The 165344-nt window shown below is 59.8% G+C and carries 142 protein-coding genes, 1 pseudogene and 1 riboswitch; of the genes and pseudogenes, 59 read left to right on the top strand and 84 right to left on the bottom strand.

The window, feature by feature from the left end:
- Positions 1–308: Ppx/GppA phosphatase family protein (locus BLW36_RS16170; protein ID WP_483127760.1), on the bottom strand; the 308-nt coding region annotated here is incomplete at its 3' end.
- Positions 309–428: 120 nt separating this feature from the next.
- On the opposite strand from BLW36_RS16170, the gene ppk1 reads away from it, so the two are divergent.
- The gene (gene ppk1 / locus BLW36_RS16165) at positions 429–2483 is read left to right on the top strand and encodes a polyphosphate kinase 1 (RefSeq protein WP_091391091.1); all 2055 of its coding nucleotides are present in this window, start codon (positions 429–431) and stop codon (positions 2481–2483) included.
- 10 nt (positions 2484–2493) lie between these two features.
- On the opposite strand, the gene BLW36_RS16160 is transcribed toward ppk1, so the two are convergent.
- Both BLW36_RS16160 and aceK read right to left on the bottom strand, forming a co-directional pair.
- A complete protein-coding gene (locus tag BLW36_RS16160; RefSeq protein ID WP_091391089.1) occupies positions 2494–2985 on the bottom strand; it encodes a hypothetical protein in 492 nt (163 codons plus the stop codon).
- Positions 2986–3030: 45 nt separating this feature from the next.
- Positions 3031–4785 (bottom strand): bifunctional isocitrate dehydrogenase kinase/phosphatase, encoded by a 1755-nt coding sequence (aceK, locus tag BLW36_RS16155; RefSeq protein ID WP_091391086.1) that lies wholly within the window; start codon positions 4783–4785, stop codon positions 3031–3033.
- 113 nt (positions 4786–4898) lie between these two features.
- Here aceK and BLW36_RS16150 point away from each other — a divergent pair, with 113 nt between their 5' ends.
- Positions 4899–5507, top strand: a complete 609-nt coding sequence (locus tag BLW36_RS16150) for a MarC family protein (RefSeq protein WP_091391081.1) — start codon at positions 4899–4901, stop codon at positions 5505–5507.
- A gap of 185 nt (positions 5508–5692) precedes the next feature.
- Here the strand turns inward: BLW36_RS16150 and BLW36_RS16145 are convergent, their stop codons facing one another.
- The 3 genes from BLW36_RS16145 to BLW36_RS16135 form a co-directional block, all read right to left on the bottom strand.
- Complete coding sequence (locus BLW36_RS16145) at positions 5693–6958, bottom strand: catalase family protein (RefSeq protein WP_091391079.1); 1266 nt, start codon at positions 6956–6958, stop codon at positions 5693–5695.
- Complete coding sequence (locus BLW36_RS16140) at positions 6955–9006, bottom strand: c-type cytochrome (RefSeq protein WP_211567237.1); 2052 nt, start codon at positions 9004–9006, stop codon at positions 6955–6957. Before BLW36_RS16140 ends, BLW36_RS16145 begins: the two co-directional genes overlap by 4 nt.
- Positions 9007–9105: 99 nt before the next feature.
- Complete coding sequence (locus BLW36_RS16135; protein WP_091391077.1) at positions 9106–9951, bottom strand: lipase family protein; 846 nt, start codon at positions 9949–9951, stop codon at positions 9106–9108.
- Between the two features lie 186 nt (positions 9952–10137).
- Between BLW36_RS16135 and BLW36_RS16130 the strand changes: the two genes are divergently transcribed.
- The gene (locus BLW36_RS16130; protein WP_244506301.1) at positions 10138–12024 is read left to right on the top strand and encodes a sensor domain-containing diguanylate cyclase; all 1887 of its coding nucleotides are present in this window, start codon (positions 10138–10140) and stop codon (positions 12022–12024) included.
- Here BLW36_RS16130 and pstS read toward each other — a convergent pair.
- The 5 genes from pstS to BLW36_RS16105 form a co-directional block, all read right to left on the bottom strand.
- A complete protein-coding gene (gene pstS, locus BLW36_RS16125; protein ID WP_091391075.1) occupies positions 12014–13087 on the bottom strand; it encodes a phosphate ABC transporter substrate-binding protein PstS in 1074 nt (357 codons plus the stop codon). The two genes, BLW36_RS16130 and pstS, sit on opposite strands and share 11 nt — an antisense overlap.
- 144 nt (positions 13088–13231) lie before the next feature.
- The gene (locus BLW36_RS16120; RefSeq protein WP_091391073.1) at positions 13232–15160 is read right to left on the bottom strand and encodes a PhoX family protein; all 1929 of its coding nucleotides are present in this window, start codon (positions 15158–15160) and stop codon (positions 13232–13234) included.
- Positions 15161–15318: 158 nt separating this feature from the next.
- Complete coding sequence (locus BLW36_RS16115; RefSeq protein ID WP_091391071.1) at positions 15319–16029, bottom strand: outer membrane beta-barrel protein; 711 nt, start codon at positions 16027–16029, stop codon at positions 15319–15321.
- A gap of 102 nt (positions 16030–16131) precedes the next feature.
- The gene (locus BLW36_RS16110) at positions 16132–16809 is read right to left on the bottom strand and encodes a replication protein P (RefSeq protein WP_170833251.1); all 678 of its coding nucleotides are present in this window, start codon (positions 16807–16809) and stop codon (positions 16132–16134) included.
- On the bottom strand, positions 16709–18046 hold the full coding sequence (locus BLW36_RS16105; protein ID WP_091391068.1) for a DnaT-like ssDNA-binding domain-containing protein: 1338 nt from the start codon (positions 18044–18046) through the stop codon (positions 16709–16711). The genes BLW36_RS16110 and BLW36_RS16105 overlap by 101 nt, the downstream gene beginning before the upstream one ends.
- Before the next feature lie 163 nt (positions 18047–18209).
- On the opposite strand from BLW36_RS16105, the gene BLW36_RS16100 reads away from it, so the two are divergent.
- From BLW36_RS16100 to BLW36_RS16090, 3 genes are all read left to right on the top strand, one after another.
- Positions 18210–19409 (top strand): permease, encoded by a 1200-nt coding sequence (locus BLW36_RS16100; RefSeq protein WP_091391066.1) that lies wholly within the window; start codon positions 18210–18212, stop codon positions 19407–19409.
- A gap of 71 nt (positions 19410–19480) precedes the next feature.
- Positions 19481–21724: a heavy metal translocating P-type ATPase gene (locus tag BLW36_RS16095; RefSeq protein WP_091391119.1), complete on the top strand. Its 2244-nt coding sequence runs from the start codon at positions 19481–19483 to the stop codon at positions 21722–21724.
- Positions 21724–22092, top strand: coding sequence for a cupredoxin domain-containing protein (locus BLW36_RS16090; RefSeq protein ID WP_091391062.1), 369 nt, complete (start codon positions 21724–21726; stop codon positions 22090–22092). The genes BLW36_RS16095 and BLW36_RS16090 overlap by 1 nt, the downstream gene beginning before the upstream one ends.
- A 262-nt stretch (positions 22093–22354) precedes the next feature.
- Here the strand turns inward: BLW36_RS16090 and BLW36_RS16085 are convergent, their stop codons facing one another.
- From BLW36_RS16085 to BLW36_RS17285, 12 genes are all read right to left on the bottom strand, one after another.
- Positions 22355–23221 carry a copper resistance protein B gene (locus BLW36_RS16085; RefSeq protein WP_091391060.1) on the bottom strand — a complete coding sequence of 289 codons (867 nt, stop codon included), beginning with the start codon at positions 23219–23221 and terminating at the stop codon, positions 22355–22357.
- An 8-nt stretch (positions 23222–23229) separates the two neighbouring features.
- Positions 23230–25026: a copper resistance system multicopper oxidase gene (locus tag BLW36_RS16080; RefSeq protein ID WP_091391057.1), complete on the bottom strand. Its 1797-nt coding sequence runs from the start codon at positions 25024–25026 to the stop codon at positions 23230–23232.
- Positions 25027–25207: 181 nt separating this feature from the next.
- Complete coding sequence (locus BLW36_RS16075; RefSeq protein ID WP_091391055.1) at positions 25208–26062, bottom strand: CopD family protein; 855 nt, start codon at positions 26060–26062, stop codon at positions 25208–25210.
- 3 nt (positions 26063–26065) lie between these two features.
- Positions 26066–26428, bottom strand: a complete 363-nt coding sequence (locus BLW36_RS16070; RefSeq protein WP_091391053.1) for a copper resistance CopC family protein — start codon at positions 26426–26428, stop codon at positions 26066–26068.
- 87 nt (positions 26429–26515) lie between these two features.
- Positions 26516–27319 carry a copper resistance protein B gene (locus BLW36_RS16065; RefSeq protein ID WP_244506300.1) on the bottom strand — a complete coding sequence of 268 codons (804 nt, stop codon included), beginning with the start codon at positions 27317–27319 and terminating at the stop codon, positions 26516–26518.
- 11 nt (positions 27320–27330) lie between these two features.
- Positions 27331–29466 (bottom strand): copper resistance system multicopper oxidase, encoded by a 2136-nt coding sequence (locus BLW36_RS16060; protein WP_091391051.1) that lies wholly within the window; start codon positions 29464–29466, stop codon positions 27331–27333.
- A 7-nt stretch (positions 29467–29473) separates the two neighbouring features.
- The gene (locus BLW36_RS16055) at positions 29474–29998 is read right to left on the bottom strand and encodes a DUF411 domain-containing protein (protein WP_170833250.1); all 525 of its coding nucleotides are present in this window, start codon (positions 29996–29998) and stop codon (positions 29474–29476) included.
- A 157-nt stretch (positions 29999–30155) separates the two neighbouring features.
- Entirely contained in the window at positions 30156–30560 is a 405-nt protein-coding gene (locus tag BLW36_RS16050) for a hypothetical protein (protein WP_091391049.1), read from the bottom strand.
- Positions 30561–30662: 102 nt separating this feature from the next.
- Entirely contained in the window at positions 30663–32540 is a 1878-nt protein-coding gene (gene nqrF / locus BLW36_RS16045; protein ID WP_091391047.1) for an NADH:ubiquinone reductase (Na(+)-transporting) subunit F, read from the bottom strand.
- Positions 32537–33265, bottom strand: a complete 729-nt coding sequence (locus tag BLW36_RS16040) for a PepSY domain-containing protein (protein WP_091391045.1) — start codon at positions 33263–33265, stop codon at positions 32537–32539. Before BLW36_RS16040 ends, nqrF begins: the two co-directional genes overlap by 4 nt.
- Positions 33266–33338: 73 nt before the next feature.
- On the bottom strand, positions 33339–36068 hold the full coding sequence (locus tag BLW36_RS16035) for a TonB-dependent receptor domain-containing protein (RefSeq protein ID WP_091391043.1): 2730 nt from the start codon (positions 36066–36068) through the stop codon (positions 33339–33341).
- A 202-nt stretch (positions 36069–36270) separates the two neighbouring features.
- Positions 36271–36639 carry a hypothetical protein gene (locus tag BLW36_RS17285; protein ID WP_139304928.1) on the bottom strand — a complete coding sequence of 123 codons (369 nt, stop codon included), beginning with the start codon at positions 36637–36639 and terminating at the stop codon, positions 36271–36273.
- Between the two features lie 333 nt (positions 36640–36972).
- Here BLW36_RS17285 and ppk2 point away from each other — a divergent pair, with 333 nt between their 5' ends.
- Positions 36973–37734, top strand: a complete 762-nt coding sequence (gene ppk2, locus BLW36_RS16025) for a polyphosphate kinase 2 (RefSeq protein WP_091391039.1) — start codon at positions 36973–36975, stop codon at positions 37732–37734.
- A gap of 136 nt (positions 37735–37870) precedes the next feature.
- Positions 37871–38434, top strand: a complete 564-nt coding sequence (locus tag BLW36_RS16020; RefSeq protein WP_244506299.1) for a L,D-transpeptidase — start codon at positions 37871–37873, stop codon at positions 38432–38434.
- 14 nt (positions 38435–38448) lie between these two features.
- On the opposite strand, the gene BLW36_RS16015 is transcribed toward BLW36_RS16020, so the two are convergent.
- From BLW36_RS16015 to BLW36_RS15985, 7 genes are all read right to left on the bottom strand, one after another.
- Positions 38449–38832 (bottom strand): YkvA family protein, encoded by a 384-nt coding sequence (locus BLW36_RS16015; protein WP_091391115.1) that lies wholly within the window; start codon positions 38830–38832, stop codon positions 38449–38451.
- A 5-nt stretch (positions 38833–38837) separates the two neighbouring features.
- The gene (locus BLW36_RS16010) at positions 38838–39455 is read right to left on the bottom strand and encodes a class I SAM-dependent methyltransferase (protein ID WP_091391037.1); all 618 of its coding nucleotides are present in this window, start codon (positions 39453–39455) and stop codon (positions 38838–38840) included.
- A gap of 43 nt (positions 39456–39498) precedes the next feature.
- On the bottom strand, positions 39499–42639 hold the full coding sequence (locus BLW36_RS16005) for an efflux RND transporter permease subunit (RefSeq protein ID WP_091391035.1): 3141 nt from the start codon (positions 42637–42639) through the stop codon (positions 39499–39501).
- The gene (locus tag BLW36_RS16000) at positions 42636–44087 is read right to left on the bottom strand and encodes an efflux RND transporter periplasmic adaptor subunit (RefSeq protein WP_211567236.1); all 1452 of its coding nucleotides are present in this window, start codon (positions 44085–44087) and stop codon (positions 42636–42638) included. Before BLW36_RS16000 ends, BLW36_RS16005 begins: the two co-directional genes overlap by 4 nt.
- On the bottom strand, positions 44084–45382 hold the full coding sequence (locus BLW36_RS15995) for a TolC family protein (RefSeq protein WP_244506297.1): 1299 nt from the start codon (positions 45380–45382) through the stop codon (positions 44084–44086). The genes BLW36_RS16000 and BLW36_RS15995 overlap by 4 nt, the downstream gene beginning before the upstream one ends.
- A gap of 82 nt (positions 45383–45464) precedes the next feature.
- Positions 45465–45863 (bottom strand): hypothetical protein, encoded by a 399-nt coding sequence (locus tag BLW36_RS15990; RefSeq protein ID WP_091391031.1) that lies wholly within the window; start codon positions 45861–45863, stop codon positions 45465–45467.
- 132 nt (positions 45864–45995) lie between these two features.
- Positions 45996–46439 carry a pseudoazurin gene (locus BLW36_RS15985; protein WP_091391029.1) on the bottom strand — a complete coding sequence of 148 codons (444 nt, stop codon included), beginning with the start codon at positions 46437–46439 and terminating at the stop codon, positions 45996–45998.
- 246 nt (positions 46440–46685) lie between these two features.
- On the opposite strand from BLW36_RS15985, the gene radA reads away from it, so the two are divergent.
- The 6 genes from radA to cobO all read left to right on the top strand — a co-directional run bounded on the left by radA (position 46686) and on the right by cobO (position 53595).
- On the top strand, positions 46686–48086 hold the full coding sequence (gene radA / locus BLW36_RS15980) for a DNA repair protein RadA (RefSeq protein WP_091391028.1): 1401 nt from the start codon (positions 46686–46688) through the stop codon (positions 48084–48086).
- 50 nt (positions 48087–48136) lie between these two features.
- Positions 48137–48946, top strand: coding sequence for an ABC transporter substrate-binding protein (locus BLW36_RS15975; RefSeq protein ID WP_170833249.1), 810 nt, complete (start codon positions 48137–48139; stop codon positions 48944–48946).
- On the top strand, positions 48930–49925 hold the full coding sequence (locus BLW36_RS15970; protein WP_244506296.1) for a FecCD family ABC transporter permease: 996 nt from the start codon (positions 48930–48932) through the stop codon (positions 49923–49925). The genes BLW36_RS15975 and BLW36_RS15970 overlap by 17 nt, the downstream gene beginning before the upstream one ends.
- Positions 49922–50695, top strand: coding sequence for an ABC transporter ATP-binding protein (locus BLW36_RS15965; protein WP_211567235.1), 774 nt, complete (start codon positions 49922–49924; stop codon positions 50693–50695). Before BLW36_RS15970 ends, BLW36_RS15965 begins: the two co-directional genes overlap by 4 nt.
- Before the next feature lie 31 nt (positions 50696–50726).
- A riboswitch (cobalamin riboswitch) is annotated at positions 50727–50885 on the top strand.
- 152 nt (positions 50886–51037) lie between these two features.
- On the top strand, positions 51038–52864 hold the full coding sequence (locus BLW36_RS15960; RefSeq protein ID WP_091391025.1) for a TonB-dependent receptor plug domain-containing protein: 1827 nt from the start codon (positions 51038–51040) through the stop codon (positions 52862–52864).
- 110 nt (positions 52865–52974) lie between these two features.
- Positions 52975–53595 (top strand): cob(I)yrinic acid a,c-diamide adenosyltransferase, encoded by a 621-nt coding sequence (cobO, locus tag BLW36_RS15955; RefSeq protein WP_091391023.1) that lies wholly within the window; start codon positions 52975–52977, stop codon positions 53593–53595.
- Positions 53596–53677: 82 nt separating this feature from the next.
- Here cobO and BLW36_RS15950 read toward each other — a convergent pair whose 3' ends face one another.
- On the bottom strand, positions 53678–54646 hold the full coding sequence (locus BLW36_RS15950) for an AraC family transcriptional regulator (RefSeq protein ID WP_170833248.1): 969 nt from the start codon (positions 54644–54646) through the stop codon (positions 53678–53680).
- An 886-nt stretch (positions 54647–55532) separates the two neighbouring features.
- Positions 55533–56267, bottom strand: coding sequence for an OmpW/AlkL family protein (locus BLW36_RS15945; protein ID WP_091391019.1), 735 nt, complete (start codon positions 56265–56267; stop codon positions 55533–55535).
- A gap of 190 nt (positions 56268–56457) precedes the next feature.
- Between BLW36_RS15945 and BLW36_RS15940 the strand changes: the two genes are divergently transcribed.
- Positions 56458–57159 carry a glutamine amidotransferase-related protein gene (locus BLW36_RS15940; RefSeq protein WP_091391017.1) on the top strand — a complete coding sequence of 234 codons (702 nt, stop codon included), beginning with the start codon at positions 56458–56460 and terminating at the stop codon, positions 57157–57159.
- A gap of 30 nt (positions 57160–57189) precedes the next feature.
- On the opposite strand, the gene BLW36_RS15935 is transcribed toward BLW36_RS15940, so the two are convergent.
- Positions 57190–57756, bottom strand: coding sequence for a thioredoxin family protein (locus BLW36_RS15935; RefSeq protein ID WP_244506295.1), 567 nt, complete (start codon positions 57754–57756; stop codon positions 57190–57192).
- Positions 57757–58036: 280 nt separating this feature from the next.
- Between BLW36_RS15935 and BLW36_RS15930 the strand changes: the two genes are divergently transcribed.
- Positions 58037–60901: a TonB-dependent receptor gene (locus BLW36_RS15930; RefSeq protein ID WP_091391014.1), complete on the top strand. Its 2865-nt coding sequence runs from the start codon at positions 58037–58039 to the stop codon at positions 60899–60901.
- A gap of 994 nt (positions 60902–61895) precedes the next feature.
- Complete coding sequence (locus tag BLW36_RS15925) at positions 61896–64727, top strand: TonB-dependent receptor plug domain-containing protein (RefSeq protein WP_091391012.1); 2832 nt, start codon at positions 61896–61898, stop codon at positions 64725–64727.
- Positions 64728–64898: 171 nt separating this feature from the next.
- Here BLW36_RS15925 and BLW36_RS15920 read toward each other — a convergent pair whose 3' ends face one another.
- From BLW36_RS15920 to ettA, 3 genes are all read right to left on the bottom strand, one after another.
- Positions 64899–65873 (bottom strand): questin oxidase family protein, encoded by a 975-nt coding sequence (locus tag BLW36_RS15920; RefSeq protein ID WP_091391010.1) that lies wholly within the window; start codon positions 65871–65873, stop codon positions 64899–64901.
- A 23-nt stretch (positions 65874–65896) separates the two neighbouring features.
- A complete protein-coding gene (locus BLW36_RS15915; RefSeq protein WP_091391008.1) occupies positions 65897–66709 on the bottom strand; it encodes an MOSC domain-containing protein in 813 nt (270 codons plus the stop codon).
- Between the two features lie 68 nt (positions 66710–66777).
- Complete coding sequence (ettA, locus tag BLW36_RS15910; RefSeq protein ID WP_091391006.1) at positions 66778–68442, bottom strand: energy-dependent translational throttle protein EttA; 1665 nt, start codon at positions 68440–68442, stop codon at positions 66778–66780.
- 180 nt (positions 68443–68622) lie between these two features.
- Between ettA and BLW36_RS15905 the strand changes: the two genes are divergently transcribed.
- A complete protein-coding gene (locus BLW36_RS15905; protein ID WP_091391004.1) occupies positions 68623–69741 on the top strand; it encodes an enoyl-CoA hydratase/isomerase family protein in 1119 nt (372 codons plus the stop codon).
- A 58-nt stretch (positions 69742–69799) separates the two neighbouring features.
- Positions 69800–70699 carry a 3-hydroxyisobutyrate dehydrogenase gene (mmsB, locus tag BLW36_RS15900; RefSeq protein WP_091391002.1) on the top strand — a complete coding sequence of 300 codons (900 nt, stop codon included), beginning with the start codon at positions 69800–69802 and terminating at the stop codon, positions 70697–70699.
- A gap of 23 nt (positions 70700–70722) precedes the next feature.
- Here mmsB and BLW36_RS15895 read toward each other — a convergent pair whose 3' ends face one another.
- Positions 70723–70944, bottom strand: coding sequence for a hypothetical protein (locus tag BLW36_RS15895; protein WP_091391000.1), 222 nt, complete (start codon positions 70942–70944; stop codon positions 70723–70725).
- A gap of 171 nt (positions 70945–71115) precedes the next feature.
- Between BLW36_RS15895 and BLW36_RS15890 the strand changes: the two genes are divergently transcribed.
- Genes BLW36_RS15890 through fnr form a run of 3 tightly spaced genes read left to right on the top strand, consistent with a single transcriptional unit; the run spans position 71116 to position 74063 of the window.
- Positions 71116–71811: an OmpW/AlkL family protein gene (locus tag BLW36_RS15890; RefSeq protein WP_091391112.1), complete on the top strand. Its 696-nt coding sequence runs from the start codon at positions 71116–71118 to the stop codon at positions 71809–71811.
- 56 nt (positions 71812–71867) lie between these two features.
- The gene (gene hemN / locus BLW36_RS15885; RefSeq protein ID WP_091390998.1) at positions 71868–73250 is read left to right on the top strand and encodes an oxygen-independent coproporphyrinogen III oxidase; all 1383 of its coding nucleotides are present in this window, start codon (positions 71868–71870) and stop codon (positions 73248–73250) included.
- Between the two features lie 57 nt (positions 73251–73307).
- Entirely contained in the window at positions 73308–74063 is a 756-nt protein-coding gene (gene fnr / locus BLW36_RS15880; RefSeq protein WP_244506294.1) for a fumarate/nitrate reduction transcriptional regulator Fnr, read from the top strand.
- 126 nt (positions 74064–74189) lie between these two features.
- Here the strand turns inward: fnr and BLW36_RS15875 are convergent, their stop codons facing one another.
- Together BLW36_RS15875 and BLW36_RS15870 are read right to left on the bottom strand one after the other, a co-directional pair.
- The gene (locus BLW36_RS15875) at positions 74190–74642 is read right to left on the bottom strand and encodes a SpoIIAA family protein (RefSeq protein WP_091390996.1); all 453 of its coding nucleotides are present in this window, start codon (positions 74640–74642) and stop codon (positions 74190–74192) included.
- A 48-nt stretch (positions 74643–74690) separates the two neighbouring features.
- Positions 74691–75263 (bottom strand): hemerythrin domain-containing protein, encoded by a 573-nt coding sequence (locus BLW36_RS15870; RefSeq protein WP_091390994.1) that lies wholly within the window; start codon positions 75261–75263, stop codon positions 74691–74693.
- Positions 75264–75732: 469 nt separating this feature from the next.
- On the opposite strand from BLW36_RS15870, the gene BLW36_RS15865 reads away from it, so the two are divergent.
- The 12 genes from BLW36_RS15865 (at position 75733) to ribA (ending at position 85385) form a co-directional block, all read left to right on the top strand.
- Positions 75733–76221, top strand: coding sequence for an outer membrane beta-barrel protein (locus tag BLW36_RS15865; protein WP_091390993.1), 489 nt, complete (start codon positions 75733–75735; stop codon positions 76219–76221).
- A gap of 143 nt (positions 76222–76364) precedes the next feature.
- Positions 76365–77630, top strand: coding sequence for a serine hydroxymethyltransferase (glyA, locus tag BLW36_RS15860; protein WP_091390991.1), 1266 nt, complete (start codon positions 76365–76367; stop codon positions 77628–77630).
- Positions 77631–77942: 312 nt separating this feature from the next.
- Positions 77943–78410, top strand: a complete 468-nt coding sequence (nrdR, locus tag BLW36_RS15855; RefSeq protein ID WP_091391110.1) for a transcriptional regulator NrdR — start codon at positions 77943–77945, stop codon at positions 78408–78410.
- Positions 78407–79552 (top strand): bifunctional diaminohydroxyphosphoribosylaminopyrimidine deaminase/5-amino-6-(5-phosphoribosylamino)uracil reductase RibD, encoded by a 1146-nt coding sequence (gene ribD, locus BLW36_RS15850; RefSeq protein WP_091390988.1) that lies wholly within the window; start codon positions 78407–78409, stop codon positions 79550–79552. The genes nrdR and ribD overlap by 4 nt, the downstream gene beginning before the upstream one ends.
- 15 nt (positions 79553–79567) lie before the next feature.
- The gene (locus BLW36_RS15845; protein ID WP_091390986.1) at positions 79568–80230 is read left to right on the top strand and encodes a riboflavin synthase; all 663 of its coding nucleotides are present in this window, start codon (positions 79568–79570) and stop codon (positions 80228–80230) included.
- A 75-nt stretch (positions 80231–80305) separates the two neighbouring features.
- On the top strand, positions 80306–81427 hold the full coding sequence (gene ribBA, locus BLW36_RS15840) for a bifunctional 3,4-dihydroxy-2-butanone-4-phosphate synthase/GTP cyclohydrolase II (protein ID WP_091390984.1): 1122 nt from the start codon (positions 80306–80308) through the stop codon (positions 81425–81427).
- 78 nt (positions 81428–81505) lie between these two features.
- Positions 81506–81976: a 6,7-dimethyl-8-ribityllumazine synthase gene (gene ribH / locus BLW36_RS15835; protein WP_091390982.1), complete on the top strand. Its 471-nt coding sequence runs from the start codon at positions 81506–81508 to the stop codon at positions 81974–81976.
- 224 nt (positions 81977–82200) lie between these two features.
- Entirely contained in the window at positions 82201–82641 is a 441-nt protein-coding gene (gene nusB, locus BLW36_RS15830) for a transcription antitermination factor NusB (RefSeq protein WP_091390980.1), read from the top strand.
- A 33-nt stretch (positions 82642–82674) separates the two neighbouring features.
- Complete coding sequence (gene thiL, locus BLW36_RS15825) at positions 82675–83622, top strand: thiamine-phosphate kinase (RefSeq protein WP_091390977.1); 948 nt, start codon at positions 82675–82677, stop codon at positions 83620–83622.
- Positions 83623–83626: 4 nt separating this feature from the next.
- Positions 83627–84115 carry a phosphatidylglycerophosphatase A family protein gene (locus BLW36_RS15820; protein WP_091390975.1) on the top strand — a complete coding sequence of 163 codons (489 nt, stop codon included), beginning with the start codon at positions 83627–83629 and terminating at the stop codon, positions 84113–84115.
- A gap of 9 nt (positions 84116–84124) precedes the next feature.
- Positions 84125–84760: a retropepsin-like aspartic protease family protein gene (locus BLW36_RS15815; RefSeq protein ID WP_091390973.1), complete on the top strand. Its 636-nt coding sequence runs from the start codon at positions 84125–84127 to the stop codon at positions 84758–84760.
- A gap of 16 nt (positions 84761–84776) precedes the next feature.
- Positions 84777–85385: a GTP cyclohydrolase II gene (gene ribA / locus BLW36_RS15810; protein WP_091390971.1), complete on the top strand. Its 609-nt coding sequence runs from the start codon at positions 84777–84779 to the stop codon at positions 85383–85385.
- Positions 85386–85837: 452 nt separating this feature from the next.
- On the opposite strand, the gene pulA is transcribed toward ribA, so the two are convergent.
- Positions 85838–89185, bottom strand: a complete 3348-nt coding sequence (pulA, locus tag BLW36_RS15805; protein WP_244506293.1) for a pullulanase-type alpha-1,6-glucosidase — start codon at positions 89183–89185, stop codon at positions 85838–85840.
- 676 nt (positions 89186–89861) lie between these two features.
- Between pulA and rsgA the strand changes: the two genes are divergently transcribed.
- Positions 89862–90992, top strand: coding sequence for a ribosome small subunit-dependent GTPase A (rsgA, locus tag BLW36_RS15800; RefSeq protein ID WP_170833247.1), 1131 nt, complete (start codon positions 89862–89864; stop codon positions 90990–90992).
- A 108-nt stretch (positions 90993–91100) separates the two neighbouring features.
- Here the strand turns inward: rsgA and BLW36_RS15795 are convergent, their stop codons facing one another.
- The 5 genes from BLW36_RS15795 to BLW36_RS15775 form a co-directional block, all read right to left on the bottom strand.
- A complete protein-coding gene (locus BLW36_RS15795; RefSeq protein ID WP_091390968.1) occupies positions 91101–92957 on the bottom strand; it encodes a DUF885 domain-containing protein in 1857 nt (618 codons plus the stop codon).
- 67 nt (positions 92958–93024) lie between these two features.
- Positions 93025–94953: a 1-deoxy-D-xylulose-5-phosphate synthase gene (gene dxs, locus BLW36_RS15790; protein ID WP_091390966.1), complete on the bottom strand. Its 1929-nt coding sequence runs from the start codon at positions 94951–94953 to the stop codon at positions 93025–93027.
- Between the two features lie 133 nt (positions 94954–95086).
- Positions 95087–95980, bottom strand: a complete 894-nt coding sequence (locus tag BLW36_RS15785; RefSeq protein WP_091390964.1) for a polyprenyl synthetase family protein — start codon at positions 95978–95980, stop codon at positions 95087–95089.
- Positions 95981–95998: 18 nt separating this feature from the next.
- Positions 95999–96256, bottom strand: a complete 258-nt coding sequence (gene xseB / locus BLW36_RS15780; RefSeq protein WP_091390962.1) for an exodeoxyribonuclease VII small subunit — start codon at positions 96254–96256, stop codon at positions 95999–96001.
- Between the two features lie 170 nt (positions 96257–96426).
- The gene (locus BLW36_RS15775) at positions 96427–97968 is read right to left on the bottom strand and encodes a DUF7133 domain-containing protein (RefSeq protein WP_244506292.1); all 1542 of its coding nucleotides are present in this window, start codon (positions 97966–97968) and stop codon (positions 96427–96429) included.
- Between the two features lie 793 nt (positions 97969–98761).
- On the opposite strand from BLW36_RS15775, the gene BLW36_RS15770 reads away from it, so the two are divergent.
- The gene (locus tag BLW36_RS15770) at positions 98762–99334 is read left to right on the top strand and encodes an HNH endonuclease (RefSeq protein WP_091390960.1); all 573 of its coding nucleotides are present in this window, start codon (positions 98762–98764) and stop codon (positions 99332–99334) included.
- Between the two features lie 78 nt (positions 99335–99412).
- Here BLW36_RS15770 and BLW36_RS15765 read toward each other — a convergent pair whose 3' ends face one another.
- From BLW36_RS15765 to BLW36_RS15740, 6 genes are all read right to left on the bottom strand, one after another.
- Positions 99413–100405: a D-alanine--D-alanine ligase gene (locus tag BLW36_RS15765; RefSeq protein WP_091390958.1), complete on the bottom strand. Its 993-nt coding sequence runs from the start codon at positions 100403–100405 to the stop codon at positions 99413–99415.
- A 26-nt stretch (positions 100406–100431) separates the two neighbouring features.
- Complete coding sequence (gene mepA, locus BLW36_RS15760) at positions 100432–101283, bottom strand: penicillin-insensitive murein endopeptidase (RefSeq protein ID WP_091390955.1); 852 nt, start codon at positions 101281–101283, stop codon at positions 100432–100434.
- A gap of 116 nt (positions 101284–101399) precedes the next feature.
- Positions 101400–102476 carry a histidinol-phosphate transaminase gene (gene hisC, locus BLW36_RS15755; RefSeq protein ID WP_091390953.1) on the bottom strand — a complete coding sequence of 359 codons (1077 nt, stop codon included), beginning with the start codon at positions 102474–102476 and terminating at the stop codon, positions 101400–101402.
- Positions 102473–103525, bottom strand: a complete 1053-nt coding sequence (locus BLW36_RS15750; protein WP_091390952.1) for an FHA domain-containing protein — start codon at positions 103523–103525, stop codon at positions 102473–102475. The genes hisC and BLW36_RS15750 overlap by 4 nt, the downstream gene beginning before the upstream one ends.
- Positions 103516–104832 (bottom strand): S1C family serine protease, encoded by a 1317-nt coding sequence (locus tag BLW36_RS15745; protein WP_091390949.1) that lies wholly within the window; start codon positions 104830–104832, stop codon positions 103516–103518. Before BLW36_RS15745 ends, BLW36_RS15750 begins: the two co-directional genes overlap by 10 nt.
- Before the next feature lie 189 nt (positions 104833–105021).
- Positions 105022–106803, bottom strand: a complete 1782-nt coding sequence (locus tag BLW36_RS15740; protein ID WP_091390947.1) for a trans-sulfuration enzyme family protein — start codon at positions 106801–106803, stop codon at positions 105022–105024.
- A gap of 613 nt (positions 106804–107416) precedes the next feature.
- On the opposite strand from BLW36_RS15740, the gene BLW36_RS15735 reads away from it, so the two are divergent.
- Entirely contained in the window at positions 107417–107884 is a 468-nt protein-coding gene (locus BLW36_RS15735; protein WP_091390944.1) for a hypothetical protein, read from the top strand.
- A 3-nt stretch (positions 107885–107887) separates the two neighbouring features.
- Here the strand turns inward: BLW36_RS15735 and BLW36_RS15730 are convergent, their stop codons facing one another.
- The 4 genes from BLW36_RS15730 to BLW36_RS15715 all read right to left on the bottom strand — a co-directional run bounded on the left by BLW36_RS15730 (position 107888) and on the right by BLW36_RS15715 (position 115285).
- The gene (locus tag BLW36_RS15730; RefSeq protein WP_170833246.1) at positions 107888–110440 is read right to left on the bottom strand and encodes a serine/threonine-protein kinase; all 2553 of its coding nucleotides are present in this window, start codon (positions 110438–110440) and stop codon (positions 107888–107890) included.
- A gap of 152 nt (positions 110441–110592) precedes the next feature.
- Complete coding sequence (locus BLW36_RS15725) at positions 110593–113187, bottom strand: serine/threonine-protein kinase (protein ID WP_091390940.1); 2595 nt, start codon at positions 113185–113187, stop codon at positions 110593–110595.
- Between the two features lie 105 nt (positions 113188–113292).
- Positions 113293–114279, bottom strand: coding sequence for an FHA domain-containing protein (locus tag BLW36_RS15720; RefSeq protein WP_244506291.1), 987 nt, complete (start codon positions 114277–114279; stop codon positions 113293–113295).
- A gap of 484 nt (positions 114280–114763) precedes the next feature.
- Entirely contained in the window at positions 114764–115285 is a 522-nt protein-coding gene (locus BLW36_RS15715) for a MarR family winged helix-turn-helix transcriptional regulator (RefSeq protein ID WP_091390936.1), read from the bottom strand.
- A gap of 348 nt (positions 115286–115633) precedes the next feature.
- Between BLW36_RS15715 and ectA the strand changes: the two genes are divergently transcribed.
- The 6 genes from ectA (at position 115634) to BLW36_RS15685 (ending at position 122249) form a co-directional block, all read left to right on the top strand.
- Positions 115634–116266 (top strand): diaminobutyrate acetyltransferase, encoded by a 633-nt coding sequence (ectA, locus tag BLW36_RS15710; protein ID WP_244506290.1) that lies wholly within the window; start codon positions 115634–115636, stop codon positions 116264–116266.
- Positions 116267–116321: 55 nt separating this feature from the next.
- Complete coding sequence (ectB, locus tag BLW36_RS15705; RefSeq protein WP_091390930.1) at positions 116322–117659, top strand: diaminobutyrate--2-oxoglutarate transaminase; 1338 nt, start codon at positions 116322–116324, stop codon at positions 117657–117659.
- Positions 117660–117901: 242 nt separating this feature from the next.
- Positions 117902–118306 (top strand): ectoine synthase, encoded by a 405-nt coding sequence (locus BLW36_RS15700; protein ID WP_091390928.1) that lies wholly within the window; start codon positions 117902–117904, stop codon positions 118304–118306.
- A gap of 77 nt (positions 118307–118383) precedes the next feature.
- Entirely contained in the window at positions 118384–119844 is a 1461-nt protein-coding gene (locus tag BLW36_RS15695) for an aspartate kinase (protein WP_091390926.1), read from the top strand.
- Positions 119832–120767 (top strand): tetratricopeptide repeat protein, encoded by a 936-nt coding sequence (locus BLW36_RS15690; RefSeq protein WP_091390924.1) that lies wholly within the window; start codon positions 119832–119834, stop codon positions 120765–120767. The genes BLW36_RS15695 and BLW36_RS15690 overlap by 13 nt, the downstream gene beginning before the upstream one ends.
- A gap of 63 nt (positions 120768–120830) precedes the next feature.
- Positions 120831–122249: a sodium/proline symporter gene (locus BLW36_RS15685; RefSeq protein WP_091390922.1), complete on the top strand. Its 1419-nt coding sequence runs from the start codon at positions 120831–120833 to the stop codon at positions 122247–122249.
- 253 nt (positions 122250–122502) lie between these two features.
- Here BLW36_RS15685 and BLW36_RS15680 read toward each other — a convergent pair whose 3' ends face one another.
- The 3 genes from BLW36_RS15680 to BLW36_RS15670 all read right to left on the bottom strand — a co-directional run bounded on the left by BLW36_RS15680 (position 122503) and on the right by BLW36_RS15670 (position 124560).
- Positions 122503–123069, bottom strand: coding sequence for a YceI family protein (locus tag BLW36_RS15680; RefSeq protein ID WP_091390920.1), 567 nt, complete (start codon positions 123067–123069; stop codon positions 122503–122505).
- A 40-nt stretch (positions 123070–123109) separates the two neighbouring features.
- Complete coding sequence (locus BLW36_RS15675) at positions 123110–123706, bottom strand: cytochrome b (protein ID WP_091390918.1); 597 nt, start codon at positions 123704–123706, stop codon at positions 123110–123112.
- Between the two features lie 188 nt (positions 123707–123894).
- Positions 123895–124560, bottom strand: a complete 666-nt coding sequence (locus BLW36_RS15670; protein WP_091390916.1) for a hypothetical protein — start codon at positions 124558–124560, stop codon at positions 123895–123897.
- 201 nt (positions 124561–124761) lie between these two features.
- Here BLW36_RS15670 and BLW36_RS15665 point away from each other — a divergent pair, with 201 nt between their 5' ends.
- The gene (locus tag BLW36_RS15665) at positions 124762–126273 is read left to right on the top strand and encodes a dipeptidase (RefSeq protein WP_091390914.1); all 1512 of its coding nucleotides are present in this window, start codon (positions 124762–124764) and stop codon (positions 126271–126273) included.
- Positions 126274–126318: 45 nt separating this feature from the next.
- Here the strand turns inward: BLW36_RS15665 and corA are convergent, their stop codons facing one another.
- Both corA and BLW36_RS15655 read right to left on the bottom strand, forming a co-directional pair.
- The gene (gene corA / locus BLW36_RS15660; protein WP_091390912.1) at positions 126319–127272 is read right to left on the bottom strand and encodes a magnesium/cobalt transporter CorA; all 954 of its coding nucleotides are present in this window, start codon (positions 127270–127272) and stop codon (positions 126319–126321) included.
- A gap of 117 nt (positions 127273–127389) precedes the next feature.
- Positions 127390–127827: a host attachment protein gene (locus tag BLW36_RS15655; protein ID WP_091390911.1), complete on the bottom strand. Its 438-nt coding sequence runs from the start codon at positions 127825–127827 to the stop codon at positions 127390–127392.
- A 299-nt stretch (positions 127828–128126) separates the two neighbouring features.
- Here BLW36_RS15655 and BLW36_RS15650 point away from each other — a divergent pair, with 299 nt between their 5' ends.
- A complete protein-coding gene (locus tag BLW36_RS15650; RefSeq protein WP_091390909.1) occupies positions 128127–128555 on the top strand; it encodes an Hsp20/alpha crystallin family protein in 429 nt (142 codons plus the stop codon).
- A gap of 76 nt (positions 128556–128631) precedes the next feature.
- Positions 128632–129051, top strand: coding sequence for a CBS domain-containing protein (locus BLW36_RS15645; RefSeq protein WP_091390906.1), 420 nt, complete (start codon positions 128632–128634; stop codon positions 129049–129051).
- Positions 129052–129082: 31 nt separating this feature from the next.
- Here BLW36_RS15645 and BLW36_RS15640 read toward each other — a convergent pair whose 3' ends face one another.
- The gene (locus BLW36_RS15640; protein WP_170833245.1) at positions 129083–130624 is read right to left on the bottom strand and encodes a phospholipase D-like domain-containing protein; all 1542 of its coding nucleotides are present in this window, start codon (positions 130622–130624) and stop codon (positions 129083–129085) included.
- A 314-nt stretch (positions 130625–130938) separates the two neighbouring features.
- Between BLW36_RS15640 and BLW36_RS15635 the strand changes: the two genes are divergently transcribed.
- Entirely contained in the window at positions 130939–131511 is a 573-nt protein-coding gene (locus BLW36_RS15635) for a PhnA domain-containing protein (RefSeq protein WP_244506289.1), read from the top strand.
- A gap of 23 nt (positions 131512–131534) precedes the next feature.
- Here BLW36_RS15635 and BLW36_RS15630 read toward each other — a convergent pair whose 3' ends face one another.
- The gene (locus tag BLW36_RS15630) at positions 131535–131990 is read right to left on the bottom strand and encodes a hypothetical protein (protein WP_091390902.1); all 456 of its coding nucleotides are present in this window, start codon (positions 131988–131990) and stop codon (positions 131535–131537) included.
- A gap of 78 nt (positions 131991–132068) precedes the next feature.
- Here BLW36_RS15630 and BLW36_RS15625 point away from each other — a divergent pair, with 78 nt between their 5' ends.
- From BLW36_RS15625 to fghA, 3 genes are all read left to right on the top strand, one after another.
- Positions 132069–133082, top strand: a complete 1014-nt coding sequence (locus tag BLW36_RS15625; RefSeq protein ID WP_091390898.1) for an AraC family transcriptional regulator — start codon at positions 132069–132071, stop codon at positions 133080–133082.
- A 94-nt stretch (positions 133083–133176) separates the two neighbouring features.
- Positions 133177–134304, top strand: a complete 1128-nt coding sequence (locus BLW36_RS15620) for an S-(hydroxymethyl)glutathione dehydrogenase/class III alcohol dehydrogenase (protein ID WP_091390895.1) — start codon at positions 133177–133179, stop codon at positions 134302–134304.
- Between the two features lie 20 nt (positions 134305–134324).
- Positions 134325–135173, top strand: coding sequence for an S-formylglutathione hydrolase (fghA, locus tag BLW36_RS15615; RefSeq protein ID WP_091390893.1), 849 nt, complete (start codon positions 134325–134327; stop codon positions 135171–135173).
- Positions 135174–135307: 134 nt separating this feature from the next.
- Here the strand turns inward: fghA and BLW36_RS15610 are convergent, their stop codons facing one another.
- The 4 genes from BLW36_RS15610 to BLW36_RS15595 all read right to left on the bottom strand — a co-directional run bounded on the left by BLW36_RS15610 (position 135308) and on the right by BLW36_RS15595 (position 138120).
- Positions 135308–135925: a hypothetical protein gene (locus BLW36_RS15610; protein ID WP_091390891.1), complete on the bottom strand. Its 618-nt coding sequence runs from the start codon at positions 135923–135925 to the stop codon at positions 135308–135310.
- A 24-nt stretch (positions 135926–135949) separates the two neighbouring features.
- Entirely contained in the window at positions 135950–136609 is a 660-nt protein-coding gene (locus BLW36_RS15605; protein WP_091390889.1) for a DsbA family oxidoreductase, read from the bottom strand.
- 63 nt (positions 136610–136672) lie between these two features.
- Positions 136673–137422, bottom strand: a complete 750-nt coding sequence (locus BLW36_RS15600) for a sulfite exporter TauE/SafE family protein (RefSeq protein ID WP_170833244.1) — start codon at positions 137420–137422, stop codon at positions 136673–136675.
- Between the two features lie 2 nt (positions 137423–137424).
- Positions 137425–138120 (bottom strand): pirin family protein, encoded by a 696-nt coding sequence (locus tag BLW36_RS15595; RefSeq protein ID WP_091390884.1) that lies wholly within the window; start codon positions 138118–138120, stop codon positions 137425–137427.
- 214 nt (positions 138121–138334) lie between these two features.
- Between BLW36_RS15595 and BLW36_RS15590 the strand changes: the two genes are divergently transcribed.
- The 3 genes from BLW36_RS15590 (at position 138335) to BLW36_RS15580 (ending at position 142792) form a co-directional block, all read left to right on the top strand.
- Positions 138335–140542, top strand: coding sequence for a S9 family peptidase (locus BLW36_RS15590; RefSeq protein ID WP_091390882.1), 2208 nt, complete (start codon positions 138335–138337; stop codon positions 140540–140542).
- Positions 140543–140757: 215 nt separating this feature from the next.
- Positions 140758–142155 (top strand): selenium-binding family protein, encoded by a 1398-nt coding sequence (locus BLW36_RS15585; RefSeq protein WP_091391103.1) that lies wholly within the window; start codon positions 140758–140760, stop codon positions 142153–142155.
- On the top strand, positions 142115–142792 hold the full coding sequence (locus BLW36_RS15580; protein WP_211567233.1) for a hypothetical protein: 678 nt from the start codon (positions 142115–142117) through the stop codon (positions 142790–142792). The genes BLW36_RS15585 and BLW36_RS15580 overlap by 41 nt, the downstream gene beginning before the upstream one ends.
- 221 nt (positions 142793–143013) lie before the next feature.
- Here BLW36_RS15580 and BLW36_RS15575 read toward each other — a convergent pair whose 3' ends face one another.
- The 7 genes from BLW36_RS15575 to BLW36_RS15545 all read right to left on the bottom strand — a co-directional run bounded on the left by BLW36_RS15575 (position 143014) and on the right by BLW36_RS15545 (position 149678).
- The gene (locus tag BLW36_RS15575; protein WP_091390877.1) at positions 143014–143616 is read right to left on the bottom strand and encodes a glutathione S-transferase family protein; all 603 of its coding nucleotides are present in this window, start codon (positions 143614–143616) and stop codon (positions 143014–143016) included.
- 67 nt (positions 143617–143683) lie between these two features.
- Positions 143684–143935 (bottom strand): HP1242/YdcH family protein, encoded by a 252-nt coding sequence (locus BLW36_RS15570; protein WP_091390875.1) that lies wholly within the window; start codon positions 143933–143935, stop codon positions 143684–143686.
- A 449-nt stretch (positions 143936–144384) separates the two neighbouring features.
- Positions 144385–145080: a TetR/AcrR family transcriptional regulator gene (locus BLW36_RS15565; protein ID WP_091390873.1), complete on the bottom strand. Its 696-nt coding sequence runs from the start codon at positions 145078–145080 to the stop codon at positions 144385–144387.
- A gap of 542 nt (positions 145081–145622) precedes the next feature.
- The gene (locus BLW36_RS15560) at positions 145623–146627 is read right to left on the bottom strand and encodes a cytochrome d ubiquinol oxidase subunit II (protein WP_091391097.1); all 1005 of its coding nucleotides are present in this window, start codon (positions 146625–146627) and stop codon (positions 145623–145625) included.
- Positions 146628–146638: 11 nt separating this feature from the next.
- Positions 146639–148021, bottom strand: a complete 1383-nt coding sequence (locus tag BLW36_RS15555) for a cytochrome ubiquinol oxidase subunit I (protein ID WP_091390871.1) — start codon at positions 148019–148021, stop codon at positions 146639–146641.
- A gap of 70 nt (positions 148022–148091) precedes the next feature.
- The gene (locus BLW36_RS15550) at positions 148092–148649 is read right to left on the bottom strand and encodes a GbsR/MarR family transcriptional regulator (protein ID WP_091390869.1); all 558 of its coding nucleotides are present in this window, start codon (positions 148647–148649) and stop codon (positions 148092–148094) included.
- 126 nt (positions 148650–148775) lie between these two features.
- Positions 148776–149678: a DUF1853 family protein gene (locus tag BLW36_RS15545; protein ID WP_091390866.1), complete on the bottom strand. Its 903-nt coding sequence runs from the start codon at positions 149676–149678 to the stop codon at positions 148776–148778.
- 136 nt (positions 149679–149814) lie between these two features.
- Here BLW36_RS15545 and BLW36_RS15540 point away from each other — a divergent pair, with 136 nt between their 5' ends.
- Positions 149815–150723 (top strand): bile acid:sodium symporter family protein, encoded by a 909-nt coding sequence (locus BLW36_RS15540; protein WP_091390864.1) that lies wholly within the window; start codon positions 149815–149817, stop codon positions 150721–150723.
- A gap of 41 nt (positions 150724–150764) precedes the next feature.
- Here the strand turns inward: BLW36_RS15540 and BLW36_RS15535 are convergent, their stop codons facing one another.
- Complete coding sequence (locus BLW36_RS15535; protein WP_091390860.1) at positions 150765–151457, bottom strand: Crp/Fnr family transcriptional regulator; 693 nt, start codon at positions 151455–151457, stop codon at positions 150765–150767.
- Positions 151458–151542: 85 nt separating this feature from the next.
- Between BLW36_RS15535 and BLW36_RS15530 the strand changes: the two genes are divergently transcribed.
- The 3 genes from BLW36_RS15530 (at position 151543) to BLW36_RS15520 (ending at position 154131) form a co-directional block, all read left to right on the top strand.
- Positions 151543–152316 (top strand): class II aldolase/adducin family protein, encoded by a 774-nt coding sequence (locus BLW36_RS15530; protein WP_170833243.1) that lies wholly within the window; start codon positions 151543–151545, stop codon positions 152314–152316.
- A 9-nt stretch (positions 152317–152325) separates the two neighbouring features.
- Positions 152326–152922: an HD domain-containing protein gene (locus tag BLW36_RS15525; protein ID WP_091390858.1), complete on the top strand. Its 597-nt coding sequence runs from the start codon at positions 152326–152328 to the stop codon at positions 152920–152922.
- A gap of 312 nt (positions 152923–153234) precedes the next feature.
- Positions 153235–154131: a glycosyltransferase family 2 protein gene (locus BLW36_RS15520; RefSeq protein WP_091390856.1), complete on the top strand. Its 897-nt coding sequence runs from the start codon at positions 153235–153237 to the stop codon at positions 154129–154131.
- On the opposite strand, the gene BLW36_RS15515 is transcribed toward BLW36_RS15520, so the two are convergent.
- The 10 genes from BLW36_RS15515 to BLW36_RS17695 all read right to left on the bottom strand — a co-directional run bounded on the left by BLW36_RS15515 (position 154120) and on the right by BLW36_RS17695 (position 164017).
- Complete coding sequence (locus BLW36_RS15515; protein ID WP_091390854.1) at positions 154120–155427, bottom strand: MFS transporter; 1308 nt, start codon at positions 155425–155427, stop codon at positions 154120–154122. The genes BLW36_RS15520 and BLW36_RS15515 overlap by 12 nt on opposite strands.
- A 15-nt stretch (positions 155428–155442) precedes the next feature.
- On the bottom strand, positions 155443–156228 hold the full coding sequence (locus BLW36_RS15510; RefSeq protein WP_170833242.1) for an HvfC/BufC N-terminal domain-containing protein: 786 nt from the start codon (positions 156226–156228) through the stop codon (positions 155443–155445).
- Positions 156225–157103 carry an MNIO family bufferin maturase gene (gene bufB / locus BLW36_RS15505; RefSeq protein WP_091390849.1) on the bottom strand — a complete coding sequence of 293 codons (879 nt, stop codon included), beginning with the start codon at positions 157101–157103 and terminating at the stop codon, positions 156225–156227. The genes BLW36_RS15510 and bufB overlap by 4 nt, the downstream gene beginning before the upstream one ends.
- Before the next feature lie 29 nt (positions 157104–157132).
- Positions 157133–157594 carry a BufA2 family periplasmic bufferin-type metallophore gene (gene bufA2, locus BLW36_RS15500; protein ID WP_091390847.1) on the bottom strand — a complete coding sequence of 154 codons (462 nt, stop codon included), beginning with the start codon at positions 157592–157594 and terminating at the stop codon, positions 157133–157135.
- Between the two features lie 68 nt (positions 157595–157662).
- Positions 157663–157959, bottom strand: a complete 297-nt coding sequence (locus BLW36_RS15495; protein WP_091390845.1) for a hypothetical protein — start codon at positions 157957–157959, stop codon at positions 157663–157665.
- A gap of 504 nt (positions 157960–158463) precedes the next feature.
- The gene (locus BLW36_RS15490) at positions 158464–159579 is read right to left on the bottom strand and encodes an NnrS family protein (protein WP_091390843.1); all 1116 of its coding nucleotides are present in this window, start codon (positions 159577–159579) and stop codon (positions 158464–158466) included.
- A gap of 16 nt (positions 159580–159595) precedes the next feature.
- A complete protein-coding gene (gene hemN / locus BLW36_RS15485) occupies positions 159596–160981 on the bottom strand; it encodes an oxygen-independent coproporphyrinogen III oxidase (protein WP_091390840.1) in 1386 nt (461 codons plus the stop codon).
- 34 nt (positions 160982–161015) lie between these two features.
- Entirely contained in the window at positions 161016–162062 is a 1047-nt protein-coding gene (locus tag BLW36_RS15480) for an NAD(P)/FAD-dependent oxidoreductase (RefSeq protein WP_091390838.1), read from the bottom strand.
- 25 nt (positions 162063–162087) lie between these two features.
- Positions 162088–163302 carry an NnrS family protein gene (locus tag BLW36_RS15475; RefSeq protein WP_244506288.1) on the bottom strand — a complete coding sequence of 405 codons (1215 nt, stop codon included), beginning with the start codon at positions 163300–163302 and terminating at the stop codon, positions 162088–162090.
- Between the two features lie 535 nt (positions 163303–163837).
- Positions 163838–164017: a DUF3604 domain-containing protein gene (locus BLW36_RS17695; RefSeq protein ID WP_170833241.1), complete on the bottom strand. Its 180-nt coding sequence runs from the start codon at positions 164015–164017 to the stop codon at positions 163838–163840.
- A 638-nt stretch (positions 164018–164655) separates the two neighbouring features.
- Between BLW36_RS17695 and BLW36_RS17690 the strand changes: the two are divergent.
- Positions 164656–164823, top strand: a pseudogene (locus BLW36_RS17690) (hypothetical protein); the annotation flags it as partial.
- A gap of 30 nt (positions 164824–164853) precedes the next feature.
- A partial coding sequence (locus BLW36_RS15470; protein ID WP_211567232.1) for a hypothetical protein occupies positions 164854–165344 on the top strand: 491 nt, incomplete at its 3' end.

Here is a 165344-nt window from a genome sequence, read left to right as displayed (position 1 = left end):
AGAATGCGTTCGGCCGCCTCGAGAAAGCCATCGGCATTGGCGGCGGCACGCAGTGTGTTAGTGCCCACTACACGGATATGGTCGGCGGGCAGCTTGGTCAGGACGGGCCGGAAGCGATGCAGGGCAGACAGCGCCCGCTCGGCAATGGTCGGGTCGAGATTGCGCTCCGCATCCAGCCCCTCGGCCAGGCGCACCATGGCGCGGTCGGTATGCAGGCGCACCATGCGCTGGTCGCGAAACTCCGCCAGTAACAGATGGAAGCTGTTCGAGCCCAGGTCTAGGGCGGCGTAGCGTTCGCTGTCTGGCACTATATTTTCCCTGTCAAAAAGCTGTCATTTTAATGTAGCAAACTGCTCTACTATTTAATTCGGCCATTTCGGATCGCGCGGCGATCTGTATGTTCCTGAACGACTTAAACTATTCGGTCCATGCCCAATAATACGCCCGTATATCCGAAAGAGCTAAGCTGGCTTTCATTTAACGAACGTGTGCTGCAGGAAGTGGAGGATGAGAGTGTGCCCATTATCGAGCGGGTACGCTTTCTCGGAATCTTCTCCAACAACCTGGACGAGTTCTTTCGCGTACGCGTCGCGGATGTGCGGCGCCTGGCAACTTTTGCCAAGGGAGCAAAGCGCAAGGAGCATTTCGCCGAGCTGCTGGCCAGTATCAATGAGAAGGTATTGCGCTTGCAGCGCCGCTCTTTCGCCGCCTATACCAAGGTGCTGGCGGATCTAGACAAGCAGCATATTCACCTGGTTAATGAAAGCCAGTTGAGCGATCGTCAGCGCACCTTCGTCGAAGACTACTTCCACCGCGAGGTGCTGCCGGAACTGGAGCCGTTTTTTATCGACGATCGCGATACGATGCCGCTACTGAACGAAGCGAGTATTTACTTTGCGATCTACCTGCAGCTGGAAGACGGTTCCGAGCGCTTCGCGGCGATGGAGATTCCAACCGAAACACTGCCGCGCTTTGTGGTGATTCCGCCCCGCGAGGGCAAACAGGAAAAGGTCTACATCGTTCTCGACAATATCATCCGCGCCTGCCTGGTAGAGGTGTTCCGTTATGTGCTGCCGATCGACAAGGCGCAGGCCTATATGTTCAAGATCAGTCGCGATGCGGAGCTGGAGCTGGGCGAGCAGATTACCCAGAATATTGTCGATCGCGTGGCCAAGTCACTGAAGAAGCGCAAGCAGGCCGAGCCGGTGCGCATGGCCTACGATGCGCAGATGCCCGAAGTGCTGCTGAGCCTGGTGAAGAAAAAACTGAAGATGGGGCGCTACGACAGCTTCACGCCGGGCGGCCGCTATCACAATTCCAAGGATTTTATGGGGTTCCCGGCCGACTCGGCCCGGCACCGTTACCGGCCTCTGAATCCGCTGGCGACGATGCCGGAAAATGAGAGCGTCTTTAACCTGCTGCGAACGCGCGACCAGCTCTATTACTATCCCTATCACGACTTTCGCGGCATCACTAACCTGCTGATATCGGCTGCGCTGGACCCGCAGGTGAAGGAAATCCGCATCAATCTCTACCGGGTGGCAAAAAACTCCCGCGTGGTTGCGGCACTGATCAATGCGGTGCGCAACAACAAGAAGGTGATTGCGGTAGTGGAATTGCAGGCGCGCTTCGATGAGCTGGCCAATATTCACTGGTCCAATGAGCTGCGCGATGCGGGTGTCAATGTCATTTACGGCGTGCCCGGATTGAAGGTGCATTGCAAGCTGATTTCGATTCTGCGCAAAGAGGATGGTGAGGATCGCTTCTACAGTCACCTGGGCACCGGCAACTTCAATGAGAGCACCGCGCGCGTGTATTGTGACTTCAGTCTGCTCACCAGTGACCAGGAATTGGGGCGGGACGTCTACAATGTGTTCGAATTTATCCAGTACACCCACCTGCGTCCCGAATACCAGCATATCGCGGTATCTCCCTATACCAATCGCCCGGCGCTGCTCAATGCCATCGATCGCGAGATTGCCGCGGCCGAGACCGGAAAAAGAGCCGAGCTGTTTTTCAAGTGCAATAACCTGGTGGACAGCGAAGTGGTGGAGCGTCTGTACCGCGCCAGTGCCGCGGGCGTGCAGGTGCGGATCATCGTCCGCAGTATGTGTTCGCTGCTGTGCGAGACCCCCGGCCTGTCCGAAAACATTCGCGTGATCAGCCTGGTGGACAAGTTCCTCGAGCACGCCCGTGTGTATATTTTCCACAACGGTGGCGACGAGCAGGTATGGATGTCTTCTGCGGACCTGATGACGCGCAATCTCGACCACCGTGTCGAAGTGACTTTCCCGATCACCAATGCCGAACACAGGCGGATGGTGAAGAAAATCATGGAACTGCAGTGGAGCGATAACGAGAAGGCGCGGGTGTTGGATGCCGAGCAGAGTAATACGCGTATCGCCCAAAATACCGACAAGGGCTGCCGCGCGCAGGATGCGATCTACCGCTATCTAAAGCGGCGGGGTAGTGGCTCGGGATGAAGGAGGTTCCCTAGCGCCTGCTGATGCCGACCAGACTGCCGCGACTGAAGGAAAAGCGGTACCTCCGGCCAACCTTGAGCTGGTTCGGGCAATTGGACTGGATGGTGATGCGCGGAAACTGCGGCGTGACCACCCAGGTGCTGAAGTCGTTGCCGGGGCCGCGGCCGATCAGCCAGTAGTGGTCGCCACCGGTGCACTTGCCCCTTCTCATGCAGTTGTCGGAGCCCCAGACATAAGCATCGACGTCGTACTGCGCCGGGGTATTGGCGGCCTCCTGGAAGGGGTGTTCCGAGTTGTCGGTGAAAGTGTAGAGGTCGTCAAACTTCACTCGGCGAAAGCCCCGTGCCGGCGTGGAGCAGCTGACGGTGTGTTGCTTGGCCTTGATGCGGGCGTGGGCGGTGGATTTCTTGCCCGCCGACATCTCGCTGGGCAGGTAGCCGCAGCCACTGGTCACGACCAGCGCGCAGGCACTGATGGTCGCCGCCAAGCCGAAAAAACGCACTATCCACACCTCGCGCTAATGGACCCCTCTATCCACTATAGCCGCTTATTGGTTATTTGATGCGCCAGAGGAGCGACGCTTGAAGCGCCACTTGCGCCGGTACGGGAAGGCGCTCTCGACGTGGCCGGCGCGGATACGCTCCTGCAGGTGCTGCCAGTAGCGGTAGTCGTACAGGTCGCTGTGCTGGTCCTCGAACGCCTGGCGCGCAATCGGGTTGCCGGAGAAAAACAGGCGGAACTCCTCCGGGAACACATCCGCTTCGTCCACCGTGTACCAGGGTTTGTCTGCCAGCTCCTGCTCCGCTGTCTGCGGCTCGGGAATCTTGCGGAAGTTGCAGTCGGTCAGCGGGCACAGCTCGTCGTAGTCGTAGAAGACCACGCGGCCGTGGCGGGTCACGCCGAAGTTCTTCAGCAGCATATCGCCGGGGAAGATATTGGCGGCGGCCAGCTGCTTGATCGCATTGCCGTATTCCTCCATCGCCTCGCGCACTTCCTCTTCGTTGGCGCTCTGCAGATAGAGGTTCAGCGGTTCCATGCGTCGCTCCACGTACAGGTGCTTGATGATCACCCACTTGTCGTCGATCTCCAGCTTGGACGGTGCCAGCTCCTGCAGTTCCTGCAGCAGCTCGTCACTGAAGCGGTTGCGGTAAAAAATGAATTTGGTGTATTCCTGGGTGTCCGCCATGCGCCCGACGCGGTCGGAGCGGGAAACGAACTTGTATTTCTCGCGGACTATTTCCTCGGTCACCGTCTTCGGCCGGTCGAACTTGTCCTTGATGACCTTGAACACCACCGGGTAGGACGGCAGCGTGAATACGCTCATGACCATGCCCTTGATCCCCGGGGCGATGATGAACTTGTCATTGCTCACCTTCATATGGGCGAGGATATGCCGGTAGAACTCGGTCTTGCCGTGCTTGTGGAAGCCGATGGAGTTGTACAGTTCCGATCGTTCCTTCAGCGGCATGATGGTGGACAGGAAGCGCACGAACCGCGACGGAATCGGCGCATCCACCATGAAATAGGAGCGGGTGAAACTGAAAATGATGCTGGCGGAATCGTTGCTGTAGAGCACCGTGTCCACGAAGATGCCGCCGCGGCCGTTGTTCAGGCACGGCAGGATCAGCGGGATCACCTCGCCGCCAAACATCATGCGCCCCACCAGGTAGGCGGCCTTATTGCGGTAGAACACCGACTCCAGCATATCGACGCGCAGGTTCTTTTCATTCTCCAGGCCGGCCAGCGGCGAGGCGCGCAGGGCCGCGCAGATGTTTTCGATATCCCGCTGCTGGTTTTCCCACGGCACCGAGAAGCCGTAGTCGTTGAGGATGTCCTCAATCATGTATTCGAGTCCGTCGCGGGCGCTGTAGCTGATATAGATGCTGTAGTCCCGGAGCGGCTTGTCGTCCGGGGTGCGCGACGGTTTGACGAACAGGTTGCTGTCGTGAATGTGTGCGTGCTGGAACTGGCTGCAAAACACCGAGTTGAAGAACGTCTCGGCAATCTCGTAGTTGCTGTGATTGGCGACCAGCTGGGCGTAGGTGGCGCGTGCCTCGCGCCACAGCTCCATCATGCTGGTGTCCTTGCTGGTGACCGAATGGACCAGTTTCAGCACCTGGTTGACCTTGGTCTTGTAGAGGTCGATACGCTCCTTGTTGGCCTGGTGCACCGCCTGCCACGAGGCGGTCTCGAAGCGCGCCTTGGCGCCGAGCGTGATGTTCTGGTAGTCGGCGAAATAGGCATCGAAGCCATTGAGGATGGTCTTGGCGATGCGGCGCGCGGTCGGAGAATGGTTTGTCATACTAGACTTTGATTCTGGAAAATCGATTGCAGGTTAGCCCTCCGAACGAGTGACCGTCGGCCACGCTGTCAAAGGGGCTAAGCCGATAGTAGCACGGCGCGCCGGAGCACCCCTTGAACGATTGGATCAGCAGCTTTGTCTTTTTCTTTGCGGTGATAGATCCGGTCGGCACCCTGCCGGTGTTTATCGCCGTTACCGCGCGTCACGCTGAGTGGCAGAAGCGCAAGATCGCCATACTGGCGGTACTGGTGGCCACCGGTATACTGATGTTCTTCCTGCTCGCCGGCCAGTACCTGCTGGAGACCATCGGCGTGCCACTGTCCGCCTTCCAGGTGGCCGGGGGCGTGGTGCTGTTCCTGTTTGCGCTGACGATGATCTTCGGCGAGGGCAAGCCGGGGCAGGAGGTGGAAATCATCAACGAGGGCCACGAGACGGCCATATTCCCGCTGGCGGTACCGTCCATCGCCTCGCCCGGTGCGATGCTGGCGGCGGTGGTGCTGACCGACAACTACCGCTTCGATCCGATCCACCAGGCGCGCACCGCCACCGCGATGCTGGCGGTGCTGGGGATAGTGCTACTGCTGCTGCTGACCGCCACCTGGATCTTCCGCTGGATCGGCAATGCCGGAGCCAGCATCGTCAGCCGGGTCATGGGGCTGATCCTGGCCTCGGTGGCGACCACCAATGTGCTGCTGGGCATTCAGCAGTTCTTTTCCGTGTAGGAAACCGGTGGTCGTGATCAGACTTCCATCGAATCAGTGGTTCCGATCGGCCCTGCTGCCGGCGGCCACCCGGCAAAAAACCTCATCGGTAAATATTTGCCGGGTGGCCACCGGCAGCAGGACCTAATAGTGCCAACCGGCAGATTGTGATCGCGGCTACCGGCTGTTACTAGACCCAGAGTCGCTTAATACCAGCAGCGCGGTGGCGGTGCGGAGCCGTCGGCCGGCCGGTACTGTGGGTCAAAGCAGCGCGGCAGCGGCCATTTGGGCTTGGTGGTGTGGAATACCGCGGACAGATCGCAGTCCTCACCGCCCTCCAGGCACCAGCTGTCCGGCTCGAACACCCTGGCCTCGTTCTGCTGATGGCGGAATTCCGACACCGCGTGATATACGAGGCGGCGGGCCCGGTTCAGGCTGCCCAGCGGGCGCCAGTCGTCGACGCCGTGCCAGGGGTTCATTGACAGGTTCTCGCAGAACGCCTGTTGGGCCTCACCGGCAAACGACTGCGGCGGGATATTGATCCGCGCCACCGGAATGAATGGCGAGTCTTCCTCCGACCAGATCACCGAGGCATCGTCGATCGGCATATCGGCGCCGGCCACCTTCTCCTGCAGCATGAAATCGAAGCAGGCACCGCCGGCGGCGAGCTGCTGGGTCATGGCTTCTGTCAGGTAGTCTTTATCGTTTTGGTCGATATCCAGATCGAATGTCATCCCCGGGCAGGGACGCGCGGAGAACTTCAGCGGGGTGTCGCCGAGCTGGTACGGCAGCATCGAGAAATACTGCGGCTGCAGCGGCGTGTCGATCTCGGAAGACACCGTCTGCACGGCGCGATAGAACAGCTTGGGGCGGAAGCGCGGTGGCCACAGGCTGATGAACCAGCTGGTGCGTTCCAGTTTCGCCAGATGGCTCATGTTGTCGACGTAGTCGAAAATATTCCGGTTAAAGAACGCCGGTGTGTTGGTCATGATGAAGTCGTGGGTATTGGGGCCGTCGAACTCGGGTGCGATTTTCTGGCCGTCGACACCGATCAGCTTGATCGCCATGCCCCGGGCATCGCCCTTGTTGTCCGGCTGTACGACCATGTCGCCGTTGGAGAAACGGATCCAGGATTGGTATTCGTGCCCCGGCTGCGCAAAGACACTGTGCTGGAAATGCGCGGGAATATCGCCGTTTACCGAAAAGGTCGCGCGCAGGCAGCCGGTGGCCTTGGCGTGGGCGTCGCGCCGGTAGGGCAGGCCGTTGATCTTTTCCGCCTTGCGGGAAATCTCGCGGCCTAATTCCATGGCGCGGTGGATGGCCTCCATTTCCTGTGGTGACAACTCCATATCCAGCGCAATCTGCTCAAACTCGCTCAATTCGCCCGGGCTGTTGGCCAGCACCGGCGCCGTGCACAGGCACAGGCCGGCGACGAGGGGACGCAGGGAAGTGGTGAGTAATTGTCGGATCATTGTGCGCTCTCCTGTGCCAGCATATGGTCGCCGCCGATACCGATGCTGCGGTGGGAGTTGATGCAGGCCTGCTGCGTCGAGTCGCCGACCGGCGCCTGGCTGTAGTTGTCCCAGTTCAGCGGGTCTCCGCCGAGGGCGGCGTCGAAGTCGGGATTGCCCATCACCTTCAGGTACTCGATGATGGCGAAGCGTTCGCGTTCACTGAGCAGCCGGCCGATGCGGCCGGGCATGTCGACGTCGGTAAACAGGTGGCCGCCGTTGCGGTTGCCGTCGATGGTGGTATCCATCAGAAAGCTGCCGGGTGCAGGGCCGATGACATAACCGAGCTTCTGCGGATCGTATTCGCGATTGCCCACGTAGAAAGTCTGTGGGCGCGCGCGCAGCGGTGACAGCAGGTCGTAAATCGTCGGCACCGAGCCATTGTGCAGGAACGGCGGCGTGGCCCAGACACCGTGCAGCGGCCGGGATTTGTAGGCGCGCTTGTTCTCGATGCGAAACGGCACATTCAATCCGTCAAAGTCGGCCACCCGCTGGGCGCCGTCGATATCCCACTGCTGGTAGAGCTTGGGCACTAGGTTGTTCAGCAGCAGTTGCAGGCCGTAGCCGGCATTGACCGGCTCCCCGTCCGGAATCAGCTTGCTGATGTCGTAGCGATTGTCGATAAAGTTATCGGCGAGCTTGGGGTCGGTGCCGATCACATCGGTGGCGATCCACGGCAGCGACCACATCGTCTCGCGCCAGTCGGCGCGGTAGGCGAGACCGTCGCGGCGGCTGACTTCGCCGGCCATATCCCACTGCCAGTTCACCGCGATCTGGCCCGGCAACTCCGCATCCGGGCCGTCGGCCACCTGCCAGTCATAGGGCTCGGCGATATGCGGGCCGTGGCAGAAGGCGCATTGATCCGCGAACAGGGCCTTGCCGGCGCGGGCGCGGGCGATATCGATGTCCCCCAGAATATGCTCCGGCCACTTCGGCGGCTTCAGAGAGCGCAGCAGCCCCTCGACGCAGTGCATGCCGTCGATGTCCACCACTGTCTCACCGAATTCACTGCCGCTCAGCAAGTTGCCGTCCGCATCCACCAACTTGATCGGTGCCATTACGCCGAGGCTCTCGCCGACATTGCGGGTCATCGGCTGGTTGGTGAAACCGGTGTACTGCACCCAGTCGAAGCGCCAGATATCCCACAGGAACGGATAGCTGGCGGGGGCATCGGCCACCTTGTAGTTGCCGGGCTCCTGCAAATCGAAACCGAACACCACATTGCCGATACGGCCGATGGCATCGGTACGGCCGCGGCCCTCTTCCACCGGATAGTATTTGGCGGCGCCGGCGGTGGTGGAGAACTTCATCATGTTGCCGGCAAACTGCCAGAACTGCGCCCGCAGTTCGCGACGCCTGTCCTCGTCGTCCCCGACGAGACGTGTCGCGAAGCGGTCCCACTTCGCCGGGTTGAACAGGGTTTCGGCCACTGCGGCGCCGAGGGTGGTGATGAACTCGCCACGTTTGGCGGTGGGGATACTCTGCAGCGCCTGGCCGCCGTCGACGCGCAGCGCGGTGCCCTGGTAGTGCAGCTCGCCGGTATGGCAGGTGGCGCAACCGATATCCAGGCGTTCGCGGCCGCTGTGCGGGTCGATATGGCGGGTCAGGCCAACCGGCAGGTTGCCCGGGTTCAGTTTGCTGGGGCGCTGGTTCGGATCGACGACAAAGCCCCAGCCGCGCATATTGCTCTCGCTGGCCAGTAATTCATGGGACAGGGGCAGTTCCAGGTTTACGAACCAGTCGTAGTCCATGCCGAGCAGTTCGGTGCCCTGGGGCGTATAGTAGTAACTCTGACGCTGCTGATCGCTCCAGCCCTCATTCAGGTAGTGCACGCGATACACGGTTTCCCGAGTGAGGTTCGGCTCCAGGTAGTTGGCCAGCGCGGTATAGCCGGCCAGCACCACTGCAACGACAGCGACGCCCGTCCTGAACCAGCGCGGGCCCAGCGCCCGCCACAGACTGGCTGCGGCGCGGAGCAGCCCTCTGATCCAGTGCCAGAGGTTCAGCAATAGTCTTTTGCCCAGCGTTATTATTTTTTGGGCCGTGCTTTTTAGCCGTGCCAGTATTCTGTATGCGAAACGCATAGCAGAGTCCCCCCAAGGTCAAAGTTAGCAATCGATATGTTCTGCGCGCTCGCCATAGGAAACCTGTACCGCCTGGGCGAGCTTTGAATTGATGTTGTGCAGGTAGTGCTGCATGTAGTGGGCGCTGATGCTCATATGTCCCAGGTTTCTCCAGAAGGCGCTGATGGCGGAGTGCTGTGCGGTATGCGCGTCCTGATAGACGTAGTACTCGCCCTCCAGCAGCATCAGTTCCGGTCCCAGGTGCTGGTAACCACCGTGGATCTCGTCGATCAGGTCATTGGGTGGCACCAGCGGCACGAGATCGTTTTCGTCGACCACCCGCAGCAGCGGCAGCGCACTGTATTTTTTGACCCCCCTGCCATTGGTGACCTTGGGCTGGCCGAAGTTGATCGACGGGCCCAGCTCGAAGCCTTCTTCGTGCAGGTACATCATCAGAATGGTGGAGATGGCCGCGCCGAGGGAGTGGCCGGTCAGAATGATCTGTTGTGACTTGTCCAGGCTCGGGAGCAGGGCGTCGAACACCTGCATCGCATCCTCATCGAAGCCGCTGTGCAGGTAGATACCGAGTCTGGTGTTCCTTGATTGTACGTAATCGGCATCTTCGCGCGCATTGCCGAGATTGGCGGTGCCGCGAATGCTGATGATCTGCCGCCGGTTGGCGGTGTCGCACTCGAGAAAAAACTGAACGTCGTTGCTGGTGGTGGTTACCAGCGTGGTAGCCGGGAAGGTCTGGCGAATGCCCGCCTCCGCCTGATAGGCGGCGGCCGCACGCATCGCGTACCAATTGACCTGGCTGAAATCAATCGTCTGCACCTCTTCCTCCTTAAAATTGGTGCTCGCGGCGATCTCAGCCTTGCGAGCAGCGTCCATACCATCCCTGTGCGCGCTGCGGGTACCGCCTGATATCTGCTGTTGCGGCACTTTTTCTCTGCAGGATATGCAGTGTCCGGATAGCACCGGCGTGAGGGTTATGCCGGTTCCGCCGTCTCTCTTTTATTTACAGCGATATATCGAGACATTATAAAGACGGCGATTTGCCGCCTTACCACAAGTAAAATGAATAAAAATCCATCCAGCGGCCCCCGTTACCGGGGCATCCGGGACATTTTCCGAGGCCAGATATTAATTAAATACCTGGCCGCCGTCATTTTCCTGTTGCCGCTGAGCGTGCTCGCGCAGCTGCCGATCGAGGTCGGCGCTCACGAAGACGGTCGAAAATTAACCGGGCTTGCCGAGATATGGCATGACGTAGACGGCACCAGTGATCTCGGGGCGGCGCGAGAGGCTTACCTGCGCGGGAAATTCCAGCCACTCGACAGCGCCGGTTCGACCGGGCTGCAACCCGGTGCCTTCTGGTCGCGCTTCGCGCTGAAAAACACTACCGACAGCCCCCTGACGCTGCATATCGAATATGTCGACCACCAGCTGATCGGCCTGGAGGCCTTCGCGCGGCGGTTGGCGGACGGTGCAGATTTTCGTCGTATCGGCGGCATGTCGCTGTCGGATCCGTTCAGCGCGAGGGAGGTATCCCACAACCGTTTCGTGTTTGAGCTGATGCTGCCGCCCGGCGCGACGAACGAGCTGCTGGTCAAGTTCAGCTCCGATGAGCTGGGCGTCGTGTTTCCGAGCATGCGTATCTGGGATCCGAAGTCTCTGCAGGCGGCCAGCAAGCTGGAGGCCGGCGTCATGGCTTTCCTGTTCGGCGGCTACTTCCTGATGTCGATTTTTGCCCTGATCGGCGGCATCACCAGCCGGGGCAGCATCTTTTATATCTATTCAATTTATTCGGCATCGAAGATCGCGGTCTGGTGCACGATACTCGGCTACACGCACCAGTACCTGATCACGGAGCATTTCCACTGGAGCTATATGTCGTTCGCCGGCGCCGTCACCATCCTGTGCGGACTGGTGTTCTCGCGCAGGTTCCTGCAGACCCGTAGCTATACGCCCCGGCTCGACTACCTGCTGAGATTCATGCTGGCCAATGCGGTCTTCCTGCTGGTCTGTGCGCTGCTGAAGCTGACTGCGCTGTCGGTAATCTCGATTACCATCGCGCTGCTGCTGTATCCACTGATTGTCATTGTCGCCTTCGTGCGCTGGCGCCAGGGTTACAAGGAGGCGGTGGTATTTGCGTTGGCGTGGGGCCTGCTGGTATTCGGGCTGGTGGTGCAGGCGATGCGCGACCTGGGTTATGTCGAGCACAACTTCATTAACTACTACTGGCCGCCGGTGGCATCATTTTTCGAGATGCTGACGATCATGGCCGCCATCGGCCTGATGGTGCGGCGGCTGCGCAGTCTCAAGGAGCAGGCCGAGAAAAAATACACGGAACAGCTGGAGGTCTCCAAGGCGCAGCTGGAACAACAGGTACAGCTGCGCACCCGCGAACTGAAGGACGCCAAGGAGCGGGCCGAGCAGGAGGCGCGCACCGATCCGCTGACCGGCATCTTTAACCGGCGCAGTTTTTTTGCCGAGGGCGAGCATCTGCTCAAGCTGGCGCAGCGCAAGCACTTCCCGCTGAGCCTGCTGATGCTGGATATCGATCACTTCAAGTCCATCAATGACGAGCACGGTCATGCGACGGGCGACCTCGCCCTGCGCGCATTCAGCCGCGCGATTGCGACGCACATCCGCGATATCGACGTGTTCGGCCGTATCGGCGGCGAGGAGTTTGCGCTGTTGTTGAGCGAGAAGCGTCAGGGCGCGCTGGATACCGCCCAGCGGCTACGGCGGGAAATCGCCAGCATCGAGCTGGACACGGCCGGCGAACCGTTGCGCTTTACCGCCAGCATCGGCATTGCCCACTTTCAGCAGCAGGCAGATATCGATGAACTGTTGCATATGGCTGATTGCGCCCTGTACCAGGCCAAGCGGCAGGGACGCGATCGGATCGTCGAATTCAGTGAGGCCGAGCAGGTCGCCGAAGCCGAGGCTAGCGAATAAAAGCAATGGCCTTGCGGACTTTGGCCCTGACTTCTTCCGGTAGCGGAACGTAACCCACATCCTCGGCCTGACTCTGTGCTTCGTCGCTCAACATATAGGTCACTAGCCGTCGCAACGCCGCCGCCTTCTTGTCTTCCTGTTCGGCGTAGAGCAGCAACCAGGAAAAGCTGGTTAGCGGGTAGGCATTCTGCGCTTCAGGATCCCACGGCCAGGCAACCAGATCCGGCGCGTCGCTGCCAGGCAGCTTTCTGTCCTGGAACTCGATCTCGGCCAGAGCCGCAGAGCCCGCCTTCTGCCCCGGAGAGACAAAATTGCCAGCGTGATTCTGCAGCTGTGCCACTGGCAACTCCACCAGCTTGGCGAAGCCGTATTCGACATAGCCAATGGCGCCGGGCGTGTGCTTGACCTTGGCCGCCACGCCATCATTGCCCGGTGCCTTCTTGAAGTTGCCGGTGGCGGGCCAGGCGGCCGTTCTCCCCTGTCCGATGGTCTCACTGAATTCCTTGCTGACGCGGGCTAAATGGCCGGTCAGTATGAATGTCGTGCCCGAGGGATCCGACCGGGTGATTACGCTGATGTTCAAATCGGGCAATTCTACGTCCGGGTTGGCGCCGGCAATCCGAGGGTCATTCCAGTTGGCAATTTCGCCGCGAAAAATATCTATGTAGGTATCGCGCGGTAATTTCAGTGTATTTACGCCTGGAAGGTTGAAGATTATGGCAACCTCACCGGCGGTCACTGGCAGTAATACGACACCCCGCTCGACCTGGACTATTTCACTGTAATCCATGGCCGCATCGGATCCGGCGAAATCCACAGTACCGCCAATAAAGTCGCGAATACCGGCGCCACTACTCGTCATATCATAATTTACAAAGATATTGTTTTCCTTTGCGGAAAAGTCCCGAAACCACTTTATGTAGATCGGATAGGGGAAGCTCGCACCAGTGCCGCGCAGTCTTACCTCGCTATCGGACGCATGGCCGGTGGGAAAGACAGCCATGGTGATAACCAGTGCCGCGATCAGCACACAGCCGGTGCCTATTGTGCGCCTGAGCGTCATGCGTGTTCCTCGACAAACGGGCCGACACCGGGGGCGAGTCGGTTGATGGATCGGTTGGCATTACTACCGTTTGAAATTCTAGCAGCCCGCGGATGCCGCCCGTTAAATAGGTCGAAATGGCTGCCTGGACAAAAGCCTTGCCGTTCAGCTGCCGATCTCGTTACCGTTCCGGCGGCGGATCGCCAATACCGCCGGTCGCGGTGGCAGTGCCGGGTCGTTGTCGGGCCAACGATGCAGCGGCCTGTCGAAGGTCGAGCCGCCGCCGTCCGCCGGGTGCTGCACCGCGACAAACAGCGTCTTGCCGTCCGGCGTGAACTCCGGGCCGCAGGCTTCGGCGCCCTGGGGGCAGCCGAAGAAATGTTTGGGCGCGGCGCGCAGCTCACCGTCGGTGGCCATGGCCCAGAGGCCGTCGTGGAAACCGAAACCCTCGCAGCCGTCGGTCGCAATCCACATATTGCCGCGCGGGTCGAAGGCGACATTGTCCGGGTTGGCAAACCAGCCGTTGGCGGAGATGGCCCCCGGCAACTGCTGGCCGTAGGCGCCGCGTTCGTTCGGATTCTCCGCATTCGGATTGCCACCCAGCAAGAATGTGTTCCACTTGAACGTATCGCTGGTGTGGTCGCGCCGTCCGTATTGGCCCGGCGGAACTATTTCCAAGACATGACCGGTAGCGTTGCGCGCGCGCGGGTTGGCGGCGTCGATTTCGTCGGAGTCGCGCTTCTTGTTCTTGGTCAACATCACATAGGTACAGTCGTTGACCGAGTTGGTTTCCACGTCCTCCGGACGGTCCATCGGTGTGGCGCCGAGCAGGGCCGCGGCGCGGCGCGCATCGATCAACACATCCGCCTGGTTGCGGAAGCCATTCTCTCTGGTCAGTGGACCCTGACCGAATAACAGCGGCAGCCAGCGGCCGCTGCCGCCTTCGTCGAACCGCGCGGCGTACAGTGTGCCGTCGATCAACAGGTCGCGGTTGTGAGAAAAATCATCCGGCTTGTATATGTCGCTCGAGACGTAGCGGTAGACAAACTGGTGCTCGTCGTCGTCGCCGCCATAGGCGACGATTGGCTGGCCGGGCTTACTGACAAGGGTGAAACCCTCGTGTTCGAAGCGACCGAGGCTGGTCAGTTTGCGCGGTGTCGAATCCGGATCGTAGGGGTCGTATTCGACCATCCAGCCGAAGCGGTTGGGCTCGTGTGGCTCGACGCCGATGTCGAAACGGCGATCGTGATCGCCCCAGTTGCGGTTGTCGGGGGCGATGCCGAAGGCGTGGTGATTCAGGGATTCCACCGGGTCGGCGATATTGTCCGGGTCGCCCTGGAAGGCGCCGCCGAATCCCTCTTCGGCGATGAGTACCGTGCCCCAGGGCGTCTTGCCGCCGGCGCAGTTGCCGACGGTACCGAAGACGCGGGTGCCGCTCGAATCGGCAGCGGTCTGCAGGCGGCGGTCACCGGCGGCCGGCCCGACGATGTGCATCGGCGTATTCAGGCTTATGCGGCGGTTATAGGGACTGCTCAGCACCGGTTGCCAGCCATCTGCGGTCTGTTCGATTTCCACGACGGTGTGACCGCAGGCGGCCTGTTCCACCGCAACATGCTCCGCACTGACGCCGCGGGTGGCGCTGTATTTGTCGTTATAGCCGGAGAACATCAGGTGCGGTTGAGTGTATTCGTGGTTCACGCACAACAGGCCGCGCGCGCTGTTGCGGCTTCTGCAGTGGTGTTCGCCCTCACCGGGCCCCGCTTTGTCATCCAGCGGCATATAGCCGATAAAGTCGTTGTTGTAGCCGAAGCGCTTTTCCTGCTCGCTGGCGGTCAGTGTCGCCGGATTGAATGACCCAGCGCTTGCCACCAGCGGATCGCCCCAGCGCAACAGCACGTTGGCGCTGTATTCTTTTGGCAGGTGGTGCCGGGCGTCCAGCGTGTGGGGAATTTCGCTAAAGGACAGATTTTCGCGGGTGTGTCTTGCACTCTTGCCGCAACCGGGCAGCAGGCCGGCCGTAGCACCGGCCGCCGTTGCGGCGCCGATTGCTTTGAACAGTTGGCGGCGCGTGGGATTCTTGACATCGTTATGCATGTTTTCTCCAGCTGCAGAATCCGGTTGTTATGGCCGATAGCGCTTATGCTGCCGAATATCCTGTGTCGCAGTTATGACAAGTTTAGAAAAAGCGTAACGCAATATTCACGGCTGGTGATCGTGCGGGATGGCCGCGAGCGGGAAAAATTAGGGGCGGGTCAGAAATGCATGCTCCAGCCGACGGTGGCGGCCTCGACGTCGAAGCCGCCGCGCAGTTCGTCGTTGCTGATATCGCGGAATGTTTCCCACTCCGCCCGCAGCGTCCAGTCGTTCCCATAGCTGTAGCTGATGCCGGCACCGTAGCCCCAGTGGAAGCCGTTGTCATTGCGCCCGGCACGACCGCTGACTTCGGTCAGCCGCGGCTCGAATGCATCCGGGCCGACCTGATAAAGGAAGAACAATTCGCCCGACTGGCGCTCGGAAAGTTCCGCATTCCACACGCCGCCGCCCAGCTTGCCGAACAGGCTGAATCCCCCGGCAACCGGCCAGTGGCCAACCGCGAAGGTATTGAGCAGCCGGGTTTCGACTTCATCCGCGAAGGTCAGGTAGTCGCCGCCGTCGCCGTCGATGCGGAAGTCGAGTTCGCTAGTGGTCAGCTGCTGGTAACTGGCCTCGACCGCCAGGTACGGCGTCCAGTGCCAGCCACCGTAGATTTTCCAGCCGTTGCCGGAGTCGTTGCATGCGCCGGAAGTGGCCGTCTGCCCCGATATGTTGAAGCGTTGCACAAACCCGGTTGCACCGCTGCAGAAACCCTGCAGTTGCACATCGCTGTAGCCGATACCGCCGTATTTGTGTGAATAGAAGTCGGCCCGCGTCTGGGCACTGAGAGTCAGGAGGGGTACCGCGAGCAGAAAGAGTGGCCGATTCATGGCATTACCTGCTGGGTTGTCGTGAGTGTTTTTTTAACGTCCCTAAAAACAACGGAATCAGATTGTATTCATCGGGAGCCGGAAACCGGCTCCCGGTATTTTCTAGAGGTCGAGTTCGGCCCGCAGCGCCGCCATCTTCTGCGCATTTTCTTCCTTCGACAGCGGCTTGCCGGGATTGTCTTCCAGTCGCAGCTGTTCCGGCGCCGGCAGCTTCTCGCCTTCCAGTACCCGCGCGCAGATCTTGCGGTAGTGCTCGGCGAAGACCGGATAGGCCACCGACTCTGAGTTATTCGCCAGGAAGAACCAGTTGGATTCACGCCCGGCGTGATAAACCGCCGGATGGCTCCAGTTGTGGTTGGCCTTGGGGCTGGGCGCGTTGCAGGCTTCGCGGTAGGCGGCGCGCGCATCCGGCAGGCCGCTGTCGCCGGCAGCGCAAAGCTGCAGCATCTTGTGCACCGTGGGCAGGTACTCGCTCTGGCGGATGGCGCGCTTGGCACCGGCGACGATTTCTGCGGCAGAGAATGCACTCAGTGACTCGAGCCACAGACGCTTGGCGTGGTTCAGTGTCTCGGTATCCGGGAAGGCCGAGTTGAACTGGTTGTGGTAGCTGAGTTTGAGCAGGCCGAAGACCTCGTTCAGCGCGCGCTTCTTTTCATGCAGCGCGTCGTGCGACTCTCCGCTACCAGTCTGTGTCCGTGACGATGTCGAGGACCGAGCGGTCCCTTGTTCTTTGGTTATCGCTGCGCTGGTTGTCGTTGTTGGTGTGTTGCGGCTTGCCATTTGAATGTCCTATTGCCAGCTTGTTGCGCTCCGCCCACTGGTGGCGTGCGTGACGCACGAAGACGGCGTCCCAGCTTTTGCGCGCGGCGTTCTGGCCGCGCCAGTAAATGATGAATTCTGGCACCAGCGAGAGCGCGAAGTCGCGATCTATTTCACACTGGTTGACCAGGTGGCTCAAGCAGTCGCCACCTGGCTGCCAGTGGCGCGAGATGGGCTTGGCCACCGGGTTCTTCTCGATACCCTGGCAGTAGTAGGCCCACTCCTCGCGCGCGTACTCGATAAACAGCTCACCCCAGCGGGCGCTGTGGCCGCCGCGCTCGAGCCATTTGTAGATGAATTCCGGCAGCACCTCGGCGGCGAAGTTCGGGTTGATCGCCAGGCGCCTAAGCTGCTCCCAGGTGTGCTCGCTGGGCTGCCAGTCGCGGGTCATGGCGGTGGGCTTGCGCTTCTCGATAAAGGGCGCATCCTGTTTTTCCCAGTCTTCCATCACCCAGTCGTTGAACTCCAGGTCCCAGGAGATGGACTGCTTGCCGCTGGATCGGTGGTAATCGACAAAGCGCTGCAGACCGCGGCGCACGAAAGTGCTGGGCACGCCCTCATCGGACAGCTTGCGCAGCGTCTCCTCACTCGGGCGCCAGTCCTGCGGCAGCGGCTGCTTGCGCTGCGCGGTGGCGCGGAACGCCTCCCACTTGCTCTTGACCTGCTTCAGGAACAGGGAGCCGAACGAGTGACGCGGCTCGCCGCGCTCGCGCCAGTAGGTGACGAACTCCGGCAACTGCTCGCGCACGAAGTGCTCGGGTACGCCGAGCTGGGCAATGCGCGCCATGGTCTCCGCATCCGGCTGCCAGCCGGGGCCGATGGTGTTGGCGCTGTGCGCTGCCGGCGCCTGCGGGGCCGGCTGTTGTGGGGCCGCCGGCGCCGGGCGGGTGTGCTCGCCGGGCAGGGCAAACTTCAACAGTTCGCTGCTGCCGTAAGGCGCCGAACCCAGCAACAGGGCGCCCTGGTTGCGCAGGCTGGTGGCCACCCGCTGGATATCCGCCGGCTGCCAGAAGGGCAGCAGCTGGTGCAGCTGCTCGCCGTCGGCCGTGTACCAGTCGCGCCCCGGGTGCGACTCCACCGACAGGAACGGCAGCAGGTCGCCGAGCGCGGTCAGCAATACCGCCTCCTCCAGGCCGAGGGTGGCGGCCAGAGTGGGGGAGATGCTAAGGGGTCTTTCCGGGAGCAGAGGGTGTTTCATGGCGCGATTCTATCACTCCGCCCCGCCCTTTGCGCAGGGGCAGGACTGGTTGTTAGGCTATTGTGACTGACCCCCGGTTCAGGGTGTTGCTATGCTCAGGGCTGGCTGCCGGCGAATGGCGGCAGGGGGACGAACCCGACCGCAGCACAAGGAGCAGGGACGGATGCAGGCGTTTGTCGAAACCTGGCATCAGGCCGCGATCACGACGCTGGGCCTGTTCTGGATGGCTTTCTGGGCCTTTGCCCTCGGCTACCTGATCAGCAGCATGATTCAGGTCTTCGTGACCCGCGAGCGGATGCGCTCGAGCATGGGCAAGACCGGCCCGAAGAGTGTCGGGCTGGCGACCTTCTTCGGCTTTATCTCCAGTTCCTGCTCCTTCGCCGCGCTCGCCACCAGCCGCGCGCTGTTTGCCAAGGGCGCCGGCTTGGTGCCGTCGCTGGCTTTCCTGCTGGCATCAACCAATCTGGTGATCGAACTGGGTATCGTTATCGCGGTGTTTCTCGGCTGGCAGTTCGTCGTTGGCGAATATGCCGGCGGGGTACTGCTGATCCTGCTGATGTGGCTGCTGGTGCGGTGGACCTATCCAAAAAAACTCGCCGAGGACGCGCGGGACAAGGCCCGCGAAGCGCAGAGCAGCGAGGATTCCGGCGATGTGCCGGACTGGAAAGAGCTGATCCGCTCGCGCGACGGCTGGCGCCGGGTCGCCAACCGCTTCGTGATGGAATGGAAGATGGTGTGGAAAGACGTCACCATCGGCTTCACCGTGGCCGGCATCATCGCCGCCTTCGTGCCGCGGGAATTTTTCCAGGCGTTGTTTGTCGGTGCCGGCGAACAGGACCCGGCCTTCTGGCAGGTACTGCTGCAGTGCCTGGTGGGGCCGGTCGCGGCCTTTTTTACCTTCATCGGCTCCATGGGCAATATTCCGCTGGCGGCGGTGCTATTCGACAACGGCGTCGCCTTCGCCGGTATCATGGCCTTTATTTTCAGTGATCTGGTGGTTCTGCCGGTGCTGCGCGTCCAGGCGCAGTACTACGGCTGGAAGATGGCGCTGTATATTCTGGCGATATTCCTGTGCATCCTGGTGGCCAGTGCGCTGATATTGCACTACGGCTTCGCCGCACTGGACCTGCTGCCGGAAGCCAGCAGTGGCAAGGGGGTCACCGACCGGGAGTTCTTCAAGGTCGATTACACGCTGTTTCTGAATCTGGCCTTTCTCGCCTTGAGCATTTTTTTCTTTATATGGCGAATCAGGGACAAGGGGCTGCCGTCACTGAATACCGATAAACTCAGCGAAAAGATATTGTTGGGCCTGGCCGTTCTGGCGCTCGCGTGGCTCGTCATCGGCGCCCTGTTACCCGTTTGATTTTTTTCTTGCTCTGCCCCGGCGGCAAGGTTTTAACCTTGCCGCCGTCGATTGCATTGCTGGAGAGCGATATGGCAAAAGAATCCGAATTACCGGCGCAGACATTCCGCCTGCAGGGCGCCAGCTGCGCGGGTTGTGTCAACAAAATCGAAGGCGCGCTGCAGAAAGTGCCCGGCGTCGACGAGGCGCGGGTCAATCTCGCCGATCAGACATTGACCGTGCGCGGCGGCGCCAGTGCCGAAACCTGTGTCGCGGCGGTGGAGGAGGCCGGTTACGGTGCCGAGCCGGTACGCAGCAGCGAGCGCGAGTTACGCGAACAGCAACGGGCCGAGGAGCAGCGTCATTATCACCAGCTGCTGTGGCGCTCGGCCCTCGCGCTGGGACTGGGCCTGCCGCTGATGGCCTGGGGTCTGCTGACCGGCGAGATGATGGTGAATACACTGGCCCAGCAACTGGCCTGGGGCGCTGTCGGCCTGCTGACGCTCGCGGTGCTGGTGTTTTGCGGTGGCCACTTTTTCAGTGGTGCCTGGCGGGCCTTCCGCCACCACAACGCCAATATGGACACGCTGGTCGCGCTGGGTACCGGCACCGCCTGGGCCTTTTCGATGCTGGTGGTGCTGCTGCCACAGTTACTGCCGGAGGCGGCGCGCCACGTCTACTTCGAGGCCAGCGCGATGATTATCGGCCTGATCAACCTGGGCCAGGCGCTGGAGCTGCGTGCGCGCGGCCGCACCAGCGCGGCGGTGGAAAAGCTGCTGCAGCTGCAGGACCCGACCGCGCGGGTGCTGCGCGACGGGCGCGAAGTGGATATTCCGCTGGAGCAAGTGCAGAAGGGCGACCGCCTGCGGGTGCGCCCGGGCGAGAAAATTCCGGTGGACGGCCAGGTGCTGGAGGGCAGTAGCCTGGTGGACGAATCCATGCTCACCGGCGAGCCGGTGCCGGTGAAAAAAGGCGAGGGCGATACGCTGTCGGCGGGCACCTTGAACAAGAATGGCACCCTGCTGTTCGAGGCGGAGAAGGTCGGCGCCGAGACGCGGCTGGCGCAAATCATCGAGATGGTCAAAAACGCGCAGAGCTCGCGCGTGCCGATCGCGCGGCTGGCCGACAAGATCTCGGCGATCTTTGTGCCGACGGTGATGATCATCGCTATCGCTGCAGCGCTCGTCTGGTTCAACTGGGGGCCGGATCCGCGCGCGGCGCATACGCTGGTGGTGCTGACTTCGGTTCTTATCATCGCCTGTCCCTGCGCCCTGGGCCTGGCCACACCGATGTCGGTGATGGTCGGCGTCGGCAAGGGCGCCGAGTACGGCGTGCTGGTGCGCAACGGCAAGGCACTGCAGCAGGCCAGCAACCTGACCACGCTGGTGGTGGACAAGACCGGCACGCTCACCGAGGGCGCGCCCAAGCTGACGGATCTCGACACCGATGGCGATGCCGACGAACTGCTCGCACTGCTCGCCAGCCTGGAGCAGGGCTCCGAACACCCGCTGGCGGAGGCGGTGGTCGCCGCGGCGCGGGACAGGGAACTCGAGTTGCTGCCACTCAGCGATTTCGAGGCGATCACCGCCCACGGCGTGCGCGGCACCGTGAACGGTAAGAAAATACTGCTCGGCAACCGCAAGCTGATGCAGCGCGAGAACATCGATATTGCCGCTTGGCACGAGCGCGCGAATGAACTGGCAGATCTGGGACGCACCGCCATGTATGCGGCGGTGGATGGTGATGCTGCCGGCCTTATCGCGGTGGCCGATCCGATTCGCGACGATGCCAAGGCTGCGATCGCGCGGCTGCTGCGGCTGGGATTGCGCATCGAGATGCTGACCGGTGACAGCAGCGCCACCGCCGAGGCGGTAGCGCAGCAGCTCGGCATCGACCGGGTGCACGCGGAGCTGTTGCCGGAGGACAAGGAAAAAATCGTCGGCGAATTGCTGAAAAAAGGTGAGCGGGTCGGCATGGCCGGCGACGGCATCAACGATGCACCGGCGCTGGCGCGCGCCGACGTGGGCTTCGCCATCGGCGCCGGTACCGACGTCGCGATCGAGACCGCCGATATCACCTTGATGCGCTCGTCACTGCACGGTGTCGCGAACGCGATCGAACTGTCTCGGGCGACGCTGCGCAATATTAAGCAGAACCTGTTCGGCGCCTTCATTTACAACACGCTCGGTATTCCGATCGCGGCCGGCGTTCTCTACCCGTTTACCGGTGCACTGCTGAGCCCGGTGATTGCCGGCGCGGCAATGGCGTTTTCCTCGGTGACGGTGGTGAGCAATGCGAATCGACTGCGATTCTTTCAGGCTACGGAGGAGCAGTAATGCTGGCTTTACTGATCAATGGTGTTGGCCTGCTGCTGATTGCGGCAATTCTCTGGTGGTTCTGGCTGGGGCCGCAGCGCCAAAAAGCCGCTGCGGTCAGCGGTGGGGAAAAACTGCAGATACTGGTGAAGGGCGGCGTCTACGAGCCGGACCGTATCCGCCTACCGGCGGGCAGCGAAGCCACACTGCACTTCCGGCGCGAGGATCCCAGCCCCTGTGCCGAATGGGTGCTGTTCCCGGATCTGGAAGTCAGCGCGCAGCTGGCAGTGCACAGCGACACCGCGGTGAAAATCCCCGCGGCGGAACCGGGCGAGTATCCGTTTACCTGCCAGATGCAGATGTACCGTGGAACCTTGGTGGTTGAGTGATTGCGGAAGCGCATTGGCCCGGTTGATTTTTTCGCATTTGTTTGTTTCCGGCGATGGCATGGAAGTCTTGCCGCGCCGGCGCATCTCGTAGCGCTGGGGCCGGTTTCTGGTCGTCGGAGCGAACATGGTGTCGCCTGACCATGTCGAACTTGACCACGGTTGTGCTCGCGTCCCGCGCTTTTGCTATCAGTTAACCATTGCAGTGTTTACTGTGTTTCTCGCTCATCGCGAGCGTCTGCGTTTCGCACGGCTGCTTTGTTTTTTAGAACCAGAATCGGAAGCCGGCCACCGCGAAGGTGAATTCGGTTTTTCCGCCGTCCGCCTCAATCAGGTCGGCGGTCTCACCCAGCTTTTGCTCCCAGGATATACCAATATAGGGTGCGAACTTGGGCGTGATCATATAGCGAAGACGCAGCCCGAGCTCGATACCGGTGAAGCCGTCGCCGATGTTGTAGTCGGGAACCTCTGAAAAGGAGAAATCTGTTTCCAGTCGCGGTTCCAGCTCGAGGCGCTGGGTAAAGTGAAAGCCGCGCTCCATTTCCAGCCGCCAGGATGCATCGCCATCCTCGCTGATATAGCCGGTCAGGTCGGTTTCAAAGCCATAGGGCGTCATGCCCTGGATTCCGCCGGCGAGGAACGAGCGGCTCTCCCTCGGATTGAAGTCGTGCCGCACACCGAGCTGCAGGTCCCAGAAGGGGCGCAGGGCGTGATTCCAGAATACCTCCAGCTTCGCCGATTCAGTCTTGCCTCCGACCTCCCGTTCACCCTCCGATTCCAGGTAGAGCTTGTTGTGGTCGCCCCCGTACCAGGCGTCGATTTCCCACAGCTCTTTTTCGATGTCGCCGTCGCGACGGTATTCGAGCCGCTTGCCCAGCACTTGGAAAAACTTCTGGTTGTCATGGATGGGGATGACACCAAAATTCTGCTGGGGTTTGCCCGCCGCATCCTCGGCATATTTCCTGATCTGCTTGCCCGGCGGTGGTGGCAGGGGCGGACTGCGGTAGTCCTCCGGTTTAGGCTCGGTACCGTCGTCGCTGGCCTGGATCGGTACTGTCTGCGGTGGTTGCTCCTGGGCCAGGAGGACAGATGAGAGCAGTAGCATGGCGAGGCTGGTGGCGAAATTTTTCATAACTGGACTCAGGCGACGCGGACTACCTGGAACATGCCGGCTTCCATGTGGTAGAGCAGGTGGCAGTGGAACGCCCAGTCGCCTTTCTCGATTGGCGTAATCAGCACAGACAGCGCCTCTCCGGGCTTGATCAGGATAGTGTGCTTGAAAGGGATCTCTTTATTGCCGGCTCCGGTTTCGAGCTGCATCCACATGCCGTGCAGGTGCATCGGATGCTCCATCATCGTGTGGTTGACGAGGAACAGCCGCAGTCGCTCGTTGTGCTTGAACAGATAGGGGCCAGGCTGCTCAGTGAATTTTTTTCCGTCCAGCGAGAAGATAAAGCGCTCCATGTTGGCGGTGATATTGATGCACATCTCCCGGTCCACCGTCGCTTTGTAAGGCTGCGGCTCGGCGGAGACCAGGTCCTTGTAGGTGAGCACCTTCCATCCATCGTGACCGAGGCCCACACCTGGCTCTGCCAGCCGGTCTTGAGGGTTCATTACCACCATGGCCACATTGGGGTTGTCTTTGTCCGGCAGGAAGGGCATGGGGCCATTGGGTCCGGGGATGGCGTCATCCTGCAACTGCATACGCTTGCGCCACAGTTTCTCCTTCATCGCGTCGCTCATGCCGCCGAAGTACTTGCCCTTCATCATGCCCATACCGATGTCTTCCAGCTTGCGGTCTGGGGTCGGCCGCAGTGGAGGGACCGGCGCCTGCATGCCCGGCTCTGGTGCGAGGGTGCCGCGAGCATAGCCGCTGCGGTCGAGAGATTCGGCAAACAGCGTATAGGCGCGTGCTTCGCGGGGCCTGATCAGCACGTCATAGGTCTCCGCAACGCCGATACGGAATTCATGACAACGAACGGGCTTTACCGCCTTGCCGTCGGCCATGACCACGTCCATATCCAGCCCGGGAATTCGCACGTCAAAGTTGCTCATGGAAGACGCGTTGATCACTCGCAGGCGCACGGTCTCGCCGGGCAGGAATCTGCCGCTCCAATTCATATCCGGCGAGTGACCGTTCATCAGGTAGGTGTAGATATAGCCCGTGACATTGGACAGGTCCCGCGGGCTCATATTCATCCTGCGAAAGGGGAGCAGTTCCGCATTGGCCTCGGCGAAGCCCTTCTTGCGGATATCGTGCAAGTAATTGAATACGGTGCGCTTGTAGTAGATGTAGTACTCGGGCGCGAGGTTGATATTGCGGAACAGTGTCTCGGGATCCGTGAAAGCCCAGTCCGACAGCACAATGACGTGGTCGCGGTCATAGTGAAACGGCTCGCCATCCTTCGGGTCGATCACCAGCGGCCCATAGGAGCCGGTCTGTTCCTGGAAGCGGGAGTGACTGTGGTACCAGTAGGTGCCAGCCTGCACCACCCTGAACTGGTAGCGGTAGGTCTCTGCTGGCTGGATGCCATTGAAATTGACTCCGGGCACCCCGTCCATGCGGAATGGCACCAGAATGCCATGCCAGTGGATCGAGGCGTGTTTGGTGTCCTGCAGGTGATTGGTGACATCCATTGTCACAGTGTCGCCCTGCCGCCAGCGTATCAGCGGCCCCGGGACGGTGCCATTGATGGCGGTTGCGGTGCCGGTGCGGCCGTCGATATCCAACGGGGTGTAGCGGAAGGCCAGATCGAAATAGGTTTGTGGGTGATAGTCGCCGATGCCTTCATGGAGGTATTTGGGCGAGGTGAGAGCCCAGGACGCGAGCGGGAAGGTGGCATTGATTCCGGTGGAAAAAATACCGGCGCCCAGTGTCTGCAGGAACCGGCGCCGCGTGCCGAACAGCGGCTGTCCATCCTTGTCCTGCTGCGCCATGGTCAACGATCCTTCTATCCCGGATATGTGCCAACCAGACTAGCGCACAGTACTCGCTCAAGAGAGTTACGCGCGCCATATTTCCGAAAGAGTCTGCAGCTACCGGGTCGGTGGGCCGAATGCCATCGTAACCCGCGCAGTTAGCGCGCGGTTGCCTGCGGCGCCATGCATCGAAATTCGATTAATGCTGGGGGCCGGTCAGCGTGGTGACCAGCGCGGTGATCAGCAGTATGACCGCACCCACCAGGATCTCCGTACGGATACTGCGGGCGAGTCTGCCGGTGAGCGCCGGAAGTCGTGGCACCAGCTGCCATTTGTTCTGCGCCGCGAGCAGCAACAGTGCGCCGACAAACAGCAGCTTCAGTGATAGCAACAGGCCATAGCTGCCCCGCAACAGCTGCCCCCAGCCATCGAGTAGGGCATAGAGCAGCCAGGTTCCGCAGACTACCAGTAGTGCGACCAGCCAGGCGGCCAGCCGCCCGAACTGTTCCATACCGTTGCGACACTGCACCGGATCCCCGCCGCGACATAGCCGCCACAGCGGATAGAGGGCACCCATCCAGAAGGCGGCGACGGCGACGTGCAGTGACAGGGCCGCGCGCGTTAATAGAGGCAGTTCTGCGGTGTGGCCGCGCCAGCCGAACGGCAGCAGCAGGAGGATCGCACCCAATAGCCAGAGGGCCGCAGCGACCCGGCGCCGGTCGAGCGGCAAGCTGAGTGCGGCCAGTGCAGTGGCGGCAAAACCCAGCGACTGCAACAGGGCGACGTTGCCCGCCGGGGACTGCCAGAGTATCGATAGGTAAACGGGCTCAAACATGCCGGGCAGCCCGGACTCGGCGAAGGCGCCGACCTGGATAAAAAAGCCTGCCGCACTGAGCAGCAGGCCCGCGATACAGGCGGGCACTAAATAAGCTTTGACCAGCGGCCTCATATCGCCGCGCGGTGTCCACAGCAACACGGTGGCTGTGCCGCCGACGGCGACCGACAGGGCGCCGTAGAGTAGCCATTTATTCAGTGCGAGGGCCGCTTCCCACACGGGCTACTTTCCCGCGGCAACCTGGAAGGAAAAATTCCCGGACATCTTGTGGCCGTCGCTGCCCATAATGGTCCAGGACACGGTGTATTCCCCTGCCTCCAGCGCCGGCAGTGCCAGGCTGATATCTTTTTCCGGCACGGCGCCGGGCATAAAGGCGAGTTTTACCTCGCCGCGCTCGCTCTCTTCGAGGGAAACGCGCATCAGGCGCACGGCCTTGGAAAAGTGCAGCTGCAGCTCCGCCGGTGACTCGCTCAGTTTTGCGCCGTCGGTAGGTACCGAGCTTTGCAGGTCGGTGTGAGCCGACAGGGCAGTACTGAAAAGCAGCGTGGCCAGCGTCAGCAATTTGACGAGAGATGTCTTCAGCATAATTTCGTCTCTTGAATTCTATCGTGGCTTGTTCGATGTTTTGGGCAGTGCAGGAGCGGCGGCTCCCGCACTGCCCGATTTACCAGCCTAGAACCAGGCGTGCAGACCGATCACCCAGCTGGTGACACTGGTATGTTCGCCCTCCTCGCGGGCGAAGTCGGCGGCGTTACCGAATTTCTTCTCGTAGTGTACGCCGATATAGGGCGCGAACTGCGGGGTAAATTCGTAGCGCAAACGCAGACCCAGCTCGACGTCCGAGAGCCCGGAGCCGGTGCCGGCTTCGCGGTCGTTCTGGCCGAAGAAATCCGCCTCGATTTCCGGGCTCAGAATCCACTGCTGGGTGAATAGCAGCTCATACTCTGCCTCCAGACGCAGGGCGGTATCGCCGTCACCACTGAAAAACAGCGCCGAATCCACCTCGAAGAAGTAGGGTGCCAGGCCGTTGAAACCAATGGTTCCCCAGTTGCGGCTGTCGCTCTCGGTTTCGAAGTCGTGGCGGATACCCATCTGCAGATCCCAGTAGGGCGACACGGCGCGACTGTACAGTGCGTGCAGCTCTGCCTTCTCCGTTTCGCCTTCCTCACGTTCCACTTCGGTTTTCAGCCACAGCTTGTTGCGATCGCTGCCGAACCACAGATCGCCTTTCAGCGCGCCGCCATCGTTCTCGCGCACCTCCAGTTGATCGAAAGTGACCTTGGTCAGCAGTACCTCGTGATCCATTACGTGATCCGGGGAATCCGGCGCGTGCTCCAGGTTGCTGGTCGCGCCTTCTCCGGCCGGATAGGAATCCATCTGCGCGGCGTGGTCGCCGTGCCCGTGATGGGACATGTTGTCCTCGGCCAGGGCCGCGTTTGCCGTGAGTGCGGCACATAAAATAATTACAGGTTTCATGGTCGCACTCCTTAAACAACACGCACTTCGCGGAACATACCCGGCATGTGATACAGCAGATGGCAGTGGTAGGCCCAGCGGCCGTAGGCATCTGCGGTAACCAGGTAACTGATTTTCGAACCCGGCTGTACCAGCACCGTGTGCTTGCGCGGAATGTACTCGGCATCGCCGGTTTCCAGCTCACTCCACATACCGTGCAGGTGAACCGGGTGCGTCATCATGGTGTCGTTCACCAGCGTGATGCGAATGCGCTCGCCGTATTTCAGCATCAGCGGTTCGGCGTCGTTGAACTTGATACCGTCCATGGACCACATATAGCGCTCCATATTGCCGGTCAGGTGCAGTTGCAGTTCCCGGGTCGGTTCGCGGCGGTCGATGGTCGGCGTCAGGTTGCGGATATCGCCGTAATTGAGCACGCGACGGCCGTAGCGTTCGGCGTGATCGCGCAGACCGATACCCGGGTCGTGCAGACCGCTCATCGGCATGTCTGAGCGCATGTCGACGCCGTATCCGTATTCGCTGGGCAGGTGCACGATCGGGCTGTTGCTGCCGTGGCCGGCGCGGCCCAGATTGTCGGTGAACCAGACGCCCTGCATGCCGCCGAGTTCCGGGCGGCCGCCGTGCAGGCTGTAGCCCTGCGTACCGGCCTGGTGCTGGCTGTGGTCCATGCCGCCCATGTTGTGCTGGCTGTGGTCCATTCCGCCCATATCGTGCTGGCTGTGGTCCATTCCGCCCATATCGTGCTGACTGTGGTCCATGGTGCCCATGTTGTGCTGGCTATGATCCATGCCGCCCATGTCGTGCTGGCTGTGGTCCATGGTGCCCATGTTGTGCTGGCTGTGATCCATGCCGCCCATGTCGTGCTGGCTGTGGTCCATGGTGCCCATGTTGTGCTGGCTGTGATCCATGCCGCCCATGTCGTGCTGGCTGTGGTCCATGCCGCCCATGTCGTGCTGGCTGTGGTCCATGCCACCCATACCAGCCATGCCGGCGTGGGCGCCGTGGCCCATGCCCATATCGCGGTGGCCGAGTACCGGGGCGTAATCCATCGGCGGCACCTCGGCTCGCAGCCCCGGCTCGGAGGTCAGCGTGCCGCGGGCGAAGCCGCTGCGGTCGATGGTCTGCGCGAACAGGGTGTAGGCACTGTCGCCATCGGGCTCGACAATCACGTCGTAGGTTTCGGCCACGCCGATGCGGAATTCGTCCACGGTGACCGGCTCGATGTTCTGGCCATCGGTCGCCACCACGGTCATCTTCAGGCCCGGGATGCGGATGTCGAAAATCGACATGGCCGCGGCGTTGATAAAGCGCAGTCGCACTTTCTCACCCTTGCGGAACATCGCAGTCCAGTTGGCGTCCGGCGTCTGGCCGTTCATCAGGTAGGTGTAGGTGTAGCCGGTCACGTCGGAGATATCGCGATCCGACATGCGCATCATGTTCCACATCTCGCGGTCGCGGAAGGTTGCCGCCACACCCTTGGCCTTGATCTCGCGCCACAGGTCGCCAGCGGTGCGCCGGCGGCGGTTGTAATAGTGCCCTTCTTTTTTCAGCTTGGCGTAGATGTCGTGGGGCGATTCGTCGCTCCAGTCGGACAGCAGCACGACGTAATCGCGGTCATAGGCCACCGGATCGGCGTCGGCCGGGTCGATCACGATGCTGCCGTAATTGCCCTGCTGTTCCTGGAAGTCCGAGTGGCTGTGATACCAGTAGGTACCGCTCTGATTCAGCTGGAACTGGTAGGTGAAGGTTTCACCGGGTTTGATGCCGTTAAAGCTGAGGCCGGGCACGCCGTCCATATTGCTCGGCAGGATGATGCCGTGCCAGTGGATCGAGGTGTCGTGGGCCAGGTGGTTGGTGACGTTCAGCGTGACCGTCTGCCCTTCCTTCCAGCGCAGTATCGGGCCGGGCACGCTGCCGTTTATTGCCACCGCAGTGCGCTCGCGGCCGGTGAAATTCACCGGCAGGTAGCCGATGTTCAGGTCAAACTGGTTGCCGCGCAGTGTCTGCGGTGCCGCGCCCGCACGCGGTGTGCTGGCGGCGAGCCCGGCCGGCATACCCAGCAGCGCTGCGCCGGCCGCCATGCCGGTGACAAAGCGCCGCCGGGACAGTTGCGGTAACTCCAATTGGGGTCCGTTTCTTCTTTTCATTGGTACCTCAGTGCTGTTGTTCGATGCTGTCGATGCGCGCATAGACGCTCTCGCTGCCGTCACTATTCAGCAGCACAACGTTATAGGGGGTAAAGCGGTCCTCTACTTCCATACCCGGGCTGCCCAGCGGCATGGCCGGCACGGCGAGGCCGCGGGCGCCCGCCGGCGGGTTCTGCAGGAACTGGCGGATGAGCTTGGCCGGGACGTGTCCCTCGAACACATAGCCCTCGGTCGATACGCTGGTGTGGCAGGACTGGTGGCGGGGTTCGATTTGGTGGCGGCTCTTGACGCCGTTCAGGTCATCCACATCCTTGGCGGTGACGTTGAAGCCGTTGTCGCGCGCGTGTGCCACCCACTTCTTGCAGCAGCCGCAGGTGGCGCTCTTGAAGGTGGTCAGTTCGATGGCGGCGCTCGCGGTTGTCGGTGCTGAATCGTTTTGCGCACTTTGGCTGCCGGATTCCGCGTCCGCACAGGCGGCCAGGGCCAGCACGGCGAGCGCAACGAGCGCAGAAGTCATGGACTTGATGGTCATGGCTGTTCTCTCAATTTGTATCGGCAAGTTGTTCGGTTGCAGTTATTTGCAGTCGTTGTCCGGATTGCTATCCGGTTCGCTACCGCGGAGCGAAGAATCGCCGCGGTATCAGTCCAATTGGGGGAGGAGCCTTTGCTCTGGACGGATTGACCCCGTATCAGCCAATTCTCGGCGGCTTGATCGCGGTTTCCGGATTCGGAGAGGAAGTGAGATCGCGATAGGTATTGGTCGCGAAGGCGCGCGGCAGAATATTGCTGCCGAGCTCGGCGTTGGGCAGTACCGAGGCGCAGTGGCCGGGACAGCAGGTACAGCTCTGACCGCAGTCGTCCGCAGCGCTGGGGGTTTCATCGCAGTGTGACTGCAGGTCCGCAACCGTCACCATGACGTCACCGCAATGGGTGTCGTGGCCGTCGCCACCGCCTTCCATCGGCTGGTCAGTCATCATTTCCGCGCTGGCGGTCATCATCTGCGTATGCATATCCGCGCACGGCTGTGCCATCACCTGTCCGAAAACGGTGATCAACATCAGCAACAGCAGTGATTTCGCGATGATTTTTTGCATGTACAGCGCTGGGTGAAATTTGGCCCTGAAGGTTAGAGGTTGTACGGCAGCTTGGCAAGCGCCGGGGCCGGGAGTTCCGGCCGGCCGACGCCTGCCGTCTTATCAGCAGCCGAAATCGTCGAAGGCGATCCTGTCTTCAGTAACCCCCAGCTGCGTCAGCATGGCGATACACGCCTTCAGCATCGGCGGCGGGCCGCAGAGGTAGAACTCGCAGTTGCCAATCTGCGGGTGGTCGCGCAGGTACTGTTCCGCGACGATATCGCTGATGAAGCCGCTGGCTCCGGACCAGTTGTCCTCGGCGCGCGGCTCCGACAGGCCCAGGCGCCAGCAGAAGTTGCTGTGCTCCGTGGCCAGCTGGTGGAACTCGTCTGCGTAGAAGACTTCGCGCAGGCTGCGGGCGCCGTACCAGAAACTGATTTTGCGGTCACTGCCCCGATTGCGCAGCTGATCCACGATGATCGAGCGCAGCGGAGCCATGCCCGCACCGCCACCGATAATCACCATCTCGCGATCGGTATCCGCTGCATGGAAATTGCCGAAGGGGCCGGATACTTTCAGCTGGTCACCGGGCTGCAGGTTGAACATATAGCTCGACCCGACGCCGCCGGGCACGGCGCCGTTGTCCTGGGGCGGCGGCTGAATACGCACGTTGAGCACTATGCAGTTGCCGGACATGGCTTCGACGGGTGCGTTGGCCATTGACTCGCCGGGGGCGTTAGCCATGGAATAGGAGCGCCGCACCGGTTCCAGGTGCTCGGCGGGAGCCGCGAGCCGCCACTGGCGCCAGTCCGCGCGGAAGTCGGTGTCTACAGGCAGATCCGCCAGCTGCAACCGATGCGGCGGCACCTCGACCTGGACAAAACTGCCGGCGCGGAAGTCGAAGCCGGCCGTATCGGGCAGGCGCAGGTGGATTTCCTTGATGAACGGTGTCAGGAAGCGGGTTCCCACCACTTCGGCGGTGTGCTGGCCGGCCTGCAGCAGGCTGTCATCCAGCGTCAGGCGTGTTGCGTCGGCGGCGCGCTGCTGACAGGCCAGCCGGTAACCGGCCGCCAGCTCAGTGCGGGACAGCAACGCCTTTTCACTGGCACTGACCGGTGCATCCGTCTCCATGCGTACCTGGCACAGGCCGCAGCTGCCACCACCGCCGCAGTTGGACGGCAGCTGTACGCCGTTGGCGGCGAGACCGTCGAACAGGTTGCTGCCACTGGCCAGGGCCAGTTGGTTGATCGGATTGGCATTGCTGTCAAACAGCTGCACTGCCACATGGCTGCGGCGCAGCTTCGCCACCAGGTTGAAGTCGTGACGGGAAAAGCTGGTGAACAGCAGCAGACAGCCGGACAGGGACATCAGCAGGGCGCCGAGACCAAATGCGATCACGAACGGGTTGTTGAAATCCTGCCGCTCGGTGTAATCCATGATGTGCAGCATCCAGAAGATGTCGAACAGGCGCCAGCTGTCGTTGCGGCGTTCGAGCACCCGGCCGTCCTGCGCGGAGATATACAGGCTGGTGGCAAACTCGTCCGCGACATCCACACGCCACATGGGGCCCTGATGTCGGCGCGCTTCCATATTGGCGGCATCCAGGCGCACCGGCTCGCCGATCAGCTGGTCGTCGCCGGCATAGTCCCGCGCGGCGATGGCGGCTGCGCGTGTACTGTCGATCACCAGCGGCGCGCCGCTTTGGGCATCGCGCAGCTCGATGCCATCTTGGGTCTGCACGCGGTAGACCGGGTGTTCAAGGCCGGGCTGCAGGCGAATATCGACGACGGAGCCGGGTGCGTACAGACGCGCGATAGCGTCGTGACCGACCGTCACGTCAGCCGTGCTGAGCTCGGCAGTCGCCGGGCTGGCTGCCAGGTGGCGGCCGCTGACGACACTGGAATCGAGCAGGTTGAACGCCAGTCCGCTGGCCAGCCACAGCGCCAGCTGCAGCCCGATGACGAGGCTGAGCCACTTGTGGGCCACTTTGACAAAATTCATGCGGTGGCCTCCTGCTGTTGACGGCTGTTTGCATTCCTGCGCTTGCCGAAGCTGTAAAACAGCAGCACCAGCCCGGCCAGTACGCTGACCAGGCTGAACAGTGTGGCGATCAGCAGCAGCGGATTGTGGATATTCTCGCGCGCCTCGTAATCCATGATGTGCAGCATCCAGAAGAAATCGAAGGCGCGCCAGTAATCATGGCGGCGTGTGGCCAGGGCGCCGGTATTGGGATCGATATAGAAACTGGTGCCGTAGCGATCATCGAAATTCACCCGCCACAGGGGCAGCGGGCGGGACTGCAGTTCGGTCGGCGGGTTATCGCTGATCAGCTCTGCGGAGGCCGCCGGCTGGTCGCCGGTATAGTAGTACTCCGCCAGGGCAATTGCGGTCTGTTGATCGAGCGGGGAAACCTCGGTACCGCTGTGGGCATCGAGCAGGTGGGCGCCGTCAGCGTCGCGCACGACGTAAAATAATTTTTCGCGAATCGACTTTAATTGCACGGACTTCACGCCCGCGCGATCGCGCAGCAGCGCTTCGCTAGGAAATAATTCTGCAGAAGTGGCCGGCAGTGGTTCGCGCAGATTCTGCACCAGGTGGTCGCCGTGGATAAAATCCAGGTTCATTACCACCATGTAGAAACCGCTCAGCGTCCACAAGAGCGCCTGCACTCCGATAAAAAGAAAAATCCACTTGTGGACTTTTCGCGAGATAGTTGCCGTTTTCATTGTAATTCTCTCGGTTACCTCATTGAGAATCGCACGGTAAGGCGGGAGTTTAACCCCCGCCGCCGTGAATGTATCAATCGAACCGGTAAGTCATGCGCACGTAGCTGCGCATGCCGGCCAAATCGTAGGTCATGGTGTCCGTATTGCCATCGGTCCAGCTGGCGACACGGGGTGCCTCCTGATCAAACAGGTTGTCCACGCCAAAACTCATCCGCAGTGCGTCGCTCATCGCGTAGGAGAGCTGTACATTGTGGTAGAAGATATTGGGCATGCTCGAACCGATTCCGCTGTCCGCGTTGAAGTCATCACCCTCGCCGATCATGCGGATCGAGTAGGTGCCGCTCCACTGGTTGCCGCGCGTCGTCAGCGACGCGTTGGCGCGCCAGTGCGGATAGCCGCCGTTACCGCTGCCGATGAAACCGTCGAGCACAAAAGGTTCGTCGCCTTCGAAGGCGGTGGTCTCATATTTCTTCAGGTACGAGGCCTTGAAGTCGAAAGTGTGCGACAGGCCGACCAGGTCGAAATCATACAGCGCACCGAAATCGATACCCTGCATGACTTCGTTACCGGTATTGAACTTCTGCGTGGACAGATAGTTCACGTCACCGTTGACCGGGTTGCGGGTGTGCTGGTCCGGCGCACAGAAAGCGTGGCCCAGGTTCGCGGACTCGTAACACATGGCCAACTTGGTGGAGCCGGACACTTCGCGGATGGCGTCGTCGATCTCGATATCGAAATAGTCGAGGGTCAGCGACAGGCCGTCCATCGGCTGCAATACCAGGCCGAGGGTAAAGCTTTCGGCACTCTCCGGGGTCAGGTTCGGGTTGCCGCCGCGATCGGTCAGGATGGTGGTACCGAGCTGGGTGTAATTCAGCGGGACGCCCGCGGCCTGACAGTTCTGGTACACGGTGCTGGACGGATCCAGTGACGCATAGTCGGAGCACGGGTCGGTGGTGGTCAGGTTGCCCTCGGAAACGCCGCCGAACAGTTCCGGCACATTCGGCACGCGGAAAGCCGTGGTCATGGTGCCGCGCACCTTCACCATGTCATTGACCTGCCAGTTGAGGCCCGCCTTGTAGGTATCCTCACCGTCGAACATGTCGTAGTCGGAGTAGCGCAGGGCCAGGTCCAGTTCCAGGGACTGCACCAGTGGCAGGTCGGCCAGCACCGGTATCAGCAGTTCGCCGTAAATTTCCCGCGCTTCGGTGGAGCCGGAAATCGGATCTTCCTGGTTGCCGAGTGCATAGCCCGCCTGTACCAGCGAGTCCGGCTTGCGCCAGCCGCTGTCTTCGCGCCACTCCACGCCCGCGGCCATGCCCACGGTACCGGCCGGCAGTTCGAACAGGGAGCCGTTGATATTGGCACTCACGCTTTTCTGCTCGTTGCCACCGGTGCCTTCCTGGTTGAAGACGATGTAGTCGAGTACTTCCGGCGTGACGTCACCGTAACCCAGGTAGTCGGCACAGGGAATACCGTTGCTGCCGCACAGGTTGGTGTCGATGGTCTCGCCCACGCGCTGCATATTGATGTTGTTGGCGATGGCATCGCTGGCGGTGTTGCGGCCCCAGTTAAACGCAATGTCGTAGCCCCAGTTGTCGTTGAGGTCACCTTCGATGCCGGTGACCATGCGCCAGGTGTCCACTTCCTGATAGAAATCCCGCGCGCCGTTTTCCAGCAGGCGGCGACGCTCCAGCACAACATCGCTGCCGGTGGGGTTGGTGGGGTGGTCGGCGCTGTACGCGAGGCCGGACAGGCTCGCCGGCGAGGCTGGCTGCATCGACTGGCGGTTGGTGAACATCAGCTCAGTGAACAGCGTCGCCGACTCGGAAATCTCATAGTTGCCGAGGGTGGTAAAGCTGAAACGCTCGATCGGCTGCACCGCATTGAAATACGGGTTGTAGTTAAAGCCGTGCTTCAGCCCGTCGTAGGGCTCATAGAAATCGCCGCTGCCATTCGGGTCCTGGTTAAAGTTGATACGGGTGGCTTCGGTCAGCACGGTGCCGTCCGCCAGTACGGCGCCGGCGGGCAGGGTCGTGCGGCCGCCAATGGTGGAGGAACTGCCGCTACATTCGCTGCGGCTGTCGCTGGTCAGCGGGCAGGGCACACGGTCGACCAGCGGTGAGGGGCCATTGTCCTGGTAGCTCATATTGACCATCAGGTTGCCGCGGTCGCCGGACACGCCCCAGGTCAGGTCGAGCACGGTTTCCTCGCCGTCGCCGAGCGCGGTCTGGCCATATTTGCCCTCGATTTCCAGACCGTCGAATTCCTTCTTGGTGATCAGGTTGACCACACCGGTAACGGCGTCGGCACCGTAAGTGGCCGAGGCGCCGTCCTTCAGTACTTCAACGCTGGAGATCAGCGACATCGGAATCATGGACAGGTCGACGCTGCTGTTGGCGCCGGTGCCGCCGTTGACCACCCGGCGGCCGTTGACCATCACCAGCGTGCGGTTAATGCCGAGACCGCGCAGGTTGATCTGCGGCGTGCCCCAGCCGTTGGAGGTCCAGTAGGCGTTGGTCTGGTTGCCGCCGAAACCGGCTGCCGCGGGCAGGGACTGCAGCAGGTTTTCCAGCGAACTCATGCCGGTGGCTTCAATGGAGGATTCACTGAGGACGGTAACCGGGCCGACGCCTTCGATATCGGCCCGCTTGATGCGGGTGCCGGTCACATTGACTTCTTCAATCTGCGACTTGGCGCCTGCATCTTCTGCCTGGGCGTAAGTCATCTGGCCGTAACCGGCAGCGGCAGCGGCCAACGCAATAAACAGCGGTGTTCTCGCGATCTTGTTGCTCATAGGTGTCATCTCGAGTTCCTTTATCTTCTAATTGTTCGAGTCCCGCGCGATAGTTGTGAGGGACTGGCGCACAGGCGTATGCGTTGTACACCGTGCGATTTCGGACATGACTGGTCAGGGCGGGAATACAGGCGATACCCCAGCCTACCGAAGTGATTGTTCAGTCTGCGCAGTGGCAGAATGGGTTTTCAGTAGGCGCACCTATCCCGCGTCAGGCGGCGATGGGAGGGCGTAGAGCTGCTTCGGGAAGAGGAGAGGAATGGAGTTCAGCGTAGACGGCCTTCGCCATCGTGGGCAGGTTCGCCGAACCGTGGATTTCACTGCCCGGCATGGCACTTGCGCAGTGACCGGGACAGCAGCTGCAGGCCTGTTCACAGGCTTCGAGCGTTTCGTCCGCATCACCGGATTCGCAGTGATGTGCGTTCTCGGCAACGGCACAGTGATCGGCAGTCGCCGGCTCGGCACCCTGATGATGGCTATTGTCGCCGTCACGAGTGGACGCGCAGGGTGCTGCAAAGGCCTGGCCGTTCAATGCCAGTAGCAGAAATATCAGCAGTATCCGGGAGAGCGCGTCGTTCATGAATGATTCGGGGTGATTCCGAAACTTTTATTGTCTGATTAGCTGTCGAGATTACGTGCCAAAGCGGAAAAGGACAAGCCCCGTTGCCACCATTTGCGGTGATCGGTATCCACTGCGCAGATCGGCGACGTAGCAATTTATCTGAATAAAAACCTGGACTGATAATGAACAATTGGGCGAACTGCGGATCGCTATCCGCTCAGGCTATAGTTTGCCGATATGCGATTGCTATACCGATTGGCTCCTGTCGAAGATTTGGTGACTTGCCACGGGCAAGTAGTTTTCGCTGGCGGGATTTGCGCTGGTGATGAATTGACATGCAGCGGCTAAACATTGAACAGCAAAAAAGGCTACAAGCAGGCACTGCGTGAACTGCAAATCGATTTGGTGACACTGCAGCGTCACCTGATTGCGCACGATCTGCAGATTCTCGTTTTGTTCGAAGGGCGAGACGCCGCCGGTAAAGACGGTACGATCAAACGTATCGTAGAGCACCTGAGCCCGCGCGAGACCCGGGTGGTGGCGCTGGGCAAACCCTCGGACCGGGATAGCGCCAGCTGGTATTTTCAGCGCTTCGTGCCCCACCTGCCATCGTGTCAGGAAATGGTGCTGTTCAACCGTAGCTGGTACAACCGCGCCGGCGTCGAACGGGTCATGGGTTTTTGTACCGATCAGGAGTACCGGGACTTTATGGATTCGGTGGTGCCGTTCGAAACGATGCTGGTGCGCTCCGGTATCCAGATCATCAAGTACTATCTGGATATCGACAAGGAAGAACAGAAAAAACGCATGAAGGCGCGCAGGGTGGATCCGCTCAAACAGTGGAAGGTCAGCCCCGTCGATGAGGTGGCGATCAAGCACTGGAGGGAGTACAGCGTTGCCCGCAACGAGATGTTTGCCAAGAGCCACAGCGAAATGGTGCCCTGGTACGTGGTGCGGGCCAACAACAAGAAAACCGCGCGACTGAATGTGATCCGCCATCTACTCACGGTGGTGCAGTGCCCGGAGTGCGACCGGCAAGCCGAGACTCCGGATCCGGATATCATTTTTCCCTACGACGGAGCGCATCTGCTCAGTGGCAAGATAGCGCCCTGAATTACTGCCGAGCAGCCTTTCAGTGACTAACCGGGCCGCGGCCCATCTCTTCTCCTGGCGTTGCGGACCCAATATGCAGTGGGCGCTACGGATCATTGCCACGCGACATTATTCTGGATAATCGGGAGGTGATTCTATGCGCCCGAACAGCCAGTACAGTCCTTTTATTGCCGCGCTGGTAATGTGCTTCGTCGCTCTGCTGCTGGCTCCGGCTCAGGTCTCTGCCGATTCTGTCGGCTGGTTTGACGACGAGGCTGCGGTCGATATCTCCGGTGCGCCATCTATTCGAATTTCCCTGGGTGAGCAGCGCGCCTATTTCTATATGGGTGGAGAGCTGGTAGGTATTTCCAGAATTTCTTCCGGTCGGGCCGGTTATCGAACACCCAAAGGCAGCTACCGGGTCAGGGGGAAAAAGCTCAGGCATCGCTCTACTCTCTACGGCAGCTATGTCGACCGGAACACCCACCGTGTGGTGCGTGCCGACGTAGACACCCGCAAGCACCGCCGCCCGCCCGGCACCTACTACCGCGGTGCCAAGATGGATTATTTTATCCGCTTCAATGGTGGTATCGGGCTGCACGCGTCCGGAGACGTACCCAACTATCCCGCATCGCACGGCTGTGTGCGCATGCCGCGGCATATGGCGCAGAAATTCTTTCGCTACGCACGGGTGGGTACGCCGGTAATCGTCACTGATTGAGGCTTCCGCTGGTTCTAACCGCCCAGTCCTTTCCAGAGCCAGTAGGCCACAGCGGTGAGCGCGGCGATCCACAAGATCGCAATGACGGCGCTCGCGCGAAAATTTTTCGGCAATGACAGCGGCTCAGCCTCGGCGCGGGCCCGCAGTTCGAGCCACAAGTCCGGCGGCACCAGCTTTATCGCCAGCCAAATACCCAGCGGTAGCAGTAGCAGATCGTCCAGGTAGCCGAGCAGCGGAATAAAATCCGGGATCAGGTCGATCGGGCTGAGCGCGTAGGCGACCACGGCGATCAGCAGCAGCTTGGCGAGCAGTGGGGTTCGCGGGTCGCGGCTCGCGAGGTAGAGCACCTGCAGCTGCTGTTGCATTTTCCGTGCAAAGTGCTTCAGTCGCTTGACCATTGCGATCAATCCAGCTTGCGGCAGAAACAGTAAACGAAACATTGCACCACACCCGCCGGCGTGTGGTGCTCCTCCCGCTCCTGTCCCAGCAGATCAAACGGCGCGCCGAACTCGCCGTGCAGCTGGTCCGCGCTGTAGCGTACCACCGGCAGGCCGCTACATGTTTCCGGGCCGTCTTCGGCGAAGGTCGCCACTATCACATGGCCGCCGGGTTTTACCGCGCACAGCACTGCATCCACATACGCCTTGCGCTCCCGCTCGTCCGTCAGGAAGTGGAACACCGCGCGGTCGTGCCAGACATCATAGGCCTGATTGGGCAGGTCGATTTCCAGGATGTTGGCTTCCAGCCAGCGTACCTTGTCCGCCTTTGCGCCCAGTCTGCGTCGGGCCTTGGCCAGCGCCTCGGCGGACAGGTCGAGCACGGTGAGGTTGTCGTAACCCCTGTCCAGCAGATCGTCCACCAGCTTGGAGGCGCCGCCGCCCACGTCGATGATATTGGCGGACTTGGATGCACCCGTCTGCTCGATCAGCCGAACCGACACCTCGGCGTGCTCCTGGAACCAGCTGACTTCGTCTTCCGATTTTGAGCTGTAGACTTTTTCCCAGTGGTTTTTCTCTTTCAGAGCTGGATCTCCCGTTATTGCAGAAAATGACTCTCGCCGTTTGCTACTTTGATTTTTCTCCTACTGTGGTGAGCGAGTGGCGTTTCCACAGATAAAATACCACCGGCAGCACCAGCAGCGTCAGCAGCAGGGCGCTCAACATACCGCCGACCATCGGCGCGGCAATGCGACTCATGACTTCGGAGCCGGTACCGGTACCGAACAGTATCGGCAGCAGACCGACGACGATGGCGGCGGCGGTCATCATTACCGGGCGCACCCGCAGCCCGGCGCCGGTCAGTACCGCGTCGCGCAGGGACTCCTCGCCGGGACTCGCGCCCTCGTCCACGCTGTCATCATGCATTTTGGCGTAGCTCTGGTTCAGATATACGAGCATGATCACGCCGATTTCCACCGCCACCCCGGCTAGTGCAATAAAGCCGACGCCGACGGCGACGGAAAAATTAAAATCGAGCAAGTAGATAAGCCACAGCGAGCCGACCAGCGCCAGCGGCAGGGTGCCCATGATGATGGCCACCTCCCAGACATTGCGAAAATTCATGTACAGCAACAGGGCGATAATTAGCAGTGTCAGCGGGACCACATAGGTGAGTTTTTCTATCGCCCGCTGCATATACTCATACTGACCCGACCAGGTCACCGAGTAGCCGGCCGGCAGCTGCAGTTTTTCCTCGACGACAGTCCGCGCCCGGGCGACATAGCTGCCGATATCCACGCCCTCGATATCCACGAAGCTCCAGCCATTCAGCCGCGCATTTTCACTCTTTATCGCCGGCGGGCCGCCCGTCACCGCGATTTTTGCCACGTCGCCCAGGGCGATGCGCTGCCCTGCCGGCGTGACGATCGGCAGCGCCGCCAGTTGCTCCGGCGAGTCGCGGTAATCTTGCGGGTAGCGCAGGTTGACCGGGTAGCGCTCCAGCCCCTCGACAGTCTGGGTCACATTCATACCGCCGACAGCGGTGGCGACAACCTGCTGCACGTCGGCGATATTGAGCCCGTAGCGGGCGGCGCGCGCCCGATCTATGTCCACTTTGATATAGCGGCCGCCGGCAACCCGCTCGGAATACACCGACGCGGTGCCGGGCACCTGCTGCAGAATCTGCTCCAGCTGCTGTCCTATCTGCTGTATTTGTTCAAGGTCCGGCCCCGCGACCTTGATGCCCACCGGTGTCTTGATGCCGGTGGCGAGCATGTCGATGCGGGTCTTGATCGGCATTACCCAGGCGTTGGTGACGCCGGGCAGCTTGACCAGTGCGTCCAGTTCCTTTTGCAATTTTTCCGTGGTCATGCCGTCGCGCCACTGGTCGTGCGGCTTCAGCTGAATAAAGGTTTCGATCATCGTCAGCGGCGCCGGGTCGGTGGCGGTTTCGGCGCGACCGATTTTGCCGAACACGGTTTTGACTTCGGGCACGGTGCGGATCAGCTTGTCGGTCTGCTGCAGCAACTCGCGCGCCTTGCCGATGGAAAGACCGGGGTAGGTGGTGGGCATATACATCAGGTCGCCCTCATCCAGCGGCGGGATAAATTCGCTACCGATTTTACCGAGCGGCCACAGCGCGGTGAGCAGCAATGCGAGTGCCAGCGCGAGGGTGGTTTTCGGAAATTGCAGCACCCGCTTGAGCGTCGGCATGTAGGCGCCGATCAGCCAGCGGTTCAGCGGGTTCTTGTGCTCGGGCAATACCCGTCCGCGAATGAAGTAGCCCATCAGTACCGGCACCAGTGTCACCGCCAGTGCCGCGCTCGCCGCCATCGCATAGGTTTTGGTGAATGCCAGCGGCGAGAACATGCGTCCCTCCTGCGCCTCGAGGGCAAAAACCGGCAGGAAGCTCACGGTAATAATCAGCAGGCTGAAGAACAGCGCGGGGCCCACTTCCGCCGCAGACTCGGTGACGATCTGCCAGCGGTTTTGGTCGGTGAGCGGCGTACGTTCCATATGTTTGTGCATGTTCTCGATCATTACGATCGCGCCGTCAATCATTGCGCCGATGGCGATGGCAATGCCGCCCAGGGACATGATGTTGGCGTTGAGCCCCTGCAGGTGCATAACGATAAAGGCGGCGAGTATGCCTACCGGCAGACTGATAATGGCGACCAGCGACGAGCGCAGGTGGAACAGAAATACCACGCACACCAATGCCACCACAATGAATTCCTCCAGCAGCTTGTGCCAGAGGTTTTCCACCGCGCGCTCGATCAACGAAGAGCGATCGTAGACGGTGACTATCTCCACGCCCTCGGGCAGACCCGCCTTGAGTTTTTCCAGCTTGGCCTTGACGCCGTCGATGGTCTCCTGGGCATTTTCGCCGAAGCGCATCACCACGATGCCACCGACTGCCTCGCCCTCGCCGTTCAGTTCGGCGATGCCGCGCCGCGCCTGTGGGCCCAGTGTGATATCGGCCAGATCCTTGAGCAGGATGGGAGTGCCGTTGACGTCCATGCCGAGCGGAACGCCGGCCAGATCGTCGATACTCTGGATGTAGCCGCTGGTCCTGACCATGTATTCGGCTTCTGCCATTTCCACCACCGAGGCGCCCACCTCCTGGTTGCCCCGCTGTATCGCCATCTGGATATGGGATAGCGGAATACCGTAGGCACGCAGCTTTTCCGGATCCACCTTGACCTGGTACTGCTTGACCATACCGCCGAGCGCCGCCACTTCGGATACGCCGGGCACCGTCTGCAGTTCGTACTTCAGGAACCAGTCCTGTAGGCTGCGCAGTTCGCTGATATCGTGTTTACCGCTGCGGTCGACCAGCGCATAGATATATACCCAGCCGACGCCGGTGGCATCCGGCCCCAATTGCGGCCGTGCATTGGCCGGCAGGGTCGGCGCCACCTGGGAGAGGTATTCCAGTACCCGCGAGCGCGCCCAGTAGGCATCGGTGTCGTCGTCGAAGATGACATAGACATAGGAATCGCCGAAAAACGAGAAGCCGCGCACGGTGACCGCACCGGGCACCGACAGCATCGCCGTCGTGAGCGGATAGGTAACCTGGTCCTCGACCACCTGCGGCGCCTGGCCCGGGTAGCTGGTTTTGATAATCACCTGCACATCAGACAGATCCGGAATCGCATCCACCGGTGTCCTCTGCAGCGAATAGATTCCGGCACCGACCAGCAACAGCGTCCCCAGCAGCACGAAAAGGCGGTTGTTGACCGACCAGCGGATAACGGCGGCAATCATGGCTGTTCTCCATGCTCGCCGTGACCGTCATGCTTGCTGTGATTGCTGTGATTGCTGTGATCGCTGTGGTCGCTGTGGTCGTTGTGATCGCTGTGCTCGTTGTGATCACTGCGCTCGTTGTTCTCGTGCTCGTTGTTCTCGTGCTCGTTGTGCTCGTTGTGTTCCTTGTGCTCTTCGTGCTCGTTGTTCTCTTTGTGCCCGCCGTGGTCACTGTGCTCGCCATGCTCGCTGTGATCCATCTGGCGCCGGGGATCCATGCGCATGAAATCCGAAGTCTTGCTGGATTCGGAGTCGATCAGGAATTGCGCCGAGGTAACAATGCGCTCGCCCTCGCGAAGCCCCGCCAGTATTTCCACCTGCTGCTCGCCGATGCGGCCTGTCTGCACGTTGACCGACTTGAACCTGCCTTCGCCTAGCGCGAGCACCACGCGTGGTTTGCCGCCGGTGCGAATCAGCGCTTCCGCCGGAATCAGCAGCGTCTCCTTTCCGCGGCGCGCGTGAATGGTGAGCTGCGCAAACATATTCGGCTTCAGATCGTGATCCGGATTGCCGAAGCGCGCGCGTATCCGCGCCGTGCGGGTCTTTTCATCCAGGGTCGGGTAGATGTAATCGACCGTGCCGGTCCAGCTCTGTCCGGGTAGGTAATCCAGCCGCATGGTGACCGGGTCGCCCTTGTTTACCAATGCCGCCTGGCGCTCGAAAACTTCGCCGATAACCCACACCTCGTCGAGCGAGGCGATCGACATCACTGCCATACCCGGTTTGACGAAAATACCTTCGCGCACATTGAGCTTGTCCACGACGCCGGACTGGGGCGCGTAAACGGTGACGGTGCGGCGCACCTTGCGGGTTTTTATCAATTCGTCGATGGCACTCCGCGGCAACTGCAGCGCGCGCAAACGCTCGCGCGCTGCGTCTATCAGGACACGGTTGTTGTGCTTCAGCGCCAGCACCAGCTCCTCCTGGGCATTGACCAGTTCCGGCGAATAGATGGTGTACAGGGGCATGCCACGGTTTACCGGATCTCCCTCGGCATCCACGTAGAGCTTTTCTATCCAGCCCTCGACCCGGGGATTGATCTGTACCAGCTGCTTTTCATCGTACTGCACATAGCCCACGGTCCTGATTTCCGCATCGAAGCGGCCGCGCTCAACGGCGGCGGTACGCACGCCGAGGTTATTGACCACCTCCGGAGAGATGCGCACCGTGCCCGGCGAATCACTCTCGCCCTGTTCCTCTTCGTAGACGGGCACCAGGTCCATGCCCATGGGTGACTTGCCGGGTTTGTCCCTGCGGTAGTTGGGGTCCATCGGCGCAACCCAGTACAGCGGCTTGCGTTCGCCGCCGGTGGCTGCCTCTTCCCGGTCGCCGCGCAGTAGCAGTGCGGCGGAGATGCCGATCGCGACGCCCAGCGCGATCAATAGTGTTGTTTTGATGCGGTTATTCATTTTTGCGGCTCTCCTGTGTCCGCGGGAACCTGCGCGAGCAGGTAATTCAACTGCGCGATGATCTGCAGGCGGTCGACCTCGATATCGAGCGCATCGATCTTGGCATTGAGTTCGGCGATGCGTGCGCGCACCGCCTCGGCGAAATCGCCCTCGTCGTTGTAGTAGGCGGCCAGTGATGCCTCGGCCTGCTCGCGCATCTGCGGCAGCAGTTGTTGCCGATAGAGGGCGCGGCGCTGATCGAGGCGGATGAGTTGCAGGCGCGAATTCTCGAGCTGCGCCAGCAGTTGCCGGAGCAACAGGGATCTCTCGGTTTCCGTGGCGGCGGTGCGCGCCACTGCGGCACTGAGCGTTTTGTCCTGCCGCTTTTCAGTGAACAGCGGCAGATCGAAACTGACGCCGACGGTGACCAGGTCTGTCCGGTCCTGCCCCTGCGGGTCTTCGCCGCGGAAACCGTAGGCGGCCTTGAGGCCCCACTCGGGTTTGTATTTCTGTCGCGCCAGATCGATACCGGTGGCCACCGCATCGATCTTCGCGTCCAGCGCCAGTACTGCCGGGTGCAGGCGCAGCTGCTGGTACCAGTCGGACGGGGCCCGGTTGTCCGTAACCGGCAGTAGCGGTTCCAGGTGTGGCAGGGCGCCGCCGGTAGTTCCGGCGTCTTGGACCCATTCGGCCAGTCTGCGCTCGGCACTGTCCTGGCGTTGCCGCAGCATCGTCAAGCGGTCGTCGAGGCGGGTCAGTTCCAGTTGTGCGCGGATGACATCTGGCTGACGCGCGCGGCCCCGGGCCGACGCATAGCCGGCCACGGCGGCATCCACCAGTTGCTCGAACAGTGCGCGGTCGCCCTCGATAAGGTGGATGCTCTCGCGTGCGCCGTAGGCGTCCAGCCATAACTGCGCGACCGTGACGGTTACCCTGGCGCGCCGATCCGCGCGCAGCAGTGGTTCGCGGGCGGCGAGCAGCTCTTTCTGCTGGCGGGAGAGCGCGCGGCTCTCGCCGCGCGGAAACATCTGATTGATGCCGAGGGCGAATTGCGTCATCGGCTCCTGGCCGAAATTGAACGTATCCGTGGGGAAGTTGAGCGCGGTGACCGCAACTTGCGGGTCCGGCAGCTGGGCGGCGGCAATGGCTTCATCCGCCAGTGCGGCCTCGGAATAGCGGCTGCCGTCGAGCCACGGATCGCTCGCCACGGCGATGGCGATGGCCTGTTCGAATGTCAGCTTGTCTTCCGCTGCGCCGGGCGGTGACGTCAGCGCGGCCGCGAGCAACAGCATCGCGGCGTAAATAGGGGATCTCATTGGATTTGCTCTTCACTGCTCGATGGGTAACGGCGGCCTTATGACCGGTTACGGGATCTGCAGGCGCACTTCGCCTGGGAAATCAGGCAATCGGCGGACGGAAGAGCTGGGACAGCGGGACCGGAGGGATGGGGTTGCTTAGGGCTGGGGCGCCAGCAAGTGGTAAGAGGGATGCCAGAGATTCCAGCGGCGAGGGCGGCAGTATCGACACGCTACAACCACCGACAGCGCAGGCGCTACCGGGGTTTGGACAACAGCCGCAACCATCTGTGCCGGCTGTGCCGGATTCCTGCGCGGCATATTTGCCGCTGGGCATTTCCATGCCGGGCATATCCATGCCGGGCATATCCATACAGTCCATCGGCATCGCTATTGCGGTGTCTTTTTCCAGCGGGGCCCAGGCCGGCGGCAATACGGATGCGACGGCCTGGCCGATCAGGGCCACCGCGAGAAGCAGTATTGCTGCGAGCTTGCGTTTCACCGGGAATTGCCCCGAAGACTAATGGACAGAGTTAAAACCATAACACAGAGTTGTAATTTTCGTATGGCGGCGCGTTTCTGTTGGCATTGAGTAGTCCTCATCGCGCATCAGATCCGCGCCGGGTTGACCCTATTACTGTACTTTGTCCAGGTACTGGCTGAGCCGCTCCTTGTTCATCGCAATCTGGCCGCTGATGGTCTGCGCCTGCTGCTGCGCCGCTTCCAGATTCACCGCCTTGCCGACCTGAATGATGCCCACCATGCCCAGGGCCAGATGGGGATCACATTGATAGAGGTAGACCCCTTCCTTCTCCAGTGTGACGGACACCTTCTGTCCCATAGTGCCTTTCCATGTGGCGCCGTCTTGCGGAGACAGGACGGAGCTGCTGTTGTGGGCGACATCGGTGGGCACGAAGGTCACGGTATCGCCGGGCTGCACGGCGAGAAAGGCCGGTTCGAAGACCATCATTCCATCCGCGCCCTGATTGAGCATCTGCACTTCGTGGTCGGCTGCCAGGGCAGGGGTGGCGCCCAGTGCGAGCGCCAGAATGGCGTGGCGGAGAAGTTGGAAAGGCATGACTGCGTCCTTCTTTGTGGTGAATTATCTACTGGTTAGTGCCTGTGACCGGCCTATCCAACCGGTTCAGCACGTGGCGATGTTAGTCGCGCACAACGGGCCGCCTATTGATCTGGATCAATCGCGCGCCGGGCGTCGATATGGGGGCCTGCGCGCTGAAGCTGAGCCGGGATTTGGGCGGCCGGCCCCGATACGGGGTAAACTGTGCGGCAGTTTTTTCAGCGGGTTGATGACAGGGGATCGGCTTTGGCCACGAAACGCAAAACCGCTTATGTATGTAACGAGTGCGGCGCCGACTACTCGAAGTGGGCCGGCCAGTGCAGTGCCTGTGGTACCTGGAACAGTCTCAGCGAAGTGCGCCTCGGCCCCGAGCACCGCGACAGTCGTGCGGCCAACTTTACCGATGCCCAGAGCGGCTATGCCGGTGCCGCCGCTGCCGGCCATGGAAAGGTACAGAAGCTTTCGGAGATAGATCTCAGCGAACTGCCGCGTATCCCGACCTCGGCCTCCGAACTGGACCGCGTGCTCGGCGGCGGCCTGGTGCCGGGTTCGGTGGTGCTGATCGGTGGTCACCCGGGCGCCGGCAAGTCGACGGTGCTGCTGCAGACCCTGTGCCACCTGTCCAAGAACATGCCCGCGCTCTATATCACCGGCGAGGAATCCCTGCAGCAGGTCGCCATGCGCGCCAGGCGTCTGGGCCTGCCGGCAGACGACCTGCAGATGCTCAGCGAAACCGATGTGGAGCGTATCTGCCAGGTGGCCAAGGAGGTCAAGCCGCGGGTGATGGTGGTGGATTCCATCCAGGTGATGCATATGGGTGACGTGCAGTCGGCGCCCGGCTCCGTGGCGCAGGTGCGCGAGAGCGCCGCCTACCTGACCCGCTTCGCCAAGCAGACCGGCACGGCACTGATTCTGGTCGGCCACGTGACCAAGGACGGCAGCCTCGCCGGCCCCAAGGTACTGGAGCACATCATCGACTGCTCCATCCTGCTCGAGGGCACCCACGATTCCCGCTTCCGCACCCTGCGCGCGCATAAGAACCGCTTCGGCGCGGTGAATGAGCTGGGGGTGTTCGCGATGACCGAGCAGGGCCTGAAGGAAGTCTCCAATCCGTCGGCGATCTTCCTGCAGCGGGCCGAGGAGGTGGCCGCGGGTTCGGTGGTGACCTCGGTGTGGGAGGGCACGCGCCCGCTGCTGGTGGAGCTGCAGGCGCTGGTGGACGACAGCAGTCTCGGCAATCCGCGCCGGGTGGCGGTCGGCCTGGACCAGAACCGCCTGAACATGCTGCTGGCGGTATTGCATCGCCACGGCGGTGTGCTGGTCGGCGACCAGGATGTATTCATCAACGTGGTCGGCGGGGTCAAGGTGATGGAGACCAGCGCCGACCTGACCCTGCTGTTGGCGGTGGTGTCGAGTTTCCGCAACCGCCCGCTGCCCCGCGACCTGGTCGTGTTCGGCGAAGTGGGGCTCGCCGGCGAAATCCGCCCGGTGCCATCCGGGCAGGAGCGATTGCGCGAGGCCGCCAAACACGGTTTTCGCAAGGCGATAGTGCCGGCCGCCAACCGCCTGAAAAACGATATCGACGGTATGGAGATGCGCCCGGTCAAGACGCTGGCCGAGGCGCTGGCGGCGATCGATATGTCTTGATGGAGGAGTGTCGGGCTGCGGCCCGACAGATTGCAGGGATGTCTGTGTCGGTGAAAAAGCTGTTTCTGTTAAGCCTGCTCCTGCTGCCGCTGCCGGCGGCGGCCTACGAGCGCATCGCCTCGCTGAACCTGTGCCTGGATCAGATTCTGCTGAACTGGGTCGCGCCGGAGAAAATCGCTTCGGTTACCTGGCTCTCCGCCAACGAACACTACCGCTCGGCGCCGCTGCCGGAACAGGTGCATTTGAACCGCGGTCGGGCCGAGGAACTGTTGCGCCTGCAGCCGGACCTGATACTCGTCGGCCAGTTTGGTGCCCAGCGCGCGGCGCGGCGGCTGCGCGATCTCGGCCTGAATGTCGTAGCCATTCCCGATGCCTACAGCCTTGAACAGCTGCGCGACCAGCTGGGCGCACTGGAAAATACGCTGGGCCAGTTGCAGCCTCTGCAAAAACAGAAGCAGCAACTGGACAAGCTGCTCGCCGCGCCGATGCCGCCGGCACAGGCCTCGGCGCTGATACTGTCTGCGAACAACATTACCTACGGCGACGGCATGCTCGAACACCAGTTGCTGGAGCGCGCGGGTTTTCGCAATCTGGCTGCGAAGCAGGGGGTAAAGCAGCTCGGACGGGTCAGTCTCGAAGAGGTGATCGCCGCGCAGCCGGACCTGCTGGTTTTTTACGGCGGTGAAAAAGATTTCGCCGTGGCGCACCTGGCCGCGCGCCACCCGGCATTGAAAAATTATATCGACAGCGGTCGCACCTACACGCTGCCGGCGGAGTTGGGCTTCTGCCCGGCGCTGGTAGCGGCGGATGTATTACAGCAGCTCACGGACAAGAGAAAATCCTTTGTTGAAGCCCGGTAAATTTGTTCTCGCCATGTTGTTCGCGGCGCTGCCGCTGGCATTGATCGCCGCGCTGGTCAGTGGCCCCGTGCCGGTGGATCTGGGCGCGGCACTGAGCCAGGGCTGGCACAGCGACAGCAGCGATGCAGTGATTCTGTGGCAGCTGCGCCTGCCGCGGGCGCTGCTGGCAATCCTGGTGGGCGCGGCGCTGGGTATGGGCGGTGCCGCCATGCAGGGCATGCTGCGCAATCCGCTGGCGGAGCCGGCGCTGCTCGGTGTATCCAGCGGTGCGGCGCTCGCCGCGATCCTGCTGCTGTATTACGGCCTGGCGTGGCTGTCTGGCTGGCTGTTGCCGGCACTGGCCATATTCGGTGCCTTCTGTGCGGTCGCCTGTGTGTGGATGCTGGCCGGGCGCGGCGCCAGTGCCAGCCGGCTGGTACTGGCGGGCGTGGCGATCAATGCGTTTCTGTCCGCACTGATGGCGCTGGCCCTGAACTACGCGCCGAGTATGTTTGCGATGCAGGAAATCGTCTTCTGGCTGCTGGGCTCGCTGGCCAACCGCGGCTGGGATCAATTGCTGCTGGCGGTGCCGTTCATCCTGTTCGGTGGGGTGTTGCTTTACTGCGCGAGAAATTATCTGCGCGCGCTGTCTCTCGGCGAAGACAGTGCCGCGTCCCTCGGCTTTCGCGGCCGCCGCTATCCGTTGATGGTGTTGCTGGGCATTGCCAGCGCCGTGGGCGCGGCGGTGGCGGTGGCCGGCACTATCGGCTTTGTCGGTCTCGTCGTGCCGCACCTGATGCGCCCGCTGGTGAAACAGGACCCCGGCCGCTTGTTGTGGAGCAGTGCGCTTGCTGGTGCGCTGCTGTTGCTGCTGGCGGATATCCTGGTGATCAACTTTGTCGGCGCCCAGGAACTGAGAATAGGGGCGGTGACCGCCTTTATCGGCGCGCCGTTCTTTTTCTGGCTGATCGTCAGTGCGCGCAGGGGGCAACAGCTGTGACTGTAGAAAAGCATCTCGAAGCTTCGTGCCTGAAGCTGGCGCTCGAGCGCCGACACCATCGCGTACTGACGGACATCAGCTGTAGCTTCAAGCCGTTCGAACTGACCGCCGTGGTGGGACCGAACGGCGCTGGCAAGAGCAGCCTGCTGCAGTGTCTCGCCGGCGTGCTGGCGCCGACTGTCGGGCATATCGAACTGAACGGCGAAGCCGTCGAACAGATCTCCGCGGCCGAGCGCGCGCGTCGCAGCGCCTACTTGCCCCAGTCCGAGACGCCGGCCTGGAGCCTGAGCAGCGCGGACCTGGTCGCGCTGGGGCTGCTGCCGTGGGGCAGGCCGGCAGACCGCGAGCGGCGCGTCGCCGCTGCATTACAGTTGGTGGATGCGCAGCAGTTTGCGCACCGGCCGGTGACACAGTTGTCCGGCGGCGAGCTGCGCCGGGTACAGCTGGCGCGGCTGCTGGTCGGCGAAGCGCCGCTGCTGATTGCCGACGAACCCACCGCGGCGCTGGATATCCGCCACCAGCTGCAGCTGATGCAGAATTTCCGCCGCCAGGCGGATGCGGGCAAGACGGTGGTGCTGGCCCTGCACGATCTCTCTCTGGCCGCGCGCTACTGCGACCGGATCCTGCTGCTGCATGATGGGCATCTGCGCGCCCAGGGCACGCCGGAAGATGTCTTCACGCCGGCGTTGGTCGGCGACGTCTACGGCGTCAGCTGCGAATTCCGCTGGCGCGACGGCGTCGCCGATTTCGTGCCGCTCGACTTGCTCTAACGTCCCTACTGATTTCTCTCCGCACACTGGTATACTTGCCGCCGCCCTGGGTGCCCAGCAGTGCGCATGCGCTTGGCTGGGGTAAACGGGAAGTCCGGTGATGTGTTTCATCACAGAGTCCGGCGCTGCCCCCGCAACGGTAAACCGCAAACGCGGTAAGCCCGATACCGGCCCTCGGTGATAGCCCGGACATGCTGCCCCCAGTCTTTGCTGCGGCGGTATGTCTCGGCCGGAGGATAAAGCGGAGGGCTTTGTCTGGTCTGTGTGCCCTGCCATTTGTCGCGCACCGATTGCACTCACCCTCCCTCAATCCGCGAACACTTTCGAGATTGGGGAACCACCATGAAAAAAACTCTTATCGCCGCGGCCGTTCTCGCCGCCGGTCAACCGCTGTTGTCTGTCGCCGACGAGTTGGAACAGATAACGGTCACCGCCAGCCGTGTGGAAGTGCCGAAAAAAGAAGTCGGCGTTTCCGTTTCTGTTCTGACAGCCGCGGATATCGAGCGCCTTGGCTACAGCAGCCTGCTGGATGTGATCCGCACGCTGCCGGGAGTCTCCGTCAGTAACAACGGCGGCGCCGGCAAGGTCAGCTCCGTGTATCTGCGCGGGGAAAGTAATTTCCGCACGCTGGTGCTGTTGGACGGTGTCAATATCGCCGATCCGGCAGCGCCGCAGGTCGGCGCTCAGTTCCAGCACCTGCAGGCGGTGGATATCGAACGCATCGAGGTGCTGCGCGGCCCGCAGGGCATGATGTACGGCGCCGGAGCCGGCGGGGTGATCAATATTATCAGCAAGAAGGCGAGTGAACCGCTGCGGGCACAGCTGGGGGTGGAGGCCGGGCGCTACGGCACCCGCAAAGCCAGCGCCAGCCTGGGCGGCAGCCGTGAAAGCTGGGACTACGGTCTGACTCTGTCTGATTTCTCCAGTGACGGTTTCAACAGCCGCGAGAGCGATAGCAGCGGCGAGCGCGACGGCTATAACAACCTTTCCGGCAGCGCGCGCCTCGGCTATCAGTTCAGCGAAAACTTCTCCGTCGAAGGGCAGTTACGTCACACGGATGCGGAGTCCGGATATGACGGCTGCTATGACGCCAGTTTTATGCCGACCAACGCCTGCGAAGATCAGTTTGCCCAGACCAGCTACCGTCTCGTCGGCAATTACCGACAGGATCCCGCCACTCATGAGCTCGCCGTGGCGCGTCAGCAGATAGAGCGCGACAGCATCGCCGCGGGGCAGAGCAGCTTTGCCGTGGACGGCGCTGTCGCCGAGTTGAACTATATCGGCAGCAGCGCTCTGGCCGATGGCCAATTGCTGTGGGGTACCGAGTATGAGCGGCAGGAATTCAGCAGCGTTTACAGCGAGCAGGATATCGACAGTCTGGGCCTGTTCGCCGAGTGGCGCGGCGACCTGGCCGACAAACTGTTCTACACGCTGGGCTACCGCCGCGACAGCCTGGAAACCGAGCATCACAACAGTTGGCGTGCGTCCGTCGCTTACCCGGTATTGCTGGGTGAACAACAGCAGCTGAAATATCGGGCGAGCTTTGGCACCGGCTACCGCGCTCCGAGTCCCTACGAAATCAGTCTGAATCTGGCTGAAGGTGTCGAGGCAGTGGGGCCGGAGACCAGCCGCGGTTACGAACTGGGCCTGGAATACCAGCTGGCCGAGCTATTGCAACTGGAGCTGGTATATTTCGACCAGGAAATCACCGATGCCATTTTCTATGACTTTTCACTGGGTACCTGGGGTGCCTACGGTCAGGATGACGGCGAAAGCCAGTCCGAAGGCATTGAATTGTCCCTGGCCGGCCAGCTAGACGACAGTTTCGACTGGTACCTTAACGGAACCTGGCTCGATGCCGTTGATACCGCCGGCGAGCAGCGTTTGCAGGTACCGCAACGGGTCTATAATCTCGGCGTCAGTTACCACCTGTTCGGAGACCGGCTTACGCTGAACGGCAACTGGCAGCAGGTGGAAGACCGTCGGGATGTCAGTGGCGCGATGCTGGATGCTTACGGCAAGCTGGACCTGAATGCCACCTTCAGCCTGACACAAAAGATGCGACTGACCCTGCGCGGCGAAAACGTACTCGATGAAGACTATCGCGAAGTGGCCGGTTTCAATACTACCGGTGCGGCGGTCTATGCAGGTCTGCAGTTGACCTTGTAAAGGACTGTCGCTGCGTGCGAGCGGTGCGGTATTATTGCCGGCCGCTCCATGCATTCTCCGCACTCTCTACCCTACAATAGCTTCACCTTCTACCAAATAATCCCTGTTCCATGAGCACACCCGAAGACAAAGCCAATCGCCACAAGAAGCGCATGCAGGCCCGCAAGGAAATTGTCGACGCCGGTGTGGCTAAGGCGCTGGAAGAGCGCGGCATCGTCATCATCTACACCGGCGATGGCAAAGGCAAGACCACCGCTGCCATCGGCACTGTTACCCGCGCATTGGGCTACGGCTACGACGTTGTGGTGACGCAATTTATCAAGGGCGTATGGGAGTGCGGGGAGAAGAAGCTGCTCACGCAACTGCCGCAGGATAAATACCCGCTGCAGTGGTATGAAATGGGCACCGACTTTACCTGGGAAACCCAGGACTTCGAGGCCGACAAAGCCGCCGCGCGTGCACTGTGGGGTAAGGCGCTGGCGGCGCTACAGGACGAGAATATCTATCTCGTCGTTCTCGATGAACTCACCTATGCGCTGAATTACCACTGGCTGGACAAAGGGGAGGTGGTGCGGGCGATACAAAACAGGCCGCCTCAGCAGACCGTCGTGATTACCGGTCGCGGCGCCAAGCAATACCTGAAAGATATCGCCGATACCGTCAGTGAAATGCGCGCGCTTAAACACGCTTTCAGTGACGGTATTGCCGCGCGCAGGGGAATCGAGTGGTAGGCAGCTAAAGTCCCATGCGGAGTTAACCCGGCAATGTCGACAATTGCCGGGTTAGCACAAGGCCGGGAGCGGCGGATCTTTTTCAGCTGGGTTCGGTTTCAGGCACGGACCGATATTCAGCGGTAGCTGTTCCCAGCAGTCGCCGGCGCACCTGCAGGGGGGTAGCGCCAAACCAGCGGCGGCAGGCGCGGTTGAAGGAACTCTGCTCCCGGTAACCGAGCAGCGCCGCGATCTGTGTCATTGGTATGTTCGGCTCAGACAGGTAGCTTGCCGTGCGCTTGCGGCGAATGCTGTCGAGCAAATCTTCGAAAATGACTTCACTCTGGCTGAGTCGGCGCTGCAGCGTTCGCTTGTGCAGTCCCAGTTGGTTGGCGATCTCCTGCAGGCTGCAGCGCTGGATCGGCATCAGTCGATGTATCAGCATTTCCACCTGGTGCCTTAATTCCGTTGGCTCGTCGGCTACTGCTTCGCGGATATATTGGTTCAGGAATTCCAGCAGTTGTGGATCGTTGTGCGAAATTTTTTGTTCCAGGTGCTGTGCGCTCAGGACGAGGGCATCGCAGTCCTGAGAGAAATATACTGGCGCGCCAAAAAAATCCTGGTATTTATCGTGCAGCGCGCTGTCGGCTTTCAGCAGAATGGCCTGGGGGCGAAAGTCCTCGCCATAGAGCATTTTCAGGGTCATATGCGCGACGCCGAGCATCAGTTCCTGATATTGACGTAATGCCGGTAGTCCTTCGGTCGGCTCAAACCAAAGTCGGCTATTATTGCTTGCGCTGTCATAGTCCAGCCCCGTGCGCAGGCCCTGAGTGAAATAATGCAGGGTGTTGATGGTCGCGCGCAGGGCGCACTCTACCGTAGGTGTGTTCAGCGCAATAGCGGCCACCGGGCCGAATACCATCAGGCCTTGATATTGCGCCATGCGCAGGCCGAAGTCCGGGCAATCCAGCTGCCGGGACGCCTCCTCGATCAGCTCGATGGCAGTACCTATTGGCAGTACGCGTTCGAGATGTTTTACCTTGTCCGTCTCTATATTGAAGCGGCTGAGCAAGGCTTCCGGATTTCCGTTGAGCCGAGTAACCAATTCATAAAACCCCGTTAATGAAGCGGTTCTTATCAGCTGAGTCATTTTCCTGTGAGTCCCCAAAGTGCCCCGGAAATGCCGGAGCGAGTTATGAAATGTCCGTGCGATCTATAGGTCGCTTTTCAGGCGGAGTATTTTTTTAATCAGTTTTAGAAGAAGTCTTACGTGATGCATTGGAACAAATACGTCGGTTTCTGTGTTGCTGAGAAATGTCACCTGCGATGAATAGATTTCGGTTCTGCGGCTGATACTGATCATGCATACGTGGTTCGACCGGATTTGGATCTCCGATGAGCGGTGCTATTCGGCTGAAGTGAATCGTCGATACCAACCTCACTGGTGTTTGTTATTCCGGGATTCGGTAGATTCGCCGATAGGTGCCGGCAGGCAAACTCGAAGAATTTATAAATCTTGCTTATAAGCTAATGAGGGGGCGTCGATGTTACTCGTTTTTTTAGGACATTATGTTGGTAGATGATGACATCGGGGTTTTTCGCAGCGCCGTATGTCGTGCAAAGTGGAAATAAAATGCCATGCATATATTTTTAAGTAGAAATCTATTCTAATTTTAAAATTTTTTTATGTTGTTTTTTCTGGCTGGGAGTAGGGCGCCGTAATATCAATCCAATTTCTTATTTTCGATTGATGTCTGCTCAGTCAGCTGAGCTGACAGGTACCCGCGATCTCTGTCGTGTCGTCATCAGTTGAGTGTGGCGCTCAAGCCTTGCGCAGTTAAGTGCAGGTGGTGGGTACTGTTGTGTGTTGCCGATAGCGTCCGCTGGCAGTGCTGGGGTAACAGGCGGCCCGCTGGAATTGGAGAAGGTGTAGCCCGGCGACCGCCGGGCCGTGAGAATCAGAAGCGATAGCCGATGCCGACAGAGTAGACCCAGGGATCGATATCCAGGTCAGTTTTGATCTCCGTAGTTCCGGTAACCGTCGGGAAACGGATTTTCGCCCTGCTGTCGAGATCGAGGTACCAGACGGCCGCGTTGAACAACCACTGGCTCTTGCGGCCGAGGGCGATATCGACTCCCAGCTCACCCGCCAGGCCCCAGGAGTCTTTCAGGTCGAGGCTGGCTCCAGCCTGGGCGCCCAGTACGGTCATGAAATAGTTGTTGGCGGTGCGGCTGATATCCTCGTCCATAAACGTGGTGTAGTTGACCCCGATACCGGCATAGGGCTGAATCCAGGATTCTACGCACACCGGGAACCACTGAACCGTCAAAGTCGGCGGCAGATGCTCGATGTCACCCAGGTTGACGCGCCCCAGCGACGCTCCGCCATTTGGATTGGGGAGTCCCGAAATCTTCAGGTCGTGTTTGAATGGGAATGCGACCAGCAGTCCTAGTCCCCAGTGGTCAGCAAATAACCAGCTGCCGGTAATCGTGGCGCTCTCGCCCGTGTCTACGTAGATGCGGGAGTCCGGCAATTCTGTCCCGTCCAGCCGTAGCCAGTTGGAGTCGTCGTTGGGATCTACCCAACCCGCTCCGATGCGCCCGATAATAGTACCCTTTTCATAATCGGCCAGGGCCTGGCCGGCACTGGCTGCCAGCGCCAGACCGGCGGCAAGGAGGTAGGCGGCTTTCATTTGTGATCGCTCCGTGAACTGCGAGGGGCTTCCATTAGTCAGTTTAGACACAGGTTCAGTTTGGCGACGTCAGGAGGTTGTTTTAGGTGACAGAAGGTCGCATTGAGCCCGGGCGAACCGGGGCGCTTGAATATGTCATAATCCGTGCTCTCAACTGACAACCGATAGCAGTCAACTCAGCGGTGGAATAATGAAAATTGGAGTTTTGAAGACCGACGACGTACGCAAGGAGCTGGTCGGCGAGTTCGGCGAATACCCGGAGATGTTTGCCGAACTGCTGCGCAGCCAGGATCCTGAGCTGGAGTTCGTAACCTATGAAGTCCAGCGCGGCCATCTCCCGGAGAATATCGACGAGGTGGACGCCTACCTGATCACCGGCAGCAAGACCGGTGTCTACGAGGACAAGGAGTGGATTCCGCCGCTGATGGAATTCGTGCGCAAGCTGCACGACGCCAAGAAGCCGACCATCGGTATCTGCTTCGGCCACCAGTTGATCGCCCATGCCCTGGGCGGCAAGACGCGCAAGTCCGACAAGGGCTGGGGCATCGGCGTGCACAGCTATGAGCTGCAGGAGACGCCGGCGTGGATGTCCGAGCCGATGCCGAACTTCAGCCTGCTGGTCAGTCACCAGGACCAGGTCGAGGAACTGCCGCCGGGCGCCAAGGTGCTGGCTTCCAGCGAATTTTGCCCGATGGCGATGGTGCAGGTGGACGACCACATGCTGACCTTCCAGGCTCACCCGGAGTTCACCAAACCCTACTCCAAAAGCCTGATGGAGCTGCGCCGCGAAGTCTTCGGCGAGGAGCTGGTGGACAAGGGGCATGCCTCACTGCAGAACGACATCCACGAGAGCGCCGTGGCCAAGTGGATGGTGGAGTTCCTGCGCAAGTAACCTTTCTTTTGCAGGCGGGCAGTGCCCGCCTCACTTCCACTTTATATTGCAGCCCACTGACGGCACCTGGTCGTCACTGGGTTTTTCTCCAGCCAATACCGCATCCACCGCCGCACGCAGATCGCTACCGTTCACCGGTTCATTATTGCCGGGGCGGCTACTGTCAAACTGTCCGCGGTAAACCAGCTTGTGCTCGCGATCAAATAAAAAGAAGTCCGGCGTGCAGGCGGCACCGAACGCACGGGCCACTTCCTGGCTTTCGTCCACCAGATATGGAAAGACATAGCCGCGCGCGGCGATCTCTTCCTGCATTCTTTCCGGGCTGTCCGCGGGGTAATTCTCGAAGTCATTGCTGTTAATAGCGACGATGGCCAGTCCGGCTTCTTTGTACTCCCGTGCAAACTCTGCAAAGGCGGCGGCGATATGTTTTACGAAGGGGCAGTGATTACACAGAAATACAATTAATGCAGGTTTGTCGTGAAAGGCATCACTGCTGTACAAATTTCCCGCGGGATTTGGCAGGGAAAAATTGGGTAGTGCGCTGCCAAGAGGGATCATTTCAGACGAAGTTAAAGTCACAAGTGGATTCTTACTCAATAGTTTTCAATGGCTGAACTTTAAAAAAATCAAATAAAACAAACAGTTAAGTTTTTTTTGGGGTGCTTGATGTGTTGAACCGTCAACAGGGGCCGTTAATTTTAGATGCACTTAACCCGAAAAAAATCCAATAGTGTGATCCAGTTAGCAAAAAAAAGTCGGGTAGTCGCCGTTTTGTTCGTTGAGTTCTATGTGTTGGGAAAAAAGTGATCACTGGGGGGTGATCACTTTTTAATAACGATAAATCCAATAGCAAATTCAATGATCAAAGAGGTCAACTATGAGTTCTAACCGCACTCTGCGTAAGAACCTGGCGAAAAGCGTTCTCGCGCTGGCGATCGGTGCTACCACCATTGCCAGCCCGACCGTTTTCGCCGACGAAACTACCGGTACCATTCGCGGTTCCGTTGTAGGTGTCGAAAATGTAACCAAAATCAAGCTGACCGACACTGCGCGCGGTATTTCCAAGGAAATCGGTATCGATGCCGATGGAGATTTCCGCTTCGGCAGCCTGACTCCGGGTAAGTACCAGCTGCAGGTCTTCAACGATGGCGGCGTGGTGGATACCCAGACCGTCATGGTTGGTTTGGGCGGCACTGCCTCAATCGTACTGGGCCAGGGCGCTGATCTGGAAGAGGTGGTTGTTAACGGCGAGCGCATCTCTCAGGTGGACGTGGGTATTGCCGAGTCCGGCATGGTGATTTCTTCAGAAGAGCTTATTGAAATCCCGGTAGCCCGTGATCTGACTTCTGTGACCTTGCTTGCACCGAGTGTATCAAAAGGTGACCGCACTTTTGGTGACAACGCCAGCTTCGCTGGTGCCTCCGTGGCAGAGAACGTGAGCTACATCAACGGCCTGAATACCACCAACTTCCGCAATGGCCTCGGTTTCTCGAAAGTGCCGTTCGAGTTCTACGACAGCATTCAGGTCAAGACTGGCGGCTACTCTGCCAAGTTTGGCCGCTCCACTGGTGGTGTGATGAACGCTACCACCAAGAGCGGTTCCAACGAATTTAAAGCTGGCTCCAGCTTTTATTACGACGAGCAATTAGAGACTTCTCCGAATACCTATGCGGCTGTCAATGATAGAGATGTCTTCGACAGCAGCGAGGCGAATGTCTACGCGTCCGGTGCGATTATTCCGGATCGCCTGTTCTTCTACGCACTTTATAGTAAGGATGTGGAAAACGAAGAATACTACGGTATGACCAGTGGCCGTGGATACAAGGCGAAGACCGATACCGATTTCTGGGGTGTCAAGCTGGATGGTTACATCAACGAGAATCACCGGGTCGAGCTGACCGCTTTCAGCGATGAGCGAGATATCGTGGAGGGGGCATACGGCTACGATTCCGATACTGACGTAGTTGGTGATTATGTCGGTGATACCGTTTATGAGAGGGGCGGAATGAATTGGATTGCTAGCTATATCGGCAATCTGAATGACGCCATGACCCTGTCCGTTTCTTACGGTGAGAACGAGCAAAGCAGAAGTACGATTCCGGGCAATTCTGATTCCCCGGCTGTCTACCTGGACGATGGCGGCCTGACTGCTCTCGGCGATTGGCTTAGCCTCAGCATGTCCGAGGGCGAGGATACGCGGGAGATGGTGCGTGTAGACTTCTCTTGGGATCTTAACGATCACTTTATTGAGGTAGGTCTGGACCAAGAGATCAATAGCTCTTCATCCAACACTTTTTACTCTGGTGGTCAGTACTGGCGTCTGTACCCTGCGGACGGGCTGGCGCGGCAGCGCATATATAAGGCCGGCGGTACTTTCGAAGTGGAATCCAACGCTTTTTACTTGCAGGATACTTGGCAGGTGACCGACACCCTGTCACTGCAGGCCGGTTTGCGTAACGAGACCTTTACTAATAAAAATAGTGAAGGAAGCCCCTTCATCGAGGTTGATAACCAATGGGCGCCGCGTCTGTCTGCAGTATGGGATCCCACAGGCGCAGGCAACCAGAAGGTGTTTGCCAACTGGGGTATGTACTATCTGCCGATTGCCTCCAACACCAATATCCGGATGGCTGGTAATGAGCTGTTCACACAGGAATATTTTGATTGGGATGGCTCTTGTCTGAATGCTGACTCTACGCCTTGTAATTTGGGTGACTCTTACGGGTTGGGCTATTTTGCCGATGGCTCAGTGCCGGATACCCGCAGCCTTGTGGATACCAATATTGAGCCGATGTATCAGTCCGAATTCATTCTCGGTTACGAGTATGTGATGGACAATGGTATACAGCTGGGCGTGAAGGGCATGTATCGCAACCTGGAGACTTCAATCGAGGACGTGGCTATCGATGCGGCAGTAATCGATTACTACAACTCTACCGGCTCCTGGGATGCTTCCAAAGTTGATGGCGACACCGTAGAAGACGTATTTGGTGGCTTCCACCAGTATGTTCTGACCAATCCGGGTAACGATATGCGTATCTACATTCCGGAGATGGATGAGTTCGTCAATCTGTCAGCTGGCCAGCTGAACTACCCGGAGGCCAAGCGTCAGTACGGTGCACTTGAGTTTACTTTCAAGCGTCCGTTCGACGGCAAGTGGGCTCTGGATGCATCCTATACTTGGGGGCACAGCTGGGGTAACAACGAAGGCTACGTGCGCTCGGACAATGGCCAGGACGATGCTGGTCTGACGACCAACTTTGACCAGCCGGGACTGCTGGACGGTGGCTATGGCAACCTGCCGAACGATCGCCGTCACACTGTCAAGGCATTTGGTAACTATCAGTTCGACATGGGCCTGCGTCTGGGTGCCAATTTCATGTGGCAGACTGGTCGTCCCAAGAACTGCTTCGGTGTGCATCCGACGGATGTATTTGCACAGGCATATGGCTCGGAGTCCTTCTACTGTCAGGGTGAGTCCACCCCGCGTGGCAGCTTCGGCCGTACCGACAATGTATGGAACCTGGATGTGAGCGCCCAGTATCCGGTTCAGTTCGGCAATAACCAGGAGCTGTTGCTGACTATGGATGTGTTCAACATCCTGAACAGCGATACAGTGGTTGAGTCGCAGGAGATTGGTGATAACGAAGCTACCGGTGCACCGTATGAGTTCTTCGGTGAGCCGGTCTATTACCAGGACCCGCGCAGTATTCGCTTCGGCGTACGCTACGACTTCAACTAATTTAAATAGCTGAAGTAGTAATAAATCCCCGCCATAAGGCGGGGATTTTTTTGTCTCAATTTCGGTCGGGGTGGAGAGCGAACACACCAATGAATCCGAGCTTTGCCCTTTTTATATTGCATGTCCTACTCATGGTAGTAGTTCAGCTCACCAAGCAACTATTGTCATTAAATTGATTGCCTTTCTTGAATGTTGTCAGTGTATTAGACGCGTATTCTTTTACCGTAAAAATAACGTATGCCAGTCTAGTAATTAAATCGGTTGGGCAATGATTTTCAGAATCGATGCATCATGCCTGTTCGTTACGATCCAGAAAAGATTCCAATATAAATACGTAACGACAAGAAATTGTGTGCAGTAGATGCGTCGATCGCCTCCCTAGTCTGTTTGCGCCGACAATTTAAAGCTTCCGGTAAGATCCAATATCTATGCTCTGGGTTGCATTGGGTATCGCGGCTTTCTCTGGGTGGTCCGTGCAAGGCTGGCGGGCTGCGCTGATATAAATAGTTCTTGCGCGAGGGTGGCTCTGGTTGTGTTGTGCCGGTGGCCCCCATCTGGTTCGGCTGCGTTTCGATGGCAGTCGCGCGACGAGTATAAGAAGTATTCGCTGAAGAGTTCAGCGGGACGTGGCTGTCGACCAAGGGACAGAGTTGATGCTGCATGGGTTGCTTCAATGTGAGGCTTTGAAGGTGGTGTCCAAACAAAATCGAAATGCAGTGTTGAAATTAATTCGATTAACTACCTTGGTTTTATGCGGGAAGTTTTACTGGTGGAAAAATTTTGAATAATAAATTCTTTAATTTGTTATTCATTGGTACGAAAAATTATCAAAATATATTTGATTAGAAAATCTTTCTATTTTTGGTTGTGGGTTTAGTCGTTATGTTCGTCACTTTCTTTGTTGGGAGTGGAGGCGGTCATGGGGGTGGCTGCTTCTGATAGCAACTCAAGGACGATCCATTTGGGTCGGCAAACAACAAAGAGAGTATGAGTAATGAAAAGGAATATCCTGTCCTCTGCCATCAAAGCAGCGTTGGGAATATCTGTTGTACTGGGGCCGTGTGCACAAGTCCTGGCGCAGGAGTCTGTAGATGGTAACGAAGCAGCGCAAGTAGAAGAGGTTGTGGTTACAGGTTCGCGTATTATTCGCGCCAACCTGGAAAGTGCCACTCCGATCACTACTGTCGACTCGCAGACTATCGAGTTCTCCGGTGAGCTGAACAGTGCCGACATCCTGCGCTCCCTGCCGGCCACCGGCGTTTCCGCCCTGTCCTCGAATAACTCTAACTTCTTTACTTCCGGTGGCGGCATTAACACCGTAGAGCTGCGCAACCTAGGTGAAGACCGCACCTTGACTCTGGTCAATGGCCGCCGCTACGTGTCCGGTGTGATGGGCAGCTCCGCCGTAGACTGGAACACCATCCCGACCGAACTGATCGAACGCGTTGAAGTGATTACCGGGGGCGCCTCGGCCATTTATGGTTCCGATGCTCTGGCCGGTGTAATCAACGTTATCCTGAAGGACGACTATGAAGGCGTGAGCATCAGCAGCTCTCACGGTGAAACGCTGGAATTCGGTGATGACACTACAGACCGTTTCAACCTGACAGCGGGCGGCAACTTCGACGACGGCAAGGGTAACGCCGTAGTCTCCATGACCTACACCGATGAAGGTGGCGTATACGCGCGCGATCGCAAGAATACCCGAGTCGACGACATTGCATCTTGCTACTTTACTGATGACAGTTGCCAGACCAGTCTTGCTCCATTTTACTCCTCCTACTCCGAGAGCGGCCGCTTCTGGGCTCTCAATGACGCAACTAAAGCCAATTACACCTACGACGATGGTGTAGTGGCCTGGGATCCAGATGAGTACGGCTTCAACCGCCAACAGTTCCGTCGCTACTCAGTGCCGACCGAGCGCTTCCTGGTTAGTAGCAACCTTAACTACGAAATCACAGATTCTCTTGAAGCTTTCGTAGAGACGACCTTTGCGCGCACCGAAACCCAGACTGAGCTCGAGCCCTACCCGCTGCATTCCGATGATCTGTTCATTGATGGTATTTCCATCGAAAATCCTTACGTACCTCAGGAACTGCGCGATGTAGCAATGGCCTCCGGGGACGAGTACATCCAGTTCGTGCGTCGTACTACTGAGCTCGAACAACGTGGCTCCTTTGCCGAGCGCCAGACTTACCGCGCCCTGATAGGCCTGCGCGGTGAGTTCAATGACTGGAACTGGGATGCGTTCCTCGGCCAGGGCCAGATGCAGGACAGCCAGCGCGGCACCGGCCAGCTGAACATCTCCAACTTCCGCAACGCCCTGAACGTGATTGAGGACGCCGATGGCAACATTGTCTGTGCGGATCCAGCTGCCGTCGCAGAAGGCTGCGCCCCGATCAACCTGTTTGGTAAGGGTTCCATCTCGCCGGAAGCTGCCGATTACGTCTCAGCACCGTCCGTCCGCGACCAGCGCACCAAGCAGACTATTGCCGGTATCAACCTGAACGGTACCATTGTCGATCTGCCGGCCGGTCCGCTGAGCTTGGCCACCGGTTGGGAATACCGCGACGAGTATGCGGCTGACTTCCCGGACGCGCTGACCCGCACCGGTCAGAACGCCGGTAACAAGGAAGAGCCGACCGAAGGCAGTTTCGACGTCAATGAAGTCTATGTTGAGATGGAAGCGCCCATCGTTGCCGACCTGCCGCTTGTGCAGTCCCTGAGTGTGGGTGCTGCTTATCGCTATTCGGACTACAACACCATCGGTGACACCGACGCCTACACTGGCCGTGTAAACTGGGTCATTAACGACTCTTTGCGTGTTCGTGGTCAGTACGCCCGCGCCGTGCGTGCGCCGAACATCAATGAGCTGTTTGCACCGGGCGGTGAAAATTTCGCCAACGTCTCCGATCCCTGTGATGGCGTAACTGCGACTACCTCCGGTGTTGTGGCGGAAAACTGCCGCAGCAACCCGGCCGTAGCCGCCCGTATCGAATCTGAGGGAGTTTTTGAGTTGACTCAGCCTGAGCTACAGGGCACCGGTGGCTTTACCAGCAAGGGTAACGAAAACCTGTTTACTGAAACCTCAGACAGTTACACACTGGGCGCTGTTTTTGATCAGGATCTGGGTGATCTCGGCAGCCTGACCGTGTCTCTGGACTGGTACAGCATCGAGATCGAGGACCTGATCGACACGGTCGATCGTCAGACTTCGGTCGATTTCTGCTACAACTCCACCAGCTTCCCGAACAACTTCTGTGACTTTGTCGTTCGCGATACTTCAGGCCCCGACTTCCAGCAAGGTGAAATCACCGAAGTGAACTCCGGCTATATCAATGAGGGCTCCCTGAAGACTGAGGGTATCGACCTGCAGCTGATGTGGGGACTCGCAGTTGGCCAGGGTCAGCTGGACATGAAGCTGAACTACGGTCATGTGATGAAATACGATCAGACCAAGTTTGGTGAAACTGATGAGCTGGTTGGTGAAATCGGTTACTTCGACGATCAGTGGGTAACTACCATCAACTATGCTCTTGATCGTTTCATGGTCCAGTTGGAAACTACCTATCTGAGCGACGCGGTACCAGATGTGAGCAGTGACTACGGATTTTCCACCGGGGAATACGTGACGCACGATCTGTTCGCATCCTATCAGTTCACCGATAGCATCAGTGCTAACTTGGGTGTAAACAATCTGCTGGATGAAGAGGCTCCGATCATTCTGTCTGGTATCCCGGGTAACACTACCGGTACTGACACTAATGCTTCTGTTTACAACCCGATTGGACGCAGTGCCTTTGTGGGCGTTCGCATGGAGTTCTAATCCGGATATCCTCTCTTAAATCTTAAGCGGGCCCTCGGGCCCGCTTTTTTGTCGGGCAAGCTGCAGAAAAGTAATCGCTTTAGTCATAGAAAGGTGACTGGGGAGAATAGCCTTGGAAACGAGATCTGAGAGATAAAGTTACTTTAGTCGAATCAAGTGAATTTAATTCAACTAATAGTCCGTAGCGGAGGCGGCAGCAACCTGGTAACTCCTTGTCGGGTATTGTTCATGTTCCTGCCAACAGCTGTAACAGAGCTTGATGACATGGTCATCATCACTATCGCAGGCCTTCTTTCTGATTTCCTTCCAAGTGGGAAGCTCTGCATTATTATCAGCAATTGTGATTTGCTTTGGGCCAGTACTTAGATAGGCGACTGCTAGCCCCTCCCAGAAATAGCGAAGCGCAGTTTCAGGACTTGAGCAATAGGGCAACACCAATCTCAGTGCATGAGCGCCGGTCACTCCGTGAAGCAGCGTGAAATCCATCGTTCCGCAGTATGCGTCGATAGCCACTCGCGCAATATCCTCCAATCCCAGCTGCTCCGGTTGAATCTCGGTGTCCATCCAACCTCGCTGCTGCGTCACCGATTGCATGTGGTCAGAAATATTCCCCGGTGCCAATGAAATAATCGGGAAGCGTTCGGCTAATTTGTGCAGTATCTCCGCAGCGGGCACAGAGGTCCGCACTTCACTTGCGGCCAAGGTGTGATATTCGAGATTCCAGTAAGCCAGCCCGGCGGCGACTTCCTGCTGATGCCTTGCATCTATGCCGTAGGCGGTACGAATGAGTGGATGAAAGGCGGCGGTGGCAATGGCTGGCAGCAATGGCGGCAACTCGCGGCGTAGACAGTCAGCGATGCCGTGCTGTTTAACCTGGATTTCGTAATAACGCAGCGCGCTGGGAAAGCGCTCTTCGCGGTTGCGGCAATCGGAGATTGAAAAGCTGGCGTTCGGGGGCAATAACTCGGGTCGCTCCAGGTGTGGAATGGAGCGGTCGAAGGCGTGCTGCAACTGCTCGCGGCTGGCCCCCATCTTGTCCAGCGCGATCAATACCATCGGCAGATGGTTGGCGAGGCGGTCGCCGTAACGCACGTGGTAGCGGCTTGCTGCCTCCAGCAATTCCGCACAGTAGCGGGTGATACTCATGGTTAATATCCAGTAACCCTTCGTTACTTTACAAGTTCCACTCTATCTCCCAAGTCTATGGTGATGCCGCGGGGGTCGCTAAGGCGGGGTGCGAGGTTCTGCCCGAAGTAGACCAGGCCGTCATCTCCTCGGCGGTATCGAGCCAGCGTACGCAGCGGCTCTTTGGTTACTGCACCAGTCAGCGGATCCAGTCCGGGTATCGCACAGCGCGCGCAGGTGTGCGTGCATTCCAGTTCCACCGGCCCGGCGGCGGTGTGGATGCGGATCAGCTGCCAGTTGTCCTCTGCAAAGGGGGCCGCGCCGTCGATGACGAGGTTGGGGCGGAAGCGCAGCATGGAAACCGGTGTTTCGAGGCGGCCGTTCAGGTCGTCGAGGGACGCCTGGCCGATCAGCAGCAGCGGGGCGCCGTCGGCGAAACCGACCTGGATCTGCTCCCGCGGCGCGCTAAGCGACCGGCGGAACTCTGGCCCCATGGCCACCAGACGGACCGGGGTCTGCAACTGCTCACTGAGCCAGGCGGCGGCACGGTCGCCGGCATCGCGGGCGGTTACCGTGTCATGCCAGACAGTAACGTCGCGCAAGATGGCGGCATCTTCGGGGTAACTGATTTCAATCCGGGCGCCGTTGTCGCTTTCGATACGTACGCCCGCGGCTATGTTGGTCGCTTTCAGTCGCACCATGGTGCGCAGGCTGCGCTGGGTGACGAACTGGTTGTCGTTGTCCACCAGCATCCAGCGTCGATCGCCGACGGCGCCGTAGCGGTCGAGGGGCAGGGCGTCGCAGCTGTGCCCCTGCAGTGACTTGACCGGATAGTGATAGAGGGCGGAGATATGCATGTCGTTCGTTGTTTTCTGCTGTTGATTAGCGGCGAAAAAAAAGCCCGCTGAATGCGGGCTTTTTTATATCAGGTCTTGAGCTTCTTGTAGTGCATGCGGTGCGGAGCGGCGTCCTCACCTTTGCGCTTGACGAAGTCCTCGTGGTACTCGGTGTAGTTGCCCTCGAAGAAGACCACTTCGCTCTCACCCTCGTAGGCGAGGATGTGGGTGGCGACCCGGTCCAGGAACCAGCGGTCGTGCGAGATCACCAGGGCGCAGCCGGGGAAGTTCAGCAGCGCTTCTTCCAGTGCTCGCAGGGTCTCGATGTCCAGATCGTTGGACGGTTCGTCGAGCAGCAGCACGTTGGCGCCCTGCTTGAGGGTGTAGGCCAGGTGTAGGCGACCTCGCTCACCGCCGGACAGTTCGCCCACGCGCTTCTGCTGGTCGCTGCCCTTGAAGTTGAAGCGGCCCACGTAGTTGCGCGAGCCCACCTCGTAGTTGTTGATCTTCAGCACGTCCTGGCCGTCGGAGATGGCTTCCCAGACAGTCTTGTTGTCATCCAGGTTTTCGCGGCCCTGTTCGACGTAGGCGACCTGTACGGTTTCGCCGATCTTGATCTCCCCGCTGTCCGGCTTTTCGGTGCCGGTGATCATGCGGAACAGGGTGGACTTACCGGCGCCGTTGCCGCCGACGATACCGACGATCGCGCCCTTGGGCACGCGGAAGGACAGGTTGTCGATCAGCAGGCGGTCGGTGAAACCCTTGCGGACGTTGATGAATTCGATCACGTTGTCGCCCAGGCGCTCACCCGGCGGAATGTAGATCTCGTTGGTCTCGTTGCGGGTCTGGAATTCCTGCGACTGCATCTCTTCCAGGCGGGCCAGACGCGCCTTGCTCTTGGACTGGCGGCCCTTCGGATTCTGGCGCGCCCACTCCAGTTCCTTCTGCATGGATTTCATGCGCGCCTGCTCGGATTTCTGCTCCTGCTCCAGGCGCTTCTCTTTCTGTTCCAGCCAGGTGGTGTAGTTGCCTTCCCATGGAATACCGTGGCCGCGGTCCAGTTCGAGGATCCAGCCGGCGACATTGTCGAGGAAATAGCGGTCGTGGGTAATCGCCACCACGGTGCCGGTGAAGTCGTGCAGGAAGCGCTCCAGCCAGAACACGGATTCCGCATCCAGGTGGTTGGTGGGTTCGTCCAGCAGCAGCATGTCCGGGCGGGACAGCAACAGGCGGCACAGGGCCACACGGCGCTTCTCACCGCCGGAAAGGTTGTTCACGTCCGCGTTCCACGGCGGCAGGCGCAGGGCGTCGGCGGCCACTTCCAGGCGGTGCTCCAGATTGTGGGCATCCCAGGCCTGGATGATGTCTTCATACTGCTGCTGCTTCTTGGCCAGCGCATCGAAGTCGGCGTCCGGCTCGGCGTAGTCGGCGTAGACCTGTTCCAGGCCGGCGAGGGCGTCGATGGCCTCGCGTACGCCGTCTTCCACATTGCCGCGCACGGTCTTGGATGGATCCAGCTGCGGCTCCTGGGGCAGGTAGCCCACTTTGATGCCCGGCATTGCGCGGGCCTCGCCGTTGTAGTCCTGATCCACGCCGGCCATGATGCGCAGCAGCGTGGATTTACCGGCGCCATTCAGGCCCAGCACGCCGATCTTGGCGCCGGGGAAGAAGGACAGGGAAATGTCCTTGAGGATTTCGCGTTTGGGCGGCACTACCTTGCCCACCCGGTTCATCGTGTATACGTATTCGGCCATTGAGGGTTCCAGTCAGGGAATAGCTCAGAATTTGCGCGCAACTTATCAGTTTGCCGGAAAAGTGCAACCGGGCGCCCGGATGTCCGGATCCCGGCGCAGATCCCCGGCCGCCGGTGCGGCTGACGTCGCGCCCCATCTGTGTTTAACTGCGGCGCAACATAAGTCAAAACAAGCAGTGAGATGGATCAGCTAAAAATGGGTGATGGCCCCGTATTTTTCTCCCGCCGCGGCGCCCTGGCGGCCGCCACCCTCAATCTGCCCAAGGCGCTCAACGCGCTGAATCTGGACATGATCAAGCTGCTGTCCGCGCAGCTGGATCAGTGGGCCGACGACGACAGCGTTGCCGCGGTCTGGATTGACGGCAGTGGCGACAAGGCCTTCTGTGCCGGTGGCGACGTCGTGGCCCTGTACCGGGAGTCGGCGGCTTACGGCGAGACGCCGGACTACACCTACACCACGGACTTTTTCGCCCGCGAATACCGCCTCGACTACAAGATTCACACCTATAAGAAGCCCATCGTGGTCTGGGGTGGGGGCTTCGTGATGGGCGGTGGTATCGGCATCATGGCTGGCGCCAGTCATCGTATCGTTACCGAAACCACGCGCCTGGCGATGCCGGAGGTGACCATCGGCCTGTTCCCGGATGTGGGTGGCAGCTGGTTCCTGAATCGGATGCCGGGCCGCACCGGTCTTTTCTTGGGGCTTACCGGGGCCCAGTTCAACGGCAGCGACGCGCTCTTTGCCGGCATGGCCGATCGCATGCTGCCGAGCGTGCAGCGGGAAGCGGCACTGGCGGCGCTGGCCGAGCTGGACTTCGACGCCGATCCCGATGCCAACCACCGCTTGATCAGCGACTGCCTCAAGCCGCTGGAACTGCCGCTCGGCGAGCGACCGGTGTCCGCACTGCGCGAGCACTACGACCAGATCCAGCAGCTCACCGATTTCGCCAGCCTGCCCGATGTCTGCCGCTCCATCACCGGCTACGAAGGAGAGGACAAGTGGCTGCAGAAGGCCGCCGCGACGCTCGCCGGCGGCTCGCCGCTGACGCCGTGGATTGTCTGGGAGCAGCTGAAGCACGGCCGGCATATGTCGCTGGCCGATGTATTCCGCATGGAGTTGGCTCTGGCGGTAAACCTCTGTGCCAGCGGTCATTTCAAGGAGGGTGTACGCGCGCTGCTGATCGACAAGGACCGGCAACCGCAATGGCAGCCGGCGACTGTCGAGGAGATCACAGCGGAGCAGGTCGAGCGGTGTTTCCACGGCCCTTGGCAGGGAGCGAATCCACTGGCAGATTTGTAACAGCGGCCTCGGTCGCTGTCGCTTAAAAAATAATCAAAAACAGCAAGGAATCAGCGCAATGGAGAAAATAGCTTTTATCGGTCTCGGCAATATGGGTGGCCCTATGGCCGCCAATCTGGTCGGGTCGGGCTATTCAGTGACCGCCTTCGATCTGTCCGCGCCGGCCCTGGAGCAGGCGGTAGCGAACGGCTGTGGCCGTGGCGAGAGTGCGGAACAGGCGGTGCATGGCGCCGACGTGGTGATCTCGATGTTACCGAGCGGCGATGCCGTAAAAAGCCTCTATCTGGGCGCACGCGGCCTGTTGCAGGCACTCGACGCGCACACGCTGGTGATCGACTGTTCCACCATTTCCGCCAACGATGCGCGCCAGCTGATCGCCGCCGCTGGCGAACGGGATATTCGCGCCGTGGATGCCCCGGTGTCCGGCGGCACCGCTGCGGCAGCGGCCGGCACCCTGTCCTTTATGTGCGGTGGCGATGCTGGATCGGTGGATGCGGCGCGCCCCTTTCTTAAGGCGATGGGAGCGAATATCTTTCACGCCGGCCCGGCCGGGTCGGGTCAGGTGGCGAAGATCTGCAACAATATGCTGCTTGCCATTCATATGATTGGCACTGCAGAGGCGCTGCAGCTGGGCGTAGACAACGGCCTGGATCCCAAGGTGCTGTCGGACATCATGAAAGCCAGCTCCGGCGGCAACTGGTCGCTGGAAAAATACAATCCCTATCCGGGGGTAATGGAAAATGTGCCCGCCAGTAATAGCTACGCCGGGGGATTTGCGGTGGCGCTGATGCTGAAGGATCTGGGGCTGGCGATGGACACTGCCGCGGGCAGTGCATCTTCTACTCCGCTCGGGGCGCTGGCGAAAAATCTCTACCAGTTGCACGGCGGCACCGAGGAAAACTGCCGGCTGGATTTCTCAAGTATTCAGAATCTCTTCCGCCGCCCCGCGGGCGACTGAGCCTTGGCGGCCTTGGCGTCGGCTCAGGAGTCCGGTGCCGAGTAGCGGAAGGCCCTCACCTGTTTGCCGCCGGCGCAGCGGTCAATAATTCTGCCGTTGTTACTTCCGCGCAGCCCGGCCTGGCTGAGCATCCAGACCTCCAGTACTGCCGGGTCGTCCCCGGTCCGCTTCTCCAGCAGGTTATTGTCGAAGTAAAGGCTGGCCTCAAAACGGGCCGGCGCTACTTTTGCTGTTACCTCTTTCATCGCACTTTCCCGAAAATTTTCTCCATGGTAGACGGTCGCTGCCGCAATTGATTGACATGGATCAAGCTGCGCGCGCCAACGCGGCGCTAAGCTGCGCCGGACTCGCAGTTGAACCGCAGGAAACCCGGGCGCGAGTCGCAATAAACAGCAAAAAGTCTTATGGAGAAGTTGATGAAACGATTTTTCGCGTGCGCCACTCTCACTCTGTCCGCCGCCCTGTCAGCACCGCTCTATGCCTACGAAGCGGGCAGCATGATTTTGCGCGGTGGCGCCGCAACGGTCAGCCCCGAGGTCAGCTCGAGCGCGTTGGCGCTTTCCGGCACCGAGCTGGCGGGCACCGAGGTCGCCGTTGATGACGGCTCCGCACTCGGCCTGACCGGCGTTTATATGTTGCGGGATCACTGGGGGCTGGAACTGGTGGCGGCGAGCCCGTTCACCCACGACATTCAGGTCGAGGGCCTCGGCGACACCCTGAACCTGGGCGAAACCAAGCACCTGCCGCCCACGGTGCTGCTGCAGTGGTATCCGATGCAGCCGAGCTCCGCCATTCAGCCCTACCTGGGCCTGGGGGTGAATTACACCGCCTTCTTTGACGAGAAAATTGACCGCAGTGCCAACGACGTTTTCGCGGCGCTGGGCGCTACCGACGGCGCCAAGCTGTCCCTGGAAAATTCACTGGGGCTGGCTGCGGAAGCCGGGGTGGATTTCACCTTCGGTCCCGAGCAGAAATGGCTGTTCAACGCCTCGGTCTGGTGGATGGATATCGATACCGAAGCGACAGTAAAGGTGCCGGGTGTCGGCACTATCATGGCAGATGTGGAACTGGATCCGCTGGTATATATGGCCGGCCTGGGCTACCGCTTCTAGCGGCAGGCGAGTTTGCGGGGCAGCGCCCCGCAGACACCGAATGAGGTTTAAACAAAATGACTTATGAGTCGAACAGTGCTGAGTGGGGCTTGTCGGCAGACCTGCTGTCCCGTTACAGCGGTCCCTGCCCGCGCTATACGTCCTATCCGACGGCGGACCGGTTTGCGCCCCTGGGCGGCGTCGAACCCTGGCGCGCGCTGCAGGATATTGGCAGCCTGTCACTGTATGTGCATATCCCGTTCTGCCAATCACTGTGCTATTTCTGCGCCTGCAACAAGGTCATCACCCAACAGTACGGGCTGGCTTCGAGCTATCTCGACCGCGTGTTGCAGGAGGCCCAGTGGTACCGGGACAAGGTGGCCAAGGTGCCGGTTACCCAGCTGCACCTGGGCGGCGGTACACCGACCTTTCTCAGCGATAGCGACCTGCGGCGGCTGATAGAGGGGCTGGGGGAGGTGTTCGAACTGCGCGCCGGCGATGACGTCGAGTACAGTATCGAGGCAGACCCGCGCACCCTGGAAATCGATACGCTGGATACGTTGCGCGAACTCGGCTTCAACCGCCTGAGCCTCGGTATCCAGGACTTCAATATCGATGTACAGCGTGCCATCAACCGTATCTGCAGCCCCGAGCAGGTGGCGCAACTGACCAATGCGGCGCGGGAGCGCGGCTTCGAGTCTATTTCCTATGACCTTATCTACGGCCTGCCAAAACAGAATCTGGCCACTCTGGAGGCCACCCTCGAACAGGTGATGGAACTGTCGCCCGACCGCATAGCGCTCTATCACTACGCCCACCTGCCGCACCGGTTCAAGGCCCAGCGGTTGATCGACACGGACCTGGTGCCGTCGGCGACAGAAAAGATCGCCATGCAGCTGGCCGCGGTGGAACAGCTCGGGCAGGCCGGTTATGAGTTCCTCGGCATGGATCACTTCGCCAAGCCCGGCGATGAGCTCGCCAAGGCTGCCCATGCGGGCATGCTACAGCGCAATTTTCAGGGTTATACGCTGATGCCGGCGGATGCCTTGGTGGGCCTGGGTGCGTCGGCGATCAGCTACAGCCGCGATGGATACTGGCAGAATCTGCACCGCCTGAAGGAGTATGCCCAAGCCATCGGCGAGCGCGGCTTCGCGGCCTGCCGCGGCTGGCAACTGAATGAGGACGACCGGCTGCGCCAATGGCTGATTACCGAGCTGATGTGCCGGCTGCGGCTGGACAAGAATGAGGCGGCGCGCCGCGCCGGCGCGCCCTTCGATACGTTCTTCAGTGAGGAGCTCGAGCGGCTGCAGCCGATGTTCGAGGACGGTCTGCTGTACCAGGATGCCGAGACGCTCGGCGTCACGGAGCGCGGCCGCTGGTTCGTGCGCAACGCCGCTGCCGCCTTCGACCGCTACCTGCACAGCCGCGAGACCGAGGCGCGCTACTCCCGCGTGCTCTAGGGCCTGTTGGCACTAAAGAAGACGATCGTCCAGTGAGCGGGTACAATAGGGCCCAAGTTGAACTCACTGGATGGTATTTTCATGGCTGGCTCCCCGACAGCGGTAAGTTGCGGAAACTGCTCGGTCAGGCGCCTGTGCCTGCCCGCAGGGTTGTCGGCGGCGGATATCGATCGTCTCGAACAGGTCACCCGGCGCAAGAAAATCGTCAAGGCCGGCGAGGCGCTGTACCGGGCCGGTGACCCCTTCGCCAATCTGTATGCGATCCGTTCCGGCAGTTTCAAAACCGCGGTGATCGCTGCCGACGGCGACACCCAGGTAACGCATTTCGCGCTGCCGGGAGAACTGCTGGGCCTGGACGGCTACAGCGATCGCAGCCATCCCAGCTACGCCGAAGCGCTGGAGGATAGCAGTGTCTGCGTGCTGCCGTTCGCGCAACTGGAAACACTGGCCCAGCAGGTGCCGGCGCTGCAGCAGCAGATTTACAGCATCTTCTCTGAAGAGCTGAAGCAGGAGAACGATATCCTGATGCTACTGGGCAAACGCTCCGCCGACACGCGCCTGGCGGCGCTGCTGATCAATATTTCCAGCCGCTATGCGCGCCGCGGTTACTCCGCCAGCCAGTTTGTCCTGTCCATGCCGCGCACAGATATCGCCAACTATCTCGGCCTGACGGCAGAGACGGTCAGCCGACTTTTTTCACGCTTCCAGAAGGACAAGCTGATTCGCGCCAGCGGGCGCACGGTGGAAATCCTCGACCTGATCGGGCTCAGCGAGCTGGCCGGTACCCACTGTAGCTACGACAGCGACGGCTGAGGCACAAGTTTCGTCCCACACCCCGGTTTTGGTTGATCCCAAACAGCGGGTCACTCCGTGACGACCAGTCATCCTTTTTGCGAATAACGGCCAGCGATTGCTGGCCGTTATTGTTAAGGTGTCGGTTTAGGTGTGCGCGGGGAAAATCCGCTTGCCGCCGCTTTTGGAATCGGTGGGTGCAACGGTGTCCTGCGACAGTGGTTGCGACAGCCACTTTAACGCGTCTTCCTGTTCTTCAAAAAAGCGCACTTCGCCGCTGACAAACCAGGACGCGATACGCGCGACCACCTCCTGCCATTTGTCTTCGCCGACGATGGCTATTCGCGAAAATTCGTTGCCGTGTTTCAGTGCCAGTTTGAAGTCGTCCCAGGCGGCACGCAGCTCCCAGCCTTCGAATTCTCTGGCGTCCACCAGCATCTGTACCTGCGGATCTTTCACCCCTTCCAGGGCGTAGTCGAGTAGCGGCGAAATCCGCTCGTAATCATCGTGCGTGAGACGACCGATAGCCTTGAAGTAGAGAAAGAATTCGGGGCCGATACGCTCGATGCCGATTGAAATGCCGTGGCGCTCGATTTCCATGGTTCCTCCTTGATTGCCGGATTAACTAATGGTTTTTGGTTTTCCCGTTCATGCTACAGCGACTTCGGGATTCTGGGGTTCTGTCAGGTACTGGCGCAGAGACTCGTAGATTTTTCTTGTGTCGTCATTGAACAGCGGATCCTGCTGGGTGCAGAGCTGTGTGCGGATAAAGTCCCAGTCCTGGTCGGTCAGGTACATTTCAATCTGTGGGAATATGGTCCGATTCTCCAGCTCCATATGATCCCGCTGCAATCGCAGATAGTCATTGCATGTACCGACCAGGGTGTGCCGTTCCACCGCTGCATCGTTGGCTACGGCGTAAAATAGCGCGCTCATATTTTTAGTGGCCGCGGCGATGCGCTCGTGTTGCATTTGCGCCTTGTAGATCCCGTCGCGGTCGTGGATTGGCTTGGTCAATAGCCGCGCGAAAACCAGCTCTTCGGCCGGGTGGTGCCATTTGTCCGGGTAGACGGACAGATAGTCCAGCGCGTCGAGTATCAGGCCAAGGGTCGCGGGATCGCGATCGTTTCTGCCCAGCTGATGCAGCAACTTCTCGAAGGCATCGAGGAGCTGCTGCATGTGCTTGTGATCGCGGCAGAGTTGCCGGTAGATAGCGTCCATTCCATACCTCCTTCGATTTACCGATAGGGTCATTGTTGTCGGGGCGGAACGGGGCGGCTTGATATGGATCAAGCCGCTGCGCTATTGGGTGATTGCGGGTGGGATTCGGCGCTGCGGAGGTGGCGGATTCCGGAGCAGCAGTCATCGTCTGGATCAATCCTGCGCCCGTCGCGGTGAAGCCGCTCACTGCCGGAGGTCGCCGGACTGGTGGTTGCCGTGGGGCGGTCCACATTTTACTGGCCGCGCCGCGACGAGCGCCGCCTGACATGACGGGGCGGTCGCCAATTGCGCAGGAAGGAGAAAAGATGCCTGGAATTGTCGCGACGGAACAAATGCTTGGCAGCAATTGTCACAAGTGGCCCTGCGGCGATTACCTCCCACTTCTGTGATCCGGTAACTGTTCGGCGGGTAACAAGGCGGTTAAAATCCGCGCAACCAATTCTGGGAACAACAATATTGGGGATTTCCTATGCGTAAGATTGCAAAAGGTGTAGCTGCACTGGCGCTGGTTTGTTCTTCTGCCGCCTCGGCCGAAGGCGGCTACTGGGGTGCAACCGTTGGCCTGATGGACATAGACCAGCGCAATGTCGACAGCCCGCTGAACGTGGGCCTGCGCGGCGGCTATACCCTGCCGTCCGGCTGGGGCTTTGAGGCTGAGTACACCAACTCGCTGATCAGTGGCGAAGCGGATGTCTTCGACGGTGATGTGGACGTGGACGTGCAGACACTGGCCGGCTACGGCACCTACCGGTCCTACGGTGACCTCTACTTCAAAGGCCGTCTCGGCGTGCTGTACGAAGACGTATCCGTCGGTCGTTTCAGTGAAGACGATACCGGCATCTCCCTCGGCGCCGGCGTGGGTTTCAATTATAGCCCTAACACCAACGTCGAGCTGGAATACACCGTGATCGAGGAAGATATCGGCTTCTGGTCCGGTACCGTGACTCTGAACTTCTAAGAGTCCTTAAATCTCCTCCCTCGCGACGCGGTCTTCTGACCGCGTCGTCATATCTGCGCAGGCCATATTTCCTTGGTGTACAATGCGCGCCTTTCTATAGTTTCACCGAGTCTCTACTCAGCCCGCATTACCGAGGGAACACCATGTTTGATTCATCAGTCACACTTGCCTCCTACGACCCGGATATCTGGGAAGCCATTCAGGAGGAGGATCGCCGCCAGGAAGAGCACATCGAGCTGATTGCCTCCGAGAACTACACCAGTCCGCTGGTGATGCAGGCTCAGGGCAGCAGCCTGACCAACAAGTACGCGGAAGGCTACCCGGGCAAGCGCTACTACGGCGGCTGTGAATACGTGGACAAGGTGGAAACCCTGGCCATCGAGCGAGCCAAGAAACTGTTTGGTGCCGACTACGCCAACGTGCAGCCGCACTCGGGCTCCCAGGCCAACGCCGCCGTCTATCAGGCGCTGTGTGCCCCGGGCGATACCGTGCTGGGCATGAGCCTGGCCCACGGTGGTCACCTGACCCACGGTGCGCGGGTCAATTTCTCCGGCAAGATCTACAACGCGGTGCAGTACGGCCTGAATCCGGAAACCGGCGAAGTGGACTACGAGGAAGTGGAGCGCCTGGCGCTGGAGCACAAGCCGAAGATGATCGTTGCCGGCTTCTCCGCCTACAGCCGCGTGATGGACTGGGCGCGTTTCCGCGAGATCGCCGACAAGGTGGGTGCTTACCTGTTCGTCGACATGGCCCACGTGGCCGGCCTGGTGGCCGCCGGTGAATACCCGACGCCGATTCCCCACGCCGACGTGGTGACTTCCACCACCCACAAAACCCTGCGCGGTCCGCGCGGTGGCATCATCCTCGCCAAGGCCAACGAAGAGATCGAGAAGAAGCTCAACAGTGCTGTATTCCCCGGTGGTCAGGGCGGCCCGCTGATGCACGTCATCGCGGCCAAGGCGGTTTCCTTCAAGGAAGCCATGAGCCCCGAGTACAAGGCCTACCAGAAGAAGGTGGTGGAAAACGCCCGCGCCATGGCCGAGACCTTCCTGGATCGCGGTATCAATATCGTCTCCGGTGGCACCGACGACCACCTGATGCTGGTGGACCTGATCGGCAAGGAGTACACCGGTAAGGATGCGGACGAGGCCCTCGGCAACGCCAACATCACCGTGAACAAGAACGCGGTCCCCAACGACCCGCGCTCGCCGTTTATCACCAGCGGTCTGCGCGTCGGCACCCCGGCGATCACCACCCGCGGTTTCGGCGTCAAGGAAACCCAGCAGCTGACCCACTGGATCTGTGACGTGCTGGATGCGCTGGAGAAGGGCGACGCCGAGTCGACCATCGCCGAGGTGAAGCAGAAGGTGCTGGATATCTGTGCCCAGTACCCGGTCTACAAAGGCTGATCAGCTGACAGTAGGCAGACAAAAGCGGCTCCATTGAGCCGCTTTTTTGTATCTGCCGCACGCGTTTTCTCCTTCGCGCCGTTGGACTCCTCAGTGCCGAGTCTGTTTTGCAGACACCTTTGCTAAAGTTGAGTGCTGTTTCGGTTTTTGGTCGGGCCGGCAGCCACGCAGGCCAACACGCCGACCCTGCGCCAGAAGCTCTGGACCCGCATCATCGACCGCGAAAGGCTCTGGGCTCGGCGTCACAGCCGCACCGTCGGAGCGGCTGTGGTAAACTGCGGCCCATTTTCATACCCCCAGGGCCAATCCTCCATGCACTGTCCTTTCTGCAGCGCAGAAGAAACCAAAGTCGTCGATTCCCGCTTGGTGGCCGAAGGCGACCAGGTGCGCCGCCGGCGCGAGTGTCTCGAGTGCCACGAGCGCTTCACCACTTTTGAAACCGCCGAACTGCTATTGCCGCGGGTGATCAAGCAAAACGGCCAGCGCGAACCCTTCAACGAGGACAAGCTGCGCGCCGGTATTCAGCGCGCGGTGGAAAAGCGGCCGGTCAGTACCGAACGGGTGGAATCCGCGGTGTCCCAGATCAAGCACGCCCTGCAGGCCACCGGCGAGCGCGAGCTGCCGGCCCGTGCCATCGGCGAACTGGTGATGGAGCAGCTGCGCGAACTGGATCAGGTGGCCTATGTGCGTTTCGCGTCTGTGTACCGGCGTTTCGAGGACGTCAGCGAGTTCAGCGAGGAAATCGAGCGCTTGACCAGCAAGGGGACGGAAACGGAATGACGGCAGCGGCGGAAACAAGCGCCCAGGCGCTGATGGCGCGCGCGATCCAGCTAGCGGAACGCGGCCTCTATACCACCATGCCCAATCCGCGCGTCGGCTGCGTCATTACCGACAGCGCCGGCGAGATCGTCGGCGAGGGCTGGCATAGGCGCGCCGGCCTGCCGCACGCGGAGATCGAGGCGCTGGCCGACGCCGGCCCACGCGCCCGCGGCGCCACCGTTTATGTGACGCTGGAACCCTGCAGCCATACCGGCAAGACCGGCCCCTGCGCCGACGCCCTGATCGAGGCGGGCGTCGGGAAGGTCGTCTACGGCATGCAGGACCCGAACCCATCGGTGAGTGGCGAGGGGCTGCAGAAGCTGCGCGATGCGGGTATCGACGTGGAAGGGCCGCTGCTGGAAGAACAGTGCCGCGCGCTGAATCCCGGCTTTATCAAGCGCATGACCCTGGGTCTGCCGCTGGTGCGCAGCAAGTCGGCGATGAGCCTGGACGGTCGCACCGCCATGGCCAGCGGCGAGTCCAAGTGGGTGACAGGCCCCGCGGCGCGCGCCGACGTGCAGCGGTTGCGCGCGCGCAGCTGCGCGATAGTCACCGGGGTCGAGACTGTGCGTTTCGACAATCCGAATCTGAATGTGCGCGCCGACGAGATGGCGCTGGAGCTGCTGTCCGCCGAACAGGCCGCCGAGGTGCAGCCGCTGCGGGTGATTGTCGACAGCAAACTGCGCACCTCCCCCAAGGCCTTTATATTGCAGGGTGACGCCCCAACATTGGTGTGCACCACCGACCGGGCCGATTTGTCGCGCCGCGAGCGCCTGGAGCAGGCTGGTGCCGAAGTGCTGGTGCTGCCGGCAGACAAGGATGGCCGCGTGGACCTGCAGGCACTGCTTGAGGAACTGGCGCGGCGCCAGTGCAACGAGGTGTTGGTGGAGAGTGGCGCCACCCTGTCCGGTGAGTTCCTGTATCGCGGCCATGTGGACGAACTAATCGTCTATGTGGCGCCGAAATTGCTGGGCAGTACCGCCAGGCCGCTGTTTGAACTGCCGATCGAGCGTATGGGCTCGGTATTGCCGATTACCATTACCGATATGCGTGCCGTCGGCCACGACTGGCGCATTACCGCGACGACAGATATAGAGAGATAGCACTGAGGGCCGCTGGTGTTTACGGGAATTATTGAAGCTATTGGCGAAATCGCCGAACTGCAGCCCAAGGGCGGCGACCTGCGGGTGCGGGTCAAGACCGGCAAGCTGGACCTGGCCGATGTGCAGCTCGGCGACAGCATCGCCACCAACGGCGTCTGCCTGACGGTGGTGGACCTGCCCGGCGACGGCTACTGGGCCGACGTGTCGGCAGAGACGCTGGCGGTGGCGACGGTCGGCGGCTGGAAGCTCGGTGACCGAGTGAATCTGGAAAAGGCGCTGACACCGCAGACTCGCCTCGGCGGCCACATTGTCAGTGGCCACGTCGACGGCATCGGCGAAGTGGTGTGGCGCAAGTCCGAGGCACGCGCCGAGCGCTTCCGCCTGCGCGCACCGGACAACCTGGCCAAATATATCGCCCATAAGGGCTCGATTACCGTCGACGGCACCAGCCTCACCGTCAATGCGGTGGACGGCGCCGAGTTCGAGCTGACCATAGTGCCGCACACGCTGCAGGAAACGGTGATGGATAGCTACCGTGCCGGAACCCGCGTCAATCTGGAAGTGGATCTGATCGCGCGTTACCTTGAGCGGTTGCTGCTCGGCGATGCGGCGGCCAAGCCGGAAAGCGGTGGCCTCACGGTGGAATTCCTTGCCAAGCACGGTTTCCACCGGGGTTAACCGGCATCAAGAATGGCTTTGAGCGGGCCGACGCGGGCTTGAAGCAAGACCACGAATCACGATTTAGAGAGATTTATGGAACTCAATACGGTTGAAGAACTGATCGACGATATCCGCCAGGGCAAGATGGTGATCCTGATGGATGACGAAGACCGCGAGAACGAGGGCGACCTGGTGATGGCCGCGGAGCAGGTGCGCGCCGAGGACATCAACTTTATGGCCACTCATGCCCGCGGCCTGATCTGCATGCCCATGTCCCGGGAGCGCTGCGAGCAGTTGGACCTGCCGCTGATGTCCCGCGACAACGGCGCCCAGTTCAGCACCAACTTCACCGTTTCCATCGAAGCGGCCGAAGGCGTCACCACCGGTATCTCCGCCGCCGATCGCGCGCGCACCGTACGCGCGGCAGTCGCGCGCAATGCCAAGCCCAGCGATATCGTCCAGCCCGGCCATATCTTCCCGATCATGGCGCAGCCCGGCGGCGTCCTGAGCCGCGCCGGCCATACCGAGGCCGGTTGCGACCTGGCGCGACTGGCCGGATTCGAGCCGGCCGCGGTGATCGTCGAAATCATGAATGAAGACGGCACCATGGCGCGCCGCCCGGACCTGGAAAAGTTTGCCAAGGCCCACAACCTGAAAATCGGCACCATTGCCGACCTGATCAATTACCGCGCCCTGAACGAGAAAACGGTCGAGTGCACCAACGAGCGCAAGGTGCATACCGAATATGGCGAATTCAAGCTGCGCACCTACCTGGACAAGGCGCGCCGCGAGCGCCACTTTGCCTTCGTAATGGGCGAGCCGAAGCCGGAAGAGCCGACGCTGGTACGCGTGCACGTCGCCAGTACCACACGCGATCTTTTTACACTGCGTCGCGTTGATGAAAAATATGCGCCGTGGACGCTGCACCGGGCGATGAAAAAAGTCGCCGAAGAAGGCAAGGGCGTGGTGGTTGTGATCTGTCACAACGAGACCACCGAGGAAATCGAAGAGAGCATCGACTGGCTGATCAGCGGCAAGCAGCAGCGCCCCAGCCAGGATCTTGTTTACAAGCAGGTAGGCACCGGCTCGCAGATACTGCGCGACCTGAAGGTGCGCAAAATGCGCCTGATGAGTGCGCCGTTCAAATTCAGTGCCATTTCCGGTTTCGATCTGGAAGTGGAAGAGTACCTGAACGCTGACGAGGCGAAACCCTGAGTTGCGGCTGGCCGTGCGCTTGGTGGCATCCGCGCACTAAGCGCTTCAGAAGTTCGCAAGATTAAGTAAGGAAAAATCATGAGCAACATCCAAGTCATCGAAGGCGATTTCGTCAACAGCAAAGGCAAGTACGCACTGCTGGTCAGCCGCTGGAACAGTTTCGTAGTCGAGAGCCTGAAAGACGGTGCCCTGGACACATTGCGCCGCAAGGGCATCAAGGATGAGGACATCACCATCTACTATGCGCCGGGCGCTTTCGAGTTCCCGCTGGCCGCGCAGAAGCTGGCGGAGAGCAAAAAGTTCGACGCGATCATCGCCCTGGGCGCAGTGATCCGCGGCGGCACCCCGCACTTCGAATACGTCGCCGGCGAATGTACCAAGGGCCTGGCCCAGGTGTCGCTGAACGCTGGTATTCCGGTGACCTTCGGCGTGCTGACCGTGGACTCTATCGAGCAGGCGATCGAGCGCTCCGGCACCAAGGCCGGCAACAAGGGCTGTGAAGCGGCGGAAACCGCGCTGGAGATGGTTTCCCTGCTCGGCAAGATTTAAGGAAACTCTGAAAGCTACTGCGCGTGTGCCTGGCGGCGTCCGGCGGTGCAGGTGCGCCAGCCCGGTTGGAATGCTCATGTACGATTTGTACACTCCGCTTCCTCCGCTCCGGCGGCCACCACCAGGCACACGCTCGCTACGCTTTGCAGAGTTCCCTTAGGGCGATTCATTTATTGGCAGGAGCGGCCAGGGCCGCGCCTGCCGGGTAATTATCGGAATAGACAATGACCGTAACCGCATCCGCGCGCCGCAAGGCTCGTCACTTTGCCATGCAGGCGCTGTACCAGTGGCAAATGGCTGGCGCCAGCCTGAATGTGATCGAGGCTGAGTTCCAGACTGACAACGATATGAGCAAGACGGACGTGCCTTATTTCCGCGATCTGTTCCACGGCGTAGCGAAGAATCTCGATGAGGTGGAAGCCGGCTTCACGCCGCACCTGGATCGCAATGTCGACGATCTGGATCCGGTATCCCGCGCGCTGTTGCGCATGTCCACCTACGAGCTGAAAAACCGTATCGACGTGCCCTACAAGGTGGTGATCAACGAAGCGGTCGCGCTGGCAAAGAAATTCGGCCCCACTGACGCCTACAAATTTATCAACGGCATCCTGGATAAAACCGCCGCCGACCTGCGCGCGGCGGAAGTCGCCGCGGATAAGAAGTAGCGGCGGGTGAGGGCGGCTGAGGCCTAGTCACGTATGCGGAGCGCTCCGGGCGAATTTGAAATCATCCGCGATTACTTCGCCGACGCGCCGATTGGTGAGGGCGTGGTACTCGGGGTCGGTGACGACTGTGCGCTGCTGCAACCGCCGGCGGGCGCCTTGCTCGCCACTTCGGTGGATACCCTGGTGGCCGACCGCCACTTCCCGGCCAGTGCCGACCCGGCCGCCATCGCCGCGCGTGCGTTGCGGGTCAATCTCAGCGACCTGGCGGCGATGAACGCGCAGCCCCTGTGGTTTACCCTGGCTTTGACGCTGCCGCATAGTGATGCGGCCTGGCTGCAGAAATTTGCCGATGGCCTGCTGCAGACGGCGAAAGCCTACGGTGTATCGCTGGTCGGTGGCGACACCACCTGCGGGCCTTTATCGATCACCATTCAGGTAACCGGCAGCAGCGTGAAACCGCTGCGCCGGGATGGCGCGCGGATTGGCGATGCCGTCTATGTCAGTGGTGAACTCGGCGCCGCCGCGGCGGCACTGCCGGTGGTACTCGGCCAGAAGCTCGCCGGTGAACCTGATAGGGACGCCGCAGAGCGGGCCTATTATTTCCCCGAGCCGCAGCTCGCGACCGCCGCGGCCATCGGTGACATAGCCAGCAGCGCGCTGGATATTTCCGACGGCCTGCTGGCCGATCTGGGTCATATCTGCGCGGCAAGCGGTGTGAGCGCCGATATCGACTTGCACGCGCTGCCGGTGGCGCCGCTGGCGCGGCAGCTGGCCGGTGAGCGGGCACTGGAGCTGGCCGCCAGCGGCGGCGATGACTACCAGCTGTGCTTTACTGTGCCACAGGAGCAGGTTGCGACTCTGGAAAAACTCGGCCTGGATGCGGTGTGTATCGGCACCATTGTCGAAGGGCAGGGCGAGGTGCACGCCTGGCTGGATGGCGAGCGCTGGTTCCCCGAGGCTGCCGGCTACGAACATTTTTAACATTATGGCGACTATGGAAAACCCCACCTTCGGCCAGTTGTTACGCGATCCCACCATGATGCTGGCCTTCGGCTTTGGTTCGGGTTTGTCGCCGAAGGCGCCGGGAACTTTCGGTACTCTGGCGGCCATTCCGCTGTGGTGGCTGATGCAGGGACTGTCGCCCGCCTGGTATATGGCGATCGTCATCGCCGCGGCGCTGGTGGGCTGTTATCTGTGCGGCGCGGCGGCGGAAAAGCTCGGCGTGCACGATCACGGTGGCATTGTCTGGGACGAGATGGTGGGTTACTGGCTCACCATGTTTATGGCGCCGGCCGGTTGGGGCTGGGCGCTGTACGGCTTTGTGCTTTTCCGCATATTCGATATCGCCAAGCCGCAACCGATCCGCTGGGCGGACCGCCGGGTGCACAGTGGTGTCGGAATTATGCTCGACGATATACTGGCAGCCGGATACGCGGCACTGATTCTGCAGCTGACCGCGCATTTTATTGGGTAGGGATAACCGATGCGCCACTTTCTCCTGTTCACGCTGAGTCTCTTCATTTCGATAGGCGCCGTGGCGCAGCAAGTACAGTTGAAAGGGTTGTTTGGCAACAGTGCGATGCTGGAGATCAACGGCCAACAGCGATTGCTGAAAGCCGGGCAGAAAACCCCGGAAGGGGTGAAACTGCTCGAGGCCACGACCAAATACGCGCGGGTGCTGATCGATGGCCGCGAGCAGAAACTGACCCTCGCTGCTCCGGTCGCCGCCAGTTATGCGGAGGCCAGCCGCGCCGAGGTGCGGCTGAAGCCGGACGGCCGTGGTCACTACAGCACCAACGCCTGGGTTAATGGCCGCAGCGTGGCGATCATGGTGGATACTGGTGCGACCAGCATCGCGTTCAATTACCCCACCGCGCGTCGACTGGGGCTGAACCTGGAGCGTGCGCAGCCGATCCGCGTGTCGACGGCCAACGGCATTGCCCGCGCCTATAAGGTGAATCTCGACAGCGTCACCATTGGCGGTATCAAACTGCACAATGTCGAGGCCACCGTGCACGCTGACGATTTTCCCCAGATCACCCTGCTGGGTAACAGTTTTCTCAGCCGGGTCGATATGGAACAGCAGGGCGGCGTGCTGATACTGCGCGCGCGCAATTGATTGAAGAGGTATTACGTTGACCATTCGTTATGTGGAATCCTCCAAACTGCCCACTTCCTGGGGCATGTTTGAAATGCACGGTTTCGAAGATGTCGAAGCCGGCAAGGAGCACGTGGTGCTCACCATGGGGGATATAGACACGGACGAGCCGCTGCTGGCCCGCATTCACTCCGAATGTCTGACCGGTGATGCGCTCTTCTCCCTGCGTTGCGACTGCGGCGCCCAGCTACAACACGCCATGCACCGTATCGCGATGGAAGGGCGCGGCGCTATCTTTTACCTGCGCCAGGAGGGGCGCGGTATCGGGCTGTTGAACAAGATCCGCGCCTACCATCTGCAGGACTGCGGTGCGGATACCGTGGAAGCCAATGAGCAGCTCGGCTTCGGTGCCGATATGCGCGACTACTCGATCCTGAAGGCGATGGTCGATCACCTCGGCATCAAGTCCATTCGCCTGATGACCAACAACCCGCGCAAGGTGAAGGCGCTGGAAGAACTCGGCATCAACGTAACCGAACGGCTGCCGCACCAGACCGGCCGCAATCCGCATAACGTGAAATACCTGTCCACCAAGAAGGGTAAGCTGGGACACCTGTTCGACGAGAACAGTGAAGAGCAGGAGTAATGCGGCGAACGTTATGATGAAGGGGCGAACCTTGTGTTCGCCCTTTTTCTTTCGGCACGTTGTGGGCAATTTGGTGGTGTCCCTGCTGCCGGGGGCCTTAGGCGGGACACGGGCTAGGCGCCCCCCCTAAACCCATCCCTGGGGGCTTGTCTGCGAGATCCCTCTCGCAGACAGTCCCACCTAAGACCCCCGGCATCAGGGTCTTCGCGTGAAGATCACCGCATTAAAGACGCTGGCCCCTTTGGCGTTTGCTTACAGTGTCGAGCAGCCTAAATTGAAGGCAAAATGCTGGGTGTACCATTTCGAAACCGTCGGCGACAGGGATGTATTCACAGCGGTTTCGAAATGGTACACCCAGTACTTTGCCGCCACGCAGCCAAAACAAAGCACCGCGGAACCAGATACAAAAAGGGCGAACACAACGTTCGCCCTTACCGTCAATTGTCTGCTAATTAAATTCTCCCGCGACGCCGCTGCACGAATACCGCGGTGCTCCGCCCCGGCAGCGTGAAGCTACCGTTATCGTGCTCAAAATGCACATCGCGAAGCCGCGCGTCCGCAGAATCACGCTGGATTGGATGCAGCTCGAGGCGCAGACCGCGCAGTTGGTCGCTGCCGAACTGCACCGTCTCATCGTCGCCGTTGAACAATACCAGTACGCGTTCGTAGCGCCGGTCGAAGTCGCCGTCCGGGTCGTGCAGCTGCATTGCGATCAGGCCCGGTTTTTGTTCCGGTCCGGTATTGAGGAAACTCAGGTGCTTTTCCACCGCCGCGGCTGTGGGCAGGCGGAACAGGGGCGAGCTGTTGCGGATCGCCAGCTGTTCGCGGAACAGCGCGATGCTCCACAGCCGGTGCTGCCGTTGCGGCGCCAGTGCCGGATCCGCCAGCAGCGGCTGCATCAGCGGCCACTTGTCCTGGTTCTTGTCGGCGATCGGCAGACCCACTCCCCAGTTGCCGCTCTCAAAGCTGAAGTCCAGCGCATTGAACCAGTCGCCGGAGTTGTAGCTGTCCCGGTCCATGGATTTGGAGCGCAGGAACTCCTGCCCGGCGTGGATGAACGGGATCCCCTGGGCAAACAGCACCAGCGAATTACTGAAGGCCTGCATGCGCACCCGCTCTTCCAGTGAGGCGCCGCTGTTGGCCTTGATCTGGATACCGTCGAACAGGGTTTCGTTGTCGTGAGCGGCGATGTAGTTGATCGACTCCTGCGGGTCAGCGGTGTAGCCGGTAGGCTGGCCGTTGTAGATCAGTTGGCGGCCGACGATGCGGTTGCCGTTGGCATCGGTCAGCGGGTAGTCGGCCAGGTTGCCGGCCAGTGAGATACGCACCTTGTCGGCGAGTGTCAGCAGCGTCGCCCGTTCATCCCAACCTTCGAACTTGCCATTACCGTCGGTAAACAATCCGGTGCCGAAACCCTGTTCCTCGTAGCCGCCGAATGGGTTGCCGCCGCGCACACTGTCTCTGAGGCGATCGTTGAAGGTACCCACACCTGTACCGGCCATATTCGACTGGCGCGCCTGCACGAAGCGGGCGTCGTCCGCCACTTCGCCGAAGTTCCAGCCCTCGCCGTAGAGGTAGATGCTGTGGCCGTCGACACCGTCATCTTTCTCGGTCAGTGACTGCAGGGCTGCCTGCGCCTTGAGGATATTGTCGCGGCTGTGGTGCCCCATCAGGTCGAAACGGAAACCGTCTACCTTGTAGGCCTTGGCCCAGGTGAGCATCGAATCCAGCATCAGCTTTTCCATCATCGCGTGTTCGCTGGCGGTGTTGGCGCAGCAACTGCTCATCTCCACGCCGCCTTCCAGGTTGCGGCGGTGGTAATAGCCGGGCACGATTTTATCGAGAATGGCATTGTCATACTGGCCGTAAGAGCTGGTGTGGTTGTAGACCACGTCCATCACCACGCGCAGACCGGCGCGCGAGAGCCCCTGCACCATCTCGCGGAATTCGCGAATGCGCGTGACGCCGTCGGCATCGGTACTGTAGCTGCCCTCCGGTACTGTGTAGTGCAGCGGGTCGTAGCCCCAGTTGAAACCGTCACTATCGCGGATGCTATTGACCTCTTCTTGCTGTCCGCTGCTGTCCGGCGCGTACACGGATAGATCCGGCGTCTGCGCCTGCTGCATGCGGTCTTCATTGACCGTGGCGAAGTCGAACGCCGGCAACAGGTGAATATGGGTCAGTCCGGCACGGGCCAGGCTCGCCAGATGGCGCATACCGCGGCTGCTGCGTTCGGTGAAGGCGGCAAAAGTGCCGCGTGCATCGGTAGGCACGCTGTCGTCCTCGATACTGAAGTCGCGCACGTGCAGTTCGTACACGCTGATATCTTCCGGATTGTTCAGCGGCGGCTTGTGTAGTTGGTCCCAGCCGGCGGGTTTCAGGTCAGCATCATCGAGATTGACGATCTGGCTCTTGCCGCTGTTGATGGACAGGCTCAGCGAGTAGGGGTCGGTGACCAGATTGCTTTCCATCTGGCGGCTGAAGTAGGAGTAGACTTCCACTTCGTACTGGTAGAACTTGCGGTCCCACTCTTTGCCGACATCTGCGGACCAGACTCCGGTAGCCACGTCGCGCTGCATCGGCACTACCATATCGGCGCTGTCGTGAGCCGCATCGCTGAACAGATGCAGTTTTACCGAGCGCGCGGTGGGCGCCCACAGATCGATCTGGATAGCAGACGCGCCGACTCTCGCGCCCAGCTCGCCGCCGTAATAGAAACGGTCATCGAGGGCGCCGGCCAGCTGCACGCCGGTGGCATCGCGCACCTTACCGTCGCTGTCGTAGGCCGCCACTGCGAGCTGCTGCGTGACCAGATCCTCCAGTGGCACGCTGCCCGCAGGCAGCCGCAGCGCGGTATAGGAAGACAGATGCGGGAACTTGTGTCGCACAGCTGCGGAGAGCGCGGTATCCGCTTGTAACGTGATCGCGCCATCGCCGGAGACACCGTCGGCATCGAGTTTCAGGTTGGCATCGATGCTGTAGTGCAGCTTGACGGTATCGCCGTCCTGCAAGGTGATATTCCAGACAAAAGTCTCCGCATCTACCCAGTGCGCCTTGTCGAGCGTCAGGTCGCCGCGGGGAATGCCGTTACTGCTGACCGTCACCTGTTTGCTGGCCGTGTCGAAAGCGAAATAGATTTCGTCGTTATCGGCGGCGACGGTAAACGGCACGTTGGAACCGTAACTGCCGTAGCTTTCGCTCCAGTTTTCGTTCAGTGCCACCTTGAACTCGTAGCTGCCCGCGGCAATCTTGTCGGTCACGAAGGTGTAGATACCGTCGCCGTCGGCATCCTGCATCCAGCTTTGCAGGCAGTCCGGCTGCCAGTCGCCGGGGCAGCCCAGCTGGTATTGGAAGTTACCTGCAACGGTGGCGATGGTGGCGTTGACGTTATCCGCTATCCAGTGGGACTCGTGGTCGTAGATAAATTTCACTTCGCGCGTGGCGCCGATATTGAGGGGAATATTGGCACCATTGCGCCAGCCACCTTGGCCGTAGTTTTCATCCCAACTTCCGTTCAGCGCCGCCTTGTACTCCCAGTTGCCGGCGGGCACAACGAAGCTGCCCTGCCATTTGTCGTCGCTGCTGTCGTAGCCGAGCATCGTCGCGGCGCATTCCGGTTGCCAGTCACCCGGGCAACCGAGCTGGCTCTGAATAGTGCCGGGAATGTTGACGGCCGAAGGTGCCGGCGTATCAGCGCCGAACACCGGCAGTTGCGTGGCGCACAGCACGCCGCCGAGTAGAAGTCGCGCCCAGCTGTCTGGGTGACAGGCGCGCGGGTAAGAGGATTTCATCGATCGCATAGGTTGGCCCCGTTTTATTTGTTATTCCTTTTTATTAATCCCTGGGGTACTGCAAACATCTCCCGCGCGAGCATTGAAGCGCAGAGCCGGTAGCGGGGCATCCCACCCCGGGGAGGCGGAGCTGGTAATGGGGGAGGGTGGTGGTCGGAATTGCGCGCGCTGTCACAAAATTTTTGTAAAAGCGTCACCTCGTGGAAATCTGGCGGGCGCATTCTTTCCTACCGAGTAAAACCACAGCGGAACGAAGAGTTGTGTCTATACTCAGACAATCTGATTGTGGCGGGTCGAGAAAGGTGATGCACTCGCGGCAATTGGATAAGAAGGCCGGCTCCAAGCCGGCTTTTTCTTTTTGGAGCCAAGTGAAAAAAATACCATCGCCCATCGTTACTGACATTCGCCGCCAGGCCGATGTTACGTGGCTCCGGCAATCGGCCGGCGGCACAAAAGTCGCTTGCGCAGTGGCCGAAGCGCTGCTAGATTCGCGCCTAAATATTCACCAGCGGAGGACTACAGATGATTGTATCCATCCTTCGCCGGGCCTCTCGGCACTGAGCTGCAACAGCAAGCTGCCCCAGCCCGGCGACTATCCTAACCGTCGGGTTTCCCCACACCGGAAGCCCCGTTGACCGCATTCTCGCGGTCGCAATGCGCCTTGTGCGCCCTGAGGGTTTTGACCTTGAGTAAATCATTGATTTCACGCCGCTCCCGCATCGGGCGCGGCAGCGCCGCTGTGCCGTCGAGCGGTGAACGCCAGCTTTCCGCGTTGCAGCGACTGGGCTGGAAACCATTTTTCCAACAACAGCTGTCGCTCGCCGAGCTGAGTGACTGCGAGCCGGTGCGGGTTATGGCCGTACATCGCAGCCAGCTGGAAATTGCCGGTGAACAGGGTGAGCGCTCACTGCCGCTCGTGCCGGCGATGGTGGCTGAGGATATCGAACAGCGCCCCACCGTTGGCGACTGGCTGTTGCTCGAACGCGAAGGCGGAAAGTTCGTACGCCGACTCGAACGCAGCAGCCTGTTTCAGCGCATGGCACCCGGGGCGCAACAACTGCAGCTGATTGCCGCCAATGTCGACAGCGTGCTGATCGTGTCGTCCTGCAATCAGGACTTCAGTCTGTCCCGTATCGAGCGCTACCTGACACTGGCGCGCGAAGCCGGCTGCCGGCCCTATCTGGTGCTGACCAAGGCGGACCTGTGCGCCGATACCAGCGGCTATATCGAGGACTTGCAGGATTACCGGGACCTGCCGTTCGCGCTGGTGAACGGGCTCGACCGCGACAGCGTGGCGCAGTTGCGCCAGTGGTGCCTACCGGGTGAGACGATCGCACTGCTCGGATCCTCCGGCGTGGGCAAGTCCACGCTGCTGAACAGTCTGTCCGGTGATCAGCTGGCGGCTACGGCGGCGATCCGCGAGGACGACAGCAAGGGGCGTCACACCACTCGCCATCGCGCCCTGTATCCACTGGCCTGGGGCGCCCTGCTGCTGGACAGCCCCGGCATGCGCGAACTGGGGTTGGCCAACGTCGAAGCCGGCCTCGCGGCCACTTTCGACGATATCGGTGCCCTGGCGCGCAGTTGCCGGTTCAGTGACTGCCACCACGAGTCGGAACCGGGCTGCGCGGTGCAGGGAGCGATCGATACCGGCGAGCTGGATGAACGGCGGCTGCGCAACTGGCGCAAGCTGGAGCGCGAGGTCGCCCGCAACACCCGCACCCTGGCCGAGCAACGCGCCGGCGACCGGGCACTGGGGCAGTTCTACCGCGAGGTGCAGAGTCACGCGCGGGAGCGCAAGCAGCGCGGCGACTGAGAATAGGCCGTCCGTTCTTACAGTTTGGGAATGGAGGAGGTGGATGGCCGAACCTTATATCGAAAGGGGAGTTGCCGGGGTGAACGTCACGCTCACCCCGGCAAAGCGTCAGCTCGCTGTTACCTGGCCGCTCTGCGCCGGCGTGGTTTTGCTCGCGGCGGAGCTGCCATTCTGGGCTTCGATCCAGTCGTCCATGCGGCTTTCCAGTACATTCAGCGGCACGGCGCCGGCGCCCAGCAGCTGGTCGTGGAAGGCGCGGATATCGAAGTTGCTTCCCAGTTGCTCCTCGGCCTTGGTGCGCAATTCCTTGATCTTCAGCTGGCCCAGCTTGTAAGCCAGGGCCTGGCCCGGCCACACCAGGTAGCGGTCGATCTCCACGGTCACGTCATGCAGCGGCTTGGCGCTGTTGTTCATGAAGTACTCGATCGCCTGCTCGCGGCTCCAGCCCAGCTGGTGCATGCCGGTATCCACCACCAGGCGTACCGCGCGCCACATGTCGTAGGTGAGGGCGCCGAACTCGCTGTAGGGATCCTTGTACAGACCCAGGTCGTAGCCGAGGCTCTCGGAATAGAGGCCCCAGCCCTCGACGAAGGCGGTGTAACCGCCGATACGCCGCAGCGGGTGAATGTCATTCTGTTCCTGCGCCAGGGCGATCTGCAGGTGGTGGCCGGGCATCGCCTCGTGCACCGTCAATGCTTCCATTTCCCATTTCGGGCGGCTGGGCAGGTTGTAGGTGTTGGCGAAGAAGACCCCGGCGCGGCCGGCTTCATTGGAGCCAGGCTGGTAGTAGGCGGTGGTCTGGGATTTCTCCGAGTAACTGGGGATGGGCTTCACACCATAGGGCAGGCGCGGCAGCGTGCCGAACAGTGCCGGCAATTCACCATCGATACGCTTGGCGATATCGCGGTAGCCGCGCATCAATTCTTCCCGGTCGGTGTAGTAGAACTGTGGATCGGTGCGCAGGAAATCGGTGAAGTCCTTGAAGTCGCCCTGGAAGCCGGTCTTGCGGATGATCTGCTCCATTTCGCCGCGGATGCGTTTCACCTCGGCCAGGCCGATACGGTGAATCTCCTCCGGACTCAACGTGGTGGTGGTGTTGTCGCGTACCTTGTGCGCGTACCAGCGCAGGCCGTCCGGCATGCTGGTGAAGGCGGTGTCCACCTTGGCGCCAGGGATATAGTCGCGCTCGACGAATTCCGCCATGCCCTGCCAGGCCGGCACCAGATCCTTGTGATACAGCGCGAAGGCGCGCTGCTGCAGGCGGCGCTGCTGGCCGGCGGAAATCGTACTCGGCATTTCCGCAAAGGCTTTCAGCAGCGGGCTCTGCTTGGGATCGGCGGGGACCAGCGCGCGGATCTGCCCTGGCAGGTCGCGCAGGGTGATCTGCGGCGGGGTGATTTTCTTTTCCAGCCCTTTTTGCATCAGTGCTTGGACTTCTGAGATCAGTGCCGGAAGTTTTTCCAGACGGGTGAGGATCGTCTCGTAATCGGCGACGGTGCGCTTTGGCATCGCATTCAATATTGCCGGTACATTGCGCTGGGGTCCGTTCATATGATTTACCAGCAACAGGTGCTCGGGGAACTGGAAACCCTTCACTTCGGACAGCAGGTCCTGGTACAGCAGCTGGTAATCGAGTTGCTGATTCTCTGGCAGCGCGGTTTCGTCGATATGGCGGCTGGCGGCGAGCATGCGGCGCGTCTGCTGCTGGCGGCGCTCGATCCCCTTGTCGGAGGCGTCGGTCCAGCGGTCGTTGACGCCGGGGTAGCCCTCGTAGGTGGCCGAGCCCGGGAAGCTCTCCATGATCCAGCGATAGCGCAGATCCTGCAGTGCCTTCAGCTGCTCGCTGGCACCTTTTTTCGGCAGTGCGTCGAAGGCTTTTTCAAAGGCCTGCTCCTCCATCGCCGAGGCGGCGGTCGCCGCGATCAGGCCGATGGCGGCGACAAGTGATTTTCTGAATAAGGACATGGTCCCCCCTCATCCGAATGCAAAATAATTCAGTGAAAAAAAGGGCCCTCGAGGGCCCTTTAGTGGTTTAGATAGCGGCCGCCTGTCCCTTGAAGCCCTTGCCGTGCAACAGCTGCAGGCGGCGGCGAATCTGTTCTTCGATACCGCCGGGATCGAGGCCGATGGCGGCGAGCAGGTCCTTGTGTTTGCCGTGCTCGATGATCTTGTCCGGCAGTCCCAGCTGCAGCAGCGGGATCAGGGTGCCGTTGCTGTTAAGGTATTCCATCACCGCACTGCCGGCGCCGCCGGCGACGGTGTTTTCCTCGATAGTGACCAGCAGCTGGTGATTGGCAGCCAGCTCGTCGATCAGTTTCTCGTCCAGCGGTTTGACCCAGCGCATGTCGACGACGGTCGCGTCGAGCTTTTCCGCTGCGGCCAGCGCCGGCGTCAGCAGGGTGCCGAAGTTCAGGATGGCCACCTGACTGCCTTCGCGCATCATGCGGCCCTTGCCCAGTGGCAGTTCTGTCATCTCCTCGCGGATTTCGACCCCAGGGCCGGTGCCGCGCGGGTAGCGCACCGCCGCTGGGCCCTGGTATTGATAGGCGGTGTACAGCAGCTGGCGGCACTCGTTCTCATCGCTGGGCGCGGCGATCGCCATATTCGGCAGGCAGCGCATATAGGTCAGGTCGAAGCTGCCGGCGTGGGTCGGGCCGTCCTCCCCGACCAGGCCGGCGCGGTCGATCGCGAAGGTGACGTCCAGATCCTGGATGGCGACGTCGTGAACCAGCTGGTCGTAGCCGCGCTGCAGGAAGGTGGAGTAAATGGCCACTACCGGTTTCTGACCCTCGCAGGCCAGGCCGGCCGCCAGCGTCACCGCGTGCTGCTCGGCGATGGCGACATCCTGGAAGCGCTCCGGGAAGCGCTCGGCGAACTCCACCATGCCGGATCCTTCGCACATGGCCGGGGTGATGCCGATCAGGCGCTGATCGCGCTCGGCCATATCGCACAGCCAGCGGCCGAAGATGTCCTGGTACTTGGGTTTTTTCTTTTCGCCGCCTTTCTCCCCCGGATATGAGGCCACCTGTACCTTCGGCTCCGGTTCCAGCTTGTTGAGGGCGTGGTAGCCGACAGGGTCTTCCTCCGCGGGTCCGAAGCCCTTGCCCTTGGTGGTGACGATATGCAGCAATTGCGGACCGCGCTGGGCGCGCAGGTTGCGCAGGGTGTGCACCAGGTCGTGCATGTTGTGGCCGTCCACCGGCCCCACGTAATTGAAGCCCAGCTCCTCGAACAGGGTGCCGGGCGTGATCATGCCCTTGACGTGTTCTTCCGTGCGCCGTGCCAGCTGCCAGGCCTTGGGGATCTTGGACAGGATCTTGCGGCTGCCCTCGCGCATCGACAAGTAGGTCTTGCTGGCCAGAATCTTGGCGAAATAGGTGGCCAGGCCGCCGACGTTCTTGGAGATCGACATGCGGTTGTCGTTCAGTACCACCAGCATGTCGCGGCCGGTATGCGCGGCGTGATTCAACGCCTCGAACGCCATGCCCGCGGTCATGGCGCCGTCGCCGATCACCGCTACCGCCTTGCGCTCGTCCGGCGAGCCCAGCGCCATACCCAGTGCCGCACTGATGGAGGTACTGGAATGACCGACGCCGAAGGTGTCGTAGGGGCTCTCGCTGCGCTTCGGGAAACCGGACAGGCCGCCCTGCTGGCGCATGGTGAGCATTTGCTCACGACGGCCGGTAAGGATCTTGTGCGGATAGGTCTGATGGCCCACATCCCACACCAGTCGGTCCTCCGGGGTGTTGTAGATGTAGTGCAGGGCGATGGTCAGCTCCACCACACCCAGGCCGGCGCCGAAGTGACCGCCGGTCTGGCCGACGCAGTACAGCAGGTATTCGCGCAGCTGGTTCGCCAGTTCCGGCAGCTGGCGCTCGTCGAGCGCGCGGAGCTGCGCCGGTTCATCGATGGCGTCGAGCAGCGGTGTCTGCGGGCGTGTGCGTGGAATTTCGTCGAACATCAAAGGTATCAATTGCAACTGATGTGTAAGAGAGGGGATTGTATGCCTGTGACGGGGATATTGCATCCCGATTGCCGCCAGAGTCCGCTTGCGAAGGCGCCCGGACAGCCTCTGCGCGCGGGCAAAATCGGGCTTAGTGACTGCGCTGTACGATATAGTCGGCCAGCTGCTGCAGCAGGCCGCTGTCACCCGGCAGCTGCGCCAACGCATCGATCGCCTGCCGGTGCAGATCCTGCAGTTTCTCCCGCGCGCCGTCGAGCCCCAGCAGGGAGACATAGGTCGGCTTGTTGCGCGCGGCGTCGGCGCCCTGGGTTTTGCCCAGCGTAGCGGTGTCGGCGATGACGTCGAGGATATCGTCCTGCACCTGGAAGGCCAGGCCGATGGCCTCGGCATAGCGGCTGATCGCCGCCAGCTGCGTCTCGCTGGCGCCACCGAGCAGGGCACCGATACGGGCGCTGGCGCGAATCAGGGCGCCGGTCTTGAGCCGGTGCATGGCTTCCAGCCGGGCCAGGTCCAGAGTCTTGGCCACCGAATCCAGGTCTATCGCCTGGCCGGCGACCATGCCGCGGCTGCCTGCGGCCTCGGCCAGCTCCGCCAGCAGGCGTAGTTTTAGCTCCGGTGCGCCGGCGCTGGCCAGCAGCAGTTCGAACGCCTGGGTCTGCAGTGCGTCGCCGGCCAGTATCGCGCTGGCTTCGTCGAATTCGATATGGCAGGTGGGGCGGCCGCGGCGCAGGTCGTCGTCGTCCATCGCCGGCAGGTCGTCGTGGACCAGGGAGTAGGCGTGGATACATTCGAGCGCCGCCGCCGCGGCGTCGCAGCGCTCCGGCTCGAAGTCCGCGCCGCGCAGGGTCTGCGCGCAGGCATAGACCAGCGCCGGGCGCAGGCGTTTGCCCGGGCCGAGCGCCCCGTAGCGCATCGCCGCAAACAGGGTTTCGGCACCGGTAGTGGTCTGCCCGAGGGCTAGTTCAATCTGGCCTTCCACGCGTGTGGCGGCCTGTTGCAGGAAGGTCTGCAGTTGCGCGGACATGGGTTCTGGGGCGGTCACTCAGGCATCTTCCTCGGGGTTGCCTTCGTCGGCATCGAACGGCAACTCGCGAATAGTGCCGCTCTCTTCCATCAGTACCTTGACCTTCTGCTCGGCACTGGCGAGTTTCTGCTGACACTCGCGGGTGAGCTTCACGCCCCGCTCGAAGTCCGCCAGCGCCTCTTCCAGTGGCAGGTCGCCCGCCTCCAGGCGCTCGACCAGCTGCTCCAGTTCTTCCAGAGCTTCTTCAAAGGTTGCCGATTTCTTTTTTGCCGCCATCTTTGTGCCTCACAGTCTGCGACACCGGGATGTGCCGCCGCCGGCCATGGGCCGGCGCGAGCCTCGGAAATACCAGTGGATCGACGCATCAGCGCGGGTATTTCGCGGGCGACAATCCACTGGGTCGCGCGTGACCGGTCGGATTGCCAGGTTAATAGTGCCGCGCAACCTTAGCCGCTGGGGCCTGAGGGGTCAATTGGAACCGGGGTGCCCGGCGGCAAAAGCAAATTTGCGCCGGATTCGATCTCGACTTCCCGGGCCATCAGATAGTGTGCCAGGGCGCGTTTCTGCGTGCTGCTGAAGCCGTAATTTGGCATCGGCGGCGTCGGGGTATCGAAGTAGTCCGCCAGCGTCTGCAGGTTGTACTTCTTGGCCAGATTCTGCAGCGGCACCTGGGTGGCGTGGCACTCGGCGCAGTTATGTCGCTGGTAGAGTTCCTCGCCGCGCTGCGCGGCGCCCGAGTCGATGACCAGGGGCTTGTTGGGTGCCTGCATGCGCGGTTTGCTGGCGGCGACGTTTGCGGCGGATTCCCCGTCTCCGGTTGTCACCCGGTAGACGGCGCCGGCGTAATCGTCGGAAATATAGATGTTGCCGCTGGCATCCTCGGCAATGGCAACGGGGCGGCCGTGGACCTCCGACTTGTCAGCGCTGAGAAACCCCCACACAAAGTCCTTCTGGTGGATATTGCCCTGCTCGTCCCAGTGCAGCGATACCACCTTGTAGCCGTCCTTGACGCTGCGGTTCCAGGAACCGTGCAGTGCCACCAGGGCCGCGTCGCGATAGGCCGCCGGCTGCGTGGGGCTGCGCAGGAAGGTGATACCCAGCGGCGCGTTGTGCGCGGGGAAGTTGTGCACCGGCGGACGCGAGGCGGCGATTTTCTGCTTGATGTCGGCGCCGGAATTTACCCCGAGATCCGGGTCCGGTATCCGGTTGCCGTTGGCGTAGGGCCACCCGTAGAAGGCGTCTTTTTCCACCAAGTTGAGTTCGCACGGCGGAAAGTCATCACCCAGCCAGTCGCGACCGTTGTCGGTGGCGTAGAGGCCGCCGTTTTTCGGTGACCAGTCGAAGCCGACGCTGTTGCGCAGGCCGGTCGCAAAGATCTCCAGATCGCTGCCGTCCGGTCTGAAACGCATGATCGTAGCGCGCTGGGGGTCTTCCTCTGTACAGACATTGCAGGTGGAGCCGCTGCTCAGGTATACCCAGCCGTCGGGACCCATGCCGATGGTTTTGGTCCAGTGATTGCCCTCGTCGGCGAGACCCTCGACGATTCTCTGATAGCGGCCGGCCAGGCGTCCGTCCGAATGATCGAAAGGCACGCGGCCGACGCCGTCGCTTTCGGCGATATACAGCCAGTTCTCGTGCAGGAAAAGTCCGTGCGGGCGGCGCAAGCCGTCGATCAGCACCCGTTGCCCGTCGGTTTGGCCATCGCGGTTTTCGTCTGCCTGCAACAGCGTTACCTGGCCGCGCTTCGGCTGCGAGACGATCACATCGCCGCGGCGGGTTACCGCCAGCCAGCGCGCGTTGGGCACCGCATCGGCGAAGAGTTCGATCCGATAGCCCGCGGCTACCTGCAGCTGCCGGTCGACGGTTTGCGGGTCCGTGTCCGCGCCGCCGGTCAGCTGTTTCCAGGGCACGCTGACACCAGGCATAAAGACAACCACTGCAGTCAGCGCGACCGCGAGCGCAATAAAAGAAATTAGCGCATATTTCAACAGGCTTTTCACGACAACGATTGATCTCGTAATAAAAGTGGCTATAGTGATCGCATCTCGTTATTAGGGCGCCTGTTTTACCACAAGGGTTGCCCCACGTCTTCGCCGCTTCCTGCGGGTGGGATATTTCACCGCCTTGTGAGATATCTCGCACAAGAAAATCAGCCGATTGCCCCTACTATTTTTTTCGCCGTTGTCCATAATGAAATTGCAAGGACGCACTAAGGGACTGACTTCAGCGGCAAGGGATAAATGGAATGCGCCGCTCGCCCTAGGGACATGGGCACCATCCTGTGAGACGCACCGCCCGGGCCGGATGCCTGGGCGGTGTTTTAATTTTTACCCGCCTGTTTTTGATCCGCAACCTGCCGAGGCCAAACTGTCACAGTGTAAATACTGTGCATTGCGCGCGCCTGTCTGGAAATTGCAATAAATTTCCGCTTTAATCAGTGCTGTCCGGCCATAAATTTCACCGGCCGGCGGAGGGTGATGCATTCAGTAAGTTACTGCTAGCAATGTCCGCTTTCCTTCAGCCTCCAATGTGCTGGCGGGCGTCCCCCCTCTCACTCCTGAATTTTCGCAAAAGCCCTGCCGGGAAACCGGCGGGGCTTTTTTGTGCAGTGCATCCCGGTGCTCCACTTCTCGGTTCAGCAGATACGCTCGGAAAGCGCGCGCGGCACTCCTCCTCTTTTCCCGCTTCCGTTTCCAGCATGCCCGGCAGTTGGCGGCTACTGGCACGGCGGCAAATTCGAAACAGCGGCTGTGGTCCATTCATCTGTGGGGAGGCGAAGTGATGCAACCGAGAATTCTGCGTTTGAACCTGGCGGGACAACCGCTCGAGTGGCTGAGCTGGCAGGAGGCGGCCTGCCTGTATGTGCGCGAACTGGTGACCTGGTCGCTGGGCGGTGTCGTGCAGCGGGTGCACGGGGGCATCAATCGCTACGGCGAGCGCTCGACGCTGGATCTGGCGGCGATTATCGCCTGCGGCGGGGAGCGCATGGCGCGCCCACGCAGGCGGCCACCGCTGACCAACCGCGCGCTTTTTTTTCGCGATGCGCACACCTGCCTCTATTGCGGCAAGGAATTCCGCACCGGCGAACTGACCCGCGATCATGTGCACCCGGTGTCCAAGGGCGGCCTGGATGTCTGGGAAAATGTCGTGACTGCATGCCGTCGCTGCAATCAGCACAAGGGCAATCGCCTGCTGGAGGATATCGAGTTGGAGCTGCTGGCGCTGCCGTTCTGCCCCAATGCCGCGGAGTACCTGGCACTGATCAACAGCGAGCGTATTCGCGGCGACCAGATGGAATTTCTGCGCAGCCAGTTCTCCCGCCGCAGGCAGGAGGGCTGGCTTCAGGTGTCATAACCGATGGGAGGAAGACCTTGATAGCGAGAAGTGGATCCCGGTTCAAAATCTTGCCGCAGCGGGCAATTTTCAAAGCAGCTATTGCACTGCCGCACGAATCAGGCTGGTCAGGTACTGGGAGAAGTCGTGGCCGGCATTTTCCAGCATTTTGGGGAACATCGAGATGGGCGTCATACCGGGAAAGGTATTGACCTCATTGAGGTAGATTTCGCCATCGTCGGTCAGGAAGAAGTCGATACGCGACAGATCCTTTAACTGCAGACCGACAAATGTGCGCCGTGACGCCTCGCGGATCCAGCTCAGCTGGGCGTCGCTGAGCCCCTGGGCCTCCACATGGGTGACGGCGTGGCTGCCCTCGGCGTATTTTTCCTCGTAGGTATAGAAGGTGCCCTCTGGAGCGCATACCTCTCCAGGCGGGGTAATCATCAGCTCGCCTTCGTAGCTGTAGGTGGCCACCTCCAGCTCGCGTACTTTCAGGCACTTTTCGATCAGCACATACGGCGACAGCGCAAAAGCTTGCTCCAGGGCAGTTTCCAGTTCCTCTGCCGAGGTCACTTTGTAGCAGCCGACCGAAGAGCCCTGGTTGGAGGCCTTTACAAACACCTCGCCCCATTCCTGCAGGGCCATACTGGCCTTGCCAACTTCCTCCGCCTCATTGCTGCACAGGAATTGGTAGGGCGTGTTGTCGATGCCCAGTGCATTGAGCCACAGTTTGGTGGTGATCTTGTTGAAGCAGATCTTGCTCGCCTCGGGGCCGCAGCCGTAATAGGGGATGCCGAACAGCTCCAGTTGCGACTGCAGATCGCCGGTTTCACCGGGATAGCCGTGGATGGACGGGATCACATAGTGAACCTCCCAGGCTTCGCCGTCTGCATCGCGCAGCATGCGGTCCTGGGATAACTGCTGTACCCGGCCCTGGCTGTCGGTCAGGCGGCCATTGCCGTCCATTTCCACGCGCACCAGGGAGATATCGTCCACGTGGCCGAGTTGGCGTTCGATAAAGTCTGCCGTGCGCAGCGATACCTCATGTTCGCTGCCGCCACCGCCGCAGATAAGCAGGGTGTTGATCATGCTGTTATTCCTGTATCCGTTCGTGCTCAGGGCGCGCCTAATACTTGTTCGCACTGCCTGGGCATAGGCTTGGGCTTCGGCCTCTCGGGCTTGGGCGCGGTGCCGCTGAGCATTGCGTAAAATTCGTCACTAAACCACCAGTCCAGGTCGGCGCCGCAGGGATCGTTGCGTACCGGGTTCTGGGGCTTGCAGTTCTTATCGCCATCCGGGCAGCCCAGGCGCACATGGAAATGATAGTTGTGTCCCCACCAGGGGCGCACTTTTCGCAGCCACTGATTGTCACTACCGGCGATTTCGCACAGCTTCCGCTTGATCGTCGGGTGGACAAAAATCCGTTCGACCCGTTCGTCTTCTGAGGCCAGGCGCAGTATCTGTGGGACTTTGGGATCCCAGTTTTCCTTGATCAGGCGGTGATCCCGCTCATCGGCGAGCGGTATGGCGGAAATATTGTCGCGTTCCCAGGCCGTCAGTGGTCGTTGCACGGCGCGCCAGTCCTGCGAGTACCAGATATCGATATCGAGCCCGGTCTGGTGACTGCGGTGACCGTATTGGAAGGGGCCGCCGCGGGCCATGGACATATCGCCGATCTGCAGCCGGCCCAGGTCACGGCGCGCCACGCTGCGGGAAAAATCCTGCAGGAAGGCGACGGTGGTGGGGTGGGCGTAACGGCGACCCCGTCCGGTACGTACCAGCTGGAAGCCCTCGCCGCGCAGCGGCATTTCTGCCGCGCCACTCAGACAGCCGTTGGTGTAGGTGCCGATACTGGCAGAGGCCTGAGAAGATGGCCGTGTCACCTCTTCCCAGGGATTGGCGGCGGCACTGCCGCTAAAGGCGAGCAAGGTGGTGGAGAGCAATGTGGCAACAACGGGTAGATACATAACCGCTCGACGACAAGAAATTACAGGATTGCAGCCGTATGCCGATTGCGGTGACGGCTGCGCTTACATTATGTGGCGTCCCTGCGCATGAGCCCCACTCATTATAGAGACACCGATCACTCGGTCTGTGAAGCGATTATCTCCCTGCAACTCTGCAGCAGTGTGTCCATTTCCTCATCGGTGCCGATGCTAATACGCAAGTACTCACTAATCCGCGGCTTGTTGAAGTAGCGCACCAGAATATCGCGCTCGCGCAGTGCCCGGTACAGGGTCTCCGCGCCCAGTTTGCGCGGTCGCGCCAGTACGAAGTTGGCCTTCGACGGCACCACGTCGAAGTCCATTTGCTGCAGCGCCGCCACCGTGCGTTCGCGTGTGGCGATGACCTTGCCGCAGCAGTCCGCCAGCCAGGCGCTGTCGCCGATGGCCACAGTGGCCAGGCGCTGGGCGATGGCGTCGATCGGATAGGAGTTGAAGGAGTCCTTGGCCCGGTTCAGGCCCTCGATAAGATGTGCCTGTCCCATCGCAAATCCCAGCCGCAGGCCCGCCAGTGCGTAGGATTTCGACAGCGTCTGCGTCACCAGCAGGTTGGGATGGCGGTCGATCAGCTGCACCGCGCTGTCGCCGCCAAAATCGATGTAGGCCTCGTCGACAACCACGACCCGTTGCGGCTGCAGTTGCAGCAGCCGCTCGATTTCCGCCAGCGGCAGGTAGCGGCCGCTGGGCGCATTGGGGTTGGCCAGTATCACGCCGGCGGCGGGGCCGCTGTAGTCTTCCACCGCGAGGCTGAAGTCATCCCGCAATGGCACAGTGCGGTACTCGATGTCGTACAGCTGGCAGTAGACCGGGTAAAAGCTGTAGGTGATGTCCGGGAACAGCAGCGCCTCGTCACGGCGGAAGAAACTGTAGAAGGCGTGCGCGAGCACCTCGTCCGAACCGTTGCCGACGAACACCTGTTCCGGCGTCAGTTCGAAGCGGGCGGCGATGGCCGCGCGCAGATCGCAGGATTCCGGATCGGGGTAGCGGCGCAGGGCATCGGCCAGCTGCGGGTCGCCGAGGACTTCCAGCGCGCGCGGCGACGGCGGGTAGGGGTTTTCATTGGTATTGAGTTTGATCAGTTTGCGGCCGCGCGGCTGCTCACCGGGCACGTAGGGCTCCAGTCGTGCCAGCGCGGGGCTCCAGAATGGATTGCTCAAGAGTCTGTCTCCGTTGTCTCGCCGGTGCCTTGCTCGGGCGCGGCGCTGTCCTCATCGGTTCCCTGTTCTTCCTCTTCCTTTTTCTCTATGGGGATATCAAACAGCGCCGGGGCGCTGGCAATAAACTGCTCCATTGGCACCGGGTCGCGCAGCAGCAGATTGTCGTATTTCAGTTCGGTGGAAATTTCCGGTATGTCGGTGAAATCATTCATGTCCGCCAGTTCCTCGGCGAGACCAATGCCGAGAAAGCCCCAGGGAATGACCAGCGCCACGGCCCAGCGCCAGCCGCGGGAAATATTCGTGGCCAGGTAACAGGCGCACCACAACATGGCCGGAAATATGGCCGCCAGCACCAGGAAGTCGAATACCTCGATCAGCCTGCCGAGGGCGAAATTGTAATTCAGCAGGCTGCTGAACCACTCCCAGGCGTTGTAGATCAGTGCACCGAGCGCGGCGATAGACAGATGGGCGAAGAAGTGGGTCTCGTGGCGCACGACGCGGCCGACAAATGCCCAGGCACCGGCGTAGATCAGCAGCCCGATCAGGCTGCCCGCCATCAGGTTGACGACGATGGTCCACTCGTATTCACGGGCGTAGCCGAGGTAACTGATCAGCAGGGTGGCCAGGCCCACGGTCAGCAGCAGACCGATGGCGCCGGCCGGGTGCGACAGCCCCTCGAAAAAGCTTTCCAGCGAGTGTAGTGGCACGGCTTCCGCCATGTCCGCATCGCTGTCGATCAGGCGCAGGTGTGTCTTGCCGCACTGCACCAGATCGCCGGTGGCGACTTTTCGCTCGGAAATTTCGTCGAACTTTACCGATTTGTCCCGCGTATTGCCCAGCAACTGTGTGCCGTTGACGCTGCTCAGGTCGTGCAGGTAATAGCTGCCGTCTTCGTCCCGGCGAATCTCCGCGTGGCGGGCGTCGGCGTGGACATCTTCCAGAATGACATCATTGTCGTAACCGCGGCCGAGGGTAAAGTGCTCCCCCTCCATGCGATACCGGGCCTGCACCCGGTGGGCGCGGTTCAGTTCTTCGATAATCAGGGCCATTGGATCTCGCTCGTGAACTTCTCGGTAAACGCTTCGGCAGATTCCTGGGTAAAGCCGGACAGGGTGAAGTGGCTGACCAGGGCGCGGTTCTTGTGGTCCACGCTGAGGCTCAGGAAGAAGATGTCATAGATGTCCGGAAAATCCTTGTAGCGGCGCACGCAGTAGCTGGTGCGCGCGATGATCGGTTTTTCATTGCGCTCCGGCTTGGATTCCGGCTCGTCGCCGCCGTTGCGCTCCTGGGCGGTAAACGCCTGGCGGCAGCGGAATTTGGTGACATCCTCTTCTCCCGCGGTATTGCCGGGATAGAAACTGCTCATCTGCTGTTCATACTCGGCGTAGAAGCGCGACGGCAGCAGGTCTTTAGCCTCCAGCCAGAAGAACTCATATTCCACTCGGCCGGTATTGAAATCCTCCGACAGGAAGATCACTTCCTGACCGGTGCAGCCCTTGTCGATACGCTTGACCGGGTTGTCGTCGCTCTCCTGGGTATTACCCCAGCACTGGATGGCCGGCACTATCTCGCCGACGACGTTGGCTTCACCCAGCGGGCGCTTCTGCCACTCCGCCTTCAGTATCGAATCGATGATGCGCTGTTGGTTGTCCAGCAGCTGCTGGTGGGTCAGCTCCTGCAGATCGAACGAATTGCCGCGCTGGCGGAAATGCTTCAGCAGAGCGGCGAGCTTGTCCACCGGTACCAGGAAACTCACCTGGTTGCCGGCGGTGGCCACGTTGATGCCCACCACCTGGCCGCGGATATTGATCGCCGGGCCACCGCTCATGCCGGGATTGATCGAACCGGCGAAGTGGATACGGTCGTAGAAGCTGCCGCCGGCAATACCGTTGTAGGTGCCGGGGATCAGCGTCATGCCCAGGTCCAGCGGATTGCCGAGGGAGACAATGGTCTCGCCTTTCTTGGGGGTGTCGGTGGCCAGCTGTATGAACTCGGTGCCGGGCTTGTCCTGGCGCAGGATAGCCAGGTCGTTGACCACATCGATATCCAGCAGCTCCAGCGTACCCTTGGTGCCGTCTACCGACAGGTATTCGAGCTGGTACTTGTCCGGATCGCTGACCGCCTCGGCCACCACGTGATAGTTGGTGGCGATCAGGCCGTCGTCAGAGATCTGGAAGCCGGAGCCGAGCCCCGCTTTGGAATTGGAGGACTTCTCGATCAGGCGAATCTGATACAGGCTGCCGCGATAATCGCTGTAGAGCTGTTCGTAGCCCTGCGCTGCGGCCAGGATGGAAAAGGTGACTCCGGTAAAACAGCACAACAGCAGGGTCAGCAGGCGCGCAGAAAGGTTCAGCATCTTGTTTGATTAAATTATGGGCAGAGGAGGATTGATATTACGGGATATAGCGTAGTGCAACAAGCGGCGCGCCGAGAGGTGCTTGCGCCGCAAATGTCGCGCCGGCGCAGCGCGGGCTGGCCCCCGCGTAAATTCGGGAAAATGAATCACGCGCCGCGCGTAGCAATATACGGTGGGTAATTTCACTCGTCAGAGATAGTCCGCCACTTTCGGAAACGCCTCCACCACCTTGCGGTGCGAATCCACATAGAAGCGCGCGAACATGGCATCGGTATCCTCCGCCGACATAAAACCGTCGCTGAAGCCCGGGCAGGCCGGGTCCAGATGCAGGCGCGCCGAGTTGATAACGTGCGCCGCCAGCTGCGCCATGTTTTCGTCGCCGACGGAAATGCGGATGGTGGTGGGAAAAATATTCGCCGCCTCCATGGCTTCCGGCGACAGCTCCGAGTGGGAAGTGAGCGCCGGACACAGCACCATGGTGTTGGTCTGCCCCAGGCTGACCATCTGCCCGAAGGCCGGCTCCAGTGCATCGAAGAAGCGCTTGAATGCCTCGGTGGGCAACTGCGCCGCCTCCATGTCGATCGTGAACAGCGGCGTCGGAAACTGGTAGCGCAGCAATGCCTCGCGCAGTTTGCTGTTCGGATGCTCCTCCAGCGCGTGGCTGTTGACGCGGATCTGCGGATGGCTGGCAAAGAAATGGCTCAGGCACAGGGTGTTGATGCACTTGGTCAGCATGCGCATCTCCAGCGTACGCATGCCGCAGTGCACCTCCCAGGCCTTGTCCGCATCCAGAAACGCGCCCTTGATGTAATACACATCCCAGAACAGGCACTGGTTCCAGTTCAGGCCCTTGGCGCTGTCGCCCTTGGGGATGAACATGCGGTGATTCTCGCCGATCACCACGCCGGCGGTGGCGGCACCGGTGCCGCCAATGTCCTTGGTATAGGAGTGCACCACGAAGTCCGGTCGCTCGGCAGGATCTTCCCGGCGCAGCGGCTGATAGAGGAACGGGGTGGCCAGGGTGGCGTCCAGGCTTACCAGTAGTTGCTCCTGGTGGGCTGCGCGGCAGATGGCCGGCACATCCAGCATGGTGCCGTGGGGGTTGCAGGGGGATTCGAGATACACATGAATGCGCGCGCCGTTCTGGCTGGCTTCGCCGTAATCTGCCTGCGTCTGTTGCAGCAGCTGCTCGAATTCATCACCTGTGGAGCCGTCGAACCAGACCAGTTCGATCGCCAGCTTGTCTTTGCGCGCGTAAAAGTCCTGCAGCAGCTGGTGCACACCGCCGTAGATATTTCGCGACACTATTAATAGGTCGCCATGGCTCAGCTGGTTTGACAACAGCGCATCGATCGCCGCCATGCCCGAATTGAAATTCCACGCCAGGTATTCGCTGGCCTCCGGCCCGCACTCCAGATCGACGATCGCATTGGCCAGCGAGATGGAGGTGGGATTCAGCAGGCGCGAATAGATATCGTGGCTCGGCTCGCGGCCGCGAAAGGCATCGTCGATCCACTCGGTGCAGGCATATATATAGGTGGCGGTGCGCGCGATCACCGGCGTGGCGGAGAAGATCGCCGGAATATTGTCGAACAGCGGGTAGCCGCCGCGGGTGCTGATATTGAAGTCATTGCCCTGCAGACTCTGGAAACTGGCGCGCAGCGGGTTCTGCAGGGTATCCAGCAGCTTCGCCAGCTGGAAGCTCATAAAGCGCTTGGCGTTGAAGTAGGCAACCTTGTCAGCTTTATCGAGCCGGCTCAGCGTGGACGCGGTCTGCGCCCACAGCTGGCTCAGGTTGCCCTGTGCCCGGTACAGCTCCTCGGCGGTGGCCAGCAGCAGTTTGCCGTGTTCGGACTCCGTATCGATAGCGAAATGCTGCAATTGCTCGCGCGCCAGCTCCTCGATACTAGCCGCCTCAGTCGTGTTGCGGCGGGGTGAGAGTATTTTCGCGTCATCCAGGTTAGCTTCCATCTCGTCCTTCTCCCTTTGTGCTTACTGTTATAGCTCGGCCCTTTCACTCTGTGGCAGCAGCGAAATTGGCTGTCGTGTAATTGCGCGTAATGGGATGTGATCGACCTGTAATCGGTGAACCCGTACAGTAACGCCCAAGGTTGAGGGGCGAGTGCAGCGACAGCTATTCAAGTGCGCCGCCTAAGGATAGGCGAGCCTCACAACATGGAATCCGATGGATCGGATGCCTGCGCACCCAGTTGCGCAGTGCGGGAAGGAGACCCATTCAGCGCAAGCTGGACTGCCAAGCCGGGCTCGGCAAACACAGAGCCTAGTCTGCCGAGATATGGGGAAGGGCTTGGCCGGGGCAAGGATGCCTCATTTCGCTCTTGATAGTGTTGTTGTAACCGTCGATGGCTGGGACCATCAATTCGGGCCGGTGGTAACTGAGTTACCACCGGCTTTTTTTTGCCACTTTTCAGTGGAAATGTGATGGAGTTCCGGTGGCGGTTCGCATTATGCTATCCAGCGCGTGTTTCCTCTGGCGTCCTGGCGATGCCGACGGAAAATTCCAGCCAACTGCCCTGCGCGGTATTCAGGGTCAAATAAGAGCAAGAAACTCCAGGAGTGGAATATGACTGAAGCAGCAGAACTTGTTGAATCGATTATCGTTGTGCCAGCTAAGGCTGATGTGACTGCCAACTTTACGCTTGAGCCTACTGGCCAGGACCAACATTGGATTTTGAAGGATGCCAGCGGTGAGGAAGTGGATACTATTCGGGTGAGGTTTGAGGGAGTTAAGAATGGAGGTATTGGCCAGTCTGGTAAGGCGATGCTGAAAATTACCCTGGTCAACTCTGATCTGGCGTTCAAAAAGCTGAATGGCAACGTTGACGGTATGGAGACCTATGATGACGATAATGGCGGGACCGGTGCCATTAACTCCTGCAAGGTCGATCAACAGAATGAAAAAATTCTGAATGTCGTCTGTAAGGCTAACAAACAGACTCCGAATGGCTTTTCGTTTAAGTGGGTGGCCTATGGCGAGACTTTAGGGACTGTTGTTTCAGCAGACCCCAAAATGGAGTATGAGCCGGTATAACTCCTATTGGCTGCATATTAAATTTGAAGCCTTAATAAACTGCTCTCTCTTTGCGCAGACCTGGTTAAATTCCGGCAGGAAAAACCAATCTGCGCTAAGGCCACCCTCGCGCGTCTTGACTATATAATGGCTGGCGGTATGTAGCTCTCCGGCGAGAGTGTATATTTGTGCGGCATAATAATTTGTATAGACGTCATCAGGTGAATCAATTGTCAATCTCTGGATTAGGTCTATTGCTTCAGTGAATTTGCGAAGGTGCGCAAGTGCTAATGACCTGTAAAGTAGATCCCTCGGGTTGGATTTTTCAGTTGTTAAATTTTCAATTATTGAAAAATATTTTTGAGATGCCTCGATGTCACCCTTCATTAGTGCTGATTCGGCGACTCCTTGCAGGGGGGCTAGGTTGTTAGGTGTGTTTTCTAAAACTTTCCTATAAGTTTGCTCTGCCTCTTTATATCTCTTCTGAAGAAAATAAGCACCAGCAAGGTTTGATTGAGTTCTCCAGTTTAGAGACTGCTCGGGAATTTTGGTGATTATTTTTTCCGCTGCTAGATAATTGCCTGATTCGATTTCTATTCCTGCTAGTACGGCATATGATGGCCAGTGCTCTGAATTTAGCTGAACCTCAGCTTTTAAGATCTCTTTGGCTTTGTCGTTATTGCCCAAGGAGGTATGGTTTAGAGCAATTAGATAGCTTAGATATGCTGAAGGGTTGAGTTTTTTGGCTTCATTTGCCTTTTCTAAGCTCAGATTGTATTGCCCATTGATGAATAAAGTTCTTGCATAGCTGGTTAGAAGGTTTGCTGAGGGAAACTTAATTTGGTTTAGTTGCTCTATAAGGCTCTCTATTTTTTCTTTGCTGGAGTTAAAGATTCTCAGCTTTGTTTCCATCTCTAAAAGAAGGGCCTGATCCTGTATTGCTCCTATTGCTTTGGCGCTGGCAATTTGGGTTAGTCCTTTTTCCAAAAAATATTGGTCGTCATGAATGGAAAAGAGGCTACTGCATAATTCTGCGTATGCGTGATAGAGATCTGTTTTTTGCGGGTATTTTCTTATTAGTAATTCTAGGGTGTCTAAGTGTTCGGTCTCTGGCTGTCTGTTGTTTAGTTTTGTCAGGATCTTAAGGAAGGTTTCATAATCTTCACTGCTTAATATCCTATCCTCAGGAGATGCTTTTAAATAATTTTCACCGAAGAGACTTGATGCCACAGACAATACGTGTGCTTCGGCGGCGGGGAGTCGCTCTACCAAGAAGCGAAAATCAGATTGTTTCTTAACTAGACCGTCTTCTGGTCCAATCCGCTGCAATTCAATCTCACAGCGTATCTGCGCGCACTCTAGCCGCGCAAACAGCGCATCGGTCACACCCTTGTCCCGCAGTGCCTGCAGTTGCGCATCGAAATCCTGCCCCTCTTTCGGGATAAAGCTCACCAGTGCACTGGCCTTCAGCTGCGAAGTCGCATTCATCAGCGCCTGCCGCACCATGGTTTTGGTCAGCGCCTTGGCGTTGTCCTCGCCGCGCACCTCACCATGGATCTCCACCGGCAGCACGGCAATATATTGCGGCTCCAGTCGGGTGATTTCCTTCCAGCCCCAGTAGCCGGCGCTTGCCAGTATCGCCAGTCCGGCCAATGCGGCGAAAACACGCTTGCGCTTATTCGGCGGTTTGCGCAGTAGCTGGGTGACGGTGGCGGAGAACTCGCGGGTGTCGGTGCCGGCACTGTGCTGCTGCAGAAAGGTCAGGGCCTCGGCCACCTGGGCGGCGGAATCGGGGCGCTGTTCCGGCAGCTTGCCCAGCAGCCTGTCCAGCAGTACCGCCAGCGGCTCCGGCAGCTTGGGCCAGGCCTGTTGCGGCGGGATATGGGGATCGCTGATAACCCTGTGTGCCAGCGCCATGGCTCCGCCGTCGCCTTTCTCGAACGGCCTGGCGCCGCACAGCAGTTCGTAGGCGATGGTGCCGAGGCTGAACAGGTCGCTGCGCGGATCCAGTGGATAACCCTGCAGCTGTTCCGGCGACATGGCTTCGACGGTGCCGGCCACCTGGTCCTCGCGGGTGATGCTGTCCACGTCCTGCTGCAGGGATTTGGCGATGCCGAAATCGGTGATATTGGCGACGCCGTTGTCGGTGATCAGGATATTGTCCGGCTTCAGGTCGCGGTGGATGATGCCGAGGGAGTGGGCCTCGCTGAGGCCGTTGCAGATCTGTATCAACAGTTCGAGCTTCTGCTGCAGGCTGGGCGTGTGTTCACGCATCCACTGCTGCAGGGTGGTGCCCTCGACGTATTCCATCACCAGGGCGATGCTGTCGCCTTCTTCGAGTACGTCGTGCAGCTGCACGATATTGGGGTGGTTCAGCTGCGCCAGCAGCTGCGCTTCGGACTGGATGCGCTGGGCGGCGGTGGCGCTGGTGGTGTCCTTGCGCAGTTTCTTGATCGCCACCGGGCGCTGCAGCTTGCTGTCCCGCGCGAGGTAGACAATGCCCATGCCGCCGGCGCCGAGCGTGCGCTCGATACGGTAGCGACCCAGTTGCTGCACTTCCGGTTCGGCGACTTCCATAGTCATTTTTTCTTGTTGGTGTTGTCGATTCCGTTACATCTTTCGCCGGTACTTCCCGCTGGAAATTTGTGCGAGAAATCCAGCCGCGTCCCGCCCAACCCCAACAGCGCCGGCGAAGTGGTGCCTAGTTTACTGCTTAAGTGTGGCGCATTCTATTTGTGCGCGAGCACGGCGTTCTTGCGTCCGGCTGCGCAGAGCGCCGGATAGTCGGCGCGCAGATCGGCAAAATCGGCGCGGCGGCACATCGGCGCAAAGCGCGCGGTATCGAACCAGATCGGTGATACGCCCTGTTCCAGGGTCTTGCGGATATGCGCCTTGGCGGACAGCAGGTCGCCGGTGGTGATATAGATCTGCGCACGCGCGAAATTGACGTAGAGGTCGTCCGGGGCGGTGCGGCGGATCTTCAGCAGCGTTTCCACCGCGCGCCCGGCCTGGCCCAGTTCCGCGTAGGCGCGCGCCTGCATCAACAGCCCCTCCCAATCGTCGCGGTCGGCGGCGATTGCCAGCGCCTGTTCGGCGAGCTGGCGGGCTTTGTCGGGCCGTTGTTGCGCATCGGCGATTTCGGCGCGGTACAGCAGTGCGTCCGCGTCATCGGGGGCGAGTTCGGATACGCCGGCGAAGCACTGTTCGGCGCGATCGAACTGCCGCTCGATGTAGTAAGCCAGGCACAGGTTGTAGGTGTCCATGGCGCCGAGGTTGTCGAGACCCACCGAGCTCAGCAGGCGCACCGTTTCCTGCGGGCGGCCGCTGTCCAGTTCGTTGGCTGCCAGCAGGGACAGGGCGTCCGTATTGTTGTCGCTGAGGGACATGGCCCGTTGCAGCAGTGGCTTGGCCGCGTCCATGTCGCCCAGCGCGCTCAGCGCCATGGCTTTCTGCAGTATGTAGTTAAAGCTGGTGCGCAGCGCGAGGGCCCGTTCCGCGGCTTCCAGCGCCTGGGAGTAGTTGCCCAGTTGCTGATGGTAAACAGCCGTCAGGTAGTGGTAATTGGCCTTGTCCGGCAGGCTGAGTTGCAGCTGATCGAGCAGTTTGCGGCCGAGCTCGGCATCCTGCTGGAAAATCGCGAGGCGCAGGCGTGCGGTGATCAGGTCGGGGTGATCGGCTATGTGCTTCGGTGCGCGCTCGAGGAAGCGCGGCAGCCGCTTCAGGCCGGCGGGGTCGCGACTGTTGTAGCGCTGGTCGATCACCAGTTCGCCGTAGAGCTGGTACAGCGGTGTGAATGCAGGGTTGCGTTCCTGCAGCTCATCCAGTTCCGACAGATACTTCAGAAGGTTGGCATCGTCGTCGCGCCGTTCGAACAGCTCCAGATAGCGCTCGTAGTCCGCGGCGCTGATTTTTGGGTTCGACTGGCGGTCGCGCGGCGGGTTGTGGGGCAGCAGATAGTTGAGTTGCTGCAGGGTGCGTGCGCGGGTCTCGAGATTCTCTTCCAGTTCCAGTGTGGTGCTGCGGCTGGCGATAACGGAAAAGTTTGCCGTATCGATCAGCTCCAGCGAGGCGTCGCAGTGTGCCACGCCGCAGGTGATTGACGGGTGCAACAGCAGTTGCGCGTTGAGCGCCTGTGCCTGTTCGCGCAGTGACTGGCCGCGCAGCTGTGCGGATTCCGCGTAGGGCACCAGCAACAGCCCTTCGCGGCTGGAAAGCCCCTGCTTGATCGCGCTCAGTACGTTGTTGCCGAGCAGCCTGGTTTCGCGCGTGGCGAATGCGTCTTCATGCGGGGCGATGATGGCGATGTACTTGCCCATCGATTCGCTTTCCGGCTCCGGTAGCAGTGCCGCGGCTGCCGCCACCAGCAGGGCGGCGCTGCCGGCGAGCACGGCGCCGGCCAGAGCCTTCAGTCGTTTGCCTCTGCCTATCTGCTTGAGGTGATAGCCCTCGGCGGTAATGGTGACGGTGCGGCTGATGGTGTGCGTGGACCTGTCGTCCAGTTCCATCAGTATCGCATCCAGCTCAACCGCCACCGCGGTGGCATTGAGCGGGCGCTTGTCCGGACTTTTCGCCAGCAGCTTGTCCAGCAACTGGCACAGCGCCGGCGGCAGCTCCGGGTTCAGCTTTTCCGCCGGTGGATGCTGGCTGTTGACGATACGGTCGACGATAACAAAGGGGCTGTCGTGATCGCCGAACGGGCTCTGGCCACACAGCAGTTTGTAGGCCAGCACGCCGAGGGCGAACAGGTCACAGCGATTGTCGAGCGTATTGCCCAGCGCCTGTTCCGGCGACATGGCGCCCCAGCTGCCGGCGACATGCTGTTCGCGGGTCAGGTCGCTGTCTTCGCGCCAGTTCTTGGCGATACCGAAATCCGTGATCTTGGCCGTATTGCTGTCGTCGACCAGGATATTGTCCGCTTTCAGGTCGCGGTGGATGATGCCGGCGCTGTGCGCGCGGGCGAGGCCGTTGCAGATCTGCTTCAGCAGCTGGATTTTCTGCGGTAGCCCGGGCGCGCGCTCGCGCTGCCACTGGGTGAGGGAGCTGCCGTCGACATATTCCATCACCAGCGCGACATCGTCGCGCTCTTCCACTACATCGTAAATCTGCACGATATTGTTGTGGTTGAGCTGGGCGAGCAGCAGCGCCTCCTGGCGGATGCGCAGGTGTGCCGTGCTGCTAGAGGGGTTTTTTATCAGCCGCTTGATCGCCACGCGGCGATGCAGGCGCTCGTCGGTCGCCAGGTAGACGACACCCATGCCGCCGGAACCGAGCTTGCCGGTTACCTTGTATCGCCCGATGTGAAAAGGTGGTTGCTCTGACGCCATGTGTCTTGCTGAGTGGCCTTGTTATTGCTTACGCCATCCTGGCAAGTCGTCATCGAATAAATCTGTAGCTGAGCCGCCCGCTCTCCGTTCGGGCGGCGCCATCGATCAGTCCGCTAGTAGTTTTTCCGGCTTGCCCGCGCGGGATTCCAGTTGCGAGCCCTTGTATATCTCAAAGCGGCGACAGCCGAGGCGGATTTCCCAGGAGCGGCGCTCGACCAGGCCGGAGGTGTCGATCGCATCCGGCAGGGTTTCGGCGATCTGCTTGCGCGCGCGGAAGATCTGCGTATTCAGGTGATTGACGGTAATGCCCAGTTCGCGGGTCGCCACCTGAATGGAGACCCACCCCTGGGCATCCGCGTCCGCGCCCTGTTGCAGGTCGCGGACGCGGGCGCGCGCGAGGTACAGCAGCAGGTAATTGTGGATGCGTGCGGGCAGGTCCAGTTTCATGTCCTCGCGGCGCAGTTGCAGCTGTACGTGTTCCTCGTGGTGGCTCACGGAAAAGCGCAACTCGAAATCGGTAATCGACAGTTGCTGCAGTGACAGTTCTTTGGTCGCGCCCTGATTGTCGGCGAGAAACAGCTGCCAGCTGTGCAGGCCGCAGTCGATACGCTCGCCGTGCTTGATCGCGGTGGCGTGATCGCTGCCGTTGGAGTTGCCGGTGAGTTCGTACAGCCACTGCCCGGTAACAGGGCTGAAGTGCAGGCTGGCCAGCGGTTCGCGTTCGTTGGGCAGCAGGTGGTATTGCTCCAGCGGGAGTGCCTCGCCGCTTTGCAGGTCGACCAGCAGGTTTTCCGGCGCGTCGAGGTTCTCAACAATCCAGAGCGGATTATTGGCGCGGCCGAACGCGATCTGATCGCCCTGCTGCAGCGGGTAATTCTTGGCGGGAACCAGTTGCTGGCCATTGAGCCAGGTGCCGTTGCGGCTGAGGTCGCGAATATTCCAGTGCGTGCCGGTCCACTGGATAGCGGCGTGGATGCCGGAGATTTCCGCGCTGGTGATCCGTGTGTCTACCGCACCCTGGCGGCGGCCAATGGTGTGGTGCGCCATCAGATATACGGGCTGATCCCTGTCTGGATGCTGTAAGCAAGCCATGCTTTTGTCCCTTTATCCCCTTTCTTCGTATTGTTGGGGTAATTCCGCGAAGGCGGCGAGCAACTGGATCGGGACAGGTGGCGCGGGAACAGTGTGTTTGCCCGCAAGCGGAAAACCGGTGGGGCCGATTGGAGGTTTTCATTTCGCCAGGCGACGCTCGGAAACCGCTAATAAGGATGCTGTCGACATTGCTGGCTGAGCCCCGGGGCCAGCGACAAAGCATGAATAGCGGCACTGTTGAATTTGTTATTGCGCCCTGTCTCGAGTAAGCAAGCGCTAACCACAAGGTCCGCGATTGCTTTAGTGTTGTCGCACCATTTATACCGATCTTCGGCGTGAATGCAATGATTGAATGCGATTGTGCCCATTTTCGCCGCGAAGTTGCATTGGCGTCAAAAGCAACTTGAGGGAATTTGCCTGTCGCCGGGTAAATCGCTTGTGAGGCGCCGCCGGGATTTATTTGTTTTTGCGCGCCAGTTCAGGCCTAGTGCTCGTCCTTGTCTTCCTGCTCGCCGGGGGGCAGCTGGCGGCTGTCCTTGCGGTCGAGGTCGCCGACGTCGAGTACCGGCGAGGCGTCGATATGCTCGGCATCCATCATCAGGGCCACCCGCTGCAATGACGAGATGATCATCGACTGCTCCCAGTCGCGCAGATCGCGAAACTGGCGCACGAAATGTTCCTGCAGCGGCGTCGGCGCGTCGCGCAGAATCTCGATGCCCTTGTCGGTCAGGTAGGCGTGGACCTTGCGCTTGTCTTCTGAAGAGCGCTCGCGGTAGACCAGGCCGCGCTTTTCCAGCCTGTCGAGAATGGTGGTCACCGTCGCCTGGCTCAGGCTGATCTCCTTGGCCAGGGCGCCGATGGTCACCTGGCCCTTCTCGCGAATCGCCTGCAGCAGCAACAGCTGCGGTGCCGTCAGTCCGGCGGTTTTCACCAACTGTTTGGAGTGCAGGTCGGTGGCGCGGATCAGGCGGCGCAGGGTGGTCAGTACTTCTTCGATTTTGTCCATCAATAACAGGCTCTGCAGTTCGCGGCGGGATAACTGTGTGCGGCCGACTTTAGGCGTTGCCCGCCGTTTGTCAATCGTCTGTCGCGCCGCGTCCCGGCCGCCGCCGTGCTTGCGGGTGGGGGTGTCGCTCCTCTCCTCCTGTGGATGTGATCTGGTTACCTCTTGATCAAATTGCATCTTGGCCGGCCTTGCGATTTCGCAGTTGTTTAGAGTACTATGCAAAAAATTATTTAGAGCAGTAAATAGTTTTGTAGTTAAAAGGTCAAATTTGACCCTTAAGGTGTAAGTTGTCGCCGAATTACGAACTTTTACACTTCAACCAACAATTTGATGACTAAAGGTATTGATTTGAGCGCCACAAGCGTTGCTTCTTCACCGAGCGGAGGCTCGGACAACAAAACGGAAGAATCCCCGGAAGAAAAGTTTCCCGCGCGGCAGGGGTCTGAGGTTAGAGAAACCCTGCTGCGCCGACCGGTCAGCGAAGACGGTGCCGAAGTGCACCGGTTAATCGGCCGCTGCCCGCCACTGGACGAAAACTCCATCTACTGCAACCTGTTGCAGGCCAGCCACTTCGCCGACACCAGTGTCGCAGCGGAGGTCAACGGCGAACTCGCCGGCTTTATCTCTGGTTACATCATCCCGGAGCGCCCCGACACCCTGTTCATCTGGCAGGTGGCGGTGGCCAAAGAGGCCCGCGGACTCGGTCTCGCCGGGCGCATGATCTGCGAGATATTGCGCCGCCCGTCCTGCGCACGGGTGCGCCACCTCGAAACCACTATCACTCCCGACAACGACGCTTCCTGGGCGCTGTTCCGCGGCGTGGCCCGGAAGCTCGAGACCGATTGTGCCGAATCGGTGATGTTTGATCGGGACCGCCATTTCCGCGGCCGCCACGACAGCGAAATGCTGTTGCGCATCGGGCCGTTCGCCGGAGCCGGAGCCGGAGCCGGAGCGGGAACCCGCGTCGCTGTGGCGAGATAGTGCCGTCCGTTTTTTATTTTTCTTTTTTCTGACTAGCCAACTAAAGGTTGACATCATGAAAGTTTTTGACGAAATCGAATCAGAAGTGCAGAGCTATGCGCGTGCTTTTCCGCGTGTTTTCAACAAGGCCCAGGGTGAGTATCTCTACGATGAGGACGGCACCCAGTACCTGGATTTTCTCGCCGGTGCGGGCACGCTGAATTACGGCCACAACAACCCGGTTTTCAAAGAGGCGCTGCTCGAGTACATCCAGCAGGATGGCATTACCCACGGGCTGGACCTGCACACGAAGGCGAAGCGTGAATTCCTTGAGACCTTCTATGAGAAGATCCTGAAGCCGCGCGACCTCAACTACGTAATGCAGTTCACCGGTCCCACCGGCACCAACGCCGTTGAAGCGGCGATGAAGATTGCGCGTAAATACAAGGGCCGTGAGAACATCATCTCTTTTACCAACGGCTTCCACGGTTGCAGCATGGGCGCGCTGTCCGCTACCGGTAACTCCCACCACCGCGGCGCGGCCGGTGTCAGCATGAGTGGCATTAGTCGCATGCCGTATGACGGCTACCTGGGCGATGACATAGATACCACCGCCTACCTGGACAAGGTACTGTCCGACTCCTCCAGCGGTGTCGATCATCCGGCAGCGGTACTGGTGGAAACCGTACAGGGCGAAGGCGGTATCAACGCTGCCAGCATCGAGTGGCTGCGCAACCTGCAGGCCGTGTGCCGCAAGCATGACGTACTGCTGATCGTCGACGACATTCAGGCGGGCTGCGGCCGTACCGGCAGCTACTTCAGCTTTGAAGAGGCCGGCATCGAGCCCGATATCGTCACCCTGTCCAAATCCCTGAGTGGTTACGGTCTGCCGTTTGCCGTGGTACTGATGCGTCCGGAACTGGACCAGTGGAAGCCCGGCGAGCACAACGGCACCTTCCGCGGTAACAACCTGGCATTCGTCACAGCCAAGGCGGCTATCGAGCATTACTGGAGCGACGACAAGTTCGCCAAGGAAGTACAGCGCAAGGGCGACTACATTGGACAGCGCCTGGAGACAATCGTCGAGAAGTTCGGCGACGGCAATATGACCACCCGCGGTCGCGGCATGTTCCGCGGTTTGAACTGCGTCAGCGGTGACCTGGCCGGCCAGATTACCCGCGAGGCCTTCAAGCACGGTCTGGTGATCGAGACCAGCGGTGCCGACGACCACGTGGTGAAAACCCTGTGCCCGCTGACCATCAGTGACGAAAACCTGAAGCGCGCGCTGGATATCGTCGAAGCGGCGGTGGAAAAGGTACTGAAAGGTACCGAGGTGCCGGAAGAGCACGATTTCTTCGCCGATGATTCCGCCGAGGCGGAAGCGCCCAAGGCCGAACTGGCCGGCGCCGCCTGAAATTTTTGGGGGCCTGATCGCGCGTATGCAACGCACAGCGTTGCGCGCGATCAGGCGCTCCGCCATGGATGGCGGAGCCGGAGCCAATTGATGGCAACGGCGTAGCGCCAGGGACGGCAAGCCCCATTTTGCGGGTCGAGCCCGCGTATGCAACGCGCGGCGTTGCGCGCAAACAGGCGCAACGCCACGGATGGCAAATATTAATTCGCTATCGAAACACTTTTAGATTTGAGAGAAATTCAATGATCGTAAGAACTCTGCAAGAAGCCGAGAAATCTGAGCGCCGCGTAGTTTCCGAAGGTTGGGAAAGCACGCGCCTGCTGTTGAAAAACGACAATATGGGCTTCTCCTTCCACATCACCACCATTTACGAGAACGCCGAGCTCAACCTGCACTACCAGAATCACCTGGAGTCCGTGTACTGCATGAGTGGCGAGGGTGAAGTGGAAACCGTGGCCGACGGCAAGGTCTATCCGATTCAGCCGGGCACCATCTATATCCTCGACAAGAACGACAAGCATATCCTGCGTGCCAAGAGCGAAATGAAGATGGCCTGCGTGTTCAACCCACCGCTGCACGGCAAGGAAGTGCACAATGCCGAGGGGGCCTATGAACTGGAGGCAGAAGAGGTTTCCGACAACAAGTAAGTAGATGTTGTGTTGCCGGGCCGGTGCGGGAGCGCCGGCTCAATCGTAAAGCTCACAGAATCATCTATAGGAAAACCATGAAACGACATACGGTGGAAAAGATTGGCGGTACGTCCATGAGCGACTATGCCGCAGTTCGCGACAACATCATTCTGAAGAACGGTGGGGCCGCCATCGGCAAGGCTGCCGGAGAGGGGGTTTACCAGCGCATATTCGTTGTTTCCGCCTACGGCGGCATCACCGATCTGTTGCTGGAGCACAAGAAATCCGGGCGACCGGGCATTTTTGCCCTGTTCGCCGGCAGTGACGAAGAACAGAACTGGAGCGAGGCCGTGGACGGCCTGCGTCAGCGGGTTGAGGAAATCAATGCGAGCCTGTTCGAAGATCCGGAGATGCTGACGCGCGCCAACGCCTTTATCGGTGAGCGCCTGCAGGATACCGAGCGCTGTCTCAGTGATCTGGAGCGCCTGTGTCAGCACGGCCACTTCGAGCTGGAAGGGCACCTGAATACTGTCAGCGAGATGCTCGCCAGTCTCGGTGAAGCCCACAGCGCCTGGAATACCGTACAGCTGCTGCGCCAGGAAGGCATCAACGCGCGCTTTGTCGACCTGACCGGCTGGCGCGATGGCGAGCACCTGGACCTGGATGACCGCATCCGCCTCGCTTTTGCCGACATCGACCTGAGCAAGGAACTGCCGATCGTCACTGGTTACGCACACACCCGCGCGGGACTGATGAAGACCTTCGCGCGTGGATACAGCGAGATGACGTTCAGCCGCATCGCGGTAATTACTGAGGCCTGCGAAGCGATCATTCACAAGGAATATCACCTGAGCAGTGCCGATCCGCGTCTCGTCGGCGAGATACACGCGGTGCCGATCGGCCGCACCAACTATGACGTGGCGGACCAGCTGGCCAACCTGGGCATGGAGGCGATTCACCCCCGCGCCGCCAAGGGGCTTCGCCAGCAGGAAATCCCACTGCGGATAATGAACACCTTCGAGCCGGAGCACGCCGGCACGCTGGTTACCGGGGACTATGTCAGCGAGACACCCTGTGTCGAGATTATTGCCGGGCGCAAAAACATCTACGCGGTGGAGTGCTTCGACCAGGACATGATGGGCGTGATGACCAGTTATGACCGCACGATCAATGAGATCATCGCGCGCTTCAAGGGAAGTGTGGTGACCAAGGACATCAATGCGAACACCATTACGCATTTCCTGGCCAACAACCTGAAGACGGTCAAGCGGATTCGCAGCACCATCAGCGAGCAGTTTCCGGATTGCGATATCCAGGTGCGCAAGGTCGCGGTGGTTTCCGCGATCGGCAGCGACATGAAAGTGCCGGGCATGCTCTCCCGCGCGGTAGCGGCGCTGGCGCAGTCCGGTATCAGTGTGCTGGCGGTGCATCAGTCCATGCGCCAGGTGGACATGCAGTTCGTCGTCAATGAAAAGGATTACGAAAGGGCGGTCAAGAGCCTGCACCACGCTCTGGTTGAAGTCTACGAGCACGGCGAAGCCATATGCGCTGCCTGAGGTTAAGGCTGGGGCTGTGCCTGCTGGCACTACTGGCCCCGGCCGCCTTCGTGGTTGCGCAGGGTGGGGATACCGCCACGGCGGATTCGCCGGAAAACAAAGAGCAGGCGGTGCGCGAGACGGTGGAAGAACTCGACAAGCCCCTGTACACGCCATTTGTCGAGCGCTATTTGCTCGACGAATTGAAGCAGCTGCGCGCCGACATGGCGGCGCAGCGCGTCGAGCTCACCGAGAAGGTGGTAGACCGGCAGCTGGGCGCTGCCGACAAGGCAATCACCTACGCCACCGATACGGTGACTTATTTCTTCTACCTGATCGCCGGCGTCAGTTCCCTGCTGGTGCTGGTGGGCTGGACGTCCATTCGCGATATCAAGGAAAAGGTACACAGCCTCGCCAACGAGGAAATTTCCAAGCTGGTCAATCAGTACGAAGAGCGCCTGCGCAGCATTGAGGAGCAGCTCAGCGAGAAAACCCGCCATATCGAGCATAACCGCGATGAAATCGAACTGACCCAGGAAGTACAGTCCCTGTGGCTGCGCGCCGGGCGCGAACATACGCCGGCGAGCAAGATTGCGATCTACGACCAGATACTGTCCCTGCGCAGTGACGACTGTGAAGCCCTGACCTACAAGGCCGACGCGGTGCTGGAGTTGGGTGAACCGCAATGGGCCATCAGCCTGTGTCTGCAGGCGCTGGAAATCGACAGCGAGAACGGTAATGCGTACTACCAGCTGGCCTGTGCCCACGCGCATCTGGAGCAGTGGGAGGAAGCGGTGGATTACCTGTCCAAGGCACTGGAAAAGTCTCCGGCCTACCGGGATGAAGCCCTGGATGACGTGGCACTCGAGGGACTCTTTGAATATCAGCCGTTTGTCGAGTTGATGGGTATCCAGCCTCTGGGCAACTCAGCGCAGGAAAGCTGATGACACCCACCAGCTGCACAAAACCACTGCGCAACAACAATAAGAATCGATGAGGAGCCTGCCGTGTTAATCAGCTTTCTGTTTTTTCTGGCCATGTTTGCTGCCATCGGCGTCAGTTCCGTGGTGAAAAGCCGCGGCACCAAAAAGGATTACTACCTCGCCAGTCACGACGTATCGCCGTTCTTGGTTGGCCTGTCTGCCGTGGCCACGAACAACAGCGGCTATATGTTTATCGGTGTGATCGGCTACACCTATGCCACCGGGCTGGCTTCCATCTGGCTGATGGTGGGCTGGATTCTGGGCGATCTGCTCGGCTCCCTGTGGGTGCACAAGTCTCTGTGCCGGGCGACGCGGGAGACCGGTGAATCCAGTTACGCCGGCGTGATCAGCCATTGGGGCGGCTCGCGCTTTGCGGCCTGGCAGCGCCTCGCCGGGGTCCTGTCGCTGTTGTTCCTGCTCGCCTATGCCAGCGCGCAGCTGGTGGCCGGCAGCAAGGCGCTGTACGTGCTGCTGGATATGCCGATCTGGAGCGGCGCAGTGATCGGCGGGGTGATCGTGGCCGCTTACTGCCTGGCCGGCGGCATCCGCGCGTCCATCTGGACCGACGCGGCGCAGTCGCTGGTGATGATCGTCGCTATGGGTACGCTGTTGTATGTCGCCACCAGTTCGATTGGCGGTGTCGGCGCGGCGATTCAGTCCATGGGAGAAGTGGAGGGTTTCCTCAACTGGTATCCACAGGACCTGCTGTTGCCGGGTGCTGCCGGCGGCGTGATTTTCGCTCTGAGTTGGCTGTTCGCCGGTCTCTCGGTCATTGGCCAGCCGCACGTGATGGTGCGCTTCATGGCACTGGAATCGGCAGACCGCATGGTGCAGGCGCGGCTCTGGTACTACCTGTGGTTCACGGCCTTCTACGCTATGGCTACCGGCGTGGGCATGCTCGCGCGCATCATGTTGAGCGACCCGGGCAGTTTCGACGCGGAGTTGGCGCTGCCGATGATGGCGATGGAGCTGCTGTCGCCGGTGTTTGTCGGGCTGATTCTCGCCGGTATTTTCGCGGCCACCATGTCCACCGCGGATTCGCTGGTGCTGAGCTGCTCGGCGGCAGTGACCCACGACATTCTGCCGCACCGGATCGAGAAAACCTGGATACTGAAAGTGGCGACGCTGTTGATCACCGCTGCGGCGGTGGGCTGGGCACTATTGAACAAGCAGAGCGTATTCAGTCTGGTGGTGATGTCCTGGTCGTCGCTGGCCTCGGCCTTTGCACCGCTGCTGATCGTGCTCGCCCTGGGCGGGCGCCCGTCACAGAAGGCGTGTATCGCAATGAGCCTGATCGGCCTGGCGACCGCGCTGCTGTGGCGCTGGCTTGGCTGGCACGGTCATATCTACGAGGGAATGCCGGGAATTCTCGCCGGCCTGACGGTGTTCGGCCTGGCAAGGTGGCTCGAGCGGGAGCCGCTGCCGAGTGGCGCCAACGCCTGAAGAAATCCGCACAGAGTTGATTCTGTACGCATAAAAAAGCCCGGCTGTCAGCCGGGCTTTTTTGTCGATAAGCCCGTCAAAATTTTTTCACGGGATCTGTGGCGCCAAATCACCAGGGCCAGTATTTCGAAAACGCATGAATACATCCCTGTAGCTCCGTCGGTGCCTTCCCTGGCACCGACGGTTTCGAAATACTGGCCCTGGCGCTTTGGCTTCCCGTCGGGTTGCCGGGCTTTTTCGGTCAGCGCATGGATCAGATCTTGACGCCTTCGATATCCAGGATCATTTCAACCTTCTGCGAGGCCGGGCCCAGGTTGTAGTCGATACCGAAATCTTCCAGCGCGAACTCGGTGCTGCCGCTGAAGCCCTGGCGGTAGCCGCCCCAGGGATCCTTGCCGCCGCCGATATTGGTCACGTCGATGGTGATCGGCTTGGTCACGCCGCGCAGGGTCAGCTCACCAGTCAGTTTGGCCTTGCCGTCACTCAGCGGCTCGAAGCCGGTGCTCTTGAAGGTGGCGGTCGGGAACTTGGCGGTGTGCAGGAAGTCGGCACTGCGCAGGTGCTTGTCGCGCTCGGCGTGGTTGCTGTTGAGGCTGGTCACATCGATGTTGACGTTGACGGAGGATTTCTCCGGAGCCTTGTCGTCGTAGTAGAAGGAACCGTCGAAGTCATCGAAGCGGCCGTAGAGCCAGCTGTAGCCCAGGTGCTTGATACGGAACTGGATAAACGCGTGGGCGCCTTTGGTGTCGATCTTGTACTCGGCGGCCTGGGCGGTGGCGCCGAGCAATGCGGCGAACAGAAAAACTGCCAGTTGTTTCATGTTAATTCTCCTTTTAGTTACTAGTCGTCGTGGTTGCAGATCAGAGTGTTGCTCGGGTTTGAACGCGATTACCGGATGCCTCGCTACTGTTGCGGAGGCCCAGCATTTTGCGCAGGGTGGCATCGCGATCGATGAAATGGTGCTTAAGTGCCGCCAGTGCGTGCAGCGTGACCAGGGCCATCAGGGTCCAGGCGAGAACCTCGTGAATCTCACCGGCGATATCCTCCTGGTTGGCAATGCCCTGAATGGTGGCGGGAACACTGAACCAGCCGAATACGTCGATAGGGCGGCCGTCGGCGGTGGAAATCAGGTAGCCGGAGCACATGATGGCGAGCAGCAGCAAATAGAGGGTGCCGTGGGCCGCGCGCGCCGCCAGCGTCTGCCAGCGCGGTGTGCCGGGCTCGGCCACCGGGCTGGGGTTTAGCCATTTCCACAGCAGCCTTGCCAGTAGCAAGCCGAGCAGCAGGATGCCGATTCCCTTGTGCAGTTCCGGTCCCTGGCGATACCAGGGGTCATAATAGGAAAGCTGCCGCATCCACCAGCCCAGCGCGAACATACCGATAATGGCCGGTGCCATAAACCAGTGCAGGACAATCGCGACCCAGCCGTAGTGTCTGTCGCTGTTTCTGGCCGACATCTGGCCACCTCCGTGCGTTGCAAATCGAAATCGCGGCGCGGCTCGCGGCCACCGCTCTGTGACAGGCTAACAATTATAAAAATTCCGCTGTAGGGAAAAAGCGCAAAAATCTGAAGAAACCTATCGAAAAGATTGGCGCAATCGGTGGGCGGCACGCGCGTGCGAATGGGAGGGGGACTTTGTGGGAGTCAGTGCGGTGTGCCGCGCACACCCTCACGCTCGGCTGCCGCCAGCACGCGTTCCAGGGCGGTGCGGTCTATCGAGCCTGAGCGCTGCGCCAGCTGATCCGCCAGCCAGGCAGTGGAGTGGTGGTTGCCGTCCAGCGCCATCTGCTCGAGCTGCCAGATCACGTTGAGCAGTAGGTGTTGCTCCAGCGGGTGCTCCGTTTCCTGGGCGGAGAAAAGCTGCGGTTCCAGTCGCTCGAGGTCGCTGCGCTTTAGTACCAGCTCGGCCAGGGTCGGGTACCAGCGGCTACTGAACGGCTCGGGACGCTGGCGGCGGTCGAAACTGATGCGCAGGCGGTTGCCTTCAGCGTCTTCCAGTAGCGGCGTGTCCTGTTCATAGGCGGGCAGGGCGGGTTGCTGGCGCAGGATCCCGGTTATGGCGCTCCAATCGCTGTGGTTTTCCGCGCACAGGCGCAGTGGTTCTGTGAGTTCGCTGGTTTCCGGGCGGCCCAGGTAGACGAGCTTCTGACCCGGGCGATACCAGTACAGATCCAGCAGGTGCTGGTCCGCCAGATCGGCCAGATCGGCACTGGTGACCGGTTCTTCTGCCACGGCGCTCAGATGATTGACCGCCTGCTGTACACTCAGCCATTGCCTGCGGTGGAAGGGTTTGGGGATAGTGGTTCCCATGCACTGCCTCCGGCACATATTGGCCGGCACTTATTTGTTGATCGTCAGACTTCAATCTTAGCAGCTGCCCGCTGTGTCCACCGGTCAACCGGCTGACCTTTGCTCCCTCATGGCGATGGCCATTGGCATTCCTGCCTGCAGGTAAACCGGCTGGGGAAATGGGCGTACAATGGCGCCTTTTACGCGCCGGGGGAGCCGCCTGTGAAGTTGAAACCTGTACTCTTGTCCCTGTTCTCGCCGCTACTGCTGTCGTCAGCACTCGCCGGCGCCGATGTGTCACCGGTGGCGCAAAATACCGCGGACTACGCGGTGCGGAAATACGAGACGGCCATGATCGACACCCTGGCCGAACTGGTCAGGTTCGAAACCGTGGCCCGTGACGATGTGCCGCTGGAGCAAAACGAGGCATTCAGCGGTTTCAAGCACGCCCTGCGCGACCAGGCGCGTCGACTGGGGCTCGAATACCAGGATCACGGTCACGTGGTGATCATCGCCCTGGGTGAGGGACCGGAAAAGCTGGGCATAGTGACCCACGGTGACGTACAGCCGGCGAATCCGGCCAAGTGGCGCAAGAGCCCGTTTTACCTGGACCGGGACAGCGAGCCCGGCAAGCTGATCGCCCGCGGCAGCGAGGACGACAAGGGGCCGATTGCCACCGCGCTCTATGCGATGAAGGCGATCAAGGACCGGGGCGTGCCGATGAAGCGGCGCATCGAGCTGTTGATTTATCTTGCCGAGGAATCCGACTGGGCGCCGCTGAAAGCCTTCCTGAAGACCTATCCGTTACCGGCCTACAACATCACCATCGATGCTAATTATCCGGTGGTCACTGCGGAAAAAGGCTGGAGCGAGGTACAGGTGACCGCCGCGGCCACCGCGCTTGAAAACACCGGCAAGCCCTATCTGAGCGAATTTTACGGCGGTTATTTTCGCAGCCAGGTTCCCGATGAAGCCCACGCCTCGGTCGTCAATGCGACGCCGCAACTGATGCGGGCGATCCGCGCGCGTGCGGCCGCGCACAAAGCGGTGCAGTACGAGTTTGCCGAGCGCGACGGCGGCCTCGACATCGTTGCCCGCGGCAGGGCCACGCACAGTTCGGAGCCGGAGCACGGTGTCAATGCGATCGCATTCCTCGCCGATGCCCTGCAGGTGTACGACTGGCCCGCCAATGCGGCCGGCAGTACGGTGCGCTATCTGAACGACCTGGTCGGCACCGGTATATTGGCGGAGCAGTTCGGCGACATCGCCTACCGCGACGACTTTATGGGGCCGATGACTGCGGCAGTAACCATGGTCAAGGCCGAAGGCGAAGGACTCACCAGCTACCTGAATCTGCGTCGCCCGACCGGCAAGAGCGCTGAGCAGCTGGATGGCGAAATCCGCCACGCCCTGGCGGACTGGCAGAAACAGAGCGGTATCGAACTGGCCAACATCGAGGTGGAGCTGGGCGATCCGTACCGGGTCGATGAGGCGCCGCATGTCGAGCCGCTGTTGCAGGTGTTCCGGCAGTTCACCGGTATCGAGGACGCCGGCCCGGTCGCCATCGGCGGCTCCACCAATGCCAAGTTACTGCCGAACGCGGTCAGCTTCGGGCCGTCCATGCCCGGCGCGGCCTACACCGGCCATTCCGAGCATGAGTTCATCACCGTCGAACAGTTTCGCCTGAACCTGCAGATGTACACGGCGATGATGATCGAGATAGGCAATCTATAGACTGGCTGCCGGCCGGGCGAATTATGGGTTCGCTCGGCCGGTAAATCAGAGCCAGCCCTTTTTCTTGAAATACAGGTAGGGCGCGATACCGGCCAGCACGATCAGTACCAGCGCAAAGGGATAACCCAGCAGCCATTTCAGTTCCGGCATGACCTCGAAGTTCATGCCATAAATACTGGCGACGGTGGTCGGTGGCAGGAACACCACCGCGGCGATCGAAAACATCTTGATGATGTTGGTCTGCTGGATATTGATAAACCCCTGGGTGGAGTCCATCAGGAAGTTGATCTTGTTGAACAGGAAGCCGGTATGCGCCGTCAGGGTGTCGATATCGCGGGTGATATCGCGGAAGCTCTCCTGCAGTTCATTGTCGATATGGATATGGCGTTGCAGGAAAGTGATGGAGCGGCGGGTATCCATCAGACACAGCAACACCTTTCCGTTACTGTCTTCCAGTTTGGCAAGCAGGTCTATCGCATCCTCCAGATCCGCGCCTTCATCCTCGAGCACCAGATAGCTCGCTTCCCCCAGCTTCAGGTGAATGTCTTCCAGCGCGTCCGCCAGGTTTTCCACTTTCTGCTCGAACAGCTGCACCGCCAGTTCCTGGGCGCTGCGCGCCTCTACCTGCTGGCGGCGCGCGCGCATCCTCAGCAGGCGGAAATCCGCCAGCTCAGTTTCGCGTACCGTGATCAGTCTCTGCGGCTGCAGAATAAAGGCGACCGTCGCCGTATCGTGGCGCCCCTCGCTCTGGGTCAGGAACAGGGAGTGGATATGCACCCCGGCATCGTCGACAAAGTAACGCGCGGAGGCCTCGATTTCCTCGACGTCTTCGGATTCCGGCAGTTCGGTGCGCAGCAGCTTTTCCAGCAGCTCGCGCTCCTCTTCCTCGGGATCCTGTAGATCGATCCAGACCACTTCGGCGAGTTGCTGTTCGCTAACCCCCGCGTCGCCCGGTTGCTCGACGACCTTGCCCCGCCTGATCTCAAAGAGTCTCAGCATTGCTGTGTCCCTGTGGCGTGATGGTGTTGCTCAGCCACATGGTTGCAATCTGCGGGGCGCAAATCAATCTTTCTCGGATATTTTTCGCCGCTGCCCGGTACTACGCTTACTAGACCGCTACAGCCACTCCGGCAGCTGTGCGCGTATCTCCTCTGGGTCGCAGCTCACCAGATTCTTGCCCATCTCGCCGGCGATGGTGGCGCGCGTCGGTGATTTCAGCGAATCGCGCAGGCTGCCCACCATCTGGGGTTCCGCGACGATATAGAGCTTCTCGAAGCGGCCCTCCTTGCGGCCGCGCTCCAGTGCGTGGGCAATTTCACGGGCGAAATCCTCACCGTTACGACGGTGCACCTCCCTGACATTACCCATGCCGTGACGCCCGTAGGCGCCACTGTCAAAACTTCGTCCCGGCGCATCACTGAATTGCTCACGGCCAGGCAGCCGCGACTCGGGGTGAACCATGGTTTTGAGTTCGTGGAGATCTCCCGCGCGTTTTTCGGCCTCGAACAGCCGCGCCTGCGATTGGTTGGCCACAAGTACCCATGCTAATGCCATGACAGTATCCTCGCCGTTTTTCTATCCTTAATGCTAGTTGAATGAGGCGTCAACGACGCGGGGCAGTTGGTATAAGAAGGTACGCCTGTTGATTCTTTTGTTTATAAAAGATATCGAATCCCGGAAGCCTCTCTTATGACGGTTCGACCCTTAGAAGAGGGGATATAGCCCTACTGAGTGGCCGTGCACTCCCTAGAATTTACGCACGGTGCGACGGGCGCAGGGCGTTGCGTTTTCGATGCCTCATCACTACCTGTGACTCCCGTCAGCGAAAAGGTGTAATAGATGGAGGTTTCGTCATGAGCCTGATACCGAGAGGGTCCCTGCTGGACCTGGACAACATGTTTGAGCAGATGATGTCGCCGGCGCGCAGCGGCGGAGCCGGACGCGAGGGCTTTTTCTCTCCTCGAATCGATGTCAGTGAAAACAAGGACAGCTACGAGATCAGTGCAGAGCTGCCGGGCGTTAGCAAGGACGATATCAATGTCACCCTGGAAAATGGCGTCCTGACCCTGGAGGCGGAAGTGCACCAAGAGGAAAAACAGGAGAAGGAAGGCAAGGTCATTCGCCAGGAGCGCCGCTACGGTAAGTTCATGCGCAGCTTCAACCTGGGTGAAGATGTCAGTGAGGAGGAAATCGATGCGAACTTCAAGGATGGCGTACTGACATTAAAGGTACCGAAGCACGAGGAGCGCCAGCCGCAACGGAAGCGTATCGAAATTCATTAGGTCCCTGCCGCCGTACAGGTCGATGGCCTTTGGTCACCTTACACTGCAGGCGGCGAAGTAACTGTGGAGTTGAACCATGAAAGTGAAGCAAGCAATGCATGAGGGGTGTACCTGGTGTGCACCGGATACACCCCTGTCAGAAGTGGCGAAAATACTGCGCGACGAGGATATCGGTGCAGTTCCCATCGGTGAAAACGACAGACTGGTTGGTATGGTGACCGACCGGGATATCGCCTGTCGCGGTGTAACCAAAGGTGGCGATATTTCTTCTCTGACTGCCCGCGACGTCATGACGGAAGGCATCGAGTGGTGCTGGGAAGACGATGATATGAATACCGCGGTGCAGAAAATGGAGGAGCAACAATTGCGCCGTATGCCGGTGATGAACAGCGAAAAGCGCATGGTCGGCATTTTGAGTCTGGGTGACATTACCCACGCAGTAGCCCGCAAGCAGAGCGGCGAGTTCGCGACTGCGGTGTCCGGGCATCATCACTAGTTTATGTGACAGCAAGAGCGTTGGATCGCGCTCACAGCAGGTGCTCAATCGGAAGCCAGCTGCTGAGGCGGGATCCGACCCTCTGCCAGAAACTGGCGCCGGGCTCGCGGCTCAGGCGGCTGCCATCTGCCCAATGCCAGACTATTTCCCCCTTGTCCAATCGCAGCTGGTAGGCGTTATTACGTACATTGGCGGTAAAATTCTTCGCAATTTTACTCGCCAGCTGAGGTGAATTTATGATCGCGCCAAGTTCGGTATTCAACAGAATCGAGCGCGGATCGAGATTGAAGGAGCCAACGTAGAGCCATTCACCGTCGACGACAAAGGCCTTGGCGTGTAGCAGCGATTTTGACACGCCGTTCCAGTTGTCCAGCTTGTATTTCAGTTCGCTGGAAAGTTCGTACAGGTGAATACCCGCCTCCAGCAGTGGCTTGCGGTATTTGCGGTAGGCGCCGTGTACCAGAACCACGTCGGTGGATGCCAGGGAATTAGTCAGGATATGCACGTCCACGCCGCGCTGGGCAGCGTTGATCAACGGCTGCAGATATTCGTCGCCGGGTAGCAGGTAGGGTGAGATGATGATCAGTTGCCGTTGTGCGCCGAGGATCATCTGCATCAGCTCCCCGCCGGCGAATTTGGCATTTCGGTATGGAGGGTATTCGACTTTCTGTGGCGGGTCATAGAGTGCGCGGGTCTTACCCCAGTACCACAGGCGGTCGTCAGCGCCGAGTGTGGCCAATACCGTCGATGTCTCCAGGCTTCTGCCGTAGTCACTGAGCAGCAACTGGTGTCCGTTGTAGTCCAGCTCGGCGAGCAGGCGCTGCTTCTCGGCAGTGTCCGCGTGGTGATCGAACACCGTCTGCACTGGAAAGCTGTAGCGGCTGTTCCAGTAGAGGTCGAACTGGCGCGCTATATCCGGCACCACCGCGCCGATGGCCACCAGGTCCAGATCGCCGAAGTGGACCTTGTCGTCGATGCCGAAATACTTGTTGCTGAGATTGCGCCCGCCGATAAAGGTCACCCGGTTGTCGACGGTGAAGGACTTGTTGTGCATCCGCCGCTGCAGGCGGCCGAAGTCGGCAAAAAATTCCAGAGGTCTGGGCGCTTTGTGTGGAAATGGATTGAACAGACGCACCTCGATGTTCGGGTGCTGCTGCAGGGCGGCGAGAATCTCAGCGGCGTCGCCAGTGGTGAAGTCGTCCAGCAGGAAGCGCACGCGGACGCCGCGATCGGCGGCGTGCAACAGCTCCAGAATCAGCAGCAGGCCGGTCTCATCGCGGCGAAAAATAAAGTACTGGATATCGATGGAACTCTCCGCGGCGCGGATTGCTTCCAGACGTACAGCCAGCGCATTGTGTGCGGAGGTAACCGGGTAGACGCCACTCTGACCCGGGCGGGTGGTGGTGAGGCGCCTGCTGGCGACGGCCAGGGTCGCATCCGCCGGTGGTTGCAGGTGCTGGCTGGGCACCCGCGGAGGCTGATCGGGGAACAGCGGCTGGCCGGAGCAGGCGCACAGGCAGAGAGGCAGCAGGATGGCGAGTAACAGCGGATACTGGCGCAAGGCAACTTCCATACGGCCAGTACCGGAGCCGGCCGGCGCATTTTCAACAGATTCAGAATCGCAGTATAGATGGGCCCGGATACACCGGCTGGCGCGGAATTCCATCCGTGCCCCAGGCGAACAGCAACGCATGCGGTCAGATTCGTCCACGGTTCCATTGACAGCGGGCGCTACAAACCGGTCGAGTGTCAACACTGGCGGCGATCCCTTATTGCTTCCCGCTGTCCTGCTCACGTCTGAATCTGCCGCACGGATTTTTTGGGGTAGACTGAACGGAAATGGTTGCGAAGCGCGTATAATCCGCGCTTTTTCCCGAGGACAATGTTGTGAGCAGCGAACAGCAACTGATGGAACGCAGCGGTGGCAAGTGCGAACTCTGTAGCGCGGAAAACGGACTGCAATCCTACGCCGTGCCGTCGTCAGAAGGGCGTGGCGATGCGGACATTCTGCTGTGCGATACCTGCCGCGGCCAGCTGGATAATCCCGCCAACCTGGACAGTGCGCACTGGCGTTGTCTGGGCGACAGTATGTGGACCCCGGTACCGGCGGTACAGGTGATGGCGTGGCGACTGCTCAAGCGCCTTTCCGGTGAGACCTGGGCGCAGGATCTGCTCGATATGCTCTACCTGGATGACGACCAGCTCGCCTGGGCCCAGGCCGGGGCGCTGCCGGAAGAGGGCGAGACGCCGGTGCACCGTGACTGCAATGGCGTACAACTGCAGGCCGGCGATACTGTCACCATTATCAAGGACCTGGATGTGAAGGGCACCAGTATCGTCGCCAAGCGCGGCACCGCGGTGCGCGGTATCAGCCTGACCGACAACCCGGAGCATATCGAGGGCCGGGTTGACGGCCAGCGTATCGTGATCCTGACCAAATTCGTGAAAAAGTCCGGCTGAGATAGCGGCGCATCAGCGGTGAATCAGTTTCCGCCATCGACGATAAACCGGCCGCGGTAGATTTTGCGGCTGCCCCGTGCGGCCTGGCCGTGCTCTTGCAGCACCTGCTGGCCGCGGAGGGTTTTACCCGCTGCATGGGGTTCGCGCGTGCCGGCTGTGTGCCGCACCAGTTCGTCGCCGTAGATCAGTTCGTAGATATCCCGCTTCTTCGGCGGCTCTTCGAGAATCGGCTGGCCGCGGTACAGGCGGGCCGGTAACTCGTCGCCGGTCTGGAACGGCGCGCCGCGCCGCATTTCCAGCCCGGCAATCATACGCTGGGTCTCGGAATCGACGGTCCTCGATTTTGCCTGGGCCAGCTGTTGCTCGAAGTCAAAATCGGCGTAGCGCAGGTTGATGTCGAACTCCGCCTTGAGGCGCTTGCGCAGTTTCCGCAGGATGGTCAACACTTCCGAGTTCATGAGCCAATCGTGATTGTCCATAATTCCCTCCCGTTGATGTTCTCGACTTAAACTCAGCAAGAATTGGACCAGAATGATGTACAGCCCCAGAGGGGATGAATGAAACCCGTTTACGAAATCCGCAGCGGTGCGCTGGCCGGCTTCAACCTGCTGGTGCCACAACTCGGCGGCGATCCCTCCGCGCTGCTCACCCGCGTCGGCCTGCCGGCGGATTGCGTGCGCCGTCCGGACATACTGATACCGATCGCGACACTGACAGAGCTGTTGAACCTGTGCGCCGACGAGCTGCGGTGCAATGACTTCGGCCTGCGGCTGGCGAATATGCAGGGGGTGCGCATCCTTGGTGCGCTGGGAAAACTATTACTGCACGACGGGGATCTGGGCGCAGCACTGGCGGCCACCCATCGTTACATGGTGCTGCACAACCAGGCGGATCACTGGCGCATTCAGATGGATGGCGACGAGCTGATCGCACAGCGTATCGATCACTTCGAGGAGCCGCTTGCGGCACAACAGTATCGGGAACTTGCCATGGGTGCCGGCTACCGCCTGATTCAGGATCTGGCCGGCGAGGATATCCGCCCGCGCCGGGTTACCTTCCGCCAGCAACCGGTCTCGCCGCAGCAGTGCTATCGGGACTTCTTCAACTGTGACGTTCTATTCGGAGAAGAGCGCGACAGCCTGGTATTCGATGCGGAGATACTGCAGCGGCCATTGCGCCGCCCCGGCAGCAGGCTCAATCACTACTTCGAGGAATTTACCCAACAGTTGCTGCGGGAGTATCGGGGCGATATTGCCCTGCAGGTACGCACCCTGATTCTGCAGACGCTGGGCGCGCAGCAGCACGGTCTGGCGCAGATTGCCGAACTCATCAATATTCCACCCCGCACTCTGCAGCGACGCCTGCGCGAGGCCGGTACCTCGTTCAAGCAGCTACTGCAGGATGCGCGCATGGAAACCGCGCGCTGGCATCTGCGCGCTTCGAGTATCGATATCAACCTTCTGTCGGCCAGCCTCGGCTACACGGATATCAGTGCCTTTTCCAAGGCGTTTCGTGTCGTACACGGCTGCTCGCCGCTACAGTGGCGCAAAAAACATCGCCAGCCGGGGTAGCCGCAGCACCGAAAAGTGCTTTTGCGCGGGCACTGACAGCCGGGCTATGCTGGGCCTCAGAAACTCCGCCAACTCTCCGATAGGAAAGATAACAATGACAGCAGAAACCATTCGCTGCAAAGCCGCCGTTGCTTGGGAGGCCGGACAGCCGCTCACCATCGAGGAAGTCGACGTAATGCCGCCGCAGAAGGGCGAGGTGCGGGTCAAGCTGGTGGCAACTGGCGTGTGCCACACCGATGCGTTTACCCTGTCCGGCGAAGACCCGGAGGGCGTATTTCCGGCGATTCTCGGTCACGAGGGCGGCGGTATCGTCGAATCGGTCGGCGAAGGGGTGACCAGCGTGAAAGTAGGGGATCATGTCATCCCGCTCTACACGCCGGAGTGCGGCGAGTGCAAATTCTGCAAGTCCGGCAAGACCAACCTGTGCCAGAAAATCCGTGCCACCCAGGGGCAGGGGCTGATGCCCGACGGCACCACACGCTTCTCCATCGACGGCAAGCCCATCTATCACTACATGGGCACCTCCACCTTCTCGGAGTACACGGTACTGCCGGAGATATCGCTGGCCAAGATCAATCCCGAAGCACCGCTGGAGGAAGTCTGCCTGCTGGGTTGCGGAGTGACCACCGGCATGGGTGCGGTGATGAACACTGCCAAGGTGGAGCCGGGCGCGACGGTAGCCATCTTCGGCCTCGGCGGCATCGGCCTGTCGGCGGTGATCGGCGCGCGCATGGCGGGAGCCGGTCGCATCATCGGTATCGATATCAACGAGTCCAAGTTCGAGCTGGCGAAAAAGCTCGGCGCCAGCGACTGCATCAACCCGAAGAATTACGACAAGCCGATCCAGGAGGTCATCGTCGAGCTGACCGACGGCGGCGTGGATTATTCGTTCGAGTGCATCGGCAATGTAAACGTGATGCGCGCGGCACTGGAGTGCTGTCACAAGGGCTGGGGCGAGTCGGTGATTATCGGTGTGGCCGGCGCCGGTCAGGAAATCTGTACCCGCCCGTTCCAGCTGGTAACCGGTCGCGTCTGGCGTGGCACCGCCTTCGGCGGCGTAAAAGGGCGTTCGGAGTTGCCGGATTATGTCGAGCGCTATTTGGCGGGAGAATTCCAGTTGGACGACTTTATTACCCACACTATGCCGCTGGAAAAAATCAATGACGCCTTTGACCTGATGCACGAAGGCAAGAGTATTCGCAGCGTCATTCATTACGACTAAGCCGGGGTGGAAGCAGAAGCATGTCAATAAAGTTACTTAGTAGCACCAAGTCATTTGATGGACTGCAGCAGCAGTATCGACACGATTCGAAAGTTCTGGATTGCCAGATGCATTTCTCAATCTATCTGCCGCAATTGGCAGAGGAGGAGCGGGAGCACAGGTTTCCGGTACTGTACTGGCTGTCGGGGCTGACCTGCACCGACGAGAACTTCTCCCAGAAGGCCGGCGCGCAGCGCATGGCAGCGGAGCTGGGTATCGCCCTGGTGATCCCCGACACCAGCCCGCGCGGTGACGATGTTGCCGATGATCCGGAGTACGACCTCGGCCAGGGCGCGGGCTTCTACGTGAACGCCACCCAGGAGCCGTGGAAGCAGCACTACCGTATGTACGACTATGTAGTGAGCGAACTGCCGCAGCTGATCGAGGCGAACTTCCCGGTGAGCCAGCGCCGCGCAGTATGCGGCCATTCAATGGGCGGCCACGGCGCGCTGGTGATCGGCCTGCGCAATCCTGAGCGCTATACGTCGATCTCTGCGTTCAGCCCCATCGCCAATCCCATTGCCTGCCCCTGGGGCGAGAAAGCGTTCAGTGCTTATCTGGGGGCGGACAGGTCCACCTGGGAAGAGTATGACGCGACGGTACTGCTCGCCCGTGCGACGGAGCAGCTGCCGATCCTGGTTTCCCAGGGCGACGAAGACGAGTTCCTGGAGACGCAGTTGAAGCCGCATGCCCTGCAGGCCGCTGCCGAGGCGTGCGGCTATCCTCTGAAGGTAGAGCATCACGCGGGCTATGATCACAGCTATTACTTTATTGCCAGCTTTATCGAGCAGCACCTGCGTTTCCATGCCGACTATCTGCTAAAACACTGAGGAGTTAGGCGCCTTAGCCGGACTTCTGCTGCCGGCTAATGTGCGTGCAGAGCCATTTTTATTACGGCGAACGCATCGTCGAATTCGACGACTAGCTGCCGAAGAAGGAGTAGGGCAGGCAGCGTCCGTTTGCCTCAGCTGCCCCAGGGCGGCGGGGGTAATTCGGTCGGCTTGCTGAGGTCGAACTCGACGCGGAATCTGCGCCCGTTCGGGCGGGTCAGTTCGTAGGCGAATATTTCGCCGGGGTGGACTTCCATCGCCCAGGTGTTTTCGATCGACGCATCCAGCCCCTCGTGTTTGAACATCGCAATGGATTCTTCGTCCACCGGGAATTCCTGGCGGCTTGCGCTACCCGCAGCTGCCGTATCGCCGCCATACATGGTGACCTTGTCCTCGCTGCCATCCTCGTGGCGGTGATCGTGTTTCAGCCGCAGGCCGTCGTCGGTGCGGGTCAGAATCCAGGTGCGCGAGCGGTCGTCGCCGACGTGAAATGGAATGCGCAGCTGGCGGGTCGGCTCATCGCAACCGCGCACATGCATGATCAGGGTTTTGCCGGCAAAGGGGTCGGGCTGGTTGGAGCTGGGTTCGTTGGCGACGATACGCCCGCTGAACGCCTTGCCGCAGTATTCAGCGATATTGGCGAGAAAAGTATCTGCGGGAGCCCTGTCCGCAGTTTCGGTCCGGGAGTCACAGCCGATCAGTGTCGCCGCTGAGGCCGCCAGCATTCCTGTGATTATCGTTAGTCGTGCCATCAATTTTTCCTTCTGTACCGGGGTTCAGCCGGCGTCGCTCTCGTCGAGCAGTTGTTGCAGCTGTTGTTCGAAAGTGGATACTTCCTGCGCACCACTGATTGCATATTCGCGATTGAAGATAAACAGCGGCACACCGCTGACCCCCTGACTGGTAATCAGTGTTTCGAGTTCGCGCACCGCCCCGGCGTAAGTCTGGTTGCGCAGAATATCTCGCGCCTCCTGTGCAACCAGGCCGACTGCGGCTGCGGCCTCGGCCAGCACCTCGATATCATCGATATTTTTGCGGTCGCGAAAGAAATCGTTAAACAGTCGCAGGCTCAACTCCGTCTCGCGGTCGTACGCCTTCGACCACTGCAACAGCTGGTGCGCATTGAAGGTGTTGTACATGCGCATATCGTCGCTGTAATTGAACGTGAAACCGACATCGGCACCCAGGTCCGTCAGCCGCTGACGCGCCTCTATGCTCTGCTGTGGGGTGGTGCCGTATTTCTTGGCCAGGTGCTCGCGCAGATTTTCTCCCTCAGCGGGCATCTGTGGGTTCAGCTCGAATGGCAGCCAGTGCAGTTCCGGTTCCAGTCGATCGGCATAGGTTTGCACGGCCGTTTGCAGGCGCATATAGCCGATCACGCACCAGGGGCAGACGACATCGGAGACGATTTCGATACGTAGTGGCAGTTTGTTCATGTGTCTCGCCGATTGGAAAAGCCTATTCAGACCAGTTTAGCCGCGCGGCGACCGGCTGAACATTCAGTCCTGGTCAGTGACCACCTGCGCTATCAGCAATAGCCCCGACACCAGCAACAGCAGGCGACAGTACAGGACAAATTGTTGTTCGGGAATTTTGCCCTGTATCCACCGGCCGAGCCAGGTGCCGAGGAGCGCGAGCGGCAGCAGAGCCAGCGACAGCGCGAGTAACTGCAACGTCCAGCGTCCGGTCATCAGGTAGGGAAAGACTTTAACCGTATTCATGACGCCGAAGAACACTCCGGCGCTCGCCAGCCAGGTCAGTTTGGGGAGCTGTCTTGCGATCAGATAAATATTGATCGGCGGGCCACCAGCGTGGATCAGGGTACTGGTCAGTCCGCTGATCCCTCCCCACAGCCAGGCCGCGCCTTTCATCTGGCCGAGCCGCGGCGCCAGCCGGTGCCACAGCGCGAACACAACAGACAGCCCGCCGAGCAGTAGTTTCAGCATCTCCACCGGCAGCCTACCGAGCAGCAGACCGCCGGCGGCGATACCGGCCAGGGCGGCCGGCACTATCTTTTTGAGTTCGGCCGTGCTGGTGTGCTGGCGATAGTAGTGGATGGTCTTGATATCCATCGTCAGCAGCAGCGGCAGCATCAGAAACACGGCCAGTGGCACCGGCATCACCAGCGCCAGCAGCGGTACGGCGACCACGCCGGCGCCGCCGGCAAATCCCGATTTGGAAATGCCGGTCAGGATTACGCCAAGAAACGCCAGCAGCCAGAAGGCCGGCGAGACGAGCAGCCCCTCCACCATCACTCTCGCGGCAGATCGAACCAGAGTGCTTCCAGTCCCTCGGTGCCGGCTACGACTTCCTGTTCGCGAGTCTTGGTAAAGCCAATACCATCGCCGGCGTTGAATTCCGTTGTGCCGGCGTTTGCCGAACCCTGAATAATATGCAGATAGCCGGCGCGGCCACCGGTTTGCAGTGTGAACTCCTCCCGGGGCTGTAACCGCAGCCGGTAGAGGCTGGCATCCTGGTGCATGCTCAGCGAGCCGTCGCGGCCGTCGGGTGTCACCAGCGCCGTCAGCTGACCCTGCTGCTCGATCCTGGCCTGCTCGTAACCGGGTGGAATTCCCATGACATTCGGCTCGATCCAGATCTGCAGGAAACGCAGTGGTGCCGTGCGCGATGCATTGAATTCCGAGTGCTGGATGCCGGTGCCGGCGCTCATGCGCTGTACTTCACCGGCCGGCACGACAAAGCGGTTGCCGATGCTGTCGCGATGTTCGATGGCGCCCTCGATGATATAGGAGATGATTTCCATATCCCGGTGACCGTGGGCGCCGAAACCGGTGCCGCCCTTGACGGTATCGTCATTGATGACCCGCAACACGGATACTCCCATATGCCGTGGATCGTAATAGCTGCCGAAAGAAAAGGTGTGGCGGCTGTCGAGCCAGCCGAAGTTGGCGCGCCCGCGGGCGTCGGCTTTTCTGATGTAGTCCACGACGGTGACCCTCCCGTGAGTTAAGTCATGGCCGGCATCATAGGTGCGGCGCAGGAAAGGATAAATCGCATAATTTGCGACGGTTTAATCAACTGAATCGAAAACAGGACCCACAGGCCACGCCAGCGGGGGCCTGCGTATTGAAACCGTTGTAAAATGCGCCCTAGCTGCAAGGAATGCCGATACAAACGCACGATTAAAAACGAGAAGTTGTATGAAACGAGAATTGCTTCTTCTGCTCGGCTGCACATTTGCCGGCATTTGTTCTGCTGAACAGTTAACTATCGAGAGAATCTTCTCCGACCCGGCCCTGAGTGGCACTTCGCCGCGGGAGCTGGAGTACTCGCCGGACGGCAGCCGCGTAACCTTCCTGAAGGGCCGCGCAGACGATTACGACCGCTATGACCTGTGGGAATACAATATTGCCGACGGCAAGTCTCGCGTACTGGTGAACTCCGATTCCCTGCACAAGGGCGAGGAAGTGCTGTCGGACGAAGAGAAAGCCCGCCGCGAGCGCCAGCGTATCTACGGCAGCGGCATCATGGAATACACCTGGTCCGATGACGGCAAGTCCCTGCTGTTCCCGCTCGCCGGGGATGTCTACTACTACGATCTCAACAAGAAGGCGGCACGGCGACTGACTGAAACCGAAGCCTTCGAAACCGATGTGCGCGTGTCGCCAACCGGCCGCTACGTTTCGTTTATCCGCGATCAGGATATCTTTATCGTCGACCTGAAGACCGGTAAGGAGCGCCAGCTGACCCGGGGCGGTGAGGGTCCGATCAAGAACGGTATGGCCGAATTCGTCGCGCAGGAGGAAATGGACCGCATGACCGGCTACTGGTGGTCGCCGGACGATCGCCATATCGCCTATCTGCAGGTGGACGAGTCGCCGGTGGACGAGGTGACCCGCAGCGAGATTTACGCGGACCGTATCGACATGATCCAGCAGCGTTACCCCGCCGCCGGCCGCCCGAACGTAAGGATCAAACTGGGCGTGCTGGATGTCGCGAGCGGCGAAACCCGCTGGGTCGACCTGGGTAAGGACAAAGATATCTATATCGCGCGTGTGGACTGGGCGCGGGACAATCTGCTCACCTACCAATGGCAGGATCGCAGCCAGCAGAAACTGGAACTGCGTTCATTCAATCTCGACAGCGGCAGGACTAACGTGCTGCTGACGGAAACCAGCAAGACCTGGGTCAACCTGCACGACGATCTGCATTTCCTCGATGACAGCGACCGCTTTATCTGGTCGTCCGAGCGCGATGGCTACCGACACCTGTACCTGTACGACCTGAACGGCAAGCTGCTGCAACAGCTGACCAAGGGCAACTGGACGGTAGACGAGCTGGCAGCCGTGGATGAAAAAACGGGAAAGATTTATTTTACCGGCCGCAAGGATACGCCGCTTGAGCGCCACCTCTATTCCGTAGCGTTGAACGATGGCCAGCGCGTGCAGAAAATTTCCAGGCGCGCCGGCATGCACGATATCGAGTTCGCCAACGACGCTTCCGGCTATATCGACAAGTTTTCCAATGTCTCGACGCCGACTCAGGTGAGCCTGCACGAGGCCAGTGGAGACCGGGTCACCTGGCTGGAGGAAAATGCGGTAGTCAAAGGCCATCCGCTCTATCCGTACAAGGCGGACTGGATCACCCCAGAATTTGGCAGCATCGATGCGCCCCAGGGGCACAAGCTCTACTACCGGATGTACAAGCCGGCCAATTTCGATGCGAACAAACGCTATCCGGTGATGGTATTCCTGTACGGCGGTCCCCACGCGCAGCTGGTCACCAACGGCTGGGACAAGGAATTCAACCAGTATATGGCGCAGCAGGGATATATCGTCTTCACCCTGGACAACCGCGGCTCCGCCCATCGCGGCACCGAGTTTGAAAACCCGATTTTCAAGCGTATGGGTGAACCGGAAGTGGAGGATCAGGTTGCCGGGGTAAAATTCCTGCGTTCTCTGCCCTATGTGGATGGCGACAATATCGGTGTATACGGCCACAGCTACGGCGGCTATATGGCGCTGATGAGCATGTTCAAGGCCGGCGATTACTTCAAGGCCGGTGTATCAGGCGCCCCGGTTACCGACTGGTCCCTGTATGACACGCACTATACCGAGCGCTATATGGGCAACCCGAACCGGGATGGCAAGGCCTATGAAGCCTCCTCGGTGTTCCCCTATGTGGATGGTCTCGGCGGGGCACTGCTGATCTACCACGGTATGGCAGACGACAATGTGCTGTTCACCAATACCACCAAGCTGATCAAGGAGTTGCAGGACAAGGGACTGCAGTTCGAGCTGATGACCTACCCCGGCAAGAAGCACAGCCTGCGCGGCAAGCAGACCCGGATTCACCAGTACACCATGATCAAGGATTTCTTCGATCGCCATCTCAGGCAGCAACACTGAGCTGAGTGGATTTTCAACCCACAATGGCCGGGTTTCATGCCCGGCTATTGTGTCTGCCTCTGCAATCATTCCTGTAAATTTTCTGTTGCTGACAATTCGGCGCGGAATACGCCTCGATGACGCGCTGCTTGCTGGCAGCGCGGGGCAACCGCTTCCTATACTCGGGCTTCCCTACAAAAAGTTCTGTCGTGCAGGTGCGAGAGGAGATAAAGCCCGTGGCTCTGTGGAAACCCGACCCGTCTTTTTATCCGTCGGCCAAGATGGCCATGCAGGCACCGCCCGAACGGCACGCGTATGTGGCGGCGCTGAATCCTGCCGGTAGCAACAAACCCGACGCCATCTGCGTCGTCGACCTGGATCCGGATTCGGCCACCTACTGCCAGGTGGTGAATACGCTCGAACTGCCGAATATCGGTGACGAGTTGCATCACTTCGGTTGGAATGCGTGCAGCTCGGCGCTGTGCCCCTATGCGCCGCATCCACATCTGGAGCGGCGCTACCTGATAGTGCCGGGCCTGCGCAGCTCACGCATCTATGTGATCGATACCAAACCGGATCCGCGCAAGCCGCAGATCATCAAGACGCTGGAGCCGGAAGAGGTGATGGCGAAGTCAGGGTACAGCCGGCCGCACACGGTGCACTGTGGTCCCGACGCCATTTATATCTCCGCGATGGGGTCCGCCAACGGTGACGAGGGTCCCGGCGGTATCTTTATGCTCGATCACTTCAGCTTCAACGTGATCGGCCCGTGGGAGCTGCACCGCGGCGATCAGGAGCTCGCCTACGATTTCTGGTGGCATCTGGCGCAGGATGTGCTGATCAGCAGCGAATGGGCCAAGCCGTCGCAGTTTGAGAACGGCCTGGTGCCGGAGGATCTGCTCGGCAACAAGTACGGCCACCGGATTCATTTCTGGGACCTGCGCAAACGCAAACTGGAACAGAGTATCGATATCGGTGCCGAGCACCAGATGCTGCTGGAGCTGCGCCCGTCCCACGATCCGCGGGAATCCTATGGCTTTGCCGGTGTGGTGGTCAGCACCGAGGATTTGAGCGCTTCCATCTGGCTCTGGTACCGGGAAAACGATCAGTGGCAGATGAAGAAGGTCATTACGATTCCGCCGGTACCCGCCGAAGAAAAAGACCTGCCGGATCTGCTGAAAGGCTTCAAGGCGGTGCCGCCACTGGTATCGGATATCGATCTGTCCCTCGACGATCGCTTCCTGTACGTCGCCTGCTGGGGGACCGGCGAAATGCATCAGTACGATGTGTCCGATCCGCACAACCCGCAACTCACCGGCAAGGTTGAGATTGGTGGAGTGGTCAATAAAAAGGGGCATCCGAAGGCCGAGGGGCCGCTGCTGGGCGCGCCGCAGATGGTCGAGATCAGCCGCGACGGCCGCCGTGTGTATTTCACCAATTCACTCTACAGCACTTGGGACGACCAGTTCTATCCGGACAAGATGACCGGGTGGATGGTCAAGGTGGACGTGGACCCGGATGGCGGTATCAGCCTGGACAAGGATTTCTTTATCGATTTCGGCGAGACCCGCGTACACCAGGTAAGGCTCGAAGGTGGCGACGCATCTACCGATTCCTACTGCTTCTCTTCCTGAAGACTGGCATATGTGGCTGGCGATGATCCTGTTCGGCGCCTTTCACGGCCTGAACCCGGGCATGGGGTGGCTGTTTGCACTGACGCTGGGCCTGCAGCAGCGCAGCGAGCGCGTCATCTGGTTGTCGCTGTTACCGATCGCGCTGGGCCACGCCATTGCCGTAATCGCCGTGGTGCTGCTGGTGCTGGCGGGATTACAGTTCGTCCCACTGGCCACCGTGCAGAGATTCAGTGCGCTGGCGCTGCTGGCGTTCGGCTTCTACAAGCTGTTCAACTACTACCGCCACCCGCGCTGGGTCGGCATGAAAGTTGGGAGCGGCGATCTGCTGCTCTGGTCGTTCCTGATGGCCAGCGCCCACGGTGCCGGCCTGATGCTGGTACCGGCGCTGCTGGGTGGCAGCGATGCGGCCCATGCGCATCACGGCGCGCACGCATTGCCGGAAGGGGCGGGCATGTTCCTCGCGGTGGGATTGCATACGCTCACCATGCTGCTGGTAATGGGCGCCGTCGCCTGGATTGTGTACCGCAAGCTGGGGCTCGCGGTACTGCGCAGCAGCTGGATCAATTTCGACCTGATCTGGGCCGTGGCGCTGCTGATCGTCGGCTCGCTGGCATTGTGGATGTCATTCGCGCCCTGAGCCACATGCCCCTCACCATTTCCCGATTTTGCCGTGTGCTGCTATAGCACTTCTAGCTTTGGCAAAGTCGTGGTTCTGCCTGACAAAGACGGCTGGGCGGCGCAGGTGGGTAGCCTTGGTCCGGCTCGGCCGCTGTTCGCGAGCCATGCGAAGCTCGTCCCCGCGTGGCGAGAGTGCCACAGGCCGAGGGGACCGGCGATCGCCGGAAAGGATTCCTCGAATTACCCCCGCAGAGCCGTCGTGGCAAAACTGTCGCGGGCTTCCATCCGCTCGGTGAACTGGCTCAGCTGAGGGCGGCCGCTGCGCCAATCGATGTCGCCGTGGCGGAAATCCAGATAGGCGAGGGCGCAGGCCAGATTGATATGGGCCAGGTTCAGCGGCTCGGGCAGCTGTCCCACGCGCTCTTCCAGGTAGTCGAGGGTACGCCGGATCGCGCTGTCGTAGCGCTGCCACCAGAAGTCCGAGCGCAGCCCCTCCGATTCACGCACTTTTTCCACACGCCGCAGCACCAGAGTATCGATCAGGCCGGAGCAGACGCTGTAGAAGGTTTTCAGATTCCAGTCTGTGTCGAGCGCCCGGCTCAGGCGGCCGTCGCCGAATTCCTTATCCAGATAGGTGCAGATCACTTCGCTATCCATGATCGCTTCACCGCTTTCCCTGTTCAGGCAGGGCACCTTGCCCAGCGGGTTACAGGCAATAAAGTCTTCGGCATTGTTAAACGGGTGGGACACCTCCTCCTGTACGCGCTGATCGAGTTGCTGCTCTCGCAGGACGATGCGGGCGCTGCGCGCGTAGGGGGAGGCGTGGGTAAAGTAAAGTTTCATGGCGCCATTCGCTCCTTGCGGAAAGTCTGCAGTCTGCAGAATGGCGCCCGGGGTGTCCAGCCGGTGGTTAGCCCGACTGGCCGCTGTTGGAGATGCGGTTGTAGAGGTGCTGTTTCAGATAAGCCCGCTGTTTTTTCAGGCTGGTGTAGTGTTCGTCGTCGGTGCCTATGCCGCTTTCCTGGAGACCGCGAATCTGTTTGTCGAGTTTGTGATAGGTGTCGCTTTCAACTTTGAACTGGACGTCTTCTTGTTGCAGGCGCCTGATGGTGTCTGCGTACTCCGGAAAATCCTGATCCAGATCGTGAGGGGCGATGGGCATAGGGGAGCCTCCGTATGGTTTGATGGGAATACCATCCCCAAGTGTAGTTGTTACTAAGCTATTTTGAAGTTTATGCAAATCTAAATGCGAATCAGGCGTTTTTATATTTGTTCGAGATTAAGATACGCGCCTGCGGGTGGAAAACTTTACGGCAACCTGCATCAGCAAGCCCCGGGCGCCGCGGCACAGGTTGCCCTCGGGGGGAGTGCACAGCGGCAACCTCAGTTGAGCCAGTATGCCAGCAGTGTCAGCGACGATACGGAAAACGGCGATTTGATATACGCATCGCCGACCCCGGAGCCAAGGTGGTCGACAATTGTCGTCACCTGCATTTCGGGGATTTTGCCGGGCGGCGAGTAGGAGGCTGTGGCATGCGGAGGGTTTGAGTCCGCTGCCGCTTCTCGTCACGGGGATCTATGGCCTGGCAGCGATGCCGAGGGCAGAGCCGTTTAGTAGGCCGGCGCATCGGCGGAGGCGAATCGCGCCTCACGTCGCTGCAGCAACTCGCCGAGATAGAGCTTGAGATAGGCGGCCGCAGCGCGCTTGCCTTCGGCGGCGATCTCGTCTGTGATGCGTCCGAAGCGCGAGTACGACTGGCACCAGAAAGAATCGTTGATTGTGATTGCCTGCATAAATCGCTCGCGCCAGTCCTGTGAGGGGGGCAGCTCGAATTCGCGCGAGAGATTATTCAGCAGTGTGTCCGCCAGACGCCAGTTATTCTCCATCTGCAATTGACGCAGAGCCCAGCTCGACTGCGGGCCGAAGTGTACCTTCAGGGCCGCAATATTCTGCTCATAGTAAGAGCGTACCAGGTCGCAGACTTGGAACAGTAGATCCTGCCAGCTGTCCAGATACGACAAGCTCGAGTGGCTCAGCATCGCGTCGCTTAAGCAATCGTAGTGGCGCTCTGCCAGTGCGGTCAGGCTGGCGTCAACACTGGGAAAAAAATGGTAAACGGAGGCGGCGGGAACGCCGGCAACCTGGCTCAGATTGGCGAGGCTGATATCGCTGGAATCCTGTTGGGTAATCAGGACTTCGAGGGCATCGAGAAGTTTTTCATACTTCTCACGGCCGTTTTTTCGCTGCGGTTTGCGCGGACTTGCAGTATCGCGCGGGCTGACAGTCCGTCGATCGACTTGATTCAATTTACCACCCCGACTAGCGCACGCGGAATCATACCGACGGCGCTTTACTTCCCTGTAAAAACATTGTCATTTGGCGACGGCAATTATTAACGGAGTGGCTGCATGGGGCAAGAGAGTTTTATCTGATTTGTGGCTTAGTTCCGATTGCTAGCGTCATTTCTTCAGTAGGCCTCGAGTACAGCTGTTCGCTAATTTTTATTGTAATTTTTTTGATTAGCACCCGGACAGGAGAATGCTGGCTAACCTGAGCGGCATTGAGAATTGAAAGTCTGTGCGATAGTTAGTGGGCTAGATCTGCTCGGAACGCTTTGGCACTTTTTCCCTGTTAATGATCGTCATCTATCTTGCCGTTAAATAATAATCTTTGATTAACAGTAAAACTCCTATCGGCTGCCAAAGGTTTCTACCATTGCGCAATGTCGACAAGTCTCTCCTTAAGGCTTGCTTCAGGGCATTTATATATAACTAGCAGGCTGAGGAGCGTGAACCGTGGGCGGTAAGGAAACAGGGGCCGCAGGGCCCCTGTTTCAATGTGGGTTCTATCAGTGATATCGCAACTCCGTGGCCTTGCCACGAAACACACGGTACGAGAACACCGTGTAGGCGAGAATCGTCGGTACCACGATGGCCGCGCCGACCAGAATAAATTGCAGTGATTCGGTAGCGCTGGCGGCCTGCCAGATATCCAGTTTGCCCGGCACTATCTCCGGGTAAAAACTGAACGCCAGCCCGGTAAAGCACAGTAAGAACACCAGCAGTACATTCACGAACGGAATCCAGCAGTGGCGGTCGTCCACTTTCGGCAGACGTCGCAGCAGAATCTCGTTGGCGGTGAATGCGAGGAAACACAGCATCGGCACCAGCAGCGCAAACATCACCAGCGGGAAGGTAAACCAGCGGTCGAACACGCCCGGGTTGACCAGTGGGTTGACGACGGAAACGGCAACCACGCCGACAAAGGCCGCGCGCCCGGCGAGGCGCGTCCAGTGAACGGCGCGGCGCTGTAGCTTGCCTTCGGTTTTCAGGATCAGCCAGGCTGCGCCGATATAGCTATAGGCGGCGGTGACGCCGATGGCGCTGAGCGCCGAGAAGAGTTGCGCGGACCAACTGGATTCAAAGCCCATCACGTATTGGCCGAGCATATAGCCCTGGGTGAGACTGGTGAGCAGCGAGCCGATTTTGAAGGTCCGGTCCCAGGTGAGCTTGTGGTCCACCGCCGCCTTGGCGCGGAAGTCGAAGGCCACACCGCGCATGATCAGCCCGATCAGCATGATGGCGGTGGGAATGTAGAGATTCATCAGCACCATGCTGTGCGCACTGGGAAAGGCGATCAACAGCAGTCCGACCCCCAGCACCAGCCAGGTTTCGTTGGCATCCCAGAAGGGCCCAATCGATGCGATCATGGTATCCCGCTGCGACTCGTCGCTGGCATCCATCGGCAGCAGGATACCCACGCCGAGGTCGTAGCCATCCAGTACCGCATAGATAAGCACGGCCAGCCCCATCAAGCCGATAAAAATAACCGGCAACCAGTCGGCGAAGCTCATGGATTCCATCGTCATGCTGCACCCTCCTCGGTGGCGTCCGGCACGTTGGTGAGCTTGCCGCCCGCCTGTGGCGCTTCCGTCTCGAACTCCTCGACTTTCACTGATTTGCGTGCCATGACCCTGAGCGTGTGGATATAGGCCGACATCAGAACTACGTAAACGAGCAGATACATCGTCAGCGAGAAGCCCACGTTGGCGGGTGCCAGTGGCGTTACCGCGTCCGCCGTCGGCAGTACCCCGGTCACCAGCCATGGCTGGCGACCGATTTCGGTGACGTACCAGCCCGACAGGGTGGCCAGCCAGCCGGAGAAGGTCATCGCCACGACTATCTTGAGCATCCATACCGGCAGCTCGCCGCGTCTGCGCAGCAGCAGGTAGCAGCCGGTCCAGGCCACGGCCAGCATCAGCACACCCATGCCGACCATGACGCGGAAACCGAAAAACAGCGGCTTGACCGGTGGATGGTTACCCTCGAATTCGTTGAGGCCGCGGATTTCGCCGTCGAGTTCGTGGGTCAGGATCAGGCTCGCCATTTTCGGGATGGCGATTTCGAAGTGGTTGGTGCGCTGTGCCTCATCGGGGATCGCGAACAGCAACAGGGGCGCGCCTCTTTCCGTTTCCCATACCCCCTCCATGGCGGCGATTTTCTGCGGTTGGTGCTCAAAGGTATTCAGGCCGTGCAGGTCGCCGACGAATGCCTGGACTGGAGCCAGTATGGCGGCGAGCACCAGGCCGGTTTTCAGTGCCAGTCGCGGTGCCAGCTTCGGGTCTCCCTGCAGGATGCGATAGGCAGACAGCCCGGCGACAAAAAAAGCCGCAGTCAAACCCGATGCCAGCAGCATATGAGTAAATCTGTAGGGGAACGACGGATTGAAAATCACCTCAAGCCAGCTGGTAACGTGCGCGACGCCGTCGCGCATCTCGTATCCGGCCGGTGTATGCATCCATGAGTTGAGTGCCAGAATCCAGAAGGCGGAGATGGTCGTGCCGATGGCAACGATCAGCGCGGAAAGGGTGTGAATCTTGCTCGGCACCCGGTTAATCCCGAACAGCATGATGCCGAGGAAGGTCGCCTCGAGGAAAAACGCCGTCAGCACTTCGTAACCCAGCAGTGGCCCGGCAATATTGCCGACGGTCTCCATGAAGCCCGGCCAGTTGGTGCCGAACTGGAATGACATGGTGATACCGCTGACAACCCCGAGCGCGAATGTCAGTGCGAATACCTTGACCCAGAACCGGTAGGCGCGCATCCACACCGGATTATCGGTCTGGTCGAAACGCAGTTTGAAAAAGAACAGGATCCAGCCCAGCGCGATGGTGATGGTGGGAAACAGGATGTGAAAGCTGATATTGGCGGCGAACTGCATCCTCGACAGGACCAGGGTATCTAGCATGGCAACCTCTGCAGATGAACGGTAATTGCTGTCCGGGAGTCGGCGGGGCGCGCAGTGCCCCCGCATGAACTTATTTGGCTTTGGACGCGCCTCCTTTTACCTTGCCTTTGAGCTCCAGCAGCTTGCTGATACCGGAACCCAGTCTCATCAATTTAAGCAGGTCTCGCTGATCCAGCCGGCTCAGGGTGTTGGCAAATTGATCGAGCAGCTCCAGCAGGTCGTAGACTTCCTGCATCTTTTCCTGTGCCAGGGCGTCCTGTTCGTCCTGCGGTTCGTTCAGCAGCAGCTGGCGCAGCAGGGTCAGGGTCGGGTCGAGTTCGCGTTTGCGCCGTTCCTCGAATACCGTGCGGGCCAGGTCCCAGATGGAGCCGGCGGCGGTAAAATAATCTTTGCGATCCCCGGGCAGGTGGTGCAGTTCTACCAGGCGCCAGGCCTGCAGCTCCTTCAGCCCCATGCTGACATTGCCGCGACTGATCTTCAGCGCCTGCGCCAGCTGATCTGCGTTCAGTGGTTCGGGGTGGATGGTCAGCAGCGCAAACATCTGCCCGACGGTGCGGTTGAATCCCCAACGGCTGCCCATTTCGCCGAAGTGCAGCACGAAGGCCTGGGCCTGACTGGTAAGTTTCATTAATTTCTTAACTTTCAGAAATTTCTGAAAATTGTAAATGTAAATTGATTTATGTCAATGCACTTCAGCTGGATGGGAGTAGAGGGGGGCGCGTTGCGGATAGGGTGCATCCCGGTAGTGACGGCCCTAGATGGTGGCGAGCGCGTCGTCGTACCAGCTGTCCGGCACGATAAAGCCGCGGCTCAGCTCGCGCTCGGTGTCCATTCCCGCGACGCACACCGGGCCGTGCATTTCCTCCTCGCGGAGCTTGCCGGCTAGGGCGTCGCAGCTGTCGCTGTGCGATACCCGGTAACCGCTGTCGGCCAGCCAGGTGCGTTTGGGCAGGCGAATCCAGCGCAGCGGTTGCCCGCCAAAGTGAAACAGAAACTCGTCTAGCTGCCCCCACCAGTAGTGGCAAGTGTCCGGGTTGATGGTCGCGTGCAGGTGTCCGGTTTCATCGAGCGGGCGGAACAGGCGGCCGGGCATCAGCGCCCACTGGCGGTTGATAAGGATATTCTGCCGCTGCAGCAGCTCCCGCGCGGCCGGCTGGCGAATCAGCGGCAGCTGGTGCTCGCGCATTCTCGCGAGTTTTATATCGAGCCGGTCGCGCAGTCCCGGTCCCACCCAGTATTCGCCGGATACCTGCAGATAAAATTTGACCGCGACTTCCCAGTGTTCGATGTGATCGGTGGGCCGGTGCCGCACGACAAAGTCCAGCTCCCCAAGAGTGCGACCCGCGGCGCGCAGCGGCAGGTTGCGATACAGCAGCTCGTAGTGCGGATGATGGGCAAAGGCGAAAGCCCAGAGGTTCTCGAAATAGACCCCGAGCCGGCTCGCCGACCTGTGCCGGTCTGCGTTTTGCAGTTCGTCGTGCAGCTGCGACGCGAGTCGCGTGGAAACATTTTCGCTGGAGAAATATTCAACCAGTTCGGTACGGCGCTGCGCCGGCAACCATGGCAGTCCGCTGCCGCGGACAATATCGGGCGCGCTGAGAGCCCAGAGCAGATTAGCCCAGTGATCCGCTTGCACCTTCACGCTATCTATCGCCATCGGGTATTTTGCCAAGAAAAACTTCAGCTACTAAAAATAAAAAACACCGCGGCCGCCGGCTGAATGGCGGCGCATCCGCATACGGTGTGCTAGGGTTTGGCCACGCACAGCTACATAATAATTAAAGGAGGTTTGTGTGGAATCAGGACCAATGATCTCGATCGGTCTGCCGGTCGCCCTGTTTATCATTATGATCGGTATCGGCATGACCCTGACCGCCAGGGATTTTCACCGGGTCACGGTGAAGCCGGCCGGGCTGATCGTCGGCACTATCACCCAAATCCTGATCATGCCGCTGTTCGCCTTCGCGCTCTGCGGGCTGCTGAGCCTGCCGCCGGCCATCGCTGTAGGGCTGGTGATTATCGCGGCCTGTCCCGGCGGTACCACCTCCAACCTGTTCACTCTGCTCGCGCGCGGCAACGTGGCGCTGTCGATCGTACTGACGGTGTCCGCGAGCATGATCACGATTATGTCCCTGCCGATTTTTACCAACTATGCACTGCAGGCTTACTTTGGCACGCAGCAGGAAATCGTGCTGCCGTTTGGCAAGACCGTGGCAATGTTATCGGCAATCGTACTGCTGCCGGTGGTGATCGGTATGGCGGTACGCGCCTGGCGGCCACAGCTGGCGAATCGCGCCGAGGGTGTGGTCAGTATATTCGGCGGCCTGGTATTGGCGGTGTTGGTGATCGGACTGGTGTACGGTATCCGCGACCGCTTCTTGGAGCTGATGGCGCAGGCCGGTCCGTCGGCGATTCTGTTAAACCTGGCTGGTGTCGCCCTCGGCCTGCTGTCCAGCCGCGCTATCGGCCTGTCCCGGCGCGAAGCGCTGGCGGTGGCTACGGAGTTGGGAATCAAGAACGGCACCCTCGGGCTGATGGTGACATTGACGCTGCTGCACTCCAGCGAAATGTCGGTGCCGTCCGCCATCTACGGCGTGCTGATGTTCCCGGTCGGCTTCCTGCTGGCGGCCTATGGCCGGCGCGTTATCCCGTCTGGCAAAGACGGCGGCGCAGCCGCAGCCGAAATTTCCGAGGCAGGCTAGTCCTTCATTCTTGAGCCGCTGTGGGTCGGGCGCGCGGCGGCTCAGTCCAGCTTCTCGACATGGGCCTGCAGGCGTCCGGTATCCGGAATGGTCACGCGGCCGTAGGCGAATTCAATCAGGCCCTGCGCCTCGATATGCTTGAGCGCCCGATGTGCGCCCTGCCGGGTCATGCCCATCATGTTTGCCAGCTGTTCCCGGGTCAGACGAAAACTGGCGGTGCTGCCGGCGTCGACCGGTGAATTGTGCATCTGCGCGAGAAATAGCAGGCGCCGGGCGAGGCGCGCCTCGGTACCACGCAGCACATCGTCCTGAATAATGGACATCGCCGACCACAGTCTGCGGCTTACCAGATCCAGCGCGACCGGGTAGGCCTCGGGATTGTCGGCCATCAGCGCGCGCAGCACTTCGCCCGGGATATCGACTATCTGGCAGTCGTCGTGGGCTGTGGCTCCGAATACCCGCGGCAGGCCGGGCGAGAATACGGTATCTCCAAACCAGGCGCCGGTGTCCAGGATTGCCAGCGCGGCCTCGCGGCCGCTGGCATTGCTCGAGCAGAGGCGCACGCGCCCCGCGGCAACGATGGACAGCTGGCTCTGCATGGCGCCGGGCAGATAGATGACTTCGTCCGCCCGGTAGCGCCGGATGCGGGCCTGTCGGGCCAGTTCCAGCTTGGCCTCATTCGGTAGTCCCGCCAGCAGTGGACAGTTGTCGAGAATCGGTACTAGTTCGGTCATCCGCCAAGTGTAAACAAGTTGACAGTCTTGTGGGCAGGGCGGTTTCTAGAATGCATTGGCCCAATAACGATAAGAGAGAAGACCGATGCATACGCAACTGGATACGATCCCGTCCCTGAAGGGCAAGGTCAGCGATGAGGAGTGGCAACTGCGCGTCGACCTGGCGGCCGCGTATCGCCTGATCGCCCACTATGGCTGGGACGACCTTATTTTTACCCACCTGTCCGTGCGCGTTCCCGGGCCGGAGCACCGCTTCCTGATCAATCCGTTCGGCGCTATGTTCGATGAAATCACCGCGTCCAGCCTGGTCAAGATCGACGTCCACGGGGAAAAGGTGGATGACAGTCCATTCCCGGTCAATCCCGCCGGCTTCACCATCCACAGCGCGATTCACGAAGCACGCGAAGACGCCCAGTGCGTGATGCACACTCACACGACCGAGGGCGTTGCGGTGGCGGCCCACTCTGAGGGACTGCTGCCGATCTCCCAGCAGTCGCTGTTCCCGCTGTCGAGCCTGGCCTACCACGACTACGAGGGGATTGCGGTACGCGAAGATGAGAAAGCCCGCCTGGTATCTGATCTGGGCACGGCCAATTACATGATTTTACGCAACCACGGCCTGCTGACCTGCGCGCCGACGGTGGCCGATGCCCTCCTGGCGATGTTTATCCTGCAGCGTTCCTGCGAGATTCAGGTGGCGGCACTCGCCGGCAACCGCCCGCTGACCCCGGTGCCGCAGCCGATCATCGATAAAATCCAGAGCGAAGGCGACAAGGTCACCAGCAGTCAGGGCGGCCTGCTCGCCTGGCCGGGCCTGTTGCGCAAGCTCGACCGTATAGACTCAAGCTACCGCAATTAAGGAGGGCGCATGGAGCACGTTATCGAAAAACAGGCCCAGTTCACCCACATGGAAAATGGCACCGCGGAGGATTGGAAGATCATTGCCGAGGCCTTTGGGTCTTTTGCGCGGGAGCTGCCGGATCGCATCATCGCCCACCTGCAATTGCTCGAGGGTGACTGTGGCGGTTTCCCGGTCGACCGTCTGACCCATTGCCTGCAGACCGCAACCCTCGCCTACCGCGACGGCAAGGATGAGGAGTATGTCATCTGTGCACTATTGCACGATATCGGCGATACCCTCGGCAGTTACAACCATGCGGACGTGGCCGCGGTGCTGCTGGAGCCCTTCGTCAGTGAGGAAAATCACTGGATGATCAAGCACCATGCGATCTTCCAGGGGTACTACTTCTTCCAGTACCTGGGTATGGATCCCGGTCAGCGCGAGCAGTTTCGGGACCATCCCCATTACGCGCGCACGATCGAGTTCGTATCCAAGTATGACGCTCCGGCGTTCGACAAAGACGCTGAAACCCTGCCGCTGGAGTTCTTCGAACCGATGCTGCGGCGGGTGTTCGCGCAGCCGCGCAAGTCGCTGTACCAGCAGGCGTTCGAAGCCGCCGGCTGATGTACCAACCGGGGGTCGCCGTCCAGTCAGGTTGGCACGGTGGCCCCAACTCTTCACCTGAATCCACTCCCTTTGAAGGCTAGCTGCTGTCATTGCGCCCCCCTGCACCACAAATGTGCCCCAGCCCCTAGCCGAGAGGGGGTGATTACAGGCACTATAGCGTTGGTTTCAGAGTCGGTTTTATCCGCCTTGTTTCGCCTGTCTGGCTACAGTATTTGGTTGTTTTTTGACCGATTCGGCTGACCGGAAGACGAATAGCGGATGGCAACCGGGCCCGAATCACGAATCAAACGGTCGAAGTCAGCAACCTGTATGTTTCACTACTTTCTGAAAAAACGCCTGAAGAAGCACGATGCGTATAACAACCTGAAACTGGAATCCATGATTCGCAGACAGGGATTGATGCAGCAGGCGCTGTCCAGCCGTGAAGCGGGAGTGGGGAACGACAAGGAACACAACATCGTTGTATCGCTGACCTCTTTCGACAAGCGTATCAACGATCTTTACCTGTGCATCGAGAGCCTGTTCCAGCAGTCGGTGAAAGCCGATGCGATTGTACTGTGGCTGTCCACCAAGAACTTTCCCGACAAGTGCCTGCCGGAAACCCTGCTCAAGCAGCGGGAGCGGGGCCTGCAGATCTTTTTCGTGGAGGAGGATCTCGGCCCGTATAAGAAGTATGTTTACGCCTTCGACAAGTTCCCGGACAGCCTGATCATTACCGTTGACGACGATGTCCTGTACCCGCCGGATACGATCGATATGCTCTATCGGGCCTACCGGCGCGATCCCGCCCATATTTACTGTCTGCGCGGCCATAAAATGCTGCTGGATAAGAACGGCGAACTGCTGCCCTACGATGAATGGCAGTCTGGTGTGATTGATGCGGAGCCTTCCAGCCTCGTATTCCCGACGGGGATGGGCGGTGTACTGTATTTCCCCGGCTCTCTGCACGAGGACGCCTTCGACAGGGACAAGTTTATGGCGCTCTGTCCGAATGCCGACGATGTCTGGCTCAAGGCGATGAGCCTGAAACAGGGCACGCTCAGCGCGCGGGTGGCGGACCCGCGCCACTGGAAGAAGCGCTTCCTGACCATCGAGGGATCCCAGTCGCAATCACTGAAGAAAGAAAACTGGGGTAAGCATGGCGGCAATGACTGCAAGATCCGTGAGGTTTTCGCCGAGTACGGACTGCTCGAGTCACTGGGCTGATTGGTCTGCGGGGGCGGTAAACGCCGTGGCCGGCAGCCGCGACAGCACCAGCCCACCGGCGACGAACAGCAGTATCAGCGCGAGCATCGAGTAGCGCACCTCCCCAAACCAGCTGCCGAAGAGCCCGAATAGCGGCGGCCCTATCAGTGCTGCGAACTTCCCCATCAGGTTGTAGAAACCGAAAAATTCTCCGCTCCTGGCGGCCGGAATCAGGCGTGCATAGCAGGAGCGGCTCAGCGCCTGCACACCGCCCTGGACCAGCCCAATCAGCACCGCGATCACAAAGAATTCCCAGGGCGCGCGGATGAATGCACCCCAGACACACACCAGAATGTAAACGCCGAGGCCGAAGTAAATACCGCGCTGCGGCCCTATGCGTTCACCGAGGTGGGCGAAGAGGATTGCCGCCGGGAAGCCGACAAACTGCACCAGCAGCAGCGCCAGAATCAGGTGCGAGCGCTCGAACCCCAGCGCGCGACCATAGGCGACAGCCATGCGGATAACGGTGCCGACGCCGTCGATATAGAGCCAGTAGGCGAGCAGAAATATCATTACCGGGCGGTAGTGGCGCAGGTGCCTGATAGTGCCGCGCAACTCTGCGAGGGTCTGCCGTAGCAGTGAGCGGCTGGCGGCCGGAGCAGTGGCGGGCGGCTCGCGGACCCAGATAACCAGCGGCAGCGAGAACAGTGCCCACCAGACTGCAGTAACCAGGAAGGCCGCCAACGCCGCCTCGGTGCTGCCGGCAAAGCCGAATGCGGCGGGTTTTAGCGCGGCGGCAACGCAGCCGAGGTACAGCAGGCCGCCACCGAGATAGCCGAGGCCGAAACCGAGACCGGACACCGCGTGCCAGCGCGCCGGCGGCGCGACGCTGGTCAGCAGTGCGTCGTACAACAGGTTGGCGCCGAGGAAGCCGATGGTGGCGCAGACAAACAGCGATGCTGCCGGCAGCCAGGCACCGCCGGGCACGCCGGCGAGCAGTGCGGTGGCGAACATACCCGTTACTGCGAACAGCAGTAACAGGCGCTTGCGGGCACCGGCGCGGTCGGCGAGGGCGCCGATCAGCGGCGCGGCCAGTGCAATGAACAGTGAGGCGGCGGCGTTGGCCCAGCCTAGGCGTAAATTAGCGGTCTCGGCACTTTCGCCGGCGTTCCAGAAATCGAGGAATAGCAGCGGAAAGAAACCAGCCAGTACCACGGTGGCGAAGGCGGAGTTGGCCCAGTCGTAGAATGCCCAGCTCCAGATCGCGCGTCGTCGGTGTATTCCCGTCGGCCCGTGCCGTTCCGCCGCACCGTCCATGGTTTTTCCGCGGGTTTATCCGTTGCCGTCGATTCCGCCCAGCCAGCCGCGCTGGATCCAGTCCTGCAGCAACTGCACCAGAACCGCGGCCGCTTGTTCCGCGGGCACGATTTCCAGCAATGCCTCGCACAACTGACTGAAATCCGCGCCGCCGAGCCCGGTGCGCAAGGCCACCAGTTCGGCCCCGGCAACGGAGGTGAATTCGGTCAGACGCTCGCGATTGCGCCACAGCAACCAGTGGAAGTGTCCCTCGCAGGGTGGTGGCGGCTCACTGTCAGCGCGCAGTGCCTGCCATACCTGCACGCAGTTCCAGTGGCTGTGCAGCAACCTGACGCTCGGGTGGAAGCGCAGGCACATGCGCGGCCAGGCATCGGCGGGCAATCGCTGCAACGCCTCCACCGACAAATGCTCCGCGTCCGCGGCATCGAAGACCGTCATCAGCAATCGCTCGAACTGTGCCAGTTCGGCGATCAGTGGGTGGTGGCTGAATGGTCCGGTTGTGCGCAGGTAGTCGGGCAAGCGTTCACCGAAGTCGCGCAGCGACGGGCGACGCGACGGATGCTTGTCGATATAGCCGAGAGTCATCTCCTCGAATAGGTCATCGCCCAGGTAGCTGCCCAGCACCGGGTGATCGGATTCCAGGGTTTCCTGCAGGCGCTTGCGGTAGGCATTGGCGTAGATGCCGAGACGGATGGACTTGCTGGCCGCGCCCTGGTCACAGATGTATTCACTGATGGCCTCGTCTCCCTGCAGCAGGAAGGCCATCAACTGGCGCTGACGCGTGCGCAGCAATTCACTCACGGCGCACAGGCCGCGCCCGCGGCACATTCTTCGGCATATATCTGCCGGGCCATATCCAGCTCTTCGATCATCTCCGGTAGCGCGGGAATATTGTCATCCCGCTCGATCAGTGTGCTTACCGGGCCGAAGCGGCGCAGCGCGTGACGGTAGAGTTGCCACACCGGGTGGGGCACGTCGTGGTCGTGGGTGTCGATGACATAGTCGCCGTAGTCCGAGTGGCCCGCCAGGTGGAATTGCTGTACCCGGGCCGGATCCAGGTAGTCGATATAGTCGCGGGCATCGAAGCCGTGGTTGCGGGCGCTGACGTAGACGTTGTTGATATCCAGCAGCATCAGGCAATCGGCGCGCGCGCAGACTTCGGCTATAAATTCCCATTCCGCCATCGACTGCTCGGCGAAGGTCAAATAACTGGATACATTTTCCAGTAGTAACTGCCGACCGAGAAAATCCTGTACCCGGCGTACCCGTTCGACCACATGGTCCACCACTTCCTCGGCATAGGGCAGCGGCAGCAGGTCGTGGCTGGTACGGCCATCGACACCGGTCCAGCACAGGTGATCCGAGATCCAGGCCGGCTGCACCTCTTCTGCGAGCCGTTTCAGCCGCTTCAGGTAATCGAAGTTCAGTGGATCGGCGCTGCCGATGGACAGGGACACTCCGTGCATCACCAGCGGATAACGCTCGCCGATAGCGCGCAAAAAGTAGCGGGGCTTGCCACCGGCGACCATAAAGTTCTCCGACACCACCTCAAACCAGTCCACCGCCGGCGACTGCTCCAGTACCTGCTGAAAGTGCTGGGTGCGCAGCCCCAGACCGAAGCCGAGAAACGGCTCCGGAGCGCAGGTACTGGCTGTCACCGGGCTATTGGCTGGCATTGTGTTGTCGTCGAATGCGCAGTGGCGGTTCAGCTTTTGACCTTGCCGCCGATATCGTTACAGGCCTTGGCTGGCATCGCCACCCATCCGCTGCCTTTGCAGGAGGCTTTGCCGGCGCAATCGTGCTTGGCGGTATTGCAGTCGTTGTGCCCCTTGCAGACATTGACACCGTAGCAGTGGGCCAGGTCTGCGGTCTTAACGGAGCCTTTCCAATCATCCTTCACTTTGCCGCCCACATCGGCGCAGGCTTTTGCCGGCATGGCGACGAAGCTGCTGCCTTTGCAGGAGGACTTGCCGGAGCAGTCGTTCTTCGCCGTCTTGCAGTCGTTGTGCCCCTTGCAGACATTGACGCCATAACAGTGGACCAGATCGGTGGTGTCTCCACTGGAAGCCTGTTTGTGATTGGCCAGGCTGGCGCCGCTGGTGATCAGGCTGGCGGCTGCCAGCGCCAATGACGCTCCAGTCAGTATGAGTTTGCGCTCGTCTTTCATATTGAGCTCCTCAGTTTAAAAGGCTGATAAAAGGTCTGTACGACCGAAGGGGTCGATAATCCTTGGTTTCAGTCTAGCCGTGAAACGCGGTACTGCCGGGATGGTCTCGAGCGCTCCCCGTTGTCGCGAAAGCCGTGCAGCAGGCCACCGCCTTCGCTATCGCCGGGATTCTCCAGGCTAGTGGCGTAGTGAATCTCCCCGTACACGGAACAGTAGTCGCCGCACTCGTCATAACTGGCGCCGATACTCGGCTCGCACACCCGGTCGCCCTTCTCCTGATACGGTCGCATGTTGGAGACAGTGATATCTGTCTTCTGGCCGATGTTGTGTAGATGGCACTGGGGGTGGCGCCGAAAGAAAGCCATTGTTGTTGATGTCGGTGACCTCCACTACGCATATAGCACGAATGTCGTCCGCATCTTCGGATAATTAGATCAGCTGGAATTGGCGGCCTAGTAGAGGTTGCGTAATTCGAATCTTCGCCCGGCCTCCGGTGAGAAGGCGTAACCGATCACCTTGGGATATGGTCGCCAGGCACCGATTTACACCGGCAGCACACAAGTCTGTGTCAGATGACTATGGCGATGGTGTGTCACATCGATAACCAGGCGCTGGGTATTGGTTCAAAGTGTAAGTACTGTAGCACTGACAATTTGGTCATTAATTTGGATCTTTGGCGTTCGGACCGGGTCTGTCGTAAAGCTATTCGCTATATCGTTGGAGAAGCACGATTTTACGGCGGGGCTGGAGACACATGCCAAGGATTGTTCGTTCGCTGCGGATGGAGAGGATCTATGGCAAAGTCGGATATCCACCTGGTTAACGAGGCCGAGTCCACGACTGTGTGTGTTGTCATAAAGTTTGCCGAATCAGTGTTGGAGGATCAACGGACGTCCGGAAGTCCTGTTGACAAATGACCGTCGAACCGCGCCAACTAAAATGATGGCAAAATTCAGACTCCAAAGGCTGGCGCTGACTAACAGGAGATCAACGGAATTTTCCGGTAGAAAATCTTTCGCGTAACGGGCTAATGTCGCGCCTGTCAGTAAAAATACGGGCACATAATGCCAGCGGCTGTTTGGTTCGGAGTTCGTTACACAAAACCGCAGAATAATCGTCGATGACAGAGTGCCCAGTGCACCTATCGTAATGACATGTAAACTGGGCTGTACCGGATGCTTTATCAAGAGGGCGAGGCTGAAGGCCAGTATGCCGAGTGCCAGCCAAACATAACCGGTGATGAGAGCCCACAGGCTCGAATAGCGGATGCTCAGCTTATGCGGCTGCCAGCGGTAGAGTCGGACAAGTATTAACAAGGCGGCCGCGACTGATGGCAATGCTATCCAGGGCGCCGCGGCGGAAAAGACGCTGGCGAGGATGGCTCCAAATAGCAATGCCAGTACTGTTGCTTCGAGATGGGGCTGCACTCGGTGTGTTAGCGCTAACCCTGTGTCCGCATAGCCCCGCGTGAGAGACGGTATGATAACGCGGCCGCCGATAAAAAACATCAGTGCCGATATCATCAGCACAAAGCTCGTATTCGCAAGCTTGACACTGTCAGTCAGTCTAGGGATTGTTTCACTTGCAAACGGGAAGCAGCCGATAACCGCGATAAGCGGCATCATCGTCTTGTTGCGCCACTGTTTTGCGGCCCGGAACTTGGGAACTATCAAAATGGCCAGGAAAGCGCCGAAGGTGGAATAGGCGATGGCTGCAGCAAGGCTTTCTCCTGAAACAACTTCTAAAACCCTCCCCAGAATCCATGTTCCGTAGAGTAACAGCAGAGCTGCCAGGCTCTGCCTGCCGGCCAGGTAACCCGCGATCAGGGCGCCGACAAACCCGAATAGCATGCTCTTTGCGTGTGTTGCGACGGTAAACTGCAAGCCCAGTTGACCAGTAAGGGTTAGCAGCAATAACCAGGGGCCTACTATGGCCAGCACTGTGGCCGAAGTAAAGAACAGCTTCTGTGTTGGGTAGCGGAGCATCGGCTTGCTAGTTTAGCTAAATGGAAAGTGCATGAATTCTCTGTTTGCTCTCGGAGGGCTTGCGATAGCCATCAAACACATTGCAGATATTTCTCAGCAACAACTGACCTACAGAAGTTACCGCTATTCTGCGCGAATCAACCTCAATCAAACCATCGCGTTCTAACGAATCGATATCATCGAGAACATTGCTGAAGTAGTCCGTCAATCTGGATTGTGATATGGATTCGAAATAATCAAAATCTAGGTAGCCATGGCACATTAGGGACATGATGACCTGACCGCGAATCCTGTCATCACGCGTCATTCGATAGCCTTTGTTAATTGGCAGCCTTTCATCTTTCAGGCAGTCCAGGTAATCCTTTTCCGATTTCAGGTTCTGATAAAAGATATTGCCGATTTTTCCGATGGCCGTGACACCGAAACCCAGCATGTCGCACTCTTTTTGTGTCGAGTAACCCTGAAAGTTTCTGTGCAGCGTATTTTGACGGCGGGCAACGGCGAGCTCGTCGTCCGGCAGGGCGAAGTGGTCGAGACCGATGTACTCATAACCTGCGGCCAAAAACTGATCGATAGCGATTTCCAGTAGTCCGAGCTTTTTCGACAGGCTGGGAATATCGTACTTGTCGATTTGGGTCTGGGCCTTGAATATCTGTGGCATATGGGCATAGCCATATACGGCCACTCGCTCGGGGCGGGCTTCAATGACTCGCTCTATGGTGTTGCCAAACGTTTCGGTGGTTTGCTTCGGCAATCCGTAGATCAGATCGACATTGACCGATTTGACGCCATTTTTCTTTGCGCTGGCGATCTGGGTAAACGTTTCTTCCGCGCTTTGAATCCGATTTACCGCTTTTTGTACCTCGGGATCCAGATCCTGTATCCCGAAACTCATCCGGTTGAATCCCAGCTGAGTGAGCTTTTCGATCAGTTCCACGCTTGATGCGCGCGGATCGATTTCGATGGAATACTCCCCATCCGGATCCATGTTGAAGTGGCGATTGATTCGGCCCCATAGCTCTTCAAGCTGATTACTGCTCAAGAACGTTGGGGTTCCGCCGCCAAAATGGACCTGGCTGACATTCCTCCGATTATCGGGGATTTGCGCTGCGACCAGCTCTATTTCCTTATAAATGGCTTCCAGGTACGGCTGGCTGCGTGATGCATCCCGCGTGATAATGCGGTTGCAGGCACAGTAAAAGCACGGTGAGCGGCAAAAGGGGATATGGAAATATAGGGAGAATGGTTTGGCCTCCTGAATACTCTGGTCCAGCCCGCGTCTCCAGTCTGCAACACTGAATCCCTCCTCAAACTGTACTGCAGTAGGGTAGGACGTATATCTCGGTAACGGCCTGTCATAACGATGTAACAGCTCTTTATCGTATACGGGGCTCAATTTCATCTCAATTCACCATTAACAGAATTTCTTGGTGCATTTAATCGCCAGATACACCGAGGCGTTCAAGGATCCTCGGGCTCGTGGTCGTGTATTCGAGCATTACTCTTTTGCCTTGCTGTTCCCTGCGCTTGATGGCAAAGGCGGCCAAGGCTGCTTCGTGAAAGCCGGACAGGATCAGGTTCCTCTTGCCCGGATAGTAGTTACTGTCACCGATCGCGAATATTCCTTCGATAGATGATTCAAAGGTATCGGTGGATACCTCGATTTTGTGGTTGTGTAACTTCATGCCCCAATGCAGCAGGTTCTGAATGCTGGGCGACATACCAAAGCACACCAAGACCTGGTCGACGGCAATTGATCTGGCCACCTGATCTGCGCATTTGACCCTCAGATGAGACAGGGTTTTATTTTGGTTGGTGCTGAAATCGATGACCTGTCCGGCCAGAAAAAGTGCCTTTTGTTCTTGGCAGCGGCGCATGTATTTGTCGACAGAGCGTTGCATTGCACGAAAACGATTGGAGCGATGTATCAAAACAACTTCTGCTGAAATTTCGCTCAGCGCGTTGGCCCAGTCGAAAGCCGCATCACCACCACCCAATACAGCGATGGCTTTATCCCTGTGCATGGCTATATCTTCTACGCGGTAAAAGAGTGACTCCCCCTCCAGCTGGTCAATACCCGGCACCTTCAAACGCACCGGACGCATGGCGCCCGCACCAGTGGCAATCACTACGAACTTAACGAGAAAGGTTCCGCCGCTGCTGGTGCCTATGCAAAAACCGGATGGATTGTCGGTTTTCTCTATTTCGGTAACGGTCGTATTAAATTTCCACTTTGGCGAAAACGGCCGAAGCTGCTGTTTCAGGTTGCCGATCAGGTCCTTGGCTAAAATGCTCGGGCAGGCGGGTATGTCGTATATCGGCTTATTCGGATAAAGCTCACTGCACTGCCCTCCGGCCGCCGGCTGGGTATCAAATATCATCGACCTCAATCCGTGAAGCCCCAGTTCAAAGGCCTGGAACAGACCGCAGGGCCCGGCGCCAATGATGCCGACATCTGCAGCGAAGTCTGTTGGAGTATTCATACCTGTCGCTCCGGTCGAAGGTGAGTTACCCGGGCTGACCGTCCACTCTTGGCCGCGTTAAAATCGGCAGGTACAGCGCAAAAAAGCAACCGTAGGCGAGAACCCAGAGTGCAGTGGCGGTCGTGAAAACGTCGCCGTAACTGGGGAATACAGAGATGCCGAATACGCGTACTACAAAGGCGAAAGTCAGTATCAGGAAGGCAGCGTTCATCAGTTTTCCGACCTGAATGGTCCTTCCCGTATGGCCCAGTGAAACCCGGGCAATCATGGCCAGAATCATGATGCCCATGGCACCGACCGTTAAGCTGTGAATGGCCTGTGAGCGGGTGATCGAATCGCTGAGTTCGGAAATTCCGAGCAGGGTCAGGCCGATTGGAATACACCAGTAGCTGACGTGTAGCGACCATACCAAGGGCGTTTTGAGCGTTACCCAGATGCGCCAGCGAAAGACCCGAATAAAATGCAGTGCTGCGGTAACAAATAATAAAAGGGCGTTTACCCAGGCCGGCAAAGCGAATATGCCGACTTGTGTGACGACCACCAGCAGCATGCCGATGATCGCGCTTTTTTCCAGCCAGGCCAGCGGCGGTACACGTGGGGTTTGTGTGCCGTTGGCGGTAAACATCGGGAATACGCGGCCGCCCATAATGCACATCAGCAAGGTCACCATCAGTACCATGCCAACAGCGGCGGATAATGCCAGCTCTGTTAGTCCCTCTGCTGCAGAGTAGTGCATGGTCGCATTGGCCAGTGTCATAGCCGCTAGCAGGGGAACAAAAATAATGTTCCGCCACAATCTCGCCTTGACAACCAGGCGTGTCAGCACCAGAGCCGCTGCGGGGAAGAACAGCAGATCCGTGACGGCTATTATCCAGGGCGGGAGAACAGCCGGCAGCCACATGAAAACCCGCGCCGTCAGCCACAACAGAAAGAGTAGAAAGAGTGGCAGGCCCTTGATACTGGGGAGTCGCGTCCAGGTTTGAACCGCTGATAGCAGGAACCCGACAACAATCGCGCCGACAAAGCCGAATAGCATTTCGTGCATATGCCACCACAGCGGCCCCCCGTGCACCGCGAATCCGATCTTGCCATTCAGCAAGGCGTTCCAGGCAACCAGGCTGACGATGCTGAACAGGGCACCAAAGAGGAAAAAGGGGCGAAAGGCCAGCCTGAACAGAGGCCAGGTATTGTCGGTATTCCTTGGGACGACACTGCCGTCTTGGAGCAGAATATTGTTCACGCGGCGCCTCTCATCGATTCAATTTCCTATCGCCAATAGATTTTTCACCGTCACCGAATCCGTGCGCCCGCCTTTGCTGTCTCTACTTGTGGCGGCAGCCCGCGTCGGAGCACCTCCGTTATCTAGCCCCGGTATATTTGTGACCGGTCGGGCATGGCAGCTTAGCCGCAGGTGGAGGTCGTCTGGTTTTTGACATCTTTATCCAGGCCCCGGCGTCATCGCGCCAAATAGCATCACGGGAATGCGGTCTTGCGGGCTAGTTTACGCTCTTTCCAAAAAGATGCAAATAGGATGCATCTTTATCGCAGGGTAGACGATTGACGCAAGTGAGTGCCTGTGACGGTCGTTGGGCTAAGGAGGGGCTATAGGGGTGAGGGGATAGCTGGGACCTACTCGATTCCGTGGGTTAATCGGTATTCGCTGGATAGGTGGAAGCCCCGAAAATACCGGCTCCCCGGGCCATTTTGACGACGTGCGGGGCCAGCCAAGCGTAGAGCGGGATCCCAGTATCAGTTGCTAGCGGTAGTTGTCCTATTCAGGTTGTACCACATGGGCGCAGCCAGGCCCGTGTGCGAATCGTATCTGGCAGCCCATTGGGATTTTCGATTTCGGCAGCTTTCGCTTCGTAATAGCTCTTGCGGTATGCGGGATCTTCCTGAGCTCGGGCGTCATAGAAGGCATTTTCGTAGGGGTTAAAATCGGGGTCTGTCCACATGGTCGATGGATGCCAGCCGCGCAGCGTCCTTTTTCGTGCTGATAGCGCAGTTCAAACTTGAGGCGGCTGTGCACTCATCGATATTTTTTGAAAAATGGGGCGAAACGTCGCCCATACACTTGTCGAGCTCTCAATCCAAATTAACTGCCTGATCTGAAGTAATGGTACCTATCTGGCACTCTGAGTTGTCTTTTATTGGCATGATCTCCAGCGGCGCTTTATGCGCTCGTGCAATTCGATCGCATTCCGCACCTATTCGGTGCCATAGGTTTTTATCTCGCAGAGTTTGCGGAGATTAACTTTTGACAAGTTGTGATTGGTACATGCGTTATAGTTGGATGTGCTATTTGTATAAAGTCTGTTCCAGTAGATGATTTCAAAGTTATTTGGTTGGTTTCTGGTAGATCTTCCGCGTGATTATTCTGCCTCCCAGTCCGTAAATGCTCAAAAACATTTGATTATTGCTTAGTGGCAGCGTCCATTACATCTCATTACAGTCATCTTCTTTTTTGAGGTGCTGGCTGTGATAATGTGAATTCACTCTTCTTTTCTATTGATTTTGCTTTCTTATTTTCTCGGAAGCGGTCAGCTCAAAATTGTAAAAGAAATAATAATTCCTGTATCTGGGGCGGGGTTTTATGAGTCGTAAACGCAGAAGTAGCTTTTTCACGTTCTTTCTTACTTCATCGATTTCATCTCTATTTTCTATTTCTGTACTTTGCAGTTTGAGCTATGCGGAGGATCTGGACTCAGATTCTGACGGGATGCCGGATTATTGGGAGGCTATTTACGGCCTAGATCCAAATAATCCGGAAGACGCTAGCCGAGATGAGGACTTGGACCTCCTTGAAAACCTCGTTGAATTTGGTCTGCAAACGGACCCTTTCCGGGCGGATTCAGACTGGGATGGTATTCCAGACGGTGAAGATTTGTGGCCGCTGGATCCCAGCAAGGCCATGGACCAGGACGGAGACGGCATTCCCGATGCCTGGGAAATCACCCGCGGCCTGAGTGAATTCGACCCGAACGACGCCGCGATGGACTTGGATGGTGACGGTCTCAGCAACCTCGAAGAGTATCGGGCCGGCACCCGCCCCGACTTCCACGACAGCGACCTGGACGGTGTGCCCGATGGTGATGATGTCGCACCGCTCGATGCCGCCTACAGAATCGACGCCGACAGAGACGGTCTGCCGGAAGCCTATGAAAACCAGTATCCGTTCCTGAATGACGGCTATCCCGAAGATGCCGCGGAAGATCTCGACGGCGATGGCCTGAGCAACCTGCAGGAATTTACCGCCGGCACCAACCCGGAAAATCCGGACAG

The sequence above is a fragment of the Microbulbifer marinus genome, assembly GCF_900107725.1.
Classification (GTDB): domain Bacteria; phylum Pseudomonadota; class Gammaproteobacteria; order Pseudomonadales; family Cellvibrionaceae; genus Microbulbifer; species Microbulbifer marinus.
This window is presented reverse-complemented; position numbering and strand designations above follow the sequence as displayed.

Coding starts and splice junctions, on each gene's coding strand:
- BLW36_RS15875 (WP_091390996.1), bottom strand. CDS start 74,642: ATGGAAATCGAGCGCCACGGCATTTCAATCGGCATCGAGCGTATCGGC.
- BLW36_RS16105 (WP_091391068.1), bottom strand. CDS start 18,046: ATGAAACACCCTCTGCTCCCGGAAAGACCCCTTAGCATCTCCCCCACT.
- BLW36_RS15815 (WP_091390973.1), top strand. CDS start 84,125: ATGCGCCACTTTCTCCTGTTCACGCTGAGTCTCTTCATTTCGATAGGC.
- BLW36_RS16000 (WP_211567236.1), bottom strand. CDS start 44,087: ATGAATAACCGCATCAAAACAACACTATTGATCGCGCTGGGCGTCGCG.
- xseB (WP_091390962.1), bottom strand. CDS start 96,256: ATGGCGGCAAAAAAGAAATCGGCAACCTTTGAAGAAGCTCTGGAAGAA.
- BLW36_RS16115 (WP_091391071.1), bottom strand. CDS start 16,029: ATGAATCGGCCACTCTTTCTGCTCGCGGTACCCCTCCTGACTCTCAGT.
- BLW36_RS17285 (WP_139304928.1), bottom strand. CDS start 36,639: ATGAACGACGCGCTCTCCCGGATACTGCTGATATTTCTGCTACTGGCA.
- BLW36_RS15520 (WP_091390856.1), top strand. CDS start 153,235: ATGTTTCACTACTTTCTGAAAAAACGCCTGAAGAAGCACGATGCGTAT.
- BLW36_RS16055 (WP_170833250.1), bottom strand. CDS start 29,998: ATGACCATCAAGTCCATGACTTCTGCGCTCGTTGCGCTCGCCGTGCTG.
- BLW36_RS15795 (WP_091390968.1), bottom strand. CDS start 92,957: ATGTCCTTATTCAGAAAATCACTTGTCGCCGCCATCGGCCTGATCGCG.
- BLW36_RS15560 (WP_091391097.1), bottom strand. CDS start 146,627: ATGAGCTTCGCCGACTGGTTGCCGGTTATTTTTATCGGCTTGATGGGG.
- BLW36_RS16130 (WP_244506301.1), top strand. CDS start 10,138: ATGAATAAAAATCCATCCAGCGGCCCCCGTTACCGGGGCATCCGGGAC.
- mmsB (WP_091391002.1), top strand. CDS start 69,800: ATGGAGAAAATAGCTTTTATCGGTCTCGGCAATATGGGTGGCCCTATG.
- corA (WP_091390912.1), bottom strand. CDS start 127,272: ATGCTGAGACTCTTTGAGATCAGGCGGGGCAAGGTCGTCGAGCAACCG.
- BLW36_RS15870 (WP_091390994.1), bottom strand. CDS start 75,263: ATGGACGCTATCTACCGGCAACTCTGCCGCGATCACAAGCACATGCAG.
- BLW36_RS15700 (WP_091390928.1), top strand. CDS start 117,902: ATGATCGTAAGAACTCTGCAAGAAGCCGAGAAATCTGAGCGCCGCGTA.
- BLW36_RS15730 (WP_170833246.1), bottom strand. CDS start 110,440: ATGGAAGTCGCCGAACCGGAAGTGCAGCAACTGGGTCGCTACCGTATC.
- pstS (WP_091391075.1), bottom strand. CDS start 13,087: ATGACGCTCAGGCGCACAATAGGCACCGGCTGTGTGCTGATCGCGGCA.
- ppk1 (WP_091391091.1), top strand. CDS start 429: ATGCCCAATAATACGCCCGTATATCCGAAAGAGCTAAGCTGGCTTTCA.
- BLW36_RS15495 (WP_091390845.1), bottom strand. CDS start 157,959: ATGGCTTTCTTTCGGCGCCACCCCCAGTGCCATCTACACAACATCGGC.
- BLW36_RS15785 (WP_091390964.1), bottom strand. CDS start 95,980: ATGTCCGCGCAACTGCAGACCTTCCTGCAACAGGCCGCCACACGCGTG.
- BLW36_RS15895 (WP_091391000.1), bottom strand. CDS start 70,944: ATGAAAGAGGTAACAGCAAAAGTAGCGCCGGCCCGTTTTGAGGCCAGC.
- BLW36_RS15865 (WP_091390993.1), top strand. CDS start 75,733: ATGCGTAAGATTGCAAAAGGTGTAGCTGCACTGGCGCTGGTTTGTTCT.
- hemN (WP_091390840.1), bottom strand. CDS start 160,981: ATGAAATTGAGCCCCGTATACGATAAAGAGCTGTTACATCGTTATGAC.
- BLW36_RS16020 (WP_244506299.1), top strand. CDS start 37,871: ATGCGCCCGAACAGCCAGTACAGTCCTTTTATTGCCGCGCTGGTAATG.
- pulA (WP_244506293.1), bottom strand. CDS start 89,185: ATGCGATCGATGAAATCCTCTTACCCGCGCGCCTGTCACCCAGACAGC.
- BLW36_RS16090 (WP_091391062.1), top strand. CDS start 21,724: ATGCTGGCTTTACTGATCAATGGTGTTGGCCTGCTGCTGATTGCGGCA.
- ribH (WP_091390982.1), top strand. CDS start 81,506: ATGAGCAACATCCAAGTCATCGAAGGCGATTTCGTCAACAGCAAAGGC.
- BLW36_RS15725 (WP_091390940.1), bottom strand. CDS start 113,187: ATGGCGTCAGAGCAACCACCTTTTCACATCGGGCGATACAAGGTAACC.
- mepA (WP_091390955.1), bottom strand. CDS start 101,283: ATGTATCTACCCGTTGTTGCCACATTGCTCTCCACCACCTTGCTCGCC.
- BLW36_RS15715 (WP_091390936.1), bottom strand. CDS start 115,285: ATGGACAAAATCGAAGAAGTACTGACCACCCTGCGCCGCCTGATCCGC.
- BLW36_RS15670 (WP_091390916.1), bottom strand. CDS start 124,560: ATGGGAACCACTATCCCCAAACCCTTCCACCGCAGGCAATGGCTGAGT.
- BLW36_RS15675 (WP_091390918.1), bottom strand. CDS start 123,706: ATGTCGGCCAGAAACAGCGACAGACACTACGGCTGGGTCGCGATTGTC.
- BLW36_RS15480 (WP_091390838.1), bottom strand. CDS start 162,062: ATGAATACTCCAACAGACTTCGCTGCAGATGTCGGCATCATTGGCGCC.
- hemN (WP_091390998.1), top strand. CDS start 71,868: ATGACTTATGAGTCGAACAGTGCTGAGTGGGGCTTGTCGGCAGACCTG.
- BLW36_RS15605 (WP_091390889.1), bottom strand. CDS start 136,609: ATGAACAAACTGCCACTACGTATCGAAATCGTCTCCGATGTCGTCTGC.
- cobO (WP_091391023.1), top strand. CDS start 52,975: ATGAGCACACCCGAAGACAAAGCCAATCGCCACAAGAAGCGCATGCAG.
- BLW36_RS15905 (WP_091391004.1), top strand. CDS start 68,623: ATGGATCAGCTAAAAATGGGTGATGGCCCCGTATTTTTCTCCCGCCGC.
- BLW36_RS15630 (WP_091390902.1), bottom strand. CDS start 131,990: ATGGACAATCACGATTGGCTCATGAACTCGGAAGTGTTGACCATCCTG.
- BLW36_RS15625 (WP_091390898.1), top strand. CDS start 132,069: ATGAAACCCGTTTACGAAATCCGCAGCGGTGCGCTGGCCGGCTTCAAC.
- BLW36_RS15610 (WP_091390891.1), bottom strand. CDS start 135,925: ATGGCACGACTAACGATAATCACAGGAATGCTGGCGGCCTCAGCGGCG.
- BLW36_RS15925 (WP_091391012.1), top strand. CDS start 61,896: ATGAAAAGGAATATCCTGTCCTCTGCCATCAAAGCAGCGTTGGGAATA.
- BLW36_RS15930 (WP_091391014.1), top strand. CDS start 58,037: ATGAGTTCTAACCGCACTCTGCGTAAGAACCTGGCGAAAAGCGTTCTC.
- BLW36_RS16070 (WP_091391053.1), bottom strand. CDS start 26,428: ATGCTGAAGACATCTCTCGTCAAATTGCTGACGCTGGCCACGCTGCTT.
- BLW36_RS15735 (WP_091390944.1), top strand. CDS start 107,417: ATGACTGAAGCAGCAGAACTTGTTGAATCGATTATCGTTGTGCCAGCT.
- BLW36_RS15940 (WP_091391017.1), top strand. CDS start 56,458: ATGAAAATTGGAGTTTTGAAGACCGACGACGTACGCAAGGAGCTGGTC.
- BLW36_RS15720 (WP_244506291.1), bottom strand. CDS start 114,279: ATGGCTTGCTTACAGCATCCAGACAGGGATCAGCCCGTATATCTGATG.
- BLW36_RS15650 (WP_091390909.1), top strand. CDS start 128,127: ATGAGCCTGATACCGAGAGGGTCCCTGCTGGACCTGGACAACATGTTT.
- bufA2 (WP_091390847.1), bottom strand. CDS start 157,594: ATGAAAGACGAGCGCAAACTCATACTGACTGGAGCGTCATTGGCGCTG.
- BLW36_RS16110 (WP_170833251.1), bottom strand. CDS start 16,809: ATGGCAAGCCGCAACACACCAACAACGACAACCAGCGCAGCGATAACC.
- BLW36_RS15620 (WP_091390895.1), top strand. CDS start 133,177: ATGACAGCAGAAACCATTCGCTGCAAAGCCGCCGTTGCTTGGGAGGCC.
- BLW36_RS15530 (WP_170833243.1), top strand. CDS start 151,543: ATGCATACGCAACTGGATACGATCCCGTCCCTGAAGGGCAAGGTCAGC.
- BLW36_RS15745 (WP_091390949.1), bottom strand. CDS start 104,832: ATGCTGAACCTTTCTGCGCGCCTGCTGACCCTGCTGTTGTGCTGTTTT.
- BLW36_RS15640 (WP_170833245.1), bottom strand. CDS start 130,624: ATGGAAGTTGCCTTGCGCCAGTATCCGCTGTTACTCGCCATCCTGCTG.
- BLW36_RS15820 (WP_091390975.1), top strand. CDS start 83,627: ATGGCGACTATGGAAAACCCCACCTTCGGCCAGTTGTTACGCGATCCC.
- ribBA (WP_091390984.1), top strand. CDS start 80,306: ATGGAACTCAATACGGTTGAAGAACTGATCGACGATATCCGCCAGGGC.
- BLW36_RS16085 (WP_091391060.1), bottom strand. CDS start 23,221: ATGAAAAATTTCGCCACCAGCCTCGCCATGCTACTGCTCTCATCTGTC.
- dxs (WP_091390966.1), bottom strand. CDS start 94,953: ATGTTCGACGAAATTCCACGCACACGCCCGCAGACACCGCTGCTCGAC.
- BLW36_RS16135 (WP_091391077.1), bottom strand. CDS start 9,951: ATGGACGCTGCTCGCAAGGCTGAGATCGCCGCGAGCACCAATTTTAAG.
- glyA (WP_091390991.1), top strand. CDS start 76,365: ATGTTTGATTCATCAGTCACACTTGCCTCCTACGACCCGGATATCTGG.
- BLW36_RS15920 (WP_091391010.1), bottom strand. CDS start 65,873: ATGAGTATCACCCGCTACTGTGCGGAATTGCTGGAGGCAGCAAGCCGC.
- BLW36_RS15770 (WP_091390960.1), top strand. CDS start 98,762: ATGCAACCGAGAATTCTGCGTTTGAACCTGGCGGGACAACCGCTCGAG.
- BLW36_RS15915 (WP_091391008.1), bottom strand. CDS start 66,709: ATGCATATCTCCGCCCTCTATCACTATCCGGTCAAGTCACTGCAGGGG.
- BLW36_RS16005 (WP_091391035.1), bottom strand. CDS start 42,639: ATGATTGCCGCCGTTATCCGCTGGTCGGTCAACAACCGCCTTTTCGTG.
- nqrF (WP_091391047.1), bottom strand. CDS start 32,540: ATGAATTTTGTCAAAGTGGCCCACAAGTGGCTCAGCCTCGTCATCGGG.
- BLW36_RS16040 (WP_091391045.1), bottom strand. CDS start 33,265: ATGAAAACGGCAACTATCTCGCGAAAAGTCCACAAGTGGATTTTTCTT.
- BLW36_RS15550 (WP_091390869.1), bottom strand. CDS start 148,649: ATGAAACTTACCAGTCAGGCCCAGGCCTTCGTGCTGCACTTCGGCGAA.
- BLW36_RS15695 (WP_091390926.1), top strand. CDS start 118,384: ATGAAACGACATACGGTGGAAAAGATTGGCGGTACGTCCATGAGCGAC.
- ribD (WP_091390988.1), top strand. CDS start 78,407: ATGACGGCAGCGGCGGAAACAAGCGCCCAGGCGCTGATGGCGCGCGCG.
- BLW36_RS16060 (WP_091391051.1), bottom strand. CDS start 29,466: ATGAAAAGAAGAAACGGACCCCAATTGGAGTTACCGCAACTGTCCCGG.
- BLW36_RS16015 (WP_091391115.1), bottom strand. CDS start 38,832: ATGGTCAAGCGACTGAAGCACTTTGCACGGAAAATGCAACAGCAGCTG.
- BLW36_RS15555 (WP_091390871.1), bottom strand. CDS start 148,021: ATGCTAGATACCCTGGTCCTGTCGAGGATGCAGTTCGCCGCCAATATC.
- BLW36_RS15515 (WP_091390854.1), bottom strand. CDS start 155,427: ATGGACGGTGCGGCGGAACGGCACGGGCCGACGGGAATACACCGACGA.
- BLW36_RS15575 (WP_091390877.1), bottom strand. CDS start 143,616: ATGAAACTTTACTTTACCCACGCCTCCCCCTACGCGCGCAGCGCCCGC.
- BLW36_RS15985 (WP_091391029.1), bottom strand. CDS start 46,439: ATGCCTTTCCAACTTCTCCGCCACGCCATTCTGGCGCTCGCACTGGGC.
- BLW36_RS16035 (WP_091391043.1), bottom strand. CDS start 36,068: ATGACACCTATGAGCAACAAGATCGCGAGAACACCGCTGTTTATTGCG.
- BLW36_RS15545 (WP_091390866.1), bottom strand. CDS start 149,678: ATGGCGATAGATAGCGTGAAGGTGCAAGCGGATCACTGGGCTAATCTG.
- BLW36_RS15750 (WP_091390952.1), bottom strand. CDS start 103,525: ATGGCCCTGATTATCGAAGAACTGAACCGCGCCCACCGGGTGCAGGCC.
- BLW36_RS16100 (WP_091391066.1), top strand. CDS start 18,210: ATGCAGGCGTTTGTCGAAACCTGGCATCAGGCCGCGATCACGACGCTG.
- aceK (WP_091391086.1), bottom strand. CDS start 4,785: ATGACAAACCATTCTCCGACCGCGCGCCGCATCGCCAAGACCATCCTC.
- nusB (WP_091390980.1), top strand. CDS start 82,201: ATGACCGTAACCGCATCCGCGCGCCGCAAGGCTCGTCACTTTGCCATG.
- BLW36_RS15490 (WP_091390843.1), bottom strand. CDS start 159,579: ATGCTCCGCTACCCAACACAGAAGCTGTTCTTTACTTCGGCCACAGTG.
- ectB (WP_091390930.1), top strand. CDS start 116,322: ATGAAAGTTTTTGACGAAATCGAATCAGAAGTGCAGAGCTATGCGCGT.
- BLW36_RS15590 (WP_091390882.1), top strand. CDS start 138,335: ATGAAACGAGAATTGCTTCTTCTGCTCGGCTGCACATTTGCCGGCATT.
- BLW36_RS15890 (WP_091391112.1), top strand. CDS start 71,116: ATGAAACGATTTTTCGCGTGCGCCACTCTCACTCTGTCCGCCGCCCTG.
- BLW36_RS15740 (WP_091390947.1), bottom strand. CDS start 106,803: ATGGAAGCTAACCTGGATGACGCGAAAATACTCTCACCCCGCCGCAAC.
- BLW36_RS15655 (WP_091390911.1), bottom strand. CDS start 127,827: ATGGCATTAGCATGGGTACTTGTGGCCAACCAATCGCAGGCGCGGCTG.
- ettA (WP_091391006.1), bottom strand. CDS start 68,442: ATGGCCGAATACGTATACACGATGAACCGGGTGGGCAAGGTAGTGCCG.
- BLW36_RS16080 (WP_091391057.1), bottom strand. CDS start 25,026: ATGGCGCAGCAGGACAAGGATGGACAGCCGCTGTTCGGCACGCGGCGC.
- BLW36_RS15765 (WP_091390958.1), bottom strand. CDS start 100,405: ATGATCAACACCCTGCTTATCTGCGGCGGTGGCGGCAGCGAACATGAG.
- BLW36_RS15690 (WP_091390924.1), top strand. CDS start 119,832: ATGCGCTGCCTGAGGTTAAGGCTGGGGCTGTGCCTGCTGGCACTACTG.
- BLW36_RS17695 (WP_170833241.1), bottom strand. CDS start 164,017: ATGTGGACAGACCCCGATTTTAACCCCTACGAAAATGCCTTCTATGAC.
- BLW36_RS16120 (WP_091391073.1), bottom strand. CDS start 15,160: ATGCATAACGATGTCAAGAATCCCACGCGCCGCCAACTGTTCAAAGCA.
- BLW36_RS15645 (WP_091390906.1), top strand. CDS start 128,632: ATGAAAGTGAAGCAAGCAATGCATGAGGGGTGTACCTGGTGTGCACCG.
- BLW36_RS15535 (WP_091390860.1), bottom strand. CDS start 151,457: ATGACCGAACTAGTACCGATTCTCGACAACTGTCCACTGCTGGCGGGA.
- fghA (WP_091390893.1), top strand. CDS start 134,325: ATGTCAATAAAGTTACTTAGTAGCACCAAGTCATTTGATGGACTGCAG.
- BLW36_RS16145 (WP_091391079.1), bottom strand. CDS start 6,958: ATGATCCGACAATTACTCACCACTTCCCTGCGTCCCCTCGTCGCCGGC.
- BLW36_RS15995 (WP_244506297.1), bottom strand. CDS start 45,382: ATGAGATCCCCTATTTACGCCGCGATGCTGTTGCTCGCGGCCGCGCTG.
- BLW36_RS16065 (WP_244506300.1), bottom strand. CDS start 27,319: ATGAAACCTGTAATTATTTTATGTGCCGCACTCACGGCAAACGCGGCC.
- nrdR (WP_091391110.1), top strand. CDS start 77,943: ATGCACTGTCCTTTCTGCAGCGCAGAAGAAACCAAAGTCGTCGATTCC.
- BLW36_RS15570 (WP_091390875.1), bottom strand. CDS start 143,935: ATGCCCATCGCCCCTCACGATCTGGATCAGGATTTTCCGGAGTACGCA.
- bufB (WP_091390849.1), bottom strand. CDS start 157,103: ATGCCAGCCAATAGCCCGGTGACAGCCAGTACCTGCGCTCCGGAGCCG.
- BLW36_RS15945 (WP_091391019.1), bottom strand. CDS start 56,267: ATGAAAGCCGCCTACCTCCTTGCCGCCGGTCTGGCGCTGGCAGCCAGT.
- BLW36_RS15960 (WP_091391025.1), top strand. CDS start 51,038: ATGAAAAAAACTCTTATCGCCGCGGCCGTTCTCGCCGCCGGTCAACCG.
- BLW36_RS15525 (WP_091390858.1), top strand. CDS start 152,326: ATGGAGCACGTTATCGAAAAACAGGCCCAGTTCACCCACATGGAAAAT.
- thiL (WP_091390977.1), top strand. CDS start 82,675: ATGCGGAGCGCTCCGGGCGAATTTGAAATCATCCGCGATTACTTCGCC.
- BLW36_RS16050 (WP_091391049.1), bottom strand. CDS start 30,560: ATGCAAAAAATCATCGCGAAATCACTGCTGTTGCTGATGTTGATCACC.
- BLW36_RS16095 (WP_091391119.1), top strand. CDS start 19,481: ATGGCAAAAGAATCCGAATTACCGGCGCAGACATTCCGCCTGCAGGGC.
- BLW36_RS15680 (WP_091390920.1), bottom strand. CDS start 123,069: ATGAAACAACTGGCAGTTTTTCTGTTCGCCGCATTGCTCGGCGCCACC.